Origin of the sequence: Ehrlichia muris subsp. eauclairensis, from assembly GCF_051097115.1 — a bacterium.
Lineage (GTDB): Bacteria > Pseudomonadota > Alphaproteobacteria > Rickettsiales > Anaplasmataceae > Ehrlichia > Ehrlichia muris.
In genome coordinates this window covers 576,717-807,402 of the sequence record NZ_CP118226.1, presented here as the reverse complement: position 1 = coordinate 807,402, position 230,686 = coordinate 576,717, and the positions used below count along the sequence as shown (strand labels likewise).

At 29.1% G+C, this 230,686-nt stretch carries 169 protein-coding genes, 9 tRNA genes, 1 other RNA gene and 1 pseudogene (1 of these 180 running past the window's edge); 96 read left to right on the top strand and 84 right to left on the bottom strand.

Annotated elements, in window-relative coordinates; genetic code table 11:
- The 3 genes from PVA18_RS03270 to PVA18_RS03260 all read left to right on the top strand — a co-directional run.
- A protein-coding gene (locus PVA18_RS03270; RefSeq protein WP_045804481.1) for a PD-(D/E)XK nuclease family protein crosses the window boundary here: on the top strand, positions 1–1,331 show its 3' end. 1,414 nt of this gene lie to the left of the window's left edge; the window shows 1,331 of its 2,745 coding nt (coding positions 1,415–2,745); the start codon falls outside the window, past its left edge; it ends in the stop codon at positions 1,329–1,331.
- Between the two features lie 385 nt (positions 1,332–1,716).
- Positions 1,717–2,955 carry an MFS transporter gene (locus tag PVA18_RS03265; RefSeq protein ID WP_045804646.1) on the top strand — a complete coding sequence of 413 codons (1,239 nt, stop codon included), beginning with the start codon at positions 1,717–1,719 and terminating at the stop codon, positions 2,953–2,955.
- A gap of 418 nt (positions 2,956–3,373) precedes the next feature.
- A complete protein-coding gene (locus PVA18_RS03260; protein WP_045804482.1) occupies positions 3,374–4,609 on the top strand; it encodes an MFS transporter in 1,236 nt (411 codons plus the stop codon).
- Positions 4,610–5,443: 834 nt separating this feature from the next.
- Here the strand turns inward: PVA18_RS03260 and ssb are convergent.
- Positions 5,444–5,917, bottom strand: a complete 474-nt coding sequence (ssb, locus tag PVA18_RS03255) for a single-stranded DNA-binding protein (RefSeq protein WP_045804483.1) — start codon at positions 5,915–5,917, stop codon at positions 5,444–5,446.
- Positions 5,918–6,064: 147 nt separating this feature from the next.
- Here ssb and PVA18_RS03250 point away from each other — a divergent pair, with 147 nt between their 5' ends.
- From PVA18_RS03250 to dnaA, 5 genes and pseudogenes are all read left to right on the top strand, one after another.
- Positions 6,065–7,438, top strand: a complete 1,374-nt coding sequence (locus PVA18_RS03250) for a malonyl-CoA decarboxylase (RefSeq protein ID WP_045804484.1) — start codon at positions 6,065–6,067, stop codon at positions 7,436–7,438.
- Between the two features lie 33 nt (positions 7,439–7,471).
- Positions 7,472–8,923 carry an Asp-tRNA(Asn)/Glu-tRNA(Gln) amidotransferase subunit GatB gene (gatB, locus tag PVA18_RS03245; protein ID WP_045804485.1) on the top strand — a complete coding sequence of 484 codons (1,452 nt, stop codon included), beginning with the start codon at positions 7,472–7,474 and terminating at the stop codon, positions 8,921–8,923.
- A 458-nt stretch (positions 8,924–9,381) separates the two neighbouring features.
- Positions 9,382–9,456, top strand: a tRNA-Asp gene (locus PVA18_RS03240).
- A gap of 104 nt (positions 9,457–9,560) precedes the next feature.
- Entirely contained in the window at positions 9,561–10,361 is an 801-nt protein-coding gene (locus tag PVA18_RS03235; protein WP_045804647.1) for an SDR family oxidoreductase, read from the top strand.
- Positions 10,362–10,639: 278 nt separating this feature from the next.
- Positions 10,640–12,033 (top strand): annotated as a pseudogene (gene dnaA, locus PVA18_RS03230) (chromosomal replication initiator protein DnaA).
- A 526-nt stretch (positions 12,034–12,559) separates the two neighbouring features.
- Here dnaA and PVA18_RS03225 read toward each other — a convergent pair.
- Positions 12,560–13,489, bottom strand: coding sequence for a hypothetical protein (locus PVA18_RS03225; RefSeq protein ID WP_231568485.1), 930 nt, complete (start codon positions 13,487–13,489; stop codon positions 12,560–12,562).
- Between the two features lie 471 nt (positions 13,490–13,960).
- On the opposite strand from PVA18_RS03225, the gene PVA18_RS03220 reads away from it, so the two are divergent.
- Entirely contained in the window at positions 13,961–14,521 is a 561-nt protein-coding gene (locus PVA18_RS03220; RefSeq protein WP_180384232.1) for an adenylyltransferase/cytidyltransferase family protein, read from the top strand.
- Between the two features lie 66 nt (positions 14,522–14,587).
- Positions 14,588–15,304: a pyridoxine 5'-phosphate synthase gene (locus PVA18_RS03215; protein ID WP_045804489.1), complete on the top strand. Its 717-nt coding sequence runs from the start codon at positions 14,588–14,590 to the stop codon at positions 15,302–15,304.
- On the opposite strand, the gene PVA18_RS03210 is transcribed toward PVA18_RS03215, so the two are convergent.
- Positions 15,305–15,589, bottom strand: a complete 285-nt coding sequence (locus tag PVA18_RS03210; protein WP_045804490.1) for an HU family DNA-binding protein — start codon at positions 15,587–15,589, stop codon at positions 15,305–15,307.
- Between the two features lie 342 nt (positions 15,590–15,931).
- Positions 15,932–16,819: an AAA family ATPase gene (locus tag PVA18_RS03205; RefSeq protein ID WP_045804491.1), complete on the bottom strand. Its 888-nt coding sequence runs from the start codon at positions 16,817–16,819 to the stop codon at positions 15,932–15,934.
- Positions 16,820–17,132: 313 nt separating this feature from the next.
- On the opposite strand from PVA18_RS03205, the gene PVA18_RS03200 reads away from it, so the two are divergent.
- Positions 17,133–17,330 (top strand): Sua5/YciO/YrdC/YwlC family protein, encoded by a 198-nt coding sequence (locus PVA18_RS03200; RefSeq protein ID WP_269392654.1) that lies wholly within the window; start codon positions 17,133–17,135, stop codon positions 17,328–17,330.
- A gap of 21 nt (positions 17,331–17,351) precedes the next feature.
- Here the strand turns inward: PVA18_RS03200 and PVA18_RS03195 are convergent, their stop codons facing one another.
- Positions 17,352–17,942, bottom strand: a complete 591-nt coding sequence (locus PVA18_RS03195; protein ID WP_045804492.1) for an L-threonylcarbamoyladenylate synthase — start codon at positions 17,940–17,942, stop codon at positions 17,352–17,354.
- Positions 17,943–18,202: 260 nt separating this feature from the next.
- On the opposite strand from PVA18_RS03195, the gene coaE reads away from it, so the two are divergent.
- A complete protein-coding gene (coaE, locus tag PVA18_RS03190; RefSeq protein WP_045804493.1) occupies positions 18,203–18,811 on the top strand; it encodes a dephospho-CoA kinase in 609 nt (202 codons plus the stop codon).
- Positions 18,812–19,229: 418 nt separating this feature from the next.
- Here coaE and thiC read toward each other — a convergent pair whose 3' ends face one another.
- The 4 genes from thiC to PVA18_RS03170 form a co-directional block, all read right to left on the bottom strand.
- Positions 19,230–20,891, bottom strand: coding sequence for a phosphomethylpyrimidine synthase ThiC (gene thiC, locus PVA18_RS03185; protein ID WP_045804494.1), 1,662 nt, complete (start codon positions 20,889–20,891; stop codon positions 19,230–19,232).
- 125 nt (positions 20,892–21,016) lie between these two features.
- Positions 21,017–21,586, bottom strand: coding sequence for a Smr/MutS family protein (locus PVA18_RS03180; protein ID WP_045804495.1), 570 nt, complete (start codon positions 21,584–21,586; stop codon positions 21,017–21,019).
- Positions 21,587–21,677: 91 nt separating this feature from the next.
- Positions 21,678–22,100, bottom strand: a complete 423-nt coding sequence (rpoZ, locus tag PVA18_RS03175) for a DNA-directed RNA polymerase subunit omega (protein WP_045804496.1) — start codon at positions 22,098–22,100, stop codon at positions 21,678–21,680.
- 79 nt (positions 22,101–22,179) lie between these two features.
- Positions 22,180–22,509: an XRE family transcriptional regulator gene (locus tag PVA18_RS03170; RefSeq protein WP_045804497.1), complete on the bottom strand. Its 330-nt coding sequence runs from the start codon at positions 22,507–22,509 to the stop codon at positions 22,180–22,182.
- A gap of 504 nt (positions 22,510–23,013) precedes the next feature.
- Between PVA18_RS03170 and leuS the strand changes: the two genes are divergently transcribed.
- From leuS to ccmE, 6 genes are all read left to right on the top strand, one after another.
- Positions 23,014–25,503, top strand: a complete 2,490-nt coding sequence (gene leuS, locus PVA18_RS03165; RefSeq protein WP_045804498.1) for a leucine--tRNA ligase — start codon at positions 23,014–23,016, stop codon at positions 25,501–25,503.
- A gap of 274 nt (positions 25,504–25,777) precedes the next feature.
- Positions 25,778–26,560 (top strand): TatD family hydrolase, encoded by a 783-nt coding sequence (locus PVA18_RS03160; RefSeq protein WP_045804648.1) that lies wholly within the window; start codon positions 25,778–25,780, stop codon positions 26,558–26,560.
- Positions 26,561–26,831: 271 nt separating this feature from the next.
- On the top strand, positions 26,832–26,972 hold the full coding sequence (locus PVA18_RS03155; RefSeq protein WP_374220057.1) for a hypothetical protein: 141 nt from the start codon (positions 26,832–26,834) through the stop codon (positions 26,970–26,972).
- 88 nt (positions 26,973–27,060) lie between these two features.
- Positions 27,061–27,750, top strand: coding sequence for an orotidine-5'-phosphate decarboxylase (pyrF, locus tag PVA18_RS03150; RefSeq protein WP_045804499.1), 690 nt, complete (start codon positions 27,061–27,063; stop codon positions 27,748–27,750).
- Between the two features lie 350 nt (positions 27,751–28,100).
- Entirely contained in the window at positions 28,101–28,871 is a 771-nt protein-coding gene (gene surE / locus PVA18_RS03145) for a 5'/3'-nucleotidase SurE (protein WP_045804500.1), read from the top strand.
- Between the two features lie 115 nt (positions 28,872–28,986).
- The gene (gene ccmE, locus PVA18_RS03140) at positions 28,987–29,403 is read left to right on the top strand and encodes a cytochrome c maturation protein CcmE (RefSeq protein ID WP_045804501.1); all 417 of its coding nucleotides are present in this window, start codon (positions 28,987–28,989) and stop codon (positions 29,401–29,403) included.
- 183 nt (positions 29,404–29,586) lie between these two features.
- Here the strand turns inward: ccmE and PVA18_RS03135 are convergent, their stop codons facing one another.
- The 11 genes from PVA18_RS03135 to PVA18_RS03085 all read right to left on the bottom strand — a co-directional run bounded on the left by PVA18_RS03135 (position 29,587) and on the right by PVA18_RS03085 (position 45,639).
- Entirely contained in the window at positions 29,587–30,165 is a 579-nt protein-coding gene (locus PVA18_RS03135; RefSeq protein WP_045804502.1) for an NADH-quinone oxidoreductase subunit C, read from the bottom strand.
- Between the two features lie 383 nt (positions 30,166–30,548).
- Positions 30,549–31,082 (bottom strand): NuoB/complex I 20 kDa subunit family protein, encoded by a 534-nt coding sequence (locus tag PVA18_RS03130; protein ID WP_045804503.1) that lies wholly within the window; start codon positions 31,080–31,082, stop codon positions 30,549–30,551.
- A gap of 6 nt (positions 31,083–31,088) precedes the next feature.
- The gene (locus PVA18_RS03125) at positions 31,089–31,460 is read right to left on the bottom strand and encodes an NADH-quinone oxidoreductase subunit A (RefSeq protein WP_024071926.1); all 372 of its coding nucleotides are present in this window, start codon (positions 31,458–31,460) and stop codon (positions 31,089–31,091) included.
- A gap of 1,013 nt (positions 31,461–32,473) precedes the next feature.
- On the bottom strand, positions 32,474–35,353 hold the full coding sequence (gene uvrA / locus PVA18_RS03120) for an excinuclease ABC subunit UvrA (protein WP_045804504.1): 2,880 nt from the start codon (positions 35,351–35,353) through the stop codon (positions 32,474–32,476).
- A gap of 300 nt (positions 35,354–35,653) precedes the next feature.
- Positions 35,654–36,178 (bottom strand): transcription antitermination protein NusB, encoded by a 525-nt coding sequence (locus tag PVA18_RS03115; RefSeq protein WP_045804505.1) that lies wholly within the window; start codon positions 36,176–36,178, stop codon positions 35,654–35,656.
- Between the two features lie 4 nt (positions 36,179–36,182).
- The gene (locus PVA18_RS03110; RefSeq protein ID WP_045804506.1) at positions 36,183–36,629 is read right to left on the bottom strand and encodes a 6,7-dimethyl-8-ribityllumazine synthase; all 447 of its coding nucleotides are present in this window, start codon (positions 36,627–36,629) and stop codon (positions 36,183–36,185) included.
- A 1-nt stretch (position 36,630) separates the two neighbouring features.
- Positions 36,631–38,370, bottom strand: coding sequence for a membrane protein insertase YidC (gene yidC / locus PVA18_RS03105; RefSeq protein WP_045804507.1), 1,740 nt, complete (start codon positions 38,368–38,370; stop codon positions 36,631–36,633).
- A 392-nt stretch (positions 38,371–38,762) separates the two neighbouring features.
- Positions 38,763–40,145 (bottom strand): alanine/glycine:cation symporter family protein, encoded by a 1,383-nt coding sequence (locus PVA18_RS03100; protein ID WP_045804508.1) that lies wholly within the window; start codon positions 40,143–40,145, stop codon positions 38,763–38,765.
- A 17-nt stretch (positions 40,146–40,162) separates the two neighbouring features.
- Complete coding sequence (locus tag PVA18_RS03095) at positions 40,163–40,942, bottom strand: CDP-alcohol phosphatidyltransferase family protein (RefSeq protein ID WP_045804509.1); 780 nt, start codon at positions 40,940–40,942, stop codon at positions 40,163–40,165.
- A 4-nt stretch (positions 40,943–40,946) separates the two neighbouring features.
- Entirely contained in the window at positions 40,947–41,627 is a 681-nt protein-coding gene (locus tag PVA18_RS03090; RefSeq protein WP_045804510.1) for a phosphatidylserine decarboxylase, read from the bottom strand.
- A 625-nt stretch (positions 41,628–42,252) separates the two neighbouring features.
- Positions 42,253–45,639: an FAD-dependent oxidoreductase gene (locus PVA18_RS03085; protein WP_045804511.1), complete on the bottom strand. Its 3,387-nt coding sequence runs from the start codon at positions 45,637–45,639 to the stop codon at positions 42,253–42,255.
- A 493-nt stretch (positions 45,640–46,132) separates the two neighbouring features.
- Here PVA18_RS03085 and efp point away from each other — a divergent pair, with 493 nt between their 5' ends.
- From efp to PVA18_RS03070, 3 genes are all read left to right on the top strand, one after another.
- Complete coding sequence (gene efp, locus PVA18_RS03080) at positions 46,133–46,702, top strand: elongation factor P (protein WP_045804512.1); 570 nt, start codon at positions 46,133–46,135, stop codon at positions 46,700–46,702.
- Positions 46,703–46,893: 191 nt separating this feature from the next.
- Positions 46,894–47,658 carry an inositol monophosphatase family protein gene (locus PVA18_RS03075; protein WP_045804513.1) on the top strand — a complete coding sequence of 255 codons (765 nt, stop codon included), beginning with the start codon at positions 46,894–46,896 and terminating at the stop codon, positions 47,656–47,658.
- Positions 47,659–48,309: 651 nt separating this feature from the next.
- Positions 48,310–49,230 (top strand): RluA family pseudouridine synthase, encoded by a 921-nt coding sequence (locus PVA18_RS03070; protein WP_086375093.1) that lies wholly within the window; start codon positions 48,310–48,312, stop codon positions 49,228–49,230.
- A gap of 432 nt (positions 49,231–49,662) precedes the next feature.
- Here the strand turns inward: PVA18_RS03070 and PVA18_RS03065 are convergent, their stop codons facing one another.
- Genes PVA18_RS03065 through PVA18_RS03055 form a run of 3 tightly spaced genes read right to left on the bottom strand, consistent with a single transcriptional unit; the run spans position 49,663 to position 56,073 of the window.
- Complete coding sequence (locus PVA18_RS03065) at positions 49,663–51,039, bottom strand: PleD family two-component system response regulator (RefSeq protein WP_045804515.1); 1,377 nt, start codon at positions 51,037–51,039, stop codon at positions 49,663–49,665.
- Positions 51,036–51,317 carry a Sec-independent protein translocase subunit TatB gene (gene tatB / locus PVA18_RS03060; protein ID WP_045804649.1) on the bottom strand — a complete coding sequence of 94 codons (282 nt, stop codon included), beginning with the start codon at positions 51,315–51,317 and terminating at the stop codon, positions 51,036–51,038. Before tatB ends, PVA18_RS03065 begins: the two co-directional genes overlap by 4 nt.
- A 4-nt stretch (positions 51,318–51,321) precedes the next feature.
- On the bottom strand, positions 51,322–56,073 hold the full coding sequence (locus tag PVA18_RS03055) for an NAD-glutamate dehydrogenase (RefSeq protein ID WP_045804650.1): 4,752 nt from the start codon (positions 56,071–56,073) through the stop codon (positions 51,322–51,324).
- Positions 56,074–56,659: 586 nt separating this feature from the next.
- On the opposite strand from PVA18_RS03055, the gene PVA18_RS03050 reads away from it, so the two are divergent.
- Entirely contained in the window at positions 56,660–57,289 is a 630-nt protein-coding gene (locus tag PVA18_RS03050; protein ID WP_045804516.1) for an exopolysaccharide biosynthesis protein, read from the top strand.
- Positions 57,286–58,665 carry a cysteine--tRNA ligase gene (gene cysS, locus PVA18_RS03045; protein ID WP_045804517.1) on the top strand — a complete coding sequence of 460 codons (1,380 nt, stop codon included), beginning with the start codon at positions 57,286–57,288 and terminating at the stop codon, positions 58,663–58,665. The genes PVA18_RS03050 and cysS overlap by 4 nt, the downstream gene beginning before the upstream one ends.
- A 218-nt stretch (positions 58,666–58,883) precedes the next feature.
- Here the strand turns inward: cysS and PVA18_RS03040 are convergent, their stop codons facing one another.
- Positions 58,884–60,743, bottom strand: a complete 1,860-nt coding sequence (locus tag PVA18_RS03040) for a hypothetical protein (protein WP_045804518.1) — start codon at positions 60,741–60,743, stop codon at positions 58,884–58,886.
- A gap of 275 nt (positions 60,744–61,018) precedes the next feature.
- Here PVA18_RS03040 and PVA18_RS03035 point away from each other — a divergent pair, with 275 nt between their 5' ends.
- The gene (locus PVA18_RS03035) at positions 61,019–61,993 is read left to right on the top strand and encodes a ribonucleotide-diphosphate reductase subunit beta (protein WP_045804519.1); all 975 of its coding nucleotides are present in this window, start codon (positions 61,019–61,021) and stop codon (positions 61,991–61,993) included.
- A 538-nt stretch (positions 61,994–62,531) separates the two neighbouring features.
- Here the strand turns inward: PVA18_RS03035 and PVA18_RS03030 are convergent.
- Both PVA18_RS03030 and PVA18_RS03025 read right to left on the bottom strand, forming a co-directional pair.
- Positions 62,532–62,804: a DUF2610 domain-containing protein gene (locus PVA18_RS03030; RefSeq protein ID WP_024071945.1), complete on the bottom strand. Its 273-nt coding sequence runs from the start codon at positions 62,802–62,804 to the stop codon at positions 62,532–62,534.
- A 5-nt stretch (positions 62,805–62,809) separates the two neighbouring features.
- Positions 62,810–63,385: a hypothetical protein gene (locus PVA18_RS03025; RefSeq protein ID WP_045804520.1), complete on the bottom strand. Its 576-nt coding sequence runs from the start codon at positions 63,383–63,385 to the stop codon at positions 62,810–62,812.
- Positions 63,386–63,457: 72 nt separating this feature from the next.
- Between PVA18_RS03025 and PVA18_RS03020 the strand changes: the two genes are divergently transcribed.
- Both PVA18_RS03020 and dnaG read left to right on the top strand, forming a co-directional pair.
- On the top strand, positions 63,458–64,468 hold the full coding sequence (locus PVA18_RS03020) for a class I SAM-dependent methyltransferase (protein WP_045804521.1): 1,011 nt from the start codon (positions 63,458–63,460) through the stop codon (positions 64,466–64,468).
- A 490-nt stretch (positions 64,469–64,958) separates the two neighbouring features.
- A complete protein-coding gene (gene dnaG, locus PVA18_RS03015) occupies positions 64,959–66,725 on the top strand; it encodes a DNA primase (RefSeq protein ID WP_045804522.1) in 1,767 nt (588 codons plus the stop codon).
- Between the two features lie 733 nt (positions 66,726–67,458).
- On the opposite strand, the gene rpoD is transcribed toward dnaG, so the two are convergent.
- Both rpoD and dusB read right to left on the bottom strand, forming a co-directional pair.
- Positions 67,459–69,327, bottom strand: coding sequence for an RNA polymerase sigma factor RpoD (gene rpoD / locus PVA18_RS03010; protein WP_045804523.1), 1,869 nt, complete (start codon positions 69,325–69,327; stop codon positions 67,459–67,461).
- A gap of 246 nt (positions 69,328–69,573) precedes the next feature.
- Positions 69,574–70,527, bottom strand: coding sequence for a tRNA dihydrouridine synthase DusB (gene dusB / locus PVA18_RS03005; protein ID WP_045804524.1), 954 nt, complete (start codon positions 70,525–70,527; stop codon positions 69,574–69,576).
- Between the two features lie 426 nt (positions 70,528–70,953).
- Here dusB and PVA18_RS03000 point away from each other — a divergent pair, with 426 nt between their 5' ends.
- Complete coding sequence (locus PVA18_RS03000; RefSeq protein WP_045804525.1) at positions 70,954–71,802, top strand: 4-(cytidine 5'-diphospho)-2-C-methyl-D-erythritol kinase; 849 nt, start codon at positions 70,954–70,956, stop codon at positions 71,800–71,802.
- Positions 71,803–71,976: 174 nt separating this feature from the next.
- Here PVA18_RS03000 and cutA read toward each other — a convergent pair whose 3' ends face one another.
- The 3 genes from cutA to PVA18_RS02985 form a co-directional block, all read right to left on the bottom strand.
- Positions 71,977–72,297 carry a divalent-cation tolerance protein CutA gene (gene cutA / locus PVA18_RS02995; RefSeq protein WP_045804526.1) on the bottom strand — a complete coding sequence of 107 codons (321 nt, stop codon included), beginning with the start codon at positions 72,295–72,297 and terminating at the stop codon, positions 71,977–71,979.
- Positions 72,298–72,844: 547 nt separating this feature from the next.
- Positions 72,845–75,328 carry a response regulator gene (locus PVA18_RS02990; RefSeq protein ID WP_045804527.1) on the bottom strand — a complete coding sequence of 828 codons (2,484 nt, stop codon included), beginning with the start codon at positions 75,326–75,328 and terminating at the stop codon, positions 72,845–72,847.
- Between the two features lie 134 nt (positions 75,329–75,462).
- Positions 75,463–76,122, bottom strand: coding sequence for an O-methyltransferase (locus PVA18_RS02985; RefSeq protein ID WP_045804528.1), 660 nt, complete (start codon positions 76,120–76,122; stop codon positions 75,463–75,465).
- Positions 76,123–76,356: 234 nt separating this feature from the next.
- Here PVA18_RS02985 and PVA18_RS02980 point away from each other — a divergent pair, with 234 nt between their 5' ends.
- The 3 genes from PVA18_RS02980 to topA all read left to right on the top strand — a co-directional run bounded on the left by PVA18_RS02980 (position 76,357) and on the right by topA (position 81,042).
- The gene (locus PVA18_RS02980) at positions 76,357–76,650 is read left to right on the top strand and encodes a DUF2671 domain-containing protein (protein ID WP_045804529.1); all 294 of its coding nucleotides are present in this window, start codon (positions 76,357–76,359) and stop codon (positions 76,648–76,650) included.
- Between the two features lie 123 nt (positions 76,651–76,773).
- Positions 76,774–78,165: an NAD(P)H-hydrate dehydratase gene (locus PVA18_RS02975; protein WP_180384224.1), complete on the top strand. Its 1,392-nt coding sequence runs from the start codon at positions 76,774–76,776 to the stop codon at positions 78,163–78,165.
- A 396-nt stretch (positions 78,166–78,561) separates the two neighbouring features.
- Positions 78,562–81,042 (top strand): type I DNA topoisomerase, encoded by a 2,481-nt coding sequence (topA, locus tag PVA18_RS02970; protein WP_045804530.1) that lies wholly within the window; start codon positions 78,562–78,564, stop codon positions 81,040–81,042.
- Between the two features lie 137 nt (positions 81,043–81,179).
- Here the strand turns inward: topA and PVA18_RS02965 are convergent, their stop codons facing one another.
- The 8 genes from PVA18_RS02965 to PVA18_RS02930 all read right to left on the bottom strand — a co-directional run bounded on the left by PVA18_RS02965 (position 81,180) and on the right by PVA18_RS02930 (position 86,536).
- Positions 81,180–81,530, bottom strand: coding sequence for a DUF2793 domain-containing protein (locus PVA18_RS02965; protein ID WP_045804531.1), 351 nt, complete (start codon positions 81,528–81,530; stop codon positions 81,180–81,182).
- 433 nt (positions 81,531–81,963) lie between these two features.
- On the bottom strand, positions 81,964–82,437 hold the full coding sequence (locus PVA18_RS02960; protein ID WP_045804652.1) for a ClpXP protease specificity-enhancing factor SspB: 474 nt from the start codon (positions 82,435–82,437) through the stop codon (positions 81,964–81,966).
- Between the two features lie 22 nt (positions 82,438–82,459).
- Positions 82,460–82,795, bottom strand: a transfer-messenger RNA (tmRNA) gene (gene ssrA / locus PVA18_RS02955).
- 102 nt (positions 82,796–82,897) lie between these two features.
- A tRNA-Asn gene (locus PVA18_RS02950) sits at positions 82,898–82,969 on the bottom strand.
- 302 nt (positions 82,970–83,271) lie between these two features.
- Positions 83,272–83,637 carry a holo-[acyl-carrier-protein] synthase gene (locus tag PVA18_RS02945; RefSeq protein WP_045804532.1) on the bottom strand — a complete coding sequence of 122 codons (366 nt, stop codon included), beginning with the start codon at positions 83,635–83,637 and terminating at the stop codon, positions 83,272–83,274.
- Positions 83,634–84,908, bottom strand: coding sequence for a proline--tRNA ligase (proS, locus tag PVA18_RS02940; protein ID WP_045804533.1), 1,275 nt, complete (start codon positions 84,906–84,908; stop codon positions 83,634–83,636). Before proS ends, PVA18_RS02945 begins: the two co-directional genes overlap by 4 nt.
- Positions 84,909–85,404: 496 nt before the next feature.
- The gene (locus PVA18_RS02935) at positions 85,405–86,370 is read right to left on the bottom strand and encodes a gamma-glutamyl-gamma-aminobutyrate hydrolase family protein (protein WP_045804534.1); all 966 of its coding nucleotides are present in this window, start codon (positions 86,368–86,370) and stop codon (positions 85,405–85,407) included.
- A 93-nt stretch (positions 86,371–86,463) separates the two neighbouring features.
- Positions 86,464–86,536 (bottom strand) — tRNA-Phe (locus PVA18_RS02930).
- 175 nt (positions 86,537–86,711) lie between these two features.
- On the opposite strand from PVA18_RS02930, the gene coaD reads away from it, so the two are divergent.
- A complete protein-coding gene (coaD, locus tag PVA18_RS02925; RefSeq protein ID WP_045804535.1) occupies positions 86,712–87,200 on the top strand; it encodes a pantetheine-phosphate adenylyltransferase in 489 nt (162 codons plus the stop codon).
- 763 nt (positions 87,201–87,963) lie between these two features.
- On the opposite strand, the gene trxB is transcribed toward coaD, so the two are convergent.
- Positions 87,964–88,920 carry a thioredoxin-disulfide reductase gene (gene trxB / locus PVA18_RS02920; protein WP_045804536.1) on the bottom strand — a complete coding sequence of 319 codons (957 nt, stop codon included), beginning with the start codon at positions 88,918–88,920 and terminating at the stop codon, positions 87,964–87,966.
- Complete coding sequence (locus PVA18_RS02915) at positions 88,921–89,538, bottom strand: peroxiredoxin (RefSeq protein WP_045804537.1); 618 nt, start codon at positions 89,536–89,538, stop codon at positions 88,921–88,923.
- A gap of 437 nt (positions 89,539–89,975) precedes the next feature.
- On the opposite strand from PVA18_RS02915, the gene PVA18_RS02910 reads away from it, so the two are divergent.
- Entirely contained in the window at positions 89,976–91,172 is a 1,197-nt protein-coding gene (locus PVA18_RS02910; RefSeq protein WP_045804538.1) for a pyridoxal phosphate-dependent aminotransferase, read from the top strand.
- 542 nt (positions 91,173–91,714) lie between these two features.
- On the opposite strand, the gene PVA18_RS02905 is transcribed toward PVA18_RS02910, so the two are convergent.
- The 3 genes from PVA18_RS02905 to PVA18_RS02895 all read right to left on the bottom strand — a co-directional run bounded on the left by PVA18_RS02905 (position 91,715) and on the right by PVA18_RS02895 (position 94,741).
- Positions 91,715–93,607: a SurA N-terminal domain-containing protein gene (locus PVA18_RS02905; protein WP_045804539.1), complete on the bottom strand. Its 1,893-nt coding sequence runs from the start codon at positions 93,605–93,607 to the stop codon at positions 91,715–91,717.
- Positions 93,608–93,847: 240 nt separating this feature from the next.
- Entirely contained in the window at positions 93,848–94,435 is a 588-nt protein-coding gene (tsaB, locus tag PVA18_RS02900) for a tRNA (adenosine(37)-N6)-threonylcarbamoyltransferase complex dimerization subunit type 1 TsaB (RefSeq protein ID WP_045804540.1), read from the bottom strand.
- 229 nt (positions 94,436–94,664) lie between these two features.
- A tRNA-Arg gene (locus tag PVA18_RS02895) sits at positions 94,665–94,741 on the bottom strand.
- Between the two features lie 652 nt (positions 94,742–95,393).
- Between PVA18_RS02895 and truB the strand changes: the two genes are divergently transcribed.
- The 7 genes from truB to PVA18_RS02860 all read left to right on the top strand — a co-directional run bounded on the left by truB (position 95,394) and on the right by PVA18_RS02860 (position 103,934).
- The gene (gene truB, locus PVA18_RS02890) at positions 95,394–96,284 is read left to right on the top strand and encodes a tRNA pseudouridine(55) synthase TruB (protein WP_045804541.1); all 891 of its coding nucleotides are present in this window, start codon (positions 95,394–95,396) and stop codon (positions 96,282–96,284) included.
- An 18-nt stretch (positions 96,285–96,302) separates the two neighbouring features.
- Positions 96,303–96,584, top strand: coding sequence for a 30S ribosomal protein S15 (gene rpsO, locus PVA18_RS02885; RefSeq protein ID WP_044195008.1), 282 nt, complete (start codon positions 96,303–96,305; stop codon positions 96,582–96,584).
- A gap of 29 nt (positions 96,585–96,613) precedes the next feature.
- A complete protein-coding gene (pnp, locus tag PVA18_RS02880) occupies positions 96,614–98,992 on the top strand; it encodes a polyribonucleotide nucleotidyltransferase (protein ID WP_045804542.1) in 2,379 nt (792 codons plus the stop codon).
- Positions 98,993–99,018: 26 nt separating this feature from the next.
- Complete coding sequence (locus PVA18_RS02875) at positions 99,019–99,813, top strand: methyltransferase domain-containing protein (RefSeq protein WP_045804543.1); 795 nt, start codon at positions 99,019–99,021, stop codon at positions 99,811–99,813.
- A 25-nt stretch (positions 99,814–99,838) separates the two neighbouring features.
- Positions 99,839–101,632, top strand: coding sequence for a translation elongation factor 4 (gene lepA / locus PVA18_RS02870; protein WP_045804544.1), 1,794 nt, complete (start codon positions 99,839–99,841; stop codon positions 101,630–101,632).
- Between the two features lie 307 nt (positions 101,633–101,939).
- Positions 101,940–102,284, top strand: a complete 345-nt coding sequence (locus tag PVA18_RS02865) for a hypothetical protein (RefSeq protein WP_045804545.1) — start codon at positions 101,940–101,942, stop codon at positions 102,282–102,284.
- A gap of 1,134 nt (positions 102,285–103,418) precedes the next feature.
- Entirely contained in the window at positions 103,419–103,934 is a 516-nt protein-coding gene (locus PVA18_RS02860; RefSeq protein ID WP_045804546.1) for a hypothetical protein, read from the top strand.
- A 548-nt stretch (positions 103,935–104,482) separates the two neighbouring features.
- Here the strand turns inward: PVA18_RS02860 and PVA18_RS02855 are convergent.
- Positions 104,483–106,021 (bottom strand): hypothetical protein, encoded by a 1,539-nt coding sequence (locus PVA18_RS02855; protein WP_045804547.1) that lies wholly within the window; start codon positions 106,019–106,021, stop codon positions 104,483–104,485.
- 1,034 nt (positions 106,022–107,055) lie between these two features.
- Positions 107,056–108,063: a hypothetical protein gene (locus PVA18_RS02850; RefSeq protein ID WP_045804548.1), complete on the bottom strand. Its 1,008-nt coding sequence runs from the start codon at positions 108,061–108,063 to the stop codon at positions 107,056–107,058.
- Between the two features lie 1,687 nt (positions 108,064–109,750).
- Between PVA18_RS02850 and PVA18_RS02845 the strand changes: the two genes are divergently transcribed.
- Positions 109,751–111,181, top strand: a complete 1,431-nt coding sequence (locus PVA18_RS02845) for a hypothetical protein (protein WP_143339985.1) — start codon at positions 109,751–109,753, stop codon at positions 111,179–111,181.
- A 53-nt stretch (positions 111,182–111,234) separates the two neighbouring features.
- Complete coding sequence (locus PVA18_RS02840) at positions 111,235–111,567, top strand: DUF721 domain-containing protein (protein WP_045804550.1); 333 nt, start codon at positions 111,235–111,237, stop codon at positions 111,565–111,567.
- Positions 111,568–111,687: 120 nt separating this feature from the next.
- On the opposite strand, the gene prfB is transcribed toward PVA18_RS02840, so the two are convergent.
- From prfB to gatA, 3 genes are all read right to left on the bottom strand, one after another.
- Positions 111,688–112,789, bottom strand: a protein-coding gene (gene prfB / locus PVA18_RS02835) for a peptide chain release factor 2 (RefSeq protein ID WP_143339984.1) whose coding sequence is annotated in 2 segments (ribosomal slippage) — positions 111,688–112,713 and positions 112,715–112,789 — 1,101 coding nt in all. Because the reading frame shifts where the segments join, the coding sequence is not laid out codon by codon here.
- 342 nt (positions 112,790–113,131) lie between these two features.
- Positions 113,132–113,875: a YebC/PmpR family DNA-binding transcriptional regulator gene (locus PVA18_RS02830; RefSeq protein ID WP_045804552.1), complete on the bottom strand. Its 744-nt coding sequence runs from the start codon at positions 113,873–113,875 to the stop codon at positions 113,132–113,134.
- Between the two features lie 9 nt (positions 113,876–113,884).
- Positions 113,885–115,348, bottom strand: coding sequence for an Asp-tRNA(Asn)/Glu-tRNA(Gln) amidotransferase subunit GatA (gene gatA, locus PVA18_RS02825; protein ID WP_045804553.1), 1,464 nt, complete (start codon positions 115,346–115,348; stop codon positions 113,885–113,887).
- A gap of 413 nt (positions 115,349–115,761) precedes the next feature.
- Here gatA and PVA18_RS02820 point away from each other — a divergent pair, with 413 nt between their 5' ends.
- The 7 genes from PVA18_RS02820 (at position 115,762) to PVA18_RS02790 (ending at position 127,698) form a co-directional block, all read left to right on the top strand.
- Positions 115,762–117,057, top strand: a complete 1,296-nt coding sequence (locus PVA18_RS02820; RefSeq protein WP_045804554.1) for a bifunctional folylpolyglutamate synthase/dihydrofolate synthase — start codon at positions 115,762–115,764, stop codon at positions 117,055–117,057.
- Between the two features lie 964 nt (positions 117,058–118,021).
- A complete protein-coding gene (gene hemC / locus PVA18_RS02815) occupies positions 118,022–118,918 on the top strand; it encodes a hydroxymethylbilane synthase (RefSeq protein WP_045804555.1) in 897 nt (298 codons plus the stop codon).
- Positions 118,919–119,133: 215 nt separating this feature from the next.
- The gene (locus PVA18_RS02810) at positions 119,134–120,012 is read left to right on the top strand and encodes a DUF3023 domain-containing protein (RefSeq protein ID WP_045804556.1); all 879 of its coding nucleotides are present in this window, start codon (positions 119,134–119,136) and stop codon (positions 120,010–120,012) included.
- Between the two features lie 1,424 nt (positions 120,013–121,436).
- Positions 121,437–122,138, top strand: coding sequence for a DUF3023 domain-containing protein (locus tag PVA18_RS02805; RefSeq protein ID WP_045804557.1), 702 nt, complete (start codon positions 121,437–121,439; stop codon positions 122,136–122,138).
- Between the two features lie 388 nt (positions 122,139–122,526).
- Positions 122,527–123,387, top strand: coding sequence for a DUF3023 domain-containing protein (locus tag PVA18_RS02800; RefSeq protein WP_045804558.1), 861 nt, complete (start codon positions 122,527–122,529; stop codon positions 123,385–123,387).
- A gap of 1,986 nt (positions 123,388–125,373) precedes the next feature.
- A complete protein-coding gene (gene typA, locus PVA18_RS02795; protein ID WP_045804559.1) occupies positions 125,374–127,218 on the top strand; it encodes a translational GTPase TypA in 1,845 nt (614 codons plus the stop codon).
- Between the two features lie 201 nt (positions 127,219–127,419).
- Positions 127,420–127,698 (top strand): hypothetical protein, encoded by a 279-nt coding sequence (locus tag PVA18_RS02790; RefSeq protein WP_045804560.1) that lies wholly within the window; start codon positions 127,420–127,422, stop codon positions 127,696–127,698.
- A 143-nt stretch (positions 127,699–127,841) separates the two neighbouring features.
- On the opposite strand, the gene nuoI is transcribed toward PVA18_RS02790, so the two are convergent.
- From nuoI to PVA18_RS02775, 3 genes are read right to left on the bottom strand one after another with little or no spacing between them, the layout of a single operon-like run.
- A complete protein-coding gene (nuoI, locus tag PVA18_RS02785) occupies positions 127,842–128,351 on the bottom strand; it encodes an NADH-quinone oxidoreductase subunit NuoI (RefSeq protein ID WP_045804561.1) in 510 nt (169 codons plus the stop codon).
- 7 nt (positions 128,352–128,358) lie between these two features.
- Positions 128,359–129,066 (bottom strand): signal peptidase I, encoded by a 708-nt coding sequence (gene lepB / locus PVA18_RS02780; RefSeq protein ID WP_045804562.1) that lies wholly within the window; start codon positions 129,064–129,066, stop codon positions 128,359–128,361.
- 14 nt (positions 129,067–129,080) lie between these two features.
- Complete coding sequence (locus tag PVA18_RS02775; RefSeq protein WP_045804563.1) at positions 129,081–129,539, bottom strand: HesB/IscA family protein; 459 nt, start codon at positions 129,537–129,539, stop codon at positions 129,081–129,083.
- A gap of 68 nt (positions 129,540–129,607) precedes the next feature.
- Between PVA18_RS02775 and PVA18_RS02770 the strand changes: the two genes are divergently transcribed.
- From PVA18_RS02770 to PVA18_RS02755, 4 genes are all read left to right on the top strand, one after another.
- A complete protein-coding gene (locus tag PVA18_RS02770; RefSeq protein ID WP_045804564.1) occupies positions 129,608–130,801 on the top strand; it encodes a deoxyguanosinetriphosphate triphosphohydrolase in 1,194 nt (397 codons plus the stop codon).
- 187 nt (positions 130,802–130,988) lie between these two features.
- Positions 130,989–135,476, top strand: coding sequence for an ankyrin repeat domain-containing protein (locus PVA18_RS02765; protein WP_045804565.1), 4,488 nt, complete (start codon positions 130,989–130,991; stop codon positions 135,474–135,476).
- 52 nt (positions 135,477–135,528) lie between these two features.
- A tRNA-Met gene (locus PVA18_RS02760) sits at positions 135,529–135,603 on the top strand.
- Positions 135,604–135,677: 74 nt separating this feature from the next.
- Positions 135,678–136,559 carry a hypothetical protein gene (locus PVA18_RS02755; protein ID WP_052692776.1) on the top strand — a complete coding sequence of 294 codons (882 nt, stop codon included), beginning with the start codon at positions 135,678–135,680 and terminating at the stop codon, positions 136,557–136,559.
- 248 nt (positions 136,560–136,807) lie between these two features.
- On the opposite strand, the gene PVA18_RS02750 is transcribed toward PVA18_RS02755, so the two are convergent.
- Positions 136,808–137,989, bottom strand: a complete 1,182-nt coding sequence (locus PVA18_RS02750; RefSeq protein ID WP_045804567.1) for an argininosuccinate synthase — start codon at positions 137,987–137,989, stop codon at positions 136,808–136,810.
- Positions 137,990–138,193: 204 nt separating this feature from the next.
- Between PVA18_RS02750 and PVA18_RS02745 the strand changes: the two genes are divergently transcribed.
- The 4 genes from PVA18_RS02745 (at position 138,194) to xth (ending at position 142,352) form a co-directional block, all read left to right on the top strand.
- On the top strand, positions 138,194–138,895 hold the full coding sequence (locus PVA18_RS02745; protein WP_045804568.1) for a hypothetical protein: 702 nt from the start codon (positions 138,194–138,196) through the stop codon (positions 138,893–138,895).
- A gap of 487 nt (positions 138,896–139,382) precedes the next feature.
- Positions 139,383–139,976, top strand: a complete 594-nt coding sequence (locus PVA18_RS02740; RefSeq protein WP_257639922.1) for a hypothetical protein — start codon at positions 139,383–139,385, stop codon at positions 139,974–139,976.
- Positions 139,977–140,213: 237 nt separating this feature from the next.
- A complete protein-coding gene (argJ, locus tag PVA18_RS02735) occupies positions 140,214–141,479 on the top strand; it encodes a bifunctional glutamate N-acetyltransferase/amino-acid acetyltransferase ArgJ (protein WP_045804570.1) in 1,266 nt (421 codons plus the stop codon).
- Positions 141,480–141,506: 27 nt separating this feature from the next.
- Complete coding sequence (gene xth / locus PVA18_RS02730) at positions 141,507–142,352, top strand: exodeoxyribonuclease III (RefSeq protein ID WP_045804571.1); 846 nt, start codon at positions 141,507–141,509, stop codon at positions 142,350–142,352.
- 408 nt (positions 142,353–142,760) lie between these two features.
- Here xth and PVA18_RS02725 read toward each other — a convergent pair whose 3' ends face one another.
- Entirely contained in the window at positions 142,761–143,531 is a 771-nt protein-coding gene (locus PVA18_RS02725; protein WP_045804572.1) for a hypothetical protein, read from the bottom strand.
- A gap of 386 nt (positions 143,532–143,917) precedes the next feature.
- Here PVA18_RS02725 and PVA18_RS02720 point away from each other — a divergent pair.
- Positions 143,918–143,989, top strand: a tRNA-Met gene (locus PVA18_RS02720).
- On the opposite strand, the gene PVA18_RS02715 is transcribed toward PVA18_RS02720, so the two are convergent.
- Positions 143,983–144,783, bottom strand: coding sequence for a hypothetical protein (locus PVA18_RS02715; protein WP_045804654.1), 801 nt, complete (start codon positions 144,781–144,783; stop codon positions 143,983–143,985). The two genes, PVA18_RS02720 and PVA18_RS02715, sit on opposite strands and share 7 nt — an antisense overlap.
- An 18-nt stretch (positions 144,784–144,801) precedes the next feature.
- Positions 144,802–145,548 (bottom strand): 3-oxoacyl-[acyl-carrier-protein] reductase, encoded by a 747-nt coding sequence (gene fabG / locus PVA18_RS02710; RefSeq protein WP_045804573.1) that lies wholly within the window; start codon positions 145,546–145,548, stop codon positions 144,802–144,804.
- A 758-nt stretch (positions 145,549–146,306) separates the two neighbouring features.
- On the opposite strand from fabG, the gene putA reads away from it, so the two are divergent.
- Both putA and PVA18_RS02700 read left to right on the top strand, forming a co-directional pair.
- The gene (gene putA / locus PVA18_RS02705; RefSeq protein WP_045804574.1) at positions 146,307–149,438 is read left to right on the top strand and encodes a bifunctional proline dehydrogenase/L-glutamate gamma-semialdehyde dehydrogenase PutA; all 3,132 of its coding nucleotides are present in this window, start codon (positions 146,307–146,309) and stop codon (positions 149,436–149,438) included.
- Between the two features lie 368 nt (positions 149,439–149,806).
- Entirely contained in the window at positions 149,807–151,084 is a 1,278-nt protein-coding gene (locus PVA18_RS02700) for an adenosylmethionine--8-amino-7-oxononanoate transaminase (RefSeq protein WP_045804655.1), read from the top strand.
- 365 nt (positions 151,085–151,449) lie between these two features.
- Here PVA18_RS02700 and terL read toward each other — a convergent pair whose 3' ends face one another.
- The 6 genes from terL to PVA18_RS02670 form a co-directional block, all read right to left on the bottom strand.
- On the bottom strand, positions 151,450–152,859 hold the full coding sequence (gene terL / locus PVA18_RS02695) for a phage terminase large subunit (RefSeq protein ID WP_045804575.1): 1,410 nt from the start codon (positions 152,857–152,859) through the stop codon (positions 151,450–151,452).
- 169 nt (positions 152,860–153,028) lie between these two features.
- Entirely contained in the window at positions 153,029–153,571 is a 543-nt protein-coding gene (locus tag PVA18_RS02690) for a hypothetical protein (protein WP_045804576.1), read from the bottom strand.
- A 137-nt stretch (positions 153,572–153,708) separates the two neighbouring features.
- Positions 153,709–154,242, bottom strand: coding sequence for a hypothetical protein (locus PVA18_RS02685; protein WP_231568487.1), 534 nt, complete (start codon positions 154,240–154,242; stop codon positions 153,709–153,711).
- An 80-nt stretch (positions 154,243–154,322) separates the two neighbouring features.
- Entirely contained in the window at positions 154,323–154,712 is a 390-nt protein-coding gene (locus PVA18_RS02680; protein ID WP_045804578.1) for a phage tail tube protein, read from the bottom strand.
- 384 nt (positions 154,713–155,096) lie between these two features.
- Positions 155,097–155,651 carry a head-tail connector protein gene (locus PVA18_RS02675; RefSeq protein WP_045804580.1) on the bottom strand — a complete coding sequence of 185 codons (555 nt, stop codon included), beginning with the start codon at positions 155,649–155,651 and terminating at the stop codon, positions 155,097–155,099.
- Between the two features lie 47 nt (positions 155,652–155,698).
- Positions 155,699–156,049, bottom strand: coding sequence for an ECH_0659 family protein (locus tag PVA18_RS02670; RefSeq protein ID WP_045804581.1), 351 nt, complete (start codon positions 156,047–156,049; stop codon positions 155,699–155,701).
- Between the two features lie 248 nt (positions 156,050–156,297).
- Between PVA18_RS02670 and PVA18_RS02665 the strand changes: the two genes are divergently transcribed.
- Together PVA18_RS02665 and ykgO are read left to right on the top strand one after the other, a co-directional pair.
- A tRNA-Ser gene (locus PVA18_RS02665) sits at positions 156,298–156,390 on the top strand.
- A gap of 37 nt (positions 156,391–156,427) precedes the next feature.
- A complete protein-coding gene (gene ykgO, locus PVA18_RS02660; RefSeq protein WP_006011728.1) occupies positions 156,428–156,556 on the top strand; it encodes a type B 50S ribosomal protein L36 in 129 nt (42 codons plus the stop codon).
- 400 nt (positions 156,557–156,956) lie between these two features.
- Here the strand turns inward: ykgO and PVA18_RS02655 are convergent, their stop codons facing one another.
- Positions 156,957–157,847, bottom strand: coding sequence for an RNA polymerase factor sigma-32 (locus PVA18_RS02655; protein WP_045804582.1), 891 nt, complete (start codon positions 157,845–157,847; stop codon positions 156,957–156,959).
- Positions 157,848–157,962: 115 nt separating this feature from the next.
- Here PVA18_RS02655 and hpf point away from each other — a divergent pair, with 115 nt between their 5' ends.
- The 6 genes from hpf to PVA18_RS02625 all read left to right on the top strand — a co-directional run bounded on the left by hpf (position 157,963) and on the right by PVA18_RS02625 (position 172,979).
- Positions 157,963–158,550 (top strand): ribosome hibernation-promoting factor, HPF/YfiA family, encoded by a 588-nt coding sequence (hpf, locus tag PVA18_RS02650; RefSeq protein WP_045804583.1) that lies wholly within the window; start codon positions 157,963–157,965, stop codon positions 158,548–158,550.
- A 158-nt stretch (positions 158,551–158,708) separates the two neighbouring features.
- A complete protein-coding gene (locus tag PVA18_RS02645) occupies positions 158,709–168,566 on the top strand; it encodes an ankyrin repeat domain-containing protein (protein ID WP_045804584.1) in 9,858 nt (3,285 codons plus the stop codon).
- A gap of 96 nt (positions 168,567–168,662) precedes the next feature.
- Positions 168,663–169,505 (top strand): ATP synthase F1 subunit gamma, encoded by an 843-nt coding sequence (gene atpG, locus PVA18_RS02640; RefSeq protein ID WP_045804585.1) that lies wholly within the window; start codon positions 168,663–168,665, stop codon positions 169,503–169,505.
- A 13-nt stretch (positions 169,506–169,518) separates the two neighbouring features.
- Positions 169,519–170,091, top strand: a complete 573-nt coding sequence (gene folE, locus PVA18_RS02635; RefSeq protein WP_045804586.1) for a GTP cyclohydrolase I — start codon at positions 169,519–169,521, stop codon at positions 170,089–170,091.
- Positions 170,092–170,103: 12 nt separating this feature from the next.
- Complete coding sequence (locus PVA18_RS02630; RefSeq protein ID WP_045804656.1) at positions 170,104–171,438, top strand: TldD/PmbA family protein; 1,335 nt, start codon at positions 170,104–170,106, stop codon at positions 171,436–171,438.
- A gap of 515 nt (positions 171,439–171,953) precedes the next feature.
- Entirely contained in the window at positions 171,954–172,979 is a 1,026-nt protein-coding gene (locus PVA18_RS02625) for an NAD(P)/FAD-dependent oxidoreductase (RefSeq protein WP_045804587.1), read from the top strand.
- A gap of 78 nt (positions 172,980–173,057) precedes the next feature.
- Here PVA18_RS02625 and rsmA read toward each other — a convergent pair whose 3' ends face one another.
- Entirely contained in the window at positions 173,058–173,846 is a 789-nt protein-coding gene (rsmA, locus tag PVA18_RS02620) for a 16S rRNA (adenine(1518)-N(6)/adenine(1519)-N(6))-dimethyltransferase RsmA (protein WP_045804588.1), read from the bottom strand.
- 125 nt (positions 173,847–173,971) lie between these two features.
- Between rsmA and PVA18_RS02615 the strand changes: the two genes are divergently transcribed.
- The 4 genes from PVA18_RS02615 (at position 173,972) to tsaD (ending at position 176,829) form a co-directional block, all read left to right on the top strand.
- A tRNA-Thr gene (locus PVA18_RS02615) sits at positions 173,972–174,044 on the top strand.
- A gap of 21 nt (positions 174,045–174,065) precedes the next feature.
- Positions 174,066–174,788, top strand: a complete 723-nt coding sequence (locus PVA18_RS02610) for a triosephosphate isomerase (RefSeq protein WP_045804589.1) — start codon at positions 174,066–174,068, stop codon at positions 174,786–174,788.
- Positions 174,788–175,771 carry a TAXI family TRAP transporter solute-binding subunit gene (locus tag PVA18_RS02605; protein ID WP_045804590.1) on the top strand — a complete coding sequence of 328 codons (984 nt, stop codon included), beginning with the start codon at positions 174,788–174,790 and terminating at the stop codon, positions 175,769–175,771. The genes PVA18_RS02610 and PVA18_RS02605 overlap by 1 nt, the downstream gene beginning before the upstream one ends.
- Before the next feature lie 5 nt (positions 175,772–175,776).
- A complete protein-coding gene (gene tsaD, locus PVA18_RS02600; protein WP_231568488.1) occupies positions 175,777–176,829 on the top strand; it encodes a tRNA (adenosine(37)-N6)-threonylcarbamoyltransferase complex transferase subunit TsaD in 1,053 nt (350 codons plus the stop codon).
- 814 nt (positions 176,830–177,643) lie between these two features.
- Here tsaD and PVA18_RS02595 read toward each other — a convergent pair.
- Positions 177,644–178,426 carry an RDD family protein gene (locus PVA18_RS02595; RefSeq protein ID WP_231568489.1) on the bottom strand — a complete coding sequence of 261 codons (783 nt, stop codon included), beginning with the start codon at positions 178,424–178,426 and terminating at the stop codon, positions 177,644–177,646.
- A 13-nt stretch (positions 178,427–178,439) separates the two neighbouring features.
- Here PVA18_RS02595 and PVA18_RS02590 point away from each other — a divergent pair, with 13 nt between their 5' ends.
- Positions 178,440–178,790, top strand: coding sequence for a dihydroneopterin aldolase (locus PVA18_RS02590; RefSeq protein ID WP_045804591.1), 351 nt, complete (start codon positions 178,440–178,442; stop codon positions 178,788–178,790).
- A gap of 74 nt (positions 178,791–178,864) precedes the next feature.
- Entirely contained in the window at positions 178,865–179,806 is a 942-nt protein-coding gene (gene mdh / locus PVA18_RS02585; RefSeq protein WP_045804592.1) for a malate dehydrogenase, read from the top strand.
- Positions 179,807–181,551: 1,745 nt separating this feature from the next.
- Here the strand turns inward: mdh and PVA18_RS02580 are convergent.
- A complete protein-coding gene (locus PVA18_RS02580; protein WP_045804593.1) occupies positions 181,552–181,791 on the bottom strand; it encodes a hypothetical protein in 240 nt (79 codons plus the stop codon).
- Positions 181,792–181,940: 149 nt separating this feature from the next.
- On the opposite strand from PVA18_RS02580, the gene rpiB reads away from it, so the two are divergent.
- Positions 181,941–182,390, top strand: a complete 450-nt coding sequence (rpiB, locus tag PVA18_RS02575) for a ribose 5-phosphate isomerase B (protein ID WP_045804594.1) — start codon at positions 181,941–181,943, stop codon at positions 182,388–182,390.
- Entirely contained in the window at positions 182,387–183,106 is a 720-nt protein-coding gene (ubiG, locus tag PVA18_RS02570; RefSeq protein WP_045804595.1) for a bifunctional 2-polyprenyl-6-hydroxyphenol methylase/3-demethylubiquinol 3-O-methyltransferase UbiG, read from the top strand. Before rpiB ends, ubiG begins: the two co-directional genes overlap by 4 nt.
- Positions 183,107–183,266: 160 nt before the next feature.
- Here the strand turns inward: ubiG and PVA18_RS02565 are convergent, their stop codons facing one another.
- From PVA18_RS02565 to PVA18_RS02525, 9 genes are all read right to left on the bottom strand, one after another.
- Positions 183,267–183,668, bottom strand: coding sequence for a cytochrome c-type biogenesis protein (locus tag PVA18_RS02565; RefSeq protein WP_024072041.1), 402 nt, complete (start codon positions 183,666–183,668; stop codon positions 183,267–183,269).
- Complete coding sequence (locus PVA18_RS02560) at positions 183,652–184,716, bottom strand: hypothetical protein (RefSeq protein ID WP_045804596.1); 1,065 nt, start codon at positions 184,714–184,716, stop codon at positions 183,652–183,654. Before PVA18_RS02560 ends, PVA18_RS02565 begins: the two co-directional genes overlap by 17 nt.
- 17 nt (positions 184,717–184,733) lie before the next feature.
- Positions 184,734–185,084, bottom strand: coding sequence for a ferredoxin family 2Fe-2S iron-sulfur cluster binding protein (locus tag PVA18_RS02555; RefSeq protein WP_024072043.1), 351 nt, complete (start codon positions 185,082–185,084; stop codon positions 184,734–184,736).
- 21 nt (positions 185,085–185,105) lie between these two features.
- A complete protein-coding gene (gene hscA / locus PVA18_RS02550) occupies positions 185,106–186,962 on the bottom strand; it encodes a Fe-S protein assembly chaperone HscA (RefSeq protein WP_045804597.1) in 1,857 nt (618 codons plus the stop codon).
- On the bottom strand, positions 186,962–187,435 hold the full coding sequence (gene hscB, locus PVA18_RS02545) for a Fe-S protein assembly co-chaperone HscB (protein ID WP_231568490.1): 474 nt from the start codon (positions 187,433–187,435) through the stop codon (positions 186,962–186,964). Before hscB ends, hscA begins: the two co-directional genes overlap by 1 nt.
- Entirely contained in the window at positions 187,392–187,823 is a 432-nt protein-coding gene (locus PVA18_RS02540; RefSeq protein WP_082058904.1) for a HesB/IscA family protein, read from the bottom strand. The genes hscB and PVA18_RS02540 overlap by 44 nt, the downstream gene beginning before the upstream one ends.
- 28 nt (positions 187,824–187,851) lie before the next feature.
- The gene (gene iscU / locus PVA18_RS02535) at positions 187,852–188,265 is read right to left on the bottom strand and encodes a Fe-S cluster assembly scaffold IscU (RefSeq protein WP_024072047.1); all 414 of its coding nucleotides are present in this window, start codon (positions 188,263–188,265) and stop codon (positions 187,852–187,854) included.
- Between the two features lie 37 nt (positions 188,266–188,302).
- The gene (locus PVA18_RS02530) at positions 188,303–189,538 is read right to left on the bottom strand and encodes an IscS subfamily cysteine desulfurase (RefSeq protein ID WP_045804599.1); all 1,236 of its coding nucleotides are present in this window, start codon (positions 189,536–189,538) and stop codon (positions 188,303–188,305) included.
- 64 nt (positions 189,539–189,602) lie between these two features.
- The gene (locus PVA18_RS02525; RefSeq protein WP_045804600.1) at positions 189,603–191,177 is read right to left on the bottom strand and encodes an aminotransferase class V-fold PLP-dependent enzyme; all 1,575 of its coding nucleotides are present in this window, start codon (positions 191,175–191,177) and stop codon (positions 189,603–189,605) included.
- 401 nt (positions 191,178–191,578) lie between these two features.
- Between PVA18_RS02525 and PVA18_RS02520 the strand changes: the two genes are divergently transcribed.
- The 3 genes from PVA18_RS02520 to PVA18_RS02510 all read left to right on the top strand — a co-directional run bounded on the left by PVA18_RS02520 (position 191,579) and on the right by PVA18_RS02510 (position 194,658).
- A complete protein-coding gene (locus tag PVA18_RS02520) occupies positions 191,579–192,301 on the top strand; it encodes an alpha/beta hydrolase (RefSeq protein WP_045804601.1) in 723 nt (240 codons plus the stop codon).
- A gap of 280 nt (positions 192,302–192,581) precedes the next feature.
- A complete protein-coding gene (locus PVA18_RS02515; protein ID WP_045804602.1) occupies positions 192,582–194,117 on the top strand; it encodes a lysine--tRNA ligase in 1,536 nt (511 codons plus the stop codon).
- 139 nt (positions 194,118–194,256) lie between these two features.
- The gene (locus PVA18_RS02510) at positions 194,257–194,658 is read left to right on the top strand and encodes an outer membrane protein assembly factor BamE (RefSeq protein ID WP_045804603.1); all 402 of its coding nucleotides are present in this window, start codon (positions 194,257–194,259) and stop codon (positions 194,656–194,658) included.
- 1,034 nt (positions 194,659–195,692) lie between these two features.
- Here the strand turns inward: PVA18_RS02510 and truA are convergent.
- Positions 195,693–196,430 carry a tRNA pseudouridine(38-40) synthase TruA gene (truA, locus tag PVA18_RS02505; protein ID WP_045804604.1) on the bottom strand — a complete coding sequence of 246 codons (738 nt, stop codon included), beginning with the start codon at positions 196,428–196,430 and terminating at the stop codon, positions 195,693–195,695.
- 10 nt (positions 196,431–196,440) lie between these two features.
- On the bottom strand, positions 196,441–197,337 hold the full coding sequence (locus PVA18_RS02500; RefSeq protein ID WP_045804605.1) for an aspartate carbamoyltransferase catalytic subunit: 897 nt from the start codon (positions 197,335–197,337) through the stop codon (positions 196,441–196,443).
- A 320-nt stretch (positions 197,338–197,657) separates the two neighbouring features.
- Here PVA18_RS02500 and gyrB point away from each other — a divergent pair, with 320 nt between their 5' ends.
- From gyrB to nuoE, 6 genes are all read left to right on the top strand, one after another.
- Positions 197,658–200,054, top strand: coding sequence for a DNA topoisomerase (ATP-hydrolyzing) subunit B (gene gyrB, locus PVA18_RS02495; protein ID WP_045804606.1), 2,397 nt, complete (start codon positions 197,658–197,660; stop codon positions 200,052–200,054).
- 216 nt (positions 200,055–200,270) lie between these two features.
- Positions 200,271–200,489: a hypothetical protein gene (locus tag PVA18_RS02490; protein WP_045804607.1), complete on the top strand. Its 219-nt coding sequence runs from the start codon at positions 200,271–200,273 to the stop codon at positions 200,487–200,489.
- A 9-nt stretch (positions 200,490–200,498) separates the two neighbouring features.
- Positions 200,499–202,553: an NADH-quinone oxidoreductase subunit NuoG gene (nuoG, locus tag PVA18_RS02485; protein ID WP_045804608.1), complete on the top strand. Its 2,055-nt coding sequence runs from the start codon at positions 200,499–200,501 to the stop codon at positions 202,551–202,553.
- A 6-nt stretch (positions 202,554–202,559) separates the two neighbouring features.
- Positions 202,560–203,666, top strand: a complete 1,107-nt coding sequence (nuoH, locus tag PVA18_RS02480) for an NADH-quinone oxidoreductase subunit NuoH (protein WP_045804609.1) — start codon at positions 202,560–202,562, stop codon at positions 203,664–203,666.
- Positions 203,667–204,241: 575 nt separating this feature from the next.
- Positions 204,242–205,423 carry an NADH-quinone oxidoreductase subunit D gene (locus PVA18_RS02475; RefSeq protein WP_045804610.1) on the top strand — a complete coding sequence of 394 codons (1,182 nt, stop codon included), beginning with the start codon at positions 204,242–204,244 and terminating at the stop codon, positions 205,421–205,423.
- Between the two features lie 6 nt (positions 205,424–205,429).
- A complete protein-coding gene (gene nuoE, locus PVA18_RS02470) occupies positions 205,430–205,975 on the top strand; it encodes an NADH-quinone oxidoreductase subunit NuoE (protein WP_045804611.1) in 546 nt (181 codons plus the stop codon).
- A 98-nt stretch (positions 205,976–206,073) separates the two neighbouring features.
- Here nuoE and PVA18_RS02465 read toward each other — a convergent pair whose 3' ends face one another.
- The 4 genes from PVA18_RS02465 to PVA18_RS02450 form a co-directional block, all read right to left on the bottom strand.
- Positions 206,074–206,703 carry a DUF3023 domain-containing protein gene (locus PVA18_RS02465; protein ID WP_052692779.1) on the bottom strand — a complete coding sequence of 210 codons (630 nt, stop codon included), beginning with the start codon at positions 206,701–206,703 and terminating at the stop codon, positions 206,074–206,076.
- Between the two features lie 1,255 nt (positions 206,704–207,958).
- A complete protein-coding gene (locus PVA18_RS02460; protein ID WP_045804612.1) occupies positions 207,959–209,362 on the bottom strand; it encodes a DUF3023 domain-containing protein in 1,404 nt (467 codons plus the stop codon).
- A 678-nt stretch (positions 209,363–210,040) separates the two neighbouring features.
- A complete protein-coding gene (gltX, locus tag PVA18_RS02455) occupies positions 210,041–211,450 on the bottom strand; it encodes a glutamate--tRNA ligase (protein WP_045804613.1) in 1,410 nt (469 codons plus the stop codon).
- A 483-nt stretch (positions 211,451–211,933) separates the two neighbouring features.
- Positions 211,934–212,004 (bottom strand) — tRNA-Thr (locus tag PVA18_RS02450).
- Between the two features lie 28 nt (positions 212,005–212,032).
- Between PVA18_RS02450 and PVA18_RS02445 the strand changes: the two genes are divergently transcribed.
- The 4 genes from PVA18_RS02445 to PVA18_RS02430 all read left to right on the top strand — a co-directional run bounded on the left by PVA18_RS02445 (position 212,033) and on the right by PVA18_RS02430 (position 216,064).
- Entirely contained in the window at positions 212,033–212,155 is a 123-nt protein-coding gene (locus PVA18_RS02445) for a hypothetical protein (RefSeq protein WP_257639921.1), read from the top strand.
- Positions 212,139–212,951, top strand: a complete 813-nt coding sequence (mutM, locus tag PVA18_RS02440) for a bifunctional DNA-formamidopyrimidine glycosylase/DNA-(apurinic or apyrimidinic site) lyase (protein WP_045804614.1) — start codon at positions 212,139–212,141, stop codon at positions 212,949–212,951. The genes PVA18_RS02445 and mutM overlap by 17 nt, the downstream gene beginning before the upstream one ends.
- Positions 212,952–213,845: 894 nt before the next feature.
- Positions 213,846–214,406: a hypothetical protein gene (locus PVA18_RS02435; RefSeq protein WP_045804615.1), complete on the top strand. Its 561-nt coding sequence runs from the start codon at positions 213,846–213,848 to the stop codon at positions 214,404–214,406.
- Between the two features lie 125 nt (positions 214,407–214,531).
- Complete coding sequence (locus PVA18_RS02430) at positions 214,532–216,064, top strand: acyl-CoA carboxylase subunit beta (protein WP_045804616.1); 1,533 nt, start codon at positions 214,532–214,534, stop codon at positions 216,062–216,064.
- A 1,008-nt stretch (positions 216,065–217,072) separates the two neighbouring features.
- Here the strand turns inward: PVA18_RS02430 and prfA are convergent.
- Positions 217,073–218,152, bottom strand: coding sequence for a peptide chain release factor 1 (gene prfA / locus PVA18_RS02425; RefSeq protein ID WP_045804617.1), 1,080 nt, complete (start codon positions 218,150–218,152; stop codon positions 217,073–217,075).
- 164 nt (positions 218,153–218,316) lie between these two features.
- Between prfA and yihA the strand changes: the two genes are divergently transcribed.
- The 4 genes from yihA to hemF all read left to right on the top strand — a co-directional run bounded on the left by yihA (position 218,317) and on the right by hemF (position 222,440).
- On the top strand, positions 218,317–218,919 hold the full coding sequence (yihA, locus tag PVA18_RS02420) for a ribosome biogenesis GTP-binding protein YihA/YsxC (RefSeq protein ID WP_024072071.1): 603 nt from the start codon (positions 218,317–218,319) through the stop codon (positions 218,917–218,919).
- The gene (argB, locus tag PVA18_RS02415; RefSeq protein WP_045804618.1) at positions 218,891–219,859 is read left to right on the top strand and encodes an acetylglutamate kinase; all 969 of its coding nucleotides are present in this window, start codon (positions 218,891–218,893) and stop codon (positions 219,857–219,859) included. The genes yihA and argB overlap by 29 nt, the downstream gene beginning before the upstream one ends.
- Positions 219,860–220,068: 209 nt before the next feature.
- Positions 220,069–221,238, top strand: a complete 1,170-nt coding sequence (locus PVA18_RS02410; RefSeq protein ID WP_045804619.1) for a porin — start codon at positions 220,069–220,071, stop codon at positions 221,236–221,238.
- A 347-nt stretch (positions 221,239–221,585) separates the two neighbouring features.
- Complete coding sequence (hemF, locus tag PVA18_RS02405; RefSeq protein WP_045804620.1) at positions 221,586–222,440, top strand: oxygen-dependent coproporphyrinogen oxidase; 855 nt, start codon at positions 221,586–221,588, stop codon at positions 222,438–222,440.
- 190 nt (positions 222,441–222,630) lie between these two features.
- Here the strand turns inward: hemF and miaA are convergent, their stop codons facing one another.
- Complete coding sequence (miaA, locus tag PVA18_RS02400; RefSeq protein WP_045804621.1) at positions 222,631–223,524, bottom strand: tRNA (adenosine(37)-N6)-dimethylallyltransferase MiaA; 894 nt, start codon at positions 223,522–223,524, stop codon at positions 222,631–222,633.
- Positions 223,525–223,640: 116 nt separating this feature from the next.
- On the opposite strand from miaA, the gene PVA18_RS02395 reads away from it, so the two are divergent.
- The 3 genes from PVA18_RS02395 to serS all read left to right on the top strand — a co-directional run bounded on the left by PVA18_RS02395 (position 223,641) and on the right by serS (position 226,755).
- A complete protein-coding gene (locus tag PVA18_RS02395; protein WP_045804622.1) occupies positions 223,641–224,099 on the top strand; it encodes a hypothetical protein in 459 nt (152 codons plus the stop codon).
- Between the two features lie 94 nt (positions 224,100–224,193).
- Positions 224,194–225,411, top strand: a complete 1,218-nt coding sequence (locus PVA18_RS02390; protein ID WP_045804623.1) for a 3-hydroxyacyl-CoA dehydrogenase — start codon at positions 224,194–224,196, stop codon at positions 225,409–225,411.
- A gap of 72 nt (positions 225,412–225,483) precedes the next feature.
- The gene (gene serS / locus PVA18_RS02385; RefSeq protein ID WP_045804624.1) at positions 225,484–226,755 is read left to right on the top strand and encodes a serine--tRNA ligase; all 1,272 of its coding nucleotides are present in this window, start codon (positions 225,484–225,486) and stop codon (positions 226,753–226,755) included.
- Between the two features lie 1,347 nt (positions 226,756–228,102).
- Here the strand turns inward: serS and PVA18_RS02380 are convergent.
- Positions 228,103–229,323, bottom strand: a complete 1,221-nt coding sequence (locus tag PVA18_RS02380; protein ID WP_045804661.1) for a dicarboxylate/amino acid:cation symporter — start codon at positions 229,321–229,323, stop codon at positions 228,103–228,105.
- A 301-nt stretch (positions 229,324–229,624) separates the two neighbouring features.
- On the opposite strand from PVA18_RS02380, the gene PVA18_RS02375 reads away from it, so the two are divergent.
- Positions 229,625–230,314: a VirB8/TrbF family protein gene (locus tag PVA18_RS02375; RefSeq protein ID WP_045804625.1), complete on the top strand. Its 690-nt coding sequence runs from the start codon at positions 229,625–229,627 to the stop codon at positions 230,312–230,314.
- Positions 230,315–230,686 lie beyond the last annotated feature (372 nt).

Here is a 230,686-nt window from a genome sequence, read left to right as displayed (position 1 = left end):
AAGGTAGTGTTATAATTGATCTTAATGATTATAGTAAGATTGAAGAATTTTTTGATAATTTTCGAAACTCATGTAATGGTGTAAAAATATATGGCATGGATGTATATTATGAGATTTTAGTATCAGTTTTAAATAGTACTTTCTTTGCAGAAAATTATAGATTATCTAGTGTTAATTTATCTAAAAAAGAAGTAGTTATTTTTGCTGGCTTTAATGAAATGAATTATGGCGTTAGTTCATGTGGGGCATTATTAAACAAGTGGATACGTGCTAAATTAGGGTTGCCTTCCATTCAAAGGGAAAAAGGTCATTTTGCTTATTTGTTACATAGCTTTTTTTATGCGGATAAAATTTATATCACACAGTCTTTGAAAAGCTTTGGGAAAATAAATGAGGAATCTATTTGGGTTAGACGGTTGAAAATTTTAGCAAGACTTTATAATATAGAAAGTTTAAAAGGTGATATTTATTCGAAGATCCAAGATGGATTTTTGTATAGTGATGTTAAAAATTTGTCGTATTTAAGACCTCAACCTAATCCAGAAATCAGTCAAAGGATGAATGCATTTAATATTTTGGCTACTACTTCTTTAGAAACTTTGATAAAGAATCCTTATGTATTTTATTTGAATAATATTTTGAATGTTTTGCCATGTAAAGATATTAATGAAAGATTTTCTATGCGTGATTTTGGGATCATTGTACATAATGTTTTTTATAAATATTTGTTAAGCAATAGTAATCAACATAGATATGAAGATTTAATAGAAATTGCCACATCAGAGTTCTTAGACAAGTACAAAGATTTTCCTCAAGTTGAAACTATTTTATGGCCTAAATTTCAAAAGATGGCCGAGCAGTTTTTTGAAATCAATTTAGAAAGGAGCCATGATATTAATGAAGTTATTACAGAACATTTTTTTTCTTGGGAGATCTGTAATAATGTAAAAGTGGTATCTAGATGTGATAGAGTAGAATGTTTAAAAGATGGTAGTGTCGTAGTTATTGATTATAAGACTGGTGTAATTCCTTCGCAGTCAGATATTAATTATGGAGTTGCTTTACAAATGATAATACAAGCATTAACGGTGAAACAGAGTTTAAAAAAAGATATTTCAGGTTTAATGTATTGGAAGATAAATTCAGAAGACATGAAAGTAATCCCTGTGGATAATTATATTGAATTGATGAAGAAATTGGAAATTGCTTTAAAACAGCTAATTTTAGATTATGTAACGATTATGAAGCCATTTACTGCATCTTACGACATATCTAAGTATACTAATTATGATCTTATAACTCGTATAAAAGAGTGGGGATATTTGATATAATTGTTAATTTATTATTTTATATTGGCTGTAAAGTTATATGGAATACCAGATTTGAGAGAGTGTTAAAATTGTTAAGATCTTTAAGATTATATCTATGTATTATACTTTACTAAATGTAATATTTATGTTAGCCACAAAAGTTTTTTGAATGTTCTGTGAATTTTCTTCTAGTTAGAGTTCATGGATACATATAATGCAACTTTAGAAAAGGCAAGGAAGTGGCTTGATTAATATGAGAATCAACTTAGATATTGATAAAAATTGTATCTGAATGGTTATAGATTTAGGTTAACAAGCTAACTATTTGTTAATTGTTGGTAGTGGTTGACATAAGAGATAAATGACAGTACTCTTCAGTTTTTATTTTTATAGTATTGGATCTGAAATGTCACATAGTTCCAGTAAAAAAGCAATAATGTCTATGCTTTTATGTGCTTTTATAGAATGTTATGATTTTTTGGTATACGGGAATTTTGGGCGTATATTTAGTAAGATGTTTTTTTCTCAAGTTAATAGTGAAAGTTTGTCTTTAATACTGTCATTTATGACATTTGGAATAGCTTTTTTTGTTAGGCCTTTTGGGTCATTAGTGTTTGGATATATTGGAGATAAATATGGTAGGAGAATATCTTTATTTATATCTGCAGCTTTGCTTATTTTATCAGTTGGAGGTATTGCATTTTTACCTCTTGTTGACTCAATAGGTTTATTAGCTCCTATTCTATTAGTGTTGTTACGCTTTTTGCAAGGATTGTCTTTTGGAGGTGAAGTAGGTGTTATTGTTTTAATAGCAGAGAGTGTTAAGAAAGAGCAAGTTCCTACGGTATTAAGCTTACATTTTGCGATAGCAATACTTGGAGGAGCAGTTGGGTCTTTTACTTTTAAGCTGTGTTATAATCTTATTCCGGAAGCTCAGTTTTACTCTTGGGGGTGGAGAATACCATTTATTGTTGGTTTGATGATGTCTATATTTTTACCTCTTTTGCGTCATTCTATTGAGGAGAGTAGGCAATATTTGGATTATATGTCTGGCAAAAAGGTCTCTAGAGTTCCTGTTTTGGATATAATACTACATCATAAAAAGATTTGTATAATGATATGCAGTTTAATAGGAAGTTCTAATATCTTATTTTATATGTTTTTTGTGGTTTTAAATATACAGCAACAAGTAAGTATGGCAATTTATAGTCTCTTAATATTGGCAGTGTTGGTGTCAGGTTTTATATCCTGTCTTGCTTTTCGGGTATACAAACCTGAAAGTGTATCATTAGTTATTCATGTGTTGTTTTTTACATGTGTAATTCCTGTTTTATGTTTCTTAGGATTTAACTCTGTAATTAGTTATTTTGTGTTAGCAATTGTGTTAGGTTTGTATGCAACTCCTATATTGTCTATGTTGGTATTTTTATTTCCAGTTAATATCAGGCAAACTGGTTTTTCAGTGTGTTATAGTATTGCAGTAGCAGTATTTGGTGGGGCTACTCCTATAATTTGTTTATGGTTGATAGAAATAACTCGGTTGGATATATCTCCTATATTTTATTTAAGTTTCTTTATGTCATTATCTTTACTTAATCTTTTGTTTTTGAAGAAATATAAATATGGGAAAGTGTTATGTCTTTAAATTAGAATTTAGACCAATACTGTATGTAGGACTGGGCAAATAGATTAGGTAATTACTTTGTAGAGATATAATGTGTGCTTGATTAGGCATAAACATTGGTTTTACAGTGATTGCCATTTTATATAGTTTTTGTTATATGCGTTTTATTATAATAGCTAATTGTTCATTAGCGGTTAGTGATAAGACTTTATTTCATAGCTTTAGCATATGATATATGTTAAACCTAGAATATCTTTTTCAAACTCTGTTTCACTGTTAATTCATTATCATTTGTAAAACAATCCTATAATTAAGTATATGTATAATAGGTTGTAAGTTATAATGAATCTTAGTTAATTGTTTGTTTACTTAATAATAATTGACATACGTAACTAATGGTTGTAGTTATGTTAATATTAGTATTTAATAAGTATATAGTATGTCAACAAATTCCAATGTAAAATCAATGTTATCAGTACTTCTATGTGCATTTATAGAGTGCTATGATTTCTTGGTGTATGGGAATTTTAGTAAAATATTTAGTCAGATGTTTTTTTCTCATCTAACTGAAAATTTTGCTCTATTATTATCATTTATGACGTTTGGAATAGCTTTTTTTGTTAGACCTTTTGGATCATTGTTGTTTGGTTATATTAGTGATAAGTATGGTAGAAAAGTTGTTTTATTGAGCTCTGTAACTTTACTTATTATATCAGTGGGTGGAATAACTTTTCTGCCACTTTTTGAATCTATAGGGGTATTATCGCCTATTTTACTAATAGTGTTTCGTATTTTACAGGGATTGTCCTTTTCTGGAGAAATAGGAGCTGTCATTTTAATGGCAGAAAATATAAGGAATAATCGTAATATTGCTTACGCGATGGGGAGTCATTTTCTAGTAGCAATATTTGGTGGTGCAGTTGGATGTTTTGTGTTTAAACTATGCTATAATTTAATTCCAGAGACTCAATTTTATTCTTGGGGGTGGAGAATTCCATTTGCCATAGGGTTAGCAATGTCTTTATCATTACCTTTCTTACGTGCTTCTATTGAGGAGAGTAGAGAGTATTTGGATTATAAAAGCAAGAGTAAAATTTCTAAAATACCTATTTTAGATGTAATATCAAATTGTAAAAAACCTTGTGTAATAACACTTATTTTTGTGCCTTTTTGTAACTCTTTATTCTATACTTTCTTTGTATTCTTAGGTGTACAAAGCAAAGTAAGTATGACAATATATGCTTTATTGATTTTGACAATAACTTTGTCATGTTGTCTAGCTTCTATGTTGTGTAGGATATATAAGACTACAACTGTTGCATTATGTCTTCAGGTGTTTTTTGTTTTAGGTATATCTCCGCTTGTGTGGTTTTTTGGTAAATCTATTGTAACTTATTTTCTTATAGCATTTTCTTTAGGTATGTGTTCAACACCTCTTTCTGCTATAATTATGCTTTTATTCCCAGCTAATGTTAGGCAAACTGGATATTCAGTTTCATGCAATGTTGCAATAGGGTGTTTTGGTATGTTGACCCCTGTAGTGTTTTTATGGTTGACAAAATTAGGTATTTCTCCTGTACTTTGTGTAGATTTTTATGCTTTGCTTTCTTTATATGGTTTTTATTGTCTCAAGAAAAACAAGAAAGTTATTGAATATGAGAGTGTGTTTAAATAACGGTTCGGTTTAATGTTATTAATCGTTAAATTGTTTTGAAATACTCCACATTTGCTGCTTAGTCTGTAATTTTATGTAATTGAGTGTTTATTGTTATTTTATACTTATAACTTTATTGTAAAGTTAATGTAATATATGTCTCTTGATATTCAATAATTTACATGTTGAGATGTGAATCTTGTATATAAGGTTATTACAGGGCTATTTTAATCAAGGGATATTGATTCTGCATAGTTTTATTACAAATAGTATCTCTTATTTTATGGTATATGTATAGACTAGGCAAAGTTTTTTGTGTGGGTTTGTATCACTATGAACTGTGTGTTATACAAAATACTACAGCAAGTAGTTGAGTATTTGTACATATCAATAATTTTGTTTTTAATTAACATCTAAAATTTGTAAATCAGTGCTTGTAATATATGACTATATGTTTGATGTGAGTTTATACTGTAATAAACATGATTTATATTGCAAGATTCATGATAGCACTGAGTATTTTAATATGAATATGAAATAACTGACTGATAACTGTGTCTCTCAACTGTTATTTAAAGCAAATTTGTATGTAAAATATGCCATTTATTATAATATCTGTTGTTATAAAAGTTAAAATGATGCTTAATTTCAGTAGACGTGTTTTTTATTGCCATTAAAGTAACTTGTTTAAAAAACCCATTAGTAGGAGTTAAATTTCATATGTGCACTTTAAATTAAGTAGCGGCGAAATGACACTTTAGTGTTATTTAGTAAACCTATATATTAACACTGGAAACACATAATGATAATAAATAATGTAAATGTTTATACATGTATGGTGAATTAAAGTTATAACTAGAATGGTATTTCATCGTCAATAATTATATCATCACAATTGCTGTCTTGAAAATTTTCTTTGTTCAGACTTTTATCGATATAATCGTCAGGTATAACATTGCTATCTGTTGTATTATTTTTCGCATCCAGCATATACAATGCTGAGTTAAACCCTTGTAAAATAACCTCTGTTGTATAACGATCTATATTATTTTGGTCTGTCCACTTTCTTGTTCTTAACGACCCTTCAATATATATTTTGCTTCCTTTGCGTATACAGTTTTTTATAATTTTTATTAAACCTTCATTGAAGACTACTATGTTATGCCATTCTGTTTTTTCTGTACGTATGCCCGATGTCTTGTCTATCCAGCTTTCTGATGTGGCGATAGAAAAACTTGCCATTTCTTTTCCATTTTGCATTACCCTAATATCTGGATCTTTGCCTAGATTGCCTATTAAGATTACCTTGTTTACACCGATAGTCGACATAGTTGTATCTTCATTGTAAGTTAACAAGGGTTATTATCATATTTTATTAACAATTCAGTCAATAATTTTGTTGTTATATTCTAAAAAAAATGGACTAATAGCATGGAATAGTGTTATTTAAAACATTTACTCTAATTGTGGTTTACAATGGATAACTCATTACCAGTAATAAGAAATAAAACAATAAATGGTGTTTTTAAAGTTATGGGGGAAATGGCTGATGCAATATTTTCTTGGATTGGCAGCATTAATAAGGATTTAACTAGGGATCAAGATATTACTGATCTTTATGAAAAAATGAAAGAATGTGTTAACCCAAAGGGTGGTGATATTAAAGCAAGGTATAATACTATATCTTTAGGTAATTTATATTTGAATTTGTCTGACGTTGGTAAAATAGCTTTTCTAAAGTTGTTGGAAGAGAAATTTAGTGCTGATAGAGTTGAGATAGATGAAAAGATAGGAGATTATATACGTGAAGTAAATGAAAATGGCAAAAGAAAGTACGAATTTGAATTGATGACAGTTTTAGAATCTCCTAGATTACGTATACTTAAGCAATTTATTTCATTACCTGATGGTTTAAAATTTATTGTTGATATGAGAGCTGATGTAATTCGGTTAAATAAGAATCAATTGTTTTTTTCGCTAGAGAAAGATTTAAGAAATATATTATCTTACTGGTTTGATATTGGCCTTTTAGACTTACATCAAATTACATGGGATTCTCCTGCTTCTTTATTAGAAAAGTTGATCTTATATGAAGCAGTTCATGCCATTTCTTCATGGGATGATTTACGAGATAGATTAGATTCAGACCGTAGGTGTTTTTCTTTCTTTCATTATAAAATGTCAAGAGAACCTTTAATTTTTGTAGAAGTAGCTCTTATTGGTGAAATGGCTACTAGTATACAAATGTTGTTGGATTCTCAAGTGCCAGCTAAGGATCCGAAGAATGCAAAGGTGGCTATTTTTTATTCAATTTCAAATACTCAGAGAGGACTTTCTGGGATTAGTTTAGGTAATTTTTTGATAAAACGTGTTGTGAATAAGTTATCAGAGGAATTTCAAAATATTAAAATTTATGCAACTCTTTCTCCAATTCCAGGTTTTATTAGGTGGGTTATGAATACTTTACCAGATTGTCTTGAACTGCTAAATGAGTTAAAAATTACTGCATCTATTGATGAGATAATGTCATACGTTAATGCAAAACAATATGCTGATTTATCTCAGGATATTAAAAATTTATTTTTAAAATTATGTGCTTATTATTTAGTAAGAGCGAAAAATTCTGATAAGGCATTAGATCCAGTAGCACATTTTCATTTAAGTAATGGAGCAATTATAAAACAATTAAATTGGATGGCTGATATTTCTGAAAAAGGATTGAGTAGTTCAATGGGTATCATGGTAAACTACCATTATGAATTGTCTAAGATAGATGACAATTATGAAAATTACGTAATTAATAAGAAAATTAATTGTTCAAAAGAAGTGTTGTCACTATTAAAGCGTTGATTTAATATGTTTTATTTAAAATGATATATTTTTATGAGAATTATCAAAGGAAATAGATGTGATTGGGAAGTGGTAATAGGACTGGAAGTTCATGCACAAGTTATTTCCAATTCTAAATTATTTTCTAGTGCTTTAGCAAAAACTTATGATGCTTTGCCTAATACACAAGTATCGCTTTTTGATGTGGCAATGCCAGGTATGTTACCTGTGCTTAATGAATATTGTATTTATCAGGCAGTAAAAACTGGAATTGCTTTATCATGTCAGATTAATAAGTATTCAGTTTTTGATAGAAAGAATTATTTTTATCCTGATCTGCCTTCTGGTTATCAAATAACGCAGTTTTATTATCCTATAGCGACACAAGGTAAAATTCTTTTAGAAGATCATGATATGAAGAAGGAGGTTCGTATTGCTAGGATTCATCTTGAGCAAGATGCTGGGAAAAGTATTCATGAATCTAATAAGACTTATCTAGACTTCAATAGGGTAGGTATTGCATTAATGGAAATAGTATCGGAACCTGATTTAAGATCTGTTGAAGAAGTTGCAGAATATCTAAAAAAGTTACGTATGATATTGCGTTTTATAGAGACATGTGATGGAGATATGGAAAAAGGTTCTTTGCGTTGTGATGCGAATGTTTCAGTAAAACCTGTTGGAAGTAGTGAATTTGGGGTAAGATCTGAAATAAAAAATCTTAATTCCATTCGTTATGTTATGCAAGCTATAGAGTATGAAGCAAATAAACAAGTTAATGCGTTGGAGAATGGAGAAATACTAACTCAGAATACGTTGTTATTTGATGTTGATTTAGGACAAACAAGAGTGATTAGGACTAAGGAAGATGCCCATGATTATCGATATTTTCCAGATCCTGACTTGTTTCCATTAAAAATTGATGATCAGTATATAAATCATGTAAAATCATCCTTGCCAGAGTTACCTATGCAAAAAAGAGATCGTTATATTAGTGATTTTAATCTCAGTAAATATGATGCAGGTATTCTATCTTCTGATAAGGATGTTGCTATATATTTCGAAAAGGTTGTAGAAAAGCATGATGCAAAACTTGCAGCATCTTGGATAACAGGCGAACTTTTTAGTAGGTTGAATAAGCTTGGGATTACTATTAATGAATCTTCAGTAAAAGCTGAACATTTAATACAATTGCTTGATCTAATGGTTGATAATACTATTTCTTGGAAGATAGCAAAGCAGGTATTTGATATGATGTTTGAGTCAGGTAAATCACCTGCATTGATAGTCAATGAACATGGATTAAGACAACTGAGTGATACAAATGTGTTGTTTGCAGTTGTGGAAAAAGTTTTACAAGATAATACAAGTAAGGTTGAAGAATACAAACAAGGTAAGGAAAAGCTATTTGGGTATTTTGTAGGTCAGGTGATGAAAGAAACGCAAGGTAAAGCAAACCCTGATATAGTGAATTCTATTATCAAGCAGCAGTTAGAAAATAAATAGTTATATTGTTGATGCAAAGTAATATTTATTGCAAGTGTAAGAACTAACACATTCATTATTTAATTCATCTATTAATTATTGTTATTAAAATATGTTATTGAATTAATAGTTTGATTGAAATGTGCTTGAACATTAGTTATATGATTATTTCTAAAACATATAAATGTCAGTTAGTTGTGTGTTGGGGGCACTGAAATCAGTTTGAGACTGAATAACATGTTTTCTATCAAAGTTGTTTCTATGTAGTATGTAAAGATAGGAAACAATGTTGTTATAAATTGAAAATAGTCTAAATTCTATAATTTTGTATATTTTTTACATTATTTGATTGCAATAAGTATTAGATAATGTTATTAAACTCTGTGGGTTTTTATTATGTAAGAGCTATAAGGTTAAATAAGAATAAAGCCTTATTGACAGTTTTTTATGCTAGTTAGCATTATAGACTTATGTTTATCGGGGGCGTAGTTCAGTTGGTTTAGAACGTAAGCCTGTCACGCTTAAGGCCGCGAGTTCGAGTCTCGTCGCTCCCGCATCTTGAAAATTTTTTTATTATAGTTTTGTAACCTGTTAATTTTGTAGTATTGTAAAGGCATGTCTAAGAAATAAGGAGATATTGGTGCTTGCTAGTGATATAATGAAAGGAAAAAAAGGGTTAATTATTGGGATTGCTAATGATAAATCTTTAGCCTGGGGGATTGCTAAAACCTTAGCTATGCATGGAGCAGATATAGCAGTAACTTATTTATCTGATGTTTTTAAGAAAAGAATAGATCCTCTAGTAGAATCTATAGGTGTGAAGTTAGTGTTGCAATGTGATGTATCTAAAGAAGATACTGTGGATAGTATGTTTGTACAGCTTAGTAATGAATGGGAGAGTATAGATTTTTTAGTGCATGCTGTTGCTTTTTCTGATAAAAACGAGCTGAAGGGTAGGTATATTGATACATCACTAAATAATTTTTTGACATCTATGCATATATCATGTTACTCGCTTACTTATCTTGCTAAAAAAGCGGAGAAGATTATGTGTAATGGAGGTAGTATATTGACGTTATCTTATTATGGTGCTCAGAAAGTAATGCCTCACTATAACGTGATGGGGGTGTGTAAAGCAGCTTTAGAAGCAAGTGTAAAGTATCTAGCTGTTGATTTAGGTTCTCAGAATATCAGGGTTAATGCTATTTCTGCTGGACCGGTAAGAACTTTAGCATCTTCTGGAATAGGAGATTTCCATTACATATTGACATGGAATAAATATAATGCGCCTTTGAGGCGTAATACTACAATAGAAGATGTAGGTGGAGCAGCACTTTATTTACTAAGTGATTTAGGTAAAGGTACTACAGGGGAAATTTTGTATGTTGATAGTGGGTATCATGCTATAGGTATGAAAGCAATAGATGCTCCTGATATTAATTATATTGAGGCTAAATAAATCAAAAATATTATATCTATTTAAATATGGTATTGAGTTTTTTATTATTTTAATTCGTGATATTTTTTTCTTTAGTTATATGTATAAATTTGTTTCACTGAGTGAATTTTTAGTTGTATATTGCTATACATTAAAGAAGATTTGATCTCTTTATGGGAAATTGATGGATGAGTTTGTTTTTCTATTGTATAATACAGAGGATCATAACTCTCAGTAATTGGTGATACTAATGGGTTTTATGGTTTCTCGAGTTGTGATTGTAGTTTTGGATTGGCTATATGAATGATGGTGGTACTGGGCTTTTAGGGGATTATATAAAAGAAAGATTTCGATCTGATAGCCAGGTAATTTGGAAAGAGATTCAAAGCAAATTACATAAGTTTTATGGTAATGCCATATATGATAGTTGGTTGAGTGTACTAGTGTATGTTAATAATGAAGGTGGTAGAGTTCTACTTTCTGCTCCTACTAGGTTTATCAAAGAATGGATATTAGTGCACTACTTGGATCAAATTTTAAAATATTGGCAAGATGAGGATCAAAGTGTTTGTTCTGTAGATATTTGCGTTGTGAATAATCAAGATACTAATTTACTAGTTAATATTAAAGATCAACAAGATAAGGAAGTAAGGAATAATTATGACCATTTGAGTTCTCCTTTAGATCCTAGGTTTACTTTTGACAATTTTGTGGTGGGAAAACCAAATGAACTTGCTTTTGCTGCAGCAAGGAGAGTAGCAGAGTCTAGCGAACCAATATCTGGAAGTAATCCTTTATTTCTATATGGTGGAGTTGGACTTGGTAAAACTCATTTAATGCATGCTATTGCTTGGTATATTATCAAATCTTCTTCAAAAGAAAAATAGCTTATCTTTCAGCGGAAAAATTTATGTACCAGTATGTTACAGCATTAAGGAGCAAGGACATAATGTTGTTTAAAGAACAATTTCGTTCTGTAGATATCTTGATGGTTGATGATGTTCAATTTATTAGTGGTAAGGACAGTACTCAGGAAGAATTTTTTCACACTTTTAATGCATTAATAGATCAGAATAAGCAATTAGTAATATCTGCTGATAGATCACCTAGTGATTTGGATGGAGTTGAAGAAAGAATAAAGTCAAGATTAGGTTGGGGCTTAGTAGCGGATATCAATGAGACAACTTTTGAGCTACGATTAGGTATATTGCAGCTGAAAGTTGAAAAAATGGGTATTAATATCCCAAATAAAGTATTAGAGTTTTTAGCAAAAAATATCAAATCCAATATTAGAGAATTGGAAGGTGCACTTAATAAGGTAGTAGCACATTCTTCATTAGTTGGTTGTAGTATTACTTTGGATTCAGCTAGTGATATTTTATCTGATTTGTTACGTGCAAATCATAGATCAGTAACATTGGAATGTATTCAAAAAAAGGTTGCTGAGTTCTTTAATATTAAGATGACTGATATGTATTCTACTAGGAGATTAAGGACTTTAGCCCGTCCTAGGCAGGTAGCAATGTATCTATCAAAGAAACTAACTCAAAAGAGTTTACCAGAGATCGGAAAGAGTTTTGGAGGTAGAGATCATGCTACAGTAATTCATGCTGTTAAGCAAATAGAAAAGTTAATAGATACAGATAGTAAGTTGAGGGATGATATTAATTTATTGACTAGAATGTTAAGGTAAATCATAAGGTGTGTAACATCGGAGGACTTTATTGTTGTGTTGTCCTGCTATTTGCTATGGTGTATGTTTTTGTATCTTAGATTTATTTAATCTAGTAAAATTCATACGTATTTTTCGATGTTGAAAGTTATTTCAAGTATTTGATGGCATTTAACTTGTACAAATTTTTAATTACTTGCTAGCTTGTGGTTTATCCATATCTTATTGTTTATTCTTCTTTTGTATATCGGGTTTGTATTGCAGTGTAATTTTATGATCTTCTTTGATTATTTTATAGCTTTTAAATATGGAAAGTAGTACTAGGTATTTCATGAATCTTAACTAATGCACATTTTATGTGAGTAATATTGTAATTATAATTGCCTGCTAATTTGTGATTTATCGACAGCTTATTGTTTATTCTTCTCTGTATAGCAGTGTAATTTTATGATCTTCTTTGGATTGTTCTATAGCTTTTAATATGGAGAGTAGTAGTAAGTATTTCATGCATTTTAACTAATGCGAATTTTTATGAGTAATATTGTAATTATAATTGCTTGCTAGTTTGTGGTTTATTTGTATCGTGTTGCTCACTTGCTTCTTTCTTACGTTGTTCTAATATTGTAGTGTAGTTTTGTGGCCTTTCAGTTGTTCTTGGTTGTTTTATTACTCCTTCTTGAAAAGGATTATGAATAGTTCCTTCTTTGCCTTTGTCTTCTGTAACCATACTGTATAGACTTTTGCCAACAGTGGTTATAACAAGCAATGGTAGTAGTGGCCCTGCGAGACCTCCAAGACCAAATGTAAGAGTACCTAATATGAAATAGTAGCAACTGTATGGGCTAGTTAGTATATTAACTAGTTTTTCATCCATAGACCCTAAGGGCTGCTTTGTCTCTGCTGGTTTATTAAAACCTAATTTTTTCTTTATAGAAGACATTGGATTGCGTATATCAATTCCTGTTGCTTCTTCTGCAAAGTTGCGTACTGATTCAAGTGAAAAACCGTGTTGTTCGTGATTATATGATTCCATGGCCCCTTCTAGAGCCTTTTGCTGTTGCTCAGTAAGATCTGTTTTTAGATGAGAGCACGCTATTATTGTTTCGGTTAATTCTTTAAATTCTTCGTCGGATATATCTTGCATTAACTTATTAAATTCAGCTAGCAATGAAAGCTTATATACTCCTTGCATTATCATGCTTTTTCTTGTATGTTCCAGGCGTTTTGTACAATTAGTTAGTATTTTTGTTTTGTTGTGTCCTATATAGTTATTATCAGATAGATGGTCTATAATATAGTGAGTAAGCGTATAGTCAACATGACTTGATGCTTCGTGGTAAAAGCTTTCACTTGAAATATGTGCTTGAATATCTTCAGGATTTTTTCTCTGGTTGTTGAGTTTTTGTTTTGTTTGTTCTATATATTCATGTAATAGGTTCTTACTATATATTTGTAGTTGTTCATCTGTGTCATTCATGCAGCTTAGTATATGTTCTACACATACTGTATTGTCTTTAGAATATATTGTTTTCAGATCTCGTGTAGGGTAAAACATTTTTAAAAAATTAACTCATTGATAATCCATAAATTATACTTCAAGATGTTGGTTAATCAATAAACATATTACATTTATGTATTATTTCGTACAAATTAAGTTAAGAATCTTTAAGGTTATAAGACGAATTTATTAAATAACTTGATACTAGTGTAATACATTATATACAGTTTTTTAATAGTTTTTACTGTGGTTGTGGAGTTGTTTAGAGTCGATATATTTTTATTTGGATTGTATGAATCTTCGTGATGAAAAGATTAGATTTTATTCTATATATAATCAACTACTTACTAAGTTTATGTAGTACTTGTAAAGTGTTAGTTATAAGTAATGATTATAATAAGTTATTTATTATATATTTGAGTGTCATAAAGTATTTTTATAAGTTTTGTTATGATGAAAAATTTAACAGTTGGGTTATTAGGTGGATCTTTTAATCCTCCACATTACGGTCATTTATATATTACTCAAGAAGCTATTAAAAGGTTAGGTATAAATAGAGTATGGTGGTTGGTTGTATCTTATAATCCTTTAAAATTTGATGGTGGTTATAATATTGAAGATAGGATAGCTTTATCTCAGCAGTTAGTTTCTAGTGATACAAGAGTAAGTGTCGTTAAGGTTGAAGAGTGCTATAGTTATAATGTTGTGGCTAAATTTAAGAAGTTTAAAAATATTAAATTTGTATGGTTAATGGGAGATGATAATCTTTTTTCTTTTCATTATTGGTATAGATGGAAAGATTTTTGTAAATTATTGCCAATTGTAGTTTTTGAGCGTAGCAAAAATGTATATCGGTCTTTAAATACTCCTTTTGCTAGTTATATGAGAAGTGTGTATTTTGTGAATTTTCAGTTGTTGTTAAATTATCAATATGGATGGATATTTATTAGATTAAGACCTTATTATATCTCGTCTTCTCAAATTAGAGGATATGCTTTAAATAAAATATAGTATTTGTGTAAAATTTTTATTGATAATATATAATATACTTTGATCATAGATGTATGAGAGGGTCTTATGTCAGGTGTTGCTTTAGGAGTTAATATTGATCATGTTGCAACGTTGCGTAATGCAAGGGGTATTGATTATCCAGATATTCTTGAAGTAGCAAATATAGCAGTAAATTATGGTGCAGATTTTATAACTGTGCATTTGAGAGAAGATCGCAGGCATATAAAAGATAATGACGTTTTTAGGTTAAAAGAGAATTTAAAAGTTCCATTGAATTTAGAAATTGCCGCAACTGATGAAATGTTATCAATAGCAATAGAGGTAAAGCCAAAATGTGTCTGTTTAGTTCCTGAAAAAAGACAAGAACTTACAACAGAAGGAGGGTTGGATACAAAACGTATTTCTTCCTATTTAGCGTCATTTATTGATAAATTGCATGCCCATAGCATAGATGTTACATTGTTTGTTGAACCTGATGTAGATCAAATTGACCAAGCAAAAAAACTACATGCTGATAATATAGAACTACATACTGGAAAATATTGTAACAATGTTACACAAGATACACTACTGCAGATAAAAAGAGCTGCAGAATACTGCTACCAACAAAATATAAACTGTCATGCTGGACACGGCTTAAATTATCACAGTGCTGGTATTATAGCAAAAATACCATACATATCAGCACTTAACATAGGGCATTTTTTAATTTGTGAATCTGTACTACATGGCATAGGTATGTCCGTTTATAAAATGAAAAAGGTCATTACTAGTACATCTTAATTAATTATCTAAATAGTTAATAGCATTTGATAACTTTTTGCTTGATCTGAATCTTACTCTTTTTTTAGGAGCTAGCGTTTCTAACTTTCCGGTTTTAGGGTTGTGATATTTTTTTTCTGCACATTGAATAACATATAGTGTTCCAACATTGTGCAACCTTATTAGATGAGAAGTTTCTAATGCGTTTTGTATACTTAGCATTACTAGATCATAAGCTTGACTTGATACCTTTTTTGTTAATCCCAACTCTCCCATAAGTGTTCTCACTACCATATCCTTACTCATAACTTAAACTCCTAATTTTACATAACTGAACAAGATTTAGGATATTAGGTTAGTTCATATAGTCAACTAAATTTATTTGTTATTACTTAAAGCATGATTAATTAGCCTGCAATTTTAAGTAGATAATAATATTTTTTATAAATTTTTTAGCAAAATTATGACTATATTAATATAGATGTAAAATTTAGTAAATATTTTGTAATAGCAACATATTCAAATTATATTTGGGTGCTTTTGATGATTTTTGACCTTTATATTTAATTGATATTATTGGTAATATATAATTTTATTATTTCTAAATTGCCGATTCTAAATATGTTAAATTAAAAAATTGACTGTAATTTATAGTAAATTAATTATGATATTAATCAAGTTGAGCATTACTGATTTTTTATCTAATTGAAATTTTTTTACATAAGATATTAATTGTTGTGCTTGAGATAGTTTTGATAGTAATTGATCAATGTTGATTTTATTCTTTATGTTATCAGTTAGGTGCTTGTAATCACTTAAATTTGTTGATATACCTAATGTTTCTTTTGCTAGGTCTAATATGATAGTAAATAATATATGTTCTACTTTGTAAAAGCTGATCTCAGTTGTTATCGCATTTTCTATTGTTGTGTTATCATATTGATTGAAAAGTATTGAAATGAAGCATTCGTATAGTTCAATTTCTTTATCAATATCTTGATTGACCATTCCTGGGGTTCCTGGATAGATATGACTTATTTTTTTGTAATCTAGGTGTGGGAAGTTGTTTTTAACAACCTGTTGTGTTTCGTATGGATTAAGATCTGATAACCCTAATGTAAAGCATCTTGACCTTATAACTGCTGGGATTTTATGTAGATTATGACTAATTAAGATAATAATAGAATTGTTAGGGGTTTCTTCTAGAATTTTAAGCATTGCATTGATGGCATTGATAGTTAGGTTATCAATGCTATCCACTATTACTATTCTGTATTTAAATCTTGCTGTGCTTAAATAAAGAAAGTTTTTTATGTTTCTAATTTTTTCTATTCCTATTATTTCTTCATTATCATTAATTATTAAAAGGTCAGGGTTACAGTGGGTTAAGTTTGTTGATTGTGTTAGATATTGAGCAAAGTGACATGCCAGTGTTGCTTTTCCAATGCCTCTATTACCATAGATTAGCCATGATTGTATATGAGTATTGTGTATTAGTGTATTTTTTGCTAATGTGTGTCCTACAATCTTATCCATATTTTAAAATTTTATTTGAGATATCTTAAACATCTAAATACAAAGATAAGTTAGTCAGGAGAAAATTATCCAACTAATTCTTTGATTATAATAATTAATCAGTATGACGTGGATATTTTTTTTGTAAATACTGATTTTATTTTTCAACAATATTCACTAAGTTAAATAATGCTAAGATAAAAATTGTTTGTAGCTGTTTACAGTAAAATTATAAGGATATAACTGTACTGGGGATTGGCAGTAATTCATTAATAAAATAACTTAGGCTTTACAAGTTAATAGGAGTTTTTCATGTACAAAGTATATTTAAAAAATTAAACAGTTCTCTACCCTTACAAAACACGCAAATCAGATAATACAGAAACTTTCTCCGGGAGCAATCACTTTTGTACTACCAATTCATAACTACAATAATTTACCTAGACAATTCTTTAATAATACTATTGGAATAAGAATCCCAGACCACCCCATAGCTTTAGAAATATTAAATAATTTTGATAATCCTGTTTAGTATAAAATTAGTACTCATAACCTAATTTACAATATTTTGTATTACATCCTGAATTTTCTTTTTTGACACTGCTCCTTCTCTTAGTATTTTGTATGATGTTAAATCAATTACTGTTGATTCAATGCCTTTTACTAAATTGTCATCTTCTATTATGACTGAAATATTCTGTTTGATTGTTTCTTGAACTTGATGTAAAGCAGTAATACTAGGTTGTCCGGAAATATTAACGCTTGTTCCTACAACAGGATTATCAAAATTATTTAATATTTCTAAAGCTATGGGGTGGTCTGGGATTCTTATTCCAATAGTATTATTAAAGAATTGTCTAGGTAAATTATTGTAGTTATGAATTGGTAGTACAAAAGTGATTGCTCCCGGAGAAAGTTTCTGTATTATCTGATTTGCGTGTTTTGTAAGGGTAGAGAACTGTTTAATTTTGTCAATGTTACCAAGTAGTAGTGATAAGGGTTTATTATGTGATCTGCATTTTATTTGATATATTTTTTGTATTGCTTCAATGCTGTATGCATCTCCAGCTAATGCATATACAGTTTCGGTAGGAAATAGTATTAAGTGTTTGTTTTTTAATGCTTGTACTGCTTGTGAAATCATTTTATATATAAGTTAATTTTTCTATATAATTAATAATACAAATGTAATGTTAATGATAGAGTTATACTGTGGAGGCAATTAAATATTTTATATAGATACTTGTTTACAAAGATGTGGAATTTTTTATGAATCTGTGACAATTTATTTTTTGTTTTCTATATCAAAAGAAGTTTTACTGTCATTTTTATTAATATAGTTTTATATATGATAGGGAATTATGATGCATTTGTCCTATATTTGATAGCAACTATTTCATAATTATGGTAATTTTTGGGTTAACTGGTGGTATAGGTGCTGGTAAAAGTCTAGTTGCGAGCTATTTTAGAACTTTTTTTAAGGCAGTGGTGTTTGATGCTGATCAAGTTGTACATGATTTATATAGCCATGATAACAATGTTATTGAGCTTGTTAATACATATTTTCCAGACTCTGTCAGTAATGGAGTGGTTAATAAGAGTAATTTAAGACGTCACTTTTTTACTTATAGTCATTTGTGGATTGAATTTCAATCAGTATTGCATTCGATGATTTTAAAAAAACAAAAAGAATTTATTATGTTTCATCACAGGCAATCAACTAGATATGTAGTGCTTGATGTTCCTCTATTAATAGAATCTAATTTTTATAGTTGTTGTAATTTTATTATTCATATCACAACAAATAGATTCTTACAAATGCAAAGGGTATTGTGTAGGGGCTTATCTGTAAAGGAATTTGAGTTAATTATGACTATACAGTTCTCTGAAAATGATAGAAAAAAATTTGCAGATTTTACTATTAAAACTGGATTAAGTAAAAGTGATGTATTACTTCAAATCAAAAAAATAATGTTTGATATCAGTAATAAAAGTAAATATCTAAATTACTGATAATGTTCAATTGAGTAAGGTAAGTTATTAACAAAGTATTTTTTCATCTGTATTATCTTAGCTTAATTTGGATGTCTTATCACATGTATTTTGCGAAAAATTATGTATTTGTGAGCACCTAAAAGTTAGTTCGACTTGATTAGGATTCTATGTATGAATATTAAAATGTCAGCTTTATTGTAAAAACAAGCATAATTAAAAGTATAGATAAAAAAAGTAAAAATGCATATTTGTATACTTATTTGGTAAATTATTAATTAGTAAGTTAATTTCATTGAACAAAATTTTGGTTCACACATTGAACAAAAGTGAGCAGATTTTGTCTTCTCAGAAGGGAGGGATTCATAGTGTAATGATTTTGCTGTTTTTGGGTCTAGGGATAAGGTTAAATTGATCATTAATTTTAATCCGGTATCCCTTATTCAGTGGATTTTAGCTGATGACTTAATTTCATTGAACAAAATTTTGGCCCACACATTGAACAAAAGTGAGCAGATTTTGCCTTCTCAGAAGGAAGGGATTCATCGTGTAATGATTTTGCTGTTTTTGGGTCTAGAGATAGGTTAAATTGATCATACCATTTAAAATTAAATCTTGCATGACTTAATGCATAATCACGTATGTAAGCAGATGGATTACCTTTTGCTAAGTCTGCTGCATGTGCTGCTATTTTATATGCAATGACTCCATCTTTTACATCTTGAATATTAGGCAACCCTAAGTGTTCTTTTGGAGTGACATAGCATAACATAGAAGTACCGTACCATCCTATGATTGCTGCACCGATTGCACTTGTTATATGATCATAACCTGGAGCAATGTCTGTAGTTAATGGTCCTAGAGTATAAAACGGAGCCTCTTTACAAAAATGAATCTGTTTTTCTACATTTTCTTTTATTAAATGCATAGGAACATGTCCTGGACCTTCTACCATCACTTGACAATCATTTTTCTGTGCAATATCTGTAAGTTCTCCTAATGTTTTGAGCTCTAAAAATTGTGCAGTATCATTTGCATCTGCTATAGAACCTGGTCTTAATCCATCTCCTAAGGAAAAGGCAATGTCGTAGCTTTTCATAATATCGCATATTTCTTCGAAGTTTGTATAAAGAAAATTTTCTTTATTATGTATGATACACCATTGTGCCATAATAGCTCCACCTCTTGATACAATACCAGTAAGTCTGTTATTTGTGTAATCAATATAGTTTTTTAGTACTCCTGCGTGTATAGTGAAATAGTCAACTCCTTGTTCTGCTTGTTCTATTAATGTTTCTTTGAAAATGTTGAAGTCTAGGTCTTCTACTATGCCATTTACCTTATTTAAGGCCTGATATATAGGTACAGTACCTACTGGTACCGGACTGTTTCTAATAATCCATTCTCTGATATTATATATATTATTTCCTGTAGATAAATCCATGACTGTATCAGCACCATGTATAATTGCATATATCATTTTTTGAATTTCTTCTTCGATATTTGAACTAACTACTGAATTGCCGATATTGGCGTTGATTTTTACTAGGAAGTTCTTACCTATTACCATTGGTTCTGATTCTGGATGATTTATATTTGCGGGAATTATTGCTCTTCCGGCTGCTACTTCTTGTCGTACAAATTCTGGAGTAATTTCTGGAGCCATAACAGTTGGTTTATAGGAAAAAATCTTTTGTCTTAATCTGTTTTCTCGTATTGCTACGTATTCCATTTCTGGAGTAATAATATTGTTTTTAGCGTAGAACATCTGAGTGACGGGTTTATTAGTACTTGCTTTTAAAACATTATTGTTTTGTAATGGAAATACGTATTCAGAATTAAGGTTTATTGTTTGTCTTTTATGATACTCTATATCTTGTCTGTCTATAATCCAATTAAGCCTTAGCTTTTCAATACCTCGGCTTATGTCAACTTCAATTTTCTGATCAGTATGTGGCCCACCAGTATCGTATACTAGAATTGATTCAGTGTTATCATTGACATGAATTCTACGCATTCCAACTTTAATGTTATTATAGATTGTACCTGATATGTATTCTTTAGTTGAAGAAGGAAAAATGGTATTAATGTCTATTTTCATATTTACCAGAAGATACTATATCAAATGCATAGTATAATTTTATTTTAAGATAATGTCTATATTTGTAAAGATTTAAACTTTATACAAACTTAACTAGATTGTATATATTTCCTAACTTTTATACATTAAATCTTTTTATTGTTACTCTTTAATAGTATGTAAAATGCCCCTTTTCCACCATGTAAATGAATAGCTTCTTTATAATATAATATTATGTGTACTATTTGTTCATTTTGTAACCACTTGCTAAAGTTACTTTTTATGCTGTTACTATTGTACTTATCAGTACTTTCCCATCCTGTAATAATTAATAAGCACTTGTTTGCTAAATTATAATTTTTAATTATGAACTTCATTAATATGTTATAAGCAGCATCTAAGGTATATCCATGAAGATCAAGAATAGAATCTATAGGGTACTTTCCTTGATCAATTTTTTTCTTAGTATTATTGTTTAGGTTGAGACCGCTGCTAATATCATGTGTGCTGTTTGTTTTAGTTTGTATTGGTAGCATGTAATAATTGGTGTGCTCGTTATTTAATGAAATATTGTGGTTATTATTGATTTTTCTGCTTTTTTTGTACGGAACCTTATTATTATAAATTGGGATAGTCATTGAAGTAATAGAATCCCATAGTGATGTGTCATCATATAATAAATGCTCTGATGCTTTATTTATTAATTTTCTAAACATACAAATAGCCAGTCTCTGCTCTTATACAAAACTAGGAGTTCATAAAATCAAACGTAATAGACATGCATATAAGAAGACAAGTCAATAGCTTTTAAGTATTTGTATTGTTAGTGTTTCTATTTTCTGGAGTAGAAAAAAAGTTATCTCTACCTAGGAGGTTGATATCTTGATTATTTGAATTATTTCCTAGCTCGTTAAAATTACTAGTTATTGCACTTTGCTGAAATATATCAACATTGTTTTTCGCTTTGCTAGCAACATATGGTTCGTATGAATTGATAAATTTCTCCATATATTTCCGACATCTTTGTACGGATAAATTAAACAAGGAGGACACATCTAGTTGTTTTGCTGCTATTTCTTTTAAGGCAACAACAGTATTTTTACCATTCTTATGCTTTATTACTGGACATGCTCCTGAATTTAGATCATGAGCCCTCTGACTTGCTAGTATTACTAATTTAAACTTATTATTAGTACGACCCATACATTCTTCAACTGTAAGACGTGCCATTAACAAACCAACATGAGTGAAAACCTTATTTTAGCATATATAGAAAATTATGCAATAGAGGAATCCTTAAATATATGTTTTATGCATTTCCTTTTTGTATTATTACGAGATTAATAGATTCTAGAGACTTCTCCGTCGTATTGTCTTTGTTGATTGATGTAGTTTCTGAATTGTTGACAGTAATTGTTATATTAACTTCGCATCTTAAGCGTAGCAGAAATATAAGTAAACGCTCTAACGAAAATCCTGCTGTCTTACCATTACTAATCTGAGATATTTTTGGTTGATCTACTCCAAGTATTTTTGCAGTAGTTACTTGGTTCCAGTAATTCTTGTGTGTTATATCTTTTATTAATTTCAATATCTTATACTTAATGCTGTCATCGTTTTGGTTACTTATTGTTGTCATAATTTTATACCGTAATCTAGAAAGGTAAAAATAATATGTATAAATTAATTTATATACTAAAAAAATAGATTAAATCATTTTATAATTTATTAATATAAAATATTTATTTATAATTTTTCATTTATATTACTCAATTATATATATATATAATTAATATTTTTATGATTCTTGTAATAAAAACGAAATATGTTTCTGTTGCATGTCTTCATTTTAATCTCGTACTTCAATATTTAGCTTCATAAATCAATTCATATCTTAGAGATATTATATTAAATCACTTTATAATTTATTGATAATGAAGTATATAATTTGCAAATTTTAATTTATTAATTAATTTATATAGATAAGAGATTTATATTTTAGTAATTTTAATACTGAAGTAAAGTAGTTATTATAAATCTTTTTGTCAGTATACACATATTTGTATTGCTTGAATTGTCTAGTAAGGTACTATACAACAACTAAGCTAAAATGATTTTAATGAAGTTTTGTTAACGGTATGCCATGCATTATGATTTCAAAAAAGTAGAACAAGATGTACAAAGAAAATGGAATTTTTGTACTAATGTTAAAGAAGCTCAGTGCTATGTTTTAGAAATGTTTCCTTACCCTTCTGGCAGCATACATATGGGTCACTTGAGAAATTACACAATAGGTGATGTAATTGCAAGATACAAACGTGCTTGTGGTGTTAATGTCTTTCATCCGATAGGATGGGATGCTTTTGGATTGCCAGCAGAAAATGCTGCATTATCTTATAATATAGATCCGCATACTTGGACTGAGAACAATATTAATAATATGAGACGTCAGTTAAAATCTATAGGATTATCATATAATTGGGATAAAGAATTGGCTACTTGTGATGCGAATTATTATAAGCATGAACAAGCATTTTTTCTTGATTTTTTTAAATGTGATTTAGTTTATCGTAAAGAGTCGTTGGTTAATTGGGATCCTGTAGATCAAACTGTACTTGCTAATGAACAAGTTATAGATGGAAGGGGATGGCGGTCTGGAGCTATAGTGGAAAAAAGAAAATTATTTCAATGGTTCCTACGGATTACTGATTTTGCAGAAGAATTATTAGATGATTTAAAAACTTTAGATCAGTGGCCGGAAAAAGTAAAGTTAATGCAAGAGCGGTGGATTGGAAAATCTCAAGGTGTGGTAATAGATTTTGAAGTTTTAAATATTAACAAGACTTTACAGATTTTTACTACATGTCCTCATACTTTATTTGGAGCATCATTTATTGCAGTATCTTTTGATCATCCTATTTTACAATATGTTAATGATTCAAAAATTGTTCAACTAATAAATGATTTTGATAGAAAAAATGTAGTGAGAGATGTATCTAGTCCAATAGAAAAATTTGGAATAAATTCTGGATTAGTTGTAAAACATCCTTTATTGAATATAAATTTGCCAGTTTATGCTGTGAATTTTGTCCTCATGGATTATGCAACAGGTGCAATTTTTGGTTGTCCAGCTCATGATCAGCGTGATTTTGAGTTTGCAAAGAAATATTCTCTTCCAATAAAGCAGGTAATTTTTCCTGAAGTTGATGTGAACTTAGAAAAAGAGGCTTATGTTGGCTCAGGTATTATGAAGAATTCTGAGTTCTTAGATAATATGACTGTGGATACAGCAAAAGAAGCTATAGTTGATAAGCTTATATTATTAGGAATAGGTAGAAAAGTGACCTATTATAGGATGCATGACTGGGGAGTATCTAGGCAACGTTATTGGGGATGTCCTATACCTATAATATATTGTGAGAGATGTGGTACAGTTCCTGTAAATAAAAAAGACCTTCCAGTGACTTTGCCTAAGGATGTTGATTTTACAAAATCTGGAAATCCTTTAGATAATCATCCTACTTGGAAATATGTAAAATGTCCATCTTGTGGTATGGATGCTGAACGTGAAACTGATACTTTTGATACTTTTTTTGAATCTTCGTGGTATTTTGCAGCATTTTGTGGGATTGATAATGGAATAGATAGAGATACATGTAACATGTTATTACCAGTCAATTATTATGTGGGTGGTATAGAACATGCAGTATTACATTTATTATATTCTAGGTTTTTCTGTAGGGCGTTAACTAAGTGTGGATATTTTAATATCAAAGAACCATTTTTTCATCTAATAACGCAAGGTATGGTTTGCTATTCTACTTATTCAGATGAGCAAGGTAACTACTTATTTCCTGAAGAAGCAAAAAAGATGATGAAAAAAGGTCAACATGTTACTGTTGGCAGAGCTGAGAAAATGAGTAAATCAAAAAAGAATGTGGTAAATCTTGAATATATTATTGATAAATATGGAGCAGATACAGCAAGACTGTTTATATTATCTGATACTCCTCCTGAGCGTGATATAGAATGGTTGGATGATGGTATAGAAGGAGCAAGTAGATATCTTAGTAAGTTATGGAAGATGATAATTTCTTATGATCAACTTAACTTGGATTTTAGTGAGAAAAGTATACCAGAGGATGCTTTTGAATATAGGAGATGTATACATAAAATTTTAAATGACATTACAGGTGATTTGAATTTTTATCGTTTAAATTGTGCTGTGGCTAAGTTTAGAGAATTGAGTAATGTTATCGGTGAAATGATAAAAACTTCAGTGAATTGTTATGTAGTTAGTGAGGCAATATGTATTTTGATTAGAGTAATAGAACCGTTTATTCCACATATAGCTGAAAAATTATGGGAAAATATAGGAGGTAAAGGTATGTTGTGGAATCAAATGTGGCCTAAAGTAGATTCAGCATTACTAATTGAAAAAAATGTTACTATTGCTGTACAAGTTAATGGTAAATTTGTTAAAGCGTTAACAGTTACTAATAACATTGATGATAGTCAACTTAAAGCTATGGCTTTGGAAACAGCTAAAAATAGAGTAGGTGATAATGTCGTAGAAAACATATATGTTATTCCAAAACGGATAATAAATATTATTACTGTAAAGCCAAAGTAAAAAATGTTGTAATCTATCTATAGTTAGGTCTATGCTTATATTATGTAGCTTTCGTTTTGATATTGATGAATTTTTTTATGTTAATTTTTTCAATGTAATGTTTTATTGGTAAGTACAGGTAATGCTTGCATCTACTTAAGCTTTGTTAAGGTATTTATGTAAAAGCGTTATATTTGTCATGAGATATGAATTTTGATGTATTTGTGGTTAAATTTGTGTTGATGACTACAAACATGCTTGTTAGATTATGTTTTATTGTAGATTTGAAGAGTATATGATTGTAGATTCACATTGTCATTTGAATTATTTTAATCCAGATGAGATAGAAGATATAGTACTGAGTGCAGAGGAAAATAATGTAAAATTGATGCAGACTGTATGTACTACTATATCTGAGTTTTCTGATTTAGTAAAAATTGCAGAAGGCTATAAGCAAGTTTATCTTTCAGTTGGTGTACATCCTACTAATAGTGCAGATGGAGAATCTATTTCAGCAAGTGAATTGGTAAGTTTAGCTCAACATAGTAAGGTTGTTGGGTTAGGTGAAACTGGTTTGGATTTTTATAAATGTGGTAAAGTAGAGAAGCAAGAGCAGAATTTCTTGGCTCATATTAATGCATCTAGGGAAACAGGGTTACCTGTTATAATCCACTCAAGAAGTGCAGATGAGCGAATGATGGAAATTTTAGAATCAGAAATGAGAGAAAGTCCGTTTGTAGGGCTTATGCATTGTTTTGCATCTTCAAGGGAATTAGCAGTCAAGGCAATAGAGTTAGGGTTATATGTATCTTTTTCAGGAATAGTGACTTTTAAAAATGCAAAAGTTGTTCAAGAAGTAGCAAAATTTGTTCCTAAGGATCGTGTTTTAGTAGAAACAGATTCTCCATTTTTATCTCCTGAACCTTACCGTGGACAAAGGAACGAACCATCTAAAACAAAATTTGTTGTAGAGTATTTAGCTAGGTTATGGGATGAAAATGTTGAAGAAATTAGTAATTTAACTACAAATAATTTTTTTGAGCTATTTAAGAAATGCTCTGAGCATTTTCATTCATAATAAATTGTTTATGTATTCAGATAATAGAACTATTGTCAATAGTATAGTTATTATATTTTTAGCAATTTAAGTATTTGTCTAATTGTAAAATGTGCATTTTTTCAAGATATGTAAACTGTAGTAAATGTGAAAAATATAAAAATGATTTAGGTTTTTATTTCTTTATATTTACGTATGGAATGAGATACTAGTAAAGTAGATGTAGTGTTTATTCACGTTAATGAGATTGTATAAATAGTTAATGTTGATATAATTTGGATGTTTTGTAAGTATGCTTATTTATTATAACCCAGTTATTTGTGCATTAGATACTCGTGATATTAAGCATGCATTACGGTTAACAAAAAGGCTTTATAGAAAAATATCAATGGTAAAATTAGGATTAGAATTTTCTACAGCTGGAATAAGGTAACGGTAAAATAGATGTAATGTTTATTCAAATTAGTAAGATTGTATAAATATTAATATTGATATAGTTTGGATGTTTTGTAAGGATGTTTATGTATTATAACCCAGTTATTTGTGCATTAGATACTCGTGATATTAAGCATGCATTACGGTTAACAAAAATGCTTTGTGGAAAAATATCAATGGTAAAATTAGGATTAGAATTTTTTACAGCGTATGGGTTATCTGGTGTGCAAACAATAGCTGATTGTGGTGTGCCAGTGTTTCTTGATTTAAAATTACATGATATCCCTAATACAGTCAGTAAGGCTATATCAGTAATTAAATCTTTAAATATTGCTATGCTTACTATTCATATTAGTGGTGGTAGAGAAATGATAATGAGAGCTATGGATAGCATATCTGGGAGTAAAATAAAGTTGGTGGGTGTAACTGTATTAACAAGTATTGATAATTCTGATTTAAGTGACATTGGTGTTAATATATCATCTATCCAACAGGTAATGCTTTTATCTAAATTAGCTCGAGAAGTTGGATTATATGGTATAGTATGTTCTGCATTTGAGGTGGAAGAAGTGCGTAATCAGTATACCAAGGAAGATTTAAAACTTATAGTTCCAGGTATAAGATTTGGTGTTGATTGTAATGATCAAAAAAGAGTAAAGAAGCCTAGGGATGCAATGTTAGCTGGTGCAGATTATTTGGTAATTGGACGTCCAATTACTATGAGTAGAGATCCTGTACAGACAGTTGATACAATTTTAGCATCAATTGATATATAAAAATATGTATAGAATTAGGGCTAATAATATTTCTAACTTATTGTGTGTTTTTTGTATAAGTCATTGGAAATTAGATATAATGACTTTTTAGGATAAAATGTAGGATATTATGCATCTATAAGTTTAGTATATGGAAGATTATCTTTTAGGTAATAAGTTAGTGCAGGTAATATTGATTTCTAGGTAATGCATATAAGGTATGTATTTTAGTTATATTATTAGTGCTTTTTGTTAATAAAATCGAGAGGTATCCTATTATATATGTTGGGAGTATAATAACAGTTGTTATTATAGGCTGATAAACTATATTATGTTATAGTTTATTTTGATTATTGTGGAAGAAAAGTAGTATGAAAGTGTTATTGAGTAATGATGATGGGTTTCATGCAAATGGTATTAAAGTTCTGAAAGAAATAGTAATAACAACGGGTATTGCCTCAGAAATATGGGTAGTTGCACCATTGAGTAATTGTAGTGGCTGTGGTAGGTCAATAGGCTTAAGGACTGCAACTGAGGTGTATCAAGTAAGTGATACTGAATTTATTATTAACAGTACTCCATCTACTAGTGTTTTTCTTGGATTAAAAGAGATTGTTGGTACAAAACCGGATTTGATTTTGTCTGGGATAAATAGTGGGATTAATATAGGTAATGATATAGCATATTCTGGTACTATAGCAGCAGCAGCAGAAGGAGCTATGATAAATATTCCATCAATTGCAGTCAGTCAGGAATATAATGGTAAAACTGGTGAAATAAATTGGGAGAATCCACGGAAATTCTTAAAAGATATTATAGATATGCTGTTAGGTGTTCCATTTTGGGATAAGTCTACTGTCATGAATATTAACTTTCCTTTGATATCAGCAAAGGGCATTAAGTTTACAAGTCAGGGGAAATATATACCATGTAATGAAATAGAAGAGAAAAAAAATATTTCTGGTAGTGCATCCTATACAATAAATAGAGCTACTCCTGATAAAAAGAATAGAGGTGACTTTGATGACAGTATTAAAGCTATAGATGATGGATATATTACAATTACACCATTAAAATTTGATATGACAGATTTTGATATTCTAGAATCTTTAATTTCACTTAACAAAGGCTGTAAAATATGATTTTTTTGATTTTTGCCTATACTATAAGTTTTGGTTTGTTGCTTGGGTTGAGCTATTTTGTTATTTTTAGTTATAGTAAAAGTAAGAAAATTCTAGAAAATATTGATCGGAAAAAATGAAGAAAAAACATAAAAGATTACTTTTTACTGCCATAACATTTATTATGTTTGGTATGTCGGTTGTTATTGTATTGAATAATCTGAGAAATAATATATCATTTTTTTTTACTCCCACTGAAGTTTTATCAAGGACTGTATGTACTAATTGTACTATTAGAATAGGAGGTATGGTAATAAAGGGTAGTGTAGAGAAATACAATAATTTTATTTCTTTTTATATAACAGATTTAGAAAATCAGATTAAAGTACTATATCAAGGAATATTACCTCCTTTGTTTTCAGAAGGTAGTTGGATAGTAGCAAAAGGAAAAATAGTAAACGATGAATTTGTTGCGGATGAAATTTTAGCTAAGCACGATGAAAATTATAAACCTAGTAAGTATAAAGCAAAAGAAGTTGTGAAAGTGCTCTAAAATCAAACATGTGACAGTATTAATAAATCTGGTGATGTATAAACATTATTACATAGTTTTTGATTGTTTGATGTGAAAGTAAGTAAGCCATTTATAAGAATTTTACAGGAGCTTATTTACAAATATTTAAACTATTTGTTTAGTTATTGTCCTATTACGCAATATTTAGTTATATTTGTAATTCTATTCATTCTTTGTTTCCTTCCATGGGGAAAGAAAATCAAATGATCTAAAATCTTGCTGTAGATTTACAGCTTCATAAGCTACTTCTTTTTTTGATATGTCATACCGTACTTCCTTATAACCAGTTAGAGGAAAATCTTTTAGCATGGGATGTCCAGAAAAACCATAATCTGTTAAAATCCTGCGTAAATCTGGGTTATTAGCAAATATTATGCCATACATATCAAATACTTCTCGTTCAAACCATCCTGCAGCACTAAAAATGTTGGTAATAGATGGAATATTCTCATTTTCTTGTAATGGTACTTTACAAGATATTCTTATGTTGTTTATTATACTTAGTAATGAATAAACTACTTCAAATCTAGCTGATCTACCTGGATAATCTATTGCAAAAATATCAATTAAGATGTGAAATTTACATTTTGTGTCATTGCGTAAAAATAAAATGTGATTATAGATGTCCTCTGTATTTGAGTGTAACTCTAGCATTATATTGTCTTTTATAGTGCACTTTACATTTATAGATGTATTGATATGTGTAGTAATATTATCTATCACATTATTGATATCTGACATCCTGTACCTCTTTAATTGTATTCTTTTTACTATACATTATTTTCCTAAATTAAGGTACTACATTGATATTATATATATTGAATACTAGGTATATTTTGTCTGTCATAACTTAGGATTTTTTACTTTTAAATAATTTTTTTATGAAGGTATACAGTGATGTATTGAATTTAAAGTGTGAAATGTTATAGGATGTATGCTAAAAACAATAGTATGATTTCATATTAATAAGGATAGGTTTTATTATTTTAGTGTAGTAATTACAGGGTTATGAGTTTCTCTTGCAATATTAGTTGTTGTATTAGTGATATCACCTACTAAATTGTATAAACACAGTAAACACTATTGATTACAACATTTTTTTAATATTTTACTTGCGTAGTCTGTTATGTAGGTTTTCTTATAATGTTGGTATTTCCTCTGTTAATTTTTTGTTGAAGGCAGAATATACCATATAATAAAGCTTCTGCTGTTGGAGGGCATCCTGGAACGTAAATATCTACTGGTACTATGCGGTCACATCCTCTAACTACTGAATATGAATAATGATAATATCCACCGCCGTTAGCACAACTTCCCATTGAGACAACATAACGTGGTTCTGTCATTTGGTCATATACTTTACGTAATGCAGGGGCCATCTTATTGGTGAGTGTTCCAGCAATAATCATGACATCTGCTTGCCTAGGACTTGCGCGAAACATGACACCATATCTATCTAGATCATATCTACTTGCTGCAGTGTGCATCATTTCTACAGCACAGCAAGCTAATCCAAATGTCATAGGCCATAAAGAATTTGACCTTGCCCAATTTGATATGTAATTCATTAAGTCAGAAAACCTGGTTGTCATAAAGCCCTGATGATTGTAGCTTTGCCAAAATTGATTGTTTAACACAGAATTATTCTCATTTGTCATACTAGTTTACTCCCATTCTAGTGCACCTTTGCTCCACTCATATATAAATCCTACTGTTAATATAGTTAAGAAAATCATCATAGACCAGAAACCATTTATACCTATATTTGAAAGACAAATAGACCATGGAAATAAGAATGCTATTTCGAGGTCAAATATAATAAATAGTATTGCTACTAGGTAAAATCGAATATCAAAAATTTTTCTTGAATTTCCAAGAGGTGCGAACCCGCATTCATAAGGAGAGAGTTTCTCTAAATCTGGATTACGATTAGCTAAAAGCATTGGTAAAATACAAAAGAGGAATGAGATAAAACCTGAAATTGCTAAGAAAATTAAAACAGGGACATATTCAGCAATATTAAACATTTGTATCATATATATACTTTAGTGAATAATTAAATACTTACAGAGTTTTAATTTTATGTCAATTTATTAACATGTATTACACACCCTTTGCTATTAATCATAGCACTAATTGCAGATGAAGTATAATATATAATTAGTATAAAAACGGTAAAGTAGCTATTTTATTATAAATTTTATATGCTATATTGGAATAATTTATGTTATTTAGTTATTTTTTTCATTATAGTGTATATGATAAATCTATAATATCATGATAAGTATTTTAATAGGATTTTATTAATTTTTAGGCTAGTGAAAGATTGAGAAAAGGGTTTGTGGAAAAATTCTTTGTGTTTATTTTAATATAAGTAAAAAATTTACTTATATAAATTTAATGATTTTACATTAGTTATTGAAGTAGGTTATTAGTGTTTTTGTGCATGGTCAAATACCTTTTATTGAGAACGTCTTATTGTAGTGGAAAATATCGTAGCTCATAAAGAAATGTTCTTGTTTTATTATAAAGGTATTTTAGGGGCATATTTTGAATATGCAGATTTTGTTAAAGTGTAAGTATGTTTATTAATGGTAACGTATTGCTAAAAGATTATATATATTAGGGTTTGCAAACATGTGTGATTCCTAAGTAATAAGTGCTATTTATTATAACCCTAGGAATACTATAACAATTCAGTGTCTGTTCTCCTAATATTGACTATACTTATTTTCTATGCAAGTATATATATAAGGAGTGGAATATTACGTTTACAGTTTGTTATAGGTATTTTGTAGTTTGTTATTACATATTTAGAAGGCTTTTTAGTGTTAACTATATTGATGATCAATTACATCTTGTTTTCCTTTAAATGGACAGCATATGTATCTATGGCGACCTATGTTTCTTATGTATTTGTAGTGCTGCTGTATGTATTATACTATTGTTATGTGTTTAAGGCTTTTTAGTGTTGAAAAGTTTACTAGAAGTACTATGTTTATGTTCTGTAATTTGGTAGATTTTTAGAAGATTTTGTCTAATTTGATAATTAGACATTTAAATAGGGCTTTAAATATTGTCCAGTTGTACTATTGGGGTTTTTAATTATCTCTTCAGGGGTGCCAGTAGCTACTACTTTACCTCCATCATTTCCTCCATTAGGCCCTATGTCTATTATGTATTCAGCTGTTTTAATGACATGTAAATTGTGTTCTATAACTACTATTGTATTTCCTAAATCGCGTAATTTGTGTAGAACATGTAATAAATTATCTATATCTGCAAAATGTAATCCTGTAGTTGGTTCATCTAATATGTATAAAGTTTTTCCAGTTGAACGTTTTGATAATTCTTTTGATAGTTTTATTCTTTGTGCTTCACCTCCTGATAATGTATTGGATGTTTGGCCTATTTTGATATAACCCATTCCTACGCTGCGTAAAGCATCTAACTTTTCTTTAATTAATGGTAAATGGATAAAAAATTCGTGTGCTTGATCAACTGTCATATCTAATACGTCAGCTATAGATTTTCCTTGATGAGTTACTTCTAAAGTTTCTTTATTATAACGCAATCCTTTGCATTGCTCACACTTGACATATACATCAGATAAAAAATGCATTTCTATTTTGACTTGTCCATCTCCTTTGCATGCTTCACATCTTCCTCCTTTGGAGTTAAATGAAAACCTGCTAATAGTATATCCTCTTGCTCTTGATAAAGGTAATCCAGCGAACCATGACCGTATGTGAGTAAACAATCCTATATAGGTTGCTGAATTTGACAAAGGAGTTCTACCGATAGGGGATTGGTCTATTTTTATAACTTTATCTATATGTTCTAGCCCTGATATGGATATGCATTTGCCGTGTGTACAATTTATATTATTTAGTTGATTGATTGCATGCTGATATAGAGTATCGTTTATCAAACTAGATTTTCCGCTTCCAGATACTCCAGTAATACAAGTAAAAGCATTTAAAGGAATTTTGACATCAATATTTTGTAAATTGTTTTTACGGGCTCCAATAATTTCTATCCATTTATTAAAAGTTCCATGCTTTTTGAAATTGGGTATCGTCTTCTTATTACTAAGATATTGGCCAGTTATACTGTTATGGTTATCCATTATTTCTTTTGGAGTTCCAATTGCAATTACATGTCCTCCGTTTTGTCCTGCCCCTGGTCCTATATCTACTACATAATCTGCATTTGTTATTGTTTCTTCGTCATGTTCTACTACTATTACTGTATTGCCTATATCACGTAATGTTTTTAGAGTGTTGATTAACAATGTGTTATCGCGTTGATGTAACCCTATTGAAGGTTCATCTAGAACGTAAATTATTCCTGTTAATCCAGATCCAATTTGTGATGCTAATTTTATTCTTTGACTTTCTCCTCCAGATAATGTTCCTGATTCACGATTGAGTGTTAGATAACCTAATCCAACATTCTTTAGAAATGTTAATCTTTTGATTATTTCATCTAATAGTTTACATGAAATATGTTTCTGCTGTTCGTTTAGTTTAGGTGGTAGTGCTTTACACCATGATATTGCTTCTACGACAGATAATTGTGTAAATTCTCCAATATGTTTGTTATCAATTTTTACTGATAACGCTTCCTGTCTTAATCTAAATCCTTGACATTCACTACATACATTTATAGATGAATATTGTTCGGCTAGTTTTTCAATAACTATATTTTCTTTGTTATTTAAGACATTTATAATGCCTTCAAATGGCTTGTTTCTAGAATATTTATATCCTTCATTTTGGTAGTGTATAGGTATTTCTATTCCTTTGCTACCAAATAGAATTATATCTTTTATATTGTCATCCAACTCTTGCCATGGTGTTGTTAAATCAAATTTATAATATTTTGCTAATGATAAAATAATGTTTGCGTAATAATAACTAAATTGCGAATTTACTTTGTGATGAGTGGTTTTTAGCTCAATTGGACCTATAGGATGTATAGCTCCTTCTAAAATCGATAAGTTGTCATTTTTTATAATTAGATTTCTGTCAATGCTGTATTTTTTTCCTATTCCACTACAAGTTTTGCATGATCCATATGATGTATTAAATGAAAATAATCTTGGTTCTATTTCTTCTATGCTGAAGTCTGCCTGAGGGCATGAAAAATTTTCTGAAAAAAATAATACCTGGTTCTTGTGATATACTTCCTTATTGTATCCTTGCGGTAAATCAAGTATTTCTATATGAATTATACCGTTACCTATTTTTAGTGCAGTTTTTATATTGTCAGTTATATTATCAACATAGTCTTCTAGTACTGATATTTGATTTACAATTACGTGAATGTTATGTGCTTTATTCCTATCTAACTGTGGAATATTGTTAATATCATAAATAATGTCATCAATTTTTAATAATTTATAGCGTTGTTTTTTTATTTCATATATTTCTTTATTATGATCTCCTTTTTTGTTCCTTATTAGTGTACCTAAAATTGAAATTTTTGTACCTGAAGGTAGTTTGAATATAGTTTCTATTATTTGAGAAAGTGATTGCTTTGTTATAGGTAATCCAGTGGTTGGAGAATATGGAATTCCTATTTTAGCATACATGATTCTTAAGTAATCGTAAATTTCTGTAATGGTTGATACAGTTGATCTTGAGTTTTTAGATAATAATTTTTGACTTATTGCAATAGCTGGAGAAAGCCCTGTGATTGATTCTACATCTGGTTTTGTACATAAATCTAAAAATTGCCGAGCGTAAGATGATAAACTTTCTACATATTTACGTTGTCCTTCTGCATATATTGTATCAAACGCAAGACTGGACTTTCCCGATCCACTAACTCCAGTTATTACAATTAACTTGTTCTTTGGAAGATCTATGTTTATGTTGTGTAGGTTATGTTCTTTAGCATGACGTATACTGATCAAACCAGCCATATTTAATTTACCGCATTAACTAGTAAGTAAAGAGATAGGATTCTTAATCATATATGAAGATTAACAATTTTCCAATTAATTTTGGTAATTAGGTAATAATATATTGTAAGCTTGATCACGTATTTTTATTATGTGTATGTTTAACTGAATGCTAAAGTGGGTGTGATTTAGTTATGTATAGGAAAAGTATTTTTTGACCATTATTAAGAAACATCTTATGTCCCGTATTTATGATGCTTAGTGCCTAGTTATATATTATGTAAATATCTATTATATTAGTGTTTTATTGTTTCTCAAATGTTATGTATTATTGAAAATAGTGAAAGGTTCTGTTTGTTCTATATGAAAATTTATATCTTTGTTAAGAACAGGACGTGCTGTAAGCTTTATTTGATTTAATATTGCATTAATGAAGTTGACTTCTGTTCTTTCTAATATGTGGCTTGCTATGTTGACGTATTCATTGATAATGATTACTGTGTCTGTATTAGAACATATTAATTCACAAACTGCAGTTTTAATAATGGAAATACTAATTGGATTTATACGGTCTATCGACCACGTATCATTTAAAAACGCTGCAATGGTTGAATTGATTGTGTTGAATGTTAGCAGCATTGTGTTCATAATTTTGAGTAATAGCTGATTATCAACCTGCATTAAGTCTAATAATTCCTTTATCTCATATAAGTATTCGATTAAATTATCAATGTCATTTATAGTGTAGTTATTAAATATCATGGAATACGTACCTTGTATAGCAAGGAACCTTGTTGTTGTTTTTTTTGAATGCCATAAAGGTTTAGGGCATATATTATCTGTCATAATTTTAACTTAAAAATTTATCATGTAATTCAATCATAGCTAAGGCTGCCTTGGCAGCATTTCCACCGACATTCTTTTTATTCATGTCTGCTCTTGCCATTGCCAATTCTAAACTTCCAGCTGTAATCACTCCAAAACCCATAGGAACAGCATGATGAGTTGCAATTTCACTAAGAGATGTTGTTACTCCTTTGCATACATAGTAATAATGATCTGTTTCTCCTTTTATAACACAACCTAGAGCAATATACCCATGGTACTGATATCTGTCACTCATTATTGCAAATACTATGGCTGCAGGTATTTCAAAGGATCCTGGGACATATACTATATCATATTTTACAGGTTTTGAATATTTTTTTAATTGATCTATTGCTCCATCTAATAAAAGATTTGTTATGTCTGAGTAGAACTGTGATACCACTATTAATATGTTAATATGGTCAGGCATATTAATCCCCCTGTTGTATAGTTTTATGAAAATTAAACTTTTTGATTACGTAATGCTTGATTATTAATTGTTGCATTATCGTAATTGAATTACTGCATATCCAGTAAATAATTAATCCTGCAGGAAATGATGAAAAAATGAATATGAAAATGTAAGGTAAAAACTTCATAAAATTTGCTTGAGTTTTATCTTGATTTGAAGGGCTATTATTACTTAGCTTTTGTTGTATTATCATAGTAATACCCAGTATAACTGGCAAAACGCCAACACATATAGTTGGATTGAATTTTAACAGTCCAAACATTGTTAATATGTTTGCAGTATCAAAGCTTGATAAGTCTTTTATCCATAAATAAAATGGAGCATGTCTCATTTCAATTGTAACAAATAACACTTTATACAACGCAAAGAATACTGGTATTTGTATTAATACCGGAATAAATCCAGACATAGGGTTGACATTATTCTTTTTAAAGATAGCTGATATTTCTTTACTCATTTTATCATTATCGTTTTTGTATAACTCTTTTATTTTTAAAATATCTGGCTGTAAGTGCCTGAGTTTAAGCATCGAAACACATGATTTATGTGACAAGGGAAACATTACTAATTTTATTATTACTGTTAATAGTAATATTGCTAATCCAAAATTTCCTATAACATCATTGAAGTATTCTAATAAAAGAAAAACAGGTTTAGTAATGAAGTATAAAATCCCAAAATCTACTGCTTTATCAAATAAAGAAATCTTTAAATTATCTTTGTATTTATCTAATAACTTTAATTCTTTGGCTCCAGCAAATAGATAACTAGTACTAGTTACCGTTTTATTTGGACGTGCGATATAACTATCGTGACTAAAGTCTACTTGAAAACGGTCTTTATTATTATGCTTAGCGTATTTGACGTGGAAATTTAGCTTACTCTTTTGTAGAACATTTGGGATTAATGCTGTAAACCAGTACTTATCACCAATTCCAATCCATTGGTTTTGATTATCATTTATGTCTTGTTGTTGAACTTTTATATGCTTCTCTTTAGTGATGGCTTTATATGTCCATTCTTTGAGTGTGTTTCCGAAACTTCCTACAGCTCCTTCATGTGATATCCAGTAAGATTTATCTGTAGTATGTTTAGATCTGTTAATTCTCCCGTAAGGAATTAAATTTACTGTTGCATCAGTATTATTTGTGATTATTTGTTCTACTTTAAACATGTAGTCATTATCTAAGGTGATTTTTATTTTAAAGATAATACCTTGCTTGTTATCCCATGTTAAAGTTACAGGGTTATTTGGAGATAAAGTTGACTTATTTGAGCTCCAAACTGAGGTGTGGTTAGGTAAAATGATTTCGTGTTTGGGATCTATCCATCCAAATTCAACAAAATATACATCTTCTGTTTCTTCTGGAGATAGTAATACTATTCCTTCAGAGCTACTATCTGGTGTAACATGATAGTTTTTAAATGTTAAATCATCAAACTGTGCTCCCTTTAATGATATTGATCCATTTATTTTTTGGTTGGATAACTTAAGCCGTAGGTTAGTGTTACTTTCTATGACTTCAGATCGCGTTTTGTGTATAAAACTATCATCAAATTCTGGGATCATAGAATCAGAACCTGTATTGTCTTCTGTAGCATATTGTGTGGTAAAAAACTTATCGTATACAAATCTCCACCCCATCATGATCAATACGGATAAAATGACAGCTAATATCAAATTACGAACTTCTATCATATTGCTTAATGAGCCCCTTAATAAAGTTAAGTGTAGCATATAGCTTTTTTTAAATCAATAAGGCAATATAAAATCAAGTGTGTAAGTTGTGTTATTGTGTTGATTTTATCAGATTGATTAATATGTCAAAATACTTCTAAAATGCATTGATTTTAAGCGCTGAATTGAAGAAAAATATTATATAATCATTATCTTAAGAATTAAACTTAATTTGTGATTTTAAAATTGTATATTAGTTATGGATAGTATCTTTATAGAATTTAAAAAATATATAGAAATGATATAATAGTGTTAACAAGATGATTCATTATAAACTTATATCACTGTGTAATGATAAAGTAAGTTATTTGAATTATTACTTGGAAGTTATTATGTATAAATGTTCCCTAAAATTAAATTTTCCGTAAATATGTCTTAAGTTCTTGATTTATAGTATCACTTAATAGAATAATGGTTAATCCATTAGGTATTGTGAGGAATATAAAGAGCAAGTCTCCTAATTGAGATATAGGTACTATATTTTTTGATAATCCACTAATTACGATTATGCACATTATAAGTGTTCTACATAATATAATATGACGTGAACTTCCAAGTATATATTTCCATGATATTTCGCAGTAATAGGAATATGTAATAATTGATGAGAATGCAAAAGCAAATATAATAAAAGGAAATATAACGTATTCACAAATTGGACAAATATTGGAGAATATATTATTAATTGTTATTGCACTACTGCTACTATTTATGTGGACATAAGATCCAGTTAGTATGACTACTATTCCTGTAATAAATGATACAAGTACAGTGTCAATAAATGGTTCAAGCATTGCAGTGCATCCTACTCTTACAGGTTCAGTGTCATTTGTTGAAGCGTGTATTATGGGAGAAGTTCCAACTCCGGCTTCGTTTGCAAAAACTGATCTTCTAACTCCTGCAATAAGGGATCCTATTGCTCCTCCAGTGATACTATTTCCTTCTGTCATTCCATGTAACATTATACTTAGTGTAGAGAGTAGTTGATCTAAATGACTAATAATAATAGCTGTACATGTGGTTATGTATAGTATCACCATTATAGGTGACAGTTTTGTCATGATTTTTGCAATGCGTGTTATTCCTCCCATTATCACTAATCCACTTAATAATGTTAATATTAAAACAATAGTACTACAGTTTACTTGATGGAAAGTGTTGCTTAATAGTATAGTTGCTTGATTTGATTGAAATGATATTCCTCCAAAAGACATAGCTATTATCATGATAATAGCGTATATGTATGCTATTATTTTTCCTGTTTTCACTAATCCTAGTTCAGCTAATCCACATCTGATGTATTGAAAGGGACCTCCTATATTATTTTGCTTTTCTAGTAAATAGTATTTAAATCCTAATGTTACTTCGGCAAACTTTACTGACATGCCTAAAATGCCTATTATTATCATCCATAATACTGCGCCTGCACCTCCTGTAGAAATTGCTATAACTACTCCTGAAATTGTTCCTAATCCTATAGTACCAGATATTGCTGTGATAAATGCTTGAATACTAGAAATAGTATGATTGTTTTTATTCTTAGGTGAATTTATTAAAACATTTAGAGCGTGTTTAAAAAGTCTTATATTAATGAATTTAAATTTTATAGTGCAAAATGTTCCTAGATATATTATCCATAGAATAATTAATGGAATTTTGAATACTGTAAGAGAGAAGATAGATTCTAATATTCTAGAGAGATATGGAAAGAAATCTGTAGGCCCAAGATTTATCATGGTGATCTATATGATACCTATTTTACTGGTTTGACTTTAGTTTTATACATAATGTATATGTATATCGCACTACTGATGGGGATTGATAATATATATATCATTCCAACAATTGGAAATGTTATCCATGGTTTTGTTATTGCAAATACAATAAATATACCAAACAGTAGAATAAATATATAAGATAGGTTTTTTGGTATATAAAGATGTTTTGCGGAAAATGTAGGAATGTTGCTTGCTGATAAGAATGCAATTACAGCAAAATATACTGCTACATTATTTTGATCAGATAAGTTTTGAACCCACCAATGATTATCATGATAGTAAAAAGTTAGCATTACTGGAATTAATGATAATACTGCTCCCAGTGGTGCAGGTACTCCTACAAAAAAAAACTTATGCCAATCTAATTTTTTTTCTTCGTATAAAGACATATTAAATCTTGCAAGTCTGATTGACATGCACATTACAAACATCATTACTAGCATCCAACCTATTACTTTAATTTGCTTGAGAGACCAAAAATATAATAGAAATGCTGGAGCAGCGCCAAAGTTTAAAAAATCTGCAAAGGAATCAAGCTGAGCACCAAAGCCACTAGTGGAATTCAGTAATCTGGCAATCCTACCGTCCATTCCGTCTATGAGTGCTGCTATGATAATAAACATGACAGCAGACTCCCATTTACCAATAAAAGTAAATTTTATAGAAGTCAAACCAGCACATAAACCTAGTAAGGTAACTATGTTAGGAAATAACCTAGCAATAGGAAAAAACTTGCTACTTTGTTCCTCTTTCATATTCTTATACAGACTTAACTGTTAATTGTTTAGGAGCTTCTTGCAGATATGCTAAAATAGTTTCTCCAGCTATAACTGTTTGTCCTACAAATGCTGATATATGGACACTTGATGGTAAATACAGATTAACCCGACTACCGAATCTAATAATACCAAACCTCTCACCGGAGTTAACATTTTGGCCTTCATATGCATTACATACTATACGCCGTGCTACCAGTCCTGCAACTTGATCTATAATAATCGAGTGGCTATCAAGCTTAGATTCAATAACTAACCTTTGTCTTTCATTTAACTCACTGGACTTATCTAGTGAAGCTAATAAGAATTTTCCTGGTATATATTCTGTATTCTTAATAACTCCAGACACAGGAATTCGATTTACATGAACATTCAATATGTTTAAAAAAATACTAATGCATACTACTTGTGTAGAATTATCTATAGGAGAGCTAACTTCCTTAATATCCAATATTACACCATCAGCTGGACTAAGAACTAGATTATCTCCTTCTGGTACTACACGTATAGGGTCACGAAAAAAATATATGCACAATAATGACATAACTAAACAAATTATTCCTAAGCTGCAAGAAATAGCAAATCCAATGCAAGACATAAAAAATGATATCATTATAAATACATATCCCTCTCTGTGGATGTTATGAATAAAATTGTAAAGCATTACTCAACCTCAGACTTTTTAACAGATTATAAACTTTGCAGTATTTTATGCAATTAATATTTGATAGGTTTATGTGATTTATAGGTATATTGTGATAGTCTGTATTGTTTTGTGTTGTTATTTTAATACTAAAGTGTGAATCTGGGTTAATATAATTAAGTTTGCTATTCAGAGTTTTGCAATACTTTTACTTATCATATTTTTTGTAAAATATCAGAGTTTTTAAATATTGTACTAACAATACTAGCTTAGTAATTTTTACAGTATGAAATGAAGAATTTTATATGTATAGGGTTCATATCAATTGAATCCTGAGTATATTTGAGTAAGTTTATAAGAAAGGTATTACGTAATGTTCTTATTTAGTGGTAACTTATACAGTAAATACTATCTACTACTTAATATGTTTGCTTGAGTTATAATTGAGTTAAGTATAAAGATTACAGGACATATTAAGTATGTTGGTAAACTTAAGGTATTATCTTACTTGAGTTATATAACTTATGTAGGAATCTACTTATTGTTTAGTATGTCTTTCTAGGGTTACATTTAGTAAAGTTTAATTGATGGAGCATTAAGTGTGTTGTGTGTTTCATAAGGAAAATGTTATGTAGTGTTTTTTTAGTTATAGTTTATGTAGACAGTAATCTATCCACTGTTTGGTGCATTTTTCTTGCAAGCTATTTTGTTTAAGTCTTTCATCTAAGAATTTGAAATCTACGTAATTTGCATGCTGGTCTTGATTATTACAACTATATACAAAATTTTCCTGCTTTGTTATTGGATCTATATGTTTTTGTAAACATTGAGCACATATTTCTTTCATCATACACTGCATGGGAGAATTAATGGAAGCTATAACTTTAATCTCTTTTTTAAAAAGAATACGTAATTGATTGAATATAGCATGTGATACTGCATCCATCATATGGCTTGAACCAATGATAATAATTCGATCTACAGAATCTAAAGGTATGTCAGTATCTTTTGACAGATGATTGTTATATTGAATTATGGCATCAATTATATTTCCATGGTAGGATTTATCCTGAATTCTTCTTGGTTCAATCATTTTTTCATCACAACACCACACTACGGTATTTGATGATTCTTCTATAGATGATGGTTCAAATACATCTTCTACTTTTTTATATCCTGCAAAATATAAAACTTTGCAATTATTTGATAATAATGCTTTGCCTATTGAGAATAATACAGCATTGCCTACTCCTCCACCTATTAAGATTATGTTTTGGTTATGAGGAATTTCTGTTGGGGTTCCAGTAGGGCCCATGAAAATAATAGGTTCATTTTTTTTAAGATAATTGCATAAGTGGCTAGATCCTCCTATATTCAATACTATAGTTGATATTAATCCTTTCTTCTTATCTACAGAAACTCCTGTTAATGCTATGCTTTCCATTGCTAATTGTGTATTTTCTATATTTAAGCTATTACATTCAAAATTTTGTAATCTGTAGAATTGCCCAGGTTTAAAATTAGCTGCTGCAAGAGGAGCTAAAATAGTAAGTTTAGTGATAGTTTTTGTAATATGTTCTATGTTTACTATATATGTTTTTAACTTGTGGTTTAGTTTTGTTAGTAATTGGGTCTCTTTTGTTGGTGAGTATTGTTTTAATATCTGCGTTATAATTGGATATCCATTTTTAGCACTTGCCATTGCTTTAACTACACTACCTCTATATGGCAGATGTAGATCTCCGAAAATACTAATTTTTTTATCATGTGATATAAATATACTATCTTTTTTTGTAAATTTTGGAGATGCAGTTATTATTGTGCTGTTGCCTTGTAAATCAAAGGTATGGGTGAAATCTTGACCTAATGCATAAAATTGTTGATTTTCTTTTATGCTAATTAAGTTTGGTTTAGTCCCTGCTGCAATTATGATGGTTTTTGTAGGAAGGGTTTTTTTGTTATTGTATTGATCAATCAATATGATATTACTTATGTGATTGTACTGATCAGTTATCATTTTATATGGTTGTAAATTTTCTATAAAATATATTCCTTCTGATAATGCATTATTTATTTCATCATTATTTAATTTATAACTTGGAGCATCTAACAACTGATTTCTATAAACGATAGTAACTCCTCCCCATAATTGTAGTAGCTCGATAATTTTTTCTTCTCTATTTTCTGCTTTAGCTAATGTTTTTTCTTTTCTGATTTGAATTGCATGGCTTAAAAATTCATTTGCAATAATTTTTTCTTCTTCTGTCCAATTTGTTTCTATGTGTGATTTGCCATAGATTTTTGTCAATGCTTCGTATCTTGTAAGGAATTTTTCTACTTGCAATGGATAGTACGCAAGAGCTTCTGTTGCTGCATCTATTGCTGTTAATCCTCCACCTATGATGATGATAGGTAATCTAATTTGTAAGTTTGCAATTGAATTTGTTCTTGCAGCTCCAGTCAGTTGTAGTGACATTAAAAAATCTGATGCCATGCGTACTCCTCGTGCCAAAGAATTATGTACATTTATTATATTTGGGCTACCGGATCCTGTTGCAAGAGCAATATGATGAAACCCCATTTCAAAAGCATGCTCTATTGTTAATGTACTACCAAATCTTATTCCTCCATACATTGCAAAATTTTTTCTTCTCTCTAGTATCAGCCTTGCTATTTTTAGATAATTTTTGTTCCATCTTGCAGTAATACCATATTCAGATACTCCTCCAAATCCATGAGGTATACGTTCGTTTAGGTTTTCATATAATTCTGCTTTTACATTTTTGATTAATTTAAATTCTGTTTTTTCTCCGAATTGAGTAACTCCGGAAATATGTTGTGGTAAAGGTTCAATTTTTAATCCGTCTATTGCAACAACAGTATGTCCATCATTTAGAAGATGATGTGATAGGTTAATTCCTGCTGGACCTAGCCCTATGACTAGTACATTTTTATTTGTATGTACTTGAGGAAGTGGTCGTTCAAAATTTATAGGATTCCACCTGGTGAGTAATGAGTATATTTCAAATCCATAACTTAAAGTGAGGACATTGTTGACAATTTGAGTTTCAATCATTGGTATATTTACAGGATCTTGTTTTTGATAAATGCACGATTTAGTACAGTCATTACAAATATGATATCCTGTTAAAACACATAACGGATTATCAATCATAGCAATTGCTAATGCTGCTATAGTATATCCTTGCGATTTTACTAAATTCATTTCTGATATTTTTTCTTCTAAAGGGCAACCATATAACTCTATGGATAATGTTGATTTTTTAAATGAATTGTTGTTTTCTAATAATCCTTTTGAGCAACTATCTTTATTTTGTTTGTGGCAAAAAATACAATAATGACAGTTGTTTAAGGCTTGATATAAGGTAGGTTCTTTATGAGTGAGGCTAAAGCCATATCTGCGTTTGAGATGCTCTGATGTCATTACAGTTGTATTGTTATTTATAGTTTTTGTTGTTGTAGGGACTAGATTGTTAAAGTCTATTTTATTTGGTACATTGAATAAAATACTATTTGATTTTGAATGTACCATATATGCAGCGTATTTAGCTGTAATGTCTAGGTTTTCTGAATATTTTTCTTGATCTTCAAGCCATAGTAATACTTGTTGAGCAAATTCTTTCTCTTGAATAGGCAATTTAAATATTTGGCTAATTTTCTGTATTATTTCTGATATGTTTAAATTGTTAATGTTTGGATATTTCTTAAGGGCATAACGTTGTATAAATAATCTTTTACATTTATATATTTCTGAAAATTCTTTGTGTGCATTTTGTTGTGTTACTACTTCATTTTCAATTCTAAATAATTTTGTTATGAAATTCTCAACTACATATGAAAGGTCTATAATACATGATGTATTGTCAGATTTAATATCTTTCTTGCGTTCTTTAATTAATATGTTGTGTAGATCTTGGTTATTAGACTGTAGATATGATAGAAATAGATTGTCTAATTTGACTAAACCTTCCCTGGTATATAGATTTTGTACAGTAAGTTCGAATTCTAACATAATTTTTTTATAAAGAGTGTAACATATTGGTTGAAATATGATAATCTTATATTATAAGTGTTGAAAGTTGTAGTTATCAGTTCTATTTTTTAACACTAAAATTATGACATGATAAATCATGTTTACTATAATTGGTGTATTAGAAATATATATCATTGATATATTCATTGTAATTATAAAATTATTAGTATTAAAGAATTGCTGTTAGTATACATCATAATTTACTATATGTGTTCATTCTAAATCTTATCTAAGCTTATTTTATTTTTTATTTATATGATGGTTATATATTCTAGTCATTGGTAAGATGTTGTATATGAGATCTTAATAAAAATTGGTATGAACTTATATTAAATGATTAATTAAAGGTCTTTATTATATAGTTGATAACATAATATATTTATGAGTAAAGTTACTATAGGTGTTTATTTTTCTTGAATTACTTATACTTTAAGAATAAAATTCCGAAGTTGTAGTTTTTTGTTTGTGAAAGATGGCAGAAAGAGGGAGTGATATTAGGCCTGGGCATATATTAGAACATAATAATGCTTTGTATTTAGTTGTAAAAGTTATGCATACTCAGCCAGGTAAAGGTGGAGCCTATATACAAGCTGAAATGAAAAATTTAAAAACTGGTACTAAACAGCATGAAAGGTTTCGTGCAGATGGAGATATAAAGCGTGCTATTGTTGATGAATCTGATTATCAGTATATCTATGGTGATGGTTCAATGATTACTATCATGCACCTTAAGACTTATGAACAGCTGACAATTAGTAAAGATATATTAGGTGATAAGAGTATATATTTGAAGGATAATATTATTATTACTTTAGTGTTCTATAATGGAGAAATAATATCTGCTAAGGTGCCAGATTATGTAACTCTTCAAGTAGTTGAAACCGAAGCTGTCATTAAAGGGCAGACAGTTTCTTCTTCTGCTTATAAAGTAGCAATGTTAGAAAATAATCAACGTATTAGCGTCCCTACATTTATTAAGCCTGGAGATAAAATAGTTGTTTATACTCCAGATGATAGCTATTATGAGCGAGCAAAGGGATAATGTTAAGTTAATTTAGTATTTGTATTCTTGTAGAAGGGCATGTTCTGCAACATATGCTGGACTAGTTTTATTCTTTGTTTGTGTCTATAAAGACGTTGTAAGTAAAAATGTATCTGGCTGTTTATTAAGTTCTATTTATATGTTGAGTAGTTACTTAATTATAGAGTTGTATTAAAAGTAAGGAGTTGTAAATGTCTGTAATTTTTTCTTCTGTTACTAATATTATGTTAAAGTCAGTGAGACAATCATCTAGGGCTTTAATTAGAGATTTTAGTGAAATCCGGTATATGCAATCTTCTTATACTGCTGCAAGTAATTTTACTCGATCTGCTTATTTGAGGTCAAAAAAAATTATTACTGATGGATTATACAGTTATCGACAAGATTATGGCATTATATTTGATGATACTAGAAATGTATCTGAGATTGGAGAAAATTTTTGGTTTGTTAACCCAATAGATAGTAGAACTAATTTTATAAATTATTTGCCTTATTTTGCTACGTTAATTGCTTTTTTTCATCATGGAGAGCCTATTGCTGCTATAATTGATGCTCCAATACTAAAAGAAACTTTTTACGTAGAAAAAGGGATAGGTGCTTTCTCAGAAAATGTGCAATCTCGTTATATAAAAATGCATGTAGGAAATAAACAAAGTATAAGTAGGGCTGTAATTGATTTTGTTATTACACATCTTAGTGTTGGTGTGATTGATAGTCAGCTTAATTCTCAGGCTGTTATAATACGTGCTATGGGTTCTATGGCTTTGGGATTTTCTTATTTGTGTTCAGCGTCTTATGATGCCTTAATTTATTCTAATATTAATAAATATCAAGCTGCTGTGGGTAGATTATTTATTGAAGAAAGTAAAGGCAAAATTGTATGTGATAATGATTTGTTTATAGCTAGTAATTTTACCTTATGTGATTATTTGAGAAAGAAATTTAACGATGAGTAAGTAGGATTATAGAATTTTATGTTTTTTATAGATTTTATGAGAAAAGTAAAGGCAAAGTTATAATGTGATGATAGTTTTTTTATAGCTAGTAATTATATGATTACTTGAGAAAGAAATTTAACGATGAGTAGGTAAAGTTATAAATTTAGTATTAGGTATTCTGTGTTGTTTTTTTTAGGATAGTTTTGTATTGTAATGCAGAAAAATTTATTCATAATCTGCTTATAAGTTAAACATTTACTTATTTTACAGAGTGTAGTATTAGTTTACTATGCTATTATTAAGGCCCTATATTAATAAATGTAGAGGGAATTCTGTATTATTGCAATATGTTTTTGGTAGAGGTTATTGTATTAACATGTGATTAATTTATAAATCAATTGTACTTTATCATGATTTCTGAGTAGTAGAATGATAGAAGTTGGTAAGTGATGTCCATGTTTTTAGGTTGGGAGTTTATAGAAAGTTAGTTATTATTTTATGTGCTATTTTTGAAAAGCTTAGATAACGATGAGTAAATGTTGTATAGAAAACATGATTCTGAATTGTAGGAACTAGCAGATATATGCAAAAGTGTATGTTTAGTTTGAGTGTAGATTTTGTTAAGAGTTTGTGGTTCTTTTATATGCTGTTTTAAAAACTTAGGTAATGATGGATAAATATTATACTGTACAAGAAGATGATCAGAATATAAGAATAGATAAGTTTATTAGAAGAGAATTAAAAATCCCTCAGTCTTTGGTTGAGAAGTTTTTACGTAAAGGTATGATATTACTTGATAATATGAAGGTAAAATCTGATACAAGGATTAATGTTGGGAGTGTAATTTATATAAAATATAATGGGGTTATCTGTGAAAAGAAACACAGTAAAAAAGTTTCTGAGTCTGATAGTGATTTTCTAGTTAGTTTGATTCGTAATAATATTTTATATAAAGATGATGTGTTGGTGATTAATAAGCCTACTGGCATTTCTGTTCAAGGTGGTACTAAGGTTAAAGTTAGTATTAGTGATATTGTAAATAAAATTATAGATGGAGAATCTATGAAAATTGTTCATAGGTTGGATAAGGATACTAGTGGTGTTTTGATATTAGCTCGTAATGCAAGAGTATCCAGATTAATTATGCAAGAATTTAAGAATAGAAGGGTAACAAAGAAATATTTAGCATTGACCCAAGGGATTCCAGAGAATGATATTGGTCAGATCAATCATTCTATTATTAAAAACAAACATACTCTTTCTTTAGAAAAAATTGATAACTCCTGTTTACAAGAAGCTATTACTTTATTTTCTGTCTTGAAGAAGTTACCTTATGATGTTGGATTGCTTGAATTGAAGCCTGTTACTGGAAGAAAACATCAAATTAGGATACATTTATCACAAATTGGGTGTTCTATTATTGGTGATAAGAAATACGGGAAATTTTGTAAACATGTATTAAATGATCACTTACAATTACATGCATATTCTTTATCAATTAACATAGGGACTAAAGAGTTAACATTTACTGCTCCTATTCCATCTTATATGGAAGATACAATTATATGTATTGAGGAGAAATTGTTATAGTTGTTATGAGTAGAAGTGTAAAACTTATATGTTAAAAGCATTGTATTTATAAATTCATGACATCTACTTGTAGTTAGTGTAAGGGTTATATAAATAGTATATTCGGTTGTTGCTAAATGTAAGCTCTAAAGTGTAGTGTATTTATTAAATTACAAATGAAATTTAGACCTAATCTAATTCTTTCAAATTAAAACTGTAATTGGATAATATATATTTAATTAATAAAAAGTACTTTCATAGTGGTATATGGAAGTTTTCTATTGGGTTATACTATGTATATAAAGCATTTTTAAGGTCTTATATTTTATTCATAGTTTGAAAATTACTAAAATTTATAAGATGTAGATTTCAGAATATTATAGAATATTCGTATACTTTATAAATTACAACTGATCTAGAAAGTACAAAAATATAATAAGCATTTTGTTATATTTATGATGAATACGTAATAACTTTGTTTCTTCCTGTATTTTTTGCTTCATATAGGCACTTATCAGCTCTGTCTATCAATTGTTTTATGTTGTTGATGTCAGATTTATGTACTTCGACTACACCAATACTAACAGTTTTGCTTATATCACCTATACTTGTTTTAAAAGGAGTTTGTTCTATTACACTAAGAATTCGTGAGGCTACTTGTTCTGCTGTAGTAATGGTTGTATCTGGTAATATTACAACAAATTCTTCTCCACCAAATCTTGCTAATAAATCTGTGATACGTATATTGTCTGATACTCGTTTTTTAAACTGTTGCAATAATTCGTCTCCAACAGTATGTCCAAATGTATCGTTGACTTCTTTAAAATGATCAATATCTAGTATCATTAAAGATAAATTTTTATCCTTTTGTAGTAATTCGTTTACCATATTATGAAAATGCATATCAAAATAGCGTCTATTATAGCATCCTGTTAGAGGGTCAGTTATAGCCATTGTCATGCTAGTATCTACATTGATTCTCAAAGCATCTTGGTATCTTTTCCTTTTTACTTGAACATTTACTCTTGCGATAAGTTCATTACTGTCTATAGGATTTGTAATATAATCATGAATCCCTATATCAAAAGCTTTACTTAATAACTTTGGATTTTCATGATCATCGAGTAAAACTAGAATAGGAGTGTAACGTGTTTCAATTTTGTTGCGTAATTGTGAGCATAGTCTCAATCCGTCTCCAGAGAATTCTAAATCAATAATGATTAAATCATAATTTTGTATATTGCTTAAAGTCAATGCTTGATCTATGTTATGTGAAACTACAGTTTGCTGAAAAGATTTTTGCAAAACGTTATTTATATGTTCAGATCGGATAATATCTTCATCAACAATTAGGATACTAGCATCGTCAATTTTATTTGCGTAATCCATCATGTTACTATGTAACACGCTCATATCTGCGTTTGTTTTTCCTCTTAATCTTAATTCGTCTATAACCATCTTAAATCTTGTTAATGATCTAATTCGTGCAAATAGAGCTGTGTCGTTTATAGGTTTTGTTAAGAAGTCATCTGCACCATAACTGAGGCCACTTACTCTATTGTCTGATGTATTATCAAGAGCTGTAACCATTACTATTGGAATATATGTAGTTGCTGGATTAGATTTTAATCTCTTGCAGGTTTCATATCCATCCATTTCTGGCATCATAACATCTAATAGTATTATGTCTGGATGTTTTTCTTCAGCAATTTTTATTGCATCCATTCCATTTGTTGCTGTTAAAACATTATAATACTCACTGATGAGCTTAGCTTGCAGTAATTTTATATTTGCAGGTAAGTCATCTACTATTAATACTTTTGCAGTCATATGTCTTCTTTTTTATTCGGTATCTTTTTTATTTCATAGCTTTTATATATTTTTCCATCATCTCCTACTATTTCTTTAATGGTAACATTATCATTTTGTTCTCCTGTACAATCTATGTAAACCTTATTAAAGTAATTAAGTATTTCACCTTTTACACTTACAAATTTTTTATAATAAATTCCTAGGTTTTTTGTTAAAAAAGGGAGTTTTTTTGGGTTAATTACTAAACATACTATTAAAATTATGACAATAATTTCCGATATACCAACGCTAAACACTACTTCAATTAATAAACATATCAAGAGACTTTATTATAAGCATTAATTTACTTAAATCAAGTTGAGTTGTATTGATTTCATTTAAAAAGTTATAATATCTGTTCAATTTTTCTTGATTGTTTATATACCAACTTTGAATTATATCATTAATTATGCTTTGTACCTTATCTAATTTTACTGCTAGTGATAGTGTGGGTTCTATCTGTTTTAGAATATTTTCTGTTATTATAGATTGATAGTCATTTAGATCATCAAGTAAATTTCTAATAGCAATACGCTGCCAGTATGAGGAATTTGATTCCATGTGTGCTGCAAGGTCACGTATACGACTAAAGTTCAGCAATGATCTCAGCTGAAAATATATTTTTCCCACAGCTAACAGTGGTGAATTTGAACTATTTGTTAGATGTATTATATCGAGAAAAGCGGTCATGAATTTTAATTTTGTGATTTTTTTTATGATTGATTCTTCAATATTGTGTTCACTTAGAGAGGATAAAGTATGCTTGTATATTTCTAGAGATTCATTACATAAAATGCTTTCTATATTTTCTTCGAGTAAGGATATTTGTGATGATAATTCTTCTAATTTTGTGTCTATATTTGTAATTTTGGAAGAGTTCCTAATAAACCAGAAGGTAACTTGTCCTATAAATTTTTGTACTTCTCTAATTAAGGCTGTGTATACATTAATGTGAATTTTGCTGTCTAGCTTATCTAATGTTTTCCATATTTCATATAAGTTATATATGTGGGTTGTTATAACATATATTTTGATTGTGTCTTCAACAGTAATGCCAATGTTTTCAATGATGTGATTTACAAAGATACATCCCATTCTATTTACTATATCATTCACTATACACGTTGCTAATATCTCTTTTTTCAAAGGATGCTGCCTTATATATTGTGCGAAATTATCTCTTATATATTGAGGGAAGTAAGATAGTAAATATTGGGATTCATATAAACTTGATAAATTGCTTGAGTGATGGAAAATATTAGAAAGCATAACCTCATTTTTTATAAATGTTCTGGTATATGCTATCAATATTGCAATCTGAGGACAGGTAAAGCCTTTCATTTCAGCACTCATTTTTGTAATTTCTTCATCACTTGGCAAGAATTCTATGTCTCGATTTAATACTTGAATTTTTTCTAAATATTTTAACAGTCTGTGATGTTGTTCTATTCTATTTTGTGCTTGTATACATTCTAACATTAAAGCTTTTGTCTCTAGTTTATTGTGTGACTCTAAAACTATTGATGGTACTTCATGCATTATGTCATCTAGTATCTTATTACGCTCAGCTAAAGAAATATAGTTGTTTTGCATTGCTAGCCTTAGACATATTTTTATATTGATTTCAAAATCAGAACATATCACTCCTCCAGAGTTATCTGTGAAATCAGTATTGATCTTTCCTCCATTATTAGCATATTCAATTCTTCCAAGTTGTGTAGATCCTAAATTTCCGCCTTCTATTATCATTGCAGCTTTTACTTCAGATCCATTAATTCTTAGTGCATCGTTGGTTTTATCTGCTACTGCGGCATTACTTTCTTGTGAAGATTTAATATATGTTCCTATCCCTCCATTCCATATCATATCAACTTTTGCTTGTAATAAGTGTCTGATAAGTGTATTTGGAGAAATCTGATCTTCACTAATATTAAATAGTGTTTTTATTTCAGGGGTTAAGTCTAGTATTTTAGAGTTGCGATTAAAAACTTTTCCACCTTTTGAAATACATGATTTATCATAATCTTCCCATGAAGAACTAGTTAAGTTAAATAACCTCTTACGTTCAAGAAAGCTTTTTTGTGGGTCAGGTGATGGATCAACAAAAATATGACTATGATTAAATGCTCCAATTAGGTGTATTTTATCAGATAATAGCATTCCATTGCCAAATACATCTCCGGACATGTCTCCAATACCAATCACTGTAAATGGTTCATTATATATATCTTTGTCCATAAGCCAGAAATGCCTTTGGGCTCCTACCCATGCTCCTTTTGCTGTAATGCCCATTTTTTTATGATCAAATCCGACTGATCCTCCAGATGCAAAAGCGTCTCCTAGCCAGAAATTATATTCTTCGGAAATTTCATTTGCATAGTCAGAAAATGTAGCAGTTCCTTTATCTGCTGCAACTACTAGGTATGGGTCATATTCATCATATTTAATAATATCATTAGGTGTGACATATTTATCATCGATAATGTTGTCAGTAATGTCTAATATTCCTCTTAAGAAATTTTTATAGCATTCTATAGCAGTACTTTTTGACAAAGCTGCATTTTTTTGTGTACGTTTTAAGATAAATCCTCCCTTAGATCCTACTGGAACAATCACAGAATTTTTTGTCATTTGTGCTTTCATTAATCCTAATATTTCTGTGCGAAAGTCTTCTGTTCTGTCAGACCACCTAATCCCTCCACGTGCAACTTTTCCACCTCGTAAGTGTATACCTTCAAATAAATTAGAGTATACATATATTTCTCTGAAGGGACATGGTAAAGGTATGTTTGGTACTTTACTTGAATCTAATTTTATAGACAGATAATCTTTTCCTTTATAGTAATTCGTACGTAAAATTGCTAAAATTAATGCGTACATGCATCGTAAAATGTGGTCATGTACTACGTCTGTAACTTCTAGTAATAGTTCATTAATTTTATTTTCTATGGAACTAGATTCCTGATTGGTAATTAATGTTGGATTAAATCTGGCTTCAAATAATTTTATAAAATGGAACAAGATTTTTGGATATCTAATAGCAACTTTCTGAGTATAAATTTGACTATAGTTAAATGACACTTGCTTTAAGTATCTACTTAAGACTCTTATCAGCATAACTTCTCTCCAATTTAAGTTAGCTAATATGACTAAGCTATTGAAGTAATCATTTTCTATTTCTTTAGCAAATATTTTTTTAATTGTGGTTTCAAATTGCTGTTTGATACTGTTATGGTCAAAGGATTGTTTTGTATTTGATAGTATAAAGTGATGTAAATATACGGTAATTTTGGCTGTAATAGTATAGCTATGGTGTAAAATTATATTTGTTCCCATTTTTTTTACTATACTCAATATTTCTGAAAGTTGAAGATTGCTTTCTTGAGGTATGTATATTTTTAACTGATAATGAACACTATTTTTGATTAAATAAAGGTCAGCTTCACTAGTATTATATTTACAAACTTGCTCTAATTTTATTATATCGTGATAAGCACTTTTTGAATTAAAATATTCTTGGTAGCTTGGTGGAAATGCTGTTAAATATTGTAAAAATGGATTTATAGATCCTAAATTACAATACATGACATCTTGTAATTTATCTTCCCATCTTCTAGATGCTGCAATTAATTTTTCTTCGATTTCTGATTCCGAAAAGTCACTAAATAACTTATCTCGTGCTTTTAGTATAAACTGCAACCTGACTAGATTATACTCATTTAACATATTATATTGATTGTTGACAACTTTACCTGGGAGCATCTGTTCTAATATGCAACTCATTTTATTTGCAAGTTCAGTGCTTGCTAAAACTTTTGGTATAAAAATTATGCAATTTATAAAATTGTGACTTTGACTTTTTATTATGAAAAGTTTAATTTTTGGGTTGTTAGCTAAAGACAGTATTCCAATTGAAATTTTAAATAGTTCTTCTTCGGAAAATTGAAATAATTCGTCTCTAGATAACCTCTGTAATATATCAATCAATGCTTTATTACTATGTCCACCTCTAGTAAATCCTGCTTTTTTTTCTACTGCTTTTATTTTGCTGCGAATTAATGGAATAGCATTTGCATCTTGAAATGAAATTATGGAGGCAAAAAATCCGTAAAAACAATGTTCTTTTATCAAAATATTGTCTTGAGTAAATATTCTAAGTCCTATACAAATCATGTATTCATATCTATGCACAGTAGATAAAATGTTAGATTGTATGATATATATGTGTTTTTTAGATTCAGGTAAATTTTTAATAGATCCATCTGATGTATTAACTCGCTGTAGTCCAAGACTGGTTTTAGTATTAATTACTAATTTGTTTTGGTCTACAATGTACTCTTCATATCCTAAGAAAATAAAATTATCTTTTCTTAACCATTCTAAGAATGTAATTTCTTCTTCTATAGAATTGCTATAGGAAGCTTTCATAGTATTCAATGCTGAATCGAAATGGTATAACATTGATTTCCAGTCATTAACACAGTAGCTAACTAATTGTAGATTTTTTTCAATATCGTGTTTTAATAGTTTATGAGATTCTTCATCGACATTACTAATAGTAAAATATACTATTGACTCACTTGTCTCATCGTTTGAACAAGATTGTGCAGGTGATATAGTATGTATATGTTTTTCTTTGCGTTCAATATTTAGCACAGCATTTGTATAATAATATATTGATGCATGGTGTTTCTTTATTGCAATGATAATAGAATCAACTATAAATGGTAAATTGTCATTTATGATTTCAATAATAGTTGCATTGCTTATAATATCATTGTTTTGTTGTTCTACATTGAATATTTTTACTTTACTTTCTCCAGGTTGTTTAATCTTAATAAGTTCATATAAATCACGTGCTATGAATAAAAAAAAGTTGGTATCTAATGTAATATTGCTATTGTAAGAGAAACTGTAGAATTGTTTAATAAAGCTTTTGAATAGATAGTCATCTTCCTGTTTTATTAATTCTAAGATTGAATCAATAATCTTTTGATTGAAATTGTTAAGCATTTTTTTAGCTGCGCCAGTTGACAATTATATAGTAAGTTATTTTTGTTAAAATACTATTATACTTCTTTAAAGTATAATGCAATTAATTTTTAGGGTGCTGATATGAATTCACAATTTAATGTATTATGAAATATTATGTACTAGGATATTTAGAGATAGATAATATAAAAAACAGCTGTAAGTTAAGACATATACAGCGTGTGTATGTATTAAACACAATTTAAATATGTTATAGGTGTTTTTTTTCAATGGAACTATATTATAGTTAATTTTTTACTAGATATTTTATGTTAGATATTACTTTCATGTAAACTTAAAAAGTACTTCAAGTATACTATTTATATAACTTATCACACTTGTATGTTGTAGGTTAGTTTTAATAACTTAAAATATTAAAATATTATTTCTAAAATGTGCTTATATTTGATGTGAGCTTAAGAAATTTTATTATATGTTAAACATGGTATTGTTAAATAATGTTTTTACTCCTTGTAGATAGTGAAAATGTGTAGTAAATTTTATTAACTATACGTGTTATTTTTCTTAGGGGTATGTTGTATGGTTTTTGAAATGAGTATATATATATATGTCACACGAAAAGGATAAAGCAGTTTCAGATCTATTGAAAGAAGTTACGAATAACACTGATATGGATAAGATTACATTATTTGAATTAAAATCTGCACTTCATGCTCGTGGTTTTGGAGTATTAATGTTGTTGTTTTCATTACCTCTTGCGATTCCTATACCTGTACCTCCAGGGTATACAACAATATTCTCTATACCTTTGTTAATGTTTGCATTCCAAATGTTGCTTGGGTTGCAGGTTCCTTGGATGCCTAAATGGTTAGAACAAAAGTCTTTTAAACGTGTAACTTTAGCTTCAATTATTGAAAAAACTGCTCCTATATTGAGAAAAGCAGAAAAACTTACAAAGCCTCGTTTATTATTTGTATTTAATAGTTTTGGAGAAAAGGTTATAGCTTTTATTTCTCTTTTATGTGCTATATCAATAGCTATACCGTTACCTTTAACAAATTTTATACCAGCAGGTGGTGTGTCGATTATGTCTTTGGGTATGCTTAATAAAGATGGTGTCATGGCGATTCTTGGAGTAATAGTGTCATTGTTTGGTATTATTGTTACTCTCATGGTAATGACTTTAGGTCCCAAACTTGTCATAAATATGTTTTCTTTTTTATCGAAATTTACATGATCATATATAATACTTTAACTGGCATTAAGGAACCTTTTATTCCTGTGAATAGTAGTAATGTGAAGGTTTATGTTTGTGGTCCTACAGTCTATGATTTTGCGCATATTGGGAATTCTAGGTCAATAGTGATATATGATGTGCTGTTTAGGTTGCTAAAATTGCTATATCCTAAAGTGACTTATGTAAGAAATATTACTGATGTTGACGATAAGATTATTAATGTTGCACAAAGTAGTAAGCAGAATATATATGATGTTACTTCAACTTATATAAGAGCATTTCATGAAGATATGAAAATGCTGAATTGTTTAGACCCAACTTATGAGCCAAGAGCGACTGATAATGTAGATATTATGATCAATGTGATACAGAAGTTAATAGATCTTGGTCATGCGTATGTGTATAATGGTAGTGTGTTTTTTAATATCAAATCTTATCCTTCCTATGGTAAGTTATCTCGGCGTAATATCTCAGAACTTATTTATGGTAGTAGGGTAGATGTGGAATTAGGTAAAAAACATCCAGGGGATTTTGTTTTATGGAAACCTGCTACTGCAATAGATAAGCAATTAATGAGTTGTTGGTCAAGTCCTTGGGGATTAGGGAGGCCAGGCTGGCATATAGAATGTTCAGCTATGAGTTATTGTTATTTAGGTGAAAATTTTGATATTCATGGTGGTGGAGCAGATTTACAGTTTCCTCATCATGAAAATGAAATAGCACAAAATTGTTGTGCTTTTCCTGACAGCCACTATGCTAAATATTGGGTGCACAATGGGTTTCTTACTGTTAATGGTGAGAAAATGAGTAAATCTTTAGGTAATGTTTTAACAGTGAGGCAGTTATTAGATAGCGGAATCAAAGGTGAATTGATAAGATATGTATTGTTAAGTGCACATTATAGGAAACCTTTAGATTGGAGTAGTAAAATAGTAGCTAATGCTCAAGAGTCTCTTAATCGTATGTATACTGCTTTAAGTTCAATAGATGCTGATTTATCATTGGATAGTGGAGTTGAATTATCTAATAGTGTTATTGATTGTTTAAAAGATGATATTAATACTCCAAAAGCTATTTCAATATTGCATGAGATGGTTACAAAGATTAATAAAACATCTGATATAATGAAAAAGGTATGTTTAACAAAAACTCTTATTAAAACTGCAAATTTTTTGGGTATTTTACAGCATTCTTGGCAAGATTGGTTTAAAATTAATAATAATGATAAAGAAATCAGTCAATTAATAGATGAAAGAAAAAAAGCAAGAGCAAGTAATGATTTTAAAAAGGCAGATGATATACGTCAGCTTTTGTTAGATCGAGGAATAGTTCTTTCTGATAATAGAGATGGAACTACACATTGGTATAAGAAATAATAAGATAAACGAGATTGGATTTCTTTAGTTTTAATTTATAACTGTATGTGATAAAATGTTATGTAAAACATACCAATGGCATAGGAGGTAATAAAGTATAAAAAAAATTTCTGCTTATATAATATAAAACCTTTTGTGTAAAAAGTATGTTTTGTTTACGTTTTTTTATACTATAAAAAGCTGTACTGCAAAACAATATGATAGTTACAATTATCATACTAATGTCTCCGCTCTCCTGAAATAAAAGCACAGAACATTTCTGAAAGTCTTGTGAGATATGAAGAAGGGGAGTGAGCATTGGTTGTACCTAGGGGTTTTTGAGTTATATTTTTACTATCTATATAAGAATTAGCATATTGACCAGTAAATTCTACGGCACCGTATTGAGCGATGATAGCACTATCAATTGCTATTGGTGTTTTGGAATTGGTGGGGTTGTTTTGGATTTTAATTAATCCAGTATTTGACATTATGCGAGATTTATTAACTTGTCCTATGATTGTAATATTACCTTTATTTGTGTACAACACACCGCAAAATTTACCAAATATAGTTACGTCTGTATCATGGAGTATTAGAACTGAAAATTCTACACTTTTGCTATGTATTACTACTTCATGAACACCAAATTTAGATATAAGATTTGTACCATTGTGTGTTATATATGTTAGATAAAGTGCTATCTTATTACTGAAATTTTCAATAATTAATTGTTTGTTTTCTATACGTATATTATAAATGAACATAGGTATGCTATGATCAAAAAAAGTGCAAGGTAACTTCCTATCCTGGCTGATATCATCTATTATGTTTAAGTGATTTGCATTGTGCATTGTATTACAAAATAGAGATTCGGCATTTTCAGTTGTGGCAATGTTATGTTGATTAATAGGCCATCCTATGGATACAATAACAGCATGGTATTGAAGCTTAGGATGGAATAATTCTATATTTAATGCATGTATTCCATCTTCATCTTGTTGATTAATAACATCCCATGAGTGAAACGATGTGATTAATTTTTCTGCTTGGCAGAGATCTGTTTGTTTAGTTATTATAGATTTATCTTTTATATTGCTGCAAAAATTGGGTGGAATAGTAAATGTATCTGGTAATTTTTTCTGCATTATTCTACCATTGATGCTGACAGTTCCAAATATGGATATTATGTTTTTACTACATTCTTCTTTTGCATTAGTAATGATAATGCTGCCGTATTTATTAAAGATACTGCCATATACTGTACCAGAAATAGTTATGTCACTTATTTCTAAGAATATTTCTGTATACCTTGGAATGTCGCATTTAATATTGATTTCACATCCATTATCTAGCAAAGGATTAAGGTTGCGAAATATTTTTTGGTTAACAATGTGGATTGCTTTTAGTCCAATAAATTGTTTAGTTGTTCTTAGTAGATCGATATCCCTCTCTATTACATATGATGCTTGTATATTATATAAATTTTGTAAATATTTTGCATATGAGAAGAAAGCTTTTTTTTGTACATACTGAAACAATGTTGCTTTTAACTGATTAATTATTTTATTTCTAATGGTAAATGTTTTGGATAGTATTTCGTTTGTATAGCTTGTGTGGTAATTAATATTATTGTTAAGGCATTGATCAATGAATGATGTCAATATGGTGTATTGGATATTGTATTTCAAGTTATTATTTATTGTAATGTCTTTCTTATTATGAGAGGAATTGTATGCTATTCTGTCTAGCAGATTAATACCGTTATCACTAGAAACTGACATTTGATGTTTATGGTATAATGTGTGTATTTCTTGTATACTGTTCCATAGGGTATCTGATGTTCTTTCATCAATTAGAGGCATATTTACTTTGTCATTTGTAGTAAACCATTCCTTGTATTCCTGCAACATGGATGTGACTTTTTGTTTGAAAGAGGTGAAATCTGGTTCAGTATCTAGTGTTAGTGCTGTGCATAGTGGGATCACATTGCTAATATCTATGAGAGCTTCATCAATCTTTTCTAATGTAATATCCGTTACGTATTTCTTTAAGTTTGTATTGTTTATTACTGATCTGTGTTGAACTTTTGTTATCATAATTTTGCACGCATAAGATTTAGATGACTAGTGTATAATTGTAAATAATTTAATATGCAATTTATTTTTTTAATGTTTTAGGTAAAAAATATTATATAAATATATAAAAATTATATTTATATTACCTTTTTGTTAAGTGATGGTTATTTGTAATTACGTTTATTACTTGGATTATATTAATAAAAAATCTTAGTTGATTTTTGTATCAAATAATTGTTATAGTTCTTTTTGGATTGTAGTTTATAGTCCATGTTGTTTTGTTATAGTATTTGAAAATGTCATTATTAGATTCTCGACCAATTTATAAACCATTTAATTATCCTTGGGCATATGATGCTTGGTTATGTCAACAAAGGATACATTGGTTACCTGAAGAGGTGCCGCTTGCAGATGATGTTCAAGATTGGAAAACGGTACTTTCTGAGAAGGAAAAAAATCTTTTAGTCCAGATTTTTCGTTTTTTTACGCAGGCTGATATTGAAGTTAATAATTGTTATATGAAACATTATTCAAATATTTTTAAGCCTACAGAAATATGTATGATGCTTTCTGCATTTTCAAATATGGAAACTATACATATAGCTGCTTATTCATATTTACTGGATACTATTGGAATGCCTGAAATTGAGTATCAAGCATTTTTAAAGTTTGAGGTAATGAAGAAAAAATATGACTATATGCAGAGATTTGAAGAGTGTAGAAAAAATGATAAAAGACATGTAGCAAAAACTTTAGCAGTTTTTGGTGCTTTTACAGAAGGTTTGCAATTATTTGCTTCGTTTGCGATCTTGTTAAATTTTCAACGTTTTGGAAAAATGAAAGGTATGGGGCAAATTATAGCTTGGTCTGTAAGAGATGAAACATTACATACAGAGTCAATAATCAGGTTGTTTAATACTTTTATTCAAGAGAATTATGAAATATGGGATGATTCATTAAAACAAGAGTTATATGAAGCGTGTAGAATTATTGTTTCATTAGAAGATGAATTTATTAATTTAGCATTTGCTTGTGGAGATGTTGAAGGATTATCTTCTAAAGAAGTTAAGGAATATATTAGGTATATTGCAAATAGAAGATTATTACAGTTGAATCTGGAGCCTATATATGATGCAACTAAAAATCCTTTGTTATGGTTAGATGAGATTTTAAATGGAGTAGAACATACTAACTTTTTTGAGAATAGAGTTACAGAATATGCTCGTGCTGCTACAGAGGGAACATGGGAAGAGGCATTTGAAGACCATTGATAATTACTATAAATATATTTTTAATGTCATTTAAATTTTGAATAGTATTATATTAATGTGAATTCGTTATTCCTATGAACGATGGTATATCACTTTATTGTTTTTTATGTAAAAAGAATTATCTTATTTTGGTGACATAACATTATTTATGTGAAATATGTTATAGTATTACTGTTATATTAATAGGGATTCCTATTTCTGATGCAAAATGGGGCATAGGTTTGTTCTTTTTATATTAAAATAAAGTTGCATGTAATTATGCAATACGCTATGTGTAATGGACATTTCTAATAATGTAGAATAGATTTTTTCAGTTTTGGGTGGACGTTATGTTTTGATTGTTCCTTTGATAATGGCCAATACTAATGGCATGCTTAAGTTTACTTGATTTGTTTTGCTGTCATGTTGTTGATGTATATATTTTCTGCTAATAATTGTAATTTAATTAAAAAGTTGTTTTGTTATTTTTATTTATATATGTAGAATATGAGCTTTTGTAACAAACATGTATAATGCTTTAAGCTAAATAAATACATGTTTATGAGTTCTTGTTATTTTTGTGAGAGGCAACCGTTAGAGCATATACGCAAAGATCTGCAAAACAAATGCCATTTTTCTGTGCTAGTGCATATAATTTTGCTAAGCTATCTTTGACTTTTTCTGGTATATTGCCACCGCGTTCCTTTGCTAGCCAGTTATCTTGATGTTGTACAGGGTGGTTATCTGGTTTTGGTTCTCCAATGTATATGGTAAAAGGAGAACTTTGTCCGCTGAAGTCACATGGGACAATAAATTTCTTTATACCTGGCATATCATTTACCTTGAATAACCTGAACTTTGAACTGTTTGTTTACGTATATTGTGTAAGACTATCTGAGCAATATTCTTCTTTATTCTAGATTCTGGAGCAACTAAAACTCCTTCACTAACTAAAGTCTTTGCAATTAATAGAGCTTCTTCAAGTAATTGAATGTTATTATTAACTAAATTTAACAATAAACTATACGCCATTTCATAGCTAATTTCTTCATCATGTAATATGATGTTACTATTGTCATGCTGTCGGGTTTTAATATTATAACTATTGTTATTATTTTGTAATAGTATTTCTTCATTAGCTGTTGATTGGTCTAATAAATTTGCAAATGTTATACTTAAGTTATCAGAAGATAGATCATTTACTGTGTTACTATATTCTTGTTCTATTACATTGTTGATGTCATTTTTATGTAAAATAGTAAATGATATGTTAATATCTGATTGATTTGTTTTGCTATAAGTATTGTATCTATCTTTAATGGCAGTTAATGTGCTATATAGGCTATAGACACCATTTCCTATATAATCTGTAAATTGCCAGCCTAGTTGTTTCTGAAAAATAGATAACATCATAGTAATATAAAAAATTTACAGCCTATTTTACTCTATTGTATCATGTTAGTGTAAATAATACATTAATTAATTATGGATTCTTATTTAAAAAAAATTATATTAAATTGCGGTGGTGCTATCTCAATAGAGCAGTTTATAAGAATTGCTCTTTATGATGTACATCATGGTTATTATATGACTCGAATGCCTTTTGGTACTCATGGGGATTTTATTACTGCTCCTGAGATATCTCAATTGTTTGGAGAGGTTATTGCATTATGGATATTGTTGAATTGGCAAAAAATGGGGTATCCATCTAAATTTATTATAGTAGAATTAGGGCCTGGTAGGGGAACATTAATAAGTGATATCATTAGAGTTTTGAAGAAATTTGAACAATGCTATGCAGCAACGATTGTTTATCTTGTTGAAATAAGTCCTATATTAGAAAGGTTACAACGAAGTGTTTTGAAAGATGAGAAAATATTCTGGTGTAAGGATGTAAAAGATGTGCCAGATTATCCAGTAGTATTTATAGCAAATGAATTTTTTGATGCTTTACCTATTAGACAGTTTGTATATATCAATAATTCTTGGTGTGAGGTGTGTGTTGCAGTAGAAGATAATGAATTTAAAATAGTTTATAAAAAGATAGATAAGATATTTAAAATATCAAGTGATATTGAAAATCCGGTAATAGAAATATGTGATGAAGCTGTTTCTATAATAAAATGTATAGAAAATAAGATTTTACAAAGCGGTGGGGCAGCAGTCATTATTGATTATGGATATGTAAATTGCCCATATGAAAGTACTATACAATCCATAAAGAATCATAGATATAATGATTTACTTAAAAATGTAGGAGAAAGTGATATAACTGCACATGTAAATTTTGATGTACTGCATAACAGTTTGTCTACTCTCAGGTCAATTATTATGACTCAAAGAGATTTTTTATACAGTTTTGGTATTAAAGAGAGGTTACAAGTACTTATTGAAAATGCCACAGAAACTCAAAAACAGAATTTAATGACAGGTTTTTTAAGATTGACTGAGAATATGGGTAGTATGTTTAAAGTACTTTTAGTAAATCCACGATAAAGCTGTAGTTTTGCTATGATTGGACCTATGAAATCATGCTTGTCCATGTTACATTAATGCGTGTATTTTGTTCAATTGTAGTAATTATAGGTCAATGGGTTTCAGGTCCTTTTTCTATGTTTTTTGATAGTACAGTATATTCTTATGAGCTTTAAAAAATAATGTGCTGTGTTCCATTTACAATTCATCAACTATAACTTGTTCATATTATATTGATTTATGTTTCGTAAATTATGGTAGTTGTGATTATCAATAAGCTTCATTCTTATGCTATGTTTTTGTAGTAGCATGTTGTCCCATAGGTTTTATTGAAATGGTGTGTTATACTCATTTAAAATCTTATCTAGTTAATTAGATGGTTGCAATTGCCCATTCTAAATTTGATTGTTATAACCGTCTATGACTGTATAATGAATTGTAGCTCTATTTATTGTAGTAAAAGAATAATATGCTTTATTATTAAAAATTATACATATCTGTAGTATGTGGCATGAATGTTGTTGATATTATCAAAAGTAAAATTAAGCTATCTGATGTAGTTGGACAGAGAGTTAAACTGACTGGAAGAGGTAATAATGTTATTGGGTTGTGCCCATTTCATAGTGAGAAGACACCTTCTTTTACTGTAAGTGATGAGAAGGGGTTATACTACTGTTTCGGTTGTGGAGCAAATGGGGATGTTATACAATTTATTTCTGATATTAATGCTTTAGATTTTAGGGGTGCAATAGACTACTTAGCAGAGATGTATGGTATTGATTTGCCACAAAATACTAGTAAGAAAGTAAGTTTAAGTCCTATATTGGATGCTGCAACATTGTGGTTTGAAAAGCAATTATATAATAATCATATAGCCATAGAATATATAAAACGTCGAAAGATTTTTGGTAGTACAGTAAAGAAGTTTAGGTTAGGGTATGCTCCAGCATATGGTTTGAGTAAATACTTATTATCTTTAGGGTTTAATGTAGATGATATTAGAAGTACAGGATTATTAAATTCTCAGGATCAAGATTATTTCTATAATAGGATTATTTTTCCTATTTGTAATTCTACTGGAAATATTATAGGATTTGGTGGGCGATCAATTGTTGATATACAGACCCCTAAGTATTTGAATTCTAAAGGAAATGTTTTTTTTCAAAAAAGAGAGAATCTCTATGCATCACATCTTGCTGTACGTGAAGCAAAGAAGCAAGGAAAAATTATAGTGGTAGAAGGGTATATGGATGTTCTCATGCTTCATCAGATAGGAGTTAGTAATGTAGTTGGGTTACTAGGAACATCAATGACTCCTGAACATCTAGTATATTTATGGGAAATAACTTCGGAAATTATAGTCTGGATGGATGGTGATATTGCTGGGAAAATAGCTTCCATTAAATCTGCATTTCTTGCATTATCCTTGGTTAGACCTGGATGTATTATAAAATTTGTTGATGTTTTTACAGGAAAGGATCCCTATGATATCTGTATCAATGGTGGTATTGATAGTGCAATTACTTTGTTAGATAATGCAAAATTATTATCAGAGTTCATTTGGGATTATGAGCTTGCTAAGGTTAGTGTTAATAATAATACTATTATGCCTGAACAATGTGTTATGTTAGAAGCAAAAATTAAACGTTATCTTGACCAGATTGGTGATAATAGCGTTATGAAATATTACAAGAAATATTTTTATTCTCAAATTCGTAATTTACAGTATTCAAAGGATAAAAGTAAGACTTTAGATGGTGGTGGTTCAGTTAACCGAGCAAATAATAAGCTAAAGTATGTAAATGATGAATTTTTGCTAGAAGAATATAATCAGTTAAGAGTAGTATACATCATAATGGAATTTCCAGAACTGCTTGACGATCCGATTATTTTTGATCAATTTTCTAACTTTAATATAAGTAATAAGGATGTATATAGATTACAACAGAATATTATTAATATAAAAGTTACTTTATGTAACCATATAATATCTAAGGAGATTTTACTTTCAGAGTTAAAGAAAAGTAATTTAGATGATATAGCAGATTTTGTTTCAAAAAAAATGTCTGCATCAAATTTTATGTTACTACAAAATAGAAATTATAATATCGATGTTTCAAAGAAAGAAGTAGAAAAAATAATGCTTTTAGATCATTTACAATGTATTCAAACAGAAATATTGGATTTGCAATTGCAAGGAAAACGGGATCTTGCTGAAAAATTATCTAATCAAGCGCAGGAAATAGACAACAGATTAAGAGAGTTATGGAATTATTAAAAGTTGAAAAGTGGGTGTTTGTATAAGGGGATTTTATAATCTTATATATTATTAAAAGAAAAATAGTTTTTGTATTACTATAATGTATTTATTTTTTGAGGTATTTTGATTTTAAGGATAACTTGTATGTATATTACGTAAATTGTGCAATAACAATTTGAAAAAAAATTTATGAGAGATTTTATGAATGCTTTTATGATGTTAAACAGTATTGATATTAAAATATCACAGTTAGTATAGATGTGTTGTGAGTTTTATATATAGGATCAAAAATGTTTTTTGAATAGTTAAGATATATTATTACATGTTATATAGGTTTTTATTAATTTAAATTATAATATTTATATATTTTGTTGATATTTAATTTAGATTTTATTTTTAATATTATTTAAAATATTCGAGCTAGTATGAAGTGGTTGTGAATTTTGATAATTTTAAAAGTATTTTGTGAATGATTCTTTTAATATAGTTATAGATATATTATTGCAGGTTATAGAATTTTTGTTTTCTTAAAGGATATTTGTAAATTTTTACATATTATTATAAACGTTTAGTTATATTATTTATACTGTCTTGTGCATTATATTTATTTTGATAACTTTAATCTTTATGAACAAGAAACTATTAATTTTTTGTGTAGATGGATACGTTTAGAAAAACTGTACTATGATATATTTCAGGTTTATAAAATTACATGTACTTCAAGAATTGATGGTCACTTAAGAGTTAGACATTAGAAGAACCCTCTAAGCTTTCTTGCACGACTTGGATGACGTAATTTGCGTAAAGCTTTTGCCTCAATTTGTCGTATCCGTTCTCTTGTTACGTTAAATAATTTTCCTACTTCTTCTAAAGTATGATCTTTTCCTCCTTTACCTATTCCAAATCGCATACGCAAAATTCTCTCTTCTTTTGGTGTTAATGTTGATAATACTTTTGTAGTTATTTCTCGTAAGTCTGCGAGTATAGCTGCATCTTCTGGTTTTACTGCACGTTTGTCTTCTATGCAATCACCAAAAGTACTACTATCATCATCTCCTATAGGACTTTCTAAGCTTACAGGATCTTTAACTATTTTCATTACCTTGCGTATCTTATCTACATTAATATTTAATCTTGCTGATAATTCTTCTAAGGTTGGTTCTCTACCCATTTCATGTAACATTTGTCTTAATGTACGATTAATTTTATTTACAGTTTCAATCATGTGTACAGGAATCCTAATGGTTCGTGCTTGGTCTGCTATTGCTCTGGTAATTGCTTGTCTCACCCACCATGTTGCATAAGTTGAGAATTTATATCCACGTTTATAATCAAATTTATCTACTGCTTTCATTAATCCAATATTTCCTTCTTGTACTAGATCTAGAAACTGCAAGCCTCGATTTGAATATTTTTTTGCAATGGATACTACTAATCTTAAATTTGCTTTTATCATCTCCTGCTTTGCTTGATTTGCTGCACGTTCGTGCTTTTGTATTTTTGTGACTAATGCTTTAAACTCGGCGAGGTTATCTTCTCCAGAAAGTAATTTAATTTTGCTATAGATACTTATTATATTGCCTTCTTCGTTTAATAACATATTATCCCATTGAGGAGAAATACCTTTTTTTTTCAATACAGAATTAGTATTATATGCATCTAGAAAATCTTTTCGTGGTATACCATAACTCTCTGCAAGACAAATAATTTTTGCTTCTTCTGCTGCAATGGATTTACTTAAACCATAGATTTGTTGTGTGATTGATAGTACTGCAGAATTACTGATTTTAATTTGATATATCATTTCCCATATACTGTCATGTAGATCATTATATTGTTTTTCAATATCTTTATTGATTTTGCCTTGATGTTGTTTCTTGAGTTCTAAAATTTTTTCTGCTGATGCAATGACTGAGTCTAGTATACTTATTACTTTTGGTAACAATGCATTTTCCATTTCTAATATGGAAGTATTTATTGAACCGTTTTCTTCATCTTCATCTTCTGGTATATCTGAATCTTCATCAGGTTCATCTATTAAATCCTTATCATAATCTAAAACACTAGCTTCATCGGTATCGGAAAATTTTTCTGGAAATTCGTATCTATAATTTGCATCTAAATCTATTAAATCTCTTAACATTATTTGTTCGTTTACTAAATCATCTCGCCATGACATAAATGTGCGTAATACTACTGGAGATTCTACTAGTGATCGGAGCATGTTTACTTTTTCTGATTTTATTTTTTTTGCAATCTCAATTTCTCCTTCACGAGATAGTAATTCGACTGAACTCATTTCACATAGGTACATGCGTATAGGATCATCTGTTTGTCCAAAATCCCAAGATTTCATGCTTGTATCTGATACGTCATCTTCATCTATGTCTTCTTTGATTCTGTTTTCTTCTACTATACTATTTGCTTCATCTTCATCGCTTTGTTCAAGTACATTAATACCTGAATCCTGAAGCATTGATATAGTTTCATCTATGTTGTCAGATGATAATACATAATCAGAGAAAACATCGTTGATATCGTTAAATGTAACAAATCCTTGTTTTAATCCCTTGCTTACAAGAGTTCTGAGTAATTCTTTATCTGTTTGTAGATCTTTCATAAATTAGTTAATATTCAGAAACGACAAACTCAACCTAGTATCATAATGTAAATATATTGTCAATCATAAAACGTTATAGGGTATGTGTGTTAAAAAATAATTAAATATTTGTTTATTATTTTCAACAACAATATGTTTCTGATGTAGAATACTAATTTGTAAAAAAGCACGTTTCCAATGTGAAATGTTGCTGGACACATGTATTAAAGTGTCAATTAAATGTTAATTTATTGTGTCAAAAAGATGTTAATTTTGTGAAAAAAAGTCTGTTATTTTATCTCTAATAAAATTGTGGTCATTTGAGTAATTTATTTGAGATCTGAATTCTGCTGAATTATCTAGAGAAGCACTATACCATCCTATATGTTTTTTTGATATTTTTGTTCCAATGTCTTTTCCATAATATTCTATCATATGGTCATAGTGATTTGTGATAATTTGCAATTTTTCTGATGGGGAAGGATCAGGTAAAATAGTGCCTGATTTTATAAAATGTAAAGCTTGATTAATAAACCATGGCTTTCCATATGCTCCTCTTCCTATCATGATACCATCTGCTTGTGATTCTTCTAGTGATGTTTTTATATCATGTAAGTTTTTTATATCTCCGTTAACTATTACAGGAATTTTTACGCATTTCTTAATATTACTAATAAATTTCCAATCTGCCTTTCCAGTAAACATTTGTGTTCTTGTTCTGCCATGTATTGTTATCATTTTTATCCCAATTTCTTCAGCAATCTTAGCTAATTGAGGTGAATTTAGGTTATTATTATCCCATCCAGTACGCATTTTTAGTGTTACTGGAATCTTGACTGCCTTTACTACAGATTCTAGAATTTTTGCAGCTGTAATTTCATCTTTCATTAGTGCTGAGCCAGCATAACTATTGACTACTTTCTTAACAGGACATCCAAAGTTTATATCTATAATTTTTGCTCCCATGTCTTCATTGAGTTTTGCAGCTTCTGCCATTATTGTTGGGTCGCATCCAGCTAGTTGTACTGCAGTGTTAACTTGAATTTGTGATTTTTGCAAACTTTGTTTGGTTTTTATAATCATTGCATAACTTGCAATCATTTCTGAGACTAATAATCCAGCACCCAGGTTCTTTACAAGAGCACGAAATGGAAGATCAGTTACACCAGACATTGGTGCTAATATTACTGGGTAATCTGATATGAATTGGCTAATGTTCATGTACTTATTAATCTTTTTGTTTATATATTGATGTAAGTAAAAATGCCACAATTTAATAGAAAAGATCTATTTTGCTATTGGGTATTTGTATTTTAAATTGATTAGTTATAATAAACAAGTACTGATGAAATATTTTTAATATATTGCTGTACTGTTTAAAGATACCAGATTTTGATAGGATTTCTTGATATATTAAAGAAAGTAATAAGTTATTTAGGTAATAGAAAAGCAAGTTGTATTATAGGGTTTCCAATTAGTTGTGGTTATTTTTCTAATGATATACTTTTTATAATTATATGTTGCAGTGTTTATGTATTTAGAATTTATTAAAGGGCGTTTTTATTTAATAATCACTAAAGATGTTTTACAAGCTATATAGTATTCATTATTAATAATGTATAGCATATTGTTGATAATAATATAATTATGTCAAAGTTTTTAGTTAAAGCACCAGCAAAAGTTAACTTGTTTTTACATATTACTGGTAAACGAGATGATCAACATCATGATTTAGAATCATTGTTTGTTTTTGTGAATGTTTACGATATATTGGAAGTTGATGTTGGTACCTCAAAAAGGGGAGTCTATTTCTCAAATTTTAAGATTAGTAAGTATAATAATACTGTATATAAAACAATAGAGTTGTTATTGAAGCATAGTGCTATACGTCCTAATGTTTCTGTAAGTATTATAAAGAACATTTTAGTATCTGCAGGTTTAGCAGGTGGGTCAGCTGATGCTGCTGCTGTTATGCGTTTATTAGGTAATATGTGGAATATTGATTACAGATTATTACAGGATTTAGCTTTAAAAGTTGGAAGTGATGTTCCAGCTTGTTTAGAGTCAAAGACCCTTTTTGCTAAAGGGGTAGGAGAAGATATATTGTTATTACCTGATTTGTTATTGCCAAAATATATTATACTTGTTGCTCCAAGAGGTAAGGCATTAAGTACAGCGAAAGTCTTTAATAATTACCAGAGCTGTACTTACTCTCCTTCAATATGTGATAAACTTCCTGTAAAAGGAGATGATTGGATGGAATTAATTTATAATTCTAAAAATGATTTATTAGAGGTAGCATTAAGGTTTGTTCCTGAAATAGAAGAAATATTGTTTGTGTTAAATAAATTAAAAAATTCTGTGATTGTACGTATGACTGGTAGTGGTGCAACATGTTTTGCTTTGTTTAACGAATTAAGTCATGCTGAAGATGCAGCTAGGAAATTGCAAATGACACGTCCTGATTGGATAGTTTTTAATGCTAAAATACTTTAGATTTTTGATATTTTTCTATCAGTACTTTGGTAATACAGTTACTTAAATTTACTTATATGAATTTATCATTTACATTAATTGAATTCATAGTAACGATTGCAGGCATGCTATAGTGGGATAAGATATATTTTATCTACCACTGAATTAGATTGTTGTTTTAATGTGGTAGCAGATTTATGAAACAGTACAATCATTTATCCACTGTATAAATTTATCATTTGCATTAATTGAATCTATAGTAACGATTGCAGGAGTATCGTATGGGTGGATTTCTTGTATTTTATTCGCAGCGTCTTGGACTAAGTTATTTGTTGTTTTTAGTATAATAGCGCATTCAGTATTATTATGTACTTCATTTTCCCAGAGGTATACTGATGTAACATTATTAAATATGTTAGCACATGCTATTAGCTTGTTGTCTAAAAGAATACTACTTATACGATATGCATCTTCATAAGTAGGGGCAGTTGTATAGATTAAAGAAATGTTTTGCATATGTAGTTTTAATTGTGATTCAGATATTTATATGGTTTTTATTATAAAAATCAATTTATATCAATTTTATAAGTAACTGTGTTTTTATGTATTTTGTGAAAAATGTATAAGAATCAAGTTTAGTTTTGTGAATGGTTATTTGATATCTCTAGTACTTTTTCTGTAATAAGTTGCTTAAGAGAAAAAGGTTTTGATAGGAGGTTGATTTTTTGTTGCATCTTATGTTTTTGTTAAATACTGCTTTAATATGTTAAGAAATAAAAATCAGTTTATATCAATTTTATAAGTAACTATGTTTTTATGTATTTTGTGAAAAATGTATAAGAATCAAGTTTAGTTTTGTGAATGGTTATTTGATATCTCTAGTACTTTTTCTGTAATAAGTTGCTTAAGAGAAAAAGGTTTTAGTAGGAGGTTGATTTTTTGTTGCATCTTATGTTTTTGTTAAATACTGCTTTAATATGTTAAGAAATAAAAATCAGTTTATATCAATTTTATAAGTAACTATGTTTTTATGTATTTTGTGAAAAATGTATAAGAATCAAGTTTAGTTTTGTGAATGGTTATTTGATATCTCTAATACTTTTTCTGTAAGTTGCTTAAGAGTGAAAGGTTTTGATAGGAAGTTAATTTTGGTTACATCTATGTTGTTGTGTTTGTTAAATACTTCTTCAGCATATCCAGAAATAAAAATAATTTGAATATTTGGTTTAACTTTTAGTATTTTTTCTACGATTTCTGGACCACTTATTTTTGGCATTACTACGTCACTTATAACAATATCTATAGGATATTTATTGATTATTTCTAATGCCTGATCTCCACAGTTTATGTCTATGACTTTAAATCCTTTCTTAGTTAGTGCTTTTGTAGCAAATATTCTGACAGGATCTTCGTCTTCAATTAATAAAATAGTTGTTGAAGTACTGATCTCTGGTATTACAGTACTTACTTCATTTGAATATTTATTATATGATATTTCAATGTCATTACTGTTTGATAAATGTACTGTAGGGATAAGAATAATAAAGGTGGTACCTAAATTTATTGTGCTTTTAACATATATATATCCATCTGTTTGTTTTACTATTCCGTATACTGTAGATAAACCTAACCCTATGCCGGCAACTGTTTCCTTTGTAGAAAAAAATGGATCAAAAATTTTTTTCATTATCTTCTCTTCCATGCCATGTCCTGTATCTGAAACTTCTATTGCAACATATTCTCCATCTTCTATTTGTTCTTTATCTGGAGAAAACATGTCTTTTAATAATATCTTTAAAGTATCTGTTTTAGTATTATAGGTTTTTATAGTTAATTGTCCTCCTGTTTCCATTGCAGCTCTTGCATTTACTACAAGATTAATAATGACTTGCTCTAGTTGACATAAATCTACTTTTACTAAATTAATATTTTGCTCATATTGAATTTTTAGTTCTATGTTTTCATTAATTAATCTCTTAATCATATGTGATAGATCTGCAATGATGTTATTTACATCAAAAATTTTAGGTTGTAAGGTTTGTTTCCTTGAGAAAGCTAATAACTGCTTTATCAAATTTGTTGCTCTATTTGCATTTTGTTTTATTTGCATTATATCTGAAAAAGAAGGGTCTGTTGCAGTATGTTTTATCAGTAACAGATCACAAAAGCCTATTATTGCTGTTAAAATATTGTTAAAATCATGTGCTATGCCTCCAGCTAATTGTCCGATAGCTTGCATTTTTTGTGATTGTTCTAATTGTATCTCTAGATTTTTACGATCTTCACTGTCAGTTATGTAACATATAATAAATATGTTATTCTGATGTATAAATTTGTTAAAATGAATTTTTACATATAAATTGTTATAAAGTTGTGCTTCTAATGACATATTTTTTACAATGTTATTTTGGAAATATTTTTTAATTTTTTTATTGTATGAAGGTAATATGTATTCAAAAATATACTCTTTGCTATGTTTAACTAGTCTTTTTAGTGTGTTATTTGATTTCAATATTTTACCATCTGTGTTGCATTGTAGGATAGCTATTGGTGCTTCTATGAAACATGGATGTAAATGATAATTAAGAATGTCGGAATTTACTGGGGTTAAGAGTCCGTAAATGTAACTGTGGTTGTTTTTGTCATAAAATGCAGCTTGTGATATATATGCTTTAAATTTAATTCCAGTAGTTGTTGATAAAGTAACTGTGTTATTATCTATGATTTTTTCCTTATTGTAGCTTTTTGTTAAAAAATTAGCAAATGTAGTGCCATTCTCTATTGAATTTAGTTCAAACATTTTTAGGAAAGTATCATTTACAGATAATATTACTCCCCTATGGTTAAGTAGGTATGCGCCTACACAGTGTTTCTGTATTAATCTTTCATATACTTGTTCTTTAGTAATTTTTATAGCTTTAAGTACAAAATATTCTTGTGGTCTTGCAAGAGGAGCAAAGAACAGGTTTGTAGTTTTTACATAACTAATTTCTATTTCTGGATTCTCTAATACTGGGTCTAATATTAGTGTAAAGTTAGAGATTTTATTTTTTGTATTTAAACAGAAGTATGTGTTAATAGATAACTTGTTTTTTAGTGCGTTTTTAAATGCTTCAATTTCTTGCTCACTAATATTACCTAGTTCTAATATATCAAATAGATCTAATTTCTTTTCTTGATTTTTTATGAATCTCTCATAAAATCTTGCGTCAGCATATACAACTTTCCCATCATTTTTTATTATCAAGCAAAATTCCGTGTTATGATTTAAAGAATTAGCAAAGATCATGTTTTGGTATTCTATAGAAGCAATGATATACAAGTATTGCCGTAATTGTATTGATATTGCTAATATACTGATGCTGGTAAATATGCAATTGATAATTATGTTTATATAACTATCGTATATATTAAAGAAATATAAACTGGATATGCACAATAATGGAGCTATTAAGAAAATAGATAATTTACATACTGATAATCCGTATTTTCTTATTACAAAGTCTACCTTATTGTCTTGTGTGTTATCAGTATGTCTTTTTTTCATCTTAACATAACTATAATACTTACTAAAATTACATAATAATATAAATGCTTAAGATTGCTATATGAATATTGTACTGTGGAGTGAAAGATCATTGCTTAGTTTAATTTCTATTAATATTCAACGTTAAAAAATGTTTAGAATAATTTCAGTGCAATTGTCATGCCTTCTTCTGTAGGAAGTAAAGTTGTTAGATATTTATCTTTATCAGATAGCCTTTTATTGAAGGAGAGCATTTTATGTATTGTAGTTTTAGACACTTTTTTTATTGTGTTATTATTAGAATATACATTCCCAAATAATAGTGTATTATCTGCAACTATTAAACCATTTTTCTTGATATTTGATTCTGCCCAGTCTAAGTAATCACAATATCCTGATTTATTAGCATCTATAAATATCATATCAAACGGTGACGTATTGGTTAGTTTTTGTAATGCTAATATTCCTATATCATTTATTACTGTGATTTTGTGAGATAAGTTGTATTTTTTAAAGTTGTCTTCTGCTAATTCGGCATTTATAGTATTTTTTTCTATAGTATATATATGCCCATTTTCTGGTAATGCTTTAGCCATGCACATAGCAGATGAGCCAACAAAAGTTCCAATTTCAATTATGGATTTTATATTGTTCATTTTTATTAATAATTGTAATATTTGTCCTTCTATAAGATTAAGTTGCATTAGGGATATATCATCTTTAATAAATTGATGTGTTGCTACAACTTCTGCATCTGTGATTGAAAATAAATCATGTATATATTGTAATTTTTTGCTTAGTATTTTGTTACGCATAAAACCATTTTATATAATAAAAATTACTAGTATAATCCTGTTTTTCATTTAATTTGAGTTTTTATTCAATTATTAGTATATCATTGCGTGGCAAATTAACAACACTTTTCCTAAAAAACATGATATATATATAATTTTATATCGTTTTATTGTGGTTATATGATATAATTAACATCATTAGGGAGTTATATAAGAACTAATAATATAGTTAATTATGGTGAGGTAGTAATAACAATGAGTTTTTACACGTATGATGTAATAAAGAAACAAGTGGCAGATACTTTTAATAAGTCAAGTAATGCTACTTATTCTGTACTAAATGATCCAGCATATCGTGATAGGTATAGAGAAAAGTTCCTTGAAGCTCAGAAAAAGGGTATGGATATGGTTGTATATTATGACGGTACTATAGCACTAATAGAAAATAAAATAGCAATGTATCAATATGGTTGGCATAAGAAAAGAAGAGAGTTTGAGCGTATTAAATTTGCTACTGAAACCAAGAAAAAGAAGAATAAATCAAACTAATTATTATAATTGAATAAGTTGAAAGAGTGTGGTATAAATCTGTATACAAAATTTAACATAAAGTAATCCTTACCTTTTTATTAGTGTATATTATTCAAATATATCAATTAGAAAGTGATATTTATGGTAGTTCTAAATGGTCAACAAGTTGTTTCTTTTGAAGAAAGTTGTGGTGTAGCCATTGATGAACTTATTTCTAGAGCTGGAAAGGTTGTAGGTGATGCTATATTTAACCTCTTCCCAAGGCAGCCTGTAGTAGTAATTTCTGGTCCTGGTAATAATGGCAAAGATGGTGTTGTTGCTGCAAAGATGCTAAAAGCTTGTGGGTGGCCAGTAGTTTTAATGTTATATAATTCTACTGTTGATATAGATGAAGACTGGGTAGTACCATTAACTTATGATAATATTGTTAATTCTCAGAGCTGCTTAATTATAGATGCACTATTTGGAATAGGGTTATCACGCTATATACCTGAGGACTTATCATGTATATTTAGCTATATTAATAATTCTAATGATAAGATTGTTGTTGCAGTTGATATTCCTAGTGGTATAAATTGTAATACCGGTCAAGTAATGGGTTGTGCAATACGTGCTGATGTTACTATAACTTTTTCTACATTAAAAATAGGACATGTTTTATTTCCTGGTTCTAGTTATTCTGGCAAAGTGCATGTTGTAGATATTGGAATCGGCATTGATTACAGTAAAGTTACCATACGTAAAAATACTCCTGCTTTATGGAAAAATGCAATACCTAAGTTAGAGTATATAACAAATAAATATGCTAGAGGATACACATTAGTATGTTCTGTTGGGAACAAATCTATAGGGGCTTCAAAACTTGTTGCAATGTCTGCGTTAAGGGTAGGGTCTGGTATAGTAAGCATTGCTTGTGACAGTAATGCTTTTGCATTCTATGCAAGTTGTTTAACATCAATTATGTATAAGCTTTATGATGATGTAATTAATGATGATAGAATTACATCTATTATAATAGGTCCGGGATGTGGGATCAGTGAAATTACTAGACAGCGTACTATGGATGTTCTCAGTAAACAAAATTGTGTTCTAGACGCTGATTCTATATCAGTATTTTCTGATTCTTATGAAGTTCTTTTTTCTAAAATTAAGCATAATGTTATCATAACTCCACATGAAGGGGAATTTAAGCGTATATTCCCATTTTTAACTGGTAGTAAAATAGAAATGGCAAAGAAAGCAGCAAGCTTGTCAAAAGCTGTTATAGTTTTAAAAGGTCCAGACACTATAATTGCTGATCCTATGGGTAATGTTGTAGTAAATAATGCCCCATTTAGTTTGGCTACGGCAGGGAGTGGAGATGTATTATCTGGAATTATTGGTGGGTTGCTGTCTTCTGGTATGAACCCATTTGATGCTGCGTGTTGTGGAGTATGGATACATACAAAGTGTGCTAGAGAGTATGGGATTGGATTGATTGCGGATGATATAATACTGCAAATACCTCAAGTATTAAAAAAATTGTTTAGTTAAGGTTAGTAATCTTTGAATATATTGAATAATTATAACATATGTGGGGTATGGTATTTTCAATTATTTTAAGTGTTTTTTATGATATCAGAACATGTATATAAGGTATTGTACGTTTTTTTCTAGGAATATTGTATTACTTTATGAAAGGAATTAATAGTAATTGTTGTTATTATAGTTCTTGTAAAATAGAAAAAAAATACTAAATATATGTGATGGAGTATGGTATTGAAGTGTTTTTTAAATATATGTGATGTAGAATACCTTGTTCTTTTTTTCTGGTATACCTCTACAGTAAATTTAAAATTCTTTTCACAATTATCGTTAGTAATAATGCTTATCTCTTGTATGAAGCATAACAAGAATGATTTTGTTAAATAGTAATTTTAGGGTGTAATAATGAGTTTAATTATAGTAGAATCCCCATCTAAAGCAAAAACTATAGGTAAATATTTAGGTAGCAAATATAAAGTAGTTGCATCATTTGGGCATATTAGGGATTTTCCAGCAAAAAGTGGTTCTGTTGATCCAGATAGAGACTTTGCTATGACTTATGAAATCATTAATAAATCAGAAAAATATGTAAATAAATTAATTCAGGCAGCTAATAAAGAAACTCAAAATATTTATCTTGCAACTGATCCAGATCGTGAAGGTGAAGCAATAGCATGGCATATTGTAGAAGTATTGAAAGAAAATAATGCCATTGATAATAATGTTGTAATTAATAGAATGGTTTTTAATGAAGTAACGAAGAATGCTATTCTTGAGTCTATAAAACATCCAAGAAGTATAAATATGGATCTTGTGTATGCACAGCAAGCACGTAGGGCATTGGATTATTTAGTTGGCTTTACATTATCCCCTTTATTATGGAGAAAACTTCCAGGAAGTAAATCTGCTGGTAGGGTGCAATCCGTTGCTTTAAGGTTGATATGTGATAGAGAAAGTGATATTGAGAAGTTTGTTACACAAGAATATTGGGATATTGAAGCTAAGTGTTGCAATATAGAAGGAAAACAGTTTTCTGCAGTTTTGAGTTGTTATTCTGGTAAAAAACTAGAGAAATTTGATATTCAAAATGAAAAAGATGCACAAAAATTATCCGAGGAAGTGAAATCTCGTGGTTATTCTGTTGTAAATGTTGAAAAAAAGCATACAAAGCGAAACCCTTATCCTCCTTTTATTACATCAAGCTTGCAACAAGAAGCATCAACCAAGCTTGGGTTTAGTGCAAAAAATACTATGATTATTGCCCAGAAACTCTATGAAGGAATTGATGTTGGTGGGGAAATCATCGGGTTAATTACTTATATGAGGACAGATGGGTTTTATATTGCAGATGAAGCATTGGAGCATATTCGAAGTACCATTGTTTCTATGTTTGGTAAAGAGTATTTAGCAGAATCTGCTCGCAAATATATTAAAAAAGTAAAAAATGCTCAAGAAGCACATGAGGCAATTAGGCCAACGAATATTACAATTACTCCTGATAGCTTATCAAACTATTTAACTCCAGAACAGCTCAGGCTTTACGATCTTATATGGAAGAGAACTGTTGCTAGCCAGATGAGTTCTGCCGTGATTAATCAAGTTGTGGCAGAACTAGAGTCATTAGATAAAGTAGTAACTTTACGTGCAACAGGATCCTCTTTGTTTTTTGATGGATTCTATAAGGTATATGGTTACAGTGAAGATGATGATAATAAAAATAATATGTTACCATTACTTCATGTAGGTGATAGGTGTCCTTTGAATGAAGTTATTCCTCATCAGCATTTTACTATCCCTCCTGCTAGATATAATGAAGCAAGTTTAGTAAAAAAAATGGAGGAAATAGGGATAGGCAGACCTTCGACTTATGCATCTATTATTTCTGTATTGCAGGATAGACAATATGTTGTATTAAATCAAAAGAGGTTTTTTCCAACAGAAAGAGGTAGGATAGTAAACGTTTTCCTTGTTAACTTTTTTAGTCGTTATGTAGAATATGATTTTACTGCTGATCTTGAAGAGAAACTGGATTTGATATCTAATGGAAAAATTAATTGGAAAGAAGTACTACATCAGTTCTGGTTTTTATTTATTGATAATGTTAATTCAGTAAAAAAATTGGAATTTACTGAAATATTGAAAGTTATTAGTTATGCTATGGAAAATTATATTTTTTCTTCTGATAAATCTGAATCTGGTAAAACATGTCCTGTATGCAGTGATGGAACATTAGAGCTTAATATTAGTAAGAATGGTATTTTTTTGGGGTGTTCTAAATATCCAGAGTGTAAATATACAAAGAATGTTGGAGGTGATATTATTGATGATACGGATAATATACAGTATCCTAAAGTTTTAGGTATTGATGTTACGACAGGAGAAGATATATGTCTCAAGAAAGGCCCATATGGAATTTATTTACAGGTTGGTAGTGATAAAAATGGTAAACGTGCAGCTATTCCAAAAAGTATGGATGCCAATTCATTAGATTTACAAATGGCAGAGAAAATATTAAGTCTACCTATAAGTTTAGGAATTCATCCAGATACTGGTAAAGAAGTTAAATTAGGATTAGGTAAATTTGGGGCATATATATTGTATGAAGGTAAGTATTTTTCAATTAAAAATGAGCGTAATTTTTTAGATATTAGTGTTGAAGATGCGATTAATATTATTACAAATAATTCTACTAATGGGGTTATAAAATCCCTAGGTGTTGTTGAAGATAATAATGAAGTATTTTTATGTAAAGGTAGGTATGGATTTTATTTAAAATACGCTAAGTTGAATATTGCTTTAAAAAAGGATATAGACGTTGACCAAATATCTTTGCCGGATGCTATTAAGCTTATATCAGAAAAATATAGGCTCTTAAATGAAACATGATGTATAGTAATAGTCAGTGCATATAATACTGCATCTGTAAGGGATGTAATTTTTTAATTACAGTAATCTGGTAAAACTTTTTTAGACATGATTATTATTATAATTAGTGTGAAAATCTGTATAAGAATACATGTTTTTTATATGCTATAACTAGATATCCATTGTCCATTGCTATATGTGTAAAGCTGATTTTTACTTTTTACCCATAAGGTTAAACCTGTATTCGGCTGTATGAAGTACCATTGATTGATATAGTAATACGTTACATAGTTTTGTTTGTTTTTCCATTCTTGAATTGTTGGTACAGGTCCAATAATGTACATATCTCCAGAAGATATTTCTTTTATCGGAGTATTACATTGTAATTCTAAAATACAATTGTTCATGAGCATATCTATTTTTATCAAAGCTTCATTTACAGTGATTTCCTTGTGTGCTTGATTATGTATGACTAAATTGAATTTAAGATTGATGGATTGTGTCACCATATACTTGTCTCCTTTAAAATAATGTGCTGATATTGGTTAAATTACACTTGATGGATTCAATAAGATGAAAATGCTACTTAATAGTTTTATAATATTGTATTTATTAACATATTCTGTGATACAAAAAAGTGATTTTTTTCATTGTGGTTTTATGCATAGTAATAAAATTTTAAAGACATAATATTGGCAGTATGTATTTGTTATTTTCTGAAAAAGCATGTTAATATGTTATATTTAGTAAATTCCAGGTACAATGTGTATAGAAATTTGTATTTGTAATATTAAATACACATGTATAGTAACTCTAGTAATATAAAAACGTAACGATATAAAGGGGAAGCATATGGTAAGATAAACTCCACTTCAGTAAGATGATTGAAGGCGCTAATAGGATAATACACCGGTAAACTTGTTGTAGTAAAGCATAAAAATTTTATTTTTTTAAAAATGTATCGATAAAGATAATATTATCCTGATTGCATTTTTTATCACTCTCTTCATTAGCATGGTCAGCATCATTATTACAATCTTCTAATTCTTCTATATTATTGCTAATGTATTGCTCAAGATCAAGGGCAAAACCTTGGTGGACATCTATATATTTAATAATAGAGTGATATGGGATAATAACTGTTTCTTCTTTACCTTGAAAACTCAACATTACACTAGCACTGTTGTTAAACACTTGTAAGTTTCTAAATTGATGTTGTAGTATTATAGTAATTTCCCGTGGGTAATTGTTTTTTACATGATCAGGTAATATTACCCCTTTGTAATGTGTTAGAAAGGATATAGCAATGTGCACATTATAAGGATGTGGCGACTGTGCTATAATAGTTAAAGCATCCTTGATAACGCTACAGATAGCAGCATGCATAAGTTTTTGATATTCTATTACATTATTCATAAATAAGTTTCTGGTCATATAAACAAGGGTTTTTCTGTTGCCCGGAAAACCCTTAAAAAAACCGCGCTAATAATAAAACTAAGCAGCTACTAAGTTAGCACTGCTATTATTATCGTTAGCAAAAACGAAATTATCGTTTGCATTTATAAATTTTGAACACTTAAACGGCTGCTGTCTCACCGAGCAAAAACTATCCCCTTTATTATGCATGTCGATCCTGTTTCATCCCCCCATAGCCAAAAGTGGAGATGCCGAGCACTGCCCTCGGGTCCAATACATCTATTCTAAGATGCCTTTATTGCCATAGTGCTAAAGCACGCTACATATTGTAATACTATATTTTATATAAGTCAATAGATTTACATAATATCTTTTTAAAATAGTAATAAAATATAATGAATATTAACGATAACTAGAGTTATCACAAGCTTTGTGAAGAATATCGAAAGCAAATAACACGCTCCCCGGGCCGGATTCGAACCAGCGACCAATTGGTTAACAGCCAAGTGCTCTACCACTGAGCTACCGAGGAAAAAACATATACAATATACATATTGTATTCCTTACATGCAACAAAAATTTGATAATAATTGTAGTACTTAAAAGTGGAATTATGTTAAGTAGTAAGTTTTTAATACATAATAAATGCTATGAGATATAAGGTAGTTCTGGTGATAAGCATGATTTGTAGTGTTTTTTGTTAATTTCTAATCATGTAATAAGGAGAGTTATTGTAATATTAAGATTATGCTCGCAGATGTTTAATTTGTTACACAAATTACCTATGTTTTATAGTATTTGACTCTTTTTGTATATATAGTATGTATTGTAACTCTATATATATAGAACTATAAAGGCGATAGCATAGTCCTTTTCATCACTAATTGATAATTCAATTTTATGTTTTGTGCTATTATTATTTATAGTAATTTGTGGTTTTCCATATAAGTTATTAGATATTATAATATCTGACATTTTTATTGATTTGCCAAAACCTGTCCCTAATGCTTTCACATAAGCTTCTTTTGCTGCGAAACGTTTTGCAAAATGTCTTACTTGTGCATCGAAATTTGTATATTTCTTACTATCTTCTATTTCTTTTTCATTGAATACCCGCTTAAGAAACTTAGTACCGAATTTTTTATATAAATTCGATATACGTGGGATATAAACAATATCTGTACCAATACCTAGTATCATTTCTTAAATTGTTTTAAAAATTGTTCAATAGAAATTACAAATGTATCTTTTGTTGATCTGTTCCTTACTTCAATAAGATCTTGTTCTACTGTTGATTTTCCAACTATAATTTGCCAGGGCATACCTAATAGATCTGTCCTTGCTAACTTAATACCAGGGCTATCGTCTGTATCATCGTATAAAATATCGTCATGTAGTTGTATATGTAGGTTTTCAGAAACTTTTTTACATTTATCATTTGATGAATATAGATTTACTAAGGAAAACTTAAATGGAGCTATTTGTTCTGGCCAGATAATACCTCTATTATCATGAGATACTTCAATTATTGCTGCTACTAACCTTGATATTCCTATGCCATAACATCCCATTTGTAAAGGTTTGTTATTGTTGTTATCACAAAAATTGGCATTCATTGGTTTTGAATATTTATCTCCTAGATAAAAAATATGGCCTATCTCTATTCCTTTGCTTATTTTTATTTTATCTGGTAGGATAGGACAAGTTCTAGGATCAATCATATGATCTGCTGCAGTATAAGTATTTTTTATTTTTTCAATATCAATACTATCGCTATTCATTAGATCAATAATATCCTGGTCATAGTATAAAGTACTCTCTCCGGAATTTGCTAATACATGAAATTCATGACTTAAGGTTCCTCCTACAGGACCTGGTTCTGCTTTAACTGCTATTGGGGTTAAACCTAGCTTTTTAAAAATTTGTATATAAACCTTAAACATTAAGTTATAGGATGAAATAGCATCATTTAAATCTTTATCAAAACTATATGCATCTTTCATTAAAAATTCTCTACATCTCATTATCCCATATCTTGGACGTAGCTCATCGCGAAATTTCCATTGTATTTGATATAAAACTAGTGGTAGATCTTTATGATTTATCGGTGTTGTTCTTAAGACATCAGTAATCACTTCCTCATGAGTTGGCCCAAAAAGCATTTCGCGTTGATTTCTATCTGTAATGCGTAACATTTCAGATCCATAATCATCGTATCTCCCTGACTCTTTCCATAGACTTGCTGGTTGTATTAATGGCATTAATACTTCTAGAGCTCCTGACTTATTCATTTCTTCTCTGATAATATTTTCAATGTTTCTTAGTATCTTTAAACCTAATGGGAGCCAGGTATATATACCAGAAGCAATTTGCCTAATAAGTCCTGCGCGTATTAAATATTTATGTGATATCACTGATACATCAGCTGATGTTTCTTTTAATGTAGGTGCATAATAGTTTGATAAACGCATTAATAAGTATTGATTAACATAAGATCAAAGCAAGAATACCACGTATCATATATATGTTCAATAGTCAATTGTGATGAGCATTGTTATGTAAAATAATTTTTATGTTTCTTTGTTTTGGGAAGTAGTAACTTAGTACTGAAAATTCTAGTATTTGTTGTGCTGAAAATAGCATAAGAAGATTATAAGATTTCATAGAAAAATTGTATATTTGTTGAAGAGTACTGCTTGTATTAAGATAGTAGTATTAAATATATTATTTTTCTTAAAAAATAACATAAATTTTATTAATTTATCTAAGATAGAGCATATCTTCACTCATGATTAAGTGATTTTTTTCAAGTAATGTTAAAAAATGCTATATTGTTGCTGTAAGAAGGTGGTATCACTTTACTTAAAAAAGTGTTAGTTGTTTACTATGCTTATCTCTACTATAATAAAAAGCATTAAGTATTAACATAAATCACGCAGTGATAAATGTCATACCTGTAATTCACATTTAGTGTCTGTAAAGGAAATCATTAATAATAGCAATTGCTGATAAAGTTGCTTGGCGTCTTCTTATATCATTATCATCCTTAATGTCCTGCTCAGATCCTTTTATCGCATTAATTGCTAAGGCTTCTGGATGATCTTGAAATAAAATGTTTCCATGTTTATCTTCAATTGCTTCAATGATGCCATCATCAGAAAACCCTACTATCTTGTATCCAAGAGATTCTATTTTTTGTATATTTTCTTGACTGTTGTTTACTACTCCTCCATGTGCATCTGGAAAATATATTGAAATCCATCCATTATCGTCTGGCTTGGTATATTTAGAAATGATACTTGATAACCTGCTTCCAGGTACAACTCGTAATCTGTGGAGTCCTACATCTTTTCTATGTGGATCTGGCATTGAAATAGAGTGTGCAGCTATAGCCTCTTTAGATGCAATTATCTTTTTCACTCTGATAACCTCTACTCCAACTGCATGCATTATACCTTGTAGCCCTCCACATACTCCTATTAAGTGGATATTTGGATTACTTTCTACAATTTTTACAATTGCATTAGTTACAAGTTGTCTGTTTGGAGTTGGTGAATAAGGTTCAGTGTCTACGTTATAGTAATTTCCAGGAATAAATATTCTATTAATTTTATGTTGTTTAATGAAATTGTGAACTGCATCCTGGATTTTGTTAGCTTCTATTTGTTCTAAGAGGGACATATCGTTTTTAGCCTCTTCTAAAGACTCATTTTTTATTTTTTTAAAATCTAATATTGCATTGTAGTCAAGTAGTACAACTTCTGCCCCTAGTTTTTCTAGCATTTCAGCAATGTTGTTTGAAAACGTCCATTCTTCAGGATAAGTTTCTTTTTCTGTGCGTACAAAACCGACAACCATTTTATTTTGTACTGTTTCTAATGCAACTGCTGATATGGACAATAGAAAGGATAATATTAATATAAAATAACGCATTTAGTCTCCGTAAAACTATTAACTATGCCTACTATATGATAAATATATCATAAAGACTTAACTAAACTCTGAAACATAAGGAATATGTATAAGTGGCTTGAGTTGGAATTGAACCAACGACACAAGGATTTTCAGTCCTTTGCTCTACCGACTGAGCTATCAAGCCAGTACTATATTATTGTATTACAGAGATGATATCTAATAATATGCTAATACAAGCCTGTAATTTAATATAAGTCTATGGATTATATATTATAAATATCACCCATTCAAGTGAAAATATAAGCTTAAATTAATAGTACATTGTGATAGAATATACTTTTATTCAATAATGATTTTCTGTGAAGGTAGGTATATATCCTGGTACTTTTGATCCCATTACTTTTGGTCATATTGATATTATCAAGCGAGCTTATAACTTAGTTGATAAGTTAATTATAGGGGTTGCTAGGAATTGCACAAAACAGACTATTTTTTCTGCTGAAATTCGTGCAGAATTAATAGAGCATGAAATAAAATTACTGAATATGATAGTAGATACTGTGATTTTTGATGGACTATTAGTATATTTTGCTCAGAGAAACAATGCATCTATTATTATCAGGGGATTGCGAGCTATATCTGATTTTGATTATGAATTTCAAATGAGTTGGGTGAATTATAAGCTTACTTCTCAAATTGAAACTATATTTTTACCGGCTTCAGAAGATACTCAATTTATTTCTTCAAGTTTTGTAAAAGAGATAGCACGTTTAAACGGTGATATTAGTGCTTTTGTTCCTACAAATGTGCAGAAATGTTTAAAAGATTTCTATCAAAATGCTAATTAAATAGTTGTTAACCTTTAATTATAACCTTGCTTTTTGACTAGCTATGCTATATTGGTAAGCGAAACAACTTGCTATGATTTTCTATAAAAGTGTAAAAAATTAAGTTATAGTTTCATATGTTGATATTTGTGACAAATAATTGTGTATATGAGTGGGATGTATCAAAATACATAATCAGTAATTCTAAGGTATATTATACAATATGAAACAAAGAAAAGAAGATATAGACGTGTATAATCATAGAATGTTGGTAGTATAATATATTAATGGGTGATATATCTAAAATGTTAATGATCATACTCTGTATAAGGTCTAGATTTTTATGTAATCATGTATACAGCTGTATCAAAAATTAAATTACGCAACATTTAGTGGTGTTATTTAAGTTATGTATAAAGAGTAAGATTTAAAGAGAAGTAACAGCAGCAAATTCTAAAATTGATATTATCTAGAAATGTATATACGAATATAATAATGATATAATAAAGTTTATGTAAAGAATGCTTAATTTTACAAATTTTCATATTTGGTGAAAGGTTGTACTAGTTATCTTTTTTTTAAAACATAATGAATTTCTATTGTTCTGATAAAAGTTTAATAGCTTTCAGTACAGCTATACATCCAAAGCTTGCTGCAATGACGCTTGTTTATATATTTTACTTGTACATCACCTGCAGCAAAAATACCAGGATAACTAATTACTGTCCTGCCAAGTTTAGTATGATATATAGTTTATTATATCTCATTGAAAATTAATGAATTTTTATTGTTCTGATAAAAATTTAATAGCTTCTAACGCAGCCATGCATCCGGAGCTTGCTGCAACGACAGCTTGTTTATATATTTTGTCTTGTACATCACCTGCAGCAAAAATACCAGGATAACTGGTTACTGTACTACCAGGTTTGGTAATAATGTATCCATCGTTATCTAAATCTACTATATTGCTGTTATCTTTATTTTTAAGTACTTGTGTGTTTGGAGTATGTCCTATAGCAACAAATACTCCTTTTACAGAAATAGTAGTGATATCTCCAGTTTTTACAGATTTTAATCTTATAGCTTCTACGTTACCACTTTCTTTATTTCCTAATATTTCTTCTACAATATTATCCCATATAACATGTATTTTATTATTGCTGAATAACCTTTCTTGCATTATATGTTCAGCTCGTAGCTTGTCTCTTCTATGAACCAAAAACACCTTTGTTGCATGCCTTGTTAGATATAATGCCTCTTCTACAGCTGTATTACCTCCTCCTATTACGGCAACATCACTACCAGTAAAAAATGTTCCATCACATGTAGCACATGCAGATACACCTCTCCCTTTAAAAATTTCTTCGCTTTTTATATTAAGCCACTTTGCCTGAGCTCCTGTTGCAATTATAATACTATTTGTGATGTATTGATCACCAAATATTCCTATACATTTAAAAGGATATACATCTGAACATATCTCTTTTATTTCGTCAGATATAACCTGAGCTCCAGAGTTAAGGGCTTGTTGTTTCATTTGTTCCATTAAATCTGGCCCTTGTATTGCATCGGCAAAACCTGGAAAATTTTCAACATCTGTAGTGATTGTAAGTTGTCCTCCTGGACACATCCCAGTTATTAATATAGGTTTTAAATTTGCACGAGCAGCATATATAGCAGCAGTACATCCTGCTGCTCCAGAGCCTATGATTAAGACTTTTGTATTGTATGTTTGTGTCATTTATTTATCCATAGTGCTTTTTTCAAGATTATCTATATGTGACTTTAAGTAATCTTCAATACCATGTTGTGATGCTTCCATTGCTGGATCTCCTTGTATCCATCCAGCTGGGCACACTTCTCCATGAAGTTGGTGATGTTTTATTGCATCTATTATTCTTAAAAGTTCGTCTACATTTCTACCTATGGGGAGATCATTTATTGATTGATGACGTACTATAAAGTTATCGTCAATGATAAAAGTTGCTCTTAATGCAATACTATTATTGTGTAATACTCCATAGTTACTGGAAATGAAATGCGAATCATCTGCAATTAACGGGAAGCTAATCTTATCAATTCCACCTTTGTTTACACTAATATTACGCCAGTGACTATGACAGAATTCTGAATCTGTGCTGATACCAATAATTTCAGTGTTTTTTTCCATAAATTGAGGTATCCTGTTATGCAAAGATATAATTTCTGTAGGGCATACAAACGTAAAATCTCTTGGGTAAAAGATTAAAATAGCACATTTACCACTAACATATTCTTTTAAATTAAATTCACATATTTTGTCATCTGGCATAACGGCTTTTGCTGTAAAGTCAATGGCTTGTTTTGTTATGAGATTCATAAAATTACCTAGTTAATTATATAGCAACGATCATTATAGCACTTAATACTACAATTTAATGGTTTTGCAATTATAATTTAAGAATAAAATACATTATATAATGTGAAGCTTTATATTTTTTCATTTAAAATCTAACTGTAAGATTCTTATATTGTTGATTTAATGTTTATTTTGATAAAAATGTTGTAATAAAAAAGTTTTTTATATTGCATTTAATAATGTTGGAGTTATTTTTAATTTTGTTACCATACATTAAAATTACTAAGATAGTACCTGCTGTTTTCACAGATTAATGTCTTTATTTGATTTTTCTAGAGATTTAAATAAGTTGATGTATTAATGCATTTGTGCAATCATGATATGAATAACAGTAATGTTGAATATTAATTGAAGTATACTAAAATACATTTGTTTATATAGAGAATATTAGGGTAATTATGTCATTTATAGCTGAAAGGATGGGATGTATTAAACCTTCTCCAACACTCGAAATTGCAAATCAAGCTCAAAAATTGAAAATGTCAGGAGTAGACGTCATTTCTTTAGGTGCTGGTGAACCTGATTTTGATACCCCACAACATATTAAGCAAGCAGCTATTGATGCAATTAATGCTGGTAAGACTAAATATACAGCAGTTGATGGGGTCATCGAACTCAAAAAAGCAATTGTTAATCGTTTTAAACAGGATCATAATTTAACTTACGATGTCAATCAAATTTCTGTTGGAAATGGTGCAAAGCAGTGTATTTATAATTTATTTATGGCCACTATAAATAGTGGGGATGAAGTGATAATACCAGCTCCATATTGGGTATCTTATCCAGATGTGGTAAAAATTTCTGGAGGAAATCCTATCATTGTTGATTGTGGTGAAACATTTAAATTAACTCCTGATTTATTGAAGTCTGTGATTACTGAAAAAACTAAATGGTTAATTGTGAATTCTCCAAATAATCCTACAGGATTAATGTATACGTATGAAGAATTGAAAGGGATTGCTGAAGTTTTATTGAGATATCCAAATATTTATGTGATGACCGATGATATATATTCAAAGGTAGTATATGATGGTCTTGAATTTTTTACCATTGCTCAAGTAGAACCGCGCTTGTACAATAGAGTCTTTACAATCAATGGGGTCTCTAAGTCCTATGCCATGACTGGATGGAGAATAGGGTATGTAGCTGGGGATTCAAAAGTTATTAATGCAATTTCTGTTATACAATCGCAAAGTACAACTAATCCTAATAGTATTGCACAGATTGCATCAATACAGGCTTTAACTGGGGATCAAGAGTTTTTAAAGGAAAGAAATAAAATATTTGCAGCACGTCGTAATATGATGATAGATATGGTAAATAATACTCCATTATTATCTGTAAGAAACCCTCAAGGTGCGTTTTATGTGTTCATTTCCTGTAAAAAATTAATAGGTAAAAGTACAAGGAATGGTTTAATTATAAATAGTGCTATGGATTTTACTAGATACTTATTAGAAGATTATAGTGTTGCTGTAGTACCAGGTGAAGCATTTGGAGCACAAGGATTTTTTAGAATATCCTATGCCGCTTCTAATGAAAACTTATCTAAAGCATGTGATCGTATTTTAGATGCCTGTAATAAGTTGTTATAATAATGTATCAGGCTATGGAAGATATGCATTAAAATCCTAGATGTTAGGGTAAAAATGTTATTAAGAGAATACTGTGTTTTAGTAAACTATATCAAATAATATATAGCTTTGAACTAAGAGTGATTGTTGTAAAATAAAGTTTTAAGATTTAGTATCTGTCCAAACATGATTTAAAGGTGTTTTAATTGATTTTATATAAGAATATATTTTACATGTACCTTGTATGAACTTGAGTAATGGAGTTTGTTTTTGTTAGTTTGATAAATATCTAGTATAGTTTTTTATAAAGAATGCAAGTGTTAATGATAAATTTAACAATATTTCTCAGATAGATGTTCAATAGCCTTACACGTTTTTATATAAAAATTTTTTAATTGGTAAATGCTTGCTTAAGGAATATGGCGTAGGTTTAAAAACAAGAATCATATACATTTTTATAAGTACTTTACTAAAATGGAATGTTTATAGCCTACATGCTTTTGTATAAATTTTTTTCATTAGCAAATACTTAACACAATTCATTATGAAAAGTACTGTTAAGATTATCGTACATTATCAATTAAGCTTTGATTGACTTTAACAGAGTATTTTTTTATTAAATGTGTTATTAGCTGGTTTTTTAGTGATTCTAAATTGTCATTTGCAATTTTTTCCTGAATATTCTTGAGATCTATATTACTCACTTGATCAGTGTTTTTTATATCTTTTAACACTGCTATTAACATTTTTTGTTCTGAAGGACTTGTGTCGTGTTGATAACTCTTACTGATTTCTCCTTTTTTCAGATGAAAAATTTCATTTATAAAATCACTAGGGTAATTTTGACCAGGGTTGTCTATTGCTGCAACACTATTTCTGTAAACTATTTGATTAGGTCTTAATGATACTCCATCAATATTATGTATCTCTATACCTGATTTAAGTTTTATAACAACTTCTTGTGTTAACTTAGATAATTTTTGAGCTTTTAAATTACGCTGCCATTCATATACTAATTGTTCTTTACTTTCATCAAAAGTTTTTTCTCGAGACGGTTCTATTTTAGTAACATTTACGCTAAAGAAATAATCATCATTGTCGATAAAGTTAGAAGGTTTATTTAATTGTGCTGAAAATGCGGCTAAAATGATGGCATCATAGTTTGTCTCTGACATTTTTACTTTATGATCAGATGGATCTTTGCCTGAGATGTCAGCAGCTACTGTCTTTATAGATAAATTATATAATTCTGCTATCTCCTTAATAGATGTACCACTGTTAATCTTATCATTTATAGTTTGAATTTCTGTATATAATAGATTAGTAGCTTTTTTCTTTTTAAGATTTTGTTCAATTTTTTTACTTAATTCTTGTAAGTCTTCAGTAGATATTTTGTGAATATTTTGTATCTTTATAATATGCCATCCAAATATACTGTGTAATATAGGGCTTATTTCTCCTTCTTTTAAAGAAAATACTTGATTTCTTATATCATCAGGAAGTGTATTTTTTACAATGTTGTTTAATGTTATATCATCTAGTGTGGTGTGTGCAATATTTGTAACTACACTATTGAAATCTGTATCTTCATTGAGTGCTTTCAAAGCAACCTCAGCTTCATCTTTAGTACTGAATACTAAGTTGAATATATCTCTTTGTTTATCTAATTCTTGAACTTTTATTTCATTATCTATTTCCTCTTGTGTTACATTTGTTTGATTAATAAAGCTTTCATAGTCAATTGTTACATATTCTATAACCCTATTTTCTGGAAACATGAAATTGTTATCTTTTCGCTTTTCTTCATATAATTTTCTTAATTCATCAATATTTGGAACAGAAATGTTATTAATTGTAGGTGATACCTCTATAACATCTATAGTACGTGCTTGATGTAAATTTTGTATAATTTGCTTTATTAGTTCTTGATGATATTGAATATAAGTATTTTGCGTACCACTAAATAAACAATTCATCAGCATAGTTATAGGGAATGCTTTTTCTAATTTGCTTATATATAACCTTTCTGTAAGTCCTGCATTTGATAACCCTGTGTTAAACTTTGTTTTATCAAAGTTCCCGTTTTCGTCTTGAAAAAATTTTATGCTTTTAATATGATTTAATATGCTTTTTTCTCCTACTTTAAGATTTAATGACTCAGTAAATTTTGTAAGGACTTTGTTTTCAATTAACTTATTTAATGTAGAAAGCTTAATATTGAATTGGGCAATTTGTTCCTCTGTTAATGCACGATTTAGTACATGCTGTATATATCTTAATTCATCGTGATACGCATTTGTGTAATCTTGCAATGATAGTTTTTCGTGTCCAATTTTTGCAATATATTTTTCATTAGTAAAACTACCAGGAAGGAAGGATGCTCCAAATGCTATAAATACTAAAGAGCATACTAAAACTATAAGCAATGGCTTTACGAAAAAGGCTTTGAATTTCATTGTGTGTACACATATAAGTATCAACTGCTTTTAATATATCAGACAAAAAATCTCATGCAAATGTTTTCATTATAATCGTGGGAGATACTGTTATTGAAAAAACATTTGTGTGAAACATCAGTAATTTTTTGATTTTATATTAATAGCAATTATAATTTATTTTAGTTATGATATTTGTAAATTAATATAATTTAATTATTAATATTAGACAGTGTTTTATTGATATAGCATGTAGTATAATTAGTTTATTGTATTAAAGTATATAGGTGTAGTATTCAGTGTAGGTAAATTATTTTGTAATTTATAAGACAATAATAAAGCAGCTGTTTTTGCATTAAAATTGCTTGATGTTATGGATTCTGTGTAATGTTTATAATCATTATAATTAAAATTTTTATCTAGTAATTTTATTTTACTTGTTGCAATGAATTTATGATTAAAAGTTTGAGAATAAAATTTATTGTTAGATACTTCAATTATTGAAAATATCTCATCATCATTAGTTTTTGTTGAGTTTGATATCAGATATGCTTGCATTTCTAGAGTGCTTATACCATGTAAGGTAATCTTTGATGCAAGGTGTATACCTTGGGCTGCAGCTATTCCAGCTCTAATGCCTGTGAAACTTCCTGGTCCTACTACTACTCCAAGATTTGTTATAGTGCTGTATGAATTATTGGATTTATCAAATAGTTTATGAATTAATTTGAATAGAGACTCTGAGTGTTGATTCTCAGATATACTTTCTTCATAGTGTATAGTTTGATTGTTACTAATTATAGCAACAGAGCATATGGGACCTGATGTATTAATTACCATGATAGTCATAATTTTTGTATTTTACGTATTACTTAATCATAGCATATAGTTAAAGTGAAGGATAGTATGAGTTTTGAAATTTTGTAGGTTAAAATTACTGTGATATAAACTTACAATAATAAAATATAAATGAATAAGATTTTATTTGGTATAGACTTTAAAGGAACCTATTAACAGATGATTATCATAAAATTCGAATGTATTTTCTCATAGTTTTCAGTAGAAAGCGATAGAGAAGTGGTGCACCCTGAGCGATTCGAACGCCCGACCTTTTGATCCGTAGTCAAAAACTCTATCCAACTGAGCTAAGGGTGCCACTAGTATAGCTATATAATTTAATTCAAGGTCTGTAAATAAATTTTTGATAATAGTGTAAATTATGATTGATATAATGAATTAAATTTATTGATGTACAGGTCATGTATATATTATAAATTGCTGCTGTTTTATCTAGTTAATGTAAAAAATTAGTATCAGTATATAACTTACTGATATTTGTTTTGTCAGATATAATTAATATAAATAAATGTTTATGCATAATTAAGTACTTTTTGATAAAGTTATAATTTTCATAAGGAAATTTTTTTGTCATTATATATAGAATTTTAAAAATTTCTTTATTAAAATACCTTTGCAATAAATGATATTTTTTAATATTAACATTATAAAATTTAATATTTTACTTTAAGTAGCTGTAATTATTTGTTTATTTAATAGTTATTTATATGAATCTAGATTACATTTGATTTAGTTTTTACACTAAGTAATTATTAATGTGTTGATATAATACATAATAGTTAACTTTTTTAGTAAGTAATAAAGTTTAATATATTGATTTTCTATAATATTATTTATTCATTAAGTGATTTTAGATATTTTATTTTTAGTATAGTTACTGTATAGATTGTATTGCGTTGGAAAGTCATTAAGTTGATTTAAGTGATATGAGTTTTTTATAGTTATTGATATGTATGGCTGGATAAATTTGAATAAACCATGTGGTATAAGTTCTACTGCTGCAGTTAATTTAGTTAAGAAGATTTTAAATGTCAAAAAAGTTGGTCATGCAGGTACATTAGATCCTTTAGCTTCTGGTGTTTTGCCTATTGCTATTGGTGAAGCTACAAAAGTTATGCCTTATGCTGTTGATGTTGTGAAATCTTATTTGTTTACGGTGCAGTGGGGTGAACAGAGAACGACTGATGATGCAGAAGGAGAGATAATAGAGAAGAGTAACATAATACCTAATTTGGAAGATATAAAACAAGCTATTCCAAATTTTATTGGATTGTTAAAGCAAGTTCCTCCTAATTTTTCAGCAGTACATGTAAATGGAATTAGGGCTTTTAAGTTGGCTAGAAGCGGTCAAGATGTAAGTTTAGCTTCTAAGCGTGTTTATGTATTAGAGTTAAAATTATTGTCTATTGATAAAGAAAATAACAGGGCAGATTTTTATTTGTTGTGTAAGAAAGGTGTATATGTCCGTTCTATAGCAAGAGATTTAGGTATACAATTAGGATGCTTAGGATATGTTATAAAATTACAAAGAGTTAGAGTAGGTTGTTTTAGGAAAAAAAATGCCATTACTTTAGAAATGTTAAAGAGGTTACATAGTGATGGTAGGAGATGTAGTTATTTATTGCCTTTGTGTTATGTTTTGCAAGATATAAAACATCTTGATGGTATTTTCTCTGATATTCAGATAAAAAAGATGAAAAATGGTCAAAATATTGAGTTAAATAACTTGTGTGTCATTAGTAATTGTGATATCTGTTATGTTAGTACGGGTAATGTGCCAGTGGCAATTTGTAGTATAATTAATAATGTCGTAAGGCCAGTACGTATTTTTAATGTTTAAAGATTTGGTATTTTAGTTATGTCAATTACACGTGAAAAAAAATCTGAATTAATAAGTGAATACTGCCTTAAGAAAGATGATACTGGTTCCTCTTTTGTGCAATGTGCAATTTTGTCAGAGAGAATACGTAATTTGACCGAGCATCTTAAAATCCACAAAAAAGATTTCCACTGTAGACGTGGTTTAATGGTATTAGTTTGTAGAAGACGTAATGTATTACAGTATGTTAGAAAAAAATACGGAGATAATGAATATTTGGCATTAATAAAACGGTTAGGTATCAGAGATATTTTTCACTGATTTAATTTATAAAAAGTAGGAAATGATATATGTTTAATTTGATAAGAAGATCTGCAGAATGGGGAGGAAAGACCTTAATTTTAGAGAGTGGTAAGATAGCAAGGCAAGCTAGTGGTGCTGTTATGGTTAGTTATGCTGGTACTACAGTTTTAGCAACAGTGGTAGTAGGTAAAACTAAAGAGCCGGTAGATTTTCTGCCATTAACCGTGCAATTTGTTGCAAAGAGTTATGCTGTTGGTAAAATTCCTGGTGGTTTTTTAAAGAGAGAAGGTAAACCATCTGACAGAGAGACGTTGATTTCTCGTTTAATAGATAGGAGTATCAGGCCTTTATTCCCTGCTGGCTTTTATGATGAAGTTAGTATAGTATGTAATTTACTTTCATATGATACAGTTACGCCTCCTGAAGTTACTGCATTAATTGGAGCAACTGCAGCTTTGTCTATTTCTGGTGTTCCTTTTAATGGCTTAGTAGTTGGTGCAAGAGTTGGGTATTTGCCATCAGAAGATAAATATTTACTGAATGCATCTGCTGATGAAATGGTATGTAGTTCTTTAGATTTATTCTTATCAGGTAATGAGGGTTCTGTTTTGATGGTTGAGTCTGAAGCATCTGAGTTATCTGAGTCTCAAATGTTAGGGGCAATAATTTTTGGGCACCAGAATTGTCAAGAAGTTATTAATTTAATTAAGGAATTTAGTCGTGAAAGTGGTAAGATGCCTGTCGAATTTATACCACATGATATTAGTTCAATTGTAAATTATATCGAATCCTCTTATAAAGAAAATTTTAGTTTAGCATATTCTAATACCGTTAAAAAAGAAAGAGTATTAAAATTGGAAGAGTTAAGAGATAAAGTTTTACTTGAAGTGACAGAAAAATATAGTGCTGATAATATAGTATGTAATAGTCAAGATATAATTAGCGCGTTAAAGACCTTTGAAAGATCGTTATTAAGGTCCAAAATCGTTGATACTTCTTCTAGAATAGATGGTCGTTCATTTGATAAAATACGTGATATAGAAATTGAAATAGATGTATTACCCAAGGCGCATGGTTCTGCTTTGTTTACTAGAGGGAATACACAAGCATTAGTTGTGACTGCATTAGGCACACCTCAAGATGAGCAAATAGTTGATGATTTAGATGGTGACAGGAGAGAAAATTTCTTATTACATTATAATTTTCCTCCTTATGCAGTCGGTGAATCTGCAGCTTTACGTGCTCCTGGCAGGAGAGAAATAGGTCATGGTAAACTTGCTTGGAGAGCAATTCGTTATGTATTACCTGAAAAATCAGATTTTCCATATACTATTAGAGTAGTTTCTGAGATTACAGAGTCAGATGGTTCTTCTTCAATGGCTACAGTTTGTGGGGCATCTTTGGCTTTAATGGATACAGGTGTGCCAATTAAATCTCCTGTTGCTGGTATTGCAATGGGACTTATTAAGGAAGGTGATGAATTTATAATACTTTCAGATATATTAGGTGATGAAGATTATCTTGGTGATATGGATTTTAAAGTAGCTGGTACTGCTGAAGGTATTACTGCTTTACAAATGGATATGAAAATTTCAGGTATTAGCATTGAGGTAATTGAAAAGGCATTGCTTCAAGCTAAAGATGGTAGAATACATATTTTAGGTAAAATGAATGCGGTAATACAAGAATCTCGCGATCGCATAAAAAATCATGCTCCTAGAATAGAATCTATCTTTATAAATAAAGATAAGATTCGTAATGTGATAGGCAGTGGTGGGAAAAATATACGTGATATCTGTGAGAAAACAGGTGCAAAAATTGAAATAATACAGGATGGCACTGTTATGATATATGCTGTTAATAATGAGGCAGTGGAACATGCTAAAAATATGATAATGGATGTTGTAACTGAACCCGAGATAGGTAAAGTTTTTGAGGGTACTGTTGTTGAAATTGTGAAATTTGGAGCTTTTGTAAATTTCTTAGGTGGTAAAAGAGGATTAGTACATATTAGTGAAATAAAAAATGAACATATTAGTGCAGTGGGTAGTGTAATTTCTTTAAATGATAAAGTAAAAGTATTGGTAATTGGCATAGATCGTGAACATATTCAATTATCTATGCGTAGAGTAGATCAAGAGACTGGAGAACCTATAGATGGTGAGCTTTATAATATAAGAAAGGGTAGCTTTTCTGATGATTCAGATAGTGGCAGCAGTTTTAAGGAAAGCTATAACAGTAACAACAACAGGTATGGTAGTCATGATAAAAAGCGTGGTGGAGGTAGTAACAGATCATCACGTCGTAGTAGTGGGTCTAATTATTATAGGGAGGATTTACCATCGAATGGATGTGGAAATAATAATCGCTCATTCAGTAATAGTAGGAATGGTAATGACGTTTCCAGAAAACCTAGGTTTTTTTAATTAGGTTTGCTACGTAAAAAAGTTCCATGCTTATTTTTGACCGTAGCCTTGTAAAGCTTTATAGAGATAAGCTATTTTATACTAAAGGTAGTAACTTTATATTTTCTGAAATTAGTAATATTTTATTAGATAAGGTTAGTTTGTTTTCAGTTATTACAGGGTTAGCTTTAAATATCGGTGTTAGGACTAATTCTTTTATTGAAGATTTATTACAGAAAAAGCTGATATCTTCTGAAGAGCAAGTAATCCAATGTGATTTATCATATTGTATGTTATACAACGTGCAAGGTAGTTATAAGGTAGTGGCTGATGAGGAGGCATTACCGTTTTGTAATAATACTTTTGATATTGTTGTTAGTAATGCATCACTGCATAATGTCAATAATTTATTTAGTGTATTATTGAGTATATATAATATTATAAAAAGCAAGGGTGTTTTTCTTGCTGCGTTGTTTGGTAGTAAAACTCTTTATGAATTAAAATATTCAATTATCAGGGCAGAGATGGGTTTTGGTGTTGCACCTAGAGTGTTGCCTTTTATTCATGTTCAAGATATTGTTTCTTTATTACAAAAAACTGGATATTCTGATATTGTAGTAGATGTTAATACTATTATGGTAGAGTATAATGATATATATACTTTATTTAGAGATTTAAAAAACATGGGAGAAGGTAATGTATTATATGCTAGAAATAAGTATCCTTTAACTAGAACTATTATTACAAAAATTTTTGAAAATTATAAACGATACTTCTCAATAGATAAAATTAGTATTCCTGCTACTTTTGAAATTATTACTTTAAAGGCAAGTAAAGTGTAGAAGCTATATAGAATGTGAGGATAAAATGGATAAGAGTAATATAAGAAATTTTGCTATAATAGCTCATATTGATCATGGTAAATCTACGTTGGCTGATCGGTTAATAGAAAAGTGCAATGGTTTGGATGAACGAGAAATGAAGGATCAAGTACTTGATTCTATGGATATTGAGAGAGAGCGTGGTATTACAATTAAGGCGCAAACTGTCAGACTAGTATATAAAGCTAAGGATGGACAAACATATTATTTAAATTTAATGGATACACCAGGACATGTGGATTTTTCATATGAAGTAAGTAGGAGTTTAGCTGCTTGTGAAGGATCATTACTTGTTGTGGATAGTAGTCAGGGGGTTGAAGCACAGACTTTAGCAAATGTATATAAGGCTATAGATAGTGATCATGAAATCATTCCAGTACTGAATAAAATAGATTTAGCATCTTCAGATCCAGATAAAGTGAAGTTACAAATAGAAGATATGATTGGCATTGATGCAAGTGAATCACTACTTGTGTCGGCAAAGTCAGGTATTGGTATACAAGATGTATTAGAAGCTATTGTTTCCAAGTTGCCAGCTCCATATGGAAAATTAGAAAATCCATTGAAGGCTATATTAGTTGATACTTGGTATGATATATATCTTGGGATAGTAATTTTGTTACGTATTAAAGATGGTGTTATAAAAAAAGGCATGAAAATTGTTATGATGTCTAATAATGCTGTGTACCAAGTTGATAATGTAGGTATTTTTACTCCACATAAAAAGATTGTAGATCAACTTTCAGTAGGTGAAATTGGATTTATTACTGCTTCTATTAAAGAATTATCAGATTGTAAAGTGGGTGATACGATTACTGAAGAACAGAGGAGATGTAGTGAACCACTTCCTGGATTTCGGACAATTCATCCTGTAGTCTTTTGTAGTATTTTTCCAAATGAGGCTGGAGAGTTTGAAAGATTACGTGAAGCTTTAAAAAAATTACAACTTAATGATGCAAGTTTTACTTTTGAAGTTGAGATTTCTAATGCACTTGGATATGGGTTTCGTTGTGGATTTTTAGGAATGTTACACTTAGAAGTAATTCAGGAAAGGTTGGAAAGGGAATTTAATTTAGATTTAACTGCTACAGCTCCAGGTGTAATTTATCAAGTTACTACTAAGAATGGTGATGTTCGTGAAGTACATAATCCTCATGATTTTGGTGAGCAGGATATTGCTAATATTAAAGAACCATGGATCTGTGCTACTATTATGGTACCAGATCAATATTTAGGTGTTATCATGTCATTATGTAATAATAAGAGGGGTGAGAAACTGGATCTGTCGTATTCAGGTAATACAGCATTATTAAAATATAGACTGCCATTATCCGAAGTTGTTTTTGATTTTTATGATAGAGTCAAATCTATGTCTAAAGGTTATGCTAGTTTAGACTGGGAGATGGATAGGTATTTAGATAGTGAGATTGCTAAGTTAAGTATTTTGATAAACTCTGAGCCAGTAGATGCTCTTGCATGCATTATTCATAAAAGTAAAATAGAGCAAAGAGGACGTGAAATATGTATTAGATTAAAAGATTTAATTCCAAGACAACAATATAAAATTGCAATACAAGCAGCAATAGGAGGAAGGATTGTTGCTCGTGAAACTATCTCTCCATATCGTAAAGATGTTACAGCAAAATTGTATGGTGGAGATGTTACTAGAAGGATGAAATTATTAGAAAAACAGAAAAAAGGAAAGAAAAAATTACGATCTATAGGGAATGTTAATGTTCCACATAATGCATTTATTCAAGCATTAAAAATCATAGATTAGCTGTATATATGTTTTTTTTAAGGTGAAGAATTTATTTTAGCTTTTCTTGGGTATGAATTATTAATTAAATTATTAATTAAATTATTAATTTATAGTTGATTATTTAATAATTTATTAATTAAATTATTAATTTATAGTTGATTATTTAATAATTGCATGTTATTATATGTGCTACATAATTGTTCAATGTTAAATAATGTTAAACTTAACCTTAAAAGATTATATATAAAGTTTTTGTTCTATTTTAATCTTTAATGTAGAGAAATAGTTATTAGTTAATCTTTATATCTTATGTAAAGGATTTAATATGACTCTTTTGAATAAAATGGTTATCTTAGTTCATAGCTTTATGATTGCTTTTATAGCTTTTGTTTATTTAAAAAAGGTTATTTCTAGAAGGTGTTGTGCTTATTATCCGCATTATACAACTCTGTATCAAGATAAAAGTGTAGAGGATATTATTTCTAATGCTGATCAAAATGTTATTAATGAAAAGGAGGATGATATTAACAAAAATACTACTTCAAGTATTGCTAAAACTAAAAAAAGGAATACTTTACATCTTTTATCTAATGGGGAGCAAGAAATTATAACTAGTATAATAGATGTAGACACTGGTCAAGTTATAAATCAATCAACAAGACATGTGTGATAATAGCTTTATCAATTGGGGTGGTTATGGTTGTATAAATACATAACATGAATAGTTATAATAAATGTTGGACAGCAAAGTAAAATAGATGAGATTTATTTATTTAATTGTATATATTGGTTAAAATATTAAACAAAAATTTAAGCTTAAATATTACTTATATTCCTGTGTAAAATGGTATAAATGCAATAATTTTATAATATAGGATTTACATATTTTATAAATTAACAAAATTTAAGAAGATTTAATTTGTGTAATATTTAATAACACAGTTTATATTTTATATAATTATGAGTCAATTAGTAAGTTATATAAGATAAAGCTAAGTCTTTAATAGTGAATAATACGTTTAAATAACAATGAAATTTTATATATTGATAACATATTTTAAAATTATTTATAGGGATTTGATATTAATTTCATACGGTAATATTGGTTGAGTGATTTATATTAAAATTTGTAAGTAAATATTGTGGATATTATGTTAATTTTTATAACAAAAATCATGATTTAATGCTAAACTATAGCAGTTTTATTGTTGCTATTTTGGCAGTAATAGGGTATACTATGTTGTATAAGTACAATATCTCAGAATCAAACTTGTATGGTATATTTACGTTTTTGTTTATGATGATAATTGTATTATTATGTGCAAATTATAAGGAGGGCATGAGTAAAAAATATATTGAGTTAAACAATTATTTAACAATATTGTCATCAGAACCTATTTTCAGCCTCAATATAGATTAAATAGTTTATTTGTAGATAGTTTTAATTTTTAACTGTAATGCAAGGCCTGGTGAGTAAATATAAATTAGTGTATTTACATCTCCAAAGCTCAATTTCATAGGGTATAGAATGGAGATGATTTTCTTGAAGTTGGTTTAATGATAATGGTGTTGAAAAAGTAAAAGTATTAGAAGTAAAATAAGAATAAATATCTAGTAATAATTTTTAAATATAGTGGGAAATTGTTGTTATTATGTAATAAAATAAATTTACTAGTAGAAAGGTTTTTTTCTTAATTAAAAGCTTATAGTTGAAGTAAAAAAGTGTATACAGTACATTGTATATTATTAATGTATGTTTCTATTGTTTTTGATATTTTTTAGATACTAAAGGTAGATATTTCTTATGGAAGCTAATAAAATAATGATGACTGTGGGTAGTGTGTCAGTAGTAATTATTGCAGCTGTAGGATTAATATTAAGTTGTGTAAATGTGAGGTATAACAATTGGCATTGTATTATGAATACTGCCATATTTGCATTCTTACTTATAATTGGAGCTGTATTATTTTTTGCTAATCGTAGAGGTATACAATATGATAGACTTGTTGAGATTTTATACTGGAATACTATTCCTGGTTATGTTGTGCCACCTTGTAAAAGTAAGACAAGTATATTTTTGAAATTGAAAAAGATTTTTGTGAGAGAAAAACCTAGCCAAGTATGTGATTTATTTTCTATGAATCTGTTAGATAGTAGCAGCTGTAATATGGATGATGACATTGATGAGACTAGTTTTACGAATTGTGATGATATGAGTGGTGTAGTTGTGAATTCATGTTTTGATTCTGCTGATCTCAGTATTGAAGCTGCAGAGAGAATAATTCAACAAAATATGTACTTGTATAATAGTAGAACATAAGTTTAGTTTTGATGCATTTTAAGTTGTTTTGTTCTGATAGTAATTCTTTTGCTGTTGATTAGTTTGGTAGCACTAGCAATTAAATTACTAGTGTTATTTTAAGATAAGATCTTAGTTTATTAAGCATATTGTAATTTCCTTTGTATCGTGTGAAGAAGTAATACTATGATTCTAAGTTTTATGTGTATGGTGTTTTTGTAATAAAATTTATATTTGTTACTATAATATCTAATTAAATTATTTATATGCTAAATCCAAAAAATAGAAATTTCTATAATAACCAAAATGATATATTGGCTCTTAATTGCAACATCTTCACTGTTCCAATAATATAAAAATACCCGTATCATTACTATCTAAAAAATAATAACTTTTTTGACTTAGCAGCTCATTACATCCCTTCTTCAACAGTCTTGCTAATATAGTTCTTATCGTACTATTTAATACCAAGTTCTCAATAGCAATTCCTATACTCTTGGGACCAGATTTAAATAATATATTATTAACTTTTTTATAATTTTGTATATAACCTTTTTACTTTGTTAAATTTACACCATTAGATACCTAGAAGCAGAACTACCACTACTATAATTAACAGCATTAACTTTACTTATTTGCTTACTTCTTTCATGAAACACAATTGTTCTTATAGATTCAAATTTTACAGAATCAGGTACACTTTTCAATATTGCTACATTACTAAAATATTTGAGCATTATATAATTCCTTGCACTATTAACTACTTCCCGAATAGTACAAACACTACCTAATGACTTTGAGATAATCATCAGTCCGGTTGAGATTTTTGATGTTAACACTTTACAGCTATACAAATTAATTTTTTCAGACAAATTACCATTTATTACATTATCCACTTCAGCAATTAAATCACCACTTCCAGCTGAATGTAATATTCTTCTAAAAAAATTATTTGTTTTAACATGATGCTTTGAACTCTTACACTGATAAGAAGCAATAGCAATTATAGCAGCTAATGTAGTATTACCTCCACATATCTCAGAACTTATTAGCTTACTAAAAGGCATACCACTTATTGTATAGTAATCAAGATACAGAGAGCTATAGTTATCTACTCCATGTATTGCATAAAATTTATGTTTTATTTTCTCAAATAATGTGACTATATGTTGTGATTTAGGAGTTAATTTATTACTTACTATATAATTTTGTAACAATTTAATTTTAGAAGATAATTCCTTATCCTTATCAAATACAGACCCATTACCTAATATCATCGAAACACGAAAGACCATCAAGAAAGTTAGAGTTAATCGGCCACTTACTTGATTAATCCAGGGATCTTTCCTCTTTATTCCTGCAGAAATACTAGACGAAACCAGTAAATTACTATCATTTGGACATGATTTCAACATATCTCTTAACAATAACTCATATAAAGTTACAGAATCTTTTCCAGTTTTATGCATCAACAGATCAACCGCATATTTTATATGATTACATAAGGCACTATAATCAAAAGTCAGTAACAACACACCATTCTTCATTTTAAAATGTTTAATATGAAGGTTGATCTTAGATGAAATATCCTTGATTAATGACGGGTCTGCTTTGATGTTCACAAAAATACCTAATTTCTCCTTGTAAAAAATTTGTTCATTTCTCGATAATAAGATACATTCATGGTTAGGATCTACCTGTACATTAACCACTTTTGTAAAAAATAACCTATATTTTTGAGTTATATTTAATACAATCTTTTTTTCTTTATTAACATTTATTCCAGATTTAATGCTATCATAGTCTATTTCAACAATATTATTTGTAGGATCAAGTTTATTTAATTGATCATTAGATAAGGGGATAAATAACAGCATTTGCTCATTTTCTCTAATATATGGTAATATATTGTGATGCTGTGCAGAGCGTCGATAATCCATAATAATATATGCAACACTAACTAATGTAGCTAGTACTGCCACAACTAAACCAGCAGTTACATTGAAATATGGTATATTAATGTTTTTGGCCATAAGAGCAGCCAAAGCTATAGCAATAGAAAGCATAATACATGCTACAAATACACGCACAAATTGGGATCTATTCATAATACTATAAAATTAGCTTATAAAATATTAATATAAAGAAATATACATATTACACTAAAAATTATACTTATAATATAATATATTACTCTAATTTATATATATAACATCAAAAGATATTATTAACTAATTATTACCACTTAACTTTATAAGGCTCTTTATTGCTAATATTTCAAATTTGTATAACAATCTTATAAATACAGGATCTTTTCAATGTTCCATTACTATTTTTTAATAGCCTCATAACGATTTCATCTTGTAATGGGCTTGTATATTGATGTTGATTAATCCCTATAATCAATCATATACATCCTTAATACATGATATGTCAAGGTATGACAAGCTAAATAACATCTGTCCCACTTCTGTAAATAAAGATTATATTATTTCTCTGATCAATAACACTCTTATCAATTATGTTATTCAGTAATAAATTCATCTAATACTTCATTAAAATTTTTATTGAATTCAGAAAATAAAACACAAATTATTAGATATTAGAAAGCTCTTGCATTTCTCAACTTTATGTACAAAATTTACAGTATCTTTGACATTTTCAGATAAAATTTTATTCGTAACTTCTAAAAATATAACATCTCACATTAAAATGTTTGTGATAATGGCTATTCTACCATTTGGAATATTTCTAACACTACTACATATAATAGCGCATATAATACTTATAAATACTTCATATACCTATCATTATTTACAAAAGACAATTACAGAACTGTTATTAACGAATGCTATAATTACAACATCTCTACTATTTTAACTATCATTTCTTAAGTATTTTTATATAATTTATTTATTAATTTTTATTGGTAAATTTATAATGTTACTTTACTAATAAAAATATATTGTAAATCACATAACACCTTTAGTACACGAGTGCTTTAACATATTGTTTTTCAGCTCAATTTACAAAAATAGATATAAAGTTTAAAAATACTCACCTCAAAGCTCTATTTTCAAAAAATTTATATAACAAAAGAAACCATACTACTAAATAATACTGCAACTTAAACACATTTCAATTAACTGCAAATAGCACCAATTTGGGTATCACAAAATGGTAAACAATACTTCTTAACATTATCTTTTATAATATCCTCATACAAATCAGTTTTATAAATATCATTAACCATCACTTTATAAACACCTCTTTCTCTAGTCACCTCTAGTATATTACAAATATTATCAATATCTTGTATTATATCAGGTGTATAAGCACAGTAATATTGAATACTATAAACAGAAAGCAATGTCTTAATTACTTGTTTTTTATCGCTAACTTTATCAAGGTTTGATACATTTTTATCAATATTAAATGCTTTAATCAGGTTTATCTTCATATTACATGCATCCGAAATACTTGATTTCCAGTCACTATAATTTTTAAATACATATATCCTTTCTCTTATTAAAGATTTAATTTGTTCTGATGCTGCTAATTTATCAGTTTTACTTTTATGTGAAATATCTATTTGAGAAACTAGCTGAATAAATTCAACAATTTCATCAAAGTACATAGCATGTAACATAGGATATTTACAAATAAATCTGGCAGCTATTATAAAAAATAAAAAATCTTCGCATAGTCTATCTTCTAGTAAATCTTCATCATAAAAATGATTTAATTCACCAGCTAAGATTCTATTGAACGTAGAACTAAATTCCGAAAAAAAGAAATAAGGCATATTATGAGATAATCCATTATTCAACTTGTTAATATTATCTATAATATCTTTCATAGTTGAAATATCATAGTCTACAAGTTCATCCAAAATTTTAGAAATATGTAACATTTCATCTGATACTAACTTATCATAGTGTAAACTTGAAAGTTTTCTCTGGGTATTTAGATTTTTGAATCCAGCATAACAGAACATAAATGATAAGATATAAAATGCTATACTACTCAGAAAGAAAACCATGCTAGTAACATACCCTTTTTGTGCAACTAACATTACAAACGCTATATATGATAAAAATATAATAGCACCAAAGGTTATCAATATAATTTTAAAAGGACTTATTCTCATATGCATACTGCATGATTAACAGACAAAAATACTAAAGCTAATATAAGTTAATTTTTATAAATACATTATATATATATTAAAAGAATAATAAATATTTATTTTAATAGTTTACAATATTTATACAAATTTTTATTTAAAGAACTTAACATATGTAAAAATAGCAACAATAAATACTCAATTATTGAAAATCTAATGCTTTGGTTCTATATCTAATAGTCAATCAATTGTCATGCTGATATCTTGTATACAGAATGTTAGACACTTCTTGCCAATCCGACAACCTTGTATTTAGCAAGTCGCATGTACTATGTTATTTTTCATCATTCTGTTTTGCTCAGAAAACGATATTTGCATATTTTTTAATAAATCAAATAATACCTTAATCATATTTTATACAAGATCTTTTATAAGATGAGATATGCTATATATAGCTTTTCCAATTGTATATCACATCAATCTTATTTGATCTGTTCCCACTATCACCTTAATAACCATTTAGATAAACATGAAATTTGCATCTTCACACTTTCTGCATTAAAGATTTCCCTTCAAATTCCACACTAGAAGGGCTACTTTCCAAATCTAAGCTTACGCTTGCAATTCACATTATTAATCATTCATCAAAAATAAGTATAGAATTACAAATCCAAGAAAATCAGAAATAAGATTTTTTTAATATTAATCAATAACATTTTGTAAAGTGATTATAACATTACAATCACATATAATTATATACATGTAGTAAGCTTATACTGATAACTCTTGTGCACTTTTTTTATATTCCTTAATAATACTTAGCATAGTTTATGAAATAAAAAATTAAGCAGCATTTATAGTATTTGAGTAAATATTTAAGATATTTATTCATATATTCATAACGTTTGTATAAAGTGGTAGTGTTTTCATAAGATCTCGCTAACGTATTTTTTTATTATTTTAATTGATTGTCAAACTATGAAAGCTGTATTTTTGTTGTTAATGCTGATATAATAGAATGGATTTGAATTTCTATCTAACAGATTTGCATTGTCAATTTTGTGTGCTGTACGTATATCATTTGATGATTAATAATATTACTAGTACTGCATTAGATATAGCTTTTGTTAAATAACTGGTAAAATAGTAGTAATTTTAAAGACAGAGTGGTTATAGAAAATTAGATAAGCTAACGTAGTTTAGTGTTCATAGTAGATTGTTTGATATGGGTGAATATCCTAATGTTTTGATGGCAATAACAGTTAATATAATTTATATGGTAGTTATGAGTATGTGAAATATAGATTTGCATTAAAAACCAAGATGCATATTATTGTTAATTTATAGTGTATAGTAAAATATAAATAGTTAATTAATTATTTATTATTATTATTTATTATTATGGATTAATAGGATCTAGTATTATGCCTAAAAAAGTCAAAGTAATGTCTTAGTTTTAAATTGATTAACATAAACTTCTTAAGAAGATATTTTTCAATTTTAGTGTAATACATTATGTGTTATAATGTGTTTTTCCATATATTAATCTTAGTGAACTGGTTTTAGAAGGTTAAAGGTTATGAAAAAGTCTCAATTTTTGTGTTTATTTATATTATTAGGTATCCTGCTTTTTGCTGTAATTTTACCAATTCTTCTGAGTAAAATCTATATTACATATAGTACACCGTGTTTCATAGTTCTTGGTATAGCTATGACAGTAGCAAGCGGAATTATGTCATTTTTTATTACACGTGCTATTTTAGCTTGTCAAGACACTACAGAAATTCACAGTACGTTACCATCTATTAAAGAAAATGAGCAAATTGCTTTATTTATACCGTTGTCTGATGATCAATTAAATAGACTTGATCCTAACAGTAAGATTGTTGAGATAAAATATGATAGAGTTGCAACTGGAATAAATCTCAATGGAGAAAAAGACATTGTATTAAATATAACTCAAAAAAAATATGGATTATGTGCTACAAGAGTAGTTGATGTAGTGGTGAATTCTGATCGTAAATGTATGTTGTTGACGAGTAATCAAGGTATTGCTCAAGTAAGTGGTAGAGGTATTTTTATAGTAGTCAATAAAAGACCGTCAACAATCAAGGATATTACTTCTAAAATGCGCTTTTATATTAAATATCCAGAAATGAAGGATGGTGTGTTGTCACTGACTTGTAATTATAGTGCTATGTGTAGTAGTATAAAAGGTGCGTTAGGTATGTTGAGATATAAGGTTGAAAGTGCTGGTGATTGTGAAGAGCAGATGAGTTTATATGAGTTATTATTAAAGGAGATGTTTAGGTCATGTCCAAGTGATAGTAGTTTGGTGGTTCCATCTGATACTTCTATAAGAAGTGGAACAGAAAGTTTATGGATTAATCAAAGTGATGGTCAATTGACTATGGCTCTTTTAATAAATTTTAGTACTTCAATGGTATTAGGCAGAGGGTCTAGATTGAATAACGATAAGAAATTGTTTGCTAAAATTACATTGCTACAAGATTATATAGTGCAGAATGGCATAACTTCTGACCCAGAAATTTTTCCTAAATTATTTGAGAAAATAAGATATAAATTTTGTAAGGTGCATCGTGCAATATCTCAGTATCGTTGTCTGTATAACGATTACTATACAAAATATGGTGTGACTTTTAGTGAGCTAATAAGGTCTGAGATACGTAATGGTAATACTATATTAGCTGCTATGGTTGCTATTGCTTCTTATCAGTGTCGGGGTACAGATTTTGCTACTGCAACAAATAGTTTTTTAAAAGAAATATTATCTTCAGTTGGAAGTAGTAATTTAATTGCTGAAGTGAATGATATAATAAATGGTGATTTATATGCAAGAGTTAATCTTAATAGCTATAAGTTGCTAGGATTAGGAATCTCAAGTGCATTAAAAGTAATATCAAAGTCATTAGGTGCTTTTTGTACTAATGAGCAATTGATAGATTGTGCAAGGAATTATATAATGTCCAAATGTTACTCTAGTGTAACAACATTAGAAGTTGTACCTTGTTCTTTAAAATTTAGGTCTGTACAAGATATAATGTTATGTAATGTAACGACAAGTGAGCCAGTAGTTGATAATTCTAATGTTGAATGTTTTAGTCATGGTATTGGTATGTAAAGATGTAAATTTAATAAAGTAGAAAGTTGTAGTCAATTACAAGGAAGGATAATATGTTGTTTAGATCTGGTCCTAAGAATATAGGGGCTGCTATTGAGAAGTTGATATTGAATAAGTGTAATAAGAATCATATTAGCAGAATTGAAGTACTTCTTTTTTTAAATTGGAATAGTATTGTTGGAAAGGAAATATCACAAGCTGCTAAACCAAAAAGGTTATCATTTTTAGATAGTATGAATACAGGAATTCTATATATTATGGTAAATAATGGAGGTGTTGCAATTAATATACAGTATGCCATTCCAGTTATTATAGAAAAAATTTCCATTTTTTTTGGATTTAAGGTAGTGCATGCAGTAAAAATTAGGCAACATTATACTATTTAAGTAAATTTTTCATGTATATACAATAATATTTGTATAAAGTGTAATGCTTCCATAAGGTGGGAGGGTGATTTTCTACTTATTTTTTGTTATTGAGTTATAAAAAACTGTGTTTTAAGTATACTATATTTTTGTTGTTAGTGCTGATATAATAAGTGAATCTAAATTTCCATCTAATACGGAATTTACATTGCCAATTTCGTGTCCTGTACGTATATCCTTTACCATTTGATATGGATGCATAATGTAAGATCTGATTTGGTTCCCCCATCCTATATTGCACCTTTTATTATGTTCTTCTGCCATTTTTTTTTCTTTTTCTTGTAATTTTAGTTGATATAGTCTGCTTTTTAATAAATTATGTGCTTCAGCTAAATTTTGATGTTGAGATCTATTATTTTGACATTGTACTACAATTCCAGATGGCATATGTGTAATCCGTACAGCACTTTCTGTTTTATTAACATGTTGTCCTCCTGCGCCGGATGCTCTGTATGTATCTATTCGTAAATCTTTATCAAGGATCTCAATGTTAATATCTTCATTAATTATTGGTGAAACTAATATGCTTGAGAAAGTAGTGTGACGCTTAGCGTTTGAGTTAAAAGGAGAGATACGTACTAATCTATGAATACCACTTTCAGTTTTTGCCCACCCGTATGCATTATCTCCTGTTACCTTTATGGTAGCAGACTTTAGTCCTGCTTCTTCGCCATCTAGCTTGTAAACAATTTCTGTTTTAAAATTATGATATATCTCTGCCCATCTCACATACATTCGAAGAAGCATGCTAGACCAATCATTGCTTTCTGTCCCTCCAGCACCGGATTGAATTTCTATAAAGCAATCATTGTGATCTGCTTCATTAGAAAACAGGCATTCAATTTCTTTTTTTTTGACCTTTTCTTTTAATTTTGTTAAACCTACCTCTAACTCATTAAGTAGTTCGTCTGTGTCATTTTTTATAATAGTTAGCAGTTCACGATAATAATTATACTCCTCTTCTAACTCTGTAAATGAATTAAGAGCTTTGGATATTCTAGCACGTTCAAATAGAACACGTTGTGCTAAAGAATTGTCATCCCACAAGGACGTACTAGAACACTGAACACTAAGATCAGCTAATGAATTTGTTAAATTATCAATGTCAAAGGTAACCTCGAATCAATTGCAAAGCCTTGCCTAAACTTACTAATTCTTCATCAGCATAGGATTTTGTGATCATAATAGTAATAAGAAAAACTAACTGTTAGATTTTACTCGATTTATTAGAATATACAATAAAAATAAGCATAATAACAACTTTAACATAAATACCATAATCGAATAGCTAATTATAGGATACAAAACCTGTGTTACGAAGGCAAGATATAAATTATTAAAGAAAAATTAACTTTATCTGATTATTTTAAAGAAATAGGAAATTTTGTTTAACAATAAACTTGTCATTTCATATACATACTTACTATGTAATTTAGGTATGTATACTACATTCAATAGCGATAAATAAAGATAAAAGCACTAATAATATTAGGATACTTAACTCTTAAGTCTTAGTAATATAACCTTAGAAGGTAAAATTACTATCTATGTATTGTACATCATCGTTATTTTCTAATAAATCCATTAGACTTAAAATTTTTCTTTGTATTTCTTCATCTTCTATTTTTAAAATATCACTTGATTTCCAAAATAATCTAGAAAACTCAGCATCAGCAAATTTATGGAATAGGTGATCTCTTACATTACCAAAATCTTGAACATTACAAATGACGTAATACATTTTATCTTGAGTGTCATCTTGTATAATTTCTTCAACATCTAAAGCTTGTAGTTCTATAGCAGTGTTAAATAATGAGTCAAAGCTATCAATAGATGAAGCTTTATAGGCTATTACTCCTACGTGGTTAAAAAGGAAACTTACGCTTCCAGATTCTCCCAATTTACCATTATACTTTGATAAAGCATGTCTTAATTCAGCTGCTGTTCTATTGCGATTATTAGTTAAAGTTTGAATCATTAAAGCTATATTTCCTGGACCGTAACCCTCATATACTACTTCCTCATAATGATCATTTTGAGTATTCCCAGTTGCACTTTTGATTGCAGCATCAATTTTATCTTTAGGAAGATTCTCTTTTTTTGCTGCAATGATTGCAGATCTTAACCTAGAATTGAATTCTGGATCTGGTAATCCTTGTTTTGCAGCGACAATAATTTCCCTTGTTAGTTTTGTAAATTTTTGAGCTCTTTTTGCATCTTGAGCTCCTTTTCTGTGTTTTATATTTGCAAATTGTGAGTGACCAGCCATGATTACCCTCTATTTTAAAATTCTACCTGTATGTTTTTCTATAATGCTAGCTACATTTAAAATTCCTCCTTCATCATAATAGTTACCTATTATTTGTAAGGAAAGAGGTAAATTGTTTTTTGATAACCCTATAGGAACTGAAATAGCAGGTAGTCCTGCTAAACTTGCTGGGACAGTAAATACGTCATTTAAATACATGGTTAATGTATCCAATTGTTCATTTATTGCAAAAGCTTCTTTAGGAGTGGTTGGGGTTAATATATAGTCAACTTTCTTGAATGATTCGATAAAGTCATTTGTTACTAAATGTCTGATACGCTGTGCCTTATTGTAGTACGCATCATAATATCCGGATGATAATACGTATGCTCCAATTAGTATCCTTCGTTTTACTTCTGTTCCAAAATTGTATCCGCGTGTTAATTCATACATCTCGTTAATATCATCGGATGGTATGCGTGTTCCATATCTTACCCCGTCATATCTTGCAAGATTAGAGGATGCTTCTGCAGAACAAATAATGTAATATACAGGGAGCGCATAACTTGTATGTGGTAAACTAATTTCTATAATTTCAGCTCCTTCATCTTTTAGATATTGTATTCCCTTGGACCACATTTCTGAGATTTCAGTGTATTCTTGATATTTACTTGATAACTCATATTCTTTTGGTATGCCAATGCGTTTACCTTTAATTTTATATGTGATGCTTTCAGAAAATTTAGGGACAGGTATATTAGCGGAGGTTGAATCTTGAGTATCATATCCACAAATTGACTCTAACATTAGAGCTGAATCTTCTACTGTGCGTGTTAACACGCCTGCTTGATCAAGAGAGCTAGCAAATGCTATCATACCAAATCTTGAACATCTTCCGTATGTTGGTTTCAGCCCTACTATGCCACAAAATGCTGCAGGTTGACGTACTGAACCACCTGTATCACTGCCTAGAGCCCCTGCGCATAAAAATCCTGCTACAGCAGCACTAGAACCCCCTGATGATCCTCCAGGGACAACTTCTACTCCATCTGCCCTTATCCATGGATTTTTTACATGTCCAAAGCAACTATTGGAGTTTGATGATCCCATTGCAAATTCATCCATGTTCAACTTTCCTAACATGACAGCCCCATTATTAAGTAGTTGCTGAGTAACAGTTGAGTTGTATTGAGGAACAAAATTTTTTAATATATTGGAACATGCTGTTGTTCTGGTATTTTTTGTGCAAAATAAATCTTTAATACCTATTGGAATTCCAGTTAAAGGGGTTAACTTTTCTTTTTGATGTGTAAAGATATAATCTGCTTTTTCAGCTGCACTTAAAGCAATTTCTGGTGTTTTAGTTACAAAAGCGTTTAACTTCTCATTATTAACAGTTTCAATATGAAATTTAGTGAGTTCTACAGCAGAAAATTCTCTTTTTCTTAATTTGTCATGCATTTCTGCAATAGATAATTTTAAAATGTCTTTCATGTTTGAGTAAATAGATAAGAGTGGCTGTAAGTTACCATATTATTTGGGATAAAACAATTAAATTTTTGATTATTTAAGAATATAGTTGATTAATTAAGATTAATTTATTGAATATATGTGATATTTATTTTAATAACAGGTATTATTTTGGTGAAAAGCTTATGTTCTCCTTTTATGAAAATTTATTTGTGATATATAATTTGGTTATAGCAACTATGGGACGGTTAGGTAAAGTAATTTTTGTGAATTTGTAATGTGTTTGAAGATCCAGTTTTCCTGAAAGTTAATTAATAGTATTCAAATAAAAAGATATAGATGTATTTATATTAGTAAGGACGTTTGAAATATAGGTTCATTTGTTATTATTTATGAATTTATGATATGTGTTGCTCTTTAAAATAGGGAGATAAGATATGGTATATATGCCACACTGGCCAAAGCCTTTAGGTTTTCGACCATCTGATATGGTTCTTGATAGAATTAAGCAGGTTTTGAATAATTTAGGTAATCCTGAAAAAAAATTACCTCCAGTAGTACATGTTGCTGGAACTAATGGCAAAGGATCAACTATAGCATTTATGCGTTATATTTTAAATGCTGCGGGATTAAAAACACATATTTATACTTCACCACATCTAATAGAATTTAATGAAAGGGCTATAATTGCTGGGGAGAAAATATCTGATAAATATTTATATGATGTTCTAGAAATTTGTAGAGAAGCAAGTGTAGGTATACCTCTTACTTTTTTTGAAGGTACAACTGCAGCAATATTACTTGCATTTTCGGAAGTTAAAGCAGATATTGTATTACTAGAAACTGGTATGGGTGGGCGTCTTGATGCAACAAATGTAGTACACCCGATATTGAATATAATTACTGCAATATCATTAGAACACACAGAAGTATTAGGTGATACTGTTGAATTAATAGCTGCTGAGAAAGCTGGGATAATGAAGGAGAATGTCACGTGTGTTGTTGCTCCTCAGAACCAAGATTCTATAATGAAAGTTTTTGAGTATTATGCAATTAAAAACAGCGTTCCATTATATCGAGGGGGAATTGATTGGTTTTGTGAAAAAAGAGGAGATAGTATGCTTTTTAAAAATAGTGTTGATGAATTATTTTTTCCTCTACCTTCATTACAGGGAGAACATCAGATAATAAATGCAGGCAATGCAATTGCTGCTTGTAGCATACTTTCTGGTAAATTTGGATATAATATAGATTATGAAAATATTGTTCAAGGTATAACACAAGCTTATTGGCCAGCTAGATTGGAAAGAATCAATACTGGTTTTTTATCTACAATGATACCTCAACTGTGGCAATTATTTTTGGATGGGGCTCATAATCCTGCTGGTGCTGAAATGTTGTCGCATTGGATACAGAATAATGAGTTAGGGGATTTATATATTATTATTGGAATGACTAGAGAAAAAGATAGTGTTGTATTCTTAAGTCATCTAAAGCCTCATATAAAATTTTTATCTAGTGTTTGTGTGAAATCTGAACCGAGAGCGCAAACTGCAGAAGAGCTGTTACAAACTGCATTATCATTAGGTATAGAAGCGGTTGCGTCTGAGACTTTAGTAGATGCAATTTCTAAAATATTGCAGGTAGGAGATCATAATAAGAAGTCTGCAATTTTAATTTGTGGATCATTGTTTTTGGCTGGGGATGTTTTATTAGAGAATGGTATAAAATAGTAACTTTTTACCTTATAGGTATTGTATTGATACATATAGCTTGTTATTAGTCTTTAGGAATTTTTGTAAGGATAAGTATATTTTGGGCATATCTTTCTGTAAAATTATCACATTATAAATATAAGTTTAGTTCCCTAATATACTGTTTAATTATTGTTTTTGGGAATTTTAATAGAAGAAGTTATGTATGTTGGAAAACAAAAAATATTTTTCTGTAATACTATTGTGAATCAATGTATGTTTAATCCGAAATTAGGCTGTCATATTACAAGATTTCATATTAAAATTAACCAAAAAAATAGGATATATCATTTTATATTAGGCTGTAGCTTTTAAGTTGCCAAGATTTCTTGTGATCTATAATGGTGTATGCAGTATGTCATGTTTAATTATATAGCAAATTTATATTCAGGAACTTATTTTTTGTTCTGTGTTTGAGTGGTAGACACATTTTTCATACTGGTAATAGAGAAATTTAACTGGTGGTATATCCCAGACATGGATTCTTCCTGTTCTGATTTTATAAGTACGAGACCTAATTTTATTATATAGTAATTTTATATTTTGTAAGTTTATCTATTTATCTTATATTTGTAGCAGCCACGTTCTCATGTTATGAAATTAAGTTTATAATTTATAATCTTTCCATTATCATGCTGAGGTTCTTATCTAATGTGGATGTATTATTAATATTTTGCAAGGAATTTTAAAATTGCTATATTTGAGATCTTAAGTTGTTTTTTCAGATTTAAAATCAAGTAATGCCAAACTTTTTAAGCATAGGATTACAAATAATGTAAAATTTAATGGCATATTTATTGTAATATTGAAATTTATAATATTAATTTTCATATTTGCTTTGTTCATAATGTAGTGTTAATTTATTTATAAATATGCAATGCTGTAGCATGTAGTGTATAGTTTTGTTATTATTAGGTTATTATAAATGTTTTGCTAATTTATTATGAACATAAGGATTGGAACAAGAGGTAGTATTTTAGCTATAGCACAAACGTTGGAAGTTAAAAATCTGTTGAACAGATATTTTCCTGAAATTAATATTCAGATTGTTAAGATTAAGACTTCTGGAGACATTAATAATAAAGTTCACTTGAGTACTATAGGTGGAAAGGGGTTATTTATCAAAGAAATAGAAGAAGCATTGCTAGCAGGAAAGGTGGACTTAGCTGTACATTCAGTAAAAGATATACCAGCTTTTTATTGTGAAGGATTGATCATTCCTTGTATACTAAAACGTAGTAATCCATATGATGTTTTTATTTCCTCTAAGTATCAAGATATAAAGTCACTTCCTCTTAATGCAACTGTAGGCACATCTTCTGTAAGGAGAAAAGTACAACTAAATTATTTACGTCCAGATCTTCAAATAGTTCCTATTCGAGGTAATATAGATACTAGAATATTGAAGTCTAATATTGGTGAGTATGATGGTGTAGTATTAGCTGAAGCTGGATTAATCAGAATAGATAGGTGTGATGTAATCAAAGAGGTGTTAGATCCTAAAATGATGTTAAGTGCAGTAGGGCAAGGGGCAATAGGTCTTCAGTGTAGAGCTAATGACTATAATATAATAGAGAAGATTAAAGTTTTGAATTGTCATAAATCTTACGTTTGTATAATGGCTGAAAGAAGTTTTTTGAGAACAATCAATGGTTCTTGTGATACACCATTAGCAGCACTTGCTCAGTACGTTGATAATGATACAATTTATATGTCTTGTATGCTTTCAAATGAAAAAAATATGGTATTTTTAGATTGCTACTTTAAAGAATGTGATGCAGAAAAATCGGGTATTGATATAGGAAATAAGTTAATAGATAAGTTGAGCACGCATTATTAAAAAATATGGTTTAAAAATTTGTTGATGGATTACTAATCTGTTATATTAAAATACTCATTTTAGATTTAAACAGATGAGAGTTATATAATTTTTATTATATTTGCATGCTTGTGGTGTACTTGACAGATGGATTAATTATTTTTTATACTTAATATTGAGTAAGTGTATTATGTCATATTCAAGGTATTAATTTATTGTAAATTTATAATAAGGTTATGTTAGGTAGTAAAGAAAATTTGCAATCTTTGCAGGTGTATAATGCTCGATTATGTAGAGCAATAAAAGGTTTAAAAGACATATACATTTCAAGATGTTATGTAATAGGTGCTACTAGGACTGATAATAAGTTACAGGTTAAGATAAGTAAGACCCATCTAGGTCAGAAATCTTTCTCTAAGGTAGATCCTGTAGTTCAAGATTCCCCTGTTCTCTCTAGGGAACAAATTATGGGTATATGTCCAATTAGTGAACGTGAAATTCCTGGTATATTACCTTTAAGTGCTGGAAAAAGTCTTTGGATAGTGAAGGGTAAATTATCACGTAGCATGTTAGAGGAAAATCCAGAATTAAGAGATCTTGTAGGTTTCAATCCAGTACTTCCTGATACCAGAATAGCATTGTACTGTTTAGTTGAGCCAGAACATTGTTACTCTTTTTTCAACAGAGTACAGGCCCAATCAAAATGTCTTGGATATAATCTTGTTCCAAGTTTTTTTGATATAGTAAACTTAGTGTATGTTAGAGTGCGTGGAATACGGAGAGATAGTCGCTTTTCTGAGTTAACTGTTTTAAAGGATGTTGTAGGTTTACCAGCAGATTTTTTTGTGAGAGATGATGGACATAGAACAGATGAACCAAAATGGATAATGGTGCGATCAGTGTCTAGTGATGGTGATCTACCATTAGGTGCAGAGGGTGAAGTGTCGGGATCTAAAGAAGAAACTGATGAGGTGCAAAGAGCAGTAATACCGACAAGTCTACAAAATCTTTCTATTAGGCAACAAACAGACGTAGTAATAATAGGGTTACAAAATCTTTCTATTTGTTTGGAAAAAGCGATAACGAAGGATGACAGTCAGGGATTAAATAGGTAGTGTATATCTAATAAGGATGGTATTTTTAATTAAAACCGTTATTTTGGAGTAATATCTTTTAACAAATGGTGTTAAGTATATGTATTGGTAGTTATTCTTATTTTATATTCAATCTATATTACTGTTGAAATCATTATAAAAGTTATTAAGGTTGCCATTTGAAGCATTAGAATATATTTAGTATACTAATAATTGCTCATAGGTGAACTAGTTTATACTTATGAATAGCATATAGCAGAAGACTATTATAAATTATAACAGTTAAGTATGTTTGATGATGGAAGTTTAGGATATAGCAAAAATATAAGAAAATATCACTATAGTCAGTATATATAAAGTAGTGTTGATGTTAAATATTGGTACATGCTTCTAGAACTCATAATGGTACAATCTGATACATATTTTAATTTTCTAACTGATATTTTACTAAAAGTGAGATGTAAAGATTATAGTAATGAAAGATCTAGGATTATATAATCTAGTAGTATTAGTTTGTCAGTAATATGGAAGTTTGTATGTATCAATAGATTAATGATAATTAGCAGGTTTGCTAGTGATGTATTTATAAACATGTTCTGTGGAAGTTTTTTTAATCTTATGATAAATCTTAGTGATTTGCACTAAATAAGATCAGTTAGTGTATGTAGTAGGTTATATACAACAGTGATTTTTATTAAGCACAAGATTTAGATGATTGTGTAGGATTATGTGAAAACTTTTTATGATTAAAGTCAAGGGAGAGTAGTATTTCTTGTATATCAAAAGATAGAGTAAATAAAATAATGTAGGACCTGTATCAGGTGATATAATATCTTGAAATATAAGATATGCTAGGAAAGTAATAAACATAATAACCAGCTAAATAGTGAAGAATTATAAGGTGTTATTCTTGTGTTATATATAATGTACAGTTTAAGTTTCTAGGTAAAGAAGCGCTCAGGAAAGTAGGTTGCAATAAACAGGTAAGTGGTGGAAGCCTTAAAAGGTATTTTTCGCTTGTATGTTGAATCTAGTATCCAATATTGAACTAATTAATTAAGAATATAGTATTGTTATAAGAATGAAGTAGTGCTTACTTATCAATTAAAGTTGTTGATGCCTACTATTTTTAGCTAAGAGAAAATTTTTATATTATTGTCTGGTAGCTATGGATGGGGTTTTTTAATGTATTTTTATATTAGTGGAAGTGGGATTCCATATGGAATTGATTATATAGCTAATGAAATGGGTTGTTAATTATGTTAGGGTAACATTTTGTTTGTATAAGGTATTTATTTTTATTGATGAAAAATGATGAATCTTATAAAAGTTGATATTCAAAATATTTTGATAATTTATACTGATAGAGACAGTTTATACTTTAAAATTTTTATAACAAGAGTTACTATATTGAATAAGTGTTATAAAAATAATGGTTATATTATATGTTAGGTGATGATTTGTTAAAATGTAGGATAGAGCACAATAATAAGTTATGTCAAAAGTTATTAAACAATGATATTCTTCATGTGAGAGCAGCTTATCCGATAGGTGTTACTGGAGCTACAGGTGAGATGGTGATACAGGAAGGCTGCTTAGGTTATAGGAATAGGGAATTACTTCTTCCAGATACAAGTGGTAGTAGGGCAACTTTATTTTTACTGAAGTGTAGATTGCCAGCTGATACAGTACGTGATGATAAAGCATTATGTGATTTGCTGGGTGGTGTTCCTAAAATATTGCGTAGTCATTATAGTATAGACGTGTACTTTGTAACGCAACAGTATACTGAAGAATTTATGGAGCATTTAGCATCTAATATTTCACGAGGTCTTACAAAGTTTAAAAGTTTGAGAAATTATGGGAAGTGCATATTGTCTAGAGTACGTAGTGGACCTTATTCTGATATTTTTTGTGAGGCACAAGATTTAAAAAATTTGGGTAATCTTAATTTAAAATGTTTATCAAGTGAAGATTATAAGAAGTATGTTAAAGAGCAGCAAACAGTAAGTATAGAGCGGGATGATAGTAGTAGTAGTGATGAAGAAGGTAAAGATACTGACAATATAGCAATTGATGTGATAACACAGTTAATGAATCTTTCTATTGAGTATGTTGAGCCTAATGTGCGTAATATGGAACCTTGATCATAGTAAAACAGTATTTATTAATTTTGTTTATAAGTCATAACAATCTACACTTAGATATTTGAACAATTTTATGTGATGTCAGTATGAATCTGTATTCAGACTCAAGTGACGAATAAAAAATGTCAACTGATGTTAAATGAAATTTATTAACTGCATTTAAAATTATTACCTAATTCTGTAATAATGAATTCAAAGGCATCACTTATATGGATGTAACATAAAATTTTTCGAAGATTATAGTTGTATTAGATTAGTAGATAGTATTTTTTTACTAAATATAAATCTTGTATTATAGCTTTCAATACTATACTGTAGGTGTTAAGAAATTTCTGCAATATCAGTATTTTGTAGGAAAAATGTTGTAATACGATTTACGGTTATTTATATGTTAGGTAGTGAATGTTTAGAAAAGAGAAGAAGTTATAATGAGATTTTGTGCAGGAAGCTAGCATCTGCTAGCAGCGGTTTAGAGGTAAGTTCAGCTTGTGTAATAGGTAATACTGGACCTAGGGGTAAGATGCTGGTACGTCTTACTCAAGATCATAAGGGTAAGGATTTGACTGTTCCAAATACAGGAGATACTTTGTTTTTAATGAAAGGTCGTATACCATCTGAGGCGATAAGACAAGATTCAGAATTACGTGCGTTAGTAGGTAGGCGGAATATGGGGCCATTTACTTGTTCTGCAGCATTTCATGTGTACTTTCGAGTTAACAAATACAATCTTGAGAGATTTATGCGGCATGTACATGCTAGGTTAGTTAATCCGCAGGGCCTCTTAAGAAAGAAAAGACTTATTTGTTTTAATCTTAATACGTATGGGGATTTTATATTATGTAGAGTACCTGGAGGACCGTATGATAAGGTGTTTAATGCACGTTATGACTTGGAAAATTTTTCAGACTTAGATGCAGATTTTATAGTAGACAAAAGAAAACCTGATGATTCTTCATGCTGTCAGAGTTGTTTTCCAAAAGGTGAGAAAGAATCTCAGGGAAATACTGATGAAGAACAAGCAGCTAAAGAAAGTCTTGTTAAAGTACTGAATATAGATTATGAAATGCAATGTGCAGTAGAATCTCAGCCATTCTTAGAAGAAAGAAGGAGAGCACAAGAAAGAGAAAGAAGTGAGCAGAGGTATCAGTTAGGGATGGAAGTAATAACAGAATTAATGCATCTTTCTATTAGTAGTGGGATTGAATTACCACAGCAGAGGCCATATGGAAGGTCTAGAAGATGTCTATAATAATACTTTATAAATTACCCTAAGTGATTGTTCTATTTCTGAGTTATCTATGGTAGGTATTATTGGCATGAGTATGATATAAAATTGTCAATATAACATATTAGGTTATATGGTATTAATTTCAAAAATTTTCGTGCAGCTTGGTTTTATAAGTGGGGTTTATGTTAAATGAGTATGTAAAAAAAGGGAATAATACGAGTAGTGTGTCATGTGATAAATGTTTAGGAATTGTAAAGATCATAATTGAGTGCTAAAACGGGTATCTATTTTTGGAATTTAGAAAAATATAATAAAAGTGTTGGTGCATATTACTAAATCCATAAATACATGTGATACTTTATGGAAGAAGTCATCTAGTAAGCAGTATTCTTGGACATTTAGTAGTTATCTAAATTGCATATGTACTTTTTAGTTCATATGGACGGAATGTTCATCAAAATGTCTTGTGGATTTACTAATAAAGTATTTCAGGTATTTTGTAAACATGGAGGATTTGTTGGAATAAATTTCAGTAATTATGGAAATTTGTATTAATTAGGGTACATGGAGACTTTATGGTAAAAATTTAATTTTTAACGGATGTTGTATAGTTAAATGCAGATTTTCTTATAGTAAAAAGAAGGTTTATTGTTATGTGAAAGAAAATAGGAATTAGAGAAATTGGTAAGTAAGTAGTGATAATTCATTTTTTTAGGTGTAGTAGTAGGATATACTATCGGTATATGGAGACAAATACTGAGTAAAAATAAATTATATTGCAGAGGTCCAATCGTAGAGAAAATAATAGTTCAATATAAAATATTATATAGATTATGCTGATGATAGAGGCAGTAGAACTTTATAAATTTTAGGCTTTTAGGATTGTTTTGTATAAGAATATTAGTACAAGAAGTTATAATTGATGATTTTTAGAAAATCGTATCTATACCAAGAAATATACTCTTGATATAATATTTTATATTGATGAAGTATATTATTTATTAATTGAAAAAAGTTTTTAGCAGAAAAAGCTTCTTTACAGTAATTATTATGTCTAATGGTTAGTTATGTGTGTGGTTATTAGAATTCTAAGGATAGAGAGTTATCTCTGCTGAATACAAGTAGTTTTATTTTTATTAAAGGGGTAAAATACTACACATTTTCTAGGGATATAATAGATTTAGTAATATATTAGATATAATAATCACAAGGTAGATATATTTAGCTAATAAGTTGGAAGATTTATTAGTGTTTAAAGGTTTTATATTTTACAACAATGTTTATCCAATATGGTGTTTATATTGATTAGCCAAGATATGATTCTCAATTGACGAAAATTTTTGATGAAGTCAGTAACTATAGATTAGTATAGAAAAATAAGTGAAACAATTACTCATATACATTATGTAGTTGTACTCAAGTAATGTGTTTTGATGTAAGTAAGGTGCTTTATCTAAACGAGAAAAGATCTTAAAGATATTAATCTTCAGCTTAGTGCCATACTTTTCGCTTACTTATTGAGATAATTGATGCAAAGTATTATGGAAATAATCCTAATACAGAAAGAGGTTATAGTGAAAAGTAGTTTTAATTAGTAATTAAGATTAAGAGATGCTGTGGATGTAGAACAAATTTTGTATGAAAGAGAATATGAAAAGGTTTATTAGTTTTATGGTGTGTAGCAGTCAGGTTTTGATTTTAAATAAGCAAAAAGATACGTGAGTTAAAAAAATATTTTTTAATGATGGTTAGTTTAGTGTTTAAATTAGGCTAATAATATTGTTTATTAAATAATTTCTGAATTTTCAGATTTCTGTAATGTAAGAGATAAAGTAGCTATTTTTTTATAATAGTCCAATATAAATTACTGTTTTTTTATTTTATTAAAGAGTTTAAATATTTTTGTTTTGGATAAATAGATACCAGTAATTATTAAATCAGTATTTGTTGATTAGTAACATGTATGCTATAAGTTAGTGTGTAGAATTTTAAAATTTAAGAGATATTATGTTGTCACAAGGTGATTATCAGTCAATATGTAATTTAGCAATTATTGCTCATGTTGATCATGGGAAAACAACGCTATTAGATGGTATGTTAAAACAGAGTGGTACGTTTAGGGAGAATCAAGATATAGCTGAAAGGGTAATGGATAATAATGATTTAGAACGTGAACGTGGTATTACCATTTTAGCAAAATGTACATCTGTTATTTGGCAAGGTAAGAAAATTAATATAATTGATACTCCAGGGCATGCAGATTTTGGTGGAGAAGTAGAAAGAGTATTGTCAATGGCGGATGGAGTTTTACTACTTGTTGATGCTTCAGAAGGTCCTATGCCTCAGACTAAGTTTGTTTTGTCGAAAGCATTGAAGGCTGGGTTATTACCAATAGTGATTATAAATAAGGTTGACAGATCAGATAGTAGAATAGATGAGGTATTAGATGAAGTATATGAGCTGTTTATTAATCTAGATGCTACTAATGAACAATTGGATTTTCCGATATTATATGCGTCAGGGAGAAATGGATGGTGTGTTAAAAATTTATCTGATAATAGAGAAAATTTAGTACCATTGTTTGAAGCAATTGTTCAACATGTTAAGCCTGTATCTTATGATGCTGATGCACCATTTAGTATGTTGTTGACTTTATTAGAGTCAGATAAATTTTTAGGTAGAATATTAACAGGAAAAATATATACTGGTACAGCACGAGTTAATGACAGTGTTAAAGTCTTAAATTTATCTGGTGAAGTTGTTGAATATGGTAAGCTTACAAAGCTTTTAGCATTTTCAGGGTTAAAGCGTATATCAATTAAAGAAGCAAAAGCTGGGGATATTGTTGCTGTAGCAGGTCTTGAGAAGGCTTCTGTATCTGATAGTATTCTTGATAACTCTATTAATTTTCCTATTACATCAACTCCTGTTGATCCTCCGACAATGGCAGTTACTATTGGTGTAAATGATTCACCATTTGCTGGAACAGAAGGAGTAAAATTAACATCAACTGTTATTAAAGCACGACTTATAGCTGAAGCTGAGACAAATGTGGCGATTACAGTTAAAGAAACAGAACAGGGTGATGCGTATGAAGTTGGAGGAAGAGGAGAACTACAACTTGGAGTATTAATAGAGACAATGAGAAGAGAAGGTTTTGAATTATCTGTGTCTAGACCTCGTGTTTTATTGCAACAGGGTGAAAAAGGACAAGTTTTAGAACCTATAGAAGAAGTTGTTATAGATGTAGATGAAGCATATAGTGGTGTTATTATGGAAAAGTTAAGTTTCCGTAAGGGTGATATGCAAGATTTGCGTCCATCTGGAAAGGACAGAGTAAGAATGATATTTTTGGTCCCTTCACGTGGTCTTATAGGCTATCAAGGAGAATTTTTAACAGATTCTCATGGTACTGGAATTATTAACCGATTATTTCATAGTTATGCTCCACATAGAGGTCATATTCCTACTAGAAATAATGGAGTTCTTATTTCTACTGATAAAGGTGATGCAGTAGCTTATGCGATATTTAATTTACAAGATCGTGGTGTTATGTTTATCAAACCTCAAGATAAGGTATATTGTGGTATGATTGTTGGGCTTCATAATCGTGAAAATGATATTGATGTAAATGTGTTAAAAGGTAAACAATTGACTAATATAAGAGCTGCGGGTTCAGATGAGGCAATAAGGTTAGTTCCACCAAAGATAATGACTTTAGAAGAAATGATAGCATTTATTAATGATGATGAATTAGTTGAATGTACACCTAAGTCTATTCGTTTACGTAAAAAATATTTAGACCCTAATGAACGTAAGCGTGCTTCTCGTGCTAGTAAGAATATAGTTTAGATTTTTCGTTTTTTTTATTAGAGAATCATGTGGTAGTAATTTTGTAGTACTCAGTCATGAGAATGAATTTTTTTAACAAGAGTTGAATTTTTATTAACAAAGTATTTTAACATTCTTTTATTAAATAAAAAGGTAGAGATTTATAATAACTAATCTTCTATAGAAATGTGGGAATGTATTTCATGTTAATGGGGGATTTTAGTGTTTATATTGCATGATATTGTTGAGATAAAATTGCAGATACTAAATGTTATTGGTATACAAATTGAGTATTTAAAACAATTGGATTTTGCAACAGTACAAGATCTTCAGTATATAGAGAAAGAATTAGTAGATTTATTAAATTATAAGTGTAACACAATTAAATCTGATATAAGTGTTATATCATCTTGTAATAATCACGATATAATTGAATTGCTAAATAATGTATATTTAAACTATAAAAGAGCGCTAAAGATTAGGAATGAGCTGCTTGTTTGATATATGTGATTAAAAGAATTATGAAGATAAATTACTGAATTTTATCTTTTAATTTTAATAGAGTTTATATCTTATTTTCAAAATGCAAAAACCTTGAGTACTGCAGCTATGTAAAGATATGAATTCATTATAAAAATTCTCTGTTAGTAAAACTGACTGTTCTTTTTTATTCTTAAATCAATAGCTTCCTCCCATATTTGTCCATTATGAAGTAACTTACTTTTGTTATACATAAGTTCTTCTCTTGTTTCTGTTGCATATTCAAAATTTGGACCTTCTACTATTGCATCTACAGGACATGCTTCCTGACAAAAACCACAATATATACATTTTGTCATATCTATATCATAACGTACCGTACGACGACTACCATCATTTCGTTCTTGAGCTTCGATTGTGATTGCTTGAGCTGGGCATATGGCTTCACACAATTTACATGCTATACAACGTTCTTCTCCATTCTTATATTTACGCAATGCATGTTCTCCTCTAAACCTTGTGCTTAAAGGACCTTTTTCTAAAGGATAATTTAATGTTACTTTCGGTTTAAACATGTAACGTAAAGTAATATACATACCCTTACAGTTAATGAAAATACTCCGTATCAAGTTTATAATAATCAACAATCTAGGATTTTTTGTCCTGTAAATCATAATAACTCTAATTAATAGTATGCCATATTCTATTTAATCTTATTGTAAAAGGTAGCACAGTATCAGACTTTTTAAATGACAATGCTACTACATGAGCCTTACCTACGATATTTTCAAGAGGTATATATCCAACATCTGTAATAAACCTGCTATCTCGCGAATTGTCTCTGTTATCTCCTAAAACAAAAACATGTCCCTCAGGTACATTATACACAGGAGTATTATCAAGTGGACTGTCTGAAATTTCATCTAACACTTCGTGAGTATTTCCATTATATAAAGTCTCCAAATAGCGAGTAATTACCTTTCCATCATCATCAATAAAGTCGTCTAATTTTTCATACTTCATTTTTTGCCCATTAATGTATAGGAAGCCATTAATAAGCTGTATTTTGTCACCAGGTACCCCAATAACTCTTTTTATATAATGAAGATTTGATTCCTTAGGTGGACGAAATACAACAACATCACCAGCTTTTGGTAACCTAGAAAAAACGCGGCCTCTTATTATTGGTGGTGAAAAGGGAATAGAATGTTTGCTATAACCATAACTATACTTACTGATAAATATATAATCACCTACTAACAACGTACTTTTCATTGAGCCAGAGGGTATGTGAAACGGCTCAAATAAAAAGACCCGCAACAATAAGGCTACAACTAAGGCGAGAAATATAGTTGAGGAAAACTTTATAAAAGAATAACGTTTTTTCAAATTTATACCATTACTTATATAGAAAAGCTATTACCGCATCCACATTTAGATTTTACAATTGGGTTATTTACTATAAACCTTGACCCATTGATATCTTCAATATAATCTATTATAGAGTGCTTTAGAAGATCATTGGATGCTTTGTCTATCAATAATAGGGGCTTTCCTGTTTCTTCATCAAAAACAGTAAATTTTGCGCGACTTCCTCCTTCTAACTCATCTTCATCATCATATTCTTCGTCGTCTTCATCAAGAAAATCATAATCATCTTCTTCATCTTCTTCATCTTCTTCATTAGCAAGGAATGTATTTATGTTACCAATGTTGAAATTATATTGAAACCCTGAACATCCACCACCAGAAACAGATAAACATAAAAGAGAACCTGCATCTTCTTCTTGATTGATTAAATGCTTAATTTTATTAACAGCATTTTCTGTAAGGGTTAAGTCTGCACTCTTTAAGTTTGACATATATACAATACCGAATTAAAAATTAACAAGCAATATATCATATTTTTTTTTTGTGTCAAATTATAACTATGTTAGATTTAGTAAAATATGCATGTAATCCTACTGAGACAAAAGGTAGAATATTTCATGAAGAGGAAGACCAGTATTGTAGCTGTTATCAAAGGGATCATAACCGTATTATATATTCAGGTGCATTTCGTAAATTACAGTATAAAACACAGGTATTTATTAATTATGAAAATGATTATTATAGAACACGATTAACTCATAGTCTTGAAGTTGCTCAAATAGCAAGATTATTGAGTAGAAAATTAAGGTTTAATGAAGATTTGACGGAGGCTATATCTTTAGCACATGACCTAGGTCATCCTCCATTTGGACATGCAGGAGAAGATGCTTTAAATGAAATGGCTATGCATCATTTGGGATTTGATCATAATATTCAGGCTTTGAGAATATTAACACTTTTAGAAAAAAGGTATATAAAATTTGATGGTATGAACCTTACTTGGGAAACATTAGAAGGGGTAGCTAAGCATAACGGTCCTATTACAGGGAAAAATAGAGTCAATTCAAATAAGAAAATACATAAACTTATGTTAGATTATGATTCGTATTATAAGTTAGATCTTCATAATTTCTCTAGTGCTGAAGCACAGATTGCAGCTATTTCTGATGATATAGCTTATAATATGCATGATATTGATGATGGAATAAGGGCAAAGATTTTAGTTATAGAGGAATTATTGGAATTGCCATTAGTTGGGGGAATATTAAAAAAAGTTATAGATGATAATTCTGGATTAAATATATCTGATAATCAAATTATACATGAATTTTTACGAAAGACTGTTGATGTTATGATAGCAGACATAGTATATCAAGTTGTAAGTAATATTAAGGAGTATGATATATCTTCTCAAAATGATATTAGGAAATTAGGTAAAGCACTTGTTCATTTTTCTGATGAAATGAATCAATATAAAATAGGTTTACAAAATTTTCTTAGAACAAAACTATACAATTATTATAAAGTAAAAAGAGTAAAGAATAAGGTAAAACGTATAATAAAGGAATTATTTCAAGTTTTTTATGATGACCCGCAGGTTTTACCTTCTGATTGGGCTATGAAGGCGATGGATTCAAATTTAATGGATCGATCAATTGTAATTTGTGATTTTATTTCAGGAATGACTGATCGTTTTGCTATTCAAGAGCATAGGAAAATTTTTGATTCAACATATGAGATGTTGGCATTTTAATAAGCATTGACTATAGTCTATGACATCATAACAGCCTATATTAATTATTTTTTTAAATATTATTGATAACTTAACAAGTACAGTGTGCATGTTTTATCGAGCCACTTTAGTATGTGTAATTTATTATAAATATTTTTATTTGTAGTATTTGCATTGATGATCCAAGTATTTATTGTAGGAAATTTTTATGACAGATCCAAAAAAGGATGATTTACAACAAAATCAAAAAAATCCTAATGTGCAGGGTAATAATCCTCCTCAAGATTCAGATCAAGTAAATCCATCTGGTCAGCAAGATCAGCAACTTACTGAAGGGCAAGAACAACAGCTGGATGTACAGGAAGAGCCTGGAGGTGCTACTGGACATGTTGCTTCTCCAGTGTTGGAAGAACCTTTGTCTATTAAAGAAGAAGAAACTCCCCCTCCACTTCCAGTAAGGGAAGGTATGGGTGATGTTGGTCGAGAATTGGAAAGTGATATATATCAAAGTATACCTGCGCAAGAATCTGAATATGGGGATATATATACTGATATTGGAGCAGGTCAAAAAGGTGATGGGCAGGTAAAACAACAAACAGAAGCTGTTGAGGATATATATCAGGGTATACCTGCGCAAGAATCTGAATATGAGGATATATATACTGATATTGGAGCAGGTCAAAAAGATGATGGGCAGGTAAAACAACAAACAGAAGCTGTTGAGGATATATATGCTTCACCTTTACCTAAGAGTCAGAGACCTGTTGCTCCTCCAGTGTTGGAAGAACCTTTGTCTATTAAAGAAGAAGAAACTCCCCCTCCACTTCCAGTAAGGGAAGGTATGGGTGATGTTGGTCGAGAATTGGAAAGTGATATATATCAAAGTATACCTGCGCAAGAATCTGAATATGGGGATATATATACTGATATTGGAGCAGGTCAAAAAGATGATGGGCAGGTAAAACAACAAACAGAAGCTGTTGAGGATATATATGCTTCACCTTTACCTAAGAGTCAGAGACCTGTTGCTCCTCCAGTGTTAGAAGAACCTTTGTCTATTGAAGAAGAGGAAATTCCTCCTTCACTTCCACCAAGGGAAGATATAGGTGATGTTGAGGGATTTATAGTTACTCGATATAACGGACCTAGTATACGTAGCAGAGATTTGGTAGATGCGCCATATCATGATAGTGATGGCATTGATGCTATGGAATTTGAAGATAATAGTAATTGGGAATCTGTTAGAAATGCAGTTATACGTGATGAAAGAATAAATCCTGAGTTGTTAGTAACTTCAGGATTAATGCGGGATATTTGTGATCAGATAATTCAATCTAAGGGAAATTTATCTGAGCAGGAAATAAGAGATATTGTTATTGCTTTAGATATTAATGATCAAGGAGTAGCTGAGGATATTGTAAATCCAATAGAAGTTGATGTTGAAGGTAATCCTGTTAGTGAAGCTAGGAATGTAATGACATTACTGCATTTAGCTTATGCGTGTAATGTTGATACAAGAATAATTTCCGCTATAGAAAGTACGGAAGATTCAGCAGGCTATTGTGGACGTGATGCTTATAACATTCAAGATACTGAAGGTAATTTACCGCTACACTTGGCTGCTCGAAATTGTACTGGTCAAATGCTAAGTCTTTGTATATCTAATACAAGAAGTGATGTTATAAATCTTCGGAATTTTGGCAATGAAACTTTTCTGCACATTATGTGTCAAAATCCTACTTGTTCTGTAGAAAATGTACAAATTGCTAAAGAATGTAATGCGGATTTTGCTGCAGTAGATGGTATAGGCAGATTACCTCTACATAATTCTGCTGCATGTTCTAAGCCTGGAGTGCTAGCATCTGTGTTAAGGAATACACAGAGCTGTTTTAGTCCTGAAACTACTATAGTTAATATGCAGGATCAATATGGGTATACTCCACTTCATTGTGCTGTAATAGGAAATAATGCAGAGGTATTGCCTTTAATATTATTACAAAATGGAATTAATGCTTGTATACGTGATGTAAATGGATATATGCCTATACATCATGCTGTTGCGGAAAGTGATATTAATACAGTAAAGGCTTTATGTTCAGCTAAAGCGAGTGTTAAAGGCACTGGTAGTGTTGCTGAATCATTATTATCAAATGACTTACACGGTAATACACCTTTGCATATTGCTTGTAGCAAATCTAGTGTTGAAGTATTTAATGCACTTAAAAAGAGTATACAAAAGCACCATGGGGCTGATGTTTTTCGTGAATCTTTATTACAAGGCAAGGATGGAAGAGGATTAGATTTATCTGATTTTACTGTAGAAAAGGGAGCATTAGACAGATTTGGCCCATTATTTAATCGTATACAATCGGGAGGTTTCATTCTCTCTCCAGTGCATTGTGCTATTCGATATAGTAATCTACAGGTGCTTAAAGCAATCTTTAAGTATTCACCAGATCTTGTGCAACAAGAATCTTCTACTGGAGTAAATAGCTGTCATATGGCTATGTTATTTGGTAATGCCAAAACTGCAAAATTTATTGTTAATAGTGCTTCAAAGGCAGAAGTTAATGCTCAGAGCGATGGTGTACCTAGTCCATTACATTTAGCATGTATTCGGGGTAATAACGGTGTAATACGAATGTTGGTATCTCATAAGGATTTGGAGATTAATCAACGTATGGGACCAGATCAGGATACTGTATTACATTATGCGATTAGTAAAGGTCAACATTCACTCGTCAAAGAAATATTAGCTAATCCTAATATTGATGTGAATGTTCAAAATGCTGCTGGTATAACAGCTTTACATGAAGCTTTGGAGTTAGGAGATCTAAAAGTTGTAAAAGCGTTATGTGTAGCTGGTGCAGATGCTAGTATTGTAGATAATAATGGTAAGTCTGCAATGTCTCATGCAATATATTCAGGACAGAGAGAAGAACGCGTTATTAATACAGTTAAGCTTTTGTTGGATCATGGTGCAACACTTGGTTCAAGTGAAGATAAGAATGTACTTTTGGAGAAATGTGCATACTTTGGATATAACAAATTATTAAGTATGATACTAAATCATAAAGGTGTACCAACTTCTCCGAACAGTAGTAATTATCCATTATCCGCTGCTGTAATATGTAATAATATGGCAGCTGTTGCGTTGTTGCTTCGTCATGGTGGAGATGTTAATCAAAAAGTACCTAATCCAAATAGTATGCATTTTGGAAAGGGTTTATTGATGGTTGCAGTGGAAAATTCCAACCTTGATATGCTAAAGTTACTAGTACAGAAGAAATGTGATGCTAGTGTAGCTGGAAATGATAGGAAGACAGTATGTCATATGCTTGCTACTCATCAAGATGTGACGTTTGCTGAAAAAGCTTTGAAAGTCATAATCTCTAAGAGTGATAAGGGTGCTAGGAGTGTGTTGTCAAAGCAAGATAATCTTGGTAATACACCCATACATTTAGCTATGCAGTCAAATAATTTGAAGATGGCAGCTGATATGATGCATGCTATGTCTAAAAAAGATCTGTCAAAGATTATAGGGACGCAAAATAGCGAAGGAAACACATTATTACATATGGCTATTAAATCTGGTGATGTGCAGCTAGTTAAATTGGTGATAAATAGCTTAGATAAAAGGCAACTTGCAGCTTTAGCATGTGTACAAAATGAGAACGGGAATACCCCATTACATTTAGCAATGCAGAATGGTTCCCATGAATTTGCAGCATTAATATTGAAAGATTGTAAAAAAGAAGATTTATCTAGTGTACTAACACCAAAAGATGCTGCAGGTAATACATTACTACATTTAGTTTGTAAAGCAACTGATAAAAATCCTTCACTTGATTATATAATGAAATTAGTTACTGACAAGTTAAATAAAAAAGTGTTAAAACAGCTTGTTAATGAGCGAAATACAGAACGGAATACTCCTGTGCATTATGCTCTATCAGAAGATAATGCATATGCTTCACGACTTTTTCCATTGTGTAATACCAATACATTAACAATACCTGGTGCAGATGGTAAGTTATTATCAGAATGTATTAGTGAGACAAGTATTTTTAGAAAAGGTAGAGGACTATTTAAGCTAAAGCCTTCTTTGTTTAAAGCAATATCAAAATCTGAAGCAGCTGCTAGAATGAAATTATCTGTAGCTTCAGATGAATTGTTATCTAGTGTTGATGATTCATCAGTAAAAGAGAAGGAAAGTAGTAGTATTGAAATATTGACAGATACTACTAGTAGTGAATCATTAACAGAAGATCAATCAACATATAAAAGATATGAAGAAAATCTATATGAAGATATGGATAGTGAGATAGAAAATGCTGCTTATGGATTCAGTATGTTAAAGTTATCAGATTTTCAAGGGTCACCTGTATCAAGTTTGAGCTCTTTTAGCAGAAGATCTTCTTTGGATGTTAAATCATCTTCTGAAGAGTCATCTGTATCAAGTGCGAGCTCTTCTTTTAGTACTTTTGGCAAGGGGCCTTCTTCTTATGTTGAATCATCTGATCAAAGTGAAATACCAGTAAGTCAAATGCAAGCATTAAGTGGGGAAATAGAGAATATTGTTGGTGATATATCTGAGGATATTGGATCTGTAGGTAATGTAGATATTCAGTCAGCAGTTTCTTCTGGCCCGAGTCAAAGTACTACTACTAAAAAAAGTTCTTGCCATGGCAAGTAATTTAGTGTAATAAAAACCTAGATCTGAAAATTTATGGTTCTATTAATAGTAGTGCGGGGTAGAGCAGTCTGGTTAGCTCGACAGGCTCATAACCTGTAGGTCGTTGGTTCAAATCCGTCCCCCGCAACTTTTTTCTGTGAAGATTGTGTTTAGGTAAAGTGTGTTGTCATTATTAAAGTTATATCAGTGTTGGGGATTTTTATGAGACCTAGTAGCTATGTAATTCATCAATGGCAGATGTCATATATTGTATTGTCAGTCTTGTATTTAACGTTGTTAACTGGTGCATTTTTTATTATTTTATATGGATCTAGCAATATAAAATTTTTAGGGGATTATCTCTTCTTAACAGTTGCGGCACTATCATTTATCTCACAGTTTATTAATATTACATGTAATATATTAAATATAATTAATGTAAAGCGTGAGCTGGGAAACAAGTTAAAACAATTTAATAAAGACTCTAGGAGTTCTATGCCTGTATTATCTGCTAAAAAGCAGCTAATAGTAGCGGTGGGTTTTATTGGTGAGTCTATGGGGTTTTGTTGTATAGCTTCTGTACTGCTGATTTTAGGGGCTCACTTAATGCCTTTTAATTCCGTAGCTTTGCCTATGCGTCTTTTTAATATTTTTGCGTCATCATTCTCTGTAATGTATGGATATGTACTTTTAATAAAAGGTATTCAAGGCAATGCTGCATCAAAAGAATCTAGTAGCATGAAGGTAAAATTACATGCTAAGTGGGTACTGCTGAATAGTATATTATTTCTTTCATTGGGAATTTATAATATTTTATATGAAACAGCATTACATGAAGTTTTAGATTTTTATACTAATCATAGTCTTGCTATGCTTTTAAAAGCTACTGTCTTTATTGGATATGCAGTTGTTTTAACATCTATCTTTTTTTCGCAAGTTTTTACGCCGCATCATGCTGTAGGTACTGAACACAGTAATGTAGGGGCAGGTGAAGTATCAGAAGAAAAAGCAAAATTAGTTATTAATGAAGCAGGATTAGGTGTGAAGTTAAATTCTGTTGTTGATGTTAGCAAGGCTCAGGTTGTTAATACGTGTTGTCGGTAAAATTTTTGTGTGCGCACACACCATTTTTTAACAACTGAATGCATAATATATTGATGATGATTGAATAAGAAATGAAGAAATTAGCAATAAGAAAATTAATAACAGTGATCTATATTAATAATTACAAATTCATCTAAGGTTAGATTTATAGGTTATCCAAAATTCAGTGTTGTAGTAGAAATGATATAAATTAATCTGTGGTTGTATTAATACTAAATGCTTTTATTTATAAAGTTCAAGATAAAATATCAACTATTTCTTAATCTTAGAGAACTTATTTTAATAAACCCCTCTGCATCTGCGTGATTGTAATTCTCTGATGTGTCAAAGCTTGCTAGATCATGTGAATATAAACTGTTGTGAGATTTTCGTCCCACGATCATAACAGATCCTTTGTATAATTTTAAGCGTACAACTCCGTTTACTTTTTCTTGTGACTTATCGATGAGTGCTTGTAACATTTGTCTTTCAGTAGTCCACCAATAACCATTGTATATTAGCTTGGCATATTTTGGCATTATTTCGTCTTTAAGGTGCACGGCTTCTCTATCTAAAGTTATGCTTTCTATAGCACGGTGTGCATGTAAAAGTATTGTTCCTCCAGGGGTTTCATATACTCCTCGTGATTTTATGCCTACATAACGATTTTCTACTATGTCTATAATTCCTATACCATGTTTACCACCTATTGTATTCAATTGTTTTAATAAATTTGCAGGGGAAAGAGGTACGTTATTTATTGCATATGGATCCCCTTTTTCAAAGGCAATTTCTATATATTCTGGAGTATCACTAGCTGATTCTGGAATTACTGATTTGGAGAGCATTGTATAGTCAGGTTCGACATATGGATCTTCTAAAGATTTTCCTTCATATGAAGTATGCAATAAGTTTGCATCTATAGAATATGGTGGTTCACTTGCTTTATCTAAAGGAACATCTATATTGTGCTTTTTTGCATATTCTATTAAGCTGTTTCTTGAAGTTAATTTCCACTGACGCCAAGGTGCTATTACCTTTATATTTGGGTTGCAAGAATAGTACCCAAATTCGAATCTAATCTGATCATTTCCTTTTCCAGTTGCTCCATGTGCTACAGCATCTGCTCCTGTGAGGCGAGCTATTTCAATTTGACGTTTAGCTATTAGTGGCCTTGCTATAGATGTACCAAGCAAATAATACCCTTCATATACAGCATTTGCTCTAAACATGGGAAATACAAAATCTTTTACAAATTCTTCTTTTAAGTCTTCTATGAAAATTTCTTTGACGTTTAATGAAACTGCCTTTTGTCTTATAGCAGACATATCATCGTTTTGTCCTAAATCTGCAGTAAATACTACTATTTCACAATTGTATTGTTCTTGAAGCCATCTTAATATAACCGAGGTATCTAACCCTCCTGAGTAAGCTAATACTATTTTTTTCATTAGGTAATAAATAATAATTACGTCAAGCTTAAATTTTATTATGTTTTTATTAGAATGACAAGTTATTATTGTTGATAATTGATGTTGTAATGATTGGAAAATTTGAGCTTCTCGAAATAATTTGAGATATTAATAAAATTACAATGCAAATAATAATTTATATTATATTATACATAACTATATTGGTAAAAATATACTGTCTTCATGAAAATTATCTTGTATCTAAAAATTATACTTTTGGTATTAATTTGTTCAAAATGCAATGAAGTGTTTGCAAAAGGTATAGTAAATAACTCTATTGGCAATTTTTATATTGGTGGGTCTTATGGGTATGATAAAAAAATACTAGAGTTTAAAACTGGAAATGGATATTTAGATTTTGATTTTAGTGTAAATAATGTAGTAGGTTATAATGTTGAACTGTCATTAGGTTATATATTTCCTAGTGCTTCTTTAAGTAATTTTAGGACTGATTTAGAATTTGTGTATATGACTAAGAAAAAAATACTTAATGAACAAAGGATAGCTAATGAAGATAATGAAGAACCTTTAGAAAAGAAAATGTTATATTGGAATAGCAATAAGTATAAAATTTTCTTTAATCTGTACTATGATGTTGGTAATTTTTTTAGTATAATGGACCTTACGTTTTTCTTTGGATCAGGTATTGATATCCATTATCTTATCGGTTGGTTTTCAAAAAATAGTGAATCTCTAGATCTTGAAAACAAATTAATGATACAAAATATGGTTGGTATAAAATATCAATTATTACCTAATATTGCTATTTATAGTGGTTATAGATGTTTTATTGGTTATGCAAAACCTAGAGATGATGTTAATTTGAAACATTGTTGTATTTTAGGATCTTATGGTCTTATATTTGGTTTAGAATTTATTTTTTAATGCTATATATTGATAGTTTATATTAATTATTGTTTATAATGTATTGATTTTTAGTTATAAATTTTTTGCTTATTGTTATGCAGATTATAAAAGTGGTTTTTCTAAAAAATTTGTTATTTATATATTTCATGATTAAAAACGTGTTGTTAATTGTACATGAGTATACATTAATCTAATTCTTAAGTATGTTATTTATCTTATTGATAATATATTAATATACAAGTAATTTATAGTTAAAAGTGATGCAAGATAGTAATATCTCAATATAGGTAATGTAAAAATTATTGACTTATATTAATTGTATTGGATGATTTATCCTAATAATTTTTATGTTGACTTCATAGTAGAGATTTGTATATCAACTATATAGTTAATATTTTTACTTTTTATGAAAAATTATATATATGCCATTATATGTTTTACAGTTATTACATTTAGTTTTGACGCTATAGCTAATCATTTTTATTTAAAAGGAGGTTATAATTTTTTGGGGGATTATTCTGATAGTTTTAAATCAGAATATATAGATTATCAGCATTTTAATATAGATATTAGTACTGCACTGGGGTATAAATTGGATAATAATTTTTTTTATGAATTTAAAATAAGGTATACAAATATAAAACCTGCAATACATAAATTAATGGATTTTGAAAAGATGGATTTGATTGATATCTTGCAAAGGATTATTGGTAAAAAACTCTATACACCAAAGATAGAAAATGTATTTGAAATTAATAGTGTTACTACTCTTGTTAATTCTGGGTATGATTATGTTATTAATAATAAACTGACAGCATACTTCAGTTGTGGAATTGGTATTGCTGGTTTATTGAATTATCAGGGATTTAGAAGTCATGTTTTGACTCATTATGGTGTGAGCGTGCAGAGTGAGGTTGGATTGTGTTATGTTGATAAAAAAAAAGTGAGTTTATGTATAGGATATAGCTATTTGAGGAATTATTGGAAATATGATACAAATAAAATCTATGATGAAGATGGAAATACTGTAATGTATCATTTTCAGGATTTTCAATTCAATTCTCATGTTGTATTTGCTGATTTTAAAGTTATGTTATAATACTGGTTTAAGCTTTACTATGCTTGGTGCATATCAGTAATTGTTTGATGAGGGTTTATTTAATAAAAATATCGATGCTATTGTGATTAATTTTAGAGGTTATCAATAGTATATAATACTATATTTAATTTTTTAGGAATGAAATTTTGCTGTTTTTTTTTTAATAACTTTCTTGCATTGTGTGGTTATACTTTATATAACTTGAAAAGTATAAAAATGTTAGCTTGGTAGTGTATAATGGTCAAGAATCTTTCAAATAATCTATCTAGATTTCTTCTTTCTCCGCTTGCTCCTACTAATTTTCCTGTTATGCCTAAACTTAATGGAATTGAGTTGTATTCTTTTGCTTGTGGTATTAGCAGAACTTTAGATAAGCTTGATCTTTTAGTAGTAAAAATGCCAATTAACACTACTGTGGGGGGTGTTTTTACAACTTCTTATACAGCAAGTAGCAATGTTGAACATTGTAAGAAAATACTTCCTTATGGTAAGGCAAGAGTTTTAATTGTGAATTCTGGTAATGCTAATGTTGCAGTAGGTGTTGGAGGGTATAAAGTTGTTGAAGAAGTGACAAGATTATGTGCAGAAAGGTTTGGTTGTTCTACTAAAGAAGTCTATTTCTGCTCTACAGGAGTTATAGGTGTTCCCTTGCCAATTGATAAAATTAAATCTGTTATACTAAATCCTATATGGAGTAATGCTAAAAACTCCTGGGAAGATGCTGCTAATAGTATTACTACAACTGATACTTTTATAAAAATGGTAACAAGAGAAGTATTAATTTGTGGTGAGAAAGTTACGATTAATGGAATATGTAAGGGTTCAGGTATGATTGCCCCTAATATGGCGACAATGTTAGCATATGTTTTTACTGATGCTAATATCAAATCAGATGTATTGCAAAAATTATTAAAAGAATATGTTGATGTATCTTTTAATAATATTACTGTTGATGGCGATACTTCTACTAGTGATTCAGTTTTGATATTTGCTACAAATCTTGCTAAACATAAACAGATATGCTCTGCTGATGATCAAGTCATTGATGATTTTAAAATTGCTTTAAAAGATATGCTAGTGGAAATGGCACATTTGATTGTCAGAGATGGAGAAGGAGTGGAAAAGTTTATTACAATTAATATTAAAAATGCTGTGTCATTGAATTCTGCTAGAAAATTAGGGTTTTCGGTAGCGAATTCCTTACTTGTAAAGACTGCTATAGCAGGTGGAGATGCTAATTGGGGTAGAATAGTTATGGCTATAGGTAAAGCTGGAGAGCCATTTAATAAGAATGAGATTTCGTTGAAAATAGGAGATAATGTTGTGTTAGTAGATGGTGAAATTAGTTCTACCTATAATAAAGTTGCTGTTAATCAATATGTAAAAAATGAGCAGAATGTTTATATTGAAGTTGATATTAATACTGGTAATTTTGATGCAACTGTATGGACTTGTGATTTAACCCATAGATTTGTTGATATTAATGGCAAATATTTGACTTGATTATTATTGTTAATTTTAGAAATTATAATGAATTTAAAAATAGCTACGTGGAATGTTAATTCTGTTAGGAAGAGGTTGGATCATCTATGTAGTTGGTTGGTAGAATATGATATTGATATAGCATTATTACAAGAAATAAAGTGTACAAATGAACTATTTCCTTTTTTTAATGTGGAATCATTAGGATATAGGTGTTATGTACATGGACAGAAGGCTAGAAATGGGGTAGCTATTATAACAAGGTATCCTATAATTGGGGAATTGGTTACAAGTATTTTTTTTTCTGATTACGAATCTAGTTTATGTTACAAATTAAGTTCAGAAGGTTTTATTTATAATTATAGAGAATCTCGTTATTTAGAGTGTGTGATTTTATGTAATAATGTTAAAGTTCGTGTTGCCAGTATATATGTTCCTAATGGGCAAAGTATTGATTCTGATGCGTTTCAATATAAACTTGGATTTTTTGATCAGTTAAGGGAACATATGTTCTCTTTACTTACACAGGAAGATATTTTAATATTGGGTGGTGATTATAATGTATGTCCTTATCCTATAGATGTGTATTCTCCTGAAGTTATGGATGGTAGGCTGTGCTTTCATAAATCTGAAAGAGAAAAATTTCGATCTATCTTAAATCTGGGATTTACAGATGCTTTTCGTATATTAAATGAGTATGAGCAGAAGTTTACTTGGTGGAATTATAAAGCAGGTGCATGGCAAGCAAACAAAGGTTTAAGGATAGATCATTTATTGTTGTCACCACAAGCTGCAGATAAGCTGTTATCTTGTGTTATTCATGATAAACTCAGAAGTTTAGATACACCTTCTGATCATGCTCCAGTTGTATGTAATATTGATTTAAGTTCTTAGTTAGTTTATGTATAAATATAATGTTTGATTTGTTTAATATCTAGGAACTTGTGTTTTACAATATGTGCTGTGTTTTAGATATAGAAATAAATTGATTTTTATAATAAGAACATATAAATATCTGAATCACAGTTAAAACTATATATGCAAAACGTTCTTTAATCTAACAACTGTCCTTACTTGTGAAGGTACATATTACAATATATTTTTAGTGTCTTACCAAAAATTTAATAGTGTTTTGTTTGTAGGTTTATATATGCTATAACGCATTTTTCGTCTAGATATATATTGATACGAATAATTGAGGAAGGTTAAGACATACTTTTTGATATTTTAACTGGACTTGTTAAGTATGTAAATATAATGTGTGGGTTTACTCTGGAAAAGTCTAATTGTATATTGTGAATTTTATCTACTGTACTCGCGGCTTTCTTGACATTTAATAAGATGTTGTCTTTCTTCTGCTGCTATATTAGCTTTTGTAGCTTTTACCTGTAGGTTTGATAATGTTGAATGATCATTTTCTTGCATGGTTTTCATAAGAATCATAGAAGTGATAATTGATACATATACTGTAAATAATAAGATTTTAAAAATATCAGTGCCATTGTGTGTTATTAAGTAACTAATAGATGTGAAACTTACATTTGCTATTGATATGATTAATGCTGTAATCCAGTTTACCATTGACCATATTGTATATTTTGTAGATGTGTTGGTATTTTTTAATTCTTTGTATTGTTTAATATTTGTGTCTAATGAAATAGAAGCGTATTCTATTACGAAAAGTGAAGATAGTATATTCAATATAGAAGCTGCTATAGCCATATGCTTGTTGATTGGCAAAATTAAAATGGCAATAGTTGATATAATATTAAGCCCTAGTAAGCTTACTGCTTCTCCTATAAATCCCAAATAAGAAAATAAGATTTTTTTTTGCAGATTTGTTTTTTTTCGGTAATTTTTTAATACGATATTTAAGTTATATGTTATATTAATACTATAGAGTAATATTGATGATATTGATAATATTGCAGTATATGATGATATAAGATTTTTAACATCTTTTGGGATACTTGATATTAATTTTATTATAAAAAAAACATTCCATAATGATAGAATTATTACTGTAGCTATAAGATGAATTTTTGTGTAACTTAGACTCTTACTTTTGGTCATATTTGTATACTTTAACATTATGTAAATTTATGATTTTCGTTTCTTATTTTTGAATCATTTTAATAATAAAACTTTTTTGAAGATAATTATTTTTAGTTTATTTAAGGCATGAGTATATAGTATATTTTTTGTTATAGAAATATCTTTTTATATAGAAAGTCTTTTATAATATCATCAAATAACTTTCTGTTATGTAAGTTTATAAAAATAATGTGTTCTTAATTAAAAAACGTGTATTGATATAACAGGATGGATAAGATTGCCTTTAAAAGCATATGTAGTTTTAATATTTCTTTTATTAAGTTATAAGCATTAAATTTTTTATAATTAATTACTGTATAATTGTGTTGAAATTATAAGAGTCGTATGTTATATGATTACTAAAAGGCTAGGTAGCTCAGTGGTAGAGCAGGAGAATCATAATCTCTTGGCCGTGGGTTCGAATCCCTCCTTAGCCACTTACCCTATTATTTAGTATTTTGTGTTGATGCTGTATTTCAATATCTGATAATGCTAAGTTAGCAGATAATTCTATATTGAGTATTATTATTGTTAATAATATACTAACTGCAATGCATGATATTCTAATTATTGGTCCAAGAGGAAAGTTAATAGGCCCGTTATTGTTGTGATCTTCTGTGTCAAAGAGCGAAAAAAATCGAGTTTGTTCTAAAACATTAATAATTTTGCCAGCAAATGCTATAAGATTTATCACTAGTGACACTATAGAAAGGGAAAATAAGAATACCAGATATTTTTTTTGTGTTATATGCTTATTTTGTTTCATTCTATGATAGTTAAAATATATCAGCAATGGTGATGCTATTAATAGCTTGATTAATATGCAAGCAAAGTCTACAGCGCCTTTGGTGTGGATTGCTGTTTTCTTACTTGATACTATCTCTAAATTGCCTGTTGCTACTTGATGTATCGCAATGATTTGTATTATTATTGCAATTGTAGCACTAAGTGCTTCAGCTGTGTGTGCTACTTTTTTATATTTTATTAAAGAGTTTTTATTGTTAGTATGGTGTGTACATGCTAATTCATAGTACGATAGTAGACACAGTATAATGCGTGCTGATAAAACCATCAGTAGATTAGTTAACAATAGATCTTTAGCACTAAGCTTAGAAGGGAACCTGATTAGCTGTATAAAAATTGCAAATAGGAATACTCCAAAGTATATAACATTAGCACAAAGTGCCATGTAGTGCTTAGTTTTATATGTTGCTTTTTTTGAAAAAAACATGCACTTTTTCTATGTTGATTAGTACATTAACATTCCACCGTTGACGTGTAGAGTCTGACCTGTAATATATTTACTTTCATCACTAGCTAAGAATAAAACTGCAGCAGCTACTTCTTCTGGTGTACCTATTCTTCTCATAGGAATATTTGCAATAATGTTATTGCGTTGCTCTTCGGATAATACATCTGTCATTGATGTTGCAATAAATCCTGGAGCTATACAATTTACGGTTATATTTCTACTTGCAAACTCTTTTGCTATGGATTTGCTCATGGCTATAATGGCAGCTTTAGATGCTGCATAACTTGTTTGTCCAGGATTACCAGTAAATGCTATAATTGAGGAGATGTTAATTATTCTTCCTTGATTATTTTTTAACATTGAACGGCATGCATTACGGTTTAGCTTAAAGGTTGTAGTCAGGTTTGTATTGATAACTTTATGCCAGTCTTCATCAGAAGTACGTAATGTGAGTTTATCTAATGTAATACCGGCATTACATACGATACCATCAATGCCAGACATAATTTTACATGCATTGTCAATTAAACCATTAATCTGTTCATCATTTGTTAAATCGCATGGTAAAGTATGTATTATACTATCTGTGCTTGAAGATTGTTTTGCGATTTCCTGTAAAACAGATTCTTTAGTACCTGAAATACAAAGTGTAGCTCCTGCAGCTGATAAAGTTTTAGTTATAGCCTTTCCAATACCACCAGATGCTCCAGTGATTAAAAATCTTTTTTGTGATAGATTAAACATGTTAGACCTAAATGTACACTTTTAACATGATATGCTACTTTGTTGAAAATGAGAAGTAAAGAGTTGTGTTGTTAAAGTAATGCATAAATATGTTTATGCAAGATGATTGAAGATTATTCTAGATAGTGATGTTGTGTAACTATTGAAATATATGTAATATTTTTTATACTATGGACAAATTTGTAGAATATATTGTTGTAAAATTTATGATATTAAATAAGTTCGATAAGCGTGTCATGATACATAATGGATAAAAGAAATAATTATGTTCATATATGGTAGCATTAGGTATAGATTTCTGCAGTTAAAAGTGATTACAAAATGTATTTATTAGTATTCTAGAAATAAAGTAGCTCTCAAGTTAGTGTATATTTCAGTTAAATAGATACCTATAATAGTTATTGTAAGGGTTAGTTTAATGTTGTTATTGTAGAAAGGTATGCGAGTTTTATATTTTTTATAGTAGTAATATGTTTTATGGTGTATATTATCTTATATATAGTATTGGTACTGTGTTATGTGTGTTACTATTTGTATAATTCTGTTAGAATAGTTTATTTAAGATATCCACGTAACTCTTAGAAAAATAATAAAGTCGTGAATTTTTATAGAATATTATTAATATTTATGATAAACAAAATATTTGATTTTTATTAGTGTGTTTAATTATTAACTTCATAATAGGGTTGATTAGATATTCTAGTTGTTAACTAATATGTTGCTGTAGCAAGTATAAGTATTAATGGGAGATATGAGAAATGATAAGTGCATTACAAGCGCCGAATGAAATACGTAGACGTATGCAGATGTTGTATCGTACAGAAGAAAATAGTTATATAAGGTATTTGACAGAGAAAACAGAAATATCACAAGATTCTAAAATTAGGATTTATAGTGTTGCAAAACAAATAATAGAGAGAATAAGAGTAGATAGAAATTTAGGTATAATAGATGCTTTCATGCAAGAGTATGGCTTATCAAATGAAGAAGGCATAGCTCTTATGTGTTTAGCAGAGTCTTTATTAAGAATACCAGATGATTGCACCATAAATGATTTAATAAGAGATAAGATAGGAAACAGTATGTGGAGTAATCATATAGGTAGTTCTTCATCAATATTTGTTAATGCAGCAACATGGGGTTTATTTATAGGTGGAAGAGTATTAAAAGATAGTAGTGATAGTACTCGATTATTTGGTACTATAAATAATTTATTGAAAACAATGGGTGAGCCTATAATTAGAAAGGCAGTGCAGCAAGCAATGTGTATCTTGGGCAAACATTTTATAAAGGGAAGAGATATAATAGAAGCACTTAACAATAGAAAAGCAGGTGAGTTATATTCATTTGATATATTAGGGGAAGCCGCAAAAACTAGAAAAGATGCAGAAAGATATTTTACTGAATATATGGCAGCGGTAGAAAATATAGGAAAGTCTAAAATTGTTAATGAAACAGGAAATTTAATAGATTATGATGAGATATCAGTCAAAGTATCTGCATTACATAATAGATATGAGTTTTCACAAATCGATGAAGTATTAGATGAGATAGTAGATAAATTATTGCAAATATGTAGATTGGCAAAAGATCATAACATTCGTGTATGTGTTGATGCAGAAGAAGCAAGTAGATTAGAAATATCATTAATGATACTTGAAAAATTGCGGTTTGATAGTAGTTTGAATGGATGGGAAGGTCTAGGATTAGCTGTACAAGCGTATCAAAAAAGAGCATTTTCAGTATTAGATTTTGTGGAAGATATATCAGTTAGATCTCATCATAAGATGATGCTAAGGCTTGTAAAAGGTGCATACTGGGATTATGAAATAAAGAATGCTCAAGAGTTAGGTTTAAGTAGTTATCCAGTGTTTACAAGAAAGGTGTATACTGATGTGTCATATTTAGCCTGTGCAAACAAAATTTTAAGTAAGCCAAATACTTTTTCTCCATGTTTTGCTACACATAATGCTTATACATTGGCTGCAATATTAGAAATGGCAAATAAGGATCATCCAGGGTTTGAATTTCAAAGATTGCATGGTATGGGAGCTAGTTTGTATGAATATGTAACGCAAGAATTAGCAGCAAATGTTAAGTGTAGAGTTTATGCTCCTGTTGGAAGTTATCAGGATTTACTTCCTTATTTGATTAGAAGATTATTAGAGAATGGAGCAAATAGTTCATTTATTAATCAATTAAATGATAGTAATGTGTCACTGGAACAGTTAATAGAAGATCCATTAGAAAAAGCAAAAGAGTTCGAATATTTACCTCATCCTAATATACCATTACCAAAGGACATATTTGGGCCTGATAGACTTAATTCTATGGGTATTGATATTACTGATTCTGTTACTTTAGCAAGTTTTAATGAAGAAATGAAAAATTATCAAACTTGCAAATTTAGAGCAGCTCCAATTATAGGGGGAGAAGAGCTAGATGGTAATTTTATGGAGGTATTTTCTCCAACGAATTCTGAAGACATTATAGGAGAGGTATTATTTGCAGATTCTGCACAAGCATTATCAGCCTTAGATATAGCATATGATGCGTTTAAAGACTGGTCTAATATCCCAGTTTCTACTCGTGCTGCTATACTGGAAAAAGCAGCTAATTTACTAGAAGAAAATAAAGCAAAGTTAATAACTCTACTTATCAGAGAAGGGGGTAAAGTTATTTCTGATGCTATTGCAGAAGTAAGGGAAGCTGTTGACTTTTTACGTTATTATGCACTTCTTGGAAGGCAGGAATTAGAGCAATCAAAAAAATTACCTGGTCCTGTAGGGGAAGATAATTATCTTTACTTTAGAAGTAGAGGGGTATTTATGTGCATATCTCCTTGGAATTTCCCCTTAGCAATATTTATTGGTCCTATTGCTGCAGCATTAGTTACTGGAAATACTGTACTTGCAAAACCTGCTGAGCAAACTTCTATCATTGCATATGAGACAGTAAAGTTATTGTATGATGCTGGGGTGCCGAAAGAAGTTTTACACTTATTGTTAGGTCATGGTAAAGAATTAGGAGAAGTATTATTAAAAAATGAGAAGATAGGTGGAGTAGCATTTACTGGTTCAACAGAGACAGCTAGCATAATTAATCAATCTATTGCACAAAAAGAAGGTGGTATTATTCCATTCATAGCTGAAACAGGTGGTTTAAATACCATGATAACTGATACTTCTGCATTAATAGAGCAAGTTACAAATGATGTTATAACATCAGCATTTAAAAGTGCTGGACAAAGGTGTTCAGCGTTAAGGGTATTATTTGTGCAAGAAGAAGTGGCAGATAAACAAATTGAAATGATTTGTGGTGCTATGGAAAGTTTGGTCATAGGAGATCCTATGTTATTAAAGACAGATATAGGGCCAGTAATAGATAAGGCATCGCAAGAAATGTTAATCTCCCATGAAAACAAGATGTCACAAGAGGCAAAATTATTGTGTAAAGTTAAGTTAGGGGAAGATTGTAAAAAAGGTTATTTCTTTGCTCCATGTGCATATGAGATACAAAGTATATCTCAGTTAAAGAGGGAAGTATTTGGTCCGATATTACATATAATCCGTTATAAGAAAGAGAATTTACATAAAATTTTGGACGAGATCAATAGTACAGGATATGGGTTAACGTTTGCTGTGCAAAGTAGGGTGCAGAGTAATATTGATAGTATTATTGATAATATAAATGTTGGGAATGTTTATGTAAATAGAAATCAAGTTGGAGCAGTAGTAGGGGTGCAACCTTTTGGTGGACAAGGATTGTCTGGTACTGGTCCTAAAGCAGGTGGTCCATATTATTTACATAGGTTCCTAACAGAAAAAGTGGTAAGTATTAACACTACAGCTTTGGGTGGGAACACTTCTTTGATGTGTTTAACTGATTAGATTTGGTAGAACATATTATTTTGTGTTCTATCTCTATTTTTATTAGGAATATTTATGTAAGTTATTGGTTTAGAAGCATAAATGTTACTGTTTTGATAGCATTCTAGCGCTATACTAAAGTGGTAGATTATATATTTTATATAAATTCCTGATGAAGATGAGAATATCCTATCTCCTGAAAGTATGAGCCTGGGGTTTTATAGTCGTACTATTTTTTATAATGATCTAATTCTGTTTGTGCTTACTTATATTTATCTAGACTTGTGATTAAGTAGATACTTTATGGTTTAATTAGGTAATAACATGTAATATATGTGTAGTTATACTTTTTTATAATGTAATTTCTTAATCAATTGCTGTAAATGTTTATGCATAGTAATTTTTATACATGGTTTGATGAAGGATATCAAAATATTTGGATGCCTTATACACAAATGAAAAATTCGCCTCTACCATTAAAGGTAAAATCTGCTAATGGGTGTTATATAACATTGGAGGATGATACAAAGTTACTTGATGGTATATCTAGTTGGTGGAGTGTGTGTCATGGGTATTCTCATCCACATATTGTTCAAAAGATTCAAGATCAAGTTGCTAAATTATCCCATGTTATGTTTTCTGGATTAGCACATGAACAAAGTTATATTCTAGCATCTCGACTTGTCAAAATTGCTCCAAAACAGGGAATGAGTAGAGTTTTCTTTTCAGATTCTGGGTCAACTGCTGTTGAAGTTGCTATGAAAATGGCAGTGCAATATCACCAAAATTTGGGCAATGTGAACAAATGTAGTTTTATATCTTTTGTTAATGGATATCATGGAGATACAATGGGTTGTATGTCAATATCTGATCCTGGAAAGATTCATGGTACCAAATTCAAAAAGTATCACCCTTTACAGTGCATTTTGCCCTTACCGCATACTGAAGAGGAAATTGAGAGTTTTACAAATACAATATCTTCTATAAAAGATTGTATTGCTGCTATAATTTTAGAGCCGATCTTGCAAGCAGCAGGTGGGATGTTGATTCATTCTGCAAGTATTGTAAAAAAGATTTATGATATTGCAAGAAATAACAACATATTATTTATAGCAGATGAAGTAGCTACAGGTTTTGGTAGGATTGGGACTATGTTTGGATGTAATCAAGCAGATATTGTTCCAGATATTATGGTAATTGGGAAAGCATTGACAGGTGGATTTTGTACATTAGCTGCAACTTTAACTACGCAGGAGGTTTATAATGCATTTTTATCAGATAATATAAATGATGCTTTTATGCATGGTCCAACTTTTATGGCAAATGCTTTAGCTTGTGCTGCAGCAAATGCTTCACTTGATCTTTTTGAAAATCAGGATTTAATACAAAATGTTACGTTAATTGAAAATCAACTAAGATCAGAATTAGAAATATTTAGACAACTAAGTTATGTAACTGATATTAGAGTGAAAGGTGCAACTGGGATAGTAGAGTTAGAAAGTGGATTAATTGATAAAAATGATATTATAAGTAAAGGAGTTGAATTAAATGTGTGGATACGTCCTATTAATAATATAATATATGTTATGCCACCTTTTATAATTAATTCTAGTGAACTTACTAAATTAATAACATCAATATATATAATACTTAAAAACAATATATAGTTATTGTGGTAAATATATACGTAAATGGTGTAAGAGCGGATATAATACTTTTTTATCTAATGTAATTACTATTACTTTTTTTACAGTAAAAAGCATTTTGTAGTATTATTGTAAATAAGTATTGTATTTTGTTGTTAGCTTAATTATTATTTTGGAGATGAGATAGATAGTGCAATTATTTAAAATTGCTAAACCATGAAAATCATGTGGTAAGTTATAAAACTATATTTCTGAATATTGAATTGTAATATTGTTAATAATAAATATGCTAGCGGTCTAATAGTGTATTGTTTTCTATATTTGAGATGTGGTCCTGATTTTAAAAGAGTCACTAGTTATAGGGAGTCATATGGTAGATTGTGAAACTATATTTCTCTAATGGTGAAAGTATTTTTAATCTTGTTATTAAACCAATGCAAGTATTGTGTCATGCTATCGACCTGATCATCGTTTTGTGTATTTGGGAATGATAATAATTCTTGTTCGAAATCACTCAGCCATGGAGAGTCATATGGTAAAAATATTTTTCTGGATTCAAATATAGGAATAATTTTGTAAAATCTTGTTACCTTATTAGCTGTTGGTACAATACCTATGATGGATGTTGTGCTAATACTACTTAATTCTTGAATGATTTGTAACCCACTTGCTTTTTTTTCTATAAGTATAGCATTAGGTTTCCAATAATTTTCTAAATTTATTATCTCTTGTTTTAATTGTTGATATTCTAGTTTTACTTTATACACTTCTAATAGGAAGAAGCAGTTATTTGTGTAAGACCATGTTGTACATACACTATAATTACTTTTCTTGTTAGAAGAAGATGCTGTATCCCAACTTTGAGTTATATTACTATCTTCATTGTTATAGGAACTATATCTTTGAATCCATTTGTATTTTATTATGCCACTTGACAAATGGATTGGGTGTTGTTGACATTGAGCGGCAAATGCATATGATCCAAGGTCTGATTTTAATTCTTCTATGTATTTTTTTCCGTATTTTTTATATAGAAGATCCCCTTCTTTTCTTATATGTAAAACATTTCTTATTTTGTTTCCATGTTTAAATTTCCATGGTGAAGTAATAGAATAGAAAGTATGATTCTTTTCTGCTATTATAGGGAGTGATAATATATGCCATTTATTATAGGTCTTTTTTGACAGTAAGTATCCAGTTAAATCATCTGTATGTAATCTATGCATTACTATTACAACAATGCTGTTTTTTCTATCATTTAGCCTAGTCATGAAGGATTGTTCAAACCAATGACATACACGTTGTCTATAAGTTTTGCTTAATGCCTGCATAGGGTTCATTGGGTCATCTATAATTAAAATATCTCCACCTTCTCCTGTAATGCTTCCTCCTATTGATGTTGCAAATCTATAACCTCTTTGTGTTGTTTGAAACTTTCGTTTTGTATTCTGATCTTTTGATAATATTACATGTGGAAATAGTTTTTTATACCATTCAGATTGTAATATATGTCGGTTATCTAAAGATAATCTTTCACTGAGTATTTGAGAATAACTTGCAACTATAATTCTAGCTTGAGGATTTAATCCAAAGATCCATGATGGCCATGCTATGCTAACGCATATGGATTTGATAAATCTTGGAGGCATATTAATTATTAATCGATTGATTTTTCCATTAAGGGCAGCTTCTAATCTATCTGCTATTATTTGAATATGCCAATTATTTATTATTTGATTATTTGGTGATACTGTTTTAAAGCATAATTTTAGAAAATCTAAGAAATTATAAGACATTTTTTATGAATACGATGATTTTAACTTTGGTATTATTTTAGTTGTATTGTTTTTGTATATTCTATTATTGTTAATATTAGTCTTTTAAAGTATATTTATGGAGTATATTACTGAATCAAAATTGCGAATGAAGTTGGCTAATTAAACGTTGCTCTATATGTATTTTTGTTTATTTTTTGGCAACTTTAGAATTTTTATGATTCTTGTTATACATTATGTGTTGTGAGTTGTTTAGGATGGAATTTTGTATAATAAGGCTAGCATTTAATGTACATGAAGGTATTGGGATGATAAGATGAAATAAAAAGTTGAGTAATTTTAAAAACATGCTTTTTGATTTGCGTTTATAACCGGTTTTTTTTTTACTTTTGTTATCTCTACCAAACTTTTTTGCTCCTCTAATATTTGAGGCTACGGTTTGTCCAGCTCGTTGTGTTGGATCCATCTCGTGAGCTATGGTTGACATTAATAAAGTTTTAATTTCTCTTTTGATTTCTTTTTTTATATAAATTGATAAATTATTTTTTTTTAATTCTTTAGGTATTTTTTTTACATTATGTATATCAATATTTTTTGATACCTTTTTTCTTTTATTTAAATATTTTTCTGTTTTAATTAATTTTTTGTATATATATACTAATTCGTTAGTATTATCACATTTATTAATATGATTATATATTGCTTTGATTTTTAATTTATAAGGGAAAAGCATATTATATATAACATATGATATATCATAATATTAATATATTCATATAAATCTTTTATTAATCTAGATGTTATACTTCTATTTTTATATTATTTTTAAATATTTTAATCATATTGCTAATTATATGATGCTGATACGTATTATCTGCTTCTGTCTTGCTGATTATTTTTTTGGAATTCTAGATTAGGTAAATATGATTGTTGTTGCTCTATATTTATATTCATATCCTTATGATCTTCAATTTTGTGATTTGTGATAGCTACTTCTAATATAAGTTTTATTTGATTTAAAATTGTTTTAAGTAGTGCCATCGTTAAACTTGAAGAATCTTTGTTTGACCTTCCAAAGTTTTTCGCATCTCTTTTATTTGATTCAGCAGTTTCTCCTGCACGTTGTACTGGGTCCATTTTATGTGCGATAACTGACATAAGCATGTTAAATTTTAATTTTATATTATTTTTAATATTTGTGATCTCTTCATGTTCATTATTATTTTCTAGTATTAATGCATTTAGTGTTTGATTAACGTGAGTTTCTGCTTTTTCTTTTGATGATGCTTGCTTTGTTATAGAAAGGTTTTCTAGCAGAGATTCATCTTGTGCTATTTTTAATAGGGCAGATATTCTTTTTTCTGCTGTATAGAGTTTTTGATAGCTATTACACTTATCTATCATTTGATATATTAATTTTTTTTGCTGTAGCATTGTAATTATTTTTACAATTATTAACACATATTAAATATATATTAATTGTATTAATAATCATTAAAAGTTACTTTTTTATAGCTTGTTAAGATTGTATTAAAATTGTCAAAATTGCTTGATTCGTAATATCTTTCATATAATTCGACAATACATTTTGCTGATATTACCTCTTTTTTATTGATAATTATTTTAAGTTCCATAATATCGTTGTTGAAAGAATATTGTTGTAAAAGTTGATTTGCAGGTGAGTAATCTATAATGCCATTGATCTTGAATATTACATGTTTATTTCCTGAATTCTCTAAAGCAGTTTTCCATCCTGATAAGGAAATGTTTTTAATATATTCGTTTTTATTATGTAGGCTAATTCGTACACTTTTTATATTATTTAAAGAGGAAAAAGAGTTATTAGAATCCTTAATTTGTAGTTGTATTGACATGAGTTTTTTTTGCTAAGATAGTAAAATTTAATAGTGCATATGCAATTTCGTTATGCTGGTTTGTATTATAGCTATATTCTGGGGCAATCTCGTATTCAAAATTAGCTATATCAGATTTATGATTTACTAGTAGATCGGTGATTAAATTTAGTATTGTGTATAGTGTATTAGATTGGTAACAATAGATTTTACATGATAATTGTATTTTTGACATATTACTGTTAAACGTATTTAGTGTTTTTAAGTTACTTATATATATATATATATATGGTAGTGATACTTTATTGGGTATAACATCGTATATATCGGTTATAATATTTGTTAAGTTATTATTAGATTTGAGTAATTTGATAGTTGAGTTAAAGATTTCCTTTGTTATATTTGTCATAAAACTAACTTTAGTTCACGGAAGGGAGAGTATATGTTTTTTATAAAAGTTAGATTATTGATATTTTCTGATTCTCTGTTTTTGTATGATATAGCAACATGATGTAGTATACCGTGTCTAATTTGTGCAGGTATTAATGCATTGTCAGTATATCCTGCTTCATATAAAATTTCTATTCTATCTCCATGAATTTGTTTATTGAATGAAATATATGATAGTAATGTATCTACGTGATAGTATTTTTGATCTATAAATTCTTCACTTCCATTTGTATATATTGTTTTTACATAATTAACTTTTATTATTGGATTAAATAATAACTGTATTTTTCCAGGTATATAACTACTACAGGAAATTTCCCATGTTTGTTTCATTAATGACTTTTCAATATACCATTGTGCATATTCAGATGCCATAGTAATCAAATTATTGATTAATATATCATCTTGGTTATTATTTATACGTAAGAAAGATTTTACTTCTGATAAGGTAATAGGCAGAGATACAGGTACAGTTTTGCGTGTAATACACAGCATAGAATTTTCTAGCATATAACTCCATTGTTATATTGATAATGGCTTTTTATATTGGGTTTTTATTAAAAGACTAAATTCTCTAATATACTGAGAGAAATTTTATTAAATATTTTAGCAATAGTATCTTTCTCATGTTTATTAAGGCTTGCTAAACTGCTAGAGTTTAATAGTTGTTCTATAAGATATTTATTGAGTTCTTGGAAATTGTGAGAGTGTATTTTTTTGATTAGTGATATTAATTCCTTTTCTAAAGAATGTTGAAAATAGGTTAGAAAATTAGATGTTATGTCCTCCATCTTATTTTCAAATTTCATTTGGTATTTTGTGGTGATATTGTCAATTGTATATGAGAATTCATCTAATTTTTTTTGTTGCGTGAAGATTTTTTCGCTATGATTAAAAGTTTTTATCATAATAATATTAATGTTGTATTTGATGTATTATATATACTTGATTTAATATTAAGGAAGCAGTTTATTTATATTTTGGTTGAATATTTTTGTATTGCTATTTGAATAACATTAAAAAATTTTGTAGGGTATAGTTATGAACATTGAGGGGGGATAAATAGAAATGTATTGAAATTTGCTTAGTAAGTTTTATAATATGTGTTGTTTTTTGCATTTTTATAGGTAATTTGTAAAAATATAAAGTATTGATGGGAGAGGTGGCCGAGAGGCTGAAGGCGACGGTTTGCTAAACCGTTATACGACCTTAAATCGTATCGAGGGTTCGAATCCCTCTCTCTCCGCCAAGGATATATAGTAGTATTATTGAATATAGGAAAAAAAATGAAAGTTATTGGATCACTTAAATCTGCAAAAGTAAGGGATAAGGACTGTAGGGTTGTACGCAGGAAGGGGCGTATTTATGTAATAAATAAAAAAAATCCAAGATTTAAGGCAAGACAGGGGTATTAATGAAGTATTATTTAAGTACTTTTGTGGAAATTGTTCTTAAAATATTATAAATGCTTTTTTGATTGTCTTATTTTAGAATTGATGTTATCGGTTAATTTAACGTTAGGTATTTTTTTCTTTTATATAAGAAGCTAATCTAAGGTACATAACTAATTTTATTAGTTTATATGCTTAATGAGTACAATAATGGAATTAGTATGGTATATGTTTTTGATTAATGTTTTAAATAATTTTTTTCATATTTTTATTGTAACAATATGAGTTAGTTAACGTACTTACCTTTTTTATATAAGGTAAGTTGATTTATAAATTATGTATTTTACACATCCCTACTAATTATAGAAAACATAAGCCTATTTATTCTTAATATGAATAAAACAGCTGTAATACTTTTTATTGACTAGCTATGGCTATAATAACCTAAGTTTTCTTTTTTAGATACAATAAAGTTCTTTATTTTAGTAAAGGCATGCATTTCTATTTGCCTGACTCTCTCCTTGGATATATTATATTCTTGGCTTAATACTTCTAAAGTATCTGGTTCTTCGGCCAATCTTCTTCTAATAAATATGTCGCGGTATCTTGTATTTAACGTTGATAAAGCCTGTGCAATTAAGGTATTCTTTATATTTGATTCCTCATTTATTAGATATATATCTTCTTGATTTGGAGTATCACATTTGATGATTTCTTGTAACTCGATACCATTTTGATTGTCGTTAGAGAATACTATTTCATTTAAGGACCTGTCTCTGTAGGAAAAATACCTATTCATTTGTTCAACTTCTTGCTCAGAAGTTGAACACTCATTTGCAATCAGTTTTATATCTTCTTTTGTAATATTATTATTATACTTAAAAAGTTTTTTCTTGATTTTCCTCAAGCTAAAAAATAACTTTCTTTGTGCTTGTGTTGTACCAATTTTGATACATGACCAAGATTTAAGTATATAGTCTTTAATGGAAGCTTTAATCCACCATATTGCATAAGTAGATAACCTAAAGCCAAGAGTAGGGTTAAATTTTTTTACAGCTTGCATCAACCCTATGTTTCCTTCCATTATTAATTCTATAAGGGGTAACTCGTAATTTTTAAAGCTTAATGCAATTTTGACTACTAGCCTTAAGTGGCTAGTAACTAATCTATGGGCATCAGCAATAATTCTATTTTCATACCAGCTTTTTGCTAACCTATCTTCTTCTTCATGAGATAAGATAGGGAACGCATATACTTCATTAATGTAGGACATTAAATTATCTTGGGTTAAGGAAAATATAGAATTCGTTAGCATATTAATATATAAAACTTAATTATAGTGCTGCATTATATCAAAGTGATATAAAGATGTATAGTAAATTTTAGAGTTTTTGTGTATTAATTTGTCAGTGTAATTTTTAAGAGTGATTATGAATATACTTATTACTGCTAGAGGCTTTGATGTTACTGACAATATTAAAGCTTATGTTGAAAATGCTGTACAAGATCATATAACTAAATTTTTTGTAAATGACTTAACGGTCAATATGAAAATGATTTTATCTAAAGATGCAAACTTATTTAAATCTACAATTAGTATTAGTGATGTCAAGAGTGAGTTTATTAGAATTTCTAAAACGTCAGATACAGCATATCATGCCATAGATAATGCTATTAATTATTTGCGTGATAAGTTGCAGAAACACAAAAGTGAGAGAATTAGTAAATATCGTCACAATAAAAACTCTATAAAGTCGCAGATGAGATGTTTTGGGTATGTATTGGATAGTGATAAAGTGGAAAAATATCATGACACTGATGATTCAGCATTAGTAATAGAAGAAGATGTTATTATACAAACTATGACTATTGGGGATGCAATTATGGAAATGGAATTGTTATCTTTGCCAGCTCTTTTATTTATTAATGTAAAGAATAATAGAATTAATATGATATATGCTAAGAGTAACGGTAATATAGTATGGGTAGATCCACTAAATATATCTCCTATTAAATAAGTTAAGTATATTTTGTATTAAAGAAATTTACTTTATTACTTATAACGTATGGTGTATTATTAAGTGATAAAAAAATTAATATTTATTTATATATTATAATTTATTAATCAAATATCGTTTTATTATAAGTTTTTTGTAAATGTTTCTGGTTAAAGAGTATGGAAAAGCAATATTTGTACAATGCCATTAAATCTGGAGATATGGTAAGTGTTAAGAATTTCTTTGAGTCATCGACAAATAAAGAAATATCTGATGCAATATTTGGTAATGTAGAAGGTGGAAATGGTATATTGCAATATATACTTAAGCGGCATCAGAATGATAAAAAACCCGTTAATGTTGAGATATTTGGGGAGGTTTTAAGACATTGTAGCGATGATGTAATAAATGCTAAGGATGCGAATGGAGAGTATCCATTGCTTATGGCTGCAAGAATTGGAGAGCAGTTTTTATGTCAATTCCAAAATATTCATTTAACACGTAAGACAAAACTTTTGAAGAGAGTTAATTGGAAAGTTACTGATAATCAAGGTCGCGGTGTATTAGCTAATGCTATACTTTCTGATGACCCTGAATGTTGTGATCTAGTGTTAAATTTACCAGATGCACTGTATCATGCTCGTGCTAGAGAAAATGATAACAGCAATGTATTACATTGTCTTTTTAATAACTATACTGCTAACCCTGAACAAAAAGCAGTTTTTAATGTTGTACTTAATAAAATAAAATCGTTATATGCAGGTCTTGACAATGCAAAATCAAGTACAGGATTTGGTTTAAATAATTTATTAGCTGAAAAAAATAAATTGGGAGAAACACCACTTCATTTACTTGCAAAGTCTGAATTAATTGGTAATTTAGGAGATGAGATTGATTTTGACGATATATTAAAGAATTGCAATCTATTAGCACGTACTAAAAATAATGAGAGTGTTATTGATTTAGCAGTAAAGCACCAGAATGCTATTATAGTTCCCTATATATTGAAAAATGCTGAAAAGTATTTTGAAGAACTGTGTGATAAGGAAAGCTTGGTACAGCAACAAAAATTACAACGACAGGAAGAACAATCAGCACAGTTAGTAATACAACAAGAAAAATTGTTAGATTCAGAACAGAGAGAAGAAATTAGAAGAGATGAATTGTATAGTAAATTGCGAGCAGCATGTTCGAGTGAAGAGCTAAAAATCAAAAAGTTGTTGCAGGATATAGTTAAGTCAGATGAATCTGTTATCAAAATATTCGATATAAGTAAAATAAAATCTAAATTAGCACTAGAGGGAGCATTAGAAAAGCAAACACAATTGCAACAAGAAATAGAGAGACTGGAAGCTGGGATTTTTGATGATAAAGATAATAAAAAGGTAGAGGAAGCAAAGGTACTAAAAGTACGTTGTGAATTGGATAACATAACAACAATACACGGTCACATAGAGAAATCAGCAGAATTACAACGTAAGGTGAAACATGTACGACAAGAGATTAATGAGACAGTAAAGAAGGCAAGATTACCGTTATCAGGTATTGTAGAAATACTTAGACTACAAATCAAATATCAAGAACTACTAAAACTAGAGAACGCACAGCGTGAAGTCGAGAAACTTTTATTTAAAAAAGTTGAATCTCAAGAACTTATGAAGAAAGAAATACATTCACAAGTAGGGAAAGAGCTAAAAGTAATACAACAAGATCTACAAAGAAACAGACAGGAATGCTTAAAGTTTATAGAAAAAGTATTAGAGGGCTTACAGCAAGAGTATCTACAAAGGAAAATGTATGTGGAAGGGCTAGAAGAACTAGAAAAAGAACAAAAGCGGTTAACGAAGCATGAAGGAGAATTAAAGCAAAACAGGCAAGATTTGCAAGTCGAAAGTGTGTTAACGAATCAATTACTCTTACAAGACGAAATATTAAAAGATATACGTGTATTACAAAATTCACAACAGGCAAGTCAAAAAGAGAAGGTAGTACTATTAAATAGTAGGTTAGAATATATTAATGCATTGGTAGGGATAACAAAATCTGTATCAGACCTAAAGGATAGGATAGCAGAGATAGAAAAACTACAAGCAGAACTGGATCAAGTACAAAAACAAAAAGTAGTATCAGAATCTGCGGGAACATTAGTAGAACGAGACTCAAGATTGTGGATAGCGAAACACATTGTGTTGTTAGATATGAAAATGCAGCTACAAAGAGATATTGTAAAACAGATACAAAAAGGAGAGAGATTAATAGAAGAGAGTAATGGACAAGCAATATTCAGTGAGGTACGAGTACCATTATTAACAATATCAGATCAGGAATTAGCATTAGAGAAACGCATACAAAATGCGCAATATCGATTACTAAAATTGAGGAACTTATCATTAGGAACATTAGATAAACAATTATCAGATGAATCAGTAAAGCAATTAGATAGGCAATTAGAAGAACAACTCAAGAATTTAAGTAAACTGAAAGAATACAGATATCAAATACAGGAAGCCATAAATGGTATCCAAAAATCTCAGAAAAAAGGAGAGGTAGTACCAGAAATGCGCATGTTACAAGAAGACAAAAAACATCTAGAAAAAGAATACAAACAAACACTAGAAATAGTAGCGACATTACAAAAGGAAATATCAGGAAAGAAAAAAGAAGGAATGCAAGAAACTCTGCAAGAGTTAAAATGTGCTCTATTTGAGAATTTAAATGAGCATAATTTTATAATGTTGTCTGATTACAGAAGAATATTTGGGGATTACTCTGCATATGATTCAGAATTAGTTTCAAGAATAGTTAACGGATATAAGAAGTTTAATAATGTAGAAGAATGTCGTCAATATTATAAAAGAGTTAATGATCTAGGTATTGATATTGGCATAATAAAACATGTTATTGAATCTAGGGATATTGAATCAATTAAACGCACATTTCATGGATACGAAAGATCATTTAATCGAAATGCTTTTATAAAAGAAGTCATTAAAATTAAAGATTATAATTTTTTACATGATGTAGTAGCTGCTTTAGGCGTTTCTATGGTGCTGGATTATATGATAAATTGTTCAAAAAAAGAAGGATCTTTAAATTATATATCTCCTGAGGTTTTTATTAATATAATACGTAATCCATACATAACCAATGATGATTATCAGAAATTAGCTCAGATATTTGCTAGGAATGGTGATTTATTTGATAAGGTTATACAAGAAACTTCATCTCGTTATCTTATAGCTAATGGCATTACAAGTATTATCTATGCTAGTCATAAAGATCCTGTTTGTGCAGCAGTAATGATGCCTAAAGTGAAAAGTTTTCTATTTTATTGTGTTAATAATGATCAAATGGAAGATCTTAAGTTGTTGTTGAAACATTTCCCATATATGATCTATGATACAGAACATGGTAAGAGTTTATTAGAAACTGCATCGGATCTACAAAATGTACCTTTAGTTAAGCATATAATTTCAGTGCATAGAGGAATGATTCTACAAGCTGTAAGAGATTATCAAGGGAATGTCCCACATCATTTGAGTGAGAATCTAATGAAATCTTTTGATGAAATTTCAATAATTCATCACGAAGATGTTCTGAATATTTTGAAGGAGAATGCTGATTTTATTAGAATACTTGATCCTTCAGTAAGGTCTGTATTAGTGCTTAAGGTATTAGATAATGCTCAAAAATGTGGTAATATTGAAGTTTTACGGTATTGTGCTAAGGTTTATCCTGAATTAACAAGCAAAGGTCTAGATGATAATTATAATCCAGCACGTATATATGAGACCAAATCAAATTCAACAACTATTAGCACAACTCCATTAAGTAAAGAAAAAAGTATTCTAAAAGATATGTTCCCTTTATCAAGAGGTAATGTAGGTCAGTTTGGTATTTTATCACCATATGTATCAATAGTAAGGAGTGGTGATATTGAGAGATTTCAAAAAGAGATTGTTGATTTATTGAATGATAATGTAGCAAAATATGCTGAAAAAAGTCATGGAGAGATAGGGCATACTGTATTTACTTTGGTAGCAGCGCTTGGAAATGTTGAGCAATGGAATAAGCTAGTAAAGGGATATCAAGGTATAGCACAGGATAGAAAAACAAAAAATCTGTTTTTTAATATTGGTGATCCATTGAATGGAAATAAATTGTCCACTCTGCTTAGTCCATTTCAAGCTGCTGTTATTAAATGCAATACGCCAATGCTTAAGTATTTTATAGAGAATATTAAACCTAAAGAATTAGCAGCAGTATATGGTGATAATGGTAATAATGTTTTTCATACTATGATATCGGAGGATCAATTTAACTTAGTTGAAGATATTATACATAATGGTAGATTTCCAGCAGATATATTAATGAATGCATTTTTGCAGCCTAACAAGGAAGGTGTGACACCTTTTGCTATTGCAGCTCAGAAAGGATACAAGAGAGTTTGTATAGGTTTTATTCATGAAATTGAACAACGTAAAAAGCATGTAAAAGATTTAATGATGAATGAAGTTTTCGTCAAAGGTATTGTCGATAGTAAAGATTGTGACTTACTAGAAGAGTTGTTCAACGTTGAACATTATACGGGTAAATCTATATTTAAACAGCGAGTTCATTTAACAAAGCATAAAATAGAAGGACATAACTTATTAACTTATGCTTGTAAGGTTGGAAACGAAGAATTTATAAGATCTTTAATGAAGTATTATAATGAAAAAGACCTATTTGGTGTATTACAGGAGGTTGTTGATCCTAAATTAAATATTAAATCTGATATATTATGTCTATTTCTATCAGATCTAATTTCTAGATCTACTGATCCTGATGTATTAAATAAAGTTTCACGGTCTGTTATGCATAATGCTAATGCTTTAGCAGCTTTTAGTGTCTTGGAAAATGCTCTTGATCTTTCAATTAACCAAAAACTCAGTATTGGAGATGTTATTAAAAAAAATAATTCTCAAGCTTTAAGATATTTGATTGAGAAAAAAGGAGAAGACTTTTGGTTAGAATGTGATCAAGGGTTAAGTCATTTAGGATTAGCTGTTTGTTATCCAGATCTGTTAGGAGTATGTTGTGACTATTTAAAGAATAATCCTGAAATAGCCGTGGGGGATGATGTACTACCTTATGGTGCAATATTATCTAATAATCTTGAATTATTGAAACAGCTTATAAAGAGGAATCCTGCTTTATTGTTAGAACAATATGATATTAAAACACCAACATATAAGAAAATTGCTAAACAATTAAAAGGGAATTATAAGTGTAATTTAAAATCTTCTGATACACTATGTGATTTTGCGCGGAGAGAAAACGCTAATCTTGATATAGTGGACTATTTAGAACTAGCTACGTTGAAATATTGCAATAATATTATGGATGGTAGAAGTAATCCAGTAGTTAGTGAAAGCTTAGTACGTATGGTTGCAAAACATGTCAATGAGGTTATAAGTCAATATCCGAAATTGTATGATTATACCATTAACCAGTGTGTTAATTGTTTGAAAAGTAATATATTTCATTTGGTTACAGAAGAAAATGTTAAATTTTTATATGCAATAGCTGAAAAATCTTATAAACATGCAATAGATGTAAGAGATAAGAAGCTTCAAGATCTTATCAAAAAGATGATTAACCAAATTAATCCTTCAAATGGATTATCTTTTTTTCAATATCTTGCGGTGTCTGGTAACTATGATATGTATAAAAGCATTAAGTTACTTTGTGGAGATATAAACTCAAAAACATCACAAAAAGCTAATTTAGCGCATCTTTGTGCTTATAGTGGCATGAAAAATGAAGAAGGTGATTTTGAGTTTGAAGATTTAATTAAAGGCAATAAAAAATTAGCAGTAGCTTCAGATTGTAGAGGAAGAGGGCTATTGTATCATGCTGCTGAGGGTCGTGTACAAAGTTCAAAAGTACGTGAAGAAGCTGTTAATCTAATATTATCGCAAAAACTAGATGCTAGTATCGAAAAGCTACCAAAAAATAAGTATTATGAACAAGTCTTTGATGCTATTTTTGTTAGTGAAAGTCCAGAAGTATCTAATGACTTTTTAGCAAGAATGAGTATTAGGAAAAGATATGATTTTATTAAGCAGCAAAAAAATTTGTTGCATATAGTGAAAAATACTTCTGATCCTTTAATAAAGGAAGCCTTACTGTCTTATGAGTCTAAGTTTGCAACTCGTGCAGAAGAAGCATTGTTTGATAATCTTGAGGAGATTGGTGATTCATCAAGGGTATCTCCACCAGTATCAGCTCAGTTAGGAGAGCCTCAATTTGGTAGTGGTGCAGAAGCTCTTCCATCTAGCCAGCATGCAGGTTTATCGAGTTTAGTAACTGATGGTGACATAGGAAGTGATTATGATTTTTTAGAAGATGATGTATTACCGGAAAGTGAAATTGTTATTAGTAAAAATAAAAAGGAAATATTAGACAGTCAGAATGAAATAGAATCTCTGATTCAGAAAAAAGGAGGTTTTGATGATTATATTGGGGCAATTAATAGAGCTCCTAGTGCATCAGTATTACAACTTAGAACTTTATCAGAAGAAGCTTCTATTGCTGAGCGTGCTGTTTTGTCTGGTGATCTTGATTTTATAAAAGCTTTGGTGGATTCTAACAAGAAGTTAAATCCGAATATTACTGATAAAGATGGAAATACCTTATTACATAAATTTGTAGAATTTTTAAAAAGGAATCCAGAAAAGTTATCGGATAGGAAAGTACACAGTTTATTTATTGGGTTACTGCACAATCATAATTTTGATATTAATTGTAGAAATCAGTCTGGTGATACAGCTCTTGATATGTTATTGGAGTTAGAAAGAAGTGATAATGCTACATTGATGGAGTTATTAACACCACATTCTCGGGCAAATGAATATCATGGTAAAAGATTTAGTCAGGCAAAAAGTACATTTTTTGAATACGATTCTATTTATGATCTTAGCAATGAAATTAAAGCATCTAAAGTTCTAGAGCATAAATTTAGTGATGTGTGTTATAAAATTTGTAGCAGTATTTTAGGTGATGAGTCTATTAAATATAAAAGTGTTGCTGATGTAAATTATGCAAAACTACGAAAAATATTAAATGATGATGTTATTAGGAAAACTTTAGTTAATACAGATAGTGAAGGTAACAATGTTTTTCAAAAATTGTGTAGAGACATTGCTGCTGGGAAAATCAAGAATGATAATATCAAATTGTTAGAACTTGTTGAGACAATTGTACGTTGTTTAAAAGATAAAGATCCAGAATTGCTACAAGATCTATTATTTAATAATAGAAATTTAAAATTTGAAAATGGGATGGAATCTATAGCATGTGTTCCTGGTGCATATACTTTAGTAAAAACACTAGAAGAATTATTAGGCAAAAGAAAAATATCTGATGAATGTGATTTTAATTCTATATTAGTAAATTGTGCTGAAGCTGGTAATGCTGATTTATATAATTACATTCGTGAATGTTATGCAACTATTGGCATAAATAATGTAGATATACATGATAATTCATCTTTACATAAAGCTGTTATGACTGGTTCAAGAGAAATAGTTAAAGCAGTATTATCAACTGGAAGTAATATAAATAGAAAGGATAAAGATGGTAATACACCTTTACATAGTTTGTTGATTTTTATGATATCTTCTCCTGAGATGGTAACACTTGAACATCTTAAACTCGTAGAATTTTTGGTATCCCGTGGTGCTTCACTTAATGTAAAAAATAAATTAGGAATCTTTCCATCTCGGTTGGCAAGACTTATTGATACTTCTGGAAAACTTAGTGCAAGATTTCCAGGTGAGCAGCTTGATGTTTTACAATCTTTGGTAAATGGTAGAGATAAATATTACGGCATTAAATCTCAGTGTATTTCTGAATTTAAAAATTGTGTTCAGTTAGGACAAGGCATGAAGTATGACAATATACAGTTTGATATAATAGGTGGTATATTGTCTACTAGTATGGGTGGTGGAAAATTACAAACAACTAAATTATTGAGTAGTGATTTTTGTCAAGAGTATAGCTTACGAACAGTAAAATTTAATTTTTCTAATGAAGACAAAGGGTATGTGCAAAGTGTTGGCAAGAAAAGAAATTATGTTGTTACTAATGGATCTGTAAAACTTAAATTATCTTGGAAACCTGTTGTTCCAAAAGGGGCAAAAGAACAAGTGGTTAATGTTATAGTAAATTCCGATGGTAGTGTATCGTTGAGTGATCAGGATGCAGAAAAATATGGAAGGCGTGGTGAAAAAATACATTTTGATCGCTGTTGCGTTTACATTGGTGGAATAAAATTGGAAGATGCTTTAAGGGATGGTAGATGGAAGGAGCAAAGAAGTAAAGATTCTCTCAATCAGGAAGTTAAATCTACAACTTCATTAGATAGAGATCATGGAGTTGACGAGTCTGTAGGTCAGGATCCACATGCTAGTATTACATCTCATCAATCTTTAGGATCATCTAAATTTACGATGGAAGAAAATGAAACATTGTTATCACCTAAAGACCGTTGGGATATGTCTTTATCTACAGATAAAGAGGAAAGTATGACACGGTCATTAGTGTCGAAATTACCGGATACATTAGTTTCATCGGAATCTACAGATAAAGAGGAAAGTATGACACGGTCATTAGTGTCGAAATTACCGGATACATTAGTTTCATCGGAACAGAAAGCACGCTTTTTAAGTGATAAATGTGACCTTGAAAAACATCTGAGAGCTTTTGAAGTGTATATGAATTCTTCTGATAAAAAAGGATTGCAAGGTGAACTTAAATCCTTATGTTCTTCATATGGTACGATGTTTTCAAGATATCGGGAAGTATTGAATATATTAAGCAGTGAAATATTAAAACAAGAGTCTGTAATTGAAGCTTGTAAACAGATATTAAAAAAATATGAAAATGATCTACAGAATATGTATATGATAAAGGGGAGGTTAGAAGCTTTATCATACCTAGATGGTCCAGGATATAGAGACTTAATAAGACAAGTATGTCATGATGAATCTATAAAATATAATAATATACATGAAAAAATATATCAACGGGTAGAAGGTGTACATGTTGTGGATTCATCATCTAGTTTAGAGTTTCCTTTAACAACTTCTAAATCTATAGCTGTAGCATCTACTTCCAAGTCTGTACAGGGGTCTCCTCAATTAAAAACAGCGGAATCAAAAGATTTATCAGCTGAAATTAAGGTAGGTATTTCTGATGATGGTTTACACGATGAGATTATAACATCTAAAGTTTCAGATTTAGCTCAAAGCTTCGAGAAGATAGAAGCAGCTGCTGATGATATACAGAAGGATAAGAAAAAGGAGCTGAGAATTTTAATGCAAGGATTGGTACCAAGAATTATAAAAGACGATAAAAATAATGATGGCAAAAAAATGCCGACAATAGAACGTTCTTTATTTGCTAAAGATGTGCTCAAATTTTCTAAGGGCATATTGAATGTGGAGCAGCATAGTGGTGATGCTGTGAAAGATTTATCTAACAGAATAAGTCGAAGTGATACTGATCTTAATCAATGGCATCCTGAAGAGGCGAGATCATCTATATATGGTATTGCTCAAAAAAATCAAGAGCAGTCACGATTGAGATCGGAAGATGTATCTAAAAGTAATAAAGGTGACGGAGCAGTCTCTACTACAGAACGTTATTCATCTAAAGATATTATCAGGTTTTCTAAGAGCGGATGGAATTTTAGTCGATGTAATGATGAAGTTGTAGAAAATATACAGCAGATATGGGAACGTAATTTGAATAAATGTAGTAGTGACACTGATCTTTATAGATCTAGTTCTAAAGGGATGAGATCACCTATGAGATCAGAAGATGTAAAGCATAACGCTCAAGATTACCAAGAAGATGTGCCTTTGACAAGTGGAAAAAGCGAGGTAAGTATTAATATTGATCAAGAATTTGTTAGTGATGCTTCATTAGGTTCTGTAACGCCTTTGCCTTCTCCTAAGCCTAAGAATAAGTCAAAAGGGCAAGGTAGGTAATGCTATTTATGAAAGTAGTGTTTTTATATTTATAAAATTCTTGTATAGCTACTAAAAGATAATATACTTTGAAGAGGTATTTTTAATTTAAGGTTTATGTCTAATCTTAAAGCTTTATTGTCAAGAATAAAAAGCGTAAAATCTATACAAAAGACTACTAAGGTTATGCAGATGATATCTGCTGCTAAGTTGCATCGTGTTCAGCAGAAGTTAGAAAATGCTAAGAAGCATTTATTAGAACTTGGTGCTATTGTAGATTATGTTACCCCAATGACACATGATCTTGTTCCTGTATCTAAGAAAGAAAAGATTTTGTTGATTGTAATGTCTTCTGACAGAGGGTTATGTGGTAACTTTAATAATTTAATAATTAAATTTACCAAATCTTATATCTCTAATTTAGAAAGTAATAATAAGGAGGTGAAATTAATTTTTTTTGGTAAAAAAGCATATGATATGATGTATAACCAGTACTCAGATAAGATATTGGATGTATTTTCTAATACTAAATCTATTACAGATTTTTTGTATTTTAAGCTTTTTGTATATAATAGTGGTATTAACTTTGATCAATTTGATAATGTTATAATATTGTTTAATAAGTTTTATAGTACTATGCTGCAAAAGCCTAGTGTCCAGGAATTAATACCTTGTAATCTTGAAATTTCGGTATTGCTAAAAGAAGTGTATCAGTGTGAGCCAACATATATTGATATTTTATCTACTGTAAGTTTGGGTTATATATTAAGTTTAATGTATGTTGCCTTTTTAGAAAATTCTGCTAGTGAACATTGTTCTCGTATGATTGCTATGGAATCTGCAAATCGGAATACTAAAGATATGTTAAATAAGTTAGCATTGGAATACAATTGTTCTAGACAAGCATCTATAACTACTGATCTAATAGAGATAATTAGCGGTTTTGAGTCATTAAATTAATAAGTGAGAATTTATGAAAAGTAATAAACCTTCTGATAGTGAAGCGGAAGAAGCTATTAATTTATTAATAAGATGGATAGGTGATGATCCAAATAGGGAAGGTCTTGTTGATACTGCTAAGCGTGTATTAAATGTTTATAAAGGTTTTTTTTCAGGGTATAAAGTAGATATGCTTTCTATTCGAGGGTCCGTATTGTTTAATGAAGGTTATAACGATATGGTAATTTTAAAAGATACTGAATTTACTTCATATTGTGAGCATCATATTCTTCCTATGAAAGGTAAAATCAGCATTGGATATATTCCTGATAAATTAATATTTGGTGTTGGTAAAATTGTTAAGTTGATTAATTGTTTCACGAAAAGATTGCAACTTCAAGAAAGATTAACCATGGAAATAGCGAGAGCTTTTAATGATTATTTACTTCCTAAAGGGGCTATTGTTAATGTTGAAGCAGTACATGATTGTGTTGCATGTTGTAAAGAAAAAGATAAGAATAATTTAAAATTGCAAACAATGTATGCAATTGGAGTTTTCCAAGATAATATGGAGCTAAGGAGAGAGTTTTTTGCTAATATTGATTAATTGGAGGATAAATTGGAGATTTTAAATGTAGCTGAAGATGCTGTAAAAAGAATAAAGAGTATTGGTTATATTGGTGATGTAGTAATTTGTCAGAATAATAGATTGTCTTTGTTACAACGTCTCCATAAAATTAGTGAAGTGATTCAATCTAAAAACTGTACAATAGGGATTAGGGTTATTGTAAATAATAATCAGTTTGCGTGTATTTCTGCTAATGAATTTTCTAATATTTCAAAATTTATAGGTCAAGCTGTTGCTATGGCAAAATTATCTACAGGAGATCCATATATTTCTTTGTATGATGATTTTATTAATAGGGAAAATTTGCTCACTAGTCATGATCTAATGATATTAGATAAGACTAATGTTACAGTTGATCAATGTAAAAAAATTACTGAAAGCATGGAAAATGCTGCGTTATCTTATGACAGTAAGGTTATTAATTCAGAGGGATCTTCATTTTCTAGTGGTACAACGAATCTTGTTTTAGCAACTTCAAATGGGTTTATAGGTACTTATAGTAAATCTAATTTTACAAGTAGTATTTCTGTTATTGCTGGTATGGGTGATAAAATGGAGGTAGGGTATGATTTTTCTTCTGTATGTAATTTAGATGACATGAAAGATCCAATAAAAATGGGAGAAGAAGCTGCATTAAGAGCAATTAATAGATTAGATCCTGGGAAAATACAAACCTGCAAAATGTCAGTTGTAGTTGAAAATAGAGTAGCTAGTACATTATTAAAAAATTTTGCAAGTGCTATAAGAGGGGATAACATAGCTAATGAAGCTTCGTTTTTAAGTAATCATATTAATAAAAAAATTTTTCCGGATAACGTTTTTATAATAGATGATCCATTAATGGTATCTGGTCTGTCTTCTAGGCCTTTTGATGGGGAAGGAGTTGTTGGAAATAAAAAATTAGTAGTAGAAAATGGTATATTGAGAAGTTGGATTCTAGATATACGTTCAGCTAATAAATTAAATCTTAGAACTACTGGAAATGCTATAAGGCATTCTAATGCATCGGTAACTCCTGGAGTTAGTAATTTTTATATACAAAATGGAACTTTATCTGTTCAAGAATTAATGTCAGATATAAAGAAAGGACTTTATATTACTGATCTTTTTGGTTTTGGTATTAACTTAATTACTGGTGATTACAGTCAAGGTGCATCAGGATTTTTTATAGAAAATGGCAAAATATCCTATCCAGTAAATGGAATTACAATTGCTAGTAAACTACAGCATATGTTTTCTAGAATGTCAATTGCAAATGATTTGGTGTTTCTTGGTTCAGTAAATTCTCCTACAATAAGGATAGATGATGTTACAGTTGCTGGATAGTGAAAATTTTAATAGTATTTTTCTTGTGATTTATACTCAAAAGATTATGATGATATCTATCTTATAATAAGTTACTGTATGTCATTTATTAATAACATGTTTTAAATGTTAGGTATAGCTGTTTGGTATGAGTCCATTTTTTAGCTCAAAGTTTGATACTTTATATAAGTGTTTTAAGCGTGATTGTTTTCAAATTATATAAAAATTCTTGTTATCAAGTTGTCTTGTGAGGAATAGCAAATATATACATATTTTTATGTTTTGTTTCTTCAACTAACATTACAGATAAGATAATTAATTATGCTGGAAATATTAGTTATTACTCAATAATAGAAGTTGGTTCAGGATTCGGTACAATGAGTTATTCTATATTAAAAAATCCAAATGGATTGAAATTGTATTTTTTTATAATATGAATACATTACCATATAGTGTTATTATATAATATTTCTAGATAAATTTTCTTGTTTAGTTTAAGGTATTAGCATGAAATTTGGCTAATATATGAGAAAGATATGATTGATTATACGACTGATATTGCAGTAATAGGAGCTGGTCCTGTTGGGATATTTACTGTATTTCAAGCTGGTATGCTCAAAATGCAATGTTGTGTTATCGATGCATTAAATGAAATTGGAGGACAGTGTGTAGCATTGTATCCAGAAAAGCCAATATATGATATTCCTGGGTATCCAATAATTAATGGTAAAGAGTTAATAGATAATTTAAGAAAACAGTCTGAGCCTTTTAGTCCTAAATATTTATTGGGACAAGTTGCTGAAAAGATAGAAGATTATTCAGATTATTTTTTAATAAGGACTAACAAAGGAATTGTAGTACAAAGTAAAGTTATTGTAATTGCTGCTGGAGCTGGAGCATTTGGTCCAAATCGCCCTCCTATAGATAATATTCTTGATTATGAAAACAAGTCAGTATTTTATCAAGTGAGGAAAATTTCAGATTTTTCTAATAAAAATATCATGATAGCAGGGGGAGGTGATTCAGCTGCTGATTGGGCAGTTGAACTTTCTAAAATTGCTAAACAATTATATATAGTGCATAGAAGGAAGAATTTTCGTTGTGCTCCTAATACTGCATTACAAATGGATAATTTGTCACGAAGCGGAAAAATTAAAATTATTGTTCCGTATCAGATTAAGGAGTTATATGGTGAAGAAGGGAAATTACATTCTGTAGTTCTTAAAAATATCACAAATCAGGAAAAAATGACACTACAAGTTGATTATTTATTTCCATTTTTTGGTACATCTGCAAATCTTGGTCCCATATTGAATTGGGAAATAGAAATAAGAAATTATCAAATGCTTGTTGATGTTAGGACTTGTAAAACAAATCGCGATAGAATATATGCAGTTGGTGATATAGCTACATATCCAGGAAAGCTTAAGTTGATACTGACAGGGTTTTCAGAATCTGCAATGGCATGTCATCATATATATCATGTGATATATCCTAATTCTCCATTAAATTTTCAATATTCTACTTCAAAAGGTATACCGAAAAATTTACAGATAATCTAGCTTGTTATGTAGATTATGATAGGTGTAATAGTTTAGTATATCTTCCTATTTGATAGTATATAATATATGTAGCACCAATTATATATAACTTGCAATTTTACAAAATTGTTCTATTGATAAATTTTCAGGGCGTAAATTATTAGCAATATTAAGAGATTGTAGAATTTCATCTGCATTATGAGTAAGTTTTTTTAGTGTAGAGCGTATCATTTTACGGCGTTCACTAAATGTTGTTTTTAATACTTGAAATAATTTATTGTGATTTACATGAAATCTAGGTTCTGATAATACAATTATATTGATTACAGATGACATGACTTTAGGTTGAGGTGAAAATATTTCTGGTGCAAAATCTTCCATTTTATATGTATTAGATAACAACTGAATAAGTATAGATAGTATCCCATAACTTTTGCTATTTGGTTGTGCTACTATACGATCTGCTACTTCTTTTTGAAACATTAATGTAAAACTAGTAAAAAAATTAATATAATCTATCCATTTTATCAATAAGGGAGTTGCGATATGGTAAGGTAAATTTGCTATGACTTTTACTGGAGGTTCAACTATGTTCCGTAAATCAATATTCAGTGCATCTGACAATATAAATTCATATTTTCCTTGATATTCTTTAACTATTTTCTCATGTATTGGTAATAATCTACTGTCTTTTTCGATAGAAATTAATTTCTTTGGATTTTGGTTTAATATAGAATAAGTCATTGTACCAAGTCCTGGACCAATTTCTATTATTGAATAATCGCTAATATTTCCAGCATAATTAACTATCTTGTCTGTAATGTTAGTTGAAGAAATAAAACATTGGCTTAATTCTTTTTTAGGATTTATCTTATTAAGATTATGCATAATTAAAATGATGTAATGATAAATTATGCTTATTATACATGCAAAATAATATAATTAGATATAAAATATGATTTCTAGGTATTGACTTTATAATATTATATCATATAAAATTATGGGGGATTCTAGCCGGCTTAGCTCAATTGGTAGAGCATCTGATTTGTAATCAGAGGGTTATGAGTTCAAGTCTTATAGCCGGCACACATTTTATAGTAATTTTTTATGTCATTGCTCATCGTTGCTAATTGGAAGATGTATGGTGACTTTCTTACCTTTTCCTCTTTTACAAAAGAATTAAGTACTAACCTAATTAATGTAAAAGCTGATGTGGAGATAGTACTGTGTCCGCCTTTTATTGCATTGCCTAAGATAGTTGATTGTATTCCTAATATAAAGCTTGGTGCACAAAATTGTTTTTATGAAGCTGAGGGAAAATATACAGGAGAAGTTAGCGCTAAGATGTTATACAGCTGTGGATGTAGTTATGTAATAGTAGGTCACTCTGAAAGAAGAAACATGTTTCATGAATCTGATCATTGTGTACAGTTAAAAGCAAATGCTGCGATAAATGCAGGATTGATACCAATCATTTGTATTGGAGAAACTTTATTGGATAGGGAAAGTGGTATGCTAAAAGATGTTTTGCTAAATCAATGTTATAATTCTTTTCCTAAGCATGGCAAATTCATCATTGCATATGAGCCTGTATGGGCGATAGGAAGCAATAGTATACCTTCTATTGATATGATAATTGAATCTTTAAATATTATTAGGTCATATGACAGTACATCTGAGATTATATACGGTGGTGCAGTAAGTCAAAATAATATAAAAAATGTGATTGATATAAACCAGTTATCTGGTGTATTAGTTGGTGGTGCGAGTTTAAGATTAGATAGTTTTTGTAATATAATATATGGTGCTATAAATGTGAGGCAAAACTAATGAAAAAAATGTTGGTTATATGTTCATTTATTATTAGTGTGCTTTTTAATAATGCAATTGCCTCACCAGAAGCAGATAGTTTAGACAAACAGTATATCTTGATTGGTACTGGTTCTATGACAGGAGTATATTATCCAATAGGTGGTAGTATCTGTAGATTTATGACAACTGATTATGGTAAAGATGATAGTAAGGTAATTTGTTCTATTTCTTCTACTACTGGAAGTGTATATAACCTGAATTCTATACGTTATTCAAATATGGATGTAGGCATTGTTCAATCAGATTTAGAGTACTATGCTTATAATGGACTAGGATTTTATGAGAAAATGCCTCCGATGGACAATTTAAGAATATTAGCATCTTTGCATAGGGAATACATTACTATTGTTGTTAGAAAGGACTCTGGTATATCAGTGATTGATGATATAAAAGGCAAAAGAGTGAATATTGGTAGTCCTGGTACTGGGGTAAGAGTAGCAATGTCAAAGCTATTAAAGGAAAAAGGTTGGACTAAAAGGGATTTTTCTGTTATGGCAGAATTAAAATCGTCAGAACAGGCGCAAGCTTTATGTGATAATAAAATTGATGTAATGGTAGATGTAATCGGGCATCCTAATGCCTCTATTCAGGAAGCATCTGCGACTTGTGATATAACATTTATTTCTTTGGATGATAAGTTAATAGCCGATTTACATGCTAAGTATCCTTATTATCAAAGGGATATTATCAATGGTAAATTATATAACAATCCATCAGATATACAGACTGTATCAGTAAAGGCAGCGCTAGTTACAACTACAGAATTAAGTGACGATTTAGCATATAAGGTAGTAAAATCTATAGTAACTCATTTGCGAGAGCTACGTGGTATTACTGGAGCTTTGAAGACTCTTACTCTGCAAGATATGGCTAAGTCAGATATTACCCCTATGCATGATGGTGCTAAGCGTTATTATAGGGAAATTGGGGCTATAAAATAAAAAGTGTGAATAAATCAATAAAGATAGTATTGGGTATAGAAACGAGTTGTGATGAGACTGCTGTTGCTATTGTAAATAGCAATAAAGAGGTTTTATCTCATAAGATTCTTTCGCAGCAAGAGCATTCAGTATATGGTGGAGTTGTTCCAGAAATTGCTTCTCGTGCTCATATTAACTATTTATATGGTTTAATTGTTAACTGTATAGAAGAATCACAAGTTTCTTTAAGTAATATCGATGCTATTGCTGTTACTGCTGGTCCAGGACTTATTGGTGGATTGATAGTTGGTGTAATGATGGCTAAAGCAATTGCTAGTGTTACTGGTAAACCTATTATTGAAATCAATCATTTAGAGGCTCATGCTTTAATTATTCGTATGTTTTGCGAAATTGATTTTCCATTTCTATTATTGGTGATATCTGGAGGACATTGTCAATTTTTGGTGGCTTATGATATAGGATGTTATTATAAGTTAGGTTCTTCTTTAGATGATTCTTTGGGAGAGGTGTTTGATAAAGTAGCAAGGATGTTAAATCTTGGATATCCTGGAGGACCAATTATTGAAGAAAAGTCTTTGTCTGGTGATGGTAGAAACTTTATTTTACCACGAGCATTAACTAATCGTTCTGGATGTGATTTTTCATTTTCTGGTCTTAAAACTGCTGTAAGAAATATTATTGCAAATCAGGAATGTATAACTCATGAATTTGTATGTGATATTTCAGCATCTTTTCAAGATTGTGTTGGTGATATATTAGTAAATAGAATTAATAATGCAATTGTAATGTCGAAGGCTATAGATCAGAGAATTCATAAGTTAGTAGTTACTGGTGGTGTTGCAGCTAATAAATTATTACGTAGCCGTATATTGATGTGTGCAGATGATAATAATTTTGAAGTGTTATATCCTCCGAGTAAATTGTGTACTGATAATGGAATTATGATAGGATGGGCTGGTGTTGAAAATTTAGCAAAAGGTTATATTTCAAATTTAGATTTTACTCCAAAAGCAAGATGGCCTTTAGAGAATTTAAAATTTACTCTATCAAAGAAGTAGCTAACTTTTTGTTATTATCATAATAATGACTGCATTGGTAATTATAACTTTGATATATCTTGTATAGCAGGAGCTTTTAAAGTGTTAGTTTAGATTTTACTTCAAAAGTAAAAAGCTTAGTATACTAAAAAATAGTATGGATTTTTAGTGTTCTCATGATGGTTATGCATAATAATATATAACTTTGATATATCTTATATAGCAGGAGCTTTTTAAATTTTAGTTTAGATTTTACTTCAAAAGTAAAAGGTTTAGTATGCTAAAAAAGAGTATGAATTTTTAGCGTCCTTATTAATAATTATGCATTAACACATGTAACTTTTCTATTAATTTTATCAGTAAAAATTATAATATTATGCAGTATATACTGATATATTTAGATATTTTATGTGTAGAAAGTATTTAGTTAAAGCTATTTAATAGTTATGGTTATATTTTTTGGTTTATTCGAATTATGATTTGATTTGTAATAAAAAAATACTAGCTAATAGATATAAGGATAGGTATATAGTATCCAGTAATATTAGTCTTGTGATGTTGTAAGAAAATGGATAATATCTTAAGTACTATATAAACATGATAGAGATAAACAATAAAGAAATTGCATCAGAGGTGAAATATTAAAATTTTTTATATTATTAAAATATTTAAATGTGCTGGGAAGAGGGTACTGGTTACTAAGAGTCATACATATATGCTGAAAAATCTAAATTCGAATTTTCGGTAAAAACACGTGAAAGTACTAAAAATTAGATTATATATATATTTTAAAATACTTATTTTAGTAATATGCTTTCTTTGTTTTTAATAATAATCATGAATTATGGTTATTATGATAGTTTTTTAAGCTTTTATTAGTTACTACGACAGTGTTTGCTATTTTATCATGCCATGTTTGTTTACGTTTATTGAAGTTACACCATAATATTCCCAAGCATAACGGTAGAGAAGAAACAATAGATCCAAAAATACGTTTAGTTGATTGAGATAGTGTTATTTTTTGTAAAGTTGTAGCATCAACAACTCTTAACCCTGTCAAGAATTTTCCTAATGTTGCAGAAAATTTAACCCAGCTATATGTAGCGTATATGTAAAGTGCAATGATTTGAATAATTTGTCCACAAATGGCTTTATATACATATCTATTTTTAATTTGTTCTTCTTGTTCAGTTAATGGTGCACTCATTTTATATTTTTCTATAATTTTTATTACAGTATTATCTGCTTGCTCATACATAAAGAAATAAGAATATACATTGTGTATAATTTGTAATATAAATATTAAAATAGTGAGGTCTATTAATATGCTACTAAGTCTTCTTATTCCTCCTGAATAGCAAAGTTTATTATCATCTTGATCTTGTTTATTTTTTTTTAAAAAAGGCAAGTAATTATATAAAAACATTTTTACATTATTCTCAATTATTTCAACATTGATATTTATACTATATAAAATTAAATACAATAGTATTTTGTAAAAAGTTATGAATCTAATGTCGAAAAAATTTATAATAAAGTAAGGATTTGTTAGGTATTTTTGTTGAATTTCTGTTAATGATAATATATCCTTGGCTTTACAATTTTTATTATCTATCACATATTTAATATAGATGAAAATGCAAATTCATGGGTTGACAGCCTATTCTTATGTAGGAATACGTTGCTGGGAAAAAGTTATAAGACAAAAAATAGTAATAGATTGTGACTTAACTCTTCGCTCTTCTGATTCTATATATGATATTAATGATACTGTCGATTACAGTATATTTATCAATAACTTGGTTAATTTTGTTAGTTCACGTCGTTTTCTATTATTAGAAACAATGGCATCAGATTTACTGGCTTATATTATGGCAGATGAAAAAATTTACCACTGTTATTTAAAATTATACAAATCTTGTGCTTGTGGAACAGATAGTAATATTAGTATTGTGTTGGAATCTACAGAAAGTGATAGCTAGTTCAGTATTAAATATTGTTATATATTTTATAATTATGTAAACTTCATAAGTGTGATTGAAGCATAGAGGGGGATATGATTAAGCGTAAAAAAATTGCTCTTATTGGTGCAGGTAATATTGGAGGTATGGTAGCATATTTAGCTAGGTTAAAAAATTTGGGAGATGTGGTTTTATTAGATATTAATCATGGTATAGCTAAAGGGAAGGCACTCGATATGGCTGAATCTTCAGTAATAGGGGGGTATAATGGAGAAATATTAGGTGCTAGCAGTTATGCTGATATTGAAGGTGCTGATGCAATTGTTGTTACTGCTGGGATAACTAGAAAGCCTGGCATGAGTCGTGATGATTTAATTAATACTAATGTTAATGTTATAAAGGAAGTAGCAGAAAATATTGCTAAATATGCTTCTAATGCATTTGTTGTTGTAGTTACTAATCCACTTGATGTCATGGTTTTAGCTATGTATAAGTATTCAAATTTGCCAAGTAATATGGTTGTTGGTATGGCTGGGATACTTGATGCAGCAAGGTTCTCTTATTTTATTGCAAAAGAATTGAATGTATCAGTAGATAGTGTGAATTCTCTAGTATTGGGTGGTCATGGAGATCTAATGCTTCCTTTAGTAAAATACTCATCAGTTGGTGGAATATCTATTGCTGATTTAATAAAAACCAATTTGATTACACAAGATAAAGTTGATGAAATTATAGAAAGGACTAGAAAAGGTGGTGAAGAAATAGTCAGTTTGTTAAAAACAGGTTCAGCTTATTATGCTCCTGCTGAATCTGCTTTGTTAATGGTTGATTCTTATTTAAATGATAAAAGGTTAATATTATCTTGTTCCGTTTATTTAAAAGGGGAATATGGAATCTATGATTTATTTGTGGGTGTGCCTGTAATTATTGGCAAAAATGGCGTAGAAAAAATAATAGAGCTTCAACTGACTGAAGAGGAAAATAATGTGTTTAATAATTCTGTTATGTTAATTAAGAAGCTAGTAAGTAATGTTTAATGTTTGTTATCGAACTTTTATCTTAATCTAAATTTGAAAATTTTAGTTATTTCTAACTATACTTGTGTCTTGAATAATAAGTATATCTTTTATTATTCAAGATTTATAGGTAGTAATATTTATTATTGTTAATTTTTATAGTGTTTGCTGCTAAGTTAGATTAATATACGTGCTAATAGATTTATTATTTTAATATATTAGTACTTTTTTACCTACTTTACGTAGGGAGCAAAATTAAGGAATTAGACCTTATAAAAGAAATAATATTATCATATTAAAAAGAATTATTAAGAATTTTAGAAAAATTTCTACAAAAAGTTGTTATAAAGTTCCAAAGAAAGTAGCAAGCTAGTATAAATGTTTTTCATGAGTATATTATCAACTACTAAGGTTACAAGTAGTACAGTATAATGTAAGATGTGAAATAGCTAAGAAATAGGTCTAAAGGCGAGTTAAGTTATGAAATACTGTGTTGAGATCTTTAATAGACGTAAAATGGTTTGTTTATTATAGAAATACTATTGTATAAGATTGATGATTATATTTTGTGATAATCAAATACACATGTAGGTAAGTAGATTTCTTATGTAATTGTATTATGGTAACTCATGATCATGTGGTTTGTGATTGTGTGCAGGTCAAACATATTTTCAACCAACGTTGGCTAAGAGGTATGCCTATGTAATATGTGCTGATTTATTAAAAGTTATAATGGTATGATGTCCTTACTAATAAAAGTGGGCCATTTATAATGCCTGGAGTGAGAAATTTATATGATGCTGTAAAATTATTGGATTGAAGTTATTTCTCTAGATTGCAATAATATTATGTTATTGATTTTGCAATAGACATAAAAATAAAAGATTACATACAGTTTATCAAATCAGAATTAAGAGAAGTTGTTTGTAGATAGTGAAGCGTTGGTAAAGATGGATTGACCATTTATTTTTACTATAAGGTGGATAATAGTAATATACAAAAGTTCTAGTTCTACAAACAAGGCGCGCTTATATCATTGTAACTGGTCAAAATCGATAATTTATTTAAAGATTTTCAAAATTGTATTTTGTATGTACTATGTTGCTAAAAGAAAATTTATGAATGTTATTATGTATGTATCTAGAATAAAAATTTAATTAATATATAAAAGAGGTGATTTTATAGGTCTTTTTAAGTATAATGTAATGGTCTATAGGAAAGTTGTGTTTTGACAAAATGTGAAATTTTTTTATAAAGTAGAGAATAATGTGTTGCTCTTAATTTATATATCAATTTTATGTTTGAAGCAAGTAACTAGTCTAATAGTAAAACTTAAAAGGTGATATTATTATAATTTAATATAGGTCAAAAATTTCTATGGGGTTATTTTATATATTACCAATTCTTCCTAAAACCATTAGTATATGCAATGCAACTGTAAAAACCTTACTTGTAAATTTATGTGTTATATATCTCACTGTTACGTAAACAGATTGTAAAAACCTTTGTATTTTGGAATTGATAATATATCAGAAATATACTAATGATTGAATTTTAGAAATTTCATAAGACATTTACTACCTTTTCGCTAAGTAATTAAAGGAAAATTGTATTATCAACTATTAATTCTTCTCTAAGTAAAAAAAACAGAAATACAAATATTGTAAGAGAAAAAAAATAATATAGTAGAAAAATATTAGTAGATTAAATACTACCTACAATAGAAAAAAGGCTAATTATTACTACATCAACAAAGATAAGTAATACTACTTACATATAACATAATTGTTGTATATTTCTAGAAATACATTTTCATATATTTCAATTTTTTTTATGAATTTTGTTACATGATATATCATATGAGCAAACTGATCTTCTGTAATTAACCCAGATTCAAAAGCCTCTATTATGTTCTTTTTAGAAGCAGATGTATAAGATTTGATATTATTTAAATAACATAAAGTACATTTTATAATGTTTTCTGAATCTTCTTTTCCTTTACTCATATCCTAAACAAAGTTATTTAAAATCTATATTAAGTTTCTACACCATTCTCTTGAATTTGTAAAGAGAAATTATAACGTTTAAGTTGTGATTGTGTTTATGATGTTGACTTTTCATCCTATTTCATATAGATATTAAATCATGTTGAATTATGTTAACTATGCAGAAAGTTTTTATTTCTTCTGATCATGCTGGGGTAAAGTTAAGATTGGTTATTAAATTATATTTAGATGGATTGGGTTATGTAGTAGAGGACTATGGTTGCGTGGAATCCAGTATTGCTGTAGATTATCCAGATTATGTACAAAATGTTGTAAATTGTGTTATTAACAACACTTTAGGGTTTGGTATTTTAATATGTGGTACAGGTATTGGAATGAGTATTGTAGCAAATCGTCATAAGAAAATTAGAGCGGCTTTGTGCTATAATGTGGAAGTAGCTAGGTTAGCACGTGAACATAACAATGCCAATATACTGTGTCTTGCGGCTAGGTATGTTAATTGTGAAGAAGCTCAGTCTATAGTTTATAAATTTCTTACTACAAAATTTTCTGAAGGAAGACATGTACAAAGGATAGCAAAAATAGATAATTGTTTATGAATCAAACAATTGACCAACATGAGTTATCAAAATTTTCGAAGATAGCTAATAAATGGTGGGATGAGGATGGTCCATTCAGGGCTTTGCATAAAATACATCCTTTAAGGATGAAGTATATTGTTGATTACATAAATAAGGTTGTGCCTAGGGCAGATTTTAAATCATTGTCAGTTCTTGATATTGGTTGTGGAGGTGGGTTATTATCAGAATCTATGGCCCGTTTTGGTATGAAAGTTCTTGGTATAGATGCTAGCGAAGAAAGTATTAGTATCGCTAAGGCGCATGCTTTGGAACGTGATTTATGTAATTTAAATTATTGCTGCATGGATATAGAATCCTTAATTAATAATAAGGAAAAATATGATATTATAACTGTTATGGAAGTAGTTGAGCATGTTGACAATTTATCAGTTTTTATAAATGCTATAAACAATGTATTAAGTGATAATGGGATAATATTTCTATCTACATTAAATAGAACTATAAAGTCTTTATTATATGCGATAATATGTGCTGAATATATTTTTAATTTTGTTCCTCGTAATACTCATCAATGGAATAGATTTGTTAAACCTTCAGAAATCGCAAATTTATTTTTACCTAGTGGTATATTTATAAAAGACATCATGGGAATAAATTTTGATGTAATAAGGAGAAATTGGATATTATCTAATGATATTTCTGTAAATTATATTTTAACTGCGCAAAAGGTTTAGATATTCATAAAAATTACAATAAGTAATTAGATTTAATTTTGTCAGTTGATGTGGAGAGGTAGTATATAATTCTAGTATATTAGGTAATAGATTTTAGTATTGTTGGATTATCAGATTATTCTTGGGTATCTAATTTAATAATAAGATATAACTATTTGAATTACCTATAGTTTTTATTATGGATGAGTTTCATTATTATAATTATTCCTATTCCAAAGGTAAGAGTAGGTAATATCCATAACAAGTAAGTATATGGATTATATGGAGGTATAATAGTTATTTGATTTCCATAATAATTTCGTAATTCAGTAATTATTTGATTATCATCGTAACCATTTTGAATCTTATTGCGTATCATTGAACGCATATCATAAGCTAATTGTGATTGCGATTCATAAATAGATTCACCAGAACAAATTAAGCATCTTACTATTTTAAATAGATTAATTGCACGTAATTCCATTTTATTATTGATTAATTTCTCATCTATTGAAAAAGAGTAAACAGAAGAAAATGGTAGTATTAATATAATAATAAATATTAAATTACTTTTTATTTTCACGGCTGTCCATAGTATTTATAATGGTTTGTATTTTTTTTATAAATTCCTCATAAGGAACTTTTCCAATAAAAATATTAAAAGGATTTGTTACCTCATTTATTGATAATATAATATTACCATTGTCTTTTTTTTCGGAAATTACATATATATAATCTTGTAAAGCGTCAACTATTTTGTCTTTATAATGTGACTTAGCATGAAATATCTCGACTAGTTGTTTTATGATACCTTTATAACTGCTCATTTCTATTGTTAATTTTTCATTATTAATCTTACTATCTAGAGATAATGGGAATGATAATTTCCCATAAATCGAAATTAATGAGTTTTTGAATGCTAACATTATATTATCTATGATAGTACTGATTTCTTTAAATTCAGTATCTGACATACTTAATGTCACTATTGCATCTTTTATATTGATATTAATATCTGCATTATCGGTGGCACTGGCATTTATTTTATATTGTAGTATTGTTAATAAATTATCTAAAGATTTATGTTCATCAGTTTCTATATGTAATAGATTCTTATTTGTAATAGCATTATCATTGCATGTTATGCCATTGTCTTCATATATCATGGATGTGAAATATGCTTTTTTCTCATTTTTATTATCTAATAATAGAAACAATAGATGTTTGGATGGTTTAACTAATAATTTAGATTTATTCAGGCTACATATTGATATATTAGGCTGATTATTATTTGTGATTCTCATTAAATTTTCAAATTTTAATGTAGTATTATCTGAACCTAAAAATTCTAATGTGTTGCTTAATAAGTGATACTTTAATAGTAATGATGGAATAAGTATGTTTAATGAAGATGAGTTTATCTGTAAGCTTGATATATGTATTTTTGGAATGAAAGGAAAATTTGTAATGTGTATATCATTACTAGGTGTTGCATGGATATGTGCCAAAGATTTTGATAAAGTTGCCTTTACATGAGTTGCAATAACAAGCCAAATACCTACATATAAAGATGAAATTGATGCAACAACGACTGATGATATTACAATTAATTTTTTATTAAAATACTTCATTATTTTTTATAACTTGATTAACTATTTTTTACAAAAGATATATTACGGGTTTCGGTAGGTAAAATTACACATAATCCGTCAAGTTCTTTTGTTAAAATAATTTGGCATCCAAGACGTGAAGTATCTGTCAGTCCGAATGCTAAATCAAGCATATCATTTTCTTCATCAGAGATCTCGTTATGTTGTTCAACTACATTATACCAGTTTGGTTCGATTATTACATGACAAGTAGAGCATGCTAAAGAACCTTCACATGCACCTTCTAAATCCACATTATTTCTATGTGCTAAACTTAATAAAGTTTCTCCATCGTAAGCTTCATATGTTTTTCTGCTTCCATCTGGTGAAATAAATGTTATTAATGGCACAACGCACCTCCATATATATGTCTATTTATTACTAATATTACAGTTATCAATGGATTTATTTAAATAAAAATCCATTCGTTTTTTTATAAAATTATATGCTTGTTTCTCAACATTGTTTATAACATCTCTAATTTTATCAGTTTTACCATTTAGTAATATTTCTTCAGCTTCTGCAACAGCATTATTGATTGTATTAAATTCCGATTCTGATATTAAGTTTTTATCTTCAATTAATGCATTTTTGATAAGTGTAATAATTCTTTGTCCTTCAATTTTTTGCTCAGCTATTGAGCGTATATGCATATCATGATCGAAGTTGTCAATAGAATCCATAATATTATTTTCTACTTCTTCCTTGTCTAATTCACATGTATAGTTTATACTGACAGATTGTTTTATTCCTGTAGATTTTTCTTGTGCTGAAACAATTAATAATCCATCCATATCAACTTTAAATTCTACTATAATTTTTGCAGCACCTGCAGGTAATGGTGGTATACCTTTGAGTTCAAACTTTGCTAAAGATTTATTATGTTCTATCATTTCCCGTTCTCCTTGACAGACATGTATTTGTATAGAACTTTGTCCATCAACGTAGGTAGTGAATTCTTGCGTTGCAGATGTAGGTATAGGTGTATTTCGTGGAATGATTTTCTCTACAATACCACCTATTGTTTCTATACCTAGCGAAAGCGGTAGAGCATCTATTAAGACATTTTTATTTTTTATGTGTGGATTGGATAAGTAATAAGCTTGTAATGCAGCCCCAACTGCCACTATTTTTTCAGGATCTACATCGCAAAATACTTTGTTGTAAAATATATTGTTTAGCATGTCTTTAATAATAGGCATTTTTGTACTGCCACCTACTAGTATTACTTTTGCAATATTACTTAGATTTAGTCCTATACTATTAATTGTTGAAGTTGTAATACTTAAGGTCTGATTCAATAAATCTGATACTATACCTTGTAATTCACCTCTGCTTACTTTACAAGAAAAGTTTTTGTCATAAATTTTAAAATTAAAACTTCCAATATGATGTTGACTTAAGTATTCTTTTGCATATTTTATGTCTGGAATTAAATTATTTAGTAATTCTTTACTGAGTACTATATCATTAATACTTTCCACTTGTTGATATTTATTATATATAAATTTTGCAAATAGGTAATCTATATCATCACCTCCTAAATTCGTATCTCCACCAGTTGCTAATACTTGGAATACTCCTTTGTGTAACTTTAGGATTGAAACATCAAATGTTCCACCTCCTAAATCATATATCATATATATATTATTTTCATATTCTGGTTTTCCTATGCCATATGCTAATGCTGCTGCAGTAGGTTCGTTTAAAAGGCGTAATACTTCAAGATTGGCAAGACGTGCTGCATCTTTTGTAGCTTTTCTTGCTGCTTCATCAAAATATGCAGGAACTGTTATAACTACTTTTTTTACCTCTAAGTTACTAGTATTTTTTACAATTTTACATAATTGTTTAAGAATTTCCGCTGATACTTCAACTGGTGTAACACATGTACCATCTTGCTTATTTATATATATATTATTATCACCTTTATCAGTTATATGAAATGGTAGCTCTGAAGATAATTTATTAATATCTTTAATTGATTTTCCCATTAATCTTTTTACTGAAGAAATGGTTTGATTGGAATGGGTTTTTCCTACCTGTATTTGGTTGTCAGTATAACTTACTGTCGAAGGGATGAGAGATTTACCATTCTCATCTGAAAATATAATAACTTTACCTTCGCTATCAACCATAGATATTAAAGAATTAGTAGTTCCTAAATCTATTCCAAATGCTAATGTATTTTTATTGATCTTTGGGTCTGTTATATTAATTAATTGCATTAAATAATACTCCTATCCTCTTGAATTTTATTAAGATATTTTAATCTCATTACCTGTTTTGCAGCTTCATAAAAATCTTCTATGGCAAAAGCATCTTCCATGGCTTTAGTAGATAATAAAATTTGGCTCTGAATATCAATATTACTTGACTCCTGTATCTTAAATATTTCTTCTACTATATGATTTATATCGTTTTTGCTGGTAGTAATTCCCTTAATTTGCAATAAGTATTCTGCTCTTTTTATATAGGATTTTAAAACCTGGTATGCTTTGTTTATTTCTGCTATATTATCTAATGCTAATTTTTTCTCTAACTTCAAAGAAAATAAATCTGGATGATAGTTACTTTGTAATGCTATATAGTTCTGTTCTAATATTTGCATATTGATAGAAAATTGTGGTTTTAATTTAAATAGTGAAAAATAATCTTTATACATAGAAACTTTCTCCACATCCACATCTTCCCTTTTCATTAGGATTTTTAAATATAAAACCTGAAGATATTTTATTTTCTACATGGTCCATTTCTGTTCCATTAATAAACATCATTGCCTTTGGATCAATTAATATTGTAAAACTCTCATTTTGATATTCTACTTTAATTTCTACGTCTAATAATTTGATATCATATGCATATTCAATATTATATTTAAATCCAAAACATCCTTTTTGTTTTACCATAATCCTAATTCCAATGGCAGCACCTTCTTTTTGCTTTATAAGCTCTCTTATTTTTTTTATAGCATGTTCTGTAATAATAATGGGGGAGTTACTTGCTATCTCACTATTTATATAATACCTGATCTGTGAACTACATGAATTGTTTTCATTATTGTAAGATACAGAAGTTTCATTGCTCATATCGAAACCTTACCTTAATATTTTATATTTACTCACTTAGAGACGAAAGCTTATCTTTTTTATTTGCTTGCTTCATATTATAATCGTTTATAGCAGCTTTTACAGCATCCTCTGCAAGTAAAGAACAGTGTATTTTTACTGGAGGCAAGCTTAATTCTTTTACTAATACGGTATTTTTTAGCTGTTGTGCTTCATCTATTGTCTTACCTTTTATTAATTCTGTTGCTAAAGAACTTGCTGCAATTGCAGCTCCACACCCGAAAGTTTTGAATTTTGCATCAATAATTCTCCCGTTATCATCTACTTTTATTTGTAATTTCATTACATCTCCACAACTTGGAGCTCCTACTAATCCAGTCCCAACATTATAATCTTCTTTAGATAAAGTACCAACATTTTTAGGATTTTTATAATACTCTAGAAGAGATTCACTATAACTCATAATATTACCTCATAATTGCAAAAATATAATAACAAAATCAGTGTGCGTCCCATTTGATATTATTAAGATCTATACCTTCTTGAACCATTTCCCATAATGGGCTCATCTCACGTAGTTTTTTTATGCTGTTAACAATAAGTTCTGCAGCATATAAAATTTCTTCTTTTGTAGTAAATCTACCTATACCAAATCTAATCGATGAATGTTCTAAATCTTTATCGATGTTTAAAGCACGTAAAACGTAAGATGGTTCTAGAGAAGCCGAAGTACAAGCAGAACCTGAACTTACTGCAAGATTATTAATTGCCATGATAGTAGATTCTCCTTCAACATAGGGGAAACTTAAATTTAAGTTTCCTGCTATGCGTTGTTCATAATCACCATTTAATACAACATATGATAAATTTTTTTTTATTTCATTGTATAAAATATCACGCAATTCTCTTATTCTAGTATTCTCTTCTTCCATTACTTCTTGAGCTATATGTGCTGCTTCTCCTAACCCTACAGCTAATGGAGTAGGTATTGTTCCTGATCTCATACCGCGTTCTTGCCCACCTCCGTTGATCATAGTAGTAAGTCGTACTCGTGGTTGACGTTTACGTACGTATAGTGCTCCTATACCCATTGGAGCATATATTTTGTGTCCTGATATACTTAAGAGATCAATGTTCATTTTATTAACATCTATTGGTATTTTGCCAAAAGCTTGAGCTGCATCAGTATGAAAAAATATTCCATGTTCATGGCAAATTCTTCCTATTTCTTCAATTGGTTGAATAACACCAATTTCATTATTTACCATCATTACTGACACTAATATTGTTTTATTGGTTATAGATGATTTTAGTAAGTCTAAGTTTAAGATACCGTTTTTCTGTACATCTAAGTAAGTAACATGGAATCCTTCTGTCTCTAAGTGGCGACATGAATCTAAAACACATTTATGTTCTGTACGTACTGTAATTATATGATTTCCTTTATTTTTATAGAAGTTTGCTACTCCTTTGATTGCTAAATTATTTGATTCTGTTGCTCCTGAAGTAAATATTATCTCTTTAGCTTCAGCATTTATTAAAGATGCAACCCTTTCCCTAGCTAGTTCAACAGCTGATTCAGCTTTCCACCCAAAAGAGTGACTGCGTGAATGAGGATTAGAAAATTGTTTGAAATAGGGTATCATAGCTTCCAATACCCTATCATCTGTTTTTGTTGTAGATTGATAGTCAAGAAATATAGGTAAATTAATATGTTGTTGTCCTGCTTTTTCCATGTTTATAACCTATCACTGATAATATTAATTATATAATAATCTTCTAATTTTTGCATTATTTTACCTAATTTAATTTTAGTAATTGATTATTCTGATATATTTTGTACCAACAATTGACTATTTTTGTTACCTGAGTGTCTGTTACATCATGACTAAGACTAATTCTGATTGAATTTTTAGCTATATTGTCATCTACTCCCATTGCAGCTAATACATGAGAACGTTCTAATGCTCCAGAAGAACAAGCAGATCCACTACCAACTGCAATATTATCAACATCAAAACTTATTATTTGTATTTCGCTATTTACGTTTGGCATTGCAATGCATGTAGTATTTGGTAACCTTGGTGCATTTCTGCCAAAAATTTGAGCTTCAGGTACTAAATTTAGTATTTCATGTTCTAGTTTATCACGTAGCTTCTCAATGGTAGACATCTTTTTCACGGAATCTTCCAAATTGCTTAAAGATATAGATAATAAATAAATTGATATGACATTCTCAGTGCCTGCGCGTAATCCTTTTTCTTGATGTCCACCTAATATTATAGGTTTTATTTTAATTTTTTTACTATTGAAAAATAGTATACCAGTTCCGGCAATGCTTCCAAGTTTGTGTGATGAGATTGTTAATAAATCTACTCCTAAATCTTCAATATCTATATGAACCTTTCCACATGCTTGTATAGCATCTGTGTGGACTATTGCACCAAATTTATGTGATATTTCTACTATTTCTTTTATAGGTTGAATAACTCCAGTTTCATTATTTGCGGTCATTATTGATACAAGAACTTTTTCACCTTTAAATTTGCGCAAAGTATTACTTAACGTATCTAAGCACACTATACCATTAGAATTTACAGGAATTAATTCTGCATTTGTAGCACAATTCATAATAGACAAATGTTCTATAGAAGAAATTAAATGTTTATAACCAGTAGTACTATTTATTACTAAATTATTAGCTTCTGTACCAGATGAAGTAAAGATTACATCATGATTTATAGCGTTCAATTGATTAATAGCTATTTCTCTTGCTTTTTCTATAATGCTTTTTGTATTTTGTCCTAATTTATGTGTTGATGATGGATTATATATACTTAGAGAAGATAGGTTATCTAATTGCTTTTTAACTACAGGGGATATAGTTGACATTGAATTATAGTCCGCATATATGTATTGATTGATATTGTTGCTTACTGTGGTTTTAGATTTAAAGTTATCATTGACTATATCTTCTAATGAAATGCTATTTAGATGTTTTTTTATATGATTGCCTATGTTATCCCATAAATTATGGGTAACACATCTGGCATTATTTGATAAGCATCCCATGAGATCATTTTTACACCTTGTAATTTTTACATTTTCTCCTATAGACTTAAGGATAAGGGTAAGTGTAATTAAATCTGGACTTTTACTTAAAGAATAGCCTCCACCAGGACCTTTTATAGCGTTTATTAATCCTTGCTTTTTTAATTTTACAATAACCTGTTCAAGGTATCCTTCAGAAAGAGATTGGCTGTTTGCGATATGTGACATTTTTTTTGGTTGAATGCTACCTTTTAGTACATAATATTCATGAGCTAGCTTTACCATAAACATAACAGCATAACGTAGCCTTGTTGTAATTAACATATTAAATTTCCCAAGTCTTTACCTAGCTATTCAATTTTGTTGAAACATTGTTATGAAAGATTTTTTTATTACAATCAACAATGTGTTAGCGTATCATTAATATACCTTATGTCAAGTAGGTTTTTATTAGTTAGAATATATAAAGTTAATTTTAATTTTTTACATGTAAGTTCTTATTAGATAATTTAGTATAAGTTAATGATCTAGGATTTTGTTCTATTATCATAAAAAACTTTGTAAAGTTGAGTTTTTTTCTTATTATTGTAAGGTTGAGGTTTATAATTTACTCATTTTTTATCTAAGGAAGTTAATTCATGAGAGAAATATTTTTTAATGGTGCAGTTGGTAAAATTGATTGAGGTTTATAATTTACTCATTTTTTTATTTAAGGAAGTTAATTCATGAGAGAAATATTTTTTAATGGTGCAGTTGGTAAAATTGAAGGAAAATATCATCATAATAAAACGTTGGGTGCTCCACTTGCTTTAATTTTTCATCCTCATCCTCAATATGGTGGAAATATGGATAATAAAATTGTGTACAATTTATACAATATATTTGCTAATAATGGCTTTTCTGTCTTAAGGATTAATTTTCGTGGGGTAGGTAAATCGTCAGGTAATTTTGAAAAAGGTATAGGTGAATTAAGTGATGGTGCAGCAGCAGCAGATTGGTTGCAAAATAATAATGTGGCTTCAGCTCCTTTTTGGGTTGCTGGGTTTTCTTTTGGAGCATGGGTTGCTATGCAATTAATGATGAGACGTCCTGAAGTTGAAGGATTTATAGCAGTCTCACCACCTGCAAATAAATATGATTTTTCATTTTTATCACCTTGTCCTGTACCTGGATTAATTGTTCAAGGTGATCAAGACAGCATTTCCGATGAAGCTGCAGTATCTCAGCTTGCTGCTAGGTTAAGTAATTCCATCAAAAGTGAATATATGCAATATTACGTTATAGAGAAGGCAGATCACTTTTTTCGTGATCATATGGATAAGTTTAATGAAATTGTTGATAATTATATAAAGTTTCGCTTATCTGAATCTGTGGATAGCCGTAAAAAAGGGATTATACAGAAGAAAATAAAACAACGTCGTGTTGTTATGCATGATGATCCAGTATAATTTTAAATATTGAGAATTATTTTTAGTTTACATCACCACTGAAAATCTATTGGTTTCCTATTATTCTGAACATGTGGTCTCATAACGAAAAGTTATATTCTATTCTATAAAGGTTTTCACTAGTGTTTAGTAAATAAATTTGTAGGATATTTTAAAACGATTATTATAAATTCTGTAGGCTAATTTTTTTTGTATATTTATATAGCCTGCTATATGTTTTGCTACTTTATGCATTTTGTGTTATAGATAGGTGGATTATAAGCTATCAATTTAATATATTATGATGGGACAATATAAATTTTGGCCATTTCAAGAAGCAGAAAAAATATTAAAGAAGTTTGGAGAGAATACGGAAATTATTTTTGAAACTGGATATGGTCCTTCAGGGCTTCCTCATATTGGTACTTTTGGGGAAGTATTACGTACTACAGCAATAATGAATGCACTACGTAAAATCTGTCCTAATATTGCAACAAAAATTATAGTTGTGTCGGATGATATGGATGGATTGCGAAAAATACCTGATAATATTCCGAATAAGGATATGATAGCTGCCCATTTGGGCAAACCTTTGACTATGATACCAGATCCTTTCTGTGCTTGTAAGAGTTATGGACACCATATGAATATGTTGTTATGTAAATTTCTTGATTTATTTAATTTTGACTATGAATTTAAAAGTGCAACAGAGTGTTATAGAAATGGTTTATACGACGAAAAATTACTTTTGCTACTAAAAAATTATGATAAAGTGATGGATGTTATGTTACCTACATTAGGTGCTGAGAGACAGAAGACTTATAGTCCATTTTTGCCAATATGTCCTAAAACTTCAAAAGTATTGCAAGTGCCTATTATTGATATTGATATTGTGTTAGGTACTGTTTCTTACAAAGATGAGAATGGAGAAATTGTTCAAATTCCAGTTACAGGTGGAACATGTAAATTACAATGGAAACCAGATTGGGGGATGAGGTGGTCGGCACTTAATATAAAATATGAAGCATATGGTAAAGATTTACAAACGTCTGCAGAATTGTCTAGCAAGATATGTGAAATTTTAGGTAGTACTCCTCCTGTTTTATTTTGTTATGAATTATTTCTTGATAAAGAAGGTAGAAAAATTTCAAAATCAAAAGGTAATGGTATATCAATAGAAGATTGGTTGTCTTATGCTCCTGCTGAAAGTTTAGCATTGTACATATTACAAAATCCTAAAAAGGCAAAAAAGCTATATTTTGATGTTATACCGCGTTCTATGGATGATTATTTATATCTGGTAGACGATTATCATAACAATGTTAGTTGTGATAATCCTGTATGGCATATTCATAATGGAAATGTACCGTTAATTGATATTTTTGGATTAAGTTTTTCTTTACTATTGAATTTAGCATCAGCGTGTAATGCTGAAAATAGCGAAGTACTATGGGGATTTATCAAGAATTATAAAGGTAATAATGATTTACAGGATAATAAAATATTATCTCAATTAGTAGATTTTTCGGTTAAATATTATCATGATTTTGTTAAACCACATAAAATTTATAAAATTCCGGATCACGATGAAAGAATTATATTAGATGAATTAAAGAATATGCTTAATGATTTTCCAGAAAATATTACGCCTGAGGAAATACAAAGTAATGTATTTTCTTTAATGAAAAAATATTGTTTTAATGATTTGCGATCTTGTTTTCAAAGTTTTTATGAAATTTTGTTAGGACAAAGTCATGGTCCCAGACTTGGATCTTTTATAAAATTATATGGAGTAAATAATACTGTAGATCTAATTGATCAAGCGTTACAAAGATAGAAAGAGTATGCAAAAAGAAAAGTTTTTTATTAAATACAGTATTTTTGTTTTTAGTAATAGATTTAAAAATATATGATTTATGAAATTGACCAATTAATGAAATTGTGATAGCTTACAGGATATTTATTTTTGAGATGTTATGCTAACTAGAGTTATTTGTATAGCTTTATTTTTATTAAGTAGCTGTGGTACTATAGTTATTCATCATGGCTATCCTGCTTCAGAAGTTAATTTATGGAATGATATAAAAATTGGGGATTTAAGTAGTCAGGTTATACAGCGTATAGGTGATCCATGCGTTATTGAAGATAATGTATGGTATTATGTTGCTTATAGCATTTATAAGAAACGTTTTTTTTCAGCAAAAGAATATGAATCTCTTGTTTTAAAATTAACTTTTGATTCTCAGACCAATGAAGTTATAGACGTACAAAATATTACAGTAGATAGGAAAAATTTAACAAAGTTGTCAAAGAAGAATACATCAGTTACTGGTATACATGATAGTTTACTTCGTAAGTTTGATAATAAATTAAAATAAACAATAGTGGTGTTTTCTATCTCTATTACGTAATCCTATATTTCAATGTATTCAGGATAGCACCTAGTTTTTGGTGTATATCGTCTATGCGTATTTACAGTAAATTACATATTATTGGATTATTTAGTGAATATTTCTATGATAATATTTATAAAAAAAGTAGTGTACTAAAACAAAAGCTAAAAATTAGCTGTTGTATTTTACAATTTGCGTGTTTTTTATTTTAAATCTAGTATTAACTAAGGATAATCAATTTAATAATACGTTACAAGGTTCATATATTACATATAAATTTTACAATTATTCTTGCTTTTAAAGAAAAATTTATTTGTTACATTAGTGCTGTAACGTGATGAATTTATAACCCAATTTTAGCTCAGTTCTTACTTGTATCAGATCTAAAGCAATAGTATTATTTGGAGCATAAAAAATTTATAAATTATCATATTATAAATTATCATAATGATTTAAAGTTCTCATGTACAGAACTATAGGGGGTGCATTATTGTCAAGTTTAATATATTATAAATTCAGTGATATATCCATGTGTCCTCTTTAATATTTTTCTACATGCTAAAAGCAATTTATTATTTAATATTAAGAATTTTATGTATTATAAAATGCAATAACCAAGAAGCAGAAAAATTAGAAATCATCTGACTAAGATAAGTAATTTGAATAAATACCTTTTTCTATATTGCTTATGTGTAAGTTAATAATACCATACATCTATAAATTTTTGTAATAGTTAAAAAATGTAGATTATCCTTAAATATTCTATTTAACTATTTGTATTTATATTATTATTTGATTTAAAGACTGTTAGCAAATTTTATAACTTTTGGTAGTTTTTTTTGTACAATATGATTTGATTATTATTCTTGTAATACGTAAATGTATATTTCTAATCATTACTTAAATATTCACTTTAATTATTTGTATTTACTTTACTGTTTTACTTAAGAATTATGGGTAAGTTTTTGTATCTAGATTTAGTTTCTTCTGAAAGTATATTTTTTGTGTTATATAGAATTTTAGTAATCTACTTTTACAAAATACAAACCATATGGTGGTGCTGTCATACCAGCACAAGACCTATTTTTTGCTTCTAAGATATTCTTTGTGTATTCTGGTGGGAAGTTATTTTTTCCACATTCTACTAGTGTACCTATAATAATACGTACTTGGTGATGTAAGAATGATATAGCAGAAATATGAATATTGATGGATTGATTATTATGAATAATTTGTAAATCATCTATTGTTTTTACTGGACTTTTGGATTGACAATGTCTTGCTCTAAAACTAGAAAAATCATGATTACCTTTTATATATTCGATAGCTTGTATCATATTGTCAATATTCAAAGGATTATGTATAAGCCATGCACGATTGTGATCTATTGTTAGAGGTGAATAACGATTTATTATCCTGTATAAGTAATGACGTTTTTTTGCTGAGAACCTTGCATGGAATTTATCATCTGTTTTTTCTACGCTTAATATAGCGATTGCGTGAGGTACTAAGTGATGATTTATTGCATTCCTTACTACATATGTATCAAAGTCTTTTGTGAGGTCAAAATGTGCTACTTGTCCTAAAGCATGCACACCAGCATCAGTTCTTCCTGCAACATATACTGTAGTGTGTTGTTGTGAGAATTCGAATATTGCTTTTTCAAGAATTTCTTGAATAGAATTTGATAAATGTTTTTGTTTTTGCCATCCAATAAAATTAGAACCATTATATTCTATAACAATTTTATATCGCATTATTGTTCATTTAGTTGTTGCATAATAAATAATGTAATATGGCTTTACGTACTGCAACACCCATCTTTACTTGTAATAGAATTACGGAATTTTTTTCTGCTGTGTTATTAGAAATTTCTATTCCTTTGTTTGTTGGACCTGGATGCATGACTATAACGTCCTTTTTTGCATATAATAGTAATTTTTCATTATTTAGCATATATAAATGAGAGTATTCTGTTTCTGAAGGAATAACGGAATTAATAATACGTTCTTTTTGTAATCTTAATAGTATTATAACATCTGCATTGCATATCCCTTTGATTAGATTGTGGTATATGTGTGATACACCTTTCAAATTGCATAATAATGTTGGAGGAGCAACTAAAGCTATATTAGCTCCATATCTAGATAATAACCTTATATTTGATCTTGCAACTCTACTATGTAATATATCTCCACATATAGATATATTTAAATTATTAACATCTTTTTTTATATAACGTATAGTACAATAATCTATTAGTGCTTGTGTCGGATGTTCATGATGTCCATCTCCAGCATTTATTATAGAACAGCTTGGTAAATATTCAGATATTTTTTTAATAAATTGACTATATTGTGACCTTATAACAATTAGATCAGGATTCATTGCATTTATATTTAAAATAGTATCTATAATGCTTTCTCCTTTATTTATAGATGATGTATTAATATTTAAAGTGATTGAATGTGCACCTAGTGATTTTTCTGCAATTTCGAAAGAAGATAGAGTACGTGTTGAGCTTTCAAAGAATAGGTTAATGATGACTTTTCCATTTAGAATATTGGGATTAAGATTTTTATCATTGAAATATTGCATTGTAAGGTTAAAAATGGATTCTACATCATTAGATGTTAGATTACTTATTTCTAGCAATGTCTTCATTAAATTCCTGTTTTTAAAATATTGTTGATTGAATTATATATTTTATACATGTTATTTATAAGATTTATATGAAATTTTTCTACAATTTGATGTTCAAGTTGTTTTTATAACATGAGTTGAATAGCAGTATATTAATTTAGTTGATTATTTGATAATTTTAGATTAAGGATTTTTAATTTTATTAGTTAACATTATTACTTAAAATATACTATATGTGCTTGTTATAATACATTAAACTTATAATTAAAGACTTTTTTTACTTTGTCTAAAATTTTCTACAGTATATAATACCTCGTCACTTAATTAAGTATAATATTGCTATGGATGATTATAATGCAAGTTCCATTACTGTTTTAAAAGGTCTTGATGCAGTCAGGAAAAGACCAGGTATGTATATTGGAGACACTGATGATGGATCTGGCTTACATCATATGGTATATGAGGTTATTGATAACTCTATAGACGAAGCACTTGCTGGTTTTTGTAATAAAATAGATATTGCAATTCAAAGTGATGGTTCTGTTTCTGTTATAGATAATGGTAGAGGTATACCTGTAGATATGCATGAAGATGAAGGTGTATCTGCTGCTGAAGTGATTATGACACAATTGCATGCTGGTGGTAAATTTGATCACAATACTTATAAGGTGTCAGGTGGGCTTCATGGTGTTGGAGTATCAGTTGTAAATGCTCTTTCAAGTTGGTTGGAGTTAACTATATGGCGTAATGGTAAAGAGTATTTTGTGCGTTTTGAAGATGGAGTAGCTGTAAAACCATTATCTGTAGTTGGTGAAAATATAACTAAAAAAGGTACTAAAATTACTTTTTTGCCGTCTAAAAATATTTTTTCATTTGTCAATTTTAGTTATTCAACACTAGAAAATCGTATCAGAGAGCTGTCATTCCTTAATTCTAATATTAATATCAACCTAAAGGATTTGAGAGGCACTCAAGTATTAAGTTCATCTTTTGGTTTTAAAGACATTTCGAAAATTGGTGATACAGAAGATAGAGGAACGTCTGCGTTTGTAAAATATCTTGATCGTAATAAGACTGCTGTGACTAAAATTGTTCATATAGAAGGTATTGTCCTTGAACATGGAATCAGCTTAGAATTGTCAATGCATTGGAATGATTCTTATTATGAAAATATGCTATGCTTTACAAATAATATAAGACAAAAGGATGGAGGAACTCATCTTGCAGGATTTAGATCAGCTATGACGCGTTGTATTAATAATTATGCTGTGAATGAAGGTTTCTTGAAAAAAGCAAAAGTGAGTATTTTGGGAGAAGATGTAAGAGAAGGCTTGACTTGTGTGTTATCAATAAAATTACCTGATCCTAAATTTTCATCTCAAACTAAAGATAAATTAGTGAGTTCTGAAGCTAGGACAGCTGTGGAAAATATAGTATATGAAAAGCTTACAAATATTTTTGAAAATAATCCTAAATTAGCCACTAGTATTCTAGAAAGAATAATTAGATCTGCCAAAGGAAGGGAAGCTGCTCGCAGAGCAAGAGATTTAATAAAAAGTAAAAATGGTTTTGATTTTACCATTTTACCAGGAAAATTAGCAGATTGTCAGGAGAAATCTCCAGAATTATCTGAGTTGTTTATTGTAGAAGGTAATTCTGCAGGTGGTTCTGCAAAGCAAGGGCGTGATAGGCGTTCTCAAGCTGTATTATCTTTGAAAGGAAAGATATTAAATGTAGAACGTGCAAGTTTAGATCGCATATTATCATCAGCAGAAATTGCATCATTAATTACAGCAATAGGTAGTAATATTGGTACTGAAGATTTTGATATTGAAAAAGTACGTTATCACAAAGTTATCATTATGACAGATGCAGACGTTGATGGATCACATATTAGAACTTTATTGTTGACATTCTTTTTTCGTTATATGCGTGAGGTAATAGAGAAAGGCTATTTATATATTGCACAGCCTCCACTTTATAAGGTTACAAAACATAAGAAAGAGTTTTATATAAAAAACGATGATATGCTGCATGATTATATAATTAGTAATGCGATAAAAGACCTAACCCTTACTGGAACCAAAAGTTATTCAGGTAGTAGTCTGTATAAAGTTTTACATCAATGTATGAATATTAGTAAAATAACAAAGTCTTATGATAGGATAATTCCTCAGAATGTTTTAGAATCGTTAATTATTTTCTTTAAGAAGCATAATTTTGATTCTGCTAGTGCGATATCTAATCATTTGAATAAGGTTTTTTATGAATATGAGTGGAGTGTTGAAATACCTAGAAAAGATGAGATAAGTATTTTTAGGTTGTCCCATGGGTTGGTTGATAAGTACTATATTGATGATACAATAATGAATTCAGAAGATATTCAGCATGTTATCAATATGTGTAATGAAATTGAGGATATTTTTTCTAATACGCCTATTTTATCTACAAAAGACAATAATATAAAAATAAATTCACCTACTTCTTTAGTGGATAATATTATTGAATTTGGTAAAAAGGATATGACCTTACAAAGGTTTAAAGGTTTAGGTGAGATGAATGCAGATCAGTTGTGGGATACTACATTAAATCCTGAGACAAGAACACTCCTTAAGATTAAAATAGCTGATTGTGAAGCTGCTGATTCAATATTTTCAATACTTATGGGTGATTTTGTAGAACCAAGACGTAATTTTATCAATAATAATGCTTTAAATGTACAAAATATTGATGTGTAATTATATAAATAATAATAAAAAGTGTTGATATTTTAGTAATATAGTTTGTACTACTATTTATAATTCTATATGAATTGATAATGTATACTATTTTTATAAAAGTAAAAAATTAAAATAACAAATCATTAGAGATTGTAACCATATAATTTATTGACGTTGGAAACTTAAATGATAAAATATGCTATTACTTCATGATTTTATAGCTACGGGGGTATTATGGCTAAGAAGGGGGTTAAGGTTGCAAAAACAGCAAGTAAGAATAATCCATTACAGCGGAAAAAAGGTACAGCTCAAAAAATGTATAATGGTAAAGCTGTAAAGCCAGTTAAATATATTGATAGAGAGTTAGGCAAAATTTTTATTGCAGGTCAATATGATAATGGTGATTTAGTACAGGATAATAGCGGTAATACTATAGAATGGGCTAACATGTAAAGGTAGTGCGTGGTTAAATTAGTTATAGATTCTTTAGAAATAGAAGTTGAAGAGGGGATGACTGTACTCCAAGCTTGTGAGATTGCTGGAATACAGATACCAAGGTTCTGTTATCATGAAAGGCTTGCTATAGCAGGTAATTGTAGAATGTGTTTAGTAGAAATTGTTGGTGGTCCACCTAAACCTGCAGCTTCTTGTGCAATGCCTGTTGCAGAGGGTATGATAGTTAAAACTAATACTGACAAGATAAAAAAAGCTAGGGAAGGAGTACTAGAGTTTTTATTAATTAATCATCCTTTAGATTGTCCAATCTGTGATCAAGGTGGGGAATGTGACTTACAAGATCAAACCATGCTATATGGTAGAGGTAAAAGCAGATATGAAGAAAGAAAACGTGCTGTAAAAAAGAAGAATTTTGGGCCATTGATAGAAAACACAATGACTAGATGTATACATTGTACTAGATGTGTTAGGTTTTTATCAGATGTTGCTGGTAGTTATGAATTAGGTACGATTGGTCGTGGTGAAAATATGGAGATAGATACATATATTTCTAAGTGTATTACCTCAGAGCTATCTGGTAATATAATAGATCTTTGTCCAGTTGGTGCGTTAACTTCAAAACCTTATGCATTTAAAGCTAGATCTTGGGAATTACGTCATTGTGAGACAATAGATGTACTAGATGCTGTATGCAGTAATATTAGAGTTGATACACGTGGTCTAGAAATAATGAGGATATTACCTAGATTAAATGAAGATATAAATGAGGAATGGATATCAGATAAAGCACGTTTTTCATATGATGGTTTAAAATTACAAAGGTTAGATAAACCATATATAAGAAAGAATGGACATCTGTTACCTGCAACATGGGAAGAAGCATTTAATGTGATTGCCAAGAAAATTAGTAGTGCTTCTGGAAATAAAATTGCAGCAATTGCTGGAGACTTAGCAGATTGTGAATCTATGCTGCTACTAAAGGAACTTATGCATGAATTAGGTAGTCCTAATATAGAATGTAGACAAGATGGATCAATAGTACCTACTAATAGCAGAGCTGTTTATGTGTTTAATACTGGTATATCTAATATAGAAAGTGCAGATTTGTGTTTATTGATTAATACAAATATAAGACTTGAAGCGCCTATAATTAACGCAAGACTGCGTAAAAGGTATTTACAAGGAGGATTTAGAGTTGCGAGTTTAGGTTTATATAATAATTTTAATTATAAAGTAGAAAATTTAGGGAATAATTGTTTAGTATTAGATGATATCTTACATGAAAGGGTACCTTCTTTTTCTGAGTTGTTAAAGTATGCAAAAAATCCTATGTTAATAATAGGGCAAGATGCTCTAATTGGTGAAAATGGTAATTCTATATTTACATTAGCTGCTAAAATTGCAGAAAAATTTGGCATGTTAAGAAATGATTGGAATGGATTTAATGTTTTACACAAAGCTGCTGCTAGAGTAGGTGCTTTGGATGTTGGGTTTGTTCCTAATTCTAATACTAATATAATATCTAATATAATTAATGGCATAAGTTCTGGTGAAATAGAGGTTTTATATTTACTAGGTGCAGATGAAGTAGAAATTTCTCCTTCTGAATCTTCTTTTATTATATATCAGGGACATCATGGAGATAGAGGTGCTCAAATTGCAGATGTAATATTACCTGGTGCAGCATATACTGAAAAAAATGCAACTTATGTTAATACTGAAGGTAGAGTACAAAGAACAAATATAGCTGTTTTTCCTCCTGGTATAGCGAAGGAAGATTGGTTAATTATTAAAGAATTATCAAGATATTTAAAAGTGAATATGCAATATGATACTTTGGGTTGTGTTAGAGATAAATTGTCAAGATTGGGAGAGCAGTTTCGTGAAGAAAATATTGGGAATTTGATTCCTAATAAGTGGACTTCAATTGATGAAAGTATTATTTTGGAAAAGGATAGTGTATTTATTAATAAAGATTTTAATTTCTATATGACAAATCCAATTAGTCGCGCATCTATTATAATGGCAGATTGTGTAAAAGCTTTTGCAAATAAAGATTAGGTAAGTATGAGTTATTATAATGTTTTTTTGGATTTTTTCAGTTATATAAGTAGTGGTATTGCGTTATTTATAAAAATAATGACGGTAATAATTTCAGTTATGGTATCTGTTGCTTATTTAGTGTATATGGAACGTAAAGTTATTGCAGCAATACAGCTAAGGCAAGGTCCCAATGTTGTTGGACCTTTTGGTTTGTTACAGCCTTTTGCTGATGCCGTGAAACTCATTATCAAGGAACATATTATTCCTTTTAAATCAAATAAGATATGCTTTTTTATTGCTCCAATCATTACTTTTACTTTAGCTTTATTAGGATGGGCTGTAATTCCATTTGGTGCTGATGTAATAGTGAATGATGGGTATGAGATAATAACGCCTAATGCTATTGCTAATATAAATATTGGGGTATTATATATTTTAGCTATTTCTTCTCTTGGAGTTTACGGAATTATAATAGCTGGGTGGTCAAGTAACTCTAATTATGCTTTTTTAGGTGCAATCAGATCTGCATCACAGATGATATCATATGAGGTATCTATAGGGTTAACTATAGTCACAGTATTATTAGCAACTGGATCATTAAAATTAGGAGAGATAGTTGTAGCACGGCATAATATGCCTTATTGGATAGATTTATTGCTACTTCCGATGGCATGTATTTTTTTTATTTCAGCCTTAGCTGAAACTAATAGACATCCTTTTGATTTGCCAGAAGCAGAATCAGAATTGGTATCCGGATATAATGTTGAATATTCATCTATGCCATTTGCATTATTCTTTTTAGGGGAATATGCAAATATGATATTAATTAATGCAATGGCAGTAATATTTTTTTTTGGTGGATGGTATCCACCTTTAAACATTAGCTTTTTATATATAATTCCTGGAATTGTATGGTTTATATTGAAGATAGTGGTTTTACTATTTTGCTTTATATGGATTCGTGCTACTATTCCTAGGTATCGTTATGATCAGTTGATGAGATTGGGATGGAAAGTATTTTTACCTATATCTTTGCTGTGGGTAGTATTGGTCTCAGGTATTCTGGTATATACGGATTCATTACCTAATAAAGATGTAGGTAATCAATACATACTGCGTATACATGAATAGATTTTATATAAATAATTAAATAGACCTTGGATCATATACATTTGTAGCTCAATGTCAACAAAACTCGATTCATTTACCAACAGAATAATAAAATACAGATGGATTCAAAGATATAGTTCCTATAGCAATGAAGGTAGCAATATCAAAGTTGGGATACAGAACTTCTTCTAGCAAGAAAAGTAATTTATAGTGTATGTACAACATGATCTTACATAAACAACTGCTTCTTCTTATTAGAAGTGTATAAAGTAAAACTAGAATATCAACAATTAAAAATAAGAAATAATAAACTTAGCAAATCATTGGAAACCTAATGCTGTACTTATAGAAAAAAAGCAACTGGGTTACAAATCATTCAAGAATAAGTAGTATTAGCACAACATTCATTTATAGATATTGTGCCAACAGCTAATAAGGTAAAAAGATGTATAATTCTTTCATATATTTTTCCATATAGTAAAGTTATTTTTTACATTTACTTATGTAATATAAAACTGCTATATAAAAAGCTTGTTCTTGACATGTCATGTGTGTGCTTACATAATTTATGGTTATATACTTGGTAATTTTAGTAAATGTCTGATCAAGTCAAGATTACACCAATGACTTTAAATTTCGGTCCTCAACACCCAGCAGCTCATGGTGTAATGCGTTTAGTTTTAGAAATGGGTGGTGAAGTAATAGAAAGGATAGATCCACATATCGGGTTATTACATAGAGGGACAGAAAAGTTAATAGAATATAAAACGTATTTACAAGCTTTACCATATTTTGATCGCCTTGATTATGTATCTCCAATGTCTCAAGAACATGCTTATTCTTTATGTGTGGAAAAATTGTTAAAGTGTGAAATACCAATTAGAGCAAAATATTTACGTGTTATTTTTTGTGAATTAACTAGAATATTAAATCACTTATTGAATATATCAAGTCAAGCGTTGGATATAGGTGCTATGACACCTTTATTATGGATGTTTGAAGAAAGAGAGAAAATTTTAGGTTTTTATGAGAGAGCATCAGGTGCAAGATTTCATTCTGCTTATATTCGTCCTGGAGGTGTAGCAGCTGATATACCAGATGATTTAGTTGATGATATATTTAAATTCATTAAAACTTTTCCTAAATTTATAGATGATATTGACAATTTATTAACTGAAAATAGGATTTGGAAACAACGTAATGTTGATATTGGTATTGTATCAAAAGAACAGGCCTTAGATTGGGGTTTTTCCGGGCCAATGTTAAGGGCTTGTGGCATTCCTTGGGACTTACGTAAAAGCCAACCTTATGAAATATATGAAAATTTAGAATTTGAAGTTCCTATTGGAGAAAGAGGAGATTGTTATGATCGTTATTTAGTAAGAATGGCAGAAATCAGACAGTCGATAAAACTACTTGAACAATGCTTAGATCGTCTTCCAAGTGGTCCAGTAAAAACAGATGATAGAAAAATTGCTCCACCAAAAAGGTCAGAAATGAAAGAATCTATGGAAGCATTAATACATCATTTTAAATTATATTCAGAAGGCTATAGTGTTCCAGTGGGGGAAACTTATATAGCTGTTGAAGCTCCAAAGGGTGAATTTGGTGTATACATAGTGTCTGATGGAACGAATAAACCGTATCGATGTAGAATTAGAGCTCCTGGATTTGCTCATTTGCAAGCGATAGATATGATAGCAAGAGGTCATATGTTAGCTGATCTAACAGCTATAATTGGATCTTTAGATATAGTATTCGGAGAGATAGATAGGTAATGAGTAATGTCTAATATACGGAAAAATAGCAACACAACTTGTACTGAAGAATTTAAATTTAATAATAAAAATCTAAAATATGCAAATGATATAATTAACAAGTACCCTCATGATAGGAAGTCTAGTGCTGTAATGGCTTTATTACATATTGCCCAAAAACAATGTGGTGGATTTATTCCATTATCTGCTATTAGTTATATAGCAGATTTCTTAGATATGCAGCAAATACATGTATTAGAGGTAGCAAGGTTTTATTCTATGTATAATTTATCTCCTATTGGTAAATATTTAATACAAATATGCAGGACAACTCCTTGTTGGTTATGTGGTAGTGATGATATTTTAAGATCATGCAAAGAATTACTTAATATAGATATTGGAGAAACAACAAGTGATAATTTATTTACTTTAAAAGAAGTAGAATGCTTAGGTGCTTGTATTAATGCTCCTATTGTACAAATTAATGATGATTATTATGAAAAATTAACTTCTGATAAAATTAAGGATATATTAATGGAAATACAAAGAAAAGAAACTTTAATTTCAGATTAATATATTTTCAATTTTATTATATATTCGAGTATAATAAATCCTTAATTTTAATTATTATATAAATATTATAATGCCAATGAAGATGTCTAGCTGTATGCTCAATGAGTTGTTGTTAAAGAATTTAATGATCCATTGCTTTGTGAAATACATGTTACATAGCTCAGTGATCTTGATACAATACTAGCTTTATGTATAAATTTAAGAGTAGGATATTCTGTAACTATTGGAATCATTTTTGAAGTTGTACTTAAAGCATTATGTTCATTAAAGTGTTCAAAAAAGTCATTATTATATAGTATTGTATATATAACATTCCCGTACTCAGATGGTATAATAGTAGACAATGGTTTATTATTATTATTTAATATATTACTAATAAATTTCCTAAGATTACATTCTTTTACAAAAACATAAATTTTTGCATTTATATTGCTTTGTTGCATTGCACTCTGTGACAGTGTTAGAAAGTGAATATGTTGTAATTGTGTTGTTACATCAATAGGATACTTAATACTTAGTACAAACAGGGAATTCCCACATGGAATTATTTTTTTTTTACTTGTATAAGTCTTTGAAAGATATATTTGTAAGGTATTATCATTTTCTGGGGTATTCCCTATACAATAACATTTTTCATATAACAAGGAAAGATTATCTGCTTTTCTACATAAGTGTTGATTGACAAATTTTTTGATTTTTTCTTCATGTTCATGTTTTACATTTTGCATAATAGTAAACTTATTAAATTATTTATTTAAAATAATAGATAAAAAATAATTATATAGTAATAAATATATATTATATACTAGTATTTTAATTAATATGAATTATATTTTGATATAAAATAAAATTTTGTTTTTTTTTAAGATAGGTTTGTATTACGTAGATACTAGTATACTTTTATTGCTTTATGGGATATTCTCTATATAAAATCTTGAATAAGCAAAATCCACAAGTTCACATAAAATAGAATATTTTCTAATATCATTAAAATTACTGATCTGTATAATAAAACACGTGTGTTCCTTCTACTATTTTCATGTACTTATTGGAGGGTTTTATATGGTCTTTACACAAAACTTATATTCCTTCAATGAAAATAAAGTTGGAAAATATATATGTTTGTTTATGTATTAGGCGGTAATTATTTTACTTAATTAAGGTTCAGTGTTAATGCTGAGTTAATTTTTATAAAATTATAGCTTAATTAGCATAAAATTATAAATAATTTATCTATTATTATTGGTATTTAAATAAATCATCAAAATTTATTAACTAAAAAATCACTACATTTTTTCATCAATAGGAGGAACATAAATTATATATCATGATAGTGCAATTGTTTGTAGGCAGTTTAGCAATACCATTTATCATGATAAGACATTGATGTATTTTTCTTTCAAATAATGCTACTAAAGGATAAATATATCCCCTTTTTATGTGATAATTTGGAAAATTAGTACAAGGTTTCAATAAAGGTAAAAAATTGCCTTTTAATTAAAGCTATATGTTATTTCCTTTATGATGAAAATTTTTATATATAATGTAATTATTTTATTGCATCAAGGATATTTAATACTTAGTTATAGCAGAACATTCCCACATTAGTAGTACTTTTTTTGTTCTAAGCTTTTGAAAGATATATTTGTAAAATATTATCATCTTCTGGAGTATTCCCTATAGAATAACATTTTTCATATAAAAAGAAAGATTATCTGCTTTTTTGTATAAGTATTGATGACAGATTTTTTGATTCCTTTTCCTATATACATACTTGTAAATTGACTATTATAAATCATTTAATATTTATCATACATGAACTTTATGATTTTAATACCAGTAAATAACACCATTAGCATGATATGCTCGTTAAACATATACTTAATTAACAAAACACTACTTGCATTATACTATTAATGCAAGTTCCTATTGAATACTGTATTGCTATGCATTACTACTTATATTTGTTTAGTTTATTAGTTACTACGTCATCTGCCTGGAGTGTGATGCCTGAGTACTAGCCTCCATTAAAGAACAGGACGGTAATTCCTGCTTCTGATCCCCTTCTAATGGCATAGTGTCACTATATCTAACATTCATTACATTGAATCCTGCTAAAGCTTCTCTCAACATTTGTTCCTCCATATGCTCAGGTAATAACATGGACGGATCTCTAAGATGATGAGAGAATATAATTTGGCAATAATAGAATGGTTTGTGTGATCTTTTGTTTCCGTTTTTACATTCACATAAAAAATTAGTAATATCACTACCATTTACCAAGCAGTATAACATCATCTTTTGTGTATCACTTCCTTCTTTAAAAACAGCAGTACTATGCATTGCATGTCTAATATCTTTAGTTGGCACTGTAGCTTTTACTAAGAACATACTCATTCCTTGTGGTAGTACTTTATTTTTAGCATGCAAAATGCTGCTATTATATATAATCAACTCTTCACCACAAGTATGACCTATACACGTTCTTTTTTTTATATTTACTTGTGGTCCATTCATGTTCTGTATAATGGCACATAATGCTTTGTTCATGTTTCTATCTAGATCAAATATTCCTGCTGTAAGAGAGTGCCTTCTTTTGTATGCTAAATGTGTCCTAGTTTTATAAGAGATATCTTCCTGAGCATTTTGTTCAGCTTGTAACTCTTTCATAGCTGTTTTAGAGTATATATATTCTAGCTTACAATGTGTTAAACATCCCCTAAGTTTTTGCTCTTCAACAGAAAAAGGTAATACATCTAACGCTGAATGCAGAATAGCACAATGGACAAGTGAACTGTGAAGAAATGGGATAAAGTGTTGTCTTGTATTTCTACAGCCGTGAGTAAATTTTGTAATCTCATTCTCCTGTACTAAGCAATACGCCATACATTGTACAGTAGAACTGTCACCTGGTATAGGGTAAGCATTTCTGATACATTCATGACCTTTGAGATAATTACTTGATACTTTACATGTTACTAAGAAGAGAGATAATGCTCCACTTGGAAATATTTTATCTGTACCATCAGGATTTCTTCTATCAGTATATATTCTTAACTTGCCATCTTCTCCAGTATTACCTATACACGTTAGATCTTCTATCTTTAATTCTGTACTACTTGCTGTACACACAGCTTGACATAAAGCGGCTTCAGCCTGCTTCTCTTCAAATTCCAACTGGGATAGTACACCTCCTAGACCTTCATCTGGATGTAGAACTATACGTTCTGGATTTGCTAGAATGCTTGATGAAGCTGCTCCTGTACTAGCTTCACCTTGTTTACCACTTTCATCTTCTAATTCTTGTGGTTGTATTCCTTTATCAGATGATTGTCTAGCAGAACTTTCACCCTTGCCTTTGAGTACCTGTTGTAATTTTGAAAACATCTTATATAAACCATTAAATAACACTACATCTTATTATAAGTATTATAATAATAGTTGTGTGGCAATATAAATTTAGCTATTACAATATATTAGTTCTGATTAAAATCTACATGTTTAAATTAATTTATATATTTTTATTATGATAAAGATTTAATAAAAATGCTGTTTACATCTTAGTTTGGTTTGTATTTTCCATAATTATGTGCTTTTCCTTATTTCCTTTTATTATATTTTAACGTTTTGCTGAAAAAAAGGACACAGCATCATGAAGAAATTTTTCTTATATATTTTTCATTATTAATGATACATCACTTTAATGGCTTATCATATTTATAAAACTACTTTCTTATTTTTAGATTTATGATATTAGTATCATTACAATTTTTTGTGTAAGTGATATTATTACTTTCATCTTTTTTTAATATGTATTTTCATCTGGCAAGTAGTACATAAATTGAAAATCTTTCTTTATTATACTGCTAATATCGTTGATTTTGTTGTGAATAATATTACTGTTATATCATTTTTATGATTTCATTTTTTGCATTACACTAAGATTGCAGGATATTATGATATAATTATACATTTATTTCATGATAGTTATGAAGTTTTTTTTAAAACTATACACTAGTGTTTAAAAATTTTGAATTGCTTTTTAGTAATGGTAGAATGAAAAAGTTACTTTATGTTTTGCACATACTTTATGCGTTGCAAACATTCTTTTTGTTCAAAATTAATCATAATTCCAATAATACTTGGGGCATTCATTCTTCCAATAATAGATGCACGCAAGCAATGATAAATAGTACTAATTTTTATATTCAAATTTTGTGAAATATTTTTTATCGTTGATGTCAATACACTGTTGTTCCATTCGTTTTCTGGAATTTTTGATAGGTCGTCATATAAAATGGAAAATATATGCTTGTAATCCTTTATAATAGCACTGGATTCTTGATCAATAGAAATTGGGATATCCTCAACATAAAATAAGGAATCATTGGCTAAATTTAGTAAGCTTTTTGTCCTTTTCTTTAATTCATTTAACCCTTTTAATAAATATCCTTTTTTTACGTCATTTATTGTATATCCTATTTTTTCTTCTATAATTGGAATGATCATATTAAGAATTACTTTATCCTCAGTTATATTAATGTAATGATTATTTAGAAATTCAAGCTTTTTATTATCTAGTCTTGCTGGAGATTGCCCAATGCCCTCTATAGAAAACCACCTTATTGCTTGATCTACAGTAATAATTTCATCATTTTTATGACTCCATCCCATTCTTAATAAGTAATTAAATATTGCATCTGGTAATATGCCTAAGTTCTTATATTCATGTATGCCAATTGCTTGTTGTCTTTTAGATAATTTATTGCCATTTTCATCATGTATCAATGGAATATGAGCAAATTTAGGTGGATTCCATTCCAATGCGTTATATATTAGTAATTGACGTGCTGTATTCGTTAAATGGTCTGTTCCTCTAATAATGTGAGTAATGTTCATATCATGATCATCTACAACTACAGATAGAAGATAGGTTGGGGTATTATCAGAACGTAATAAAATCATATCGTCTAACTGTGTATTATTTACTGTAATATTACCATATACTTTATCATTAAATGATGTTATACCGTCAGTAGGACTTTTTAATCTAATAACTCTAGTGAGATTATTACTTGGTGGATTTTTATTTTTCCATATGCAATTGTGTTTGTAATACAAACCTTTTTTACTGAATTCTTCTTTTTCTTGACTTATCTCTTCTTCAGAACAATAACAATAATATGCTTTATCATTTAATATTAGTTGATTTGCAATTTCAACATGCCTGGATATATTTTTTGATTGTAATATCATTTCTTCATCATACGAAATCTTTAACCAAGACATTGCGTTAATAATGGAGTCTATAAGTTCTTGGGATGATCTTTTCTTATCAGTGTCTTCAATGCGTAATAAAAATTTACCACTATTACATTTAGCATATAACCAATTAAACAAGGCTGTTCTTGCACTTCCTAAATGTAGATGTCCAGTTGGTGATGGAGCAAATCGAGTTATTACTTTATGTGACATAAAAACAAAGAATCTTATAAAGAGTAGAATTGTTTTATATTTCAATGTTTTTGTAAAGTAATTATGTGCAGATACATATGACAAAGTAAGTATCTTGAATTGTATCTATACTATTTGTAGATTGTAGCTTTTTAAAGTTGGTGATATCATGTTGTTGTGTTTATTATAAGAAGAAGTGTGAAGTATAAACCTAATGATAGTAGAATTATTACAATGTCTAAATTGATCAATTTCAAAGGCGGGAAGTAATAAAATATTTTTAATCTTATAGTAATGCTAATGACAATTGATAGATCTTTTGCAAATTTATAATGTGATACTTATCTGTAATAATATGTTACCTCTAGTAACAATAAATTTATTAGTTGAAGTATCATATAAATAGTTAGCATTAAACTTCTATATAAAGCCCTGTATGAATAACAGGAATTAGATTTACTAATACTTTACAATTTTATAAAAAAATATATGCTTATGAGTGGGTGCCGTTACCAAGAATCGAACTTAGGTACCATCATTACCAATGATGTGCTTTTCCACTAAGCTATAACGGCTTAATTAAATTTATTTTATTTTTTTATTATGGATAAGTCAAAAAAAATTAAAAATACAAATAAAAGTAAAGCTTTATCTGATGCATTAAAAGCTAATCTGCTCCGTAGGAAACATAAGCAACGTCAAATAAAAGATGCCAGAACTACCTGAAGTAGAAATAGTTTGTAGAGCATTATCTACTGAAATTTTAAATAAAATTATATTAAGTATAGAAATCAATAGGTATGACCTACGTATACCAGTTATACAGGACCTATGTAATATTGCTATAAATAATTCTATATCTGAAATAACCCGAAAGGGTAAATATATTATTTTAGTGCTCAGCAATCAGTACTATATAATTATACATTTAGGTATGAGTGGCAATTTGGTTTGTAATGAGAATTGTATTAAACAAAAAAAACACAATCATATAATTTTTTACCTTAGTGATAATAAATTACTTATTTTTAATGATCCAAGAAGGTTTGGAATAGTGACATTACTAAATTATAATCAATATACGGAATTTTTTAAAGACTTTGGTATTGATGCATTATCTGATGAATTTAATACTGATTATTTGTACAATACTGTTTATAAAAAGTGTACTATAAAATCTTTATTAATGAATAATAAATTTGTTACTGGTATAGGTAATATATATTCTACAGAAAGTCTTTTCCTTTCAGGAATATCACCTAATAGGCTTGTAAAAAATTTATCAATTATAGAATGCAGTATCATTGTTGATAACATTAAAAATATTTTATTATTTTCAATAGAAAATGGTGGATCAAGTATCAAGGATTATGTGTCACCACTTGGAATACGAGGAACATTTCAGAATCATTTTGTAGTATATAACAGAGCAAAAAAGCAATGTTACAAGTGCAGTAATTTTATTTCAGTAACAAGGAAAAATGGTAGAAGTACTTTTTTTTGTTCGTACTGTCAATCGTAATCATTATTATATTCTCAATTATTGAATACATTTCATATGTATGTATACGTTAATATATGAGCTCGAAAATTTTATGAGTTTAACATTATTGAGTTTATCACGATTCTTTATCGTGATTTACATAATTTCATCGGTAGTAAATTTATGATAGATAAATTCAATATGTATATATCAAATGCTATTTTGAAATCTAGTAAGTGATATAAGATTTTCACAGAGTATAGCAATATTAAAATGTGGATATCATCAAATATAGAAAAATCCCTAATTTTTAAAATTGTAGAGTTTATCAGATATATATAATTGAATATGTTACTATAACTGATAATATTAAAATTAGTCATTTATATATACATTGAATGGTTTCTATTTTTCAAATATGGAAACTTTTTTTCAGTTTATACACAGTAGCTCTAAAAAATAGCATGCAGTGTTACACTAGTGTTAATGTATCTAAGGTATAAAAAATTAACAAAAAGATGAAGCAGATTATCAAAATGTATGGTTTTAATAGGCAAAATATTATTTTTGTCATGAACGTGCAATGTTAAAAAGTGCCTTAATGGACATGAAGAACATACTATACTGAAAAATAGTAAAGATATACCAATATTATTCTTAAATAAATTAATATTACAAATGGTATTATCTCACAGGAAATGGATGTTTAAAAAAAGATTATTTTAATTGAATAATAATAAAGCTATGAGCTTTGATAGTAATCTAGAAGAATTGTTTCAAAAGTTTTACAAAGTTAAAAAGTATGTTAGAAAATCTGAATCAATTAAGTGTTTTTATTCTATATAAATATTTATAGATTTTTTATTAATATTATGATATAGGACATAGAAGAGTATTTAAATTTTGGTATAAGTTATTAAATCATTAATTTTTTTGTTAGATAAAGATGGCAATGCTTTCTTGTCTGACGCAGATTTGTATAAGAACGAAAATGGTAGATTTGTTACAGATGATCTATTTCTTAAATATTTAATATATGATCCTGAAAACGATCTATGTATCGGTTCTGGAAATCATAATCCATATTTATATGGAGCTAAGTTTGATCAATATTGCATTGTAAAAGCTAAAAAATGTTTAAATGAAATTGTGATACTTCAAGGTACTAATCAACAACTCAACAAAGTATATTTAGGTATGTCACTAGCTAAAAATGAATTTAAATCTTTTTTAGTACGTATGGAAAATACTTCATTACTTTATATGAATTCAAAGAATTATCTTGATGGAGGATTAGTTGAAGACCATACTTTGAGGGAGTTATTTTATGGCTTGAAGACTCATGTGAGGTTTATATCTGAAGTTCATAAAGAAAAAGTTTATACCCATTTGAATTTCTTTAATGAAGCTAATAAAATGTTTGATACTATGTATTGTGTTGGGAAGTTATCTAGTGTAGATGTTACAGGATTAAAAAGTATCCAATTACTTTAACCAATATCTTAGATCATGCTCTACCTGCAAAATTTTAGTTACCAGAAGTACAAAACTTACATATTTGATATAAATCGTGAAATGTGATAAGAATATTCTAATATTTTTATTTCTTTTTGGATGTTATGAATTTTATAGGGTTACAAGATTTAAATAATAGAAAGTTAAAATCATATAACGGTGGTGGTTTATCTAGGATAGAAAAGCAACATCTTAAAGGTAAATTAACAGCAAGAGAAAGATTAACTGTTTTACTAGACGATAATTCTTTTGAGGAATATGGAGCATTTGTAGAACATAGGTCCGTAAATTTTTCTATGGATAAATCTAAAATACCCGGAGATGGAGTAGTCGTAGGATATGGAACTATCAATGGCAGAAAAGTATGTATTTATTCTCAGGATTTTACTGTATTTGGAGGATCGCTTAGCGAATCAAATGCTAAGAAAATATGTAATGTTATGGATAAAGCTGCTACATTAGGAATTCCCATAATTGGTATTAATGATTCAGGAGGAGCAAGAATACAAGAAGGTGTGGATTCATTATCTGGCTATGGAGAAATTTTTCAACGCAATGTTAATCTATCTGGTGTAGTCCCACAAATATCTTTAATTATGGGACCTTGTGCAGGTGGAGCAGTTTATTCTCCTGCGCTGACTGATTTTATTTTTATGGTGCGTAATACCTCTTATATGTTTGTAACAGGACCAGATGTAATCAAAAAAGTTACATATGAAGAAGTGACTCAGGAAGATCTTGGTGGAGCAAAAGTGCATGCTAGCAAAACTGGTATCGCAGATTTGGTATTCCACAATGAAATTGAAGCATTATTACAAGTTCGTAAATTTATGAATTTTATTCCATCTAACAACATGGAATCATTACAATCTCACCCAATTACAGATTTTACAAATACGGAAGATTTTTCTTTAAATACATTAATACCTAAAAATAATTCTGTTCCATATAACATGTATGAATTATTAGAAAAAGTATGTGATGAGAAGCTATTTTATGAAATAAAACCGGATTTTGCCCGTAATATTATTATAGGATTTGGCAAAATAGGAGGATATAATGTAGGATTAATAGCAAATCAACCATTGTATTTAGCTGGATGTTTAGATATTGATGCCTCAAGAAAAGGAGCAAGATTTATACGTTTTTGTGATGCTTTTAATATTCCTATTATCACTTTTATTGATGTTCCAGGGTTTATGCCAGGTGTAAATCAAGAACATGCTGGCATTATAACACATGGTGCAAAATTATTATACGCATATGCAGAAGCTACTGTACCAAAAATTAGCGTGATAGTACGTAAAGCTTATGGAGGAGCATATATAGTAATGAATTCTAAGCATTTATGTGGTGATATTAATTATGCTTGGCAAGATGCTGAAATCGCAGTTATGGGTGCTGAAGGAGCAGTTGAAATAATATTTAGAAATGAAAAAGATAAAGATAAAATACAACATATTATTGATGAATATCGTACTAAAATAGTCAATCCCTATGTAGCAGCTTCTAGAGGATATATTGATGATATTATCCTGCCATCACGTACAAGAGAACATTTGTTTAAATCTTTAAAACTTTTAGAAAAAAAGAAAATACATAAAATTATGCGTAAGCATGATAATTTGCCTTTATAAAGAAAAATAACGATTGTCACATCTAATAAATTTTTTTGTAATATTAAAGTTTAATTTTTCTTCTTCAAGAAATCTAATACACATTATCCTGTCTTTTTGAGATATCATATATACTTTTTATTATGATTATATAGTTTTTATCACCTTCAATTCCTTAAATGAAATTATACAAGAATCATAATTTGAGTAATTATGTATTACTTTATTTTAAAATTCATAATTAAGATAAACACTATTAATAATATTGGTACATCTTTGCTATTTTTCAGTACAGCATTTTTCATATCTCTATTTAGGGTATTTTTTATATGCATGTCCATAACAAAATATAAATAAAATTAAAGGCTGTTTATAATATCAGGACATCTGTAATAGTCATAGAATCAAAAGTTGATAAAAATTGTGGAGTAAGTAACAATTTTAATGATACAGAAAGGGATTTTGAAAGCTGGTAATATTATTGTTATTGGTCATAATTTTATACGGTAAGTATGTAATATTTATAGGGATGAAAAAAGTGAAAAGGTTGCCATCTTCCGTCCAGTGTCGGTGAAATGTGAGGATTAAATAATTATACCTAATTCTAGATCTAGTTTTATTGTTGTAGATTCTGGAGAACAGTAAGTCACAACGTAATATAGGTAAGAATTATTTATGCAGAGTAGAAACAAGTACTAAACTAAAAATAGAGCTTATATAGTTTATATTAAGATTCACGTAATAATACTCTTAGAATCAACTACTACTTAATTATTTTAAAACTGCAAAAAATTTCCATATTGATTAAAGTAGAACACATCTAATGTATGTATAAACTACTAATTTTAATATTATTGGTTATAGTAACATATTCATTATATATATCTGATAAATTTTACAATTTTAAAAATTAGGGATTTTTCTATATTTGATGATATCCACATTTTAATATTGTATAATACCTTGTGAAAATCTTGTATCACTGCTACATAATTAGCACATATAGCACTGTTTAAAAAAAACTCTAGCTTAAATATGTAAATTTTTTAATTTATTCGCTTCATCTTCAGCTATTAATGCCTCAATAAACTCATCTAAATTTCCCTCTTTCATTATATCCTCCAACCTATATAACGTAAGATTTATCCTATGGTCTGTAATTCTAGATTGAGGAAAGTTATAAGTCCTTATACGTTCAGAACGGTCTCCTGACCCTATTTGACTCTTCCTCATTTGTGAAATTTCTGCATCTCTTTTTTGTTTTTCAAGATTATAGAGTCTTGCTCTTAGTACTTTGAGAGCCTTGCTTTTATTCTTATGCTGAGATTTTTCATCTTGTTGTATAACAACAATGCCACTTGGTATATGTGTAATACGCACAGCACTATCAGTAGTATTTACAGATTGCCCTCCCGGACCACTTGATCGATATACATCTATCCTTAAATCTTTCTCATCTATTTTTAAATCTACTTCTTCAATTTCTGGTAAAACTGCCACTGTAGCAGCTGAAGTATGAAGTCTTCCAGAAGCTTCAGTTTCTGGTACTCTTTGTACTCTATGAACTCCAGATTCAAATTTTAATCTTGCAAAAACATTAGGTCCACTTATACATAATGATACTTCTTTATGCCCACCTATACCGGTTAAAGCTGAATTGATTTGTTCAAATTTCCAATGTTTCTGCTCAGCATACTTCGTATACATTCTATACAAATCAGTAACAAATAATGCAGCTTCTTCTCCTCCTGTACCTGCTCTAATTTCTAAAATAGCATTACGTGCATCATCCTTGTCTTTTGGAAGTAAAGATAATTTTAATTTATGTTTAACCTTAGGTAATTGTTTCTGCCGTTCATAGAATTCTTCTTTGGCTAAACTTTTTAATTCATGATCAGTTTCTGGGTTATTTATCAGTTCTTCTAAACCTACTATATCTTTTTGTAAAGTATTATATTGATCTATTACTGACATTATAGGCGATAGCTCTGAATATTCTTTTGAAGCTGCAATAAAAGAATCCACAGTTAATTGACTCGGATCTTCCAGCATATTTTTTAATTTGTAAAACTTTTGAGATAATTCTTCTAAATTACTATCAAAGCTCATAGCTTTGCCACCATTCAATTAATAATTTTTATTTAAAATACCCATTCGCTGTTAGATAATATCATTTGTAATATTAATTGCAAAATTTTTTTCTTTAAAGCTTTATATGTGATACTATTGAAGAATAGTTTTTTAATGTCTTTAATAATTAACTACCTAATTAAATGAAGCTAAAAGCCATAATGTCAAAGTGTGAATTTATAATAGGAGCTACTCACATAAAATCATTACCTAACTTTTTAATACCAGAGGTTGCAATTGCTGGTAGGTCAAATGTAGGTAAATCTAGTTTAATTAATGCAATAACAAATAATAAAAAAAATGCTAGAATATCTTCCAAGCCAGGATGCACAAAACAAATTAATTTTTATCTAATTAATAAAGATTTTATGGTATTAGTTGATTTACCAGGTTACGGATATTCTAAGGCAAATAAAACTACTATTAATAATTATCTCTGTCTGATGGAATATTATTTATTAAATAGTAAAAATTTGTTAAAAGTTATATTACTTATAGATGCTAAAGTTGGTTTTAAAGAGATAGACTTAGATTTTATCAGCTGGCTTGATTTACATCAAATATCTTATCAACTAGTATTAACAAAAATTGATAAAATACCGAAAGAAATGCTTGATGTTAATATAAATTATATTAAAAATCTTAATTTGGATTTTATTATGTATCCAGTTATCAGTACTAGTAGCCAATCTAAACAAGGAATAGAGGAGTTGATTTATGAAATTGCACAATGTATTAAAAAGTGATAGTAACAAGGAAGACATTATACCAAACATTGAGCAATTTGGAGGAAATGCTGATTGGTTTAATACAGCTAAAGTTTTAGCAGAGTCCTTACCATATATACAACAGTTTTCTGGTGAAACATTTATCATTAAGTATGGTGGAGCTGCTATGAAGGATAGAAAATTAGCAGAAAGTTTTGCTCATGATATTGTATTATTAAAACAACTTGGCATCAATCCAATAGTCGTTCATGGAGGAGGAAACAAGATCAATGAATTTCTAGATAAGATAAATAAAAAAAGTACATTTGTCAATGGGCTAAGAGTTACTGATTCTGAAACTTTAGAAATTGTAGAAATGGTGTTATGTGGTTTAGTAAATAAAGATATTACACAACTAATAAACAAAGCTGGAGGTAATGCTATTGGTTTATGTGGCAAAGATGCTAATTTAATAGAGGCAAAAAAAATCTGCTACACTTATAGAGAAAATCAATCAAATAACGTAGAAAAAATATTAGATATGGGGTTTGTTGGAGAACCTCATGAGGTTAATACAGACTTATTATTTTTTATGGAAGAATCAGATTTTATTCCAGTAATAGCTCCTGTATGTGGCGGTGAAAATGATCTTACATATAATGTTAATGCTGATTTAGTAGCTGGTGCACTTGCAAATGCCCTTGCTGCTGCTAAATTAATTATTCTAACAAATGTACCTGGAGTTACTGACATTAATGGTAATTTATTATCTGAAATATCAGTAAGTAATGCAGAAAATCTAATTGAGAGAGGTATTGCAAACGCAGGTATGATTCCTAAATTGCAAACTTGTATCAAGGTAGTAAAAGAAGGTTATGGTTCAGCTCATATCATAGATGGCAGAATACCACACGTATTATTATTAGAGTTATTTACTGTACATGGCACTGGTACTATGGTACTAGGTACAGATGCATAATCTAAAAAATGCATAACTATAGAATAAGACTGTATTGATTTGTTTGCTTTATAACATTATAACTGAATATGGTATCTGCAGAAATCATAATATGTATTATATATCAAGCATAAAGTAGAGTTTTTTATGAAAAGTCTTGATTTTCTCAATTATAGATGTTATTCTGCACCTAGTACGTTTATTGATATCTGTTATGTGAGGTAAATTTGGTGTATAAAAAGAAGCTATATGTATCTGCTGTATTCTCTCTAATATTATTTATGAATCAAGCAATAGCTGATGATTTTGCACTAAGTGGTAAATTAAATTTACAATACGGTTTTAATAGTGATGATTTTTTTAAAGTCTCATTTAGTGCAGTTCCTGCTTTAGAGTATTCATATCATATTAATGATTATTTTTCTGCTGGGTCTTTCATAAAATTAAGCGCAAACCTTGTAAACAATACTATAGATAATCCTGGTAATACAAAGAATTCTATATTAGATATTAATAGCAATACGAGGGAAGCATACATTTTTCTTAAAGCTCCTAATGCTGGAAGTTTAACGATAGGACGAACAGGCCCTGTATCTCAAAAAATGAAGCTTTCATCTTCAAATATATCAGTAGCTTCAGGTGGTGTTAGTGGAAGTTGGTTACAATATTCTTCTTACAACTGCAGTACAGAAAATACAGTTTTATGTGCACCAAATTTGTATGTTGCTTGTCATGGGTCTTCTATTCCAGTTATTAGTTATTATTCTCCACAAATTAAAGGGGTAGAGTTGGGTTTGAGCTATATTCCCAAAGATAAACCTAAAAATATTAATGGTACTAATGATGCTACTTCAAAACTTTATCATATATATGACAATATTATTAGTATGGGAGTTAAGTATCAAAATCAGTTATTTTCTAAGGTCGATTATTCTATATCTGGAGTCATTGAACATGCTAATACATTACCTTCAGGAGATAAGTATAATGATTTACTATCTTATACTGTCGGTTTTTCGTTTAAGTATAAGAATATCGCCTTTGTAGGATCATACGCTAATCTTAGTAATTCCGGCAAAAAAGAGATTTCAATAACTAAAGATACTAGTATAACAAATACTTATAAAATAATTGATAGCAGGTTTTATGATCTGGGAATAAAAATTGAAAATGATAAGTTTGATGTCAGCTTTAGTTATTTTTACGGTGCTAAGGATATTACAAGTAATTCTTCTACAAATTCTGAAACACATGCACTATCTGCATGTGCATTGGGTATAGAAAAAACATTAGCTAATAAAATAACTGTCTACGCTGATATTGTTTTCTTTGATATTGAGCAACTTAGCACTAACAAATCTGGTTATGTTGGATTAATAGGTACAAAAGTAAGTTTTTAATAAAATTTAAATATTAATACACTTATTGCTATGAGATATTAAGTGTTTATAGGTATATATCGAGTACAGTTTTTCAATCTTATCAAATATCGATAAAACGTAAAAAATTATACTTGATTTAAACCTAATGGGATATAGTAAAGTGAGTAACTATTTCAAGTTAAACAATGACTAAAATATCTGTAACTTTATAACAAAATTTTGACATTAAGGTAATTAGTGATTACATTGTAAATGATTGTCATGTCGCGGAGTCCATTATGACATAAGATTTGAGAGTATTAGATGAAATTTTACCCGTGAAATAACATTCTGTTATATTATAAATTTGGTGTTTTTTTAAGTTTATGGAAGAAAAGAAAGAAAGGACAGTTGTTTGGTTTAAAACATTACAAAATCAGCTCTTATCTAAATTTATATCAATAGAAGAACAGTTCTCATCTTCTATCCCACAGATAGACCACAAAGACTGGAAAAGACCTGGAGGTGGAGGAGGACATTCTATAGTAATACATGGTAAAGTCTTTGAAAAAGCTGGAATAAATGTTTCAGAAGTGTACGGAGATATGACAAAAACCAATGAGTTATTTAACGTTATAAATCCTTCTGAAACACTGAATCTCCATGTAGGAGAGAATAAAAAATTTTGGGCAAGTGGAATTTCTGTTGTTGCACACATGTGTTCTCCATTAATACCGGCTATACATATGAATACTAGATTTATTCATATGTCAGACAAAAGTTGGTTTGGAGGTGGAGTAGATTTAACTCCTATATATGAAAATAAAGAAGATCAGGAATTTTTTCATAATAATTTACGTAAAATGTGTGATCAGTATAACAAACAATATTATGAAAAATTTAAACAACAATGTGACGATTATTTTTTTTTACATCATAGAAAAGAGCCACGTGGTATAGGTGGTATATTTTATGATGATATAAATTCAGGAAATTGGGAAGCTGATTTTGAATATACTCAGGCAGTAGGTGAATTTTTATTAGATATCTACCCAATCATCATAAAAAGAAATTTAAATAAATTATGGACTGCAGAAGAACGCGAATATCAATTATTTAAACGTGGAAGATATGTAGAGTTTAATTTGATTTATGATCGAGGTACAAGATTTGGGTTATTAACAAATGGCAATCCTGATGCAATCTTGATGTCTATGCCTCCCGTAGTAAAATGGAAATAAATCTTTTTTACTATATGGTTATCTTGATAATTATTAAAAGAAATTCTACTTTCATTTTTTATTTTTTTTCTATAGAAATATTAAATAATACATAAACATACAAAATGTGATTGACGAAACAACATATGTTATATATACCACTTTCACATAGCTTTTAAATTTTACTAGCAAATTTTACCTTAAATATAAACTAATTCTGCATAGATTCTAATAACTGATCTTGAGATTCATAAAATGATGCATTTCGGAACTGATGCTTAAACCACGTGTATTGACGTTTAGCATAATGTCTAGTATTTTTTTGTGCTACTTCTATTGCTTGATCAATACTGATTTTATTTTGTAAATACTGAATTATTTCTGGAACACCATGTGCTTTCATTGCAGGAAAATGTACAGGTACATTCAATGATAATAAATTTTCTACTTCTTCTATTACAGATACGTTTATCATATCAATAAAGCGTTTGTTTATTTTTTTATACACCTCATCTCGTGGTGGCATGAGAACACAAAGTTTAAAATTTTTAAATATAGGCTCACAACATGTATTCTTTTTCCATACAAATATGGAAGTACCTGTCTGTTCTATTACTTCATATGCTCTTAATAATTGATGTGAATTATTTTGATGTAAACATTTTGCCATAGGATCTCTATCTATTAATAATGCATAAAACTCTTTATTTCCTAGAGCTTCAAACAGCTTTTTTGTTTTATATCTTATATTATCTTCTATCTTAGGAATTTGCGACAACCCATATATTATACTATTGATATACATTCCACTGCCTCCAGTTATAATTGGTAGCTTTTTTTCTTGCATAATAGATAATATTTCTTTTTTTAAATCTTCTATCCATAACCCTACAGAATATTGCTGTGTTACTGATACGTATCCGTATAACTTATGTTTTACAGAATTATCGTTCAAGTTTGGTTGATCTGTAATTATAGGAATTTCTCGATATATTTGCTTTGAATCACAGTTTACAATAATTCCATTATTATCTTGCGCTATTTTCATAGATATCTTAGACTTACCTGATGCTGTAGGTCCAGTAATAATTAATATATTATTCATGTTGACTATGCATAATTAAGTTAATCGTAGTAGTATATAATTATACTAAAAGTGTAGTATATATAAAGAACTAGTTATTTTTACAATACATGATTTATTAAGTTAGGTGCAAGTAAATGGGTGATGAAATAAATAAAGATTCAAAATTTACTAAGCAGTTTGCTGCTAATAGGAAAAGTGGAGGTTTTACCGAAAAGTATAAAAATCCTAATGCTTTACCTGATAAATCAGCAAAATTTTTTAATATACTACAAGATAAGAATAAGAGCGAAAAAGAAGTTTCTTTTTCTGACTCAAAGAACGTGTTAAGAAAAAGCAAATTAAATAACAAAAATTTTGCAGAATCTACTAAAAAAAGTAGGTTAGATTGTCTGTTTCTTGTACGAGGAAAAGATAATGGAAGATCTGCTTGGCATTATGTATTAGTAGATAAGCACAAAAGAGAAATGTTTCTTGCTAAAAGTAGATCAGGTTCTATAGATGTTGCCTTGTATGGGCAAATATTATATTCTGGTTGGGGAGAAAATCCTCCAGAGGATATCGTCAAAAAAATTGAAGATGAATTTGGCGTATAATTAGTTATATATCTTTACTTTATCAATTATTTTGCTAAATTCCTGATAGATGCTCATTGAGATGTATGACTAAAAAAAGAAGGGCTTTATTCAAATGCAAAAGGTAGCAGTTATAGATTTTAAGAAAGTAGATAATAGTACTCTTATTACCTACATGGTAGAATGTAATATTTCAGTGATTTTAATAAATTTAGATAGCAACGGTAATAATTTTCAAAATCAAGTTGAACATGTTTTAGTAAACAATGTAAATTTAAATGATAATTTATCATGTCTTAAAGATGTAAAATGGATAATTAATATTAATTCTGAAAAATCAGAAGAGGATTACAATTTAATATATAATATATATAATAAAATATTACCTTACCTTAATAATAATATTATTATATCAGCTACGTCAAATTTTTTCTTAGATGTTGTGAGCAAAATACTATGTAATATATCTTGCAACTTCACAGTAGTATCCTTTTTTGATCATATTAATAAAATCAAATTGATAGAATGTGCCTACCATAATAAGCTTGAAGATAAAAACATTGAAATATTAAGCAATCGTTTTTCTAATTTAATTGTATGTAATAATACACCGGGACTTATATTAGACAGAGTACTTTCATTTTGGTTAATAATTTCGTTAATAGGAGCTTATAAATTCAGTATCAATGTAGAAGAAGCAGATTTTATTATAAGTAATCAATATATGGGAATACCACATGGAGCATTTAACCTATTAGATGAAATAGGATTAGACAATTTTATATCTACAATAAAACATTTAGTAAAACACTTACCAAGTGATGACCATTTATGTAAATTATACGGTACCATGCCTATAGTAATACTACAAATGATTTCTGATGGATATACTGGCTCTATGAGCAAAATTGGTGGATTTTATCGTCTTTATGAATCACATTATGGCAATAGCAATCAGGTTATAGATTTACATACTGGCTTATATAGACAATTATATGCTATCAATTACGAATTTCAAAATATTCAAAACTTATTTGATGTTCAAAATAAATATGGTCAATTTATGTGGTATATATGGTCTAATACTTTAATATATGTTTCATCTTTAATTCCAAAATTATCTTCTAATATATCGGTAATTGATAAAGCTATAAAATTAGCATACAATTGGAAGCATGGCCCATTTGAAATTATAGACCTACTTAATGACTCAATTGATAATAAGCTTTTTGATTCTGTTGAATATAGCAATTTTCCACAGATTTTATCTATTAGAAAAAGAATGTATAACAATAAAGGACAATGCCTCAGTATAAATGGGACTTACCTCTAACATAGAAATTTTTTGTGTTTTTTTAATATAACCAAGTATAAGATAGAATATTATAGTAATTTATTGAACTTTATGCATGATGTAGATTTTATAAAACGGAATCCAGAATTATTTGATAATGCAATGCAAGCTCGAAATTCTGAAAAAGTTGCTCAAAAAATTGTAGAACTGGATCTAAAAAAAAAACATTTATTAACTCAATTATATTCTTTACAAAAAGAACGTAATCAAGTTACTCAGGAAATTGAAAAATTAAAAAGAGATAATATTCAGTGTAATACACAAATAGAATTCTCAAAAGATATAACAAAGAAAATCAATAATATTAACAATATGATACGAGAAGATTCTCAATTAATTGACCTTCTCAATGTATTGCCAAACATACCAGATGAGAGAGTACCTATTGGAAAAGATGAAAGTAGTAATGTTGAACTTAGAAGATATGGAAACAAAACAAATTTTGATTTTCCAATAAAAACTCACTATGAGTTAGGAGAAAATTTAAATCTAATGGATTTCAAACAAGCTGCAAAACTTTCTGGATCAAGGTTCGTAATACTTAAAAATCAGCTTGCACACCTGGATCGTGCTTTAACTAATTTTATGTTAGATATTCATACCAATGAATTTGGTTATTCAGAAATATCTCATCCAGTATTAGTATATGAATCTGCTATGTATGGAGTAGGACAATTGCCAAAATTTGCTAATGATTCTTTTAAAACAACAGAAAACTTTCGACTTATACCAACTAGTGAGGTAGTGCTTACCAATTTAGTATCAAATATGAATATCAATGCATGTGATTTACCTCTCAGATTTACTGCTTGCTCTCCATGTTTTAGGTCAGAAGCGGGAAGTGCTGGTAGAGATACAAGGGGTATGATGCGACAACATCAGTTTAACAAAGTAGAATTAGTTAGTATTACAACTGAAGAACAATCAGCATTAGAGTTAGAAAGGATGACACAAGTTGTTGAAGAAATTTTAAAACGATTGGAACTGCCATATAGAGTAATGATATTGTGCACTGGAGATATGGGTTTTTCAGCGAGTATAACGTATGATATTGAAGTGTGGATACCAAGTCAGAATCAATATAGAGAAATTTCTAGTTGCTCAAATTGTAAAGCCTTTCAAGCACGTAGAATAAATACCAAATATACTACTATAAGTAATAATATTAAGATTAGTAAATTTGTACATACATTGAATGGCTCAGCTTTAGCAATAGGAAGAACCATTATTGCAATTTTAGAAAATTATCAAAACAGAGATGGTTCTATAACAATACCATATGTTTTGAGGAAATATATGGATCATCAGGAAGTTATAAAATAAGTATAGTGGATAAGATCTTGAAAAATGATGCAATTACAATAAAGTTATAGTTATTATAATATATATATACAACATAATATTTAATACAACGTATCATAACTAATCTGAACGCAAGATGAAAGTTATTCATCATTCTATTAATATGTAAATATTATCAAAGAATTTCTTAGTTTAAGATGAAGATTTAGGATCAAAGATTTAAAGGATATATATCGATTAAGTGATCCAGGAGAGGACAAAAGTAGTTTTATTGATGTGGAATATATATACATAAGTCAAGCCTTCTCTTTTTATTTTCTATCAAAATTTCTTTAACTATCGCTCCTTCTATTGATATTTCGACTAATGGTAAGCCTTCAATAATTATTTAAAATTTTAATAGAATATGATGTAATGTATAATCTTGTTTACTAGAAAATCCAAAAATCTTCCAGTAAAAGTAGATGTAATCTCGAAGAATACTCAAATATGGCTACTTGTAGAAAAAAAAAAGGAATGGAAAGTATTATAATGAACTTAAAAATTCAGTAAGGTACAATACCAAAGAATGAGATTGATAAAATAACGTGCAATCCAGTTATACAAGAGGTAGTTTAGAGAATTAGATTTTGTTAGGAACATTTGGAGTGAACCATTGATAATATACACAATTAGAACTACCTCAAACATCATTAAGTAGAAAGATTATTAATTTAATTCGATCACAAAAGAAGAATTAAAAAATTTAATCCAAGCACAGCAGAAATTGAGTTTAGAAGATGGCTTTCAGGCAAAAGTAAATCAAATGATGTTTTTAATATTAGATCACAATACTTCAAATCATTATCAAGCTTGAGTAATTAAATTTGTAGACATAATACAAATATATTGTGAGATCTCTGTATCAAAAAAAAGACGATCTTGTAATTTTCTAAGGCTTTTGGAAGTAGTAGTAGCATATAAATGCCATTTCTGGACATTTCTTAACGTATAAAATGATAAAAATTCAAAGTTCTAGATATTTCTTTCTACTTTAACTTTCTAGTATAGATATTTGTGAAATGATATCTGAGATTAGCAGAAAGTCAGCAGTCATCTTTATAATAATCAAACCATAGTAAAAGCTTCTATTGTTTCTTATATTTTAAAGGTTATAAAAAAATATTTTTACTACAAGTTTTAAGCTTATTAGTGACGTTTTTTCTATTACGTCAACAATTTCTGGATTTAGTAAATCTAATTACTTATTTTTAGCAGAAAAAAATACTATCATATTTTATAAGTATGAAAGTATCAACACTTAGTCATCTTCAGTTCAAATAATAATACTTATATATCCTATCAACGTGCTTCACAAAATTATCATAATTATTTATTTAATTCTTCATCTTTTTTAGTAAGGAGCACACTTTCTTTATATACTATTTGAGTAATACATACATCTGACCATACGTTAATTGCAGTTTCAAACATATCTATTATTGTATATATAGGTAATATAACTCCCATAATACTTAAAGGTACTTTCATTGATATGAGATAACTCATAGCCATAAAATAACAGCCCATTGGAACTCCAGCATTGCCAATAGCTGCTCCAGTCGCTAAAAATATCCATAAAAACATTTCACCAATAGAAAATGTATATGCGTTCATTTCCGATACAAAAAATACTGTAATTAATATGAAAGCAGCACATGCATTCATGTTAATAGTTGTACAAACTGGCAATATAAAAGATGATATTTTTTTTGAAACATTTAAGTGATCTTGCGTACAACGAAGAGTGGTTGGCAAAGTAGCTGTAGAAGATTTTGAAAAAAAAGCTATAGTTAAAGCTGGAAAAATACCACGAAATGTTTTTATTACAGAAATCTTTTTTAATCTTAGCAATAATGGCAATACTATGAATGCTTGTATAAAATTTGCTATTATGATACATAGTAAATACTTTAAAATACTTGATATATTATGTCCTTCTTTTAGATCGTATAATAATACAGTAATAAACGACCATAATGCTACAGGCATTAGCTTTAGTATAAGTTTCGCTATTTCTAGAAATGTATCAAAAAGAGCATCAAAAACTTTATGAAGCAATTTGCGCTTGTTCTTATCAGGTAATAATAGTAGTGCTCCTCCTATAAGGAATGCAAGTATAACACATCCTATTACATTATTATCTAAAAATACTTTAACAAAATTATAAGGTAATATAGAGATTAAATATGACAAGTAATTTGGAGTATTAAACGCATTAACATTTAACATATTATGTATAAGTTCTTGTTTTGATGGATCAATAAATAAATATGTGATGAGGGCTATAGTAGCTGCAATAATTGTAGTAGATATGGTATAAAATATGGTTTTCTTTATTAAAGTTTTTATTTCTGCTAAATTTGCTAATCCAGAAATTGTTGATGTAATAGAAAAAAACATTACTGGTAAGCTAATGAGCTTAAGTAAATTAATAAAAATATCCCCAAACACTTTAGCAAATTCCACTATCCACAATTGATTCATATAATATGAAATTATAGCAATAATGATAGGAATTAAGATTTTAAAACCAAATTTATGAATCATAAAATATAAAAATAAAATATATAATGCACATATGCTAATACACATTAGTATCTGATAATAGATGTTTTTTTATAAAGTTTTCTATTTAATTAGTTAGAAAAGTTAAAATTACACAAATTTCCATTCATAGATTTAAAGACTCTACAATCATAATATTTGTAATAGGGCATTATATATATTTTAATTGTACATCATTACTATAAGTCTTATAAACATTTTTATAGTAATTAAGCAAATTTGCTAGTATCACTGCTTTCACAGTAATGTTACTTATATAGTATATATTTTTATGTAGAATTTTATGAATCATAGCCAAAGTAATAATGATAGGTATATTGGAAGTAATAAATATTTTCAGGATGCATTAAATTGGTATTGTAGTCGTTATTTATTATGTGTAACTGAAAGAGCTTGGTTGTTTGTAATATCACTGTTTGTGTCTTCCATATTATTAATACTAATACTTGATATATTTTCATATTTTCCATTAAAAACGGATTTTTTCTTTATTAAATATACCGATCATTACACTGATGAATTTTCTGTAATAAAAAAGCTAAGCACCAATAATAAAGATAGTGAAGAGGCAATACTATCACAATATCTTGTTGCACAATATGTTAAAAAATACGAATCATATCTCCATAATGATTTAGAGAGTCAGTTTAATTTTATAAAAAATAATTCTTCAAGAAAAATATACTTAAAATTTAAAGACATGATAGCCTTTAAGCATTATACTGATAATTCACAACATAAAAAAATATCCATTGAAACAATAATCCATAATGTAAAACTTTTATCAAAAGATTTTACTTCTTTAAATAATGCTATTGTTACTTTTAAAACACAAGTTGCGATAAATGGAATAGCATCACATCTGCAGTCTCACAAAGTATTAGTTACCTTTTCTCTGTCTAATATTAAAATGGCTGCATCAGGCGTTATGCCATTAGAATTCATTGTACATGATTATAAAAAACTAGATTAAGAATTAAATAACATAATTTTCCATAATAATTATTATGTAATTTAATTTTTGAACATTAGAAAATACAAAAATGTATCTGAATTTACAATAAAAAATTCATTTTTATCCACAAATATGTTAATCACGTAAGGCTATCACACCTCTTATGATATTTTGTGTATGATTTCTACGAGTCTACTCTTTATATAAAATAACATTATATGTTAAAAATTATTCCTATGCTTCTAGTTTGCGTCTATTGAAGACACTGCCTTCAAGTTTTTAAGGGAGATTAGTGAAAGTAAATATGATTATCTATCTGAAATTGCATTTTATATGGTTAGTAATATAAACAATTATATAGAAAATCCTACCCTATTCGACCACAACACT

Excerpts from the sequence above, each read along its gene's own strand:
- PVA18_RS03265 (WP_045804646.1), top strand. The coding sequence starts at position 1,717 with ATGTCACATAGTTCCAGTAAAAAAGCAATAATGTCTATGCTTTTATGT.
- PVA18_RS03260 (WP_045804482.1), top strand. The coding sequence starts at position 3,374 with ATGTCAACAAATTCCAATGTAAAATCAATGTTATCAGTACTTCTATGT.
- ssb (WP_045804483.1), bottom strand. The coding sequence starts at position 5,917 with ATGTCGACTATCGGTGTAAACAAGGTAATCTTAATAGGCAATCTAGGC.
- PVA18_RS03250 (WP_045804484.1), top strand. The coding sequence starts at position 6,065 with ATGGATAACTCATTACCAGTAATAAGAAATAAAACAATAAATGGTGTT.
- gatB (WP_045804485.1), top strand. The coding sequence starts at position 7,472 with ATGAGAATTATCAAAGGAAATAGATGTGATTGGGAAGTGGTAATAGGA.
- PVA18_RS03235 (WP_045804647.1), top strand. The coding sequence starts at position 9,561 with ATGAAAGGAAAAAAAGGGTTAATTATTGGGATTGCTAATGATAAATCT.
- PVA18_RS03225 (WP_231568485.1), bottom strand. The coding sequence starts at position 13,489 with ATGAATGACACAGATGAACAACTACAAATATATAGTAAGAACCTATTA.
- PVA18_RS03220 (WP_180384232.1), top strand. The coding sequence starts at position 13,961 with ATGATGAAAAATTTAACAGTTGGGTTATTAGGTGGATCTTTTAATCCT.
- PVA18_RS03215 (WP_045804489.1), top strand. The coding sequence starts at position 14,588 with ATGTCAGGTGTTGCTTTAGGAGTTAATATTGATCATGTTGCAACGTTG.
- PVA18_RS03210 (WP_045804490.1), bottom strand. The coding sequence starts at position 15,589 with ATGAGTAAGGATATGGTAGTGAGAACACTTATGGGAGAGTTGGGATTA.
- PVA18_RS03205 (WP_045804491.1), bottom strand. The coding sequence starts at position 16,819 with ATGGATAAGATTGTAGGACACACATTAGCAAAAAATACACTAATACAC.
- PVA18_RS03195 (WP_045804492.1), bottom strand. The coding sequence starts at position 17,942 with ATGATTTCACAAGCAGTACAAGCATTAAAAAACAAACACTTAATACTA.
- coaE (WP_045804493.1), top strand. The coding sequence starts at position 18,203 with ATGGTAATTTTTGGGTTAACTGGTGGTATAGGTGCTGGTAAAAGTCTA.
- thiC (WP_045804494.1), bottom strand. The coding sequence starts at position 20,891 with ATGAAAATAGACATTAATACCATTTTTCCTTCTTCAACTAAAGAATAC.
- PVA18_RS03180 (WP_045804495.1), bottom strand. The coding sequence starts at position 21,586 with ATGTTTAGAAAATTAATAAATAAAGCATCAGAGCATTTATTATATGAT.
- rpoZ (WP_045804496.1), bottom strand. The coding sequence starts at position 22,100 with ATGGCACGTCTTACAGTTGAAGAATGTATGGGTCGTACTAATAATAAG.
- PVA18_RS03170 (WP_045804497.1), bottom strand. The coding sequence starts at position 22,509 with ATGACAACAATAAGTAACCAAAACGATGACAGCATTAAGTATAAGATA.
- leuS (WP_045804498.1), top strand. The coding sequence starts at position 23,014 with ATGCATTATGATTTCAAAAAAGTAGAACAAGATGTACAAAGAAAATGG.
- PVA18_RS03160 (WP_045804648.1), top strand. The coding sequence starts at position 25,778 with ATGATTGTAGATTCACATTGTCATTTGAATTATTTTAATCCAGATGAG.
- PVA18_RS03155 (WP_374220057.1), top strand. The coding sequence starts at position 26,832 with ATGCTTATTTATTATAACCCAGTTATTTGTGCATTAGATACTCGTGAT.
- pyrF (WP_045804499.1), top strand. The coding sequence starts at position 27,061 with ATGTATTATAACCCAGTTATTTGTGCATTAGATACTCGTGATATTAAG.
- surE (WP_045804500.1), top strand. The coding sequence starts at position 28,101 with ATGAAAGTGTTATTGAGTAATGATGATGGGTTTCATGCAAATGGTATT.
- ccmE (WP_045804501.1), top strand. The coding sequence starts at position 28,987 with ATGAAGAAAAAACATAAAAGATTACTTTTTACTGCCATAACATTTATT.
- PVA18_RS03135 (WP_045804502.1), bottom strand. The coding sequence starts at position 30,165 with ATGTCAGATATCAATAATGTGATAGATAATATTACTACACATATCAAT.
- PVA18_RS03130 (WP_045804503.1), bottom strand. The coding sequence starts at position 31,082 with ATGACAAATGAGAATAATTCTGTGTTAAACAATCAATTTTGGCAAAGC.
- PVA18_RS03125 (WP_024071926.1), bottom strand. The coding sequence starts at position 31,460 with ATGATACAAATGTTTAATATTGCTGAATATGTCCCTGTTTTAATTTTC.
- uvrA (WP_045804504.1), bottom strand. The coding sequence starts at position 35,353 with ATGGCTGGTTTGATCAGTATACGTCATGCTAAAGAACATAACCTACAC.
- PVA18_RS03115 (WP_045804505.1), bottom strand. The coding sequence starts at position 36,178 with ATGACAGATAATATATGCCCTAAACCTTTATGGCATTCAAAAAAAACA.
- PVA18_RS03110 (WP_045804506.1), bottom strand. The coding sequence starts at position 36,629 with ATGCCTGACCATATTAACATATTAATAGTGGTATCACAGTTCTACTCA.
- yidC (WP_045804507.1), bottom strand. The coding sequence starts at position 38,370 with ATGATAGAAGTTCGTAATTTGATATTAGCTGTCATTTTATCCGTATTG.
- PVA18_RS03100 (WP_045804508.1), bottom strand. The coding sequence starts at position 40,145 with ATGATAAATCTTGGGCCTACAGATTTCTTTCCATATCTCTCTAGAATA.
- PVA18_RS03095 (WP_045804509.1), bottom strand. The coding sequence starts at position 40,942 with ATGAAAGAGGAACAAAGTAGCAAGTTTTTTCCTATTGCTAGGTTATTT.
- PVA18_RS03090 (WP_045804510.1), bottom strand. The coding sequence starts at position 41,627 with ATGCTTTACAATTTTATTCATAACATCCACAGAGAGGGATATGTATTT.
- PVA18_RS03085 (WP_045804511.1), bottom strand. The coding sequence starts at position 45,639 with ATGTTAGAATTCGAACTTACTGTACAAAATCTATATACCAGGGAAGGT.
- efp (WP_045804512.1), top strand. The coding sequence starts at position 46,133 with ATGGCAGAAAGAGGGAGTGATATTAGGCCTGGGCATATATTAGAACAT.
- PVA18_RS03075 (WP_045804513.1), top strand. The coding sequence starts at position 46,894 with ATGTCTGTAATTTTTTCTTCTGTTACTAATATTATGTTAAAGTCAGTG.
- PVA18_RS03070 (WP_086375093.1), top strand. The coding sequence starts at position 48,310 with ATGGATAAATATTATACTGTACAAGAAGATGATCAGAATATAAGAATA.
- PVA18_RS03065 (WP_045804515.1), bottom strand. The coding sequence starts at position 51,039 with ATGACTGCAAAAGTATTAATAGTAGATGACTTACCTGCAAATATAAAA.
- PVA18_RS03055 (WP_045804650.1), bottom strand. The coding sequence starts at position 56,073 with ATGCTTAACAATTTCAATCAAAAGATTATTGATTCAATCTTAGAATTA.
- PVA18_RS03050 (WP_045804516.1), top strand. The coding sequence starts at position 56,660 with ATGTCACACGAAAAGGATAAAGCAGTTTCAGATCTATTGAAAGAAGTT.
- cysS (WP_045804517.1), top strand. The coding sequence starts at position 57,286 with ATGATCATATATAATACTTTAACTGGCATTAAGGAACCTTTTATTCCT.
- PVA18_RS03040 (WP_045804518.1), bottom strand. The coding sequence starts at position 60,743 with ATGATAACAAAAGTTCAACACAGATCAGTAATAAACAATACAAACTTA.
- PVA18_RS03035 (WP_045804519.1), top strand. The coding sequence starts at position 61,019 with ATGTCATTATTAGATTCTCGACCAATTTATAAACCATTTAATTATCCT.
- PVA18_RS03030 (WP_024071945.1), bottom strand. The coding sequence starts at position 62,804 with ATGCCAGGTATAAAGAAATTTATTGTCCCATGTGACTTCAGCGGACAA.
- PVA18_RS03025 (WP_045804520.1), bottom strand. The coding sequence starts at position 63,385 with ATGATGTTATCTATTTTTCAGAAACAACTAGGCTGGCAATTTACAGAT.
- PVA18_RS03020 (WP_045804521.1), top strand. The coding sequence starts at position 63,458 with ATGGATTCTTATTTAAAAAAAATTATATTAAATTGCGGTGGTGCTATC.
- dnaG (WP_045804522.1), top strand. The coding sequence starts at position 64,959 with ATGAATGTTGTTGATATTATCAAAAGTAAAATTAAGCTATCTGATGTA.
- rpoD (WP_045804523.1), bottom strand. The coding sequence starts at position 69,327 with ATGAAAGATCTACAAACAGATAAAGAATTACTCAGAACTCTTGTAAGC.
- dusB (WP_045804524.1), bottom strand. The coding sequence starts at position 70,527 with ATGAACATTAGCCAATTCATATCAGATTACCCAGTAATATTAGCACCA.
- PVA18_RS03000 (WP_045804525.1), top strand. The coding sequence starts at position 70,954 with ATGTCAAAGTTTTTAGTTAAAGCACCAGCAAAAGTTAACTTGTTTTTA.
- cutA (WP_045804526.1), bottom strand. The coding sequence starts at position 72,297 with ATGCAAAACATTTCTTTAATCTATACAACTGCCCCTACTTATGAAGAT.
- PVA18_RS02990 (WP_045804527.1), bottom strand. The coding sequence starts at position 75,328 with ATGAAAAAAAGACATACTGATAACACACAAGACAATAAGGTAGACTTT.
- PVA18_RS02985 (WP_045804528.1), bottom strand. The coding sequence starts at position 76,122 with ATGCGTAACAAAATACTAAGCAAAAAATTACAATATATACATGATTTA.
- PVA18_RS02980 (WP_045804529.1), top strand. The coding sequence starts at position 76,357 with ATGAGTTTTTACACGTATGATGTAATAAAGAAACAAGTGGCAGATACT.
- PVA18_RS02975 (WP_180384224.1), top strand. The coding sequence starts at position 76,774 with ATGGTAGTTCTAAATGGTCAACAAGTTGTTTCTTTTGAAGAAAGTTGT.
- topA (WP_045804530.1), top strand. The coding sequence starts at position 78,562 with ATGAGTTTAATTATAGTAGAATCCCCATCTAAAGCAAAAACTATAGGT.
- PVA18_RS02965 (WP_045804531.1), bottom strand. The coding sequence starts at position 81,530 with ATGGTGACACAATCCATCAATCTTAAATTCAATTTAGTCATACATAAT.
- PVA18_RS02960 (WP_045804652.1), bottom strand. The coding sequence starts at position 82,437 with ATGAATAATGTAATAGAATATCAAAAACTTATGCATGCTGCTATCTGT.
- PVA18_RS02945 (WP_045804532.1), bottom strand. The coding sequence starts at position 83,637 with ATGATACTAGGTATTGGTACAGATATTGTTTATATCCCACGTATATCG.
- proS (WP_045804533.1), bottom strand. The coding sequence starts at position 84,908 with ATGCGTTTATCAAACTATTATGCACCTACATTAAAAGAAACATCAGCT.
- PVA18_RS02935 (WP_045804534.1), bottom strand. The coding sequence starts at position 86,370 with ATGCGTTATTTTATATTAATATTATCCTTTCTATTGTCCATATCAGCA.
- trxB (WP_045804536.1), bottom strand. The coding sequence starts at position 88,920 with ATGACACAAACATACAATACAAAAGTCTTAATCATAGGCTCTGGAGCA.
- PVA18_RS02915 (WP_045804537.1), bottom strand. The coding sequence starts at position 89,538 with ATGAATCTCATAACAAAACAAGCCATTGACTTTACAGCAAAAGCCGTT.
- PVA18_RS02910 (WP_045804538.1), top strand. The coding sequence starts at position 89,976 with ATGTCATTTATAGCTGAAAGGATGGGATGTATTAAACCTTCTCCAACA.
- PVA18_RS02905 (WP_045804539.1), bottom strand. The coding sequence starts at position 93,607 with ATGAAATTCAAAGCCTTTTTCGTAAAGCCATTGCTTATAGTTTTAGTA.
- tsaB (WP_045804540.1), bottom strand. The coding sequence starts at position 94,435 with ATGACTATCATGGTAATTAATACATCAGGTCCCATATGCTCTGTTGCT.
- truB (WP_045804541.1), top strand. The coding sequence starts at position 95,394 with ATGTATGGCTGGATAAATTTGAATAAACCATGTGGTATAAGTTCTACT.
- rpsO (WP_044195008.1), top strand. The coding sequence starts at position 96,303 with ATGTCAATTACACGTGAAAAAAAATCTGAATTAATAAGTGAATACTGC.
- pnp (WP_045804542.1), top strand. The coding sequence starts at position 96,614 with ATGTTTAATTTGATAAGAAGATCTGCAGAATGGGGAGGAAAGACCTTA.
- PVA18_RS02875 (WP_045804543.1), top strand. The coding sequence starts at position 99,019 with ATGCTTATTTTTGACCGTAGCCTTGTAAAGCTTTATAGAGATAAGCTA.
- lepA (WP_045804544.1), top strand. The coding sequence starts at position 99,839 with ATGGATAAGAGTAATATAAGAAATTTTGCTATAATAGCTCATATTGAT.
- PVA18_RS02865 (WP_045804545.1), top strand. The coding sequence starts at position 101,940 with ATGACTCTTTTGAATAAAATGGTTATCTTAGTTCATAGCTTTATGATT.
- PVA18_RS02860 (WP_045804546.1), top strand. The coding sequence starts at position 103,419 with ATGGAAGCTAATAAAATAATGATGACTGTGGGTAGTGTGTCAGTAGTA.
- PVA18_RS02855 (WP_045804547.1), bottom strand. The coding sequence starts at position 106,021 with ATGAATAGATCCCAATTTGTGCGTGTATTTGTAGCATGTATTATGCTT.
- PVA18_RS02850 (WP_045804548.1), bottom strand. The coding sequence starts at position 108,063 with ATGAGAATAAGTCCTTTTAAAATTATATTGATAACCTTTGGTGCTATT.
- PVA18_RS02845 (WP_143339985.1), top strand. The coding sequence starts at position 109,751 with ATGACAGTAGCAAGCGGAATTATGTCATTTTTTATTACACGTGCTATT.
- PVA18_RS02840 (WP_045804550.1), top strand. The coding sequence starts at position 111,235 with ATGTTGTTTAGATCTGGTCCTAAGAATATAGGGGCTGCTATTGAGAAG.
- PVA18_RS02830 (WP_045804552.1), bottom strand. The coding sequence starts at position 113,875 with ATGGCTGGTCACTCACAATTTGCAAATATAAAACACAGAAAAGGAGCT.
- gatA (WP_045804553.1), bottom strand. The coding sequence starts at position 115,348 with ATGAAAGACATTTTAAAATTATCTATTGCAGAAATGCATGACAAATTA.
- PVA18_RS02820 (WP_045804554.1), top strand. The coding sequence starts at position 115,762 with ATGGTATATATGCCACACTGGCCAAAGCCTTTAGGTTTTCGACCATCT.
- hemC (WP_045804555.1), top strand. The coding sequence starts at position 118,022 with ATGAACATAAGGATTGGAACAAGAGGTAGTATTTTAGCTATAGCACAA.
- PVA18_RS02810 (WP_045804556.1), top strand. The coding sequence starts at position 119,134 with ATGTTAGGTAGTAAAGAAAATTTGCAATCTTTGCAGGTGTATAATGCT.
- PVA18_RS02805 (WP_045804557.1), top strand. The coding sequence starts at position 121,437 with ATGTTAGGTGATGATTTGTTAAAATGTAGGATAGAGCACAATAATAAG.
- PVA18_RS02800 (WP_045804558.1), top strand. The coding sequence starts at position 122,527 with ATGTTAGGTAGTGAATGTTTAGAAAAGAGAAGAAGTTATAATGAGATT.
- typA (WP_045804559.1), top strand. The coding sequence starts at position 125,374 with ATGTTGTCACAAGGTGATTATCAGTCAATATGTAATTTAGCAATTATT.
- nuoI (WP_045804561.1), bottom strand. The coding sequence starts at position 128,351 with ATGATTTACAGGACAAAAAATCCTAGATTGTTGATTATTATAAACTTG.
- PVA18_RS02775 (WP_045804563.1), bottom strand. The coding sequence starts at position 129,539 with ATGTCAAACTTAAAGAGTGCAGACTTAACCCTTACAGAAAATGCTGTT.
- PVA18_RS02770 (WP_045804564.1), top strand. The coding sequence starts at position 129,608 with ATGTTAGATTTAGTAAAATATGCATGTAATCCTACTGAGACAAAAGGT.
- PVA18_RS02765 (WP_045804565.1), top strand. The coding sequence starts at position 130,989 with ATGACAGATCCAAAAAAGGATGATTTACAACAAAATCAAAAAAATCCT.
- PVA18_RS02755 (WP_052692776.1), top strand. The coding sequence starts at position 135,678 with ATGAGACCTAGTAGCTATGTAATTCATCAATGGCAGATGTCATATATT.
- PVA18_RS02750 (WP_045804567.1), bottom strand. The coding sequence starts at position 137,989 with ATGAAAAAAATAGTATTAGCTTACTCAGGAGGGTTAGATACCTCGGTT.
- PVA18_RS02745 (WP_045804568.1), top strand. The coding sequence starts at position 138,194 with ATGAAAATTATCTTGTATCTAAAAATTATACTTTTGGTATTAATTTGT.
- argJ (WP_045804570.1), top strand. The coding sequence starts at position 140,214 with ATGGTCAAGAATCTTTCAAATAATCTATCTAGATTTCTTCTTTCTCCG.
- xth (WP_045804571.1), top strand. The coding sequence starts at position 141,507 with ATGAATTTAAAAATAGCTACGTGGAATGTTAATTCTGTTAGGAAGAGG.
- PVA18_RS02725 (WP_045804572.1), bottom strand. The coding sequence starts at position 143,531 with ATGACCAAAAGTAAGAGTCTAAGTTACACAAAAATTCATCTTATAGCT.
- PVA18_RS02715 (WP_045804654.1), bottom strand. The coding sequence starts at position 144,783 with ATGTTTTTTTCAAAAAAAGCAACATATAAAACTAAGCACTACATGGCA.
- fabG (WP_045804573.1), bottom strand. The coding sequence starts at position 145,548 with ATGTTTAATCTATCACAAAAAAGATTTTTAATCACTGGAGCATCTGGT.
- putA (WP_045804574.1), top strand. The coding sequence starts at position 146,307 with ATGATAAGTGCATTACAAGCGCCGAATGAAATACGTAGACGTATGCAG.
- PVA18_RS02700 (WP_045804655.1), top strand. The coding sequence starts at position 149,807 with ATGCATAGTAATTTTTATACATGGTTTGATGAAGGATATCAAAATATT.
- terL (WP_045804575.1), bottom strand. The coding sequence starts at position 152,859 with ATGTCTTATAATTTCTTAGATTTTCTAAAATTATGCTTTAAAACAGTA.
- PVA18_RS02690 (WP_045804576.1), bottom strand. The coding sequence starts at position 153,571 with ATGCTTTTCCCTTATAAATTAAAAATCAAAGCAATATATAATCATATT.
- PVA18_RS02685 (WP_231568487.1), bottom strand. The coding sequence starts at position 154,242 with ATGATAGATAAGTGTAATAGCTATCAAAAACTCTATACAGCAGAAAAA.
- PVA18_RS02680 (WP_045804578.1), bottom strand. The coding sequence starts at position 154,712 with ATGTCAATACAACTACAAATTAAGGATTCTAATAACTCTTTTTCCTCT.
- PVA18_RS02675 (WP_045804580.1), bottom strand. The coding sequence starts at position 155,651 with ATGCTAGAAAATTCTATGCTGTGTATTACACGCAAAACTGTACCTGTA.
- PVA18_RS02670 (WP_045804581.1), bottom strand. The coding sequence starts at position 156,049 with ATGATAAAAACTTTTAATCATAGCGAAAAAATCTTCACGCAACAAAAA.
- ykgO (WP_006011728.1), top strand. The coding sequence starts at position 156,428 with ATGAAAGTTATTGGATCACTTAAATCTGCAAAAGTAAGGGATAAGGAC.
- PVA18_RS02655 (WP_045804582.1), bottom strand. The coding sequence starts at position 157,847 with ATGCTAACGAATTCTATATTTTCCTTAACCCAAGATAATTTAATGTCC.
- hpf (WP_045804583.1), top strand. The coding sequence starts at position 157,963 with ATGAATATACTTATTACTGCTAGAGGCTTTGATGTTACTGACAATATT.
- PVA18_RS02645 (WP_045804584.1), top strand. The coding sequence starts at position 158,709 with ATGGAAAAGCAATATTTGTACAATGCCATTAAATCTGGAGATATGGTA.
- atpG (WP_045804585.1), top strand. The coding sequence starts at position 168,663 with ATGTCTAATCTTAAAGCTTTATTGTCAAGAATAAAAAGCGTAAAATCT.
- folE (WP_045804586.1), top strand. The coding sequence starts at position 169,519 with ATGAAAAGTAATAAACCTTCTGATAGTGAAGCGGAAGAAGCTATTAAT.
- PVA18_RS02625 (WP_045804587.1), top strand. The coding sequence starts at position 171,954 with ATGATTGATTATACGACTGATATTGCAGTAATAGGAGCTGGTCCTGTT.
- rsmA (WP_045804588.1), bottom strand. The coding sequence starts at position 173,846 with ATGCATAATCTTAATAAGATAAATCCTAAAAAAGAATTAAGCCAATGT.
- PVA18_RS02610 (WP_045804589.1), top strand. The coding sequence starts at position 174,066 with ATGTCATTGCTCATCGTTGCTAATTGGAAGATGTATGGTGACTTTCTT.
- PVA18_RS02605 (WP_045804590.1), top strand. The coding sequence starts at position 174,788 with ATGAAAAAAATGTTGGTTATATGTTCATTTATTATTAGTGTGCTTTTT.
- PVA18_RS02590 (WP_045804591.1), top strand. The coding sequence starts at position 178,440 with ATGAAAATGCAAATTCATGGGTTGACAGCCTATTCTTATGTAGGAATA.
- mdh (WP_045804592.1), top strand. The coding sequence starts at position 178,865 with ATGATTAAGCGTAAAAAAATTGCTCTTATTGGTGCAGGTAATATTGGA.
- PVA18_RS02580 (WP_045804593.1), bottom strand. The coding sequence starts at position 181,791 with ATGAGTAAAGGAAAAGAAGATTCAGAAAACATTATAAAATGTACTTTA.
- rpiB (WP_045804594.1), top strand. The coding sequence starts at position 181,941 with ATGTTAACTATGCAGAAAGTTTTTATTTCTTCTGATCATGCTGGGGTA.
- ubiG (WP_045804595.1), top strand. The coding sequence starts at position 182,387 with ATGAATCAAACAATTGACCAACATGAGTTATCAAAATTTTCGAAGATA.
- PVA18_RS02560 (WP_045804596.1), bottom strand. The coding sequence starts at position 184,716 with ATGAAGTATTTTAATAAAAAATTAATTGTAATATCATCAGTCGTTGTT.
- hscA (WP_045804597.1), bottom strand. The coding sequence starts at position 186,962 with ATGCAATTAATTAATATAACAGACCCAAAGATCAATAAAAATACATTA.
- hscB (WP_231568490.1), bottom strand. The coding sequence starts at position 187,435 with ATGAAAAGGGAAGATGTGGATGTGGAGAAAGTTTCTATGTATAAAGAT.
- PVA18_RS02540 (WP_082058904.1), bottom strand. The coding sequence starts at position 187,823 with ATGAGCAATGAAACTTCTGTATCTTACAATAATGAAAACAATTCATGT.
- iscU (WP_024072047.1), bottom strand. The coding sequence starts at position 188,265 with ATGAGTTATAGTGAATCTCTTCTAGAGTATTATAAAAATCCTAAAAAT.
- PVA18_RS02530 (WP_045804599.1), bottom strand. The coding sequence starts at position 189,538 with ATGGAAAAAGCAGGACAACAACATATTAATTTACCTATATTTCTTGAC.
- PVA18_RS02525 (WP_045804600.1), bottom strand. The coding sequence starts at position 191,177 with ATGTTAATTACAACAAGGCTACGTTATGCTGTTATGTTTATGGTAAAG.
- PVA18_RS02520 (WP_045804601.1), top strand. The coding sequence starts at position 191,579 with ATGAGAGAAATATTTTTTAATGGTGCAGTTGGTAAAATTGAAGGAAAA.
- PVA18_RS02515 (WP_045804602.1), top strand. The coding sequence starts at position 192,582 with ATGATGGGACAATATAAATTTTGGCCATTTCAAGAAGCAGAAAAAATA.
- PVA18_RS02510 (WP_045804603.1), top strand. The coding sequence starts at position 194,257 with ATGCTAACTAGAGTTATTTGTATAGCTTTATTTTTATTAAGTAGCTGT.
- truA (WP_045804604.1), bottom strand. The coding sequence starts at position 196,430 with ATGCGATATAAAATTGTTATAGAATATAATGGTTCTAATTTTATTGGA.
- PVA18_RS02500 (WP_045804605.1), bottom strand. The coding sequence starts at position 197,337 with ATGAAGACATTGCTAGAAATAAGTAATCTAACATCTAATGATGTAGAA.
- gyrB (WP_045804606.1), top strand. The coding sequence starts at position 197,658 with ATGGATGATTATAATGCAAGTTCCATTACTGTTTTAAAAGGTCTTGAT.
- PVA18_RS02490 (WP_045804607.1), top strand. The coding sequence starts at position 200,271 with ATGGCTAAGAAGGGGGTTAAGGTTGCAAAAACAGCAAGTAAGAATAAT.
- nuoH (WP_045804609.1), top strand. The coding sequence starts at position 202,560 with ATGAGTTATTATAATGTTTTTTTGGATTTTTTCAGTTATATAAGTAGT.
- PVA18_RS02475 (WP_045804610.1), top strand. The coding sequence starts at position 204,242 with ATGTCTGATCAAGTCAAGATTACACCAATGACTTTAAATTTCGGTCCT.
- nuoE (WP_045804611.1), top strand. The coding sequence starts at position 205,430 with ATGTCTAATATACGGAAAAATAGCAACACAACTTGTACTGAAGAATTT.
- PVA18_RS02465 (WP_052692779.1), bottom strand. The coding sequence starts at position 206,703 with ATGCAAAATGTAAAACATGAACATGAAGAAAAAATCAAAAAATTTGTC.
- PVA18_RS02460 (WP_045804612.1), bottom strand. The coding sequence starts at position 209,362 with ATGTTTTCAAAATTACAACAGGTACTCAAAGGCAAGGGTGAAAGTTCT.
- gltX (WP_045804613.1), bottom strand. The coding sequence starts at position 211,450 with ATGTCACATAAAGTAATAACTCGATTTGCTCCATCACCAACTGGACAT.
- PVA18_RS02445 (WP_257639921.1), top strand. The coding sequence starts at position 212,033 with ATGGATAAGTCAAAAAAAATTAAAAATACAAATAAAAGTAAAGCTTTA.
- mutM (WP_045804614.1), top strand. The coding sequence starts at position 212,139 with ATGCCAGAACTACCTGAAGTAGAAATAGTTTGTAGAGCATTATCTACT.
- PVA18_RS02430 (WP_045804616.1), top strand. The coding sequence starts at position 214,532 with ATGAATTTTATAGGGTTACAAGATTTAAATAATAGAAAGTTAAAATCA.
- prfA (WP_045804617.1), bottom strand. The coding sequence starts at position 218,152 with ATGAGCTTTGATAGTAATTTAGAAGAATTATCTCAAAAGTTTTACAAA.
- yihA (WP_024072071.1), top strand. The coding sequence starts at position 218,317 with ATGAAGCTAAAAGCCATAATGTCAAAGTGTGAATTTATAATAGGAGCT.
- argB (WP_045804618.1), top strand. The coding sequence starts at position 218,891 with ATGAAATTGCACAATGTATTAAAAAGTGATAGTAACAAGGAAGACATT.
- hemF (WP_045804620.1), top strand. The coding sequence starts at position 221,586 with ATGGAAGAAAAGAAAGAAAGGACAGTTGTTTGGTTTAAAACATTACAA.
- miaA (WP_045804621.1), bottom strand. The coding sequence starts at position 223,524 with ATGAATAATATATTAATTATTACTGGACCTACAGCATCAGGTAAGTCT.
- PVA18_RS02395 (WP_045804622.1), top strand. The coding sequence starts at position 223,641 with ATGGGTGATGAAATAAATAAAGATTCAAAATTTACTAAGCAGTTTGCT.
- PVA18_RS02390 (WP_045804623.1), top strand. The coding sequence starts at position 224,194 with ATGCAAAAGGTAGCAGTTATAGATTTTAAGAAAGTAGATAATAGTACT.
- serS (WP_045804624.1), top strand. The coding sequence starts at position 225,484 with ATGCATGATGTAGATTTTATAAAACGGAATCCAGAATTATTTGATAAT.
- PVA18_RS02380 (WP_045804661.1), bottom strand. The coding sequence starts at position 229,323 with ATGATTCATAAATTTGGTTTTAAAATCTTAATTCCTATCATTATTGCT.
- PVA18_RS02375 (WP_045804625.1), top strand. The coding sequence starts at position 229,625 with ATGAATCATAGCCAAAGTAATAATGATAGGTATATTGGAAGTAATAAA.